Here is a 227,459-nt window from a genome sequence, read left to right as displayed (position 1 = left end):
GGCCCCCTCGAGCACCACCTCGGGCTCGAGTCCCGCTGCGGCGAAGGCGGCGTCGGTCGCGCTGCGGAGGTCGTAGCTCGAGCTGAACACGATCTGGGGCAGCCGGGCCACCTCCCGCAGCCGGATGCTCGCCCCTCGGGTCACCGCCGGCGCGGCCGCCGACGAGATCACCACGAGCTCCTCCTCGAGCAGCGGCGTCACCCGGAAGCGCTCGGCCGATCCCGCGTCGGAGGTGGTGATGAGCGCGAGGTCGAGCTCACCGCTCTCGAGCTCGTCGAGCAGCCGGCGGGAGCCGTGCTCCGAGAGGTGCAGCTCGATGGCCGGATGCTCGGCATGGAAAGCGCTCAGCACCTCGGCCACGAGACTGATGCACAGCGTCGGCGTGGCGCCGAGCCGCACGCGACCGCGTTCGAGCCCGGCGAGCTCGGCGAGCTCGCGCCGCACCGACTCCGCGTCGGCGAGCATGCGCCGGGCGAGCGGCAGCAGCGACTCCCCCGCGGTGGTGAGCGTGCTGCCCCCGCGGGCGCGGTGGAACAGCTCCGCGCCCAGATCCTGCTCGAGCGATGCGATCTGCCGGCTGAGCGAGGGCTGGGCCAGGTGCAGCTGTTCGGCGGCCTGGGTGAAGTGGCCGAGGCGGGCGACCTCCACGAAACTGCGGAGCTGCTCGAGGTTCATCTTCATAGCCTATGCGCATCGCGCTGAGCAGATATATGCATTGGAGTAATCTCACGGCGAGGCATAGCGTCGAAGCATGACTTCCTCCGAACGACAGATCTCCACCACTGTGCTCGTGATCGGCACCGGCGGATCGGGCCTGCGCGCAGCCATCGAGCTCGCCGAGGCCGGGGTCGACGTGCTGGCCCTCGGCAAGCGCGCCAAGAGCGATGCGCACACCTCGCTCGCCGCCGGCGGCATCAACGCCGCCCTCTCCACGATGGACCCCGACGACAGCTGGCAGCAGCACGCCGCAGACACCCTCAAAGAGAGCTACCTGCTCGCCAACCCGCACACCGTCCAGATCGTGACCGAGGGCGCCGCCCGCGGCATCCAGGATCTCGAGCGCTACGGCATGCCGTTCGCCCGCGAGGAGGACGGCCGCATCTCGCAGCGCTTCTTCGGCGCCCACACCTACCGCCGCACCGCCTTCGCGGGCGACTACACGGGGCTCGAGATCCAGCGCACCCTGGTCAACCGCGCCGCCCAGCTCGAGATCCCGATCCTCGACACGGTCTACGTCACGCGCATCCTCGTGAACGACGACGGCGCGGTCTTCGGCGCCTACGGCTTCGACCTCGAAGACGGCACGCGCTACCTCATCCACGCCGACGCCGTCATCCTCGCCGCCGGCGGCCACAACCGCATCTGGCGCCGCACCTCCTCGCGACGCGACGAGAACACGGGCGACTCGTTCCGCCTGGCCGTCGAGGCCGGTGGGCGGCTCCGCGACCCCGAGCTCGTGCAGTTCCACCCCTCCGGCATCATCGAGCCCGAGAACGCCGCCGGCACCCTCATCTCCGAGGCGGCGCGCGGCGAGGGCGGCATCCTGCGCAACGGCCTCGGCGAGCGCTTCATGGAGCGCTACGACCCCGAGCGCATGGAGCTGTCGACCCGCGACCGGGTGGCCCTCGCGGCCTACACCGAGATCAAAGAGGGGCGCGGCACACCGAACGGCGGTGTCTGGCTCGACGTCTCGCACCTGCCGCGCGAGACGATCATGACCCGCCTGCCGCGGGTCTACCAGACGATGCTCGAGCTGCAGATGCTCGACATCACGAAGGAGCCGATCGAGATCGCGCCCACCGCGCACTACTCCATGGGCGGCGTGTGGGTGCGGCCGGAGGACCACGGCACCGACGTGCCGGGCCTCTACGCGATCGGCGAGGCCTCGTCGGGCCTGCACGGCGCGAACCGGCTGGGCGGCAACTCGCTCATCGAACTGCTCGTCTTCGGGCGGATCGTGGGGCAGGCGGCGGCCTCGTACTCGGCCTCCCTTCCGGCGCAGAAGCGCTCCGCCGCGGCGGTCGGAGTGGCGCGCGACGAGATCGCGGCGCTGCTGGCGGCCGACGGCGACGAGAACGTGCGGGCGCTGCAGCGCGCCATCCGCAACACCATGACGGAGCATGCCGGCGTGGTGCGCTCGGAGGAGGGACTCCTGGCCGGGCTCGCCGAGCTCGACGCCATCGAGGCACGGATCGCCGACATCGGCGTGCACCCCGACATCGCCGGCTACCAGGATCTGGCGCACGCCTTCGATCTCAAGTCGGCTGCCCTCGCAGCCCGCGCCACCCTCGAGGCCGCGATCGAGCGGCGCGAGTCCCGGGGCTGTCACAACCGCAGCGACTACCCCGAGCTCGACGAGTCGCTGCAGGTCAACCTCGTCTGGAGCCCCTCCGGCGGCATCACGCGCGAGAGCATCCCCGCGATCCCCGACGACATCGCGGCCCTCATGCGCGACGTCGCCACGGTCGGCAAACTCCTCGAGTAGCCCGACGGGGTTCCCCGTGCCCGGGCGCTCGAGCGCTCGGGCACGGCCCTAGAGTCGGAGGTGGCGCCGAGCGAGGCGCCTCTGCCAACGACTTCGGGGAGTTGTTCCGTGCGATCACGCCTTCTGACCATGCCGGCCGCCATCGCGCTCGCGGGGCTGCTGCTCGGTGCTTCCGCCGCCGCCTCCGGGGCGGCCGCGACCGAGCTGCCCGCACCGGCCGGTTCCGCCGATCCGGGCGCCGCCCCCGCAGATCCGGGCACCGCCCCCGCTGTCCTGTCGCCTCAACTCGAGGTGCTCGCCGCCACCGCCTCTGCACCCTCCTCGCCCGAGACCGCCGCAGCCCTCGCGGTGGCCGCAGAGGGCGCCGGCAGCCTGCAGGTCGACGAGGCCGAGCGTGTGAGCGTCACCGCCACCTTCGCCGCCGCTCCGGATGCCGCGCAGCTCGCCGCCTTGGCCGGGCTCGGCGAGGTCGCCGCGGTCTCACCGGTGCTGCCCCGGGTGACCGTCTGGATCACGCCCGCCGACCTCGCCGCGCTCGCGGCGGTGCCCGGCGTCACATCGATCGCCACGGACCTCGCCCCCTCCGTGGGGGCGAGCGGCGCCGTTCTCGCCACGGCGCAGGCCGGATCCCCGTCATCCGGAGCATCAGCCGCCGCCGCGCCCGACGCCTCGTGCCGCAGCATCCCGGTCGACGTCGACCCGGTGCTGCATTCCGACGAGGCGCGCGCCCGTTTCGGTGTCGACGGCACCGGCGTCACCGTCGGTGTCATCTCGGACTCCTTCGACACCTCCGCGAAGCCGGTGACCACCGCGGCGCAGGACGTCGCGCTCGGCGTGCTCCCCGGACCTGGCAACCCCTGCGGGTTCACCGAGCCGGTCGTGGTGCTGAACGACGCCGCGGGCGGCACCGACGAGGGCCGCGCCATGGCCCAGCTCCTGCACGGCGTCGCACCCGGTGCGCGCATCCTCTTCTCCACGGCGGAGCCCAGCGTGAGCGGTTTCGCCGCGAGCATCGTGCAGCTCACGGATGCCGGTGCCGACGTGATCGTCGACGACGTGAACTACACCACCGTCGAGCCGATGTACCAGTCGGGTGAGCTCGGCCTCGCCATCGACTACGCCACCGAGCACGGCGTGCTCTACATCTCGGCCGCCGACAACTACAACGAGTACGGCTGGGTGGGCAACCCCTCGGCCGGGCACGCCATCGGCGGCTGGGCGGCCGACGCCTTCGTGCCGATGGCCTGCCCCGAGGCCGTCGTCGTCGCCGCGGCACCCGTGGCCGTCGACTGCCACAACTTCGGCAGCGCCGCAGAGCCCGACGCCACGAACGGCATCCTCGCCGAGAACAACGGCCGGGGGGAGTTCTCGATGGTGCTCAACTGGGCCGAGCCCGTGAACGGCGTGACCGCACGCATCCGGCCGGGCCTCGTCACGGCCGCCGGAGCCTTCGAGGTGCTCGGCCAGCAGCCCGACAGCACCATCCCGTCCGCCGCGTTCAGCGGCGCGCTCCCGGCTGCCGGCCTCTATGGCGTGGTCGTGGTGCGCGAGCTCACCGACCGCGCGGCCATCACCCCTGGCTTCAAGTTCGTGTTCACCGAAGACGAATCGGGCACCGTGCAGGGTCTCGAGCACTACATCTCGGGTGAGGGTGTGACGGTCGGGCCGAACATCTTCGGGCACACCGCCGACGAGAACGTGCTCTCGATCGGGGCGGCCGACTACCGCACCCCCACGATCGCTGAGGGATTCTCCTCGGTCGGCCCGGTGAAGCACCTGTTCGGCGCGGTGCAGACCGACGGCAGCCCGTCGCTCCCGCTCCCCGAGCCGGCGACGCGCGCGAAGCCCGACCTCACGTCGCTCGACGCGGCGCAGACGTCGTTCTTCGCCGCTCCCGCCGGGCCCGACGGCGCCTACCGCTTCTCCGGCACCTCGGCCGCGTCTCCGAACGCCGCGGGCGTGGCCGCCCTCGCGCTGCAGCACTCGCCGCAGTCGAGCGCCGACGAGGTGAAGGCCGCTCTGAAGGGCACCACCTCGGCCATGACGAACCCCTATCTCAACCTCACCGCTGCCGACGTGCACGGAACCGGCCTCCTCGACGCGCTCGCCGCACTCGAGGCGCTCCCGGCTGCACCCGTGCCCGCGCCCACCCCGGCGCCGGCCCCGGCTCCGGTGCCCGCCGCTCTCGCGGCCACGGGGGTCGAGACCGTCCAGGCCGTGCAGCTCGCCGTCACCGCGACCTCGGTCACGGCGCTGGGCTCGCTCGCGCTGCTCGCCGGCGTGCTGGGGCTGCGCCGTCACCGGCGGCGGGTCTCGTCGGGAATTTAGTTGTTCCTACAAGTGTTGTAACCGGCATGACGAACGCAGCCGACCTCCTCGCCCCCGCCACCACCATGGGGGCCGTCACGCTCCGCGTCGGCGACCTCGACCGCATGGTGGCCTACTACCGCGACGCCGTGGCGCTCGACGTGATCTCGCAGCAGGGCGGTCTCGCCGTGCTCGGCCGCGGCGGCGTGCCGTCGATGGTGCTGGAGCACGCCCCCGAGCTGAGGAATCCGGGGCCTCGCGAGGCGGGTCTGTTCCACACCGCCATCGTGTTCGAGACCGAGGAGGCCCTCGCAGCATCGGTGTACTCCGTGGCCCAGCGCTTCCCGAACTCCTTCACCGGCTCCTCCGACCACCTCGTCTCGAAGGCCTTCTACTTCACCGACCCCGAGGGCAACGGGGTCGAGCTCTACTGGGACCGCGACCGCAGCACCTGGAGCTGGACCCACGGGCAGCTCGAGATGTCGACCCTCTACCTCGACCCGAACGCCTTCCTCCAGGAGCACCTCACCGAGGCCGTGGTCGCCGACCCGCGGGTGGGCGGCGCGTCGATCGGGCACGTGCACCTCTCGGTCGGCGACGTGCCCGAGGCCCGCGACTTCTACGTCGACAAGCTCGGCTTCGAGGTCACGACCGCGTTCGGCCCGAGCGCGCTCTTCGTGAGCGCCGGCGGATACCACCACCACATGGCCATGAACGTCTGGAACTCCGCGGGCGCCGGCCGACGGCAGCCCACCCTCGGGCTCGGCCAGGTCGAGATCGTGCTCCCGGATGCCGAGTCGCTCGGCGCCACGCACGAGCGCCTACGGCATCACGGCCTGCAGACCCGCGACGACGGCCGCACGGTGACCGTGGCCGATCCGTGGGACAACACGATCCTGCTGCGGCCCGCCGCCGCCTGACGGCACGGCGCCCAGGATGACGTCACCCGCGCCGGCTGACCGGTCTCAGTCGGCGGACGAGACCAGGCAGAACGGATGCCCGGCCGGATCGAGGTACACCCGGAACGTCTCCTCGCCCTCTCCCGTGGCGGTCGCTCCGAGCGCGAGCAGCGCCGCCTCGCCGGTGTCGAGGTCGTCGACCCTGATGTCGAGGTGCAGCTGCTGCGGCACCCGCTGGCCCGGCCACTCGGGCGGCGTGTAGTCGGCGACCCGCTGGAAGGCGAGCACGGAATCTGCGCCAGGACGCCCGATCTCCACCCAGTCGATGCCGTCGCCGGCCTCGGCTGCGTCATCCTCGCCTCCGTCGCCGGGCCCCTCGTCGTCGGGCACGATTCGCATGCCGAGCACCTCGGCGTAGAACCCGGCCAGCGCGGCCGGGTCGGGGCAGTCCAGGACGACGACGTCGAGCGATCCGATCATGCGCACACCCTACGACGCTCCCTGCGCCCGTGCCACCACCTCGCGCGCCGCGACAGCACCCTCGGGCGTGAAGGTGTAGACGCGACGCCGGCGCAGTTGCGTGTCGGTGTGCTCCTCCCACTCCGAGGAGATCCACCCCTGTCGCTCGAGCCGCTCGAGGATGGGGTAGACGGTGCCGGAGGGCCGCCCCGACCGCTTCATGATCTCGAGCCCGAACACCGGTCCCGCGCTCTCGAGGAGGATCGACAGCACGTCGACGGTGGGTGCGGTCACCCGCTGCAGCGGTTCCATGCCCCCAATCTAGCCGCGAGAGCGCTCGGCGAGCTCCCGGTAGGTCGCCTCCGACACGGTGTCCGGGCCGCCGAGCACCACGACGCGCGAAGGCTTCAGCCGGTCGAGCTCGAGTGCGACGAGCGAGGGGACACCGTCCTTCTGCACGAGGAGCACCGGGGCGCCGTTGCGGATCGCAGCCGCCGACCCGGACAGCGCATCCGGGAACACCTGCCCCGAGGCCACGTACACCGTGCGGGTGTCGGGCGACCCGAAGTAGGTGGCGGTGATGCTCGCCGAGACGGCATAGCGATCGGCGCCCTCGATGCGGGTGGTCGGCGCCATCGAACGCAACTCGGCCTCCACGCTCTGCGCCACCGTGCTGGTGCCGCCGAGCACGACGATGGTCGCCGGATCGAGGCGATCGAGCTCGGACTTCACCTCGCCGGGGATCGCATCCTTCCTCACCAGCAGCACGGGCCCACCCTTCGCGCCGGCCGCCGCGGAGCCCGACAGCGCGTCGGGGAACACGCCTCCGGAGGCCACGTAGACCACAGGCCGCTTCGGGTCGAACGCGCCGGCCGAGATCGCCGCGGAGACCGCATAGCGATCGGCGCCACCGATGCGCGCGACCACCGGGGAATACGCGGCGAGCGCCGTCTGGACCACTGCGGAGACGGTGTCGGTGCCACCGGTCACCACGATCCGCTTCGGATCGAGGCGCTCGAGCTCGGCCGCCACGGCTCCCGGCACGGAGTCCTTGGTGACGAGCAGCACCGGCCCGCCGCCGTCTCCGGCAGCAGCCGAGGCCGACAGCGCATCGGGGAACACCGCCCCGGAGGCCACGTAAGCCACGTCGACCCCCGTGGGGAACTTCTGCGCCGACACCGCTGCGGAGACCGCGTACCGGTCGGCACCCCCGATGCGCTCGATCACCCCGTCGACCTGCAGTGTCACCGTGGCGCTCGCACCGAGGCACGGCGTGCCGGGCAGCAGTTTGAGGCAGTACGTGAACACGTCCACTCCGACGAACCCGGCATCGGGCTGATACGTGAACGATCCGCCCGCTCCGATGGGCGACAACGCGCCGTGCGCCGGCCCCGTCTGCACCACGGCGAGTGCCGACAGGTCGATCCCCAGGTCGTTCGCCAGCAGCCCCGCTCCGACCGCCGTGGAGAAGAACGTGTCGGCGCTGATCAGGTAGCTGTCGTCCGTGGCGATCGGCTCCGCGGCCTGGGCCGCGCTCGGCACGAGCACTGCTCCTGCCGTGAGGGCGATCGACCCAGCAGCAGCTACCGCACGAGCGAGACGGCCGGGTGGCAGACCATTCGATTTCCTTCGCATGATGCACTCCTTCGTGAATCGGTGATGATTGCTCATCTAATCATGCAGCATCGCCCCGCAGCCCGCCCGGTGCAGACTGGAGGGATGACGCCGCAGCAGGCCCTCGCCGAGATCGCGTTCCGCCTCGAGCGGGAGCTCGCCCCCTCGTTCAAGGTGAAGGCGTTCCGGCGTGCTGCCGGGGTGATCGATGGCCAGGGTGCCCACGAGCTGGAGGCGCGGATCGCCGATGGGCGACTGAAGCGCACGAAGGGCATCGGCGATTCCACCTACCTCGTCATCCGGCAGGCCGCCGACGGCGCGGTGCCCGACTACCTGCAGAAGATCCGCGACCGCGCCGAGCCCGGTTCAGGCCCGGGCGACGATCTGCACGGCCTCGCCGCCGCTCTCCGCGGTGACCTGCACACCCACACCGAGTGGTCCGACGGCACCACTCCGCTCAGCGTGATGCTCGAGGCCGCGCGTTCGCTCGGCCGCGACTACCTCGCCGTCACCGATCATTCACCGGACCTGAAGATCGCCAACGGCCTCACCGCCGAGCGCCTCGCCGAGCAGCTCGACGAGATCGACGCGCTGCGGCGCGGGCAGGCCGAGGAGCCGGGCGCTCCCCACCTGCTCGCCGGCATCGAGGTCGACATCCTCGAAGACGGCTCGCTCGATCAGGAGCCCGCCCTGCTCGACCGCCTCGACGTCGTGGTGGCGAGTGTGCACTCCAAGCTCCGCGCCGACCGAGCGACCATGACGAAGCGCATGCTCTCCGCCATCGAGAACCCGCGCACGAACATCCTGGGCCACTGCACCGGCCGCCTCGTGCAGGGCTCCCGCGGCACCCGCCCGCCCTCGGAGTTCGACGCCGAGGCGGTGTTCGCCGCCTGCGCGGAGCACGGCGTGGCGGTCGAGATCAACTCCCGCCCCGAGCGCCAGGATCCGCCCGACGACCTGCTCGCGCTGGCCCGCGACGCCGGCTGCCTCTTCTCGATCGACTCCGACGCGCACGCCCCCGGCCACCAGGGCTTCCTCCCGCTGGGCGCCGCCCGGGCCGAGGCCGCGGGCATCCCCGCCGAGCGCATCCTCACCACCTGGCCGCTCCCCCGCCTTCAGGAGTGGCTCTCCGACGTCTAACGACAGAAATGCGTGGGACCGACCCCGTATAGGCGGTCGCTCCCACGCATTTCGGTAGTTACACGGGTCGGCTACGCCTGACCGATGCCCACTTCCTCGGGGGCCACGTTCGCGCCGGGGGCCGAGGGCTCGAGAGCTGCGGCGACGCGCTGGGAGAGCGTGACGTCGACGGCGGCCCAGTAGGCGAGCACGCGCTCGCGGAGCTCCGGGATCGTGACCTTCGAGACGTGGCCCGCGATGTTCGCGACGAGCCGGGCTCGCGCCGCGTCGTCGAGCACCTCGCGCACGAGCGTGCCCGCCTGGCCGAAGTCGTCGTCCTCCGGGTGCAGGGTGGCGGCCGAGCGCACGAGGGCGCCGTCCGACTCCCAGCCCGAGTCGTTGCCGTGGGCAGCGGGCGAGGCCGCCGGTCCGCCGTAGGAGTTCGGTGCGTAGACCGGGCGCTGCGGGTCGGCGAAGCCGTGCCGCATGGCGCCGTCCTTCGAGTACGAGTGCACGGGCGAGTGCGGCGCGTTCACCGGCAGCTCGGCGTGGTTGGTGCCCACGCGGTAGCGGTGCGCATCCGCGTAGCTGAAGATGCGCGCGAGCAGCATCTTGTCGGGCGACGCGGCGATGCCGGGCACGAAGTTCGAGGGCGCGAAGGTGGCCTGCTCGATCTCGGCGAAGTAGTTCGCCGGGTTGCGGTTGAGCGTCATGGTGCCCACCTCGTGCAGCGGGTAGTCGCCGTGCGGCCAGACCTTCGTGAGGTCGAACGGGTTGAAGCGGTAGGTCGCCGCATCCGCGTAGGGCATGATCTGCACCGAGAGGGTCCACGACGGGAACTCCTCGCGGTCGATCGCCTCGGAGAGGTCGCGGATGTGGAAGTCGGCGTCCTCACCGGCGATCTGGTCGGCCGCGGCCTGCGAGAGGATCTCGATGCCCTGGTCGGTCTTGAAGTGGTACTTGACCCAGAAGCGCTCACCGGCGGCGTTGATCCACTGGTAGGTGTGCGAGCCGAAGCCGTCCATGTGGCGCCAGGATGCCGGGAGGCCGCGGTCGCCCATCAGCCACGTCACCTGGTGGGCCGACTCGGGCGAGAGGGTCCAGAAGTCCCACTGCATGTTGTGGTCGCGGAGGTGCGAGCCCGGCAGGCGCTTCTGCGAGCGGATGAAGTCGGGGAACTTGATGCCGTCGCGGATGAAGAACACCGGGGTGTTGTTGCCCACGAGGTCGTAGTTGCCCTCGTCGGTGTAGAACTTCAGCGCGAAGCCGCGCGGGTCGCGCCAGGTGTCGGGCGAGCCCTGCTCGCCGGCCACGGTGGAGAAGCGCGCGAGCATCTCGGTGGTGGCACCGGGCTGGAAGAGCGAGGCCCGGGTGTAGGCCGAGACGTCGCCGGTGGTCTCGAACACGCCGAACGCGCCGCCGCCCTTCGCGTGCACCACGCGCTCCGGCACCCGCTCGCGGTTGAACTGGGCGAGCTTCTCGACCAGGTAGTGGTCGTGCAGCACGACCGGGCCGTCGGCGCCGACGCTCTGCGAGTGGTCGTCGCTCGCGACGGGGGCACCCGAGTTGGTGGTGGTGACGGGCACGGTGCTGGCGGGCACAGGGGTGGTGGGGTCGGTCAAGACATCTCCGGTTTCGTATGTTCTGCAGGGAATCCTGCGGCGGACTGCGACTGGCACGCTGGGCACAGGCCCCAGAAGGTCACCTCGGCCGAGCTGACGGCGAAGCCCCCCGTCGACGACGGCGTGAGGCAGGGAGCCGCCCCGTGCACGCAGTCGACGTCCTCCACCGCCCCGCATCCGGTGCACACCACGTGGTGGTGGTTGTCGCCGATGCGGCGCTCGTAGAGGGCGGGGGAGCCGGCGGGCTCGATGCGGCGGAGGAGCCCCGCCGCGGTGAGCGCGTTCAGCACGACGTAGGTGGCCTGCAGCGAGAACCCCGGGAGCGCCGGCGCGACACGGCGATGCACCGTGTCGGCGTCGGAATGGGGCAGCCCTTCGAGGGCCTCGAGCACGGCCAGTCGCTGACCGGTCACCCGCAGACCCGCATCCCGGATGCGCGCCTCGAGTGATTCGGTCATACGACGACCGTAGCCGCTAATTATGAACAATTCATAAATAGAGCGCTTCCCGCGCGTGTCCACCCGGTCATCCGAGCCGCAGGACCTCCACCCCCGCCGCGTTGAGCGCCAGGAGCCCGAGGCGCTCGCGGAGCGACCGCCCCGCTCGGCCCGCCTCGGGGTCGACCGCCATCATGACCTGCCTGAAGATCTCGCCGGAGGCGAAGCCCACCACCCGCCCGGGCACCACCCGCGCACCGCGCCTGAGGAGCACGCCGATCACGATCGTGGTGTCGCCGATGGCCTCGGGCATCGACTGCAGCGTGCGCTCCAGTTCGACGAGGGCCGAGCGCTTGCGAGCTCGGTTCACCACGACCGCGATGTCGACGGCGCCGTCGGGTCGCGCCGCCCCGGTCTGTGCACCCACCGCGTGCACACCCTCCGGGGCGAGGGCGACGAGCGAGAGCAGCAGGTCGTCGGCGTTGCCCGCGAAGAGCACCACGAGCCGCTCCCGCCACCGCGAGTAGCGCGGATCCCGCACGGCTCGCCGCAGCAGCTTCCTCTGACGGGATGTCGGGATGGTCACGGTTCCTGTCCTCACGAACGGCCTGCACCCAGGGTATCCGTCGGGCTTGCACGGTGACGCCGACGCGGAAGAGCCGCCCGGCCCCTGAAGGACGGACGGCTCTTCCGTGGTGCGGGTCGGGCTAGCCGACGCCGCAGGTGGTGAGGTCCTCGACCGCCACCGTGAGCGAGGCCGGACCGCCGAGCAGCGTCACGCGCGTGGCGCCGAGCTCGAGGATCGCATCGAGGGTCTCCGCCGGCACGCAGTCACCACGGGTGGTGAACAGCGGGGCGTCGATCCGCGGACCGAACGCCGAACCGGTGAGGGCGTCGGCGAACTTCTGGCCGGTGGCCAGGAGCACGCGGTCGGCCGACTCGAAGAAGTGCGCGTTGATCGAACGCGACGCTTCGTAGCGGTCGACTCCGCCGAGGCGGACCGTGGTGGCGATCTTGCCGGCGTCGGACGCGATGCCGGGCGAGACCGATGCCGGTCCTCCCGCGATCACGATCTCCGAGACGTCGAGCTCCTCGAGCAGCAGGGTGGTGGCCTCGTCGAGCTGGCCCGCCGTGCCCTTCACCAGGATGACCGGGCCGGCGCCGTCGATGGCGGCTCCCGCCGACAGTGCGTCGGCGAAGGTGCTGCCGGTGGCGAGCACCGCCACGTCTGCTCCGTCGGGGAAGGTGCGCGCCGCGACGTTGCGCGAAGCCTCGTAGCGGTCGGCGCCACCGATGCGGCTGACCTTTCCGAGGGCTGCGAGCTCGATCACCACGCGGTTGCTCACCGAGCTGGTGCCACCGACGATCACGATGTTCGTCGGATCGAGCCGCTCGATCTCTGCTCGCACCGCGGCGGGCACCGTGGCAGCGGTGGTGAGCAGGATCGGCCCGTCGGCCAGCGCCGCGGCGGGAGCCGCGGAGAGGGCGTCGGGGAAGACCTGGCCGGAGCTGAGGTAGACCGTGTCGGCACCCTCGGGGAAGCCCTCCTTGGAGGTGTTCACCGCGACCTCGTAGCGGTCGGCTCCGCCGATGCGGTCGACCTCGATGCCGAGGTCGGTGACCTCGAACTCGACCCAGCCGAGCACCTCGCCGGTCTCGGTGAGCACGGCGATCTTGTGCTCACCCGCCGGCAGGTCGGCAGGCAGGGTCACCGTGACCGTGCCGTCGGCGGCCACGAGCTGCCAGCCGCCGAGCTGACGGGGCTCGGAGTACGCGACCACGGAGACCCACTGGTTGGCGTGCTCGACTCCCACGAACACCGAGAGCGTGGCGCCGGGCTTCGTGACGTCGACACCGATCGAGATGTCACCCTTCACGTCGTCCGGCAGCGACTCCTCCGGCACGGTCACCGGCGGGATCGTAGGCTCCTCGGGCACGGGGGGCAGACCGTTCAGCACCTGCACGGGCACGATCACGCTGGTGCCGCTGGGGGCGGCGGTCAGCACGATCTCGCTCGCGGCGAAGGCGTCGGCCGGCACGGTCAGCGACACCGAGGCGGCGCCGTTCGTGACGGTGATCGGCTCGAACGTCGCGGCCGATCCGGTCCAGGATGCGGTCAGCGTGGTGTTCTGCGGGCTTCCCTGCGAGGTCAGGTCGAGACCCGACACGTCGAAGGTCACCGTGGAACCGAGCTCCACCGGAGCGGCGGGCGTGTTCGTCACCGTCACGGCCTTGCGGTCGAACTCGGGCGTGAGGCCCGGGTTCGCCTCGAGGTACGAGATCCACGCGTCGCGGTCGACGAGACCCGAGTCGCGGGTGTCCGAGCCCTTGGCGAACTCACGGAAGTTGTCGCCTCCCTGCAGCAGGAAGTTGAACGAACCGATCCGGTACGACTGGTCGGCCACGATGGGCTCCCCGTCGATGAAGATCCCCGTGACGCGGTCACCGGCGATGCGCGATGCGTCGAAGGTGTACTGCACGTTGTCCGAGAGGCCGAGCTTCAGGAACGGGCGCGACGGCACGTTGCCCGCCGCATCCGTCTGCCACTGCTGCTCGAGCACCGTCTTGAACTGCGCGCCCGTGAGCGAGGTCGTCCACAGGTTGTTCACGAACGGCAGCACCGCGTTGGCCTCGGCGTAGGTGATGACACCGTCGGTGTTGGCCGGGTTGGTGGTGGTGTCGCCCTTGAACAGCAGCTCGGCACGGATGCCGCCCGGGTTCACGACGCCGATCTCGGCCCCGCCGCGCTCCTCGGAGCTCAGCGAGCTGACCAGGGAGTCGGCGATCAGGTTGCCGAGAGCCGACTCGCTCGCGCGGTCGTCCCGCGTTCCGCCCGTGTACGTCCCGTCGACGAACGAGCCGCCCGCGTAGGCGGTCGTGATGTCGGCGGTCACCGAGCCCTTGGGCTGGTTGCCGATCAGCGCTGCCGCCGCGATGGCCGCATCCGTGATCTGCTTGACCTCCGCCACGCGGGGGTACGTCGACACGAGCTCGGCCTCGGCGACCGTGGTGCGGGCGACGTTCTGAGCCGTGTAGCTCATCACCTCACCCGTGGCCGGGTCGGCCGAGAGCACGACGTTGCCGATGTTCTCGCCGTAGTTGCCGGTCTGGAGCACGGGGCGGGTCTTGCCCTCGACGCCGGGGACCGGGGCGTCCCACGAGTACTGCTTGTGGGTGTGGCCGGTGAAGATGGCCGCGACCTCGGGCGAGGTCTCGTTCACGATCTTCGCGAACGCACCGCCCTCGGCGAGCTCCGCCTCGAGGGTCGAGCCCTCGACGATGCCCGCGCCCGCGCCCTCGTGGTACGACGCGATGATGACATCGGCCTCACCGTTGGACTCGTCGCCGTCGGTCAGCTGAGCGGTGACGCGGTTGACCGCCTCGACCGGGTCGCCGAAGTCGAGGTCGGCGATGCCGCCGGGCGAGACGAGCGTCGGGGTCTCCTGCGTCACCGCACCGATCACGGCGACGGTGAGGTCGCCGACCTGCTGCAGCGAGTACTCGTCGAGCGCCGGGGTCGCGGTGCCCTTGAGGTACACGTTGGCACCCAGGTAGTCCCACTCGGCGTTCCGGGCGTCGTCCGCACCGATCACGCGATCGACGAGGTCGGCGTAGCCCTGGTCGAACTCGTGGTTGCCCACGGCGCTCGCGGTGAGGCCGAGTGCGTTCAGCACGTCGATCGTGGGCTGGTCCTGAGCCACGCTCGACGCGAACAGCGAGGCGCCGATGTTGTCGCCCACCGAGACGAACAGCGAGTTCTCCTCGCCGTGCGCCGCGCGGAGCTGCTCGATCGTGCCGGCGAACTCGACCGTGTTGCCATCGATCCGACCGTGGAAGTCGTTGATGTCGATCAGGTTGATGTCCTGCAGCTCGGGAGCCGCGACCGTCACCGGGATGCGCACCTCGGTGCCGCTCGGCTGAGCCGTGAGGATGACCGCACCGGCGCCGTAGGGCGCGTCGGCGGGAACCGTGAGCGAGACCGAGACGGCGCCGCCCGTGACCTCGAGCTCCTCGAACGTGGCCGCGGAACCCTCCCAGGTCGCGGTGATCGTGGTGTTCGCCGGGCTGCCGAGCGAGGTCAGGTCGAGACCCTCGACACGAGCCGAGAACACGTCGCCGAGCTCCAGGTCGGTGTTCACGAGATCGGTGACCTCGACCGCACCGCGACCGAAGTCAGGGGTCAGACCGGGGTTCGCCTCGAGGTACGCGATCCACGCGTCGCGGTCGACGAGACCGGAGTCGCGGGTGTCCGAGCCCTTGGCGAACTCACGGAAGTTGTCGCCTCCCTGCAGCAGGAAGTTGAACGAGCCGATCCGGTAGGAGGCGGCCGAATCGATCGGCGCGCCGTCGATCCAGATGCTCGTGACGCGGTCGCCCGCGGCGCGGTCGGCGTCGAACGTGTAGGTCACGTTGTCCGAGAGACCGAGCTTCAGGAACGGGCGCGACGGCACGTTGCCGGCCGCATCCGTCTGCCACTGCTGCTCGAGCACCGTCTTGAACTGCGCACCCGTGAGCGACGTGGTCCACAGGTTGTTCACGAACGGCAGCACCGCATTGGCCTCGGCGTAGGTGATGACACCGTCGGTGTTGGCCGGGTTGGTGCGGGTGTCGGCCGCGAAGAGCAGCTCCGCGCGGAGGCCACCGGGGTTGACGACGCCGATCTCGGCACCACCGCGCTCCGGGGAGCTGAGCGACGAGACGAGCGAGTCGGCCACGAGGTTGCCGAGGGCCGACTCCGCGGCGCGGTTGTCGCGCGTGCCGCCGGTGTACTTCCCGTCGACGTAGGAGCCGCCGCTGAACGCCGAGGTGATGTCGGCGGTCACCGAGCCCTTGGGCTGGTTGCCGATCTCGGCCGCGGAGGCGAGCGCCGCATCCGTGATCTGCTTCACCTCGGCGACGGCCGGGTAGGCCGCCACGAGGGTGGCGTCGGAGGCGGTGCTGCGGGCGACGTTCTTGGCCGTGTAGCTCTCGAGGTCACCGGTCTCGCCGTCGACCGTGAGCACGACCTGGCCCACGAACTCGCCGTAGTTGCCGGTCTGGAGCACCGGGCGCGTGGCGTCGGTGCCGGGGATCGGTGCATCCCACGCGTACTGCTTGTGGGTGTGGCCGGTGAAGATGGCCGAGACCTCGGGCGAGGTCTCGTTCACGATCTCGGCGAACTCGCCGCCGGCGGCGAGCTCCTCCTCGAGGGTCGAGCCCTCGACGACGCCGGCGCCCGCGCCCTCGTGGTACGACGCGATGATGACATCGGCCTCACCGTTGGACTCGTCACCGTCGGTCAGCTGAGCGGTCACGCGGTTCACGGCGTCGACGGGGTCGCCGAAGTCGAGGTCGGCGATTCCACCTGGCGAGACCAGTGTGGGCGTCTCCTCGGTGATCGCGCCGATCATGGCCACGCGGAGGCCGTCGACCTCCTGGATCGAGTACTCCTGCAGAGCGGGGGTCTGGGTGCCCTTGAGGTACACGTTCGCGCCCAGGTAGTCCCATTCGGCGTTGCGAGCGCCCTCGGCGCCGATCACGCGGTCGCGGAGGTCGGCGTAGCCCTGGTCGAACTCGTGGTTGCCCACGGCGCTCGCGGTGAGGCCGAGCGCGTTGAGCACATCGATGGTCGGCTGGTCCTGAGCCACGCTCGACGCGAAGAGCGAGGCGCCGATGTTGTCACCGACCGAGACGAAGAGCGAGTTCTCGTTCTCCGCCTTGAGCTGTTCGACCGTTCCGGCGAACTTCACCGTGTTGGCGTCGATGCGGCCGTGGAAGTCGTTGATGTCGATCAGGTTGATGTCGACGGGCTCGGCCGCGGCGGCGCCGAAGTCGTAGCCGACGATGACCGGATCGTGGTCGCTCGAGCGGTAGACGTCGGGCGAGTAGAAGTCGGTCAGGTTGTAGTTGAACCGGCTGTACTCCTTGGCGATCGACTCTCCCGAGTTGATGTTCCAGACGTCGGCACCGGTGATCTTGGCGTCGGCCGAGGCCGAGGCGTAGACGTGGTCGAGCGAACCGCTCTGGCCGCTGAAGGAGTAGGTGTAGCTGCCGGTCTTGGATCCCTGGTCGACGTAGCCGGCCTCCTGGATCGCGACCGACGGGTCCTCCTGCGTGTAGGAGTTGAAGTCTCCGATCAGGAAGACGTCGGTCGTGCCGAGCTCGGTCTGGAGCTCGGCCGCGAACTCGAGGAGCGCAGCGGCCTGGCGGGTGCGGTCGCCGTTGAAGGCGCCCTGGATGCCGTTGGCGTTGTCACCCGTGGCGGGCGGATCGCTGTCGCCCTTCGACTTGAGGTGGTTCACGATGGCGATGAAGGTCTCGTCGTCGCTGCCGCCGGCGGCCTTGAACTCCTGGGCGAGCGGCGCCCGGGCGTTGGAGAACGCGGTGTCGACGAGCACGTGCGAGGCGCCGACGGGCTCCACGGCGGCCTTCTTGTAGATGAAGGCGGTGCGGATGACGTCCTCGCTCGCGGGCAGGGACGCTGCGTCCGGAGAAGGCACGAAGGCCCACTCCTCGGCACCCTCGGCCGTGTTGAGCGCGCCCACGAGCGTGCCGAGGGCCGCGTCGCGGTCGTCGCCGAAGCGGGCCGAGTTCTCGATCTCCTCGAGTGCCACGACATCGGCGCCGAGGCCGGTGATGGCCGCGACGATCTTGGCCTGCTGGCGGGCGAGGTTCTCGGCGTTCGCCGCGCCGCGGGCGTCGCAGCCCCGGTTGACGGTGATCGGGTTGCCCGCGCGGTCGGTGTAGTAGGTGCAGCCGGTGAGCTGGTCACCCGTGGTGGTGAAGTAGTTGAGCACGTTGAAACTCGCGATGGCCACCTGGCCGCCCACGTCCTCCGGCTGCGGCTGGCGCACGTCGGTGAAGGTGGCGGGCAGCGTGCCCTCGGCGGTGAGCTGGGTGGTGGGCTGGAACTTCCAGGCGCTGTTGCGGTAGTCGAAGATCACGGGAGCCGTGAACGCCACCGAGGAGCCGACGGTGATCGCCGGGTTCTGGGTGAGGAACGGCAGCGCGATGCCCTTGTTGGCGTTGCTCAGGAAGTTGGTCGTGGCGCCGTCGTCGAGCGTCACGGCGCGGGCCGCGTTGTCGGCCACCGCTCTGTCGTACTCGGGGGTGCCGGGGCGCGCGATCTCGGTGGGCGTGATCAGCGGGGAGTCACCCGCGGCCAGTCCGATCTCGGCGTACTGGTTGGTGCTGTAGGTGTTGCTCACCGTGAAGCCGCCCTGGGGGGCGACGAGCATGCCCTCGAGCGACTCACGCTCGGCGGCATCGGCCGGCAGCCCGACCACGGCGGGGGTGGGGGCCTCGACGGTCGACGCGTCGAGCTTCTGCAGCCCGGCGGCGTTCGTGACCGTGATCTGGGTGAGGTCGAAGTACTCGCTCACCGCACCGGTCACCGAGACGTAGTCGCCGACCTGCACGGAGGCGGCCGTCGAAGGCGAGTAGACGAAGATGGCGTCGGAGGCCGTGTGGGTCGCGAGGTCGATCGCGCCGCCGGTGCCGGGTGCCTGGATGTAGTAGCCGTTGAAGCCGCCGGTGCCGTAGGCCGCGGTCACGACGCCGAGCGCCGAGACGGTCTGCCCGACGAGGGGGCTCGCGGGTCCGGATCCCTGGATCTCCGGGATCGCTGTGGTGGTGCCTGGCGCCGGGGTCTCGGTGGGCGTCGGGGTGGGCTCGGGGGTGTCCGTGGGGGTCGGCGTGGGCGTCGGCTCCGGCTCGGTCGTTCCGCCGGAGCTCTGCGGGGTGACCGTGTCGCTCGTCACGAAGTCGGCCGCGTTGTTGTCGCTGTCGGCGAAGCCCGTGCGGTTGAGGGAGTTCGGCACCCCGTTGGCGCCGACGGTCGCGACGACCGCTCCCTCGAAGGTGTTGGAGGTGCCGAACCCGATGAGGTCGACGACGCCCTCGGTGCCGGTTGCGACCGCGCCCACGGGCAGCGTCAGCGCCGTGGTGGTCGAGGCGAGGTAGAGCGTTCCGTTCGTTCCGGAGGGGTTGAGAGCGCCCCCGAGGTCGATGTCGGGCGTCGGCAGGGCCGCACCCACCTCGCCGTTGCCGTTGATCTGAGCCAGGAAGTAGCTGTCGGCAGCGATGCTGCCCGAGAGGGGTGCGACACCGTTCGCGGCCGCGGTTCCGCCGCTCGAGCGGTACTGCAGCGACCAGCCGTCGAGGGAGACGGCGCTGTCACCCGGGTTGTAGAGCTCGACGAACTTCTTGTTGAACGGGGCGTTCGCCGACCCGCCCTTGGAGTAGACCTCGTTGATCACGACACCGGTGCCGTCGACACTGGCGGACGCGGACGACACGACTCCGACCAGCGGGGTCGCGATGAGCGCCCCTCCCAGAATCGACGCGAGAGCCGCTTTCACGGTTCTCGTGGGGGATTTGAACATGACTCTCCTACAGCTGGCGGATCACACGGATCTGGTCATGCTAGGTGCCGGAGGTAACAGAAAAAAGAGTGAACATTTCGCGCAGGTAAACATCTTCTTTGTTGAAGAAATGTCACCCGCTCGGGGGGCGCGCACGCCGAAACCTCCCCGGTCGGATGACGGGGGAGGCTCCGAGCCGGGGAGGCGCTTCGGGCGCCGCTAGGGCGCCGTGATCGGCCCCACCGACGCCGTTGCGAACCGCAGCTCGGTCAGTCCGCCGGGCGCGACGAGCGGGATGAGTTCGAGCTCGAGTGCCGTCACCAGATACTGCGCACTCGACTGCGTGGCGGGATCGGCCGGGATGTACGGACCGTCCCCACCTGGCTGATCCGGCTGCGCGTTGACCTCGATGGAGGCGATGGTGTCGGGCAGGAAGCCCAGCAGCCCCGAGAGGGCCGTGACGATCGGCGCCGTCAACAGCGCCAGGTCCTCGCCGAGGGTCGTCACGAGCGAGATCACGTTGCCGTTCAGCAACGCGACGAGCGGACCCACCAGTTCCGTCACGAGCGGTTCGACGACCACGTCGACGATCTCGTCGAGGTCGATCCCCAGGAGGCTCAGGGCGAACTGCACGGCGGGCAGGATGGGCAGGATCGTCGTCTCGACGGTGAACACCACCGGCGGCGCACCCGGCTCGGGGGCCAGGAGGGCCCCCAGGGTGGACTGCAGGAAGATCGACACGTCCACGAGCGGCACGGCACCGGCGAGGAGCGTGACCGAGGTGTCGAGATCGACCGTCAGCTGCGCTTCGTAGAGCGCTTCCGTCAGGTCGGAGGTGATCCCGGTGGTGAAGTCGTCCAGCAGACCGCCGATGATCGCCACGAGTTCGTTCACCACCTCGTCGTTCAGCACGAGCTCGGTGTTCGGCGCGAGGCTGTTCAGCCCCGTTCCCGGCGTGCCGAGCAGGGCCGCCAGGTCGACGTCGATCGTCCCGCCCCCGAGGTCGATCGTCACGATGCCCTCCGCGTCGGTGAGCGGCGTGGCCAGGCGATCGGCGACGGCACCCTGGAGGTCGACGTCGAGGATGACATCCCCTTCCAGGTCCCCCACACCCAGGCCCGTCAGCAGGTTGCCCACGAGACCGTCGAGGACCTCGTCGGAGATCAGTCCGTCCGGTCCCGCCAGGTCGTCGACCGCCGTCTGGATGACAGGCACCGTCTCGTTCACCTCGGTGACCAGATCGTCGAGCAGGTCGCTCTCGGCCGAGAGGTCGAGGCTCGCGATGCCGTACTCGCGCACCGATCCCGTGACCGGCCCCACTCCCCACAGCTCGTTGGCGAGCACGGCGCACCAGTCGAGCTCGGACGACGCCGCGACAGCGCCCACCTCGAGCTCCACGTCGGCCACGCCGGCGACAGCCGGGATGAAGTTGCTGAGCGCGATGGTGGCGGGTTCCGGCAGCTCGTTGTCGGGGGTGGTGGGGGTGACCCCGACACCGCCCGAGTTCGTCACAAGGCCTGAGGCCCCGGCGCCCGTGCCGTAGCCGGACACCTGCGCGTACTGGTTGAGCGCACCGGCCGACCCGAGCGGCAGCCCCACGGTGAGCCCCGTCAGATCGAGCCCGACAAGGCCGCCGAGCAGATCGATGTCCAGCGGATTCGTGTAGGTGTCGGTCTCCGGCAGCGGTGGCTGCTGGATCGCGCTCGGCGGGTCGACGGTCAGAGCGCCGTCGGCGGCGCGGAACAGCTCCACGCCCTCCACCTCGGCCAGCGGGTCGAGGTCCTGCCCGAGCAGCGATCCCGAGAGGAAGCGGCCGAAGGCGGTGGAGGCGTAGCCGGTGTCGGTGCCGCAGTCGAAGGAGGAGGTGCCGACCGTGCCGTTCACCCACTCCTCGTCGGGCCAGGAGGCGGTGGTGGCCGCGATGGTCGAGGGCACGAGTGCCACCGTGAGCGCTGCCGTGGAGAGCAGTCCGATTGTCGTCGTGAGACGTCGCATCTCAGTTCACCTCGTCGTTCGTGAGTGAGCGGCGGCCACGCATCCGGGAGACCACGAGCGCGAGGCCGAGGAGGCCGGCCGTGAGTGCTCCGAAGGCGGCGAGGCCGGCGAGCTGGCCGTCGAGACCGGTGTTGGCCAGAGGCCCACCCGGCCCGCCGGGTCGGTCGGGGCGGATCGGGTTGATCGGGCGGTCGTCGATCGCCGTGGCGGTGAGGCCGAGGCCCATGTTCCCGGTCAGGCCCATCAGGGTCTCGTCGGCCATCGCCGCGGCGCTGTCCTCGACCGCGAGCGTCACGAGCAGGTGCTCGGGGCTGTCGGCGCGCAGGGGGCGCAGCTCGAAGGTGGGACTCGACGTCGTGTAGTCGTCGGCCGGCGTCGCCACGGTCACGCGGGCGAGTCCGTCGGCGCAGCTGGGTGAGGTGTCCACGTCGGTCCAAGGCACCGAGCAGCGGTCCACCGTCATCGTGATGCCGCGGGGATGTGCGGTCACCCCGCCGTCCTTGCGGAGCTCGAGGCTGAGCGTGGCGCTCGAGGCGTCCTCCAGCCGGGCTGTGACCTGCCAGTACGCGGGGTCGCCGGGGCTGATGTCGAGGAACTCCGCCGGGTAGGGGTCGGCCGAGAGCACGAGGTGCCCCGGCTGCCCGGTCTCCGGGACGTCTATGAAGGCCGCGCGGGCCGCATCGGCGAGGAGCAGCGATCCGGCCGCGAGAGCGGCGACGGAGAGCAGTCCGACCAATCCGGTGACGACCCGGGACGGACGCGCAGTCCGTGCTGGGTGGTGCATGTGATTCCCCTGTCAGTGACGTGGTGCAGCCCGGCCCTGTCGGGACGGCCACAGGGCCCACGCGGCGATGGCCGCGACGATCACCGCGATCGCCCCCATGGCGATCGGGTGCTTGAGCCAGATGATGACCGTTCCGACGCCCGGGAGGGAGGCGACGACGCGCCCCACCTCGTCCACGACGTAGGTGTCGCGGTCGGGGTAGGCGTTGTCGTCGCCCTTGAGCGTCAGTGCCCGGGACTCCGGTGAGCCCTCCACGTCGTCGATCTCGACGACGCGGTGGGTCACCGGGGTCCCGGTGTCCGGGCGGTGGACCGTGACGACGTCGCCGACCTGCAGCTCTGCAGCGGAGACGGACTGCACGATCGCACCGGTGCCGGTGGGCATCGTGGGCGACATCGATCCGGTGATGAAGACGGTCACCGAGAGCGAGAACAGCCACGACACCAGGAGCCAGAGCACCGCGAGCATGCCGATCGTTCCCACGATCGTCACGGCGATGTCACGCGCCGGGATGCGGCGCCGGGTGGATGCCGAGGGGGGCTCGGGAGCCGACGACTGGTCGTCGATCCCTGAACCGTCTGTCAGAACGGTGCTCATGACATCCCCCGCGGTCCTCTGGTGATCCGGTCAGGTGCTTCGAGCGGCGGTCAGTCGACCGACTCGCCGATGAACTGCCAGGCCGGCGCGGCCTCGAGGCCCATCAGCTCCTCGCCGTCGGCGTCGGCCGGCAGCGTCACCTCGAAGCAGTAGTACTGCGTGCTTCCGGCTGCGGCGGCCAGGTCCTGGGCGGCGCTGCCGCCCGTGGTCGTCAGCGGGCCGTCGGCGATGACCGTGGCGCCGAGTCCGAAGGCGTCGATGTCGCAGTCCTCCAGCACGTCGGTGGTCGTGGCCACCCGCACGGCGAGCGCGTCGAGGAGGGTCTGGGCGTCGGCATCCTGGGTGATGTCGGCGAGCACCGCCGGCTGCAGGGTGACGTCGCCGGCGATCGACGTGTCGGAGGTCTGCAGCGCGAACTGCGCGTAGACCGAGTCGCCGGGCGACAGGTCGAGAGCGTCGAGGCCGAAGACGATCTCGCCGCCGGGGTTCTCGTCCTCGTTGACGAAGTCGCCGTCGAACGGGGCCTCCGTGTTCTGCAGCACCTCGAACGTGCTCGTGCCGATGCCGGGGCCGCCGGCGCCGTCGCCGCCGAACACCCATTCCGTGTCGGTCCAGGCGGCGAGCGTCGCCGTCACACCGATCCCGAGAACGGCTCCGGCCGCCCCCAGTGCGAAGATCTTGCGTCGGCGCGAACCCTTCTCGCCGACCTTCATCGAGCCCTTTTCCGTCGAGCCGTGCAGTGCCATCTCGGTTCCCCATTCACTTGTGATCCCGGCCGCTCCATCGCGGTGCCGGCGATCCTGATCTCGGATCTGCAACGGACGCTACGGGCGGCGGAGCGGGCCACACCCCGGAGCCGGTGGTCGTTCGGCAGTTGGTCGGTGATGCTGCGTAGTGCCGGCCGCTTGCGCCCGGTAGCCGCCCCTCTTGCGCTCCCGCCTCCATCGGTAGTCCTCGGTAGGGCGATCTCGGCAATTGAGTAGTCGGATTGCACAGAACCCCCATTTCGGGCGCCCGTGCTCGGTAGTGTGGGTTCACCTCATCGGAGTCGATGCGTCCCTCGGTCGCGAAGGCGGCGATGGGGCCAACAGGAACATCGGGTGTCTGTCTCTGATCGTGGGGGTCAACTGTGGCAGGAACAACGCGTCGCTTCGGCGACGAGGGAAATCAGGGAATAGTCGGAGACGATCGCAACGTCGACGAGGTCGTGGAGCGCCTCGACGCGGGTGGCAGCGTCATCGTGGTCGGAGCTCTAGGATCGGGCAAGAGCCACTTCTCCAGGGCGATCGTCGCGGAGCTGAGGGCACGTGGGGGCGATCCGGTGCTCGTGCGCGCTGCGGCGCCGCTCACCGACACCGCGCTCGGCGCCCTGCACGCGAACGCCGATCCGCGGCTGCCCTCGCTCGAGCGCGACGCGGTGCCGGGCGATGAGCACTTCGTGCTCGTGGTCGACGACGCGCACGCGCTCGACGCGGAGTCGCTGCGGCTCATCGGCCGCGCCGTCTACACCGGCCGGGTGAGCGCCCTGCTCTCGGTGACCGCCGATCCGGCAGGCGCCTCCGATTGCGCCACGCCCGAGGCCATCACCGATCTGTGGCTCGAGGGCGGTGCGGCCAGGTACGACCTGCACCCGCTCGAACCCCGCGCCGCCGATCAGCTCATCACCACCTTCGTGGGAGACGACGTCTTCGACACGGCCACCCGAAGCACGCTCATCGTGAGGGCGGGCGGATCGCGCATGCTCTTGCGCGAGCTCGCCGTCGAGGCGGCCTCCCTGGTGGCTGCCGATCGCGATCCGCTCGACCCGGCCGTCGAGCTCGTGCCGGGCTCCCGGCTCTCGGACGCGTTCGCCTCGACGATCGCGGAGTACACCCCCGAGCTGTGCCTCGCGCTCGCCCTGATCGGGCGACTGCAGGGCATCGCTCTCGCGGATGCCGGGCGCAGCATCCGCCCCGAATGGATCGACACGCTCGTCGCACGCTCGGCTGTGCACGTCGACGACTCCCCCGGCAAGCGCCTGCATGCCAACCCGTTCCTCGCCGGCGAGGCCGAGCGGCGGCTCGAGCCGGGCCGGCTCGACGAGGCGCTCGACGCGATCGCCCGCCGCGCTCTCGCCTCACCGGGGCAGCCGGCCGGGGCTCCGGTCGCTCAGATCATCGCCGCCGCGTGGTACTCCTCGCGCGACACGGTGCCCGCGCCCGCCGAGGTCTCCGACGAGGTGCGCTGCCGCATCCTCTCCAGTGCCGCGCGCAGCGCGAACGCCCGGGGGCGCGCCGACCTCGCGCTGGCCTACGTGCGACTGGGCATGGAGACGGACGGATGCCCGGCGCTGCTGATCGAGGCATCCCGCGCCTACACGCGGCTGCATCGCTTGCCCGAGGCGTTCGCGGTGCTCACGAAGCACGCGGCCGACGAGATCGAGCCCGCGGTGCTGCGCCGGCTCGTGCGGTGGTGGGCGACACTCGTGACCTGGGAGCCCGGAGACCGCTCGTTCGAGGAGATCGAGGACTGGCTCTCTGCGGGAGCCGTCTCGGACCCCTCGGTCGACGCCGAGATCGCCCAGGGTCGCGCCGAGGCCGCCTGTCTCCAGATGGAGTGGGAGAGCGCGGTGGAGCACGCCGCCTCGGTGCTCGGGATCTCCCAGGCGAGCTCACTCACCCGCGTCCGCGCAGCGATCGTGACCGGAACGGCACTCGCCGAGTTGGGACGCTTCGAGGAGAGCGCGAAGGCCTTCGCGAAGGTCGAGTACGCCAACCGCGACGCCGTGACGGGACGCCCGCGCTCCACGATCGCCGAACTCGCCGCGGTCGCGTTCGAGACGATCGGCATGATGCTCGCCGGCAGCATCCGGCCGAGCCTGCTCGCACGGCTGCGGCGAGCAGCCCTCGCTGCCGCCCAGCGCGACGACCGCAGCGCGCTCACGCTGGCCACCATCGTGGCCGGCCAGCTCCACGGCCTGCTCGGGGCGGACATGAAGCGTGCCGAGCTCGAGCTCGCAGCGGCGCTGCGTCGCTTCGACCGGATCGAGTTCGCAGCATGGCGACCGATCGTGGCATCGTTCCGTGCCGTGGCGCTCGCCAAGCAGGGCCGCATCGAGGAGGCCTTGGATGTGTTCCACGGCTCGGAGGCCGCCGCCCTGACGGGCAAGCGCCTGTTCCGGTTCTCGCGTCAGGCGTGCGAGGCCGAGATCCTCGGCGCGGCGGGCGAGATCGAGGCGGCGAGAGCGGCAGCGGCCGCCGCGGTCGCCGAGCGCGGCGTCGACGGCGATCCCGGGCGGCCGTCGATGATCGACGAGGAGCGGATGGTGCGGCTCTCGGGAGCCGAGGGCATCGGCCACGGCGTCGCGGAATCGGGCGCCGACGCTCTGCCGACGTCGGCGACTCCGGCAGCATCCGCACCCGGCCCCGCTCCGGCACGGTGGGGTCTCGAAGGCGGCGCCGCGGCGGCCGCCGCGCGGCTTGCCGGGCTCGGCACCGCGCCGGCGTCACCCGTCTGGCCGCTCCCGGGCGGCCAGGAGCCCGTGGAGCTCACCGAGCGCGAGACCGAGGTGGCGCTGCTCGTGGCGAACCATCTGAGCAACAAGGAGATCGCCCAGCGCCTGTTCCTCTCGGTGCGCACGGTGGAATCGCACGTCTACACGGCGCGCGGCAAGCTCGGCGCCCGCACCCGCCGCGAGCTCGGGCGCATGGTGACCGCCTCCGAGGCCGCTCCGATGATGGCGGCCGCCGGCATGCGGCCGCAGGAGCGTGGTGCCGACCGGGACCGGTAGACTGGGCGGGTCCCCTCCGCCCGACTGCAGGAGCAATCACGTGCCGAAGATCGTCGTCGACGTCATGCCCAAAGCCGAACTCCTCGATCCGCAGGGCAAGGCCGTCGCCGGTGCGCTCGCGCGGCTCGGCAACACCGCCTTCAGCGACGTGCGCGTCGGCAAGCGCTTCGAGCTGACCGTCGAGGGCGCCGTCGACGCCGAGGTGCTCGCCTCGGTGCGCGCGATCGCCGACGACCTGCTCTCGAACGGTGTGATCGAAGACGTCGTCGACATCACGGTGCTCGATGAGTCGGGTGCGCACAGCGGCGCCGGCGCATCCGGGGCCCTCGCGTGAGCACGCGGGTAGGGGTCGTCACGTTCCCCGGTTCGCTCGACGACCGGGACGCCCAGCGCGCCGTGCGGTTCGCCGGGGGCGAGGCCGTCGCGCTCTGGCACGGCGATCACGACCTGCAGGGCGTCGACGCCGTGGTGCTGCCCGGCGGCTTCAGCTACGGCGACTACCTGCGCTGCGGCGCCATCGCCTCGCACTCGCCGATCATGCGCGAGGTCGTCGCGGCCGCCGAGCGCGGTGTGCCCGTGCTCGGCATCTGCAACGGCTTCCAGATGCTCACCGAGGCGCACCTGCTGCCCGGCGGACTGATCCGCAACGACCACGGCTCGTTCGTGTGCCGCGACCAGGTGCTGCGCGTGGAGAACACCTCGACGGCCTGGACCAACGGGTACACCGAGGGCCAGGAGATCACGATCCCGTTGAAGAACGGCGAGGGCGGCTACATCGCCTCGGCCGAGACCCTCGAGCGGCTCGAGGGCGAGGGTCTCGTGGCCTTCCGCTACGTGGGAGTCAACCCCAACGGCTCGCTCGACGACATCGCGGGCGTCACCAACGAGCGCGGCAACGTGGTGGGGCTCATGCCGCACCCGGAGCACGCCGTGGAGGCCGGCTTCGGCCCCGACACCGCCCTCGCCATGCGCTCGGGCGTCGACGGTCTCACGATGTTCGCGTCGGCGCTGCGCTCCCTGCTCGCGGCCTGAACCCGCGCCGTCCCTGCCCGCCGGGCGGATGGTCGGCGTAGGGTCGGCCGCATGAGGCCGATCGAGCTCCTGCGCACCGACATCACGACCGTCGAAGCGGATGCGGTGGTGAACGCCGCGAACAGCTCGCTGCTGGGCGGCGGTGGCGTCGATGGCGCGATCCACCGGCGCGGAGGCCCCGAGATCCTCGCCGCGTGCCGCGAGCTGCGTCGCACCGACTGGCCGGACGGACTCCCCGCGGGCGAGGCCGTCGCGACGACCGCGGGCCGCCTGCCGGCGCGCTGGGTCATCCACACCGTCGGGCCCGTCTTCAGCGAGCGGGAGGACCGATCCGCCGTGCTCGCGTCGTCCTACCGGCGCTCGCTCGAGGTGGCGGGCGCCCTCGGGGCTTCGTCGGTGGTGTTCCCCGCGATCAGCGCCGGCGTCTACGGCTGGCCCGCTGCGGGCGCCGCTCGGATCGCCGTGGACACGGTCGCCGCGAGCCCTTACGAGGGACGCGTGTCGTTCGCGCTCTTCAGCGACGAGATGCTCGACGAGTTCCGCGCGGCGCTCAGGGGAGCAGGTGACCGGACGCGCTGAAGAGGCGGTACCACTCGGGGCGGGTGAGGGGGAGCTCGGAGCCGGCCACGGCATCCGCGATGCGCTGCGGGGTCGTGCTGCCGACGACCACCTGGATGGCGGCCGGATGGCGGGTGATCCACGCCACGGCGATGGCGGTCGGGGTGACGCCGTAGGCGGCGGCCAAGGCGTCGAGTTCGTCGTTGAGCGCTCCGTAGTGCTCGCGGTCGCCGAGGAAGACCCGCCCGGTCGCGGCGCTCTGGAACGGCGACCAGGCCTGCAGGGTGATGTCGTGCAGTCGGCTGTAGTCGAGCAGGCCGTTGTCGCGGTCGACCGACTGAGACTCCTCGGACATGTTCGCGGCCACTCCGGCGGCGATCAGCGGGGCGTGGGCGATGCTCAGCTGAACCTGGTCGACCGCAAGCGGCTGGCGCACGGAGCGCTGCAGCAGCTCGATCTGGCCGGGCGTGTGGTTCGAGACGCCGAAGTGCCGCACCTTGCCCGCGGCCTGCAGTTCGTCGAAGGCCGAGGCGACCTCGTCCGGCTCCACGAGGGCGTCGGGGCGGTGCAGCAGCAGGAGGTCGAGGTGCTCGAGCCGGAGGGCTGCGAGCGACTCGTCGACGCTTCGCAGGATGTGCTCGGCCGAGAAGTCGAAGTAGCCGTCTCGGATGCCCACCTTCGACTGCACGAGCACGCGCTCCCGCTCGGCGGGGGCGAACGAGACGGCCTCGCCGAACCGGGACTCGCAGCCGTGGCGCTCGGACCCGTAGATGTCGGCGTGGTCGAAGACCGTGATGCCGGCGTCGAGCGCGGTGCGCACCAGTGTGCGGATCTCCTCGTTCGACAGCGCTTCGATGCGCATCAGCCCCAGGATGAGGGTGGAGGCGACGAGGTCGGTGCGGGGAAGCGGGGCGGTTCTCATCCCTCGATGTTGTCACGACGCGGCGGTGCCGGGTCGGCCTTGGCGGGATCCTGGGCGACGACCTTGAGGGCTGTGGTGTCGAGCGCGGCCGCTCCGCCGTAGCCGCTCTTCCGGCGATGCAGGTAGGTCACCGCCCAGAGCAGTATGCCGATGGCCAGCAGGATGCCCGCGATGAGGTACTGGTCGACGGGGCGACCGGAGGTCCACGGGAACACGAGGTAGAGGCATGCGATCGCGCCGATGATGGGAAGGGCCGTGGGGGTGCGGAAGTGCTTGTGCTCGACCGGCTTCCTGCGCAGGATCAGCACGCACACGTTGACGACCGCGAACACCGCGAGCAGCAGCAGTGACGTGGTGCCGCCGAGCAGCACGGCGATGGGGTTGGCGGGGTCGATCGAGACGTACGAGGTGAGCGCGAGGGCGATCACCGTGGTGAACAGGATCGCGGCCCACGGCGTGCGGCGCTTCGGCAGCACCCGTGACAGGAACGGCGGCAGCACGCCCTGCTTGCTCATGCCGTAGAGCAGGCGGCTCGCCATCATCATGTTGATGAGCGCCGAGTTGGCGACGGCGAACAGCGAGATGAAGGGGATGAGCGCCGAGATCGGGAAGTCGGGTGCCGCCGTCTGCACCACCGTGACGAGCGGGGTGTCGTTGCCGGCGAGCTCGCCCACCGGCACGATCGCCACCGCCACGATCGAGATCAGCACGTAGACGACGGCGGTGATGCCGAGGCCGGTGAGCATGGTCCGCGGGAAGATCTTCGAGGGGTTCTTCGTCTCCTCGGCCATGTTGACCGAGTCCTCGAACCCCACCATCGCGAAGAAGGCGAGAGACGTGGCCGTCGAGATGGCGAGGAAGACGTTCTTGTCGTCGGGGGTGTCGAAGGCGACCACCCGGGAGAAGTCGGCCTGCCCGCCGAAGATGGCGAAGAAGCTGATGAAGATCACGAGCAGGAGACCCGAGAGCTCCACGAGGGTGAGCACGACGTTGAGCCCCACGCTCTCGGCCACGCCGCGGAGATTCACGGCCGCGATCAGGATCATGAACGACAGCGCGATCAGGAGCGCGAGCCCCGGCCCCTCGCCGAGCCCGAAGCCGATCACGAAGTTGCTCGCGAAGGCACCGGCCGCGGCAGAGGCGGAGGTGATGCCCGACGACATGACCGTGAAGCAGATGAGGAAGGTCACGAAGTGGATGCCGAACGCCTTGTGCGCATAGAGCGCGGCACCGGCCGCCTGCGGGAACTTCGTGACGAGCTCGAGGTAGGAGCAGGCCGTGATGGTGGCCACCACGAAGGCCACGATGAAGGGGAGCCATGCGGCGCCACCCACCTCCGCCGCGACCTGGCCGGTGAGGGCGTAGATGCCGGTGCCGAGGATGTCGCCGATGATGAACAGCAGCAGCAGCTTGGGCCCCATCACCTTCTTGAGCTCGGGGGTCTCGGGGGTGCCTGTCGACTGCGCCGTCGTGGTCATGTGCCCAGCATGCTCCATGAATCGGCCGAGCGGTGGCCCGTTAACCTCGGAGGGGCATAATGTCGCCCATGGCGAAGAAGACCCGAACGGTCCTGAAAGAACTCACCAAGGCCCTCGAGAAGCATGTCGCAGTGCTCGAGGACCCGAAGTCGAACCGTGGCAAGCGCGATCGGGCGACCGCCCGCGTGCGCGCCGCCGTCATCCACTACGACTCGGTGCTGCACTCGCGCACGGGCGCGTCGAGCGCATTCGTGGAGCTGCCGGACCCCGGGCTCGACGCGTCGACCGTGGCGTCGCTGAAGGCCGAGAAGGAGGCGCTGGAGAAGAAGCGCGCCGACAAGAAGGCCTCCAAGTAACCCGATCCGCTACGAGGCCGGGTTCGTCACGTTGACGAGCCAGTGGATGCCGAAGCGGTCGCTCACCTGGCCGAAGAAGTCGCCCCAGGGAGCCTTCTCGAGCGGGAGCTCGATCGTGCCGCCCTCGGCGAGCTTGTCGAAGTAGCCGCGCAGCTCCGCCTCGCTCTCGCCGCTCAGGGAGACCGAGATGTTGTTGCCGGGGTCGTACTCCATGCCGGTCGGCACATCCGAGACCATGAGCACGAGACCGCCCTCGGTGGTGAGCTGGGAGTGCATGATCCACTCCTGCTCCCCCTCCTCGGTGGGCGTCTGGAACTCGGCGAAGGTGTTGCGGATGAGCTCGCCGCCGAAGACCGAGTGGTAGAACTCGCCTGCGGCCCGGGCCTCGCCACGGAAGTTGATGTACGGGTTCAGGGTGGTCATCGCGCTCTCCTCTGGTCGGTGTGGAGCACACGCTAGCAGAACATGTGAACGGTGTACACATACCCGTGTGTGGCTCAGCCCGAGCAGGCTCCGGATGCCACGGGCTCGCTCGAGGAGACGGCCTCGAGCACGGGGGCGGCTTCGTCGAGAGTCATCGCGTAGCCGGTCTCCGCATCGAGGGTGGAGCGGGCGAAGACGATGCCCACGACCTGCCCGCTCACGTCGAACAGGGGTCCACCGGAATTGCCCGGACGGATGTCGGAGCGGAGTGAGTAGATCTCGCGGGTCACCGGATCCGCCTCGTAGATGTCGCTGCCCACCGCGGTGAGCACCTCGCGCACGCGGGACGAGACCGTCTTGTAGGAGCCGTTCTCGGGGAAGCCGGCCACCACCGCGGAGTCTCCCGCGAGGAGCTCGGTGCCGAGCGGGAGGGGGGCGGCGTCGAGGCCGGGCACGGCGAGCACCGCGAGGTCGCGGTCGGGGTCGAACACCACGAGCTCGGCGTCGAGGAGGCGCCCGATGCCGCCGACCTGCACGAAGAGCTCGTCGGAGCCGGAGACGACGTGGGCGTTGGTGACGATGCGGTCGTCGGCCACGACCCAGCCGCTGCCCTCGGCGTCGCTGCCGCAGCGGGGGGCCGAGGAGAGCACCTTGACCACCGAGCCGGCCGCCGCGTTGACGGCGTCCGGGACATCGGGGTCTGGCGGTGGGGCGCCCTGGATGGTCTCGGAGTCGAAGGCGAAGACCTCGGGGAAGCCCGAGTCGTCGAGCGCCTCGCCGATGGTGCCGAGGGCCGTCTGGGAGGGCACGGGCGCGATCGCGTCGAGGGTGGCGACCACCTTCGAGCTCTGCACGAGCTGCGTGACGGGGAGGATGCCGGTGGACTGCAGGAGGCCGGCGAGGAGCCACACCACGACGCCCCAGGTGAGGAGGCCGAGCACGGCACCGCCGAGCGAGTCGATGCCGCGGCCGATCTTCACGACACCGATGACACCGCGGAGGAGTCGCGCCAGGAGGGTGAGGAGGCCGATCGCGATGGAGATGCTCAGGATGAGCACGAGGCCGGCCGCCACGGCGCGCTGCCAGGCCTCGGCCCAGCCGACGGTGGCGAGCCACTCGACGAGCGGAGGGGCGGCGAGGGTCGCGAGGAGGGCGCCCGCCACGATGCCCGCGAGCGAGGCCGCGGTCACGAGGGCGCCGCGGCGCCAGCCCGCCGCGACGGCGAGGAGGGCGATCACGAGCAGCACGATGTCGACGAAGAGTTCCATGTGCCGCTCATGCTAGGCGGCGGCGTCCGGGCCCACCTGAGAGGAGGCCCGGGCCGGCATCGACTTGACAGTAGCTGTGCCTATAGCCGGCCACTTGACACAAGATGTGCCAAGTCGGCGGCTTTGGGCGCAGGTACTGTCAAGTCGGGGGCGGGGGCGGGGACGGGGCGCGACCGCGGGCCCAGAGGAGGACGGGGATGAGGAGGAGGGCGAGCACGCCGCCGGCGAGCGAGAGCACCGAGTAGCTCGTGCCGGCCATCACCGCCGCCGACATGACCCCGGCGCCGGCGCCCGAGAGCGCGATGAGCACGTCGAGGGTGCCCTGCACGCGGGCGCGGTTGGCCGGCACCGTGTTGTCGACCACGAGGGCGGTCCCGGCGATGAGGCCGAAGTTCCAGCCGAGGCCGAGCAGAGCCAGGGCGACGATCAGCAGGAGGAGGTCGTCTCCCGGGGCGAGGGCCGCCGTGATGCCCGCGGCGAGGAGGGTGACCCCCGCCGCGATCGCCATGGGCGTGCGGCCGATGCGGTCGACGAGCGCACCGGTGACGAGGGAGGGGAGGTACATCGCACCGATGTGGACGCCGATCACGAGGCCCACGTCGCCGAGGTCGTGGTGATGGGCGCGCATGTGCACGGGGGTCATGGTCATGATGGCGACCATCGCGATCTGGGTGAGGACCATGACGGCGGCGCCCACGTAGGCACCCGTGCCCGGGCGGGGCGGGGGCGGAGGCGGGGCGCTCGCGCTGGGCGCTGACACCCGCCCGCGCGCAGGCGCGGCAGCAGGCGCAGAAACGGCGGCGGAGGCCGACGCCGCGTCGAGGCGGCGCGCCAGGAGGAGAGGATCGGGGCGGAGGAGCACAAGGAGCACCGCGCCGGCCGCGAGGTACGCCGCCGCCGCGAGCAGGAACGGGCCCGCGAGCGCCGGGATGCCGAGGCCGAGCGCGAGCTCGCCGAGCGGCTCCACGAGGTTGGGGCCGGCGACGGCTCCGACGGTGGTGGAGACCAGGGCGATACTCACCGCGGTGCCTCGGCGGGCCGGCGTGGCGAGATCCGTGCCCGCGTAGCGCGCCTGCAGGTTGGTGGCGGTGCCCGCGCCGTAGACGAACAGGCTCACGAACAGCAGCACCACGCCGCCTGTGACCGCGGCCACCACGATGCCGATCGCGCCGAGCCCGCCCGCCGCGAACCCGATGCCGAGGCCGAGGCGCCGGCCCGAGCGCTGCGTGATGCGGCCGATGACGTACGCCGTGAGCGCCGAGCCGAGCGTGAACAGCGCGGTCGAGACTCCGGCGAGGCTCTCGGAGCCGAGCATCTCCTGGGCCAGCAGGGCGCCGACGGTCACTCCCGCGGCCAGCCCCGCACCGCCGAGCACCTGGCTCAGCACCACCACCGCGAGGGTGCGCCGCTGCACGCGCGCCCGCTCGTCGCGCTGTTCGTGCAGGCTGCCTGTCATCCGACCATTCTGCCGGGTGGGCTCGCGGGCGACGGGCGTAGAGTAGCGCGCGTGAACCTCGACGAGATCCCCCTGACCACGATCGACGGCGCCCCCGCCACCCTGGCCGACTTCGCGCCGGTGAGGCTCATCGTGAACGTGGCGTCGCGCTGCGGGCTCGCTCCGCAGTACGAGACGCTCGAGGAGCTGCAGAAGCGCTACGGCGACCGCGGCTTCACGGTGCTCGGCTTCCCGAGCAACCAGTTCCTGCAGGAGCTCGGCGACACGGAGAAGATCAAGCAGTACTGCTCGATGACGTGGGGAATCACCTTCCCCATGTTCGAGAAGGTCAAGGTGAACGGCCGCGCGGCGCATCCGCTCTACAAGTCGCTCACCGAGACACCGGATGCCGAGGGCAAGGCCGGGCGGGTCACGTGGAACTTCGAGAAGTTCCTCGTGACGCCCTCCGGCGTGCAGCGGTTCCGCCCCTCCACGGTGCCGGACGACCCCGCGATCATCGCCGCGATCGAGGCAGCGCTCCCCGCCTGATCGGGAGACGATCGCGAGCGCTGTGGCAGATCGGTGCCAGAGCGCTGCCAGATCGTGCACCGCGGCATCCGTCGTTCGACACTCTGGCACCGCTCGCGCTCCGCGCCGACCGTAGCCTCGGGGCATGTCGACCGAAACCTCCGAACTCCCCGTCGTGCCCCACTGGATCGAGGGCGCCGAGTCGCCCTCGCACTCTGGCCGCACCGCCCCCGTCTTCGACCCCGCCCTCGGCGTGGAGACCAAGCGCGTGGCCCTCGCCGATCAGGCCGAGATCGCCGCGGCCATCGCGAGCGCGGCAGCGGCCTTCCCCGCCTGGCGCGACCTCTCGCTCACGAAGCGGCAGTCGATCGTGTTCAGATTCCGCGAGCTCCTGGATGCCCGCAAGGGCGAGCTCGCCGAGATCATCACGAGCGAGCACGGCAAGGAGCTCTCCGACGCGCTCGGTGAGATCAACCGCGGCCAGGAGGTCGTGGAGTTCGCGACCGGGCTCGCCCACCACCTCAAGGGCGAGTACTCCGAGCAGGTCTCGACCGGCATCGACGTCTACTCCACCAAGCAGCCCGTCGGAGTCGTCGGCATCATCAGTCCCTTCAACTTCCCGGCCATGGTGCCGATGTGGTTCTTCCCGATCGCCATCGCGGCCGGCAACACCGTGGTCGTGAAGCCGAGCGAGAAGGATCCCTCCGCCGCGCTCTGGCTCGCGAGGCTGTGGAAGGACGCCGGGCTCCCCGACGGAGTCTTCACCGTGCTGAACGGCGACAAGGAGGCCGTCGACGGCCTCCTCACGAGCCCCGACGTTGCGGCGATCTCGTTCGTGGGCTCGACTCCCATCGCACAGTACGTCTACGAGACCGGCACGAAGCACGGCAAGCGCGTGCAGGCGCTCGGCGGGGCGAAGAACCACATGCTCGTGCTCCCGGATGCCGACCTCGACCTCGTGGCCGACTCCGCCATCAACGCCGGATTCGGCTCGGCGGGCGAGCGCTGCATGGCCATCTCGGTGCTCGTGGCGGTGGAGCCCGTGGCCGACGAGCTCGTGGCGAAGATCTCGTCGCGCATGGCGGGTCTCCGGATCGGCGACGGCCGTCGCGGCTGCGACATGGGCCCCCTCGTGACCGAGGCGCACCGCGACAAGGTGGCCTCCTACGTCGACATCGCCCTCGAGGACGGCGCGACCGTGGTGGTCGACGGGCGCGGCATCGAGGTCGACGGCGACCCGAACGGCTTCTGGTTCGGGCCCACCCTCATCGACGACGTGCCCACGACCTCACGCGTCTACACCGAGGAGATCTTCGGACCGGTGCTCTCGATCGTGCGCGTGCAGTCCTATGAGGAGGGCGTGGCGCTCATCAACACCGGTGCGTTCGGCAACGGCACCGCGATCTTCACGAACGACGGCGGAGCGGCGCGCCGGTTCCAGAACGAGATCCAGGTGGGCATGATCGGCATCAACGTGCCGATCCCGGTTCCCGTGGCGACCTTCTCGTTCGGCGGCTGGAAGGCCTCCCTGTTCGGCGACACCAAGGCGCACGGTGCCGAGGGCGTGCGCTTCTACACGCAGCAGAAGGCCATCACGAGCCGCTGGCTCGACCCCTCCCACGGCGGCATCAACCTGGGCTTCCCGCAGAACTAGGGCGTCACGAGCTGGAGGGCCGACCAGAGCTCGGTGCGGGCCGCGAAGGTGTCGAGGTCGAGGCCCAGCAGGGTCTCGGCCGCGCGCACCCGGTTGCGCAGGGTGTGGCGGTGGGTGCCGAGCTCCCGCGCGGCCGGATCCCACGCGCCGTTGTGCTGCAGCCACACCCGCAGCGTCGTGAGCGCCGTGTCGCGCTCGGCCGGCGGCAGGTCGATCAGCGGCTGCAGCATCCGCTTCGCCACCCGGTCGCCGCCCGAGGCCACCAGCAGTCCGTGCATGCCCTGCTCGGCCAGCTGTTCGAAGAGCACCACGGCGCTCTCGCGCGTGACGGATCCGGCCGCATGACGGGCCTCGCCGAGGCCCCGCGTGAGCTCGTGCCAGGGCACGGGGCCCGAGACACCCGCCGCGAGCCCGTGCCGGGCGAGCAGGGCCTCCGAGGCCGCGAGGTCGTCGTGCGGCGTGACGATGAGGATCTCGTCGTCGCGCTCGGCGAAGAACAAGCGGCCGCTGTTCTCGTCGGCCTGCAGCTCGAGCTCGTCGAGGAGCGCCTGGCCGTGCACCTCGCCCACCACGATCGCGAGCCGCACGGGCTCGGGCGGCAGCGGCCCCCAGAGGCTCACGGCGGTGCGGTCGGCCACGTCGACGACCCCGGAGAGCACGAGCTCGAAGAGGCCGGTGCGGAGGCGGCGCCTGGCCGCGTCGAGGCCCCGACGCTGTTCGAGGGCGATGCTCGCAAGCCCGATCACGCTCGCCACGAGGTCGTTGCCGGCCGCGTCGAGGGGCTCCGAGGCGCCCACGGCGAGCACTCCCCGCAACTGACCGCGCTGGCCGAGCGTCTGCAGCGAGATGCCCCCGCCCGCCTCGATGATGCTGAGCCCGGCCCGCGAGCCCCGGCCGAGCGCCGAGGTCACCGCCTCCGCCACGACGCGCGTGAGCTCGGCGGGCACACCGCGGAGGCCGGGGACGCGCAGCACGGTGCCTGCCGAGTCGAACAGCGCCACCCAGCAGTCGAGCCGGCGCGAGAGCTCGAGCAGGATGGCGCCGAGGCCGTCGACGCGGAGCGCGGCCCTGGCGACGGCGCGCTGGGCGTCGAGCGACCACTCGAGCCGCTCGCGCTGCTCCTCGGCGATCGTGTCGGCGATCGAGCGGACGATGCCGATGAAGGGCGTCTGCTCGTCCATCACGAGCAGCGGGAGCCCGGTGGCGGCGCAGGCGTTCACGAGGGCGGGCGGCACGTGGTCGTGCACGACGCCGGTGGCGAAGCCGAGGGCGCGGATGCCGCGGGCCTTCAGGCGGTCGACGTAGGCGCGTTCCGGATCGCGGGCGCCGTCCGGGAGGGCGCGGTCGGCCCCCGGAGCCTGGGTGCTGGGGTGCCCGGCGCTGGAGTGCCCGGTGCCGTGGTGCCCGGTGGCGCTCTGCTCGACCGCGAACTGGGCGCCGTCGGTGAGCAGGAGCTGGCCCTCGTCGAGCCACGGCGTCGGATCGGCGAGGTCGGAGCTGTGCGCCCAGGTGATCGGCGCCTCGAGCCGCCCGTCGCCCTCGGCCCACGGACCGGGTGCCAGCTCGAGCCGGAACCGCGGATCCCGCAGCAGGCTCCGCACGCTCGGGGGCATGACCGCTCCTTCCGCGCCGCAGACACCGGATCTCAGCCTACCGAGGGCACGCACCGCCCGAGGGTTAGGGTGGGGCCAGGCCGGGACCCCGACGGCGACCTGGACGACACCAGGCCCTGACCTCGAAGGAGCGGAGGCGACATGAGCGACGAAGACGACGTGCGGCGGCTCGCGCTCGCTCTGCCCGCCACCGAGGAGCGCACGGCCTACGGCACCCCGGCGTTCTACGTGGGCCGCAGGATGTTCGCGCGCCTGCACGACCAGCCGGGCGTGCTCGTCTGCTGGCGGGCCGACCTCGGCGAGCGGGAGGCGCTGCTGCAGCGCGATCCGTCGGTCTTCTTCACCACCGCCCACTACGACGGGCACCCGAGCGTGCTCGTGCGCCTCGAGCGGATCGCGCCCGCCGAGCTCGCCGAGCTGCTGCAGGAGGCGTGGGAGGCCCGCGCCACGAAGCGCCTGCTCGAGGCGGCCGCGCGGGAGCGCTCCGACTCCCCCGACGCCGCCGGATGAGCGCGCCGCTTCCGTTCGACGCGATCGTCGCGCGCCTGCGGGCCGCGGGGTGCGTGTTCGCCGAGGAGGAGGCGCAGCTGCTCCTCGAGGCCGGAGCCGAGGAGAGCGCGGGCGGCGGGGCCGCGCTCGAGGAGCTCGTGCGACGGAGGGTGGGCGGCGAACCGCTCGAGCACCTGCTCGGCTGGGCGGAGTTCGACGGGCTCCGGATCGCGGTCGGCCCCGGGGTGTTCGTGCCGCGGCGCCGCACCGTCTTCCTGGTGGCCTCTGCCATGCCGTTCGTGCGGCCCGGCGCGGTGGTCGTCGACCTGTGCTGCGGAACGGGGGCCGTGGGGGCGGCGATCCTGGCCCGCTCCGATGCGCCCGTGGAGCTGTGGGCCTCCGACCTCGATCCGGCCGCGGTGGCGTGGGCTCGACAGAACCTCGGCGAGGGTCGCGTGCTCGAGGGCGATCTGTTCGGCCCGCTGCCGGCTCGACTGGCCGGACGCGTCGACGTGCTCGCGGTGAACGCACCGTACGTGCCCACCGACGCCATCCGCACCATGCCGCCCGAAGCACGGCTGCACGAGGCCGTCACAGCGCTCGACGGCGGCGGCGACGGGCTCGACCTGCACCGCCGCATCGCCCGGGAGGCACCGCAGTGGCTCGCTCCCGGCGCCCATCTCCTCATCGAGACGAGCCGCTCGCAGGCCCCGCAGACCGCGGGGCTGCTGGCCGATGCGGGTCTCACCACCCGCATCCGCCGCTCGGCCGCGTTCGACGCCACGGTGGTGGTGGCCGAGCGGCCGGCCACCGCTCGCCCTAGGCTCGGAGCATGACCGACCGCGCACTCGTCGGGCCGGTGCAGCCGCCCGAGCTGCATGTGATGAGCTTCAACATCCGCCGCCGCATGCCGAGCCTCGGCCCCGCGATCGGTCCTCGCAGCGCCGACCGCTGGGGTGTGCGGGCGCCGGCCCTCGCCACGATCCTCGCCACCGAGCGGCCGACGGTGCTCGGAGCCCAGGAGGTGCTGCCCGGTCAGGATCGTGCGCTCAGCGCCGCCCTCGGCCCCGACTACCTGCGCATCGGGCACGGTCGCGACGCCGACGGGCAGGGCGAGGGCTGTCCGCTCTACTACGACGGCACCCGGCTCGAGCTCCGCCGCTGGGCCCAGGAGGCGCTCTCCGACACCCCGGACCTTCCCTGCTCGAGGTCGTGGGGCAACCACACGCCGCGCATCCTCGTGCGCGCGGAGTTCGCCGACCGCGCCACGGGCATCCGCTTCGTCGTGATCAACACCCACTTCGACCACATCTCGCGTCGGTCACGGGTGCGTGCGGCCGAGGTCATCCGGGAGTCGGTGGCGGCGAGCGGGCTGCCCACGGTGGTCACGGGCGACTTCAACAGCGGCGAGGAGACCGCCCCGCTCACCGCGCTCTTCGCGAACGGCGTGCTGCGGGACGCCTGGCGCGCAGCCGGCAGGCGCCTCACGGCCGACTGGGGCACCTTTCCGAACTACCGCGAGCGCCGTCGCGGGCGCAAGCGCATCGACTGGATCGCCGTCTCGGCGGGGGTCGAGGTCGACCGCGCCGCCATCGGCACGCGCCGGCCCGGCGGCGTCTGGGCCTCGGACCACCTGCCCGTGCACGCCGTCGTGCAGCTGTCGGCGCCGGCATGACCGGCACGGAGACCCTCAGCGCCTGGCGCCGGATGGTCGGCCGGTTCCTCAGGCCTCCCCGTGGCCCCGCCGAATTCTCCGCCGACGCCCTCAGGGTGCTCGCCGGCATCGGGGTCGTCGTGGCGGCGGTCTTCTTCGGCCCCACGGATGCCGGCGTGCTGGCCTTCGTGCTGCCGGGGCTCCTCCTCCCCCGGTTGCTCGGGGTGCGAGCGGGGTTCGATCTCGTCTACAGCGCCGTGCTGCTCGTGGCCGGCTGGAGCAACGTGCTCGACCTCTACACGAGCGTGGCGTGGTGGGACGTCGTGGTGCACCTGACCTGCACGGCCGTGATCGCCGTGATGCTCTACCTGCTGCTCGCGGAGCTCGGCATCGTGCCGCACCCCGCCGAGGCCCGGTCCACAGGGGCACGATCGGCACCGGCCACGGCCGTCGTGCTCACGGCGGCGCTCGGCCTCGCGGTGAGCGCGCTCTGGGAGATGGTCGAGTGGTTCGGGCACGCGTTCATCAGCTCGGAGATCTTCGTGGAGTACGACGACACGATCGGCGACATGGCGATCGGCGGGCTCGGCGCGGTCATGGCCGGAGCCGTGCTCCAGCGGGTGCGACTGCTGCGGCGAGCCGAGGATGGCGGCGGATGACCCTTCGCGACCAGCGCAGCCACGGCAGCTCGCGCGGCCAGTGCACGAGCACGGTGCGGAAGCCGCGCCGGAAGCGGGTGGGCAGCGTTCCCGCCTCGGCGAAAGGCCTCGACGAGATCTGCACGGAGAGGCCCCGACCGTAGCGGATGCGCCCGCGCACGCCGAGGTGGAACGCCAGGTCGAGATCGTCGTGCAGCTCGGAATCCTTGCGGTGCACGGTGCCGGAGACCCGTTGCCACTCGCTCCGGCGCATCGCGAAGTTCGAGCCGAACAGCGGCACGTGCCCGAGCGCGGGGGCGAGGCTGAGGTGGTAGGCGCCGAGGTAGAGGGCAGCGCCCACCCTGCGGAGGGCCCGTGGCCCGCCCGAGAAGGAGGCGCCTCCCGTGACGGCCGCGAGGTCGGGCCGGTCCCGGAAGCGGTCGCCGATCCGCTCGATCCAGTCGTCGGCGGGGATGCTGTCGGCATCGAGCCGGGCGATGACCTCCCCCTCGGCCTGGTCGTAGCCGGTCGAGGCGGCGGCCGGGATGCCCGGTCGCTGCTCGCGCACCACGCGGGCCCCTCCGATGCGGGCGACGGCGTCCGAGGCGTCGGAGGAGACGTTGTCGACCACGACGATCTCACTCGGCGCGATCGTCTGGCGGCCGAGGGCGCTCAGACAGCGCTCGAGGTGGGCGGCGTCATCCTTCACCGGGATGACCACGGAGATGTGGGGACGGTCGGTCATGCCGACGACGTGCGCCCGGCGCACCCTAACTGTCGTAGGGCGCGCGTACGATCGCGATGAGCGCGGCGAGCCCCGTGATGACACCGCCCAGGGTGATCAGTCCCAGCAGCGCGTACAGCAGCTCAGCCATGTGCTCTCCTTGTCGTCGCCCTCAGGATACCAGTGGACATCCGTGCTGAATTCGATAGAGTGAAGTTCTATCCAAAGGACCCGGAGACACGATGGCGACCTTCCTGCTCTGCAGCACCCCGGTGCACGGCCATGTCGTGCCCGTGCTCACCATCGGGCGCTCGCTCGTCGAACGCGGCCACCGCGTGCTGCTGCACACGGGCAGCCGATTCGAGCAGGCTGCGGCCGACGCCGGGCTGGAGTTCCGGCCGCTGCGAGGCCGGGCCGACTTCGACGACCGGGATCCGGCCACCACGCTGCCCGACCGCGACCGTCATCGCGGACTCGCGCGGGCCCAGTACGACATCCAGACCCTCTTCGTGAAGACGATCCCGGCTCAGCACGCGAGCGTGCGCGAGCTGCTCGCCGAGGTGCGGCCGGATGCGGTGCTCACCGACTCCGCGTTCGCCGGCGTCACGCCGTGGCTCTTCGACGGGTCGCGCACCTCGCGGCCCCCCATCCTGGGCGTCGGCGTGACCCCGCTCACCCAGCTCGGCCGCGACGTCGCCCCCGGGGGCCTCGGGCTCGCCCCCTCGGCGACCCCGTTCGGGCGGGTGCGCAACCGGGTGCTCAACACGCTCGCGCGCTCGGTGCTCTTCCGCGACACCCAGAAGGTGGCGGAGCGGATGTTCGCCGAGATCGGCGCCGGGCCGATCGACCACTTCGCGATGGACGTCTCGCGGGCCTTCGACCGACTGCTCCAGCTCACCGTGCCCGGCTTCGAGTACCCGCGGAGCGACCTCTCGCCGAACGTGCGGTTCGTCGGCGCACTCCCCCCGGCCCCCGGCAGGGCGGGTGCGTTGCCCGACTGGTGGCACGACCTGTCATCACCCGGGCTCGCCGGGCGCCCGATCGTGCACGTCACGCAGGGCACCGTCGACAACCTCGACCTCGGCCGACTCATCCGCCCCGCCCTCGAGGGCCTCGCCGACGCGCCCGTCACGGTGGTCGTGACTCTCGGCGGCCGCCCACTCGACGAGCTGCTGCGGTTCGGGCCGCTGCCGGCCAACGCGCGGGTCGCCGAGTACCTGCCCTACGACCGGCTCCTCCCCGTGACCGACGTGGTCGTGACCAACGGCGGCTACGGTGGCGTGCAGCAGTCGCTCTCGGCCGGCGTCCCCCTCGTGGTGGCGGGCGACACCGAGGACAAGCCCGAGGTGGCCGCACGCGTGGGGTGGTCGGGCGCGGGCGTGGATCTCCGCACGGGATCGCCGACGCCCGAGCAGGTTCAGAGCGCGGTGATGCGGCTGCTGGCCCACGACTCCTACCGCCGGCGCGCGGAGGAGATCGCGACCGAGATGGCCCGCTACGACACCCTCGCCGCCATCGAGGAGCAGCTCCTCCGCGCGGTCGCCCGACAGGCGTCGGCCCGCTGATCGCGGGTGAAACCTCACCGCTCGGGCGCCCGTAGCCGTAGGGTGTGCGGCATGGCTGCGGAGTTGACGCTGGGCGCGGAAGAAGAGCTCCACCTGATCGATCTCGAGAGCGGGAAGCTCTCGGCGCGGGCGCCGCAGATCCTGTCGAGGCTGCCGGCCGGCAGCTACTCGGCCGAGATCCAGCGCACGACGGTCGAGACGAACACCGACGTGGTCGCGAGCCTCGACGGGCTGAGGCGGGAGCTGCTGCGACTGCGGAAGGGCGTGATCGACGCCGCGTCACCCGACGGCATCGGGATCGCGTGCGTCGGCACCGCCCCGCGCTCGGAGTTCGCCGACTTCGAGCTCACGAGCACCGGCCGCTACGGCCGCATGCAGGAGCAGTACCGGATGCTCGTCGACGAGCAGCTCATCTGCGGCACCCAGATCCACGTCGGCGTCTCGGATCGCGACCTCGCCGTCGACATCGCCCAGCGGGTCTCCCGCGACCTGCCCGTGCTGCTCGCCCTCTCAGCGAGCTCTCCCTACTGGAACGGTGCCGACACGGGATACTCCAGCATCCGTTCGATCATCTGGCAGCGCTGGCCGAGCGCCGGTTCCACGGGCCCGCTCTCGAGCGCGGCCGAGTACGACGAGCTGCTCGGCGACCTCATCGCCACGGGGGTCATCGCCGATTCGAAGATGGCGTACTTCGAGGTGCGCCCCTCGTCGCACGCCCCCACCCTCGAGCTCCGCGTGTGCGATGCCTGCCCCATCGTCGACGACGCCGTGCTCATCGCCGGACTGTTCCGGGCGAGCGTGCGTGCCGCCGAGCTCGACATCGAGGCGGGCCGGCCGCTCGCTCCCGTCGCCGAGCCCATCCACCGCGCCGCCATGTGGCAGGCCGCGCGGAGCGGGCTCACCGGCGACCTGCTCGACGACACCCGGCATCCGCGCCCCACGGCCGCCGCGCACGCGGTGCGCCATCTCATCCGGCGCCTGCGGCCCCAGCTCGAGGAGCTGGGCGACTACGACGAGGTGGTGGAGCTCGCCTCGACGCTCCTCGCGCGCGGCAACTCGTCCGATCGCCAGCGGGCCGCATTCGCCGAACGCGGCGAGCTCGCCGCGGTGGTGAAGCTCGTGGTGGAGGAGACCCAGGGCCCGGCGTCGGGAATCCCGCCCGCCGTGCCGGCCCTCCGCACCTACCCGAGCCGCGCAGGCGACGAGGCCGTGGGGCCGGGATCGCGCCCCCGGCCCGCCTACGAGGAGATCGTGGGCTACTTCGAGAGCCTCCCCGACGGGCTCGTGGCCGAGCGGCTGAGCGCCGCCGAGACCTGGATCGCCGGCCACGAGCTCACCTTCGCCGCCGACGACGGCCCGCGCCCCTTCGCCGTCGACCTCGTGCCCCGCGTGCTCAACAGCCACGAGTGGGCGGCCATCAGCGCGGGGGTGCTGCAGCGCGCCCGTGCGCTCGAGGCGTTCCTCGGCGACGTCTACGGCGAGCAGCGGATCCTGCGCGACGGGGTGATCCCGCGCCGCACCGTCGAGGGGGCGCCCGGCTGGCATGAGGGCGGGCGAGCGCTCCCGGCGGGGACTCTCCGCTCGGCCGTCATCGGCTTCGACCTCGTGCGCAACGAGTTCGGCGGCTGGCGGGTGCTCGAGGACAACCTGCGGAATCCCAGCGGCGCCGCGTACGCGATCGCCATCCGGTCGCTCATGGACGAGGTGGCGCCCGGCGTGCCGCGACCGGAGCGGATGCTCACACCAGGCGGCACCTTCGACCTCCTGCGCAGAGCGCTCTCGGCGGGCGGGTCGGCCGGGTCCGCTCCTGGCCCCGCAGCCCTGCTCTCCTCGGGCCCCGCGAGCGGCGCGTGGTTCGAGCACCGCGCGCTCGCGGCGGGAGCCGGGCTCCAGCTGCTCGCCCTCGACGACGTGGGGATCTCGGACGGGCGGGTGGTCGAGACCGCGACAGGCACACCCCTCGACGCGCTCTACCTGCGCCTCGACGACGAGCTCCCGGATGCCGTGGACTCGCGCGGCGCCCGGATCGGCGAGCAGATCATGCAGGTGGCCGCCGCCGGCCACGTGCGCCTCGCGAACGCGCCGGGCAACGGCGTGGCCGACGACAAGGCGATGTACTGCAACGTGCCCACCCTGATCGGCTACTACCTCGACGAGCGTCAGCTGCTCGAGCAGGTGCCCACCTATCGCACGAGCGACGAGGCGGAGCGGCGGGCCGTGCTCGAGCGGGTGGGCGAGCTCGTGACGAAGCCTGTCGACGGGCACGGCGGCGAGGGCGTGCTGATCGGCCCCGCGGCCGGCGCCGCCGTGGTGGCCGAGCGCCGGGCCGCCATCGCCGCCGACCCCGACGCCTGGGTGGCGCAGGAGGTCGTGCCGCTGTCGTCGCATCCGACGTTCTCGCGGGCCACCCCGTCCGAGGCCGGAGCCGGGATCGACGGGGCCCGCGGGGGCGTGCTCGAACCGCGGCACGTCGACCTGCGCGTGTTCGTCTACGCCTCCCCCGGGTCGCCCGACGGATTCGTGGTGGCCCCGCTCGCGCTCACCCGGGTGGCACCCGCCGGGAGCATGGTCGTCAACTCGTCGCGCGGCGGCGGGGCCAAGGACACCTGGATCGTGGCGCCGGAGGCCGACTCCGCGGCAGATCGCGATCCGGCCGAGGAGGTCTGAGATGTGCGGATTCGCCGGTGAGCTCCGGTTCGACGGGTCGAGCGCCGACCTCGGCGCCGTCGATCGCATGACCGCCTGTCAGCGCCATCGGGGGCCCGACGGCACGGGCCTGTGGTCGAACGGACCCGCCGCCCTCGGGCACCGTCGGCTCTCGATCATCGACCTGAGCGCCGCCGGCGCCCAGCCCATGGTCGACCCGGTGCTCGGCCTCACGATCGCCTTCAACGGCTGCATCTACAACCACCGGGAGCTCCGCGCCGAGCTCGAGGGCAAGGGGCACCGCTTCTTCTCGACCTCCGACACCGAGGTCATCGGCAAGGCGTATGCCGAGTGGGGCATGGACTGCGTGAGCCACCTGCTCGGCATGTTCGCATTCGCGATCGTCGAGCACGCCTCGGGCCGCGCGATGCTCGCCCGCGACCGCCTCGGCATCAAGCCGCTCTACCTCGTCGAGGGCGGCGGCCGCATCCGTTTCGCCTCCACCCTCCCCGCACTGCTGGAGGGTGGAGGCGTCGACACCTCGATCGACCGTGAGGCGCTGCAGCACTACCTGACCTTCCACTCCGTGGTGCCCGCACCCCTCACCATCCTCGCGGGGGTGCGCAAGCTGCCGCCCGCGACCGTGCGCCTGATCGAGCCCGACGGCTCCTCGACCGAGCACGTGTACTGGCGGGCCGACTTCGAGCGCGACCCCTCGCGGGCCGGGTGGAGCGACCGGGACTGGCAGGAGGCGGTGATCGCGAGCCTCCGCACCGCGGTCGAGCGCCGCATGGTCTCCGACGTGCCCGTGGGCGTGCTGCTCTCGGGCGGCATCGACTCCAGCCTCGTGGTGGCACTGCTGGCCGAGGCCGGGCAGAGCGGGTTGCAGACCTTCAGCATCGGCTTCGGCTCGGCCGGAGGTGAGTCGGGCGACGAGTTCGAATACTCGAGCCTCGTGGCCGAGCGCTTCGGCACCGACCACCACCGCATCCCGATCGACAGCTCGAGACTGCTGCCGGGCATCGACGCCACGGTCTCCGCGATGAGCGAGCCGATGGTCAGCCACGACTGCGTGGCCTTCCACCTGCTCTCGGAGGACGTCTCGAAGTCGGTCAAGGTGGTGCAGTCGGGCCAGGGCGCCGACGAGGTGCTCGGCGGCTACGACTGGTACCCGCCGCTCGCCGGGGTCGCTCGGGGCGACGCCGTCGAGGCGTACTCGCAGGTGTTCTTCGACCGGCGCTGGCCCGAGCTCACCCGGCTGCTGAACCCGGCCTGGCTCGAGGGAGCGCCGGTCGACGCTCCGACGGCCTTCATCCGCCGCCGGTTCGCCGAGCCCGGCGCGGAGACGGCCGTGGATGCCGCGCTCCGCAACGACACCACGGTCATGCTCGTCGACGATCCGGTGAAGCGCGTCGACAACATGACGATGGCGTGGGGGCTCGAGGCGCGGGTGCCCTTTCTCGACCACGAGTTCGTGGAGCTCGTGGCCGCGATCCCGCCCGAGCTGAAGCTCAGCGACGGCGGCAAGGGCGTGCTCAAGCGCGCGAGCCGCGGAATCGTGCCCGACGAGGTGATCGACCGCACGAAGGGCTACTTCCCGGTGCCCGCCATCCGCCAGCTCGAGGGGCCCTATCTCGAACGCGTGCGCGCCGCCCTCACCGATCCGGTCGCCCGCGAGCGCGCGCTCTTCGACGAGGCGACCGTCGAGACCCTCCTCGCCGATCCCAACACCACCCGCACGACCCTCGGCTCGAACGCCCTCTGGCAGCTCGCGCTGCTGGAGATGTGGCTGCAGGAGCACGGAGTCCGATGAGCCTCGCCGAGCAGCTCGTGGCCGCCTGGGGCAGCTGGGGGCCGTCGATGACCCCGGATGCCGACCGGGTGGCGTTCATCAGCGACCGCGGCGGCTCGCCCGAGGTCTGGGTGCAGGATGTGCCCGCGCCGGGCGCGACCGACCTGCCCGAGGCCAGGCGGGTGTCGTTCGGCGACGACCCGGTGATCGCGGTGAGCTGGTCGGCCGACAGCGCCTGGCTCGCCTGTGCCGTGGCGACCGACGGCGGCGTGCGCACCCAGGTCTGGGTCGTGCGGCCCGACGGCAGCGACGCCAAGCGCGTCTCGGGCCCACGCGAGCGGCACGCCGAGCTGGGGCCGTGGACGAGGAGCGGGCATCGCGTGGTCGTGACCGTTCCCGCGAGCGAGGCCGGCGAGCCCACGCGCGCGTACCTGGCCGACCCCGCATCCGGAGAGCTCGACCTGCTCGCCGTGGGCGACCTCATCCACGTGCTCGACCTCTCGGCCCACGAGCGCATGCTCGTGATGCGCGATGGCCCGCGCGGGCACGAGTTCTGCGTGGTCGTCGACAGGGAGAGCGACGACGACCACCCCGTGATGCCGCGCCCGGCCACCGGGGCCACCGAGGTGGCCTTCATCCGCCCCTCGCCCCCCGGCGAGTCGGCGCCTGGGATGGTCTACGCGGCCACCGAGGTGGGGCTGCCCAGGCATCAGCTGATCGCCTACCCCGTCGACCCCGCCGACTGGTCGCGGCCGCCCCGCGTGCTCGCCGAGCGGCCGGACGCCGAGCTCGAGGCCCTCGACGCCGACGACGAGGGCCGAATGCTGCTGCTCGTCTGGAACGTGGAGGGGCGCAGCGAGCTCGAGCTCTACGACACGGCGAGCGGGCGGTCCGAGCCCGTGCCCGGTCTCCCCGGTGCCGTGGCCACGAGCCCCGTGCTCAGCCGCGACGGCAGCAGCGTGCTGCTCGCGGTGGAGGGGCCGCAGCGGCCGCGCGAGCTCTGGCGGCTCGACACGGCGGGCTTCGCCTGGACCCGCGTGACGGCCGTGCCGGAGCTGCCCCCCGTGCGGCTCGTCGTGCCCACGCTCGAGCGCTACCGCTCCCGCGATGGCCTCGAGATCACCGGTTGGCTCTATCGAGTGCCCGAGAGCCCAGCCGTCTCCTCCGCCACCGGGCCGTGGCTGCTGCGCTCGCCCGAGCCCCCCGCCACGCCCGGAGCGGCGATGCTGCACCTGCACGGCGGTCCGGAGTCGCAGGAGCGGCCCACCTTCAGCCCGCAGCACCAGGCGCTCGTGGCCTCGGGGGTGGCCGTCTTCGCGCCCAACGTGCGGGGCTCCTCGGGCTTCGGCCGCGAGTTCGTGCACGCCGACGACGTGCACGGCCGGCAGGGTGCGTTCGACGACGTGACCGCTGCCGCCAGGCACCTCGTCGAGATCGGCGTCGCGGCACCCGACCGCATCGCCGTGACCGGCCGGTCGTATGGCGGGTACCTCACGCTCGCGGCCCTCGCCTTCACCCCCGGTGTCTTCGCGGCGGGGGTCGACATCTGCGGCATGTCGCATTTGCTGCACTTCTACGAGGAGACGGAGCCCTGGATCGCGGCGGCCGCGGTGACGAAGTACGGGCATCCGCATGACGACCGGGAGTTCCTCAGGTCGATCTCGCCGCTCGAGCAGGCCGAGCGCATCCGCGTGCCCCTGCTCGTCGTGCACGGCGAGCTCGACAGCAACGTGCCGATCGGCGAGGCGCACCGCATCGTGGCGGCGCTGCGGGAGTTGGATCGGCCCGTGGCGTACCTCGAGCTCGAGGGCGAGGGGCATGAGTACCGCCGCGCGTCGTCGCGGCTCGAGCTCATCCAGACGATGCGGGCGTTCCTCGCCGAGGCGCTCGGGGTGGGCGGGGCGCTCGGGGTGGGCGGGGCGCTCCGGTCGGGCTCCTAGCCCGCGGGAGCGTGCTGGAACGAGAGCGCGTAGATCGTAGGCGCACCGTCGAGCGCGAGCTCGGTCACGAGACCCTCGGTGGGCGTGGTCGCGTCGAAGGCGATCGTGCTGTTCCGGCAGACGACCGGATCCGACGCGGGCTGACCGTCGAGTGTCGACGTCTCGACCGTGATCGTGCCCTCGCCGCGGCAGGCGATCTGCACGAGGTAGGAGCCCGCCTCTGCGCTGTTGTCGGTGCTCCGGTGGTTCTTGGCCGTGTGCTCGCTCATCCAGCCCGAGAAGGCCGAGGCGAAGCCCTCGGAATCGCTGCTCGGCACCGCGGTCGGCGCCCACTCGCGGATCTCCTCGGCGGCGAAGGGAAGCAGCGCCTCGTCGGCCGCAGCAGCCGCTTCGGCCAGAGCGGTCGGATCGGGCGTCGGGGTGCTGGTGGCCGTCGGAGACGCGATCGGCGATGCGCCCGCCTGGGTGCCGGGCGCCTCGGCCTCGGCGGCGCATCCGCTCGCCGTGAGGAGCGCCGCCGCCACGGCGACCGTTCCTCCCGCCCTGGCTGCCCTGCTCATCGCACTGCGCTTCGGGATCATGCACAGGACGGTATCCACTGAAGGTCGATGCCTCCTCCGAGCGGTCAGGCGGTCGTGGTGGTAGCTTTCGCGAACCCGCGCGGCATCCGCAGCGCGAACAACGACGCGGCCGCCATGAGCACGAACGCCGAGCCGAACGCCGCCGGGAACCCGAACGCGTCGACCAGGAGCCCGGCGGCGAGCGGCCCCACGATGGCCCCGGCATCGGCCACCGCCTGGAACACGGCCACCGGCTGGCCCCCGCGCCCGCCCGCGGCGTCGCCCACCGAGGCCGCGGGAGCGGTGCCCATGAACGCCGCGGCCGCGCCGTAGACGGAGAGCAGCACGATCAGGAGCCAGAGCGAGTCGACGAACGGGATGGCGATCATGACCACGGCGCCCACCGCGAACGAGGCCACGATGGCCGGCCGCCGCCCCACGGTGTCGACGAACCTCCCCGCAGGCACGAGCGCGAGGGTCTGCACCACGGCGGCCACGGCGAACGCGATGCCCGTCCACGCGGGCTCGCCGCGGAGGCTCTCGACCACGAGCACGGGGATGAGCGCCGTGCGCACCCCCATCGCCGACCAGCCCTGCGCGAGGTTCGCGAGCAGCGCCGCCTGGTAGCGCCGGTCGCGCAGTACGTCGCGGAACGGACGGGCCGGCTCCGCGCTCTTCACCTCGCTGCGGTCGTGCCGGCGGAGGAGGGCGAGCCCCACGCCGCCCGCCACCACGAGCGTGCCGGCGTAGAAGAAGAACGGCGCGTGCAGCGAGATGCCCGAGAGGAGGCCGCCCACCGCGGGTCCCGCCATGCCGCCGATGAGGAAGCCGCCCTGGTAGAAGCCGACCGCCCGGCCGCGGATCGACGGATCGGAGGAGGCGAGCAGCAGCGTCATGGCGGCCACCGAGAACATCGCCGATCCGATGCCGCCCGCGCCGCGGAGGAGCAGCACCTGCAGATAGCTGTCGGCGAGGCCGACGAGCGCGCTCGAGAGCGCCACGATGCCGATCCCGATCGCGAGGATGACGCGTTCGCCCGCGAGGTCGACGAGCCGCCCCACGAAGGGGTTGGCCACGAGCCGCATGACGGCGAAGACCGAGACGACCGCTCCCACCTCGAGATAGCCCACGCCGAAGCTCCGCACGTAGACGGGCAGCACGGGGATGACGACGCCGAAGCCGAGCATCACGAAGAACGCCACCACGCCGAGCACCACGACGTCGCGCGGGAGGCCGGCTCCTCGACCCCAGACGAGCTGTCGGAGGGAGGTGCGGCGGGTCACCGGTCAAGCGTAGGCGACGCGGTGCGAGGAGATGTCGCGAGAGGGAAAGTGTGTGATGCGCGTGGCGAGCATCGGGGGTGCTCGGGGTATGCCACGCGCATCACACGAACGACATCGGATTCGATGTCGCGGACCTCACGGAGGGGTGTCTCCGTGGGACCGGTCCGGGTCGAGTGAGACATTACCCGCGCGGATGTCGTTCGTCGACGGGTCGGGATGGGGCCTGTGGATAACTTCTGCGCGCCGGACGCCACCTGGACCGGAATGCGAAACTCTACTGTCGACCAGGGATTCTTCGGCCTCGCGCGGAGTGTTGGAGGCCGATTTCGACCCCCCGGGCGGGGTTTTCCGGGGCTGGTCTTGATCAAGACCTGAGCAAATCCTTGGCTTGTCATCCACTAGCATCCGAGCATGTGCACTCGGATCTTCTGGAATCGTGGCGACGGCGCCAAAGCTGTGAGCAGATGCATGGACTGGGCGGTGAGCGACGAGCCCGAGCTGTGGTTCGTGCCGCGTGGGACAGCGCGCACCGGCGGGCCCGATCCGGAGGCACTGGACTGGACCTCGACCTACTCGAGCGTGGTCGTGAGCATGTGGGGCGTCGGCACGGTCGACGGGATGAACGAGAAGGGTTTCGCGGCGCACGCGCTCTACCTGAACCCCGAGGACGTGTCGTTCCCCGACGCCGACGGGCGGCCCGCCGTGGCGAACGCTCTCTGGGTGCAGTACCTGCTCGACAACTTCGCCACGGTGGCCGAGGCGGTGGCGCGGGTCGATGAGATCCGGATCACGTCGCCGCTGTTCCGCGGTCAGGAGCTCGGGATCCACATCGCCCTCGAAGACGCCGGCGGCGATTCCGCGGTGATCGAGCCGCTCGACGGGCGTCTGGTGGTGCACCACGGCCGGGAGTTCACGGTCATGGCCAACTCGCCCGCCCTCGACCTGCAGCTGCAGAACCTGAAGCGCTACCGCTCCTTCGGCGGCGAGCTGCCTCCGCCCGGCGACATCACCTCGAGCGACCGGTTCGTGCGCGCCTCCTACTTCCTGCATCACCTGCCCCAGCCCGACACCGCCGAGCAGGCCGTGGCGCGGGTGTTCCAGCTCATCTCGAACGTGTCGGTGCCCTTCGGCGCGCCTTACGACGACGGCGGGGTCTACCCCACCTGGTGGCACGCGGGCGCCGACCTCACGAATCGCTACTACTACTTCGGGGCCACGGAGAGCCCGAGCGTGTTCTGGATCGGGATGGACGCGCTCGCCGACGGCACGGAGGTGCTGCGGCTGGATCCGCGGGATCCGTCGCTCGTGGGGGAGTCGTCGGGGCGGATGGAGCGGGCGGCGCTGGCGTACTGAGGGCAGGGGCGCTCGCGGCGGTGCTCGGGACGGCGGTGCTCGGGGCCGTGCTCGGGGCGGCGCTCGGGCGGCCTGGGTGCGCGTTCGGGTGCCGCGCGTAGGCTCGGAGCATGAGCTACGTGCAACCCGGGGAGTTCGACCGCGACACCAACTACATCGAGGACCGCATCACCCGCGATGCCCGCGACGGCTGGCCCGTCGAGGCCGGCCGCTATCGGCTGGTCGCGGCACGCGCCTGCCCCTGGGCGAACCGCACGGTCATCGTGCGCCGGCTGCTCGGGCTCGAGGGCGCCATCTCGCTCGGGCTCCCCGGCCCCACGCACGACGAGCGCAGCTGGACCTTCGACCTCGACCCGGGCGGCGTCGATCCGGTGCTCGGCATCTCCCGCTTGCAGGAGGCGTACTTCGCGCGGTTCCGCGACTATCCGCGCGGCATCACGGTGCCCGCGGTCGTCGACGTGCCGACCGGCCGCGTGGTCACGAACGACTACCCGCAGATCACCCTCGACTTCTCCACCGAGTGGGGGGCCTTCCACCGCGCGGGCGCTCCCGACCTCTACCCGGATGCGCTCCGGGCCGAGATCGACGAGGTCAACGACGGCGTCTTCCGCGACGTGAACAACGGCGTCTACCGCGCCGGGTTCGCCGGATCGCAGGAGGCCTACGAGCGGGCCTACGAGCGGCTGTTCTCCCGGCTCGACTCCCTGTCGACCCGGCTCTCGTCGCAGCGCTATCTCGTGGGCGACACCATCACCGAGGCCGACGTGCGCCTGTTCACGACCCTCGCGCGCTTCGACGCCGTCTACCACGGGCACTTCAAGTGCAACCGCTCGAAGCTCAGCGAGATGCCGGTGCTGTGGGCCTACGCGCGCGATCTCTTCCAGACGCCTGGTTTCGGCGACACGATCGACTTCGGCCAGATCAAGGACCACTACTACAAGGTGCACCGCGACATCAATCCCACCGGGGTGGTGCCTCTGGGGCCCGATCCGCGGGGCTGGCTCACGCCGCACCACCGCGAGGAGCTCGGCGGCCGGCCCTTCGGCGACGGAACCCCGCCTCCGCCGCCGCCCGCGGACGAGCGCGTCCCACCGCTCGCGGCCGCCTGAGCGCGTCGCACGCTCGCCCCGCCGCGCGCCTGCCTCGCCGCGCGCCCGCCTCCCCGCGCGCCTGCCTCCTCCGACTTGACAGTAGTTGCGCCCAAAGTGGCCGACTTGACACAAGATGTGCCAAGTCGGCGCTTATTCGCGCAACGACTGTCAAGTCGGGGCGGCTAGGAAGCCAGGCGGGGGCGGCCGAGCGGCCGGGCGGGGACCGTAGGCTGAACGGATGAGCGAACTGCCCGCGAACCGCCCGTTGCGCCGACTCGGGTTCCTCACGATCGGGGTGTTCGACCCCGCCGATCCGGTCGCCGGCCACGAGGCCACGCTCGAGTCGATCGCCCTCGGCGAGCGCCTCGGCTTCGACAGCGCCTGGCTGCGATCGCGGCACCTGCAGCACGGCATCTCGTCGCCCGTCGCGGTGATGGCGGCGGCGTCGCAGCGCACGTCGCGTATCGAGCTCGGAACCGCGGTGGTGCCGATCGGCCTCGAGAACCCGTTCCGGCTCGCGGAGGACCTCGCCACCGTCGACCTCCTCTCGCACGGCCGCATCAACCCGGGCTTCTCGGCCGGCACGCCGATGAACCTCGATCTCTTCCGCGACGCCATCTACCCCGACACGCACGAGCAGGAGCAGTTCGGCTACGAGCGGCTCCTGCGCTTCCGCGCGTTCGTGCGCGGCGACGCGGTGCTGGAGGAGGCGCCGACCCGCGGCATCGAAGTGTTCGCGAACACGGTGCAGCCGCACTCGGAGGGGCTCTCCTCCCGCCTCTGGTACGGCGCCGGGAGTCTCGCATCGGCGCGTTGGGCGGGCGAGAACGGGTTCCACCTGCTCACCTCGAGCGTGGTGCAGGGCGAGCACGGCGACGACTTCGCCGAGAACCAGTGGCGACAGGTCGAGGAGTACCGCGCGGCGCATCCGCTCGGCGACCGCGCGCGGGTCTCTCAGGGGCTCGTCGTCATCCCGACCGATTCGGCGACCTCCGCGCAGAAGGAACGCTACGCCGCATACGCCGCCTCCCGGGCCGGCCGCGTGGGTGTGCCGCACGGGCCGAGGCGCATGCTGTTCGCCGCCGATCTCGTGGGGCCATCCGCCGACATAGCCGAGATGCTGCTGGCCGATCCGACGTTCCGGGCGGTAGAGGAGGTGGCGTTCGCGCTGCCGTTCTCGTTCGAGCCGGAGGATTACGTGCAGCTGCTGCACGACATCGCGGAGCGGCTGGCCCCGCTGCTCGGGTGGGTGCCGGGGCGCGGGTAGCAGCCGCGCGCGTGCGGCCTGCCCGCGCGTGGCCCGCCCGCGCGTGGCCCGCCCGCGTGGCTGGGCCGCGCATGCCCTGCCGCGGGTGGCCTGCCGCGCCGGCCATCGCCGGCCGCCACCTACCCCCCACCGGCTGTGCCGGGTAACGCCAACTGCGCGAAACCCGCGTTGTTGGAGCAGTTGGCGCTACTCCGTGAGAGAGGTCGAGCAGCTGGCGCTGCCCGTGGGCCGGCCGGCGGGCTACGAGAGGATGTCCTTCGTCGCGAAGCGGCCGTAGGCGAGCGCTCCGAAGACCGCGACGTAGGCCAGCTGCAGCACGGCGTTCGCGCCGAACGACGACCACTCGATCGGCTGCCGCAGCAGGTCGGCGAAGTCGAGCCAGTGGTAGGTGAACAGCCACGGATGCAGCCACTCGAGCTGCGAGAGCTGCCCCACCACCTGCGCCACGATCGACACCACGACCGTGGCAGCCATCGCGCCGACCGGCGCATCCGTGAGCGTCGAGATGAACAGGCCGATGGCGGCGAGCCCGAGGAGCCCGAGCGTGATGTAGAGCGCGATGAGCAGGGAGCGCAGCAGCGACTCGCCGACGCTCACGGTGTCGCCCGAGACGAGGGCGACGGGGCCCACCGGAAAGAGCGCCAGGCCGATCAGGATGCCGGCGACCGAGACGGTGAGGGTGGCCGCGAGACAGAACACCGCGGCGGCGGCGAACTTGACGACGAGCAGACGGATGCGCCCCACCGGCGACACGAGCAGGTAACGGAGGGTGCCGGTGCCGGCCTCCCCCGCGACGGAGTCGCCCGCCACGACTCCCACCGTGAGCGGCAGGAACAGGGGAATGGCGACGACGAGAGCGGTCACGCCCACGAAGAGGCCGTTCTGCGTGATGCGGTCGAGGAAGGCCGGTCCGCCGCCACCGCCCTGCCCGTCGTCGGTGAGGCGGATGGCGACGGCGATCAGCACGGGCACGGCGGCGAGCGCGAGGAGCATGGCCCACGTTCGGCGACGGCGGAAGAGCACCGAGAGCTCGGAGAGGAAGAAGCCCCAGCCGAGAGCCCGTCTGGGGCGCGCAGGAGCGATGGAGTCACTGGACAACGTCGAACCCCTCTCCGGTCAGCTCGACGAACAGGTCTTCGAGCGAGGCGCGCTCGACCGCGAAACCGCGCACGCGCACCCCGTCGGCCACGAGGGCCGCGACGACGGTCTCGGCCGGCACGGTCTCGGGGAGCTCCCCTTCGAGCGCAGTGCTCTCCGCCGCGTCGGCGGCGGGGTCGATGGCGGGGCCGATGGCGGAGTCGTTGGCCGGCCGGACTGCGGGGCGGTCTGCGGGGTGGCTTGCGGGATGGGACTCCCCGAGCGGTGCGGGGGGCACGCCGAGGCGGGAGAGCGTGGCCACCGCGGTCGGCGCATCCGGTGTCGCCACCGTCAGGCGGAGGTGGGTGCGGCCGGCTCCACGCAGGTCGTCGAGAGCGCCCTGCGCCACGAGGCGGCCCGCGCGCATCACTGCCACATGCGAGCACATCTGCTCGATCTCGGAGAGGAGGTGGCTCGAGACGAACACCGTGGTGCCCTCGGCGGCGAGCGAGCGGATGAGGGTGCGAACCTCGCGCGTGCCTTGCGGATCGAGGCCGTTCGTGGGCTCGTCGAGCACGATCAGTTCGCGCGGGGTGAGGAGTGCATTGGCGATGCCGAGGCGCTGCTTCATGCCGAGCGAGTACGCCCGCACCTTCTTGCCCGCTGCGGAGGACAGGCCGACGCGTTCGAGGGCACGCTCGACGCGGGCTTGCCGCGTGGAGGCCGACGCGAAGCCGTCGGCACTGTCGAGCCGGTGCAGGTTGGCGCGACCGGAGAGGAAGGGGTAGAAGCCCGGACCCTCGATCAACGCCCCCACCGCGGGGAGCACCCGGGCGAGGTTCGCCGGCATCTCACGCTCGAGCACGCGCACCTCGCCCGCCGATGCGGAGGCCAACCCGAGGAGCATGCGGATGGTGGTGGTCTTGCCCGACCCGTTCGGTCCGAGGAAGCCGAAGACCGACCCTCGCGGCACCGCGAGGTCGATGCCATCGACCACCGTCGAACGCCCGAAGCGCTTGGTCAGGTCCGTGGTGCGGATGGCGAACGCGGCGGAGTCGCTGGTCGGGGCGGGCTGCGCGGCGGCCGGATCGGCACCCCCGGCCGGATCGGTGCGGGCGGCCTGGGCGGCCGGATCGGTCACTCGGCCGCCGCGGCCTGCTGCAGCAGCTCTGCAGGGACAGCGCCGGCGAGCAGCCTGCCGTCGTCGGTGAGCAGCACGGAGACGAGAGCGGTCTGCAGCACGCTGCCGCCCTCGACGGGAGTGGCGAGCTGCGAGAACAGCGGGTTCGAGGTGATCTCGGTGAGGTCGCCACCGAGGCTCGTCTCCACGATCGAGCCCCATCCCTCGCCCGTGACGGTGGGTTCGCTGCCCTGGTGGCCCGCGGCATCGCTCGCGTCGGCACCCGGGCCGGCGCCACCGTCACCGTCACCGTCGAACCGGTCGGCCAGATCCTTCTCCGTCACCTCGGTTCCGGCAGGCGGAGCGAAGTCGAACAGGTCGGCCGAGGGCGTGTCGAGCGACAGCTCGGAGAACCCCACCTCGAAGGCCGCGGCAGCGGAGCCGCGCGCGAACACCTGCACCTCGAGGGGCATGCCCGTCTCGGCATCGACGGCGATCGTGACCGAGCCGACCAGCGTGTCGTCGGTTCGCGGAGTGAGCACGAGCGAGTATGCGTCGCGGCCCGCGACCGTCTGCTCCGAGCCGAGCGAGACATCCGTCGACGGGTCGACCGACTCCAGGAACCGCGAGGCCATCTCGTCGGGCGTGGGCACCGCGCCGTCCGTGCCGGGCGGGGAGTCACCCGGCGTCGCGCCGTCGCCGCGCGACGGGAGGGTCGCGTGCACGGCGGTCTGCTCATCCGAGTCGTAGAACCACAGGTCGTCGCCGTTCCGCACCGCGTCGCGCTCGGCCAGCGTGTCGAGCACCTGCACACGCAACCGCTCGGGCCCGTCGGCGTAGATGCGGGCGGTGTGGCTGCCCGTGGCCAGTTCGAGGGCGCTGGAGACGGCAGCGCCGGAGTCGTCTGACGACCCGGACCCACTCGACAGCGCGGAGACATCCGGCAGCCCCAGGTCGGAGCTCTGCTCGAGGGTTCCGGAGAACGCCTCGACCTCGGACGCGCCGACGAGCGCCAGCACCTCCTGCGGCGATCTCTCCGGCAGGTCGGCGGAGGCCGTGGCCGCAACCCCGCCCGTGACGGCGACGACGACGACCACTGCGGGCACGGCGACGGCGGGGATCCAACGATGCCAGGTGCGGTTCACGAGCAGCTTCTCTCAAGGGGGTGCGGGCACGGGGGATGCGGGCACGGGGGGGGGTGCGGGCACAGGGGGTGCGGGCGCCGGCCGGGTGGCCTGCGCGATTATGCGACGGTACGCCTGAAGTCCGTGAATAGGCTTCACGGATTATCCCCAGAGCCGCGCGTCGCATCCGTTCTCCACAGGTTCGGGACCCGGCCCGACCCCCGGTGTACGGCCGGTAGAATTGACCCGCATCCCTCCCCCGCTATTCAAGGAGCCCTGGCCGCGTGAGCATTGCCGATACCGTCGAGAACGCCATCGCGACCCCCGAGCGTGAGCAGCCCTACGAGGCGCTCGGCCTGAAGTCCGACGAGTACGCGAAGATCCGCGAGATCCTGGGCCGGCGCCCCACGAGCGGCGAACTGGCCATGTACTCGGTCATGTGGAGTGAGCACTGCTCCTACAAGTCGTCGAAGATCTACCTCCGTCAGTTCGGCGAGAAGGTCAGCCCGGCCATGAAGAAGAACCTCATGGTGGGCATGGGCGAGAACGCCGGTGTCGTCGACGTGGGCGAGGGCTGGGCGGTCACCTTCAAGGTCGAGAGCCACAACCACCCCTCCTACATCGAGCCCTTCCAGGGTGCGGCCACGGGCGTCGGCGGCATCGTGCGCGACATCATCTCGATGGGCGCACGCCCTGTGGCGGTCATGGACCAGCTGCGCTTCGGCGACATCGACGAGCCCGACACGGCGCGCGTGGTGCACGGCGTCACGAGCGGCATCTCGTTCTACGGCAACTGCCTTGGCCTGCCGAACATCGGCGGCGAGACCTACTTCGACAAGGTCTACCAGGGCAACCCGCTCGTCAATGCGCTCTCGGTCGGCGTGCTCCGCCACGAAGACCTGCACCTCGCCAACGCCCGTGGCGTCGGCAACAAGGTCGTGCTCTTCGGCGCCCGCACGGGCGGAGACGGCATCGGCGGCGCGTCGATCCTCGCCTCCGACACGTTCTCGGCCGGCGGCCCCACCAAGCGCCCCGCCGTGCAGGTGGGCGACCCGTTCGCCGAGAAGGTTCTCATCGAGTGCTGCCTCGAGCTGTTCAAGGGCGAGCTCGTCGAGGGCATCCAAGACCTCGGGGCCGCCGGCATCTCGTGCGCCACCTCGGAGCTCGCCTCGAACGGCGACGGCGGCATGTTCATCGAGCTCGAGAAGGTGCTGCTGCGAGACCCCACGCTCACGGCCGAGGAGATCCTCATGTCCGAGAGCCAGGAGCGCATGATGGCGGTCGTGAAGCCGGAGAAGCTCGAGGGCTTCCTCGCGGTCACGGCGAAGTGGGATGTCGAGACGAGCGTGCTCGGCGAGGTCACCGACACCGGCCGCCTGGTCATCAATTGGCACGGCGAAGAGATCGTCAACGTCGAGCCGCGCACCGTGGCCGTCGACGGCCCGGTCTACGAGCGCCCCGTCGCCTACCCCGCGTGGCTCGACGCCCTGCAGGCAGACTCCGCCTCCCGCCTTCCCCGCTCGACCTCGGGTGAAGACCTGCGGTCGGAGTTCCTGCAGCTGGTCTCCTCGCCGAACATGGCGTCGAAGGAGTGGATCACCAACCAGTACGACCGCTACGTGCTCGGCAACACGGCGCTCTCCTTCCCCGACGACGGCGGGATGATCCGGGTCGACGAGGAGTCGGGCCTCGGCTTCGCACTGGCCTCCGACGCCAACGGCCGCTACTGCCAGCTCGACCCCTACCGCGGGGCGCAGCTCGCTCTCGCGGAGGCGTTCCGCAATGTGGCCGTCACAGGCGCCACCCCGGTCGCCGTCTCGGACTGCCTCAATTTCGGCAGCCCCGAGAACCCCGAGGTCATGTGGCAGTTCTCGAAGGCGGTCGAGGGGCTCGCCGACGGATGCCTCGAGCTCGAGATCCCGGTCACCGGCGGCAACGTCTCGTTCTACAACCAGACCGGTTCGCAGCCCATCCACCCCACCCCGGTGGTGGCCGTGCTCGGTGTGATCGACGACGTCGCTCGCCGCGTTCCTTCGGGTTGGCAGGACGAGGGATCGAACCTCTACCTGCTCGGCACCACCCGCCCGGAGCTCGACGGCTCGGCCTGGGCCGGCGTCATCCACGACCACCTCGGCGGCCTGCCTCCTCAGGTGTCGCTGCCCGCCGAGGCGGCGCTCGCCGAGCTGCTGCGTGCCGGAGCCTTCGAGGGTCTCATCGACTCCGCGCACGACCTCAGCGACGGCGGGCTCGCCCAGACCCTCGCCGAGTCGGTGCTGCGGTTCGGCATCGGTGCCCGGGTGTGGCTCGACGAGATCATCGAGCGCGACGGCGTCTCGGCCTCCGACGCCCTCTTCAGCGAGTCGACCGCGCGAGTGCTGGTGTCGGTGCCGAGGGAAGACGACGTGAAGTTCAAGGGACTCTGCGCCGGTCGCTCGATCCCGGTGCTCCGCATCGGGGTCACGGATGCGGAGTCGGGCTCGCTCGAGGTGCAGGGCCTCTTCGAGGTGCCTCTCGCCGAGCTCTCGGGCGCACACACCGCCACGCTCCCGGGTCGCTTCGGGCCCGTCGTCGGGGGCTGACGGCGGGGCGGAGCCGCGGCGGCTGCTGCCATTGCTGGACGAGCCGCCGTGTGCGCCGGATAACGCCAAACCTGGCGCCATCCGGCTCTCAGTCGAGGGCGATGTGCGGCACGTTTGGCGTTGTCCGCGCGGTGACGGTTCGAAAGCGCACCTGTCGCGAGGTGCGGCTCTGTCAGCGACCGGATGCGAGCGAGGGGTGTGGTTTCGAACAGCTGGCGGCGACCAGGCGTGGAACGAGGGGCGTCAGAGGTCTTTGCCGTCGGCGATGCGTTCGTGGTGGTGGATGACCTCGGCCACGATGAAGTTCAAGAACTTCTCGGCGAACCCCGGGTCGAGGTGCGCCTCCTCCGCCAGCGAGCGCAGGCGCTTGATCTGCCGGGCCTCGCGCTCGAGGTCGGCGGGGGGCAGCCCGTGCTCGGCCTTCAGCCGGCCGACGCTCTGGGTGAACTTGAAGCGCTCCGCGAGCATGTGGATGAGCGCAGCGTCGATGTTGTCGATCGACTGTCGGATGCTCTCCAGGCGGGCGAGGACGGCCTCGTCGGTGGCTTCGGTCATAGCTAAACTCTAGCCAGCTTCGGCGCCCGCCGACTTCGTGGGACGCTGCGGGAGCCGCAGCCGGCCCTGGGCGAGCAGGATGCCGAGGAACACGAGGGCGGCACCGACCGGCGCGTTCCAGCTGAGGGTCTCCCCGAGCAGGATGATGCCGAGCGCCACCCCCACCACAGGGGTGAGGTAGGTGACCGTGGAGGTGGCGGTCGGTCCCCAGTCGTCCAGCACGTTCATGTACCAGTAATAGGCCACCCCGGTGCCCGCGATGCCGAGCACGAGCAGGCTGCCGACGACCTGAGGCTCGAGGCTGATCGGTCCCACGGCCACGAACGGCGTGAGCACGAGGAGGATGGCTGCTCCCATGCCCACCTGCAGGAACGCCGCCGTGAGTCCGGTCACCGGATGCCGGTTGGTGATGAACCGGCGGATGTAGCCGAAGGTGAACCCGTAGCAGAGGGCTGAGCCGAGGCAGGCTAGCTGGCCGGCGAGCTCGAGCAGCAGGTCGCCGTGGGCGGCACCCGAGGCACCTGCGGCGCCTTCGTCGCTGCCGAGTGCGGTGAGGAACGTCCACGGTCCGATGATGATGACCACGCCGATGATGCCGGCGACCACGCCCAGCACCCGGTCCCGGCCGAGGCGCTCGACCCGGAAGGCGAGCGTCACCATGAGCGCGGTCGTGATGGGGGTCACGGCGTTGTAGATGCTCGCGAGGCCCGAGGTGACGTACTGCTCGGCCCAGGCGAAGAGGAGGAACGGGATGGCGCATCCGAACGCTCCGATGACGATGAAGTGAAGGTAGACCGCGCGGCCCTTCGGCAGGCGGGTACGCGTGACGACGAGGAGGACGGCGAGGGTGAGGGCGCCGAGGACGAGCCTGGTCCAGGCCACCTGCCCGAACGAGACACCCTCGAGCGCCACCTTCATGAAGAGGAAGCTCGCTCCCCAGATGAGCCCCAGCGCCGAGAACTGGAGGGCGGTGGAGAAGCGGTTGCGGGGCACTCGCAGACCCTACCGCTTCGGCGACCGTGCGCGGTGCCGGCGGCGGCGAGGGCAGGAGGAATGGCAGTCGGCGGAGCGGAGAATGGCAGTCTTCGTGGCCGATGGGGCGGTGGTGCCGGCCCCGGCCGGGTGGCGGCGCTGGCCTTCGGTGGCGCTGGCCTTCGTGGCGCCGGCCTTCGGCGGCGCTGGCCTTCGGCGGGATGGCAGCGCGCGCATTCAGCCTGGCGGTGGGCCGGCGCCGGCTGGAGGGCCGGCGCCGGTTCGGCTACTCGACGACCGAGACCGTGACCTCGATGTTGCCGCGGGTGGCGTTGGAGTACGGGCAGATGGTGTGCGCCTTGTCGGCGACCTGCTTGGCCTCCTCGGGGCTCACGTTCGGCACGTAGACGTCGAGCTCGACCTCGAGTCCGAAGCCGCCCTCGCCGTTGCTCCCGATGCCGACGCTCGCCGAGACGGCGGCGTCGGTGGTGTCGAGCTTCAGCTCGCGCCCGGCGGCGTGCACCGCGCCGAGGAAGCAGGCCGAATAACCCGCTGCGAAGAGCTGCTCCGGGTTGGTCCCTTCGCCGGATCCGCCCATCTCCTTCGGGGGGCGGGTATCGAAGTCGAGACGGTCGTCTTCGCTCCGGACGTGACCGTCGCGGCCTCCACCGGAGGCATGGGCGATTGCAGTGTAGATGGCTTCCATGGTGCTAGTTCATCACTGATCGCGTCCGCGCACCATCTGTGCGGCCGACGTTCCGCAACCTGTCAGCAGGCGTTCAAGCCGTGCGCGAGTTCTGCACAGGCAGCCCGCCGCCCTGCTTCTCCACACGTTGCTCCAGGCCCGCCCGCACGGCCGGCCAGTCGTCGATGATGATCGAGAACACGGCGGAGTCCCTCCAGCTTCCGTCGGCGCGCGGCAGGTCGCGCCGACTGATGCCCTCGAAGGTCGCGCCGAGCCGGGCGATCGCCGCCCGGGAGCGTTCATTGCGCACGTCGGCCTGGATCTTGATGCGACCGAACCCGTGCTCGAACGCGAGAGTCAGAAGGAGGAGCTTTGCTTCAGGGTTCACCACCGTGCCCCAGACACCGGGGTCGTAGGCCGTCCAGCCGATGTGGGCGTATTCGAGGGCCGGATCGATGTCGCCGAGAGTCGTCGTGCCCACGAGCCGGCCGTCGTCCGGGCCACCGACGAGGCGGATGACGTAGGCGTTTCCGCCCTGCCACTGGTAGTAGGTCTCGGCCCAGGCGGCGAAGGCCTCAGGCGTGGGGCGGTAACCCTCAGGGCCGCCGCCGTAGCCGCTCGCGAAGACCTGGGGGTGGCCGATCGCGGCGTGCAGCTCGGGCAGGGCTTCACGCGTGAGGGGTTCGAGGCGAATGTAGCGGCCCTGGATCGGGGCGTGCTCAGGGAGCGTGGCGGCCATGCCCTCAGTCTGGCATCGCGGGCTGCGGTGTCCGTAGCATGGGCGGATGGCGAGGGACGATGAGGGTGCGGCGGAGTCCGGCGCGGATGCGCCCGGCGAGGGCCGGTCCAGCGCGGGCCAGTCAAGCGCAGGCCAGTCCAGCGCAGGCGGGCCCAGCGCAGGCGACCCCGGCGCAGGTCAGTCCAGCGCAGGCGAGCCCGGCGCAGGCGGGCCCAGCGCCGCCTCCGGAGCGAGCACGGATGCTGCAGCGACCGTCACGGCACACGCGGAGGGGCGCGGGCGGTTTTTCGAGGTTCCACGGCTGGCGGGGCGGATCGCGGTGCTCGAGCCGTTGCATCCGTCGCACGCCGAGGAGCTCGCCGAGGAGGTGGCTCCGATCCACGACGTCTGGTTCACGCGGCTGCCGTCTCCGGCGGGCATGGCGGCCGAGATCGACCGCAGACTCGAACGGCACGCCTCAGGACTCGTGGTGCCGTGGGCCATCCGCCGGGTGTCGGACGGGCGTGCCATCGGGATGACCACCTACCTCAACATCCGGCCCGAAGACCGACGCCTCGAGATCGGTTCCACGTGGATCGCCCCGAGCGCCCAGGGCACAGGCCTCAACAAGGAGATCAAGCTGCTTCAGCTCGAGCGCGCCTTCGACCAGCTCGACTGCATCGCCGTCGAGCTGCGCACGCACTGGCACAATCGGCGCTCCCGGGCGGCGATCGCCGCTCTCGGCGCGAAGCAGGACGGCATCCTCCGCCACCACGACCTCTGGCGCGACGGCACGGTGCGCGATGTCGTGGTCTTCTCCATCATCGCCCCCGAGTGGCCCACCGTGCGCCTCGGCCTGACCGAACACCTCAAGCATCTGCCCTGAGCGCTGCGCACCCGTCAGCGAGCGGCGCCGCTGCGGGCGGGGCTGTGCCACGATGGTGACATGGGCAGTGCCGCCATGTTCTTCCACTCCGCCACCGCGTTCCACGACCTCGTCACGAGGATCCCGGACGACCGGTGGGACTCGCCTGCGCTCGGCGACTGGACGGTGCGCTCGCTCGTCGGCCACACCACCCGGGCCATCCTGACGGTGGAGAGCTACCTCCTGCTCGACGACCCCGGCTTCCCGAGCGTGCCGAACGCGGAGAACTACTACGCCCGCGTCTACAGCGACCTCACCGACCCCGCCGCGGTCGCCGCACGCGGCGTCGAGGCGGGCATCTGGCTCGGCGACGACCCGGCCCGATCCATCGCCGACGCGATCACCCGGGCCACCGCACTCGTCGACACCGCGCCCGCGGAACGCATCGTCTCGATCGGCGGACTCGGCATCGAGCTCGGCGAATACCTCCGCACCCGGGTCTTCGAGCTCGTCGTGCACTCCCTCGACATCTCCCGCGCCACAGACCTCCCGCACGGCCAGTCCTCCGAGGCCATCGCTGCAACACTCACGCTCGCCTCCGGAGTCGCCGCCGCCCGCGGAGACGGCGACCTCCTCCTCCTCGCCCTCACGGGCCGCACGACCCTCCCCGCCGGCTACTCCCTGGTCTGAGCATCGCCCAAGCCCCCTCATCCGGGTGCGGACGGACGACGTCCCCCGCGGACTCTTCGTGCGCAGCGGGAACGACGGAGGAAGCAGCCGCGGAGCGGGAACGACGGAGGAATGCCTCGCGTTCCGGACGAGGCTCCGTCGTTACCGACGCCGCGGCTGCCGGCCCCTACGAGAGCAGGTCGTGGCGGGTGACGATGGCGTCGCGGGCGGGGCCCACTCCGATGGCCGAGATGCGGGAGTCGCTCATCTGCTCGAGGGCGAGCACATAGCGCTGGGCGGCCGCCGGCAGGTCGTCGAACTCGCGGACGCCCGTGATGTCTTCGCTCCAGCCCTCGAACTCCTCGTAGATCGGCTTCGCGTGGTGGAAGTCGGTCTGGGAGACGGGCACCTCGTCGACCCGCACGCCGTCGACCTCGTAGGCCACGCACACGGGGATGGTCTTGAGGCCGGTGAGCACGTCGAGCTTGGTGAGCACGAAGTCGGTGACACCGTTGATGCGCGCGGTGTAGCGGGCGATCGGCGCGTCATACCAGCCGGTGCGACGCGGGCGGCCGGTGGTGGTGCCGAACTCGAAGCCCTTCGAGCGCAGGAACTCGCCCGACTCGTCGAAGAGCTCGGTGGGGAACGGACCCGCCCCGACCCTCGTGGTGTAGGCCTTGACGACCGCGATGACCCGGTCGATCCGGTTGGGCGCGACGCCCGAACCCGTGGCCGCACCGCCGGACGTGGCGTTCGACGAGGTGACGAACGGGTAGGTGCCGTGGTCGACGTCGAGCATCGTGGCCTGGCCGCCCTCGAAGAGCACGGTCTTGCCCTCGCTCAGCGCCCGGTTGAGCACGAGCGAGGTGTCGGCCACCATGGGCCGCAGCCGCTCGCGGTAGGAGAGCAGGTCGTCGACCACCTCGTTCGCCTCGATCGAGCGGCGGTTGTAGACCTTCACGAGGATGTGGTTCTTGAGGTCGAGCGCGCCCTCGACCTTCTGGCGCAGGATGCCCTCGTCGAACAGATCCTGGATGCGGATGCCGACGCGGTTGATCTTGTCGGCGTAGGCCGGGCCGATGCCGCGGCCTGTGGTGCCGATCTGGCGCTTGCCGAGGAAGCGCTCCGTCACCTTGTCGAGCGTGCGGTGGTAGTGCGTGATGACGTGGGCGTTGGCCGAGACCAGCAGCTTCGACACGTCGACACCGCGGGAGCCGAGGGCCTCGAGCTCGTGGAAGAGCACCTCGACGTCGACCACCACTCCGTTGGAGATGACGGGAGTGACACCGGGGGTGAGGATGCCGGAGGGCAGCAGGTGCAGGGCGTACTTCTTGTCGCCCACCACCACGGTGTGACCGGCGTTGTTGCCGCCGTTGAACTTCACGACGTAGTCGACACGGCTGCCGAGGAGGTCGGTGGCCTTGCCCTTGCCTTCGTCGCCCCACTGGGCTCCGATCAGGACGATCGCTGGCATGTGGATTCCCTCCGGGTTCCTCTGTCAGTGCCCGACGGACGGTGCCGGATGACAGCTGATTCTATCGTGGGCGTCATCCGGGAGCTGTGCGGTCGACGGGGGTGGGGAATCCGGGAGCGGGGGCGGGTGTTGTGGAGGAGGTGCCCGAACTCCGCGTGACCCTCTACTCCTCGAGCTTCTGCGGCGCCTGCTCGAGCACCCGCGAGACCCTCGCACGGATAGCGCCGCTCCTCGGCGAGCGCGTGGCGTGGAACGAGATCAACGTCGCCGACGACCCCGCCGCGAGCGAGGCCGCGGGCATCACCGCGACCCCCACCGTGGTCATCACGGGCGCCGACGGCATCGAGCGGATGCGAGCCGCCGGCGTTCCCACCGCGGAGCACGTGCTCCGCGCCCTCGCCGCCGCACTCCCCTAGCCGGGGATCACTTCGACGAGCGCGCCGGACTCCATCGCCACCCACACCGCGCCCGAGGGCGCCACCGCGAGACCGTGCGGCTCGCTGTGGCCCGACGGCGCGAGGTCGACGAACGAGAACTCCCCCGTGAGCGTCACGTGGCCGAGCTGGTTCGATCCCCACAGGGTGAACCAGCAACCCGCACCAGCACCCGCACCCGCACCCGCACCCGCGCCGTGGTCGGCCACGATCGCGTGCGGCTTCGATCCCGGCTCGGGCAGCGCGAACTCGGTGATCCGCCCGGCCCGGTCGATCCGCCCCACGGCCCCCGCGAGGATCTCGCAGAACCACGCGGCCCCGTCGTCGGCCACCGTGATGCCCACCGGCCCCGCATCCGGCGTCGGCAGCTGATGCAGCACGGGCGCGGAGTCGCCGCCCCGCACGTACCCGACGACGCCCGCCCGGTTGGCCGTGAACCAGAGCGACTCCCCGGATGCCGCGATCATCGAGACGAGGCCGTCGTCGGTCCCCGCCGCGAACTCGGCGACGCCACCCAGGATGCCGATCCGACCGAGGGTGTCGTTGGCCATCCCGGTGAACCAGGCGCTGCCGTCATCGAGCGACACGACGCCGTAGGGCTCCGACCCCACCGAGGGCACCGCCACCGATCGCAGCTCACCCGCCGGCCCGAGCAGCACCAGCCGGTCGCCCGTCGTGTCGGTGACCCAGACGGAGTCCGACCCCGCAGCCGCCACCTGCGACGGCTGCGACCCCTCCCCGAGCGGGAACCGCGAGACCGTCGAGACCGTCGAGCCCCCCGCGACCCCACCCACCCGCAGCACGGCCGAGCCGTGCACGAGCGTCGCCCACACCGCCCCGTCCTCGGTCACAGCGACCCCGTAGGGCCCGCCGCCCGCAACCTCATGCACCACGAGAGAGCTCATGGAGGCCGAGCCTACGCCCCCGCGACCGACCACCCGCGAAGCGACGGTAGACTTGGCAACCCTGCCCTCTCCCCGACATGAGGAGTCCGCGTGATCCTGGTCCTGCTGCTGTTCGCAGGGCTCTCAGCGCTCACTCCGCTGCTCACCAGGGCCCTCGGCACGAAGGTCTTCTACCTCGTCGCGGTGCTCCCGGCCGCCGCCTTCGCCTACACCCTCAGTCAGACCAGCACGGTCCTCGCGGGCGAGCAGGCCACCCAGTCGGTGCCGTGGATCCCGCAGCTGGGCATCGCCTTCTCCTTCCGCGTCGACCTCCTCGCGTGGCTGCTCGCGCTCGTGGTGACGGGCGTCGGCGCGCTCGTGCTCGTCTACTGCGCCCGCTACTTCAGCGACAGCGAGCCTCAGCTCGGCCGCTTCGCCGCGCTGCTGCTCGCCTTCGCCGGCACGATGTACGGCCTCGTCACCGCCGACGACATCTACATCATGTTCATGTTCTGGGAGATCACGAGCGTGCTCTCCTACCTCCTCATCGGCCACTACACGGGCCGCAAGGAGAGCCGAGGAGCCGCCCTGCAGGCGCTCCTCGTGACCACCTTCGGCGGCCTCGCCATGCTCGTCGGCATCATCCTGCTCTCGACCGAGGCGGGCACGAGCTCGATCGAGGCGCTCGTGGCCGAGCCGCCCGCGGCGAGCGGCCTGGTCACCACCGCGATCATGCTCATCCTGGTCGGAGCGCTCTCGAAGTCGGCGCTCGTGCCCTTCCATTTCTGGCTGCCGGCCGCCATGGCCGCCCCCACCCCTGTCAGTGCCTACCTCCACGCCGCCGCGATGGTGAAGGCCGGCATCTACCTCGTGGCGCGCTTCTCCCCCGGCTTCGCCGACACCCCCGGCTGGGTGCCGGTGCTCGTGGCGTTCGGCGTCTGGACCATGCTCGTCGGCGCCTGGCGGTCGCTCCGGCAGTACGACCTCAAGCTCCTGCTCGCCTACGGCACGGTCAGCCAGCTCGGCTTCCTCACCGTGGTGGTGGGCTTCGGATCGCGCGACGCCGCCCTCGCCGGCGCCGCGCTGCTGCTCGCGCACGCCCTCTTCAAAGCCACCCTCTTCCTCGTGGTCGGCATCGTCGACCACGACGAGGGCACCCGCGACCTCCGCGAGATCTCCGGCCTCGGCCGCCGCCGGCCGGTGCTCGCCGCCGTGGCGCTCATCGCCGTGGCGAGCATGGCCGGCATCCCGCCGCTGCTCGGCTTCGTCTCGAAGGAGGCCGTGCTCTCCGCCTTCCTGCACGCGGGCGAGGCCGGCGACGCCTGGGGCTGGGTGGCCCTCGTGGGCGTGAGCCTCGGCTCGATCCTCACCGTCGCCTACAGCGCCCGCTTCTTCTGGGGCGCCTTCTTCACCAAGAAGGGCGAATCCGGGCGCACAGCAGCGGATGCCGCGGCCGCCCAGCGCGCGAAGAAGGCCGCGGATGCGGGCCACGAGCCGCACCCGCCCTCTCGCGGCATCCTGGTCGCCCCCGTCATCCTCACCCTCGCCACCATCGCGGGCGGATTCCTCGCCGCCCCGCTGAGCACGGCCCTCGAGGTGTATGCCGACAGCGTCAGTGCCAAGAGCCTCCGGGCCGGCGGCGTCACGCGCGACTTCGCGTTCGTCGGCGGGAGCGGCGACGAGGGCCACGGCACCTACCACCTGGCCCTCTGGCACGGCTTCGAGCCCGCGCTGGGCATCTCGGTGCTCATCATCGCCGCCGGGCTCGGCCTGTTCGCCGTGCGCAAGCCCTTCGCGAAGCTGCAGCGCAAGGTGCCGCCGCTGGTCGACGCCTCGCGCGGGTACCTGTCGATCATCCGCGGTGTCGACCAGGGCGCGGCCAAGGTCACTCTGTTCGCCCAGAAGGGCGGTCTGCCGCAGTACCTCGGCACGATCCTCGTGGTCTTCGTGCTCTGCCTCGGCCTCACCACCGCCTTCAACCGCACCTGGCCGAGCGAGATCGTGCTGTTCGACTACCCGGTGCAGATCTTCATCGCCGCCGCCATGGGCGTGGCCGCCGTGATGGCCGCGCGGGCCACCCACCGCCTCGCCGCCGTGCTGCTCGTGGGCGCCACGGGCTTCGGCATGGTGGCGCTCTTCGCCTTCCACGGCGCCCCGGACCTCGCACTCACGCAGGCGCTCGTCGAGACCGTCACGATCGTGGTCTTCGTGCTCGTGCTGCGGCGCCTTCCGGTGAAGATCGCGCAGCACAACAAGCCCATGCGGCGCGGACGGCGCGCCCTCATCGGAACGCTCGTGGGCGTCACGATGGGCATCGTGGGACTCGTGGCGCTCGGTGCCAGGCAGGTGGGCGACCTCTCGGAGGAGCTCGCACGCCTGAGCGTGGAGGAGGGCCACGGCCAGAACATCGTGAACGTGATGCTCGTCGACATCCGCGCCTGGGACACCATGAACGAGCTCTCGGTGCTCATCGTCGTGGCCACCGGTGTGGCGAGCCTCATCTTCATCACCGGCCGCAACTTCACCATCCCCCGCCTCCGCGAGTCGCGCGGCCGCCGGCAGGGCGTCAAGCGCGCGCAGCTGGTGGACGACCCGCACACCTCCGACGAGGTGCCCGACGACCGGCAGCACTCGTGGCTGCTCGGCGGCAAGACGCTCTCGCCGGCCAACCGCTCGCTGATCCTCGAGGTGCTCGTGCGCCTGGTCTTCCACCCCGCCATCGTGGTGTCGGTCTTCCTGCTCTTCGCCGGTCACAACGCGCCGGGCGGCGGATTTGCGGCGGGCCTCGTGGCGGGCCTCGCGCTCATCGCGCGCTACCTCGCGGGCGGCCGCTACGAGCTCGGCGAGACTCTGCCGATCGGTCCGGGCGTGCTGCTCGGCGCCGGCATGCTCCTGGCCACGGGCACGGCCGTGGGATCGCTCCTCCTCGGCGCCGAGGTGCTCACCTCGGCCTACTTCTCGACCGAGCTGCCCGTGCTCGGCTACGTCTCCTTCGGCACCTCGACGATCTTCGACGTGGGCGTCTACCTCGTCGTGATTGGGGTCGTGCTCGACATCCTGCGCGCCTTGGGCGGCGAGGTCGACCGCCAGCAGGCTGAAGACGACGTCGACGCGCGCCCCGACGACCACTCGGTCGTGGCCGACGAGGCCGACACCCGCGGTCGCGTGGCCGGCAGCGACACGAGCGGGCGCCAGCGAGCAGGGCAGCAGCCCGCCGCGGGCACCCGGGGAGGTGAGGCCCGATGAGCGCATCCCTCACCCTCGTGGTGCTGATGGCCGTGATGTACGGCACCGGCGTCTACGTGATGCTCGAGAAGAGCCTCACGCGCATCCTGATCGGCTTCCTGCTCGTCGGCAACGCCACCAACCTCCTCATCTTCATGATGTCGGGCCGCTCGGGCGCCGCCCCGATCATCGACGGCGGCACCACGGGTGCCGACATCGTCGACCCGCTGCCGCAGGTGCTCATGCTCACGGCGATCGTGATCAACTTCGGCATCACCGCGTTCATCCTCGCCCTCATCTACCGCTCCTGGTGGCTCTCGAACCTCGGCGACGAAGGCGACGACGTGCTCGCCGACGAGGAGCTCGACGAGGCCATCGAAGCGGATGCCGCGGAGCAGTTCCACGCCAACCTCGACGACGACGACGAGGCGGTGCGCCACGTGCTCGAGGAGGGCGGCGACGCCGACGAATCGGACGAGGACGCACCGCCCGCCGAAGAAGAGCCCAGCGAGAACGAAAGGGATGTGATGCGATGAACGCCCTCGTCCCGCTCCTCGTGATCATCCCCCTCGTGGGCGCCGCGATCACCCTCATCCTCGGCCGCTACCCGCGCCTGCAGATCGCCATCAGCGTCAGCGCGCTCACCGCCGTGACCGCGGCCGCCGCCGTGCTGCTCACCGCCGTCGACGAGACGAGCCGGCCGATCGTGGTGAAGGTCGGCGGCTGGGAGCCGCCGTTCGGAATCGTGCTCGTGGTCGACCGGCTGTCGGCCATCATGGTGGTCGTCTCGGCGCTCATGCTCCTCGGCGTGCTCATCTTCGCCGTGGGCCAGGGCCTCGCCGATCGCGACCGCGACACCCCCGTCTCGATCTTCCACCCCACCTATCTGATCCTGGCCGCAGGACTGTTCGGGGCGTTCATCGCAGGCGACCTCTTCAACATGTACGTGGGCTTCGAGATGCTGCTCGCGGCCAGCTACGTGCTGCTCACCCTCGGCGGAACGGGTTCGCGCATCCGGGCCGGCGTCACCTACGTGGTCGTGAGCCTCGTGTCGTCGCTGCTGTTCCTCGGCGCCATCGCGCTCATCTACGGAGCCACCGGCACGGTCACCATGGCGTTGCTGTCGGAGCGGATGCGCGACCTCCCGCTCGACATCCAGATGATCCTGTGCGCGGCCCTCCTCGTGGGATTCGCGGTGAAGGCCGCGGTGTTCCCGCTGTCGTTCTGGCTGCCGGACAGCTACCCCACGGCCCCTGCGCCCGTCACGGCGGTGTTCGCCGGACTGCTCACGAAGGTCGGCGTCTACGCCGTCATCCGCACCGACAAGCTGCTGTTCTTCGACGTGCCGCTCGCCGTGCCTCTGCTCATCGTGGGCGGGCTCACGATGGTGATCGGCATCCTCGGCGCCATCGCGCAGGCCGATGTGAAGCGACTGCTGTCGTTCACGCTCGTGAGCCACATCGGCTACATGATCTTCGGTGTGGCCATCGGCACCGAGCTCGCCACGGGAGCCACGATCTACTACATCGTGCACCACATCATGGTGCAGACCGCCCTCTTCCTCGTGGTCGGGCTGATCGAGCGGGTGGGTCACTCGACGTCGATCACGCGGCTCGGCGGGCTGCTCAAGAAGGCTCCCTTCGTGGCCATCCTGTTCTTCCTCGGCGCGCTCAACCTCGGCGGCATCCCGCCGTTCTCCGGGTTCCTCGGCAAGCTCGGGCTGTTCGAGGCGGGAGCCGCGAGCCCGAGCCCGCTCGTCTACGTCATGATCGGCGCCGGCACCGTCACGTCGCTCCTCACCCTCTACGCCCTCATGCGGGTGTGGAACATGGCGTTCTGGCGGCCCAAGGAGGACGTGGAGGGCTACGAGTCGCCCCTCATGGAGTCGCTGCAGGAGAGTCCCGAGCAGCAGAACGGCTCCGCCACCGGCGTCGCCACCGCGACCGGCACGACGCTCAGCACGTCGAAGCTCATGGTGGGGGCGACGACCGGACTCGTGACGCTGACGCTCTGCCTCACCGTGTTCGCCGGCCCACTCTTCGACCTCGCGCAGCGGGCTGCGGGCAATGTGGCGACACCGTCGAACTACGTCGACTCGGTCTTCCCGAAGGGAAGCTCAGACGGCACAGCCCCGAAGGGAAGCTCAGACGGCACAGCCCCGGAGGGAAGCTCAGACGGCACAGCCCCGGGGGGTGCCCCGTGAGCCCGCGCCGGCCCCGCGCGGTCCGGGCCCGCATCGCGAGCGGTCTCGTGCCGTTCCTCGGGCTCGTGCTGCTCTGGATGCTGCTCTGGGGCCAGTTCACCTGGCTCGCCCTCGTCACAGGGGTCGTGCTCGCCATGGTCGTGTCGTCGGTGTTCTACCTGCCGGCCGTGCGGTTGAGCGGCCGGTTCAACCCGTGGCGCGGGCTGATCTTCGTCGTGAAGCTGCTCGCCGACATCGTGGTGGCGTCGCTGCAGATCGCGTGGGTGGCCCTCAAGCCCCGCTACACGCCCTCGAACGCCATCATCGCCGTGCCGCTCCGCACACGATCCGACCTCGTCATGACCTTCACGGCCGAGGCCGTCGCCCTCGTACCCGGCTCGATCGTGCTCGACATCGACCGCGAGAACGCCACGCTCTACCTGCACTCGCTCAACGTCACCTCCGTCGACGAGCTGCCGGCCCTCCGCCGGGCGGTGCTCGCCACCGAGCGCCGCCTCATCCTGGCCGCCGGGTCGGTCGACGACCTCGCGCGCCTGAAGAAGTCGGAGGAGGCGATCGCTGCCGGCGCCGAACCCGAGGCGCCGCCGGAGAAGGACATCGACTATCGGGAGCAGACGGGAGGAGGAACCCCATGATCATCGTCATCGCCATCGCCGGGCTCCTCATGGCCGTCGGCGCCGTCGGGGCCATCTGGCGCATCATCAAGGGGCCGTCCGCGCTCGACCGGATCATCGCATCCGACGTGCTCGTGGCCACCGTGATGTGCGCGCTCGGTGCCGAGATGGCCGTCAACGGGCACACCGACACCCTGCCCGTGATGCTCGGGCTCGCCCTGTTCGGCATCGTGGGCTCGGTGAGCGTGGCCCGCTTCATCTCGTCGAGGGATGACACATGAACCTCGACCTGGGATTCGGCGCCGACGGCTTCGGCGTGCGCGACGTCATCACGGCCCTGCTCGTGCTGCTCTCAGCGCTCATGTGCTTCGCGGCGGGCATCGGCCTGCTGCGGTTCCCGGATGTGCTGTCGCGGCTGCACGCCGCCACCAAGCCGCAGATCCTCGGGCTCATCGCGATCGTGGCCGACGTGGCGGTGACCAATCCCTCCGTGGGCACGGTGACGCTCGCGGTGGCGATCGTGTTCTTCCAGGGGCTCACGGCGCCTGCCTCGGCGCACATGGCGGGGAGGGCGGCGTACCGCACGGGGCATTTCCTGAGCGACACGCTGCTCGTCGACGAGTTCGCGCGGGTCGAGAAGCCCGCCGACGGGCCCGACCTCGATACTCCGGGTGCGGCGGATGCGCCGGATGGGGCGGAAGCGGCGGAAGCGGCGGACTCCACCGCCGAGCTCGGCGACGACAGCGACTCACCCGCCGACGACCTCGAGAGACGGTGAGGTCGCGCATCCCCGTCCGTGCTCGGCACTGACAACGGATGCGTGCTGACGCCATACTGGTGACCACCGGAGGGCAGGGGGCGGCGTGGCAGGTGGGAGTGGGGCCGGTGCTGGTGCTGGTGCGGGTGCGGGTGCGGGTGCGGGTGCGCCGACCACGCGGCGACAGCTGATCCTCGCGGTTCCGGCGCTTCTGATCGGCATCCTCTCGGCGCTCGTGCTGTTCGCGCTCGACGAGCTCTCGGGGCTGCTCGAGCACGGCATCTGGTCGGCGCTCCCCGCGGCAGCGGGGCTCGATCCCTCGAGCGGGTGGTACATCTTCACCGTGCTGAGCCTCACGGGGCTCGCCGTCGGGCTCGTGGTGCGATACGTCCCCGGGCACGGCGGACAGGACTCCGCCACGAGCGACCTCATCTCTCCCCCGCAGCCGCTGCGGGCGCTGCCCTCGCTCGCCCTCGTGGCCGTGCTCGGTCTCGCGGGAGGCGTGAGCCTCGGACCCGAGAGCCCCATCATCGCCATCAACTCCGGGCTCTTCGTGGCCATCATGGCGCGGTTCCTGCCGAAGGTGCCGCCGCAGCTGACCGTCATGCTCGCGGCCGCCGGCACCGTGGGCGCGCTGTTCGGCACGCCCGTCGCGGCGGCGCTCATCCTCACCGGGGTCGTGGCCGCGCTCCCCTCCGGTGGTGAGCTGTGGGACAGGCTGTTCCTGCCGCTCGTGGCCGCCGGCGCGGGGTCGCTCACCATGACGCTGCTCGCGCATCCGACGTTCGAACTGGGGCTGCCCGTCTACGACACGGTGGCGCCGATCGACATCCTGAGTGCGGCGGGCATCGCGTCGGTGGCCGCGGTGGTCGGGATCGTGTGCATCCTGCTGTTCCGGGTGCTGCATCCGCTGTTCCACCGCATCGGGAATCCCGTGCTCTACATCACGCTCGGCGGAGTCGTGCTCGGCGCGCTCGGTGCCCTCGGTGGGCCGCTGACGCTCTTCAAGGGGCTCGATCAGATGGCGGAGCTGCTCGAGACGCGGTCGGCGTACGGCGTGGGGCAGGTGCTGGTCATCATCGCGATCAAGCTCGTGGCGCTCGCGGTGGCTTCGGCGGCGGGGTTCCGGGGCGGGCACATCTTCCCGGCGGTCTTCCTCGGAGTGGCGTTCGGCATCCTGGCCAATCTAGTGCTGCCCGGCGTGCCGCTCACGCTGTGCGTGGCCGCCGGGGTGCTCGGACTCGTGCTGGCGCTCAGCCGCGACGGGTGGATCGCGCTGTTCCTCGCCGTGATCGTGACCGGGAGCGTCGTCCTGCTCCCCCTCATGTGCCTCGCGGTCCTCCCGGCCTGGCTCCTCGTCTCGAAGGCGCCCCCCATGATCGTGGCGCCGCCGTCCCTGCCGGCCCCGACGGCCCCGACGACGCCCCCGCTGCCTGCGCCCCCTCCGGCCTCCGAGTCGGGTCCGAAACCGCACCCCTCGACCGCTCCGGCCCCCGAGTCAGGTTCGAAACCGCACCCCTCGACCCCTCCGGCCCCCTGAGCAGCTCGGAGCGCCGCACGTGTGCGCTTCTGAACCCGATCGCCTCCCCCGCCTCCGCTCGAGCCGCCCCCGCCCCCACTTGACACAAGATGTGCCAAGTCGGCGGTTATGAGCGCACCTACTGTCACGTGGATGGACCGTGGAGGGGAAAGACGCACGCCCACCTCACCCACTTGACACAAGATGTGCCAAGTCGCGCGTTTTGAGCGCATCTACTGTCAAGTGGATGCGAGGGGTGCGGAGTACGGGGCGGGCGTCAGCCGGCGGGACTCGGCACCAGCAGGCGGGACTCGGTACCAGCAGGCGGGCTCGGTGCCGGCGCCAGCGGGCGCGGGCCGGCGTCAGCGGGCGCGGGTCGGCGCCAGCGGGCGGTGCCGGCGTCAGCGGGCGCGAGACGGGGCGAAGGCGCGCCAGAGGATCTTGGCGTGGGCGGACTTCGCCCGGGCGACCCCCGCGTCGTCGCCTCGGAGTGCGCTGACCCACTCCGCGATGCGGCTGCCCGTGGCGCCGAGCACCATGGCGAGGTCGGTGACGCGCGGCGGCGGCACCTCCGCCTCGCGGGAGGGCATGCGGCCACGGCGCGCGAGGGTTCCGGCGAGATGATCGAACGTGAGCTCGGCGACACCGATGGCGTGGGCATTGATGATGGAGTGGGCTGCGCCCTCGATCTCCCACGTGCGCACCGCCGCCGCCTTCCGCGCCGCACGAGCGAGGCTCGAGTGGAAGCGCCGCGGCGACGTGCGGTCGTGCTCACCGCGGATGAGGAGCAGGCGGGCCTCGACGAGCCCGATCCGCTCGCTCAACCGGTAGCGCAGCATGTGCGGGAGCACCGTGAGGAAGTAGACGACCCCGCAGAGGATGTACGACGACAGTGCCGTGAGCATGAGGTGCAGGTTCTCGTGCACCGCCGACTGGGCGAAGCGGATGCCCTGCACGGCGACCGCACGCTCGGCCTCGTTGATGACGGGGCTGACGAGCACGCCGTGAGAGAACTCCGGATGCCGCACGAGCACCTCGGTGACGACCTGTGTGCCCATGGAGTGGCCGATCAGCACCGGGTTCTCGAGGCCGTAGTGCTCGAGCACGCGCTCGACCTGGTCGGCGAAGAAAGCCGCGGTGGGCTGCTCCTCGGGACGGCGGAGCCCTGCGAAACCGGGCAGGTCGAGAGCATAGACGTCGCCGTGCTGCGCCAACGTGGGCGCCAGGAACTCGAAGTACGTGGCCGCGACCCCCACCCCCGCGATGAGCACGAAGTCGTGCCCGCGGTGGGCGGCCTCCGCGCGCTCCCCCTCGCGCGTGACCACCTTCGTGACCCGTGTGGAGAGCGCGGTGCCGCCACGACCGGCATCGGTGCGCACGCGTTCGACGGTGAGCTCGATGGGCGGATCCTGGTCAGGCATCACCCCAGCATGCCAGGCCGGGTGCTCCTGGACGAGCGGCGGCGAGACGTGGTGGACGGGCGTAGCGTCGACGTCGGATGTGCAGGACTTGTCGGAGAGAGGGTGCGATGGCAGCGCGCGACGCCGGCTCGGAGAGCCCCACCGACGACGAGCGCTGGCTGGTGGTCGGCGGGCGGCGATGGCGGCGCACCGATCCCGCGTTGCCGGCCGACGTGGTGGAGCAGCTGAAGTCGCACCTCGGCCGCGGCCGCTCGGGCGTGGGGGCCGCGAAACGGCGCGACGAGCCGGATGCGGTCGCCGCCTCCCGCACGCGCGTCGGCCTCGCGAAGCACGGCCTCGGTGAACGCGGCCCCGCCTGGTGGGACGAGCCCGTCGCCGATCGGATCACCCGCGCCCGCGACGCGTTGGCGGCCCTCGCCGAGCTCGACGCGCATCCGGATGCCGAGGACGTCCGTCTCAACGGAGACGAGTCATCCGCCACCGGCTCCGTGCACACCCGAGCTGCGCGCACCGAAGTCGCCACCGCGGCGGCCGAGAGAGCGGAGCGCCGTGACCGGGACTGACAGCGGCGGCGAACAGGGCATGCAGCTCGAGACCGCCATCCTCGACCTGCTGGCGAAGCGGGCGCCGACCTCCACGATCTGTCCTTCCGACGCAGCGCGTGCCGTGGGAGGTGCCGACCCCGATGACTGGAGACCCCTGATGGAGCCCGCTCGTCAGGCGGCTCAGCGGCTGGTGGACCGCGGCGAGGTGGACATCACGCAGGGCGGCGAGCCGGTCGACCTCGCCGGCGCCCGCGGGCCCATCCGGATCCGCCGCCGACGCCCTGCAGATGACGACGCCGACACCGACAACGGCGCGACGGCGTAGCGTCGGAGGATGACCTGGAACGTGCGGCACCTCACGACGACGATCGACGCGGCATCCGAGGCGGTGGTGGCTGTCGCCGGCGATCCCGCTCAGCTGCCGCGGTGGGCGGCGGGGCTGAGCGCGGGCATCCGGCAGGAGGACGACGGGCGGTGGGTGACCGACTCCCCCATGGGCGAGGTCGAGGTGCGGTTCGTCGGGCCGCTCGGAGCCGGGGTGCTCGACCACGACGTCGTCTTGCCGAACGGATCCGTCACCCGCAACCCCGTTCGGGTGCTCCCGAACGACGAGGGCAGCGAGGTGGTCTTCACCCTCTTCCAGCGCACCGGCATGAGCGACGCCGACTTCGCCGCCGACGCCCGCCAGGTGCAGGAGGACCTCGACCGGCTCGCGTCCCTCTTCCGCGGCTGACCGCCGCCACCCCTCGCCGAGGCTGGGAGGAATCGACGGAGAACAGGCGGCCTGGTCGGAGACGACGGATCCCAGGCGCCGATCAGGGCGCGTGATCCGTCGTCTCCCAGAGGGCGCGGCTCGGGTCGTCGGTGGCTCAGCCCGCGAGGTGCAGCACGCCGTCGACGCGGCGCGGGATGCCCGTGTACGCGTCGCGGAGCTCCTCCGGCAGCGCCGCCTCCGGCGCGTTCTGCCACGCGATCGGCCGCAGGAACCGCCGCACCGCCGTGACGCCCACCGAGGTGTGCTGCGAGTTCGTCGAGGGCCACGGCCCGCCGTGCTGCTGCGCCCACGTGACGCGCACGCCCGTGGGGTAGCCGTTGAACACGACGCGTCCGGCGTTCGCCGAGAGGGTCGGCGTGAGGGAGGCGACCACGTCGGCCTCCGCGTCCTCCACGTGCAGCGTCGCCGTGAGCGACTGCGGGATGCGGCCGAACGCCTCACGCACCTCGTCGAGCGAGCTGTAGCGTGCCACCACGATGAGCGGACCGAAGCACTCCTCGGCGATCGACTCGTCGAGCGTCGAGGCCTGGGTCTCGAGCAGGGTCGGTGCCACGCTGAAGCCCTCGGGGGCGTCTGCCGGAGCATCCACTCCGCGCGCGATCTGCGACGCCCCGGCCGCGGTGAGGCGCCCCTCGATGTCGTCGAACGAACCGCGGATGCGCCCGTTCAGCAGCACCTGCGCGGGAGCGACCCTGGTGAGGTCGGCGAGGGCGTCGACGATCGCCTGCCCCGTGGCATCCGCCGGCACGAAGGCGATGCCGGGCTTCGTGCAGAGCTGGCCGGCCGATCCGGTGTAGGAGGTGAAGAGCCCCGAGGCGATCTCGTCGCCTCGGGCGGCCGCCGCCCCGGGCGACACCACGAGCGGGTTGATGCTCGAGAGCTCGCCGAAGAAGGGGATGGGGTCCGGCCGGGTGTCGATGGCCTTCTGCAGGGCCGAGGCCGCGCCGAGCGATCCGGTGAAGCCCGCCGCCTTGATGGCGGGGTGCTTGACGAGCTCGACGCCCGCCTCCTGGCCGTAGACGATGCCGAAGGTTCCTCGGGGAGCGCCCACGGCATCCGCGGCGCGCTGCAGCACCTCGTAGGAGAGCTTCGAGGTGAGCGGATGCGATCCGTGCGCCTTCACGACCACGGGCGAGCCGGCCGCGATGGCCGAGGCGACGTCGCCGCCGAGCACCGAGAAGGCGAACGGGAAGTTGCTCGAGCCGAACACGGCGACGGGGCCGATGGAGACGAGCATGCGGCGGACGTCGGGGCCGGGGCCGAGCGGGGTGTCCCCGGCGTGGTCGATGGCGGCCTCGACGAACGAGCCCTCGCGCACGGCCTCGGCGAACAGCGAGAACTGGAAGGCGCTGCGGCCGGACTCGCCGGTGAGGCGGGCGATGCCGAGGCCGGTCTCGGCGTCGGCGGTGGTGACGAGCTCGTCGCGCGACTCGAGCACGGCGGCGGCCATGGCGTCGAGGAGCTGCGCGCGGAACTCACGGCCGCGGCTCTGCAGCTCGTGCGCCGCGCCCTCGGCCCAGCGGGCGATCGTGTCGACGCCCTCGGGGGTCGTCGGCTTGAGGTCGGTGGCAGCGCTAACACCGGTGCGCGGATCTGTGGTGGTCAGCATGTCGTGTCCTTCGATGTGGGTGACTTGACACACGTTGTGCCAAGTGGGCGGTTATTCACGCATCTTGTGTCAAGTCGGCGGATAGGTGGAGGGGGTGGTGGGAGCGAGTGGTGGGAGGGGAGCCGGGGTGATCGTGGGGGCCGGTCGGGCGGTGGGCGTGGGCAGGTGGTCGGGCGGTGGGTGTGGGCAGGTGGTCGGGGCCGCTCCGTCTACGCGCTCTCGCGCGCCACCACGGAGAAGCCGAGGTCGATGGCCTGGGTGTCGGCCGAGCGGTGGGTCATGCGGGCGAGCAGCAGTTCGCCCGCCACGGTGCCGATCTGCCGGTTGGGCACGGCCACCGTGGTGAGGGTCGGCACGAGGTGGCGGCCGATCTCGAAGTCGCCGAAGCCCGTGATCGCGATGTCCTCGGGCACCCGGAGGCCCCGGCGCGCGCACTCCAGCAGGGCCCCCGCGGCGAAGACGTCGGAGGCGAACATGAGCACGTCGGTCTCCGGATGCGCACGGAGCGTCTCATCCAGCAGCCGCCGGCCGGTCTCGTAGTCGACCGTGGAGGTGCCGGAGTCGACGACCCGCACGGGTTCGCCGGGCAGCAGCGCCGCCACCGACTCCTCGAAGCTCGCCCGGCGGGCGGCGGCACGGAAGTCGCCGCGCTGCAGCGATCCCGCGAACGTGGGGTGGGAGTAGCCGCGCTCGACGGCGAACTCCACGACCGCGCGGATGGCCTCCCGGTTGGAGAAGCCCACCACGCTGTCGACGGGGTCGTCGCTGAGGTCCCAGGCCTCCACCACGGGAACCTTCGACTCGCGGAGCAGGTGGTCGGTGTTCGGCGAGTGGCTCGTACCGACGATGAAGATGCCGTCGGGGCGGCGGCCGAGGAAGGCCCGCACGAGCGCCTCCTCGTGGGCCGGCCGGTAGCCGGTCGAGCCGATGAAGAGCTGGTAGCCCTCGGTGGCGAGCACCTCCTCGAGCCCGTGCAGCGCATCGGCGAAGACCGAGGCCGAGATGGCGGGGATGATGGCTGCCACCGTCATGCTGCGGTTCGACGCGAGGTTCGACGCGGCGAGGTTGGGCACGTAGCCGGTCTCGGAGATGGAGGAGCGCACGCGTTCGAGGGTGAACTCGGAGACGAGTTCGGGGGTGCGGATGGAACGCGAGACGGTCTGCGGCGAGACCCCCGCGTGGCGCGCCACGTCTTCGAGCGTGACCGTGTTGGTCGAACGCCTCGACGGCGCCATCCGCGGCTGGATCACAGCAGGTTCCGGCTCGCCAGGTTCTTCATGAGCGAGCCGATTCCGAATACCCACGGCTCGCACCTCTCGCTCTGTTCGACCTGGTTCACCAGACTACCCAGTTCGGCCGACGAGATCCGCACGATGTCGCCGGTGTGATGGGTGAAGCCGCGGTCGGGCTCGTCACGGTCGACGATGGGGGCGAACATGGTGCCGAGCATGAGCAGGGCGCCGTCGGGGTACTGGTGGTGGGGGCCGACGAGCTGGGCCACGAGGTCGATCGGGTCGCGGCTGATCTGCGACATCTCGGAGCTGCCGTCGAGGTGGAAGCCGTCGGTGCCGTCGATCCGGAGCGTGACCGTCATGGCGCGGACGGTGTCGAGGGTGAAGGGGGTGTCACCGGGGGCCCCGGATGCCTCGGACTCCTCGTCGAAGAGACGGATGAACGGGCCGAGTGCGCAGGAGGCGTTGTTGTCCTTCGCCTTGGGCAGCAGGAGCGCCGAGCGCCCCTCCACGTCGCGGAGGTTCACGTCGTTGCCGAGGGTGGCGCCCACGATGCGGCCGGTCGAGCTCACGAGGAGGGCGACCTCGGGCTCGGGGTTGTTCCAGTGCGAGGTCGAGAGAACGCCGACCTGGGTGGCGGTGCCCATCGCCGAGAGGGTCGGGCCCTTCGTGAAGATCTCGGCGTCGGGACCGATGCCGACCTCGAGGTACTGGCTCCAGAGGCCCTCGCCCACGAGGTACTGCTTGAGGGCGATCGCGGCCTCGGATCCGGGCTTGACCTCGCGCAGGTCGGTGCCGATCTCGGCCAGGATGCTGTCGCGCATCTGCGCCGCCGCATCCGCGTCGCCCTTGACCCGCTCCTCGATGACACGCTCGATCATGGAGACCGCGAAGGTGACGCCGGCGGCCTTGAGGGTCTGCAGGTCGACGGGGGCGAGGAGCCACGGGCGGTCGGGGTCGCGGCCGGGCTCCGACGTGGCGGCGGCGGTGTTCGCGTAGAGCTCGTCGAAGCCACCGAGCCGGGCGGCTCCCACGGCGGCGGCGCGAGCAGCGGCGGCCGGGTGGGCCTCCTCGGCGAGGGCGCTCACGGTGGCGAAGGTCGCGCTGAGGTCGAAGACGCCGTCCTCGCGGATGAGGACGGGGCTCGGGCCCGCGACCGCCGGGTTCCAGACGCGCCCGACGAGGGTGCCGGCGTAGCCGTCGGCGGGGAGTGCGGCGGCGGCGTCGCCGGCCCAGGCGGTGGTGGTGGTCATGTGGGTCTCCTCGTCGATCGCGGGCCCCCACTTGACACAAGATGTGCCAAGTCGGCGGTTATTCGCGCAGGTTCTGTCAAGTCGGTGAAGTGGTGGTGGACGGAGGTGGGGCGGGGGTGGCCGGGGCGGGGGGTCAGCGGCGGTGGAGACCCGCGCAGCCAGTCAGCGGCGGTGGAGACCGCGCAGCCGGTCAGCGGCGGTGGAAGAGGCCCTGGCGCTTCTCGGCGAAGGCGGCTCGGCCCTCCGCGGCGTCCTCCGTGGCGAACGTGACCGTCTGGAGGTCGCGCTCGTAGGCGATCGCCGCATCCTGAGGCAGGTTGTAGGCCGCGCGGAGGTTGGCCTTCGCGGTCTCGGCCGCGATCGGCGGGCGGGAGGCGATCGTGCGGGCGAGCTCCTGCGCCCGGGCGACGAGCGATCCCGGCTCCACCAGCTCGGAGACGAGCCCCCACGCGAGCGCCCGGGAGGCGTCGATCGGGTCGCCCGTCATGAGCATCAGCGCCGCGTTGCTCGCTCCGATCGAGTGGCCGAGGAACGTGCTCATGCCTCCTCCGCCGATCCAGCCGAGCTTGATCTCGGGTGCCGCGAACGACGCCGTGGTCGACGCGAGGCGGATGTCGCAGGTCAGCGCCGTCTCGAGCCCACCGCCGAACGCGTAGCCGTTGACGGCCGCGATGACGGGCTTCCGCAGCAGCCGCAGGGCGTCGCAGTAGTCGCCGCGGTTCCGGAAGTCCCACGGCGTTGCATACGTGTCGAGCTGCCGGATGTCGGAGCCGGCGCAGAAGGCGCGCTCACCCGCACCGGTGAGCACGACCGCACGCACGGCATCCGACTCGTTCGCCCACTCGGAGGCCACCACGAGCGCATCCGACATCTCCTGCGTGACGGAGTTGAGCTTCTGCGGCCGGTTGAAGGTGATGGTGAGCACCTGCGCGTCGAGCTCGAGCAGGATCTCGTCGGTGCCGATGGAGGGAAGGCCGGTCGAGGGAAGGTCGGCGGAGGGAAGGCCGGCGGCTGCAGCGGATGCGGTGGTGGAGTCGGTCATGTCAGACCCTTTCGGTGACGGAGGAGTTCGAGACGTCGAACGCCTTCTGGAGGGCGGAGAGGCCGGACCCGATCGAGATCTCCTCCGCCAGCACGTCGCGGACGAGGGCGGAGGCGAGCGACTGGAACGGGATGTAACCCGAGTAGCGCGGCCGCACCCACGACTCGTCGATCGTGCGGAGCGTCGCCCGGTAGAAGTCGTGGCTCGCGGCGTTGACCTCGTCGTCCTCCCACGCCGCACGCGCCGAGGGCTGGCCGTCGTGCTGGGGGATGAAGCGGCGCTGCGCCTCGCCCGACATCAGCCAGTCGATGTGGTCGATGAGCGCGGGCGTCACCTCGGCGCGGGCGCTCACCGCGAGCCCGGTGCCGCCGATGGTGGAACCGCGACGGCCGCCCGGAGCACCCGTGGGCGCATCCGCGAACCGCACGGTGGGTGAGGAGTAGGTGACGTAGCCGTAGACGAGCGGGATGTAGGCGATGTCTCCGGATGCGCCGGAGCCGCCGGATGCACCGCCCGCCCCGGTGCCCGCCCCCGACAGCCGCTCGAGCAGCGCGATCGGGTTCTGCGCATCCGCCCCTTCGGGCGCCCTCGACGCGATCGAGCGCATGAGCTCGAGCACCTGCGCCCCGGTCTCGGCCGAGATCAGCCGCTCGCCCGGGTGCCGCCCTGGCTCCTCGCCGAGCGCCACGGCGATCGAGGCGAAGCTGAGGAAGGCGTGCGGCCCGGCGAGCGAGAGCGCCACGGGCGCGTCACCCGAGAGCGCGAGCGCCTCGACCTCCGACCACGTGGCGGGCACGTCGGCGGCGGGGAGCAGCGCCGTGCTGTGCACCGCGACCTGCGTGGCGGCGTCCAACGGCACCGCCCACTGGTAGCCGTCGGCCGAGTAGGAGTCGAACGACGGGCCGACGGATTCGCGCGACCAGCGTTCGATGCGCGCGGCGCCGACCACGGCATCCAGCGGCTGCAGCGAGTGCTTCTCGAGAGCCTCGCCGAGGTGCGGGTGGTCGAGCACGATGAGGTCGTAGTTCGCGGCGAGGTCGTCGATGGGGTGAGACTCGAAGTGCTCGAGGGAGTGGGCGCTCCAGGAGATGTCGAGGGATCCGGAGGCGGCCGAGCGCGCGGCCGCCTCGAGCGCATTGCGGCCGCGCGGGTGGTCCCAGGTGATGCCGCGGAAGCCGGTCACACCTGCTCCTCGATCACCGCAGGCTCCGCCGCCACGACCCCCGCCTCGACGAGCGCATCGGCGCGCGAGCCGAACCCGAGCTCCTCGAGGATCTCCCGCGTGTGCTCCCCGGTGAGCGGCGCCCCCCGGTCGATGCGCGCGGGGGTCTCCGACAGCTTGTACGGGAACCCGGGGGTCTTCACGAGCCCCTCGGTGGGGTGCTCGTACTCGATGAAGGTGCCGTTGTGCTTGATCTGCTCGTCGTCGACGAGCGCCTGGTAGTCGTACACGGGCCCAGCCCAGATGCCTGCCTCGGAGAACGCCGCCAGCCAGTGCGCCGACGACTCCGTGGCGAGCCGCGCGGCCGTGCGCGAGAAAATCTCGTCGCGGTGCTTCCAGCTGTCGGTCTCGGTGTCGAGGCCGTCGAAGTAGGGATCGCCGATGACCTCGCCGAGCGCGTGCAGCTCGGGCATGGCGAGCGCGATGTAGCCGTCGGTGGTGGAGAAGGTGCCGTAGGGCGCCCGGATGTAGACGTGCGCGTGCGGCTCTGCACCGCGCTTCTGGGGCACGCCGCCGACGGTGAACACCGAGAGCTCCTGCATCTGCAGCGTCGTGATGGCGTCGAGCATGTTGACCGAGACGAGCTGCCCCTGACCGGTGCGCTCGCGGTGGAACAGCGCGGCGAGCACGCCCTCGAACGCGGTCGAGGCGGTGACGGCATCGACCAGGTACTGCCCGGCGGGGGTGGGCGGATGCCCGTGGCTGCCGGCCGAGAGCATGGCGCCGCTCATCGCCTGCAGCAGCAGGTCCTGCCCGGGACGGTTGCGGTAGGGACCGTCCTCCCCGTAGCCGGAGATCGACACGTAGACGAGCGAGGGGTTGAGCGCGCGCAGCGTCTCGTAGTCGACGCCGAGACGGGCCGCGACTCCGGGGCGGTAGTTCTGCAGGAAGACGTCCGAGGTCTTGACGAGCTCGTAGAGGATCTCCTTGCCCTCGGCCGACTTGAGGTCGACGCCGATCGAGCGCTTGTTGCGGTTGAGCGAGAGGAACGAGACGTTGATCCGGTTGCCCGTGGCCCCGCCGGCGGCCGCGTGGCGCTGCCACTCGCCCGTGGTCGGCTCGACCTTGATGACGTCGGCGCCGAGGTCGCCGAGGCGCTGCGCAGCGAAGGGCCCTGCCATGGCGATCGAGCAGTCGAGCACGCGGATGCCGGAGAGCACCTCGGGAGCGTCGGTGGGGCTGGAATCACTCATGATGGGTCCTCGTCGGTCGGGTGCCGCATCCGTCGGTTACAGATGGCAGCGCTAACATTCTAGTGGAGATCGGGGTGAGGTTCGGTGGGGAGCTCGGCACGGTGGGCGGCCTACTCCGGCTGCGATCCGATGGCCCGGATGGCCTCGCGCACGGCGTCGGTCTCGGAGGCGCCCGTGAGCACGCGGATGCGCGTGCGGTACTCGCGGCTCTCGCCGTGCTCGAGGAAGGTCATCGAGCCGTCCTCGCGCGCCGCGCCATCGCCGCCCACATGGTGGGTGGAGGGCTCGAGGCCGATCGCGTACTGGCCGCTTCGGAGGTTCTGCCACTCGAAGAAGTGCGGCATGCCCGAGGCGGCCCAGCTCACCTCCACGCCGAGCGAGCCGTCGGCCGCGATGAGCGCCACCCGGTGGTCGCCGTCGGGGCCCGCCACGAGCTCGTGCTCGAACACCTGCTCCACGAAGCCCTTCTGCGGGGCCGGAAGCGTGCGGTACGAGACGCCCTGGTCGGCCGCCGAGTCGGAGGCCCACAGGTGCGAGGCCACGGGGGCCACGAACTCGGTGCCCTCGTCGACGAAGGGCCAGCCGAAGTTGATGTGATAGAGGAACATGTGCGGCGTGGGCTCGAAGCCGAGGTTGTCGACCACGTCGTGCAGGCGGATCTCGCGGCCGTCGAAGTCGAGCTCGATCGTGCGGGTGAGCCGCAGGTGCTCGCCGAACGACGTGGCCTGGATCACCTCGCCGACGACGCGCAGCACGGGTGAGCCCCCGTCGACCGACGGCACCTCGCGCGCCTCGAGCAGCCGGGCCGGGATCGCGGTCAACCGACCGTGCAGCCCGTGGTTGACGCTCTGCTTGGGCGGGTAGTTGTAGCGCGTCGCATCCACGTCGCCGCCGAAGAGCGTGTGGTCGAGACCGCCCGAGACGAGGAGGCCGTCGAGGGCGCGGAGCCAGGAGAGCCCGCCCTCGTCATTGTGCTCATGGAGGCCTGGGTGCCGGAAGCCGTTGCCCGAGCGCCAGCCGAGCGGCACGCCCTTGAACCGGGCCGAGCCGAGGTCGAAAGCCCGATCGACGAGCACTTCGAGCTCGAGGCCGGCCGCGGTGCGGAGGTCGATGGCGCGAACGCCCCGCTCCACCCCGTTGTCGAGCACCACCTGGCGGATGCCGGCGACGGCCGAGAGATCGCCCGTGCGCTCCGCGAGCTGCTCGTGCGTGAGGTCCTTGCCGAAGATGTTCACTTCATCACCCATCCGCCGTCGACGTTGATGGTCTGGCCCGTGACGAACGACGAGTCGGGCCCGACCAGGAAGGAGACCACGGCGGCCAGCTCGGCATCCGTGCCCCGGCGCTTGAGCGCCTGATGCTCGATCACGTGCGCCGAGTACTCGGCCGCGTCGCCCTGGATCTCCTCCGCCTTGGTGGGGAAGGCGCCCGGCGCCACCGCGTTCACTCGCACGCCGAACTCGCCGAGCTCGCGGGCGAGCGCCCGGGTGAGCGCCACGGCGGCGCCCTTCGTGGAGACGTAGCTGGCGAGGTTCGACCAGCCGCCGTTCCAGGTGATCGATCCGACGTTCACGATCGCCCCGGCCGTCTGACCGGCCCGGCCGCGCGCCACCATGCCCCGCGCCGCCACCTGCGCCGCGTAGAAGTAGCCGCGCTGGTTGACGGTGACCACGTCGTCGTACTCGGAGAGCGGGATCTCGAGGAAAGGGGTCGACGGGTAGATCGCAGCGTTGTTCACGAGCGCCTCGACCGGCCCGAAGTCGGCCTCGGTGGCGGTGATCGCCGACTCGATCGCCGCGGCGTCGCGGAGGTCGACCTCGAGCACCCGCACCGGCACCCCTTCGGCCTCCAGCTGGGCCGCCGTCTCGGCCAGGTCGACGCTCGCCCGGCCGAGCACGCCCACGGCGAAGCCGTCGGCCCCCAGCCTGAGTGCCGTCGCCCGGCCGAGCGCGCCGCCCGCGCCCGTGATGATCGCTACCTTCTCCTGCACGACTCTCCCTCTCGTTCCCGCTCTTTCGATACCGGCTAGATCGTGTACTTCTTGAGAATATCCGTCACGAACTGCTTGGCCCGGGGGATGTCCGACTCATCGAGGTGCTCGATGATCAGCGGCACGTTCGGGTTCTGCTCCGACAGCCGCTGCAGGTAGAGCTCGTAGTCGAGCGAGCCGAGGCCGGCGGCCGGCAGCTCGATCTCGCCCACGCCGCGGAAGGTGTGCGAGGCCAGCGCATCGTCGTCGCCGATGTCGGCGTGCTTCTCGCTCTTGTCGTCACCTGCGCGCTTGACGTCCTTCGCGTGGGCGATGCGCACGCGGTCGCCGAGGGTGTCGAAGACCTCGTTGAGCACGCCCGCCTGGTCGTCGATGTTCGAGGAGTCGAAGTAGTTCGTGGGGTCCATCAGCAGTTCGAGGCCGGGGGTGCGGATGTCGTTGAACACGCGCACGGTCTCACGGACCGACCCGATGACGTTGTTCACGTAGGTCTCGAGCAGGAACGTGGCCCCGTGGTCGTAGGCCTCCTGCGCGAGCTCGGCGAGCACGGTGCGCACCTGGTCGTAGGCGTCCTCCGAGCGGTTGTGCGGGTCGTGGTCCCACTCGCTCTCGGGGTTGAAGGTGCCCGACTCGGAGATGACGTACTTCGAGCCGAAGTTGCGGGCGTTGCGGATGATCTCCTTGAGGTACGCCACGTTCGCCGCGCGGTGCTCGGGGTCGGGGTGCACGATGTTCGTGTAGCCCGAGATGGCGGAGATCGGCAGGTCGTGGTCGCGGAAGGTGTCGGAGACGAGCTTGGCCTTCTCCTTGGTGATCTGGCCGGCGCTCAGGTCGAGGTCCTTGAAGTGCAGGTCGAGCTGCACCGTGTTGAAGCCCTGCGCGCGGATCTTCTCGGCGGTGGTCTTGAGGTCGTAGGGGTAGTAGGCGGTGAAGATGCCCAGCTGGATCATGGCGTCATTGCTCCTTGTTGTCCGGTGATGGTGGAGTGGTGAAAGAGGGGGTGGGTATTAAAGAGGTACGGGATCCGGGTCAGAGGGTGAACTCGTCGAGCCGCACCGGGCGCTTCTCGGCGATCGAGCGGTAGCCGGCCTCGATCAGAGCCATCGTCCTGACGTTGTCGGCGACCGAGAGCTGCGGGTCCGTTCCGGAGGAGACGGCGTGCTGCAGCTGCTCCATCACGCCGATGAAGGCGTGCGGGAACCAGTGCGTCTCCCAGGTCGGTGACACCCACTGCCCGTCGGTCGTGATGGTCGAGGCGTAGCGGATGGTCGACGGGTCGCCGGTGGGCCAGCCGATGGTGCCGTTGGCCACGCCCGCGGTGCCCTCCACGCGCCACTTGATGAAGAAGTCGTCGTCGTAGCCCTCCTCACGGGGGCCACCCCAGACATCCTCGACGCTCAGCGCCAGGAGGTCGCCGGGGAACCGGAGTGTGGAGACGACGATGCCGTCCTCGTGTTCGAACTCGGTGCGCGGGTCGCGGCGCACGACCGTGGAGATCTCGCTCGGGTCGCCGAAGAGGTAGCGCAGCGCGTCGAGATGGTGCACGCTCATGTTCGACAGGGTGAGGCGGTCGTAGCCCTCGAGGAAGCCCTGCCAGTGCGGCACCGCGTGCATGTCGATCTGGGCGAAGACGGGCTCGCCGAGCGCGCCCTCGTCGAGCAGCTGCTTGAGCGAGCGGATCGACTGGTCGTAGCGCATGTTCTGGTTGACCGAGAGCGGCTTGCCCGCCGCAGCCGCCTCGTCGCGGAGCGCGATGGCCTCGTCGAGGCTGAGCGCGAGCGGCTTCTGGGCCAGGATCGCCTTGATATGCGGCTGCTTGAGAGCCTCGCGGATGAGGGCGGGCTGCAGGTCCGGCGGGTACGCGATGTCGAGGATCTCGATCGACGGATCGGCGATGAGCTGTTCGGGGGTGTCGTGCACGGTCGCGATGCCGTAGCGATCGGCCACGGCCTGGGCGTTGGCCTTGGTGCGGGAGGCGATGGCGGCGACCGGGAACCCGCCGAGGCGGTAGGCCTCGAGGTGCTGGTCGGCCATGATGGCGCCGGCGCCGATGCAGCCGATGCGGTGCGCCCGGCTGCGGATCTCCACATCGGGTGTGAGGGTCATTGCGTCTCCTTATCGCGTCGTTGCGACGATTCGATCACACTAGCGAAGTGCGACTGATAGCGCTACTGGCAGCGCTGCCATGCACACGGTATCGTCGCCTGGAGCAGTTCGTCAACATCATGTTTCGAAGGAGAAGCACCATGCGATCACAGCACAGCAGACTCGGCCGGGGAGTTCTCGGCCTCATCGCCGCCGGCAGCCTCGTGGCGGGCCTCGCGGCCTGCAGCTCGGGGGGTTCCGGCACCGGCGGGTCAGCGGGCGAAGGCTCCGGCGACGCCGCCTCGGCCGTCGACTGCAACGTCGGCATCTCGATGCCCACGCGGTCGCTCGAGCGCTGGATCAACGACGGCGAGGGCCTGAAGAAGATCCTCGACGACGCCGGCTGCACCACCGACCTGCAGTACGCCGACAACAAGACCGACCAGCAGATCTCGCAGCTCCAGAACCAGATCGCGGGAGGCGCGAAGATCCTCGTCATCACCGCCATCGACGGCGACACCCTCGGCCCCGTGCTCGAGGAGGCCGAGAAGCAGGACGTGACGGTCATCGCCTACGACCGCCTCATCAACGGCAGCGACGCGATCGACTACCACACGGGCTTCGACAACGAGGCCGTCGGGGCGCTGCAGGCCGGTTACATCGTCGACCAGCTCGGCCTCGAGGACGGCGCGGGCCCGTTCCTGTTCGAGCCCTTCGCCGGCAGCCCCGACGACAACAACGCCCGCTACTTCTTCTCGGGCGCCTGGGACGTGCTGCTGCCCTACGTGGAGAACGGCCAGCTCGAGGTGCCCTCGGGCAAGGCGCCGGCCTCGAACGACGACTGGGCCTCGATCGGCATCCTCGGCTGGGGTTCGGACGACGCGCAGGCCGAGATGGAGAACCGCCTGTCGTCGTTCTACACCGGAGATGAGAAGGTGCAGGTCGTGCTCTCGCCCAACGACAGCCTCGCCCTCGGCATCGAGGCGGCACTGAAGGGCGCAGGCTACGCCGCCGGGCAGGACTGGCCGATCGTCACCGGCCAGGACGCCGACAAGGCGAACGTGCAGGCGATCCTGAAGGGTGAGCAGGCCATGACGGTCTGGAAGGACACCCGGGTGCTGCGCGAGCGCACGGCCGAGATGATCGCCTCGATCGTGGCCGGCGAGGAGCCCGAGACCACCACCGAGTTCGACAACGGAGCCACCACCGTGAAGTCGTACGAGCTCGACCCCGAGGTGGTCGTGAAGGACGACGTGCAGACCAAACTCGTCGACTCCGGCTTCGTCAAGGCCTCGGATGTCGGCCTCTGATGTGACCTGAGAACGGGACGATCACGATCGTCCGCAATTTTGGCAGCGCTACTGGTAGCGCTGCCATTTTTGCGCTACTGTGCCGAACACCCACTCGATTTCAAGGGAGAAATCATGCACAGAGCACAGCGCACATCCCGTTACGCGAAGGGCGCCGCGGTTCTCGCGGCCGCCTCCTCGCTCGCACTCCTCGCCGGCTGCACCAGCGCGCCGGCCGAAGGAGGAGGCACCGCCGACGCCGGAGGAGACGACGGCAAGTTCGTGATCGGCTTCGAGCAGCCCCTCGGCGGCCAGGCCTGGCGCGAGATGGGCCTGGCATCGCTGCAGGCCCTCGCCGCCTCACCCGAGTACGCCGACAAGGTCGAGCTCAAGATCGTCCGCACCAACGACAACGACGCCGCCCAGCAGAACGCGGCCATGCAGAACCTCATCGCCGACGGCGTCGACCTCATCCTCTTCGACCCCGCCTCCTCGAGCGGTGCGGATGCCGCCATCACGCAGGCCACGGCCCAGGGCATCCCGGTCATCGCCAACGGCGGCCCCTACGACAGCGACGACGTCTACGTGGTCTCGACCGACTGGGCGAACGCCGGCACCATCGGCGCCGACTGGCTGCTGGAGAACCTCGGCGACGACAAGAACATCGCCGTGCTCGAGGGCCTCGCGGGCGTGCCGCTGAACGAAGGCACCATGCCCGGCGTGATCGAGACGCTCGAGGGCGGCGGCGCCACCGTCGTGGCTCAGGACACCAACGGCTGGAACGAGGCCACCGCCCAGGAGGCGATGTCCAACATCCTGCGCTCGAACCCCGATGTCGGCGGCGTCTACTCCTTCCTCACCGGAGGCCAGGGCGTGCCCGAGGCGTTCAAGGCCGCCGGCCTCCCGTTCGTGCCCGTCGTCGGCGGCTCCGGCTACAACGGCGAGGCCTGCACGCTCGCCGAGTACGCCCCCGAAGGCCTCACCGGCAACATGGTCTTCGGCCAGCCCGCCATCTATGCGAAGGGCCTCGAGCAGGCCGTCGCGCTGCTCGAGGGCGAGGAGATCGAGAAGGAGCAGTACTTCCCGCCCCTCGAGATCACCGAGGAGAACGCCGCCGAGTACTGCATCGCCGACAAGCCGGCGAACTTCCAGCTCGGCTACGACTTCCCGGGGCTCGACCTGACCCTCGACCAGGTCATGGAGTTCTACTCGGGCTCCTAGGCCGAGGTTCTCTCCCTTCGCGGATGCCGCGGCGCGCGCCCAGCCGTCGCCGCGGCATCCGTGCCCCTTCTCGCCTTCCCTGAAACGGAGTCCTTCGTGACCGACCCCATCCGACCGGCCGAGCCCCTCCTGGTGGCCACCGACCTGGTGAAGAGCTACGGCCCCGTGAAGGCCGTGCAGGGTGTGACCTTCCACTGCAATCCCGGCGAGGTGCTCGCCCTCGTGGGTGAGAACGGCGCCGGCAAGAGCACGGTGGCCAAGATGCTCGCGGGTGCCGTGACGCCCACCTCGGGCAGCATCACCGTGGCCGGTGAGCCGCTCGCCTCCGGCAGCGTCAAGCAGTCCCGCCTCTCCGGCGTCCGCTGCGCGTTCCAGGAGCTCGCCCTCGTGCCCGACTGGACCGTGGCCGAGAACCTCTCGCTCCCCGACGGCGCGCCCCTCCGCGGCTTCTCGCAGAAGAAGTCGGTCGTGAAGGCGAAGGCCCTCCTGGAGTCGTTCCACCTCCCCCACATCGACCCGCGCGCCGCCGTGGGCACCCTCTCGCTCGCCGACCGGCAGCTGGTCGAGATCGTCCGCGCCCTCGCCGGCGCCCCCAAGCTGCTCATCCTCGACGAGGCGTCCTCGGCGCTCACCCCGCCGGGCGTCTCGTGGCTGTTCGCCCGTATCCGCGACCTCACCGCCGCCGGCGGAAGCGTGATCTACGTCTCGCACCGCCTCGGCGAGATCGCCGAGATCGCCGACCGCGGCACCGTGCTCCGCGACGGCCTCGTGGCCGGGGAGTTCGTGCGCGGCGGCTGGACCGACGACGAGCTCATCTCGATGATGGCCGGCCGCGAGGCCGAGCGCTTCTTCCCCTCCCCGCCCGCTCGCACCACGGATGCGGTGGCGCTGTCGGTCACGAACCTGCGTGCCGAGGGCCTGGCCGGCATCGACCTCACCCTCGGCGCGGGCGAGATCCTCGGCATCGGCGGACTGCAGGGCCACGGCCAGGCCGAGCTCCTGCGCGCCCTCTTCGGCGCAGCCCCCGCCGTGGCCGACTCGTGGACCGTCGGCAGCCGCCGGGTCTCCCGCACCAACCCGGTGCGCTCCGTGCGGAACGGCCTCGGCTACGTGCCCGAGGATCGGAAGACGGAGGGTCTCGCGCTCGAGATGAGCGTGGGCGAGAACCTCCTCGCACCCTGGTACCGTGCCTACCAGCTCGGCGGGCGGCCCCGGCTCTCGCGTGAGCGCGGCTGGATCGATGGCGTGCTCGGCGCCCTGTCGGTGCGCACCCGCGGGCCGAACGAGCTCGCCGGATCGCTGTCGGGCGGCAACCAGCAGAAGCTCGTCTTCGGGCGCTGGATGAACCGCTCGCGTTCGGTCATCCTGCTGCACGACCCCACCCGCGGCATCGACGTGCGCGCCAAGCAGGAGCTCTACGGCGCGATCGTCGACCTCGCGAAGCAGGGCGTCGGCATCCTCTGGTTCTCGACCGAGGTCGAAGAGCTCGTGCACGTGTGCCACCGCGTGGTGGTGCTCTACCAGGGCCAGGTCGCCGACGAGCTGATCGACCACCGGCTCACCGCCGACAACATCGTGGGCGCCGCCGTCGGCGCCACCGGCAGCATGGCGGCGCAGAACGCGTCGCCCGGCAGCGCCTCGGTGCAGAACGCGTCGCCCGGCAGCACCTCGGCCCAGAACGCCTCGGTGCAGAAAGCCTCCCTCAAGACCGAAAGGGCCGCCGGATGAGCGCCATCACCCCCACGTCCACCTCGACGGGCCTGCCCGCGCGGGTCTGGAACGGCACCGGTGTGGTGCGGCTCCGGCGCGAGGGCGCGATCGCCCCCATCGGAGCGTTCGTGGTGTTCTTCGTCGTCTACGTCATCATCAACCCCGAGCTGCTCACCCGGTTCCAGCTGCAGACCGCAGCCAACCTCGTGGTGCCGCTCGCGCTCGTGGCCCTCGGCCAGCTCATCATCGTGCTGGTCGGCGGGATCGACATCTCCATCGGCGCCATCATGAGCCTCTGCAACGTGGTGTTCGCCGTACAGCTGGAGACCATGCCGGTGCCCGTCGCCGTGCTGCTCGCCATCGGCACGGGCCTCGCCTGCGGCCTCTTCAACGGCTTCCTCGTGGCCTACGGCGGGCTGCCGGCCATCGCCGTCACCCTCGCGAGCGCCTTCATCTTCGGATCTCTCGCCCGCGAGGTGCTCGACCGGCCGGGCGGCGGCATCACGACCGAGATCTACCTCGCCACGAGCGGCGAGCTGCTGCCCTTCGTGCCGGTGTCGCTCGTCTGGCTCGCCGTCGTGGCGGTGCTCTTGTGGCTGCTCCTCCAGCGCACCGCGCTCGGCCGGCACATCTACGGCGTCGGCTCCAACATGGAGAGCGTGCGCGCCGCCGGGCTCAACGCGCGCCTGACGAAGCTGCTCGCCTTCGGCCTCGCCGGAGTCATCACGTCGCTCGGCGCGATGATGCTGGCCGCCTCCACGGTGACCGGCGACCCTCGATCCGGTGACCCGTACCTGCTCTCGTCCATCGCCGCGGTCGCCCTCGCCGGCGCCGCGTTCACGGGAGGGCGGGGCAGCATCATCGGCACCATCCTCGCCGCCTGCACGCTCGGCCTGATCGGCAACCTGCTGTTCTTCGCCGGCGTGAACTCCTACTGGCAGTACGTCATCTCAGCGCTCATCATCGTCGCCGTCGTCGGCATCCCCGTCGTCTGGCGCAAGGCCGCGTTCTTCGCGAAGGGGGCACGCTCGTGACCACACCCACCCCGTCCACCACCGCCGGAGCGGGGACGGCGGGCACTCCCGTCGCCACGGGTCCGCTCGGCGCCGCCCCCGGTCTCGCCGACGGCGGTCCCGGCCTCCCCGACGGCTCGGCACCCTCGCCCCGCGGCTCGCACGCGTCGTTCCTGTCACGGGTGCCGCGGAGCGTCTGGCCGCTCCTGGCGTTCCTCGTGCTCTTCGCGATCGGCGGCCTGATCCGGCCCAATCTCATCACGATCGACTCCCTCATCGGCACGGCGACCTTCGCGATCATCCTCTCCATCGCCTCGTTCGGGCAGACGATCGCCGTCATCCAGGCCGGCATCGACCTCTCGGTGCCGAACACGATCGGCTTCTCGGCGCTCGCGTTCCTCACGCTCGTGGGGCCCCTCGGTCCGGTCGGCGCCTTCGTGGCCGCCCTCGCCGCCGGTGCCCTGATCGGCTTCTTCAACGGAGCCGTGATCGCCAAGCTCGGGCTCACGCCCATCGTCACCACGATCGCCATGAACGGCTTGCTGTTCGGCGTCATCCTGCTGGCGTTCAACTTCTCCGAGCTCACCGTGACGCCCGACTTCGTGATCGCCATCACCTCGGCCAAGATCTCGGTCCTCGGCATCTCGATGCCCGCCGTGCTGCCGCTCGGGCTCGCGCTCATGGTGGTGCTGCAGCTCGTGCTGTCGTTCACCGGCTGGGGCCGCTCGCTGTTCGTGGTGGGCTCGGCGGCCGAGACCGCGCGGCTCGCGGGCCTGCCGGTCGACCGCATCCGCATCACCGGCTACATGCTGAGCGGAGTGCTCGCGGCCTTCGCAGGAATCGTGATCGTGGGCTACTACCAGCAGGCCTCGGCCACCATGGGCGCGAGCTACCTGCTCGCCTCGGTGGCGGCCGTGGTGGTGGGTGGCGCCTCGATCTTCGGTGGTCGCGGCTCGGTCGTGGGCACCGTCGGCGGTGCGCTCGTGCTCGGGCAGGTGTCGACGCTCGTGACGGTGCTGAACCTCGGCGCCAACATCCAGCAGCTCATCTACGGCGCGATCATCCTGCTCGTGATCTCGCTCTACGGGCGGCGCCGGGCGGGGTAGCTCCCGCAGGTCGTTGCGGCGGCCTGAGCGGTGGACCGCGCGGTGGCGAACGACGGAGCCCCGGCGCGTGGTGGCGCTGAGGCTCCGTCGTTCGCCACCGCGGCCCGATTTCTCCGTCGTCTCACCGGGGCCGCCGCCGTTGTTCGACCGGGGGCCGCCGCCGTCGTCGGACGGGGCCGTCAGCCGGCGTAGGGCAGCACCGGCTGGCCCTGCACCCCGACCTCGGCGCGGAAGACGGAGCCCGCCTGGGGCTCCGCGCCCTCCGGCAGGTTCTCGCGCGAGGTCGTGATGAAGAGGGTGCGGAGGTCGGCACCGCCGAACGTGCACGAGGTGACGTTCGAGACCGGGAGCTCGACCACCTCGCCCCGCCGTCCCGTGGCGTCGTAGTGGTGCACCGCCGATCCGCCGTAGAGGGCCACCCAGATGCCGTCCTCCGAGTCGACCCAGAGGCCGTCGGGAGCGCCGTCCTCCTCGGGGATCGTGACGAAGGGGCGGCGGTTCACGGGCCTCGCGTCGGTCTGCGGGTCCGCCACGTCGAAGACGTCGATCCGGCCCGTCTGCGTGTCGGCGTAGTACATCCGCTCGCCGTCGGCGGTGAAGCCCAGGCCGTTCGAGATCGTGACGCCGTCGAAGAGCGGATGCGCACGGCGGGCCGGGTCCAGACGCATCACGGCGGCGGCGCCCACCTCCTGGTCGTAGGCCATCGAGCCGCAGATGAGGCTGCCGTCGGGGGCGCAACCGCCCTCGTTGAGGCGCACGCCGTCGGGGGTGAGCGTCTCGGAGGTCCACTCCTTCTCGCCCGCCGCCGTCCAGAGCGTGATCTCGCGCTCGGTGGCCACGAGCCAGCCCCCCGCCTGACGGGGGCGCACCATGGCCGCGATCGGGGAGCCTGTGGGGGTGCGGGTCGCGCGGCCGTCGTCGTCGAGATCGACGAGGTCGCCGGTGAACATGTCGACCACGCGGAGGCCTCCCCAGCTCGGATGCCAGACGGCACCCTCTCCGTGGAAGGTGACGGGGTCGGTGAACTGGTCGGCCTTCATGGTCCCATCCTGGTGCACGCTCTTCGCGGCCGCTTCAGGCTGGCTTCAGCGGTGGTTTCGCAGTATGGGGGTGTTCGTCACTCCACGTCCCTTCATTCAAGGAGCAGTCATGCGCAAGAAGACCATCGTCATCGCCGGAGCCGCCGCGGCCGTCCTCGTCGTCGGACTCGGCGGCACCGGCATCGCCTACGCCGTCACCGACGGGTTCGAGCAGTCGGATGCGCTGACCGGGTCGGCCCTCGACCGCGCGAGCTCGGCCGCACTCGACGAGATCGGCGGCGGCAAGGTCACGAGCGCCGAGCGCGACGACTCGTTCTACGAGCTCGACCTCGTGGGGAGCGACGGGGTCGGGTACGACGTCGTGCTGGATGAGGGGTTCGGCGTGGTGTCGGTGGAGCGGGACGGGGCCGAGGACGCCGAGCGCGAGTCGGGTGCGTCGGACCGCGGGTCGGACGACTCGGGCACGGGCTCGGATGACTCGTCCACCGGCACCGGCACGGGCGACGCGCGGGACAGCGACGACCTCGCGGGCGAGGAGCTGCAGAAGGCCTCGGATGCAGCGATCGCCGCCGCGGGCGGAGGAACCGTCACGGATGCCGAGCGGAGCGACGACGCCGACCACGCCTTCGAGGTCGAGGTGCGCCTGGCCGACGGCACCGAGGTCGACGTCGAGCTCGACTCCTCCTACACAGTCACCCGCACCGACCGCTGATTCCACCGGCTTCCCCGGCGGGCGTCACGACGTTCCTGCCGGGCTAGCCTGAAGGCACATCCCGGCAGGAAGGAGACATCGTGCGCGTCCTCGTGGTCGACGACGAGATCAACCTCCTGAACGCCGTCGAGACCGGTCTCGAAGCCGAGGGCTTCGCGGTCGACACGGCCACGAACGGCACCGACGGCCTGTGGCTGGCGCAGGAGAACGATTACGCGGTCATCGTGCTCGACATCATGCTGCCGGGCATGAGCGGCTTCCGGATCTGCGAGGAGCTCCGGCGCTCGGGCAACCTCACGCCCGTCATCATGCTCACCGCGAAAGACGGCGACCTCGACCAGGTCGAGGCGCTCGACACGGGTGCCGATGACTACCTCACCAAGCCGTTCTCGTTCCAGGTGCTGCTCGCCCGGCTGCGCGCCCTCATCCGGCGCGGTGGTGCCGAGCGGCCGCCCCTGCTCACGGTGGGCGACCTCGAGCTCGACCCGGCGGCCCGCCGTGTGCGTCGCGCCGGGCAGCCCATCGAGCTCACCACGCGGGAGTTCAGCGTGCTCGAGTTCCTGGTCTCGCGTGCCGGGCAGGTGGTGTCGAAGCGGGATGTGCTCGGAGGGGTGTGGGACTTCGATTTCGAGGGCGACCCGAACATCGTCGAGGTCTACATCCGGCACCTCCGCAACAAGGTCGACCGTCCGTTCGCGCGCGCCTCGATCGAGACCGTCCGCGGGGCCGGCTACCGGGTGGTGGCCGATGGGTGACGCCGGCCGGGTGGTGCCGTCGCGTGCAGACGCAGCACCACCGTCACCCCCACCGGCAGCACGCCGCCGGGGGCCGCGTTCGCTGCGGGCGCGCATCACGCTCCTCGCCACCGTCGTGGTGGCGCTGGCGGTCGGGCTCGGCGGAGTGGGCTTCGCGTCCGTGCTGTCGAGCACGCTGGCCGACAGCGCCGCGAGTGCTGCTGAGGCCGAGCTCACCCGCTTCGAGGAGGTGCTCGACCGGGCGGGCCCAGGCGGCCTGTCCGATCTAGACGGCTACGCGCAGGTCGTGCGCGACGGCCGGGTGGTCGGTGCCACCGAGGATGTCGAGGGCGCCCTGCCCCTCGCCGAGTCGGAGTTCGACGGCTCCCGCACGGTCGGCGTGCGCGAGGGCGACGACTCCTCCGACGACGACATCGGCGACCGCGTGGTGGTCGTCTCCACCGAGGTCGACGACGGTCTGCTCGTCGCGGGGGTCGATGCCGATGGCCGGTTCGAGGCGGTCGGCACCACCGTCGTGCTGCTCCTCGTGGCGGTGCCGCTGATCGTCGCGCTCGTGGCCATCACGTGCTGGATCGTCGTGGGGCGGGCGCTCCGGCCGGTCGAGCGCATCCGTCGCGAGACCGAGCAGGTCTCGGGCGACGACCTCGCGCGACGCGTCGCCGAGCCCGGCACGCACGACGAGATCGGCCGCCTCGCCACCACCATGAACAGCATGCTCGACCGGCTCGAGCAGTCCCAGCTGCGGCAGCGCCGCTTCGTGGCCGACGCCTCGCACGAGCTGCGGTCGCCCCTGAGCTCGCTGCGGCAGAACGCAGAAGTGGCCCGCGACTACCCGGGCTGTGTCGACCCCGCTCGCTTCGCCACCGCGGTGGCCGACGACTCCGAGCGGATGGCCGAGCTCGTCGACGCCCTGCTCGTGCTCTCGAAAGCCGACGAGCGCAGCCTCCGGCTGAAGCTCCGGCCCGTCGACCTCGACGACCTCGCCCTCGCCGAGGCGGCGCGCCTGCGTGAGTTCCGCCCTCCCTCCGCCGGCGCGGCCTCCGCCGAGCCCGTCGCGCTCACCGTCGACGCCTCCGGCATCGCGGCCGCACGTGTGCGCGGAGACGACCGGATGCTCGCCCGCGTGCTCCGCAACCTCGGAGACAACGCCGCCCGTCACGCGCACAGCCGCGTCACGATCTCGACAGCGGTCGTCGCCGGCCGCTCCACGGTGACCGTCGACGACGACGGATCCGGCATCCCCGAGACCGAGCGCGATCGTGTCTTCGAGCGGTTCGTGCGGCTCGACGAGGCGCGCTCCCGCGACCGGGGCGGGTCGGGCCTCGGACTCGCGATCGTGCGCGAGCTCGTCGCGGCGCACGGCGGCACGATCACCGTCGGAACCTCACCCCGGGGCGGCGCCCGCTTCGTCGTCAGCCTTCCCGCTGAGAATTGATCCGCCGGGCGATCCGCGCGAGACGATCCGCGCGAGGCGAAACAACTTGCACACTGCTGTGCAAGTTAGTACGATCGGCACGTGCCTGAGACGCTGACCCCACCCCGCGCGCCGCGCAAGGACGCCCTCGAGAACCGCGAGGCCATCGTCGCCGCCGCCGCGACCGTGTTCCGCCGCGAGCCCGAGGCGTCGCTCGACGCGGTGGCGGCTGAGGCCGGGCTCTCCCGCCGCTCCATCTACGGTCACTTCGCCTCCCGCGACGAACTCCTGGCCGAGCTCCTCACCCGCGGCGGCTCGCGCATCTCGACGGTCCTCGCCGGCGTGCACCACGACGACCCGCGCATCCACCTCGCCCTCGTCGGCGCGGCGCTCTGGGCTGAGGTGCAGCAGGTGCGCGTGCTCGCTCAGCTGGCCGTGCACGGCCCGCTCGAGCGCACGGTCGCCGAGGCGCTCGAGCCCGTGCGCGCCTCCGTGCGCGATGCGGTCACGCGCGGCGTGGCGGCGGGCTGGTTCCGCGACGACGTCGCCCCCGAGACCCTCGCGCGCCTCATCGAGGAGGCCGCGATCGCGGTGCTCGACGAGGCCGTGCGCGCCGACCTCACCGAGCCCGAGGGCGCCCGCCTCGTCATGACGATCGGCCTCTCGGTGGCCGGCCTCTCCTGGCAGTCCGCCGCAGCGGTAGCCGACGCCCTCCCCGGCCCCACCACCACCGCCACCGATGCCCTCCCCGGCGCCACCGCCACCGCGAGCACCGCCCTCCCCGGCCCCACCACCGCCCTTTCCACCCCAACCCACCCCCGCGCCAAGTGAGTCGCGTCACAGTGCCGTCACAAGCACCGAGATCGCCCGAATTCCGACCACCTGCCGCGACTCAGTCGCCCGCAGCAGCACCCGCAACATCAACAGCACGAGGAGATCGTCCATGAGGATCGAGGCCGTCGGCATCAGCAAGGGCGCGAACGGGATCCCGCTGCCCGAGACATCCGTGCTCTTCGAGACCGGGAGCGTCACCGTCGTCGAGGCCGAGACGGGTGACCAGCCGACCGTCGCGGCCCTCATCCTGAGCGGCCGCATGGTGCCCGACAGCGGCACGGTCACGCTCGACGGGCGTGACGACTCCGCCGCCCTCCGCGAGCGGATCGCGCTCGTCGACGCGCCTGAGGTGAGCGAGCCGGCGGCCGATCTCCCGCTCACCACGGTCGTGCGCGAGGAGCTCCTCTACGCCGGCCGCTCGACCTCCCGGGCCACCGTGGCCGCGTCCATCGCGGAGGCCGGCGGATCCGACTTCGCCACCACCCGCATCGCCGATGTCCCCGCCGCGGTGCGCGTGCGCATCCTCGCCGAGCTCGCGTCGTTCCGCCCGGGAGTGCAGGGCCTCGTCATCACGAGCCCCGACCGCCACGGCGGTGACCCGCGCGACTGGCTCGCCGTCGCCCGCGACCTCGCCGCCCGCGACTTCGCGGTCGCGATCGTCTGCGGCGCCCCCTCCACCGAACTCGTGCGCCCTCTCCTCGAGACCCCCTCCACCTCCCCATCCGCCACCGCCTCCACGCCCGCCCACGCCGCGACCGTCGCCGCCCCCACCGCGGCCACCACTCCCGTCGGCGCGCACGCACCCGCCGCCCACGCGGCGACCCCCACCACCCCCGCGACCCCCACCACGCCCGAAGCGGAGCCCCGCCCGTGAAGATCCTCACCCTCGTCCGCACCGAGCTCAAGCGCCTCACCGCCACGAGCATGGCCCGGCTCGCCCTCGTGGCGCTCATGCTCGTCCCGGTGCTCTACGCGGGTCTCTACCTCTGGGGCAACAACGACCCCTACGGCAACCTCAAGGACATCCCCGTCGCCCTCGTCGTCGAAGACACCGGCAGCACCCTCGACGGCACACCCGTGAACTACGGCGATGACGTGCGCGACGAGCTCCTGAGGGACAACTCCGTCGGCTGGCAGGTCACCTCCGCCGAGAAGGCCGCCACCGGCGTGCGCGACGGCGAGTTCGACTTCATCCTCACCCTCGGCCCCGACTTCTCGAACGCCCTCACCTCTGCGAGCGGCAACACACCAGAGAAGGCCGTGGTGGAGCTCACCACGAACGACACCAACAGCTTCCTCGCCACCACCATCGCCGGCCAGGTCGCCGAGAAGGTGCGCGCGAGCATCACCGAACGCGTCGGCAAGGAGGCCGCCCTCACCCTGCTCGACGGCTTCGCCACCGTGCGCTCGAGCCTCACCGAGGCCGTCGACGGCGCCGGCCGACTCGCCGACGGCGCCTCGACCGCGACCGGTGGCTCGCTCCAGCTCGCCGAGGGCAGCGGATCGGCCAACATCGGCGCACTCCAGCTCAACGACGGCCTGCAGCAGCTGGCCGCGGGGTCGGCGGCGCTGCCCGCGCAGTCCGCCGCCCTCAACGACGGCGCCCAGCAGCTGAACTCGGGGCTGCAGCAGCTCCAGGCCGGCTCCGCCGACCTCCCCGCCCAGACGGCCGCCCTCAACGACGGCGCGCAGCAGGTCGCCGCGGGCAACGAGCAGCTCGCGACCACAGGCAGCCAGGTCGCGACGGCCGTGCAGGATGCCGCGAACCAGGTGCCCGCCGCCCGCGCCGACATCGTCGCCCTGCTCGACGCCTCCCCCCTCACCCCCGAGCAGAAGGCCGCCATCCTCGCCGACCTCGATCAGGTCGGCACCGCCATCACCGACGGCAACCAGCAGGTGCAGGCGGCGAACGGCCAGATCCAGGAGCTGGCCGCCGGCAGCCGAGCGGTCGCGAACGGCACGCAGGAGCTCGCCGACGCCGCCCCCACCCTTGCCGGCGGCATCGCGACGGCCGCGAGCGGAGCCGGCCAGCTGGCATCCGCAACGCAGCAGCTCGCCGACGCCGCCCCCACGCTCGCGAACGGCATCGCGACCGCGGCGAGCGGATCGGCCCAGCTCTCCGGCGGCATCACCCAGCTCGCCGAGGGCTCCCTCACCCTCACCGACGGCGTCGGAGAGCTCGCCACGGGCGCCGGCACCCTCCGAGACGGCCTCTCCGACGGCCTCGGCGACGTGCCCGACCAGACGGCCGACCAGCGCGAGGCCGCCGCCTCGACCATCTCCGATCCGGTCGCCCTCGACACCAGCGCCGTCACCAAAGCGAGCACCTACGGTGCGGGCATGGCGCCGTTCTTCATCAGCCTCGCGGCGTGGATCGGCATCTACGCGCTGTTCCTCATCGTCAAGCCGCTGTCGCGTCGCGCGGTCACGGCGCTGAAGAAGCCGCTCACGGTCACCACGGCGGGCTGGGCGACGCCCGCCGCGCTCGGCGCCATCCAGATGGTGGTGGTGTTCGGCATCATCACCCTCGCTCTCGGCTACCAGGTGGAGCACGGCTGGGGGATGCTCGGCTTCATGGTGCTGACGTCGGCGACGTTCGCGACCATCATCCTGGCGCTCAACATCCTGCTCGGAAGCGTCGGTCAGTTCCTGGGACTCGTGCTCATGGTGCTGCAGCTCGTCACGGCGGGCGGAACGTTCCCGTGGCAGACACTGCCAGGGCCGCTGCAGGTGCTGCACCAGATCCTGCCGATGAGCCACGCGGTCGACGGCATCCGCCAGCTCATGTACGGCGGCAACCTGCAGCTCGCCGGAGCCGACGCCGGCATCCTCGTCTTCTGGCTGCTCGGCGCCCTCGCGGTCTCGTACCTCGGCGCGCGCCGCCTCACCCGGCACCGCACCCTGCGCGACCTCCGACCCTCCCTCATCGGCTGACGGCGGCACTGCGCGTTCAGAACAACAAACGTCGTGGCATCCGACCTCATATACGGCTCGGATGCCACGACGTTTGTCGTTTCGAACGGGAACGGCCCCGCGGGGCGTCAGTTCACGGTCACCGTGTGCTTGTCCCAGCCGGAGGCGCCGTCGGGCACCACGGGAGCGCGCTTCTCGGTCTGGGTGGCGCCGGAGCGGTCGGTGGCGCGCACCGTGAGGGTGTGCTCGCCGGGGGTGGCCTGCCAGGCGAGGGTCCACTGCACCCAGGTGTCGACGCCGGCCGTCTCGGCGAGCTCGGCGGCCTGCCAGGCGCCGTCGTCGACCCGCACCTCCACCTTCTCGATGCCCGTGTGCTGCGCCCACGCCACTCCCGCCACCGCGACCGTGCCGGCGGGCATCGAGCGGCCCATCGCCGGAACGTCGATGCGCGACTGCGTCTTGATGGGGCCGAGCTCCGACCAGCCGCGCGGGGTCCAGTAGCCCTCCGCCTCGTCGAAGCGCGTCACGCGCAGTTCGACCACCCACTTCGTGGCCGACACGTAGCCGTAGAGGCCGGCCACCACCATCCGCACCGGGAAGCCGTGCTCGACCGGGAGCGGCTCGCCGTTCATGCCCACGGCGAGGAGGGCCACGCGACCGTCGTCCTGCAGCGCTTCGAGCGGGGTGCCGGCCGTGAACCCGTCGGAACTCACCGAGAGCACCATGTCGGCCTCGGGCAGGGGCTTCGCTCGGGCCAGCAGCTCCCGGATCGGGTAGCCGAGCCACAGCGCGTTCCCGATGAGGTCGCCGCCCACCTCGTTGGAGACGCAGGCGAGGGTGACGAGGTGCTCCTCGAGCGGGAGAGCGAGCAGCTCGTCGAAGCCGATCTCGACCTCCTGCTCCACGAGGCCCGTGACCCGCAGTCGCCATGCGGCCGAGTCGAGCTGCGGAACCTGCAGGGCGGTGTCGATGCGGTAGAAGCCGTCGTTGCCCGTGATGTAGGGGGTGAGGCCATCGAGCCCGAGCTCGGCACCGGCCGGTGCGGCGGCCGCGGGTGCGGCGGCCGCGGGCAGGCGGACGGCTTCGCGCACGGCGCTCACGGCGTTGGCGGTCGCGTTCATCGACCGCGCGATCAGCCCGCCGAAGACGGCGGCGGCGCCCGCGATGCCCGCGGCCCCGAGGAACCGCCGCCGATCGAGCGCCCCCTGCGGTGTGGTCGCGGCGGGCAGGTCGTCACCGACGCCACCGCTCGAGCGCGGTCCCGCAGCGGACGCCGCATCCGTCTCCCACGCGCGCAACCGCGTCACGAGCAGGTGCAGCACGAGCACGCCGACCACCATGCCCACGACGGTCGGGAGCGCCCACAGCCCGCTCGCACCGGCGCGGGTGGTGACCGCGAGGATGGCGACCGCCGACACCACGACGAGCAGCACGGCGCCGAAGGGCCGTCGCCACCGCTCGAGCAGGCCGGCGGCGACGGCGAGCGCGAGCACCAGCACTCCGAGCAGCACCAGCAACGCGATCTTGTCGGCGGTGCCGAACAGGCTGATCACGAGGTCTTTGACGCCGGGCGGCGCGAGGTCGATCACGAGCGACCCCACCGCGAAGAGCGGGCTCGCCTCCGCTCCCACGAACACCGCCACGATCTCGGCGGCACCCAGCACGGAAGCCGCCGCGACGACCCCCGCCACCGCCGCCCACAGCCTCGCGCGCCCGGCACTCATGCGCTCATCCTACGAACCGCGCCTGGGCGCCCGCCTCGCCCGCGAACGCACCTGCGCGGGCCGCGCTTCCCGCGTTCCGCCGCGCCCGCCGATGCACCTGCGTCAGCCGCGCGTCCCGCCTTCGTAGCCGCCCTCCACCCGGGCCGGGATGCGCTGCGCACCCGAACGCCGGAGTCGCACATCCGCCCTCCGAGGGCGTGGGCTGCAGCTGCGTCCCGACGGTGCCGACGGCCCGCTCTCAGCGGCGCCGAGCCCGCGTCCGGCGCACGAGCGCCGCGATCCCGCGCCATCCCACGAGGAAGACGCCGAGCACGACCGCCGTGACGATGACGAAGCTCAGCTGCACACCCTGTCCGCTCGCGAGACGCAGGAGCATGCCACCCACCACGGCGGCGGCCCACACGACCACGCCGGTCGGAACCACCCGGATCGGGCGCCGCCAGGCACGCGCGATCAGCCACCCGAGCGCCGCTCCGGCGAGGAACGGCCAGGCGGTCGTGAGGAATCCGAGGAACGCCCCGCCCTCGTCGTGACTCCTTCGCCCGATGCCCACGAACACGAGCACCAGCGCGAGGTCGACCACCGCCGCGAGCGCGACCGAGCGGCCGCCCCCGGATCCGGCCTCGGGCCCAGAAACGGGCACGGGCACAGGCACAGAAACAGGCACAGGATCCTTCGACGTCACCGGCCCGAGTCTACGCACGCCCACTCGCGATCCCCCGGACTTCGCCACCCCTCCCGGCACCCGAGGCGCAGACGGGCGCGATCGCGCGCAGGGGTGGCGGAGTCCGCGGCGCACGGACGAGGATGGACGCGTGACCCACACCGACATCACCGTGCTGAACTACACCGTCAACGCCGACGTCTACGCCCGCTACGGCGCCGACTTCGACACGGAGGCCGTCAACGACGAGATCCTCCGCATCCTCAACGCCGAAGCACCCGCCGGCGTCACGATCGAGCGCAACGGCCGCGTCATCGCCGAGGACTCCGCCATCGCCGCCGCCCGAAGCACCGACTGGGCCGCACTCCTGAAGCGCATCGACCTCGACACGATCCTCGCCGAGCACGGCAAGTAGCCTCCGCAGCGCACCCGGAGCGCGAGACCAGCGCTGCCCCGGGTGGGGAGGTGCTGGTGGTCGAGCTCGACTGTGTACCTCGGCCACATCCTGCGTGAAGCAACACTCGCTTGCCCCGCCGCCCCCGCGCCACGAGGCTGAGGGCATGCCCACACGCGACCGCCTCCTCGCCGTGCTCGTCGCCGTGCTGTGGGGTGTCAACTTCGTCGCGATCCACTTCTCGCTCGAGCACTACCCGCCGTTCTTCCTCGTGGGTCTCCGCTTCCTGGTGCTCGCCATCCCCACGGTGCTGTTCGTGAAGTGGCCCGGCGTGAAAGTGCGCTGGCTGCTCGGCTACGGGCTCGGCTTCGGCATCCTGCAGTTCGCGTTCCTCTACGCGGGCATGGCGGCGGGCATGCCGCCCGGGCTCGCGTCGCTCGTGCTGCAGGCGTCGGCGCCGTTCACGGTGGTGCTCGCCGCCGTGTGGCTCCGTGAGAGGCTCACGCTCGTGCAGGGCATCGGCATCCTCGTCGCGGTCGCCGGCCTCGGCATCATCGCGGCCGACCGCGCGCAGGTCTCGGCGCTCCTGCCCGTCATCCTCACCCTGTGCGGCGCCCTCGGCTGGGCGTTCGGCAACATCTGCAGCCGGCAGGCGCAGCCCACGAGCCCGCTGGGCCTCACCCTGTGGATGTCGGTCGTGCCGCCCATCCCCCTCATCGCCCTGTCGCTCGTGATCGAGGGGCCGGACGCCGTCTGGACCTCCCTCGCCACCACCTTCACCCCCGAGGCCCTCCCTGCACTCCTCGGCCTCGTCTACACCGTCGTGATGGGCACGATCGTCGGATCGGGCATCTGGGTGACCCTCATGAAGCGCAACCCCTCGAGCAAGGTCGCGCCCTTCTCGATGCTCGTCCCCGTGGCGGGCTTCACGAGCGCCTGGCTGCTGCTCGGCGAGATCCCCGGCCCGGCCGACCTCCTCGGCGGCGCGGTCGTCGTGGCAGGAGTCCTCCTCGCCACCCTCACCTGGCGCCCCCGCGGGCGCGCGAGCAACCCTCCGCCCTTGCCCTCGTCGCTACCCGCGGCATCGTCGACTTGACAGAAGATGCGCCCAAATCGCGCGACTTGGCACATCTTGTGTCAAGTCGGGCGAGGCGGAACACGTGAGGGGCTAGGGGCGGGCCGCCTTCGGGCCGAACGGCACGTGCTGGAGGATCCAGGCGTGCATGGCCACCGCGGCAGCCGCCGAGGCGTTGATGGAGCGGGTCGAGCCGAACTGGGAGATCTCGACCACCGCATCCGCCACCGCCAGCGCCTCGGGCGAGAGGCCGGGGCCCTCCTGCCCGAAGAGCAGCACGCAGCGCACCGGCAACGCGAAGGTCTCGATGAGCACGCTGCCCGGCACGTTGTCGATCGCGATGATCGGCAGCCCCGCACCGCGGGCGAAGGCCGCGAACGACGCGACATCCGGATGATTCGACACGTGCTGGTAGCGGTCGGTCACCATCGCGCCGCGCTTGTTCCAGCGGCGGCGACCGATGATGTGCACGGTGTCGGCGGCGAACGCGTTCGCACTCCGCACGATCGATCCGATGTTCATGTCGTGCTGCCAGTTCTCGATGGCCACGTGGAACGGATGCCGGTGCTCGTCGAGATCCGCCACGATCGCCTCCATGCTCCAGTAGCGGTACCGGTCGATCACGTTGCGCGTGTCACCGGCGGCGAGCAGCTCGGGGTCGTAGTGCGGATCGTCGGGGAGCTCGCCCACCCAGGGCCCCACACCGCCCGCGCTCAGCTCGACGCTCGGGCTCGGGTTCGGGTTCGGGTTCGGGTTCGGGTTCGACCCCGCATCGGTCGTGTCGCGCCCAGGATCCGTCTCACTCACCCGCCCAGGCTACCGGCGAGCGCCCCCGCGCCAGCCCGCCCCGGTCCGCCGGACCGCCACCGCCCTCACAACCACCGATTCCGCTTGAACACCGTGTAGAGCACCACCGCCATCACGACCATCGCCACGAGCGCCGCCGGGTAGCCGAACACCCAGTGCAGCTCCGGCATGTACTCGAAGTTCATGCCGTAGATCGTGCCGATGAGGCTCGGGGCGAAGAGGATCGCGGCCCAGGCCGAGATCTTCTTGACCTCCTCGCCCTGCTTGAGGCTCGTCTCCGAGAGCTCCCGGGTGTCGTCGGCGAGCTTGAGGCTGGCCTCCGAGATGCGCCGCATCTCGTCGTTCTGCTGCTGAGTGGCGAGTGTGGAGTGCACGGTGAGGGCGTTCTGCAGGGTCGCGCGGAACGCATCCGCCCGCCCCACGATCTGCAGCACGTGGTCGAGCACGTCGCGGAGGCCGCGCTGGATCTCGAGGTCGACGCCGTACTTCTCCGATCCGCGGAGCAGCGCCTCGAGCATGGCCGAGAGCGGATGCACGGCCCGCTGGAACTCCATCACCTCGCCGAGGAGGTCGTAGATGCGCTTGGAGACGTCGGGGTCGCCGCCGAAGAGCTGCTTCTCGATCTCGTCGATGTCGTTCTCGAGGCCCGCCACCACGGGCCCGTACTCGTCGACGACCTGGTCGACGATCGCGTAGAGCACCGCCTCGGGGCCGAGGCAGAGCAGCCCGGGGTTCTGCTCGAGGCGGCGGCGCACGGCGGCGAGGTCCGGCGACTCGGCGTGGCGGATGGTGACGACGAAGCCCGGGCCGATGAACACGTGCACCTCGCCGAACTCGACCCGTTCGTCGGCGTCGAGGTAGCGGGCGGGCCGCAGCACCACGAAGAGCGTCTCGCCGTAGCGCTCGAGCTTGGCGCGCTGGTGGCCCGTGAGGGCGTCCTCGACGGCGAGGTGATGCAGGCCGAACTCGCTCTCCACCGAGCGGATCTCGCCGGCGTCCGGCCGGTAGAGACCGATCCACGCCATCCCGCCCGTCTCGGCCGCGATCTCGTAGGTCTCGTCGAGGTTGGCGGGTTCGTGGGCGCGCACGCCGCCGACGTAGACGGCGTTGTCGATCAGGGTCATGGCTCGAGCGTACGGCGGGTCGGTGAACGGATGCTTCAGGCGCCCGTGACGGTCAGCACGATGAGCACGACGTTGAGCGCCACGATCAGCGCCACCACCACCCACGCGAGGATGCGCACGGGCAGCCGGTCGACGAACTCCCCCATCACGGCGCGGCTGCCGGTGAGCCGGATGAGCGGGATCAGCGCGAACGGGATGCCGATGCTGAGGAACACCTGGCTGAGCACGAGCGCCCAGGTGGGGTCGATCCCGCCGGCGAGCACGGCGAGCGCAGGCACCAGCGTGACCGCACGGCGGGCGAGGATCGGGACCCGCACGGTGAGCAGCCCCTTCATGATGACCGATCCGGCGTAGGCGCCCACGGAGGTCGAGGCGAGTCCCGAGGCGAGCAGTCCGATGGCGAAGATCGTGGCGATGCCGGGGCCGAGGGCCGCGCGGATGGCGTCGTAGGCGCCGGGGATCGTGTCGGTGCCGGCGACTCCTCGGAGGCTCGCGGCGGCCAGCAGCAGCATGGAGATGTTGACGACGCCGGCGATGAGCAGCGCGATCAGCACGTCGGTGCGGGTGACGCGCAGCAGCATCCGGAGCCGGCCCGCTCCCCCTTCCCCGTCTCCCACCTCCCACGAGTGGGGAGACGTGGGAGCGGGCGCGGCGGGAGCGGTCTCCCCCGCCGGGCGCGTGAAGTCGGTGCGCTCGGCGAAGGCGGCGTAGTCGGTGTGGTGACGGTCGCGGGCGAGGGCGGAGTGCAGGTAGATCGCGTGCGGCATGACGGTGGCGCCGAGCATGCTCGCGGCGAGCAGCACGGTGGCCGTGCCGTCGAAGCGCGGCACGAGCCCGTCGGCGGCGGCGCCCCAGTCGACGTCGGAGACGAACAGCCCCGCCAGGAACCCGATCGCTATCACCGCGAGGAACCCCACGATCACGAACTCGAACGTGCGCTGCCGCCGATGCGACTGCACGAGCAGCAGGCCCATCGACACCACGCCCACGATCACCCCTCCCACCACGAGCGGCAGCCCGAACAGCAGGTTGAGCGCGAGCGCACCGCCGATGACCTCGGCGATGTCGGTGGCGGCCGCCACGGCCTCGGCCTGCAGCCAGTAGGCGCGTCTCGTCCACGGCCGGGTGCGGGCGCCCACGTGCTCCGGCAGTGTGCGGCCCGTGACGATGCCGAGCTTCGCCGACTGGTACTGGATGAGCATGGCCATGCCGTTCGCCAGCACGAGCACCCACACGAGCAGGTAGCCGTAGGAGGCGCCCGAGGTGAGGTTGGCGGCCACGTTGCCGGGGTCGACGTAGGCGATGGAGGCCACGAACGCGGGGCCGAGCAGGGCGAGCGGATGCCACCACCGGGGTCTGACCGCCGGCCCGGGCAACGTCGTCGTCACGCTTTTAGGCACGCCTAATAGGTAGCACAGCGCGGGGCATCCGCCTAGGGGATGCGCAGAACCGTACGCTGGGGCCATGACCACCGAGACCCTGCTCACCCCGGAGGGCCTCGAGTTCGTGACCGAGTACCACCTCGCCACGCTCTCGACCCTCACCCCGAGCGGAGCCCCGCACGTCGTGCCCGTGGGCTTCACGTTCGACGCCGAGGGCGACGAGGGTCGCGGGGTCGTGCGCATCATCACGAACGGCCCGAGCCAGAAGGTGCTCAACGTGCGCCGCGACGGCCGCGCCGCGGTGTCGCAGGTGGAGGGAGCGCGCTGGCTCACGCTCAGCGGGACCGCCCGCATCCTCGACGACCCGGCCTCGGTGCAGGAGGGCGTCGATCGCTACGCCGCGCGCTACCGCCAGCCGCGCGAGAACCCGCAGCGCGTCGTCATCCTGCTCGCCGACCTGACCGCGATGGGTTCGGCCGCCTTCCTCACTCGCGCGCGCTGAGAGAGCACGCGACTCACGGCAGGATCGAGTCGACGTACCCGCCGTCGACCCGCAGCGCCCCGCCCGTGGTGGCCGAGGCCAGCGGTGAGGCGAGGTAGGCCACCATGTTCGCGATCTCCTCCGGCTCGATCAGTCGCTGCAGCAGCGACTGCGGGCGGTGAAGTCGCATGAACTCCCGCTGCGCCTCGTCCCACGGCAGATCGCGCGAGACGAGCTCGTAGACGAAGTCCTCCACGCCCCCGGTGTGCGTCGGGCCCGCGATCACCGAGTTGACGGTCACCCCGGTGCCCGCCGCAGCCTTCGCGAACCCGCGGGACGCCGCCAGCAGGGCGGTCTTCGACACCCCGTAGTGGATCATCTCCGCGGGGATCACCACGGCCGAATCGCTCGCGATGTCGATCACCCTCCCCCACCCCTGGTCGATCATGCCGGGCAGATAGCTCCGGATGAGCCGCACGGCGGTGAGCACGTTGGTGTCGAAGTAGCGTCGCCACTCGTCGTCGGCGATGGCGAGCGGTTCGGCCGAGCCGAAGATGCCGAGGTTGTTCACGAGCACGTCGACGGCGGGGAGATCGCCGAGGAGTCTCGCCACACCCTCGTCGGTCGTGACATCGGCGTCGATCCCGCGGATGCCGGCTTCCGGATGCTCCTCGCGGAGCCGCCCCACGGCATCCGCGACCCGGTCGGCCGAGCGGCCGTTGACCACCACCTCCGCGCCCGCGTCGGCCAGACCGCACGCGATGGCGAAGCCGATGCCCGAGGTGGATCCGGTGACGAGGGCGGTCCTGCCGCTGAGGTCGATGCGCATGCCCTCATCCTCCTCCACCTCGCCCGTTCGGGCTCGCCCGGTGAACGAGCCCACCCCGCTGGCCCTGGGGCGTGACGGCCTGCTCGAGCAGGCTGCGCACGCGGTGCGGCATCGCCTCCACGAGCGAGAGCGCCGTGCTCGTGCGCTGCACGCCATCGACCCGCAGCATGCGCGTGGTGAGGCGGTGCAGGTGGGCCGGATCGCGGGCCACGACCTTCGCGAGCAGGTCGGCGTCACCCGTGGTGGCGTGCATCTCCACGATCTCGGGGATGCCGGCAAGCCCCGCCGTGGCCTGCTCCGTGGCGTCCTGACTGATCGCGATCCAGACGAAGGCGACGAGCGGATACCCGAGCGCCGCCGGGTCGACGCGCTTCGAGAACGAGCCGAGAGCGCCACCCGCGGTCATCCGCTTGAGCCGGGCGTGCACGGTGTTGCGGGCCACGCCGAGGCCCGAGGCGAGGGCGAGCACCGTGGCGTCGGGGTCGTCGTCGAGGGCGAGCAGGATGCGGGCGTCGAGGTCGTCGAGGCTGATCATGTCGGTCATTCTGTCAGTTCCAGCGCCTGTCATGAGCATTCTGCGCAGCAGACATCCCATCGATTGCATTCGTGCACAACTGCTCCGCACACTGTGATCATGACCGCCACCTCGCCCTCCGTGCTGCCGCCCGCTCGAGGAGTCGTGCGGGCCGTGCCGCCGTACGTGGCGGGGCGGCGGGCCTCGACGGCCGCCACCGCAGCACTCGCCTCGAACGAGAGCCACTACCCGCCGCTGCCCTCGGTGCTCGAGGAGGTGGCCCGTGCGGCGGCCGAGCTCCACCGCTACCCCGACAACGGCGCGCTCGAGTTGCGGGAGCACCTCGCCGCCGCCCTCGGCGTCTCGACCGGCCAGGTCGTGGTGGGAGCAGGAAGCACGGGCGTGCTGCAGCAGACCATCACGGCGCACTGCGACGCGGGCGACGAGGTGGTGTTCGCCTGGCGCTCGTTCGAGCTCTATCCGCTGCTCGTGCAGCTGGCCGGGGCCGTTCCCGTTCCCGTGCCGCTGGATCCGCTCGACCGCCACGACCTCACAGCCATGGCCGCCGCCGTGACCGAGCGCACGCGCGTCGTGCTCGTCTGCAACCCCAACAACCCCACGGGCACGGCCCTCTCGTGCGCCGAGCTCGAATCGTTCCTCGCCGCGGTGCCGCCGCACGTGCTCGTGGTGCTCGACGAGGCCTACCTCGAGTACTCCTCAGCCGGGCCGACAGAGGCGATCGAGCTGCTTCACCGGCACCCGAACGTCTGCATCGTGCGCACCTTCTCGAAGGCCCACGGTCTCGCCGGGCTGCGAGTGGGCTACGCGGTGGCGGCCGAGCCGGTGGCGGATGCGCTCCGGCGGGCGGGCATGCCGTTCACGGTGAGCGCGCTCGCCCAGCGGGCCGCGATCGCCTCCCTCGCCGCCGGCGACGAGCTGCGGGAGCGCGTGGCGCTCGTCCGCTCCGAGCGGGCGCGCCTGCTCACCGCCCTCCGCGAGCTCGGCTTCGCCGCCCCGGACAGCGAGACCAACTTCGTCTGGCTGCGGCTGGGCGACGCCGACCGTGAGCGCGCGCTCGAACTCCTCGCGGCCGATGACATCCTCGCCCGCGGCTTCGCGGGAGACGGCCTCCGCATCACCCTCGCCGACCCCGCCACCAACGACCGCGTGCTCGCCTCCCTCACGCGCTTCGCCTCCGAGCCCGCGCCGGCGGGTGCACGGTGAGCAGCACCACCCGCACGACCAGCGGCATCGTCCGCGATCCGCTCGCCCACTCGCCCGTCGAAGACGTGCTCGGCGTGCTCACCGGAACCTTCGTGTCGTCGCTCGGGCTCTTCCTGCTGAAGTCGACGGGCGCCGTGACCGGGGGCACCGCGGGCCTCTCGCTGCTGCTGAGCTACGTCGTGCCGATCCCGTTCGGGGTGCTCTTCCTCGTGGTGAACCTGCCGTTCTTCGGGCTCGCCGTGTGGAAGAAGGGCTGGACCTTCACCCTCCGCACCGCCCTCAGCGTCTCCCTCGTCTCGGGCTTCTCGCTGCTCGTGCCGGTCGCCGTCGACCTCGACCGCATCGACCCCGTCTTCGCGGTGATCGCCGGCAACCTGCTCGCGGGGGTCGCGCTGCTCATCCTCTTCCGGCACCGCTCGAGCCTCGGTGGGGTGAACATCCTCGCGCTCATCCTGCAGGAGCGCCTCGGCTGGCGGGCCGGCTACGTGCAGATGGCGATCGACGTCACGATCGTGGCGTGCGCGTTCGCTGTCGCCCCCGTGCCCACCGTGCTGCTCTCGGCGGCCGGAGCGGTGCTGCTGAACCTCGTGCTCGCCCTCAACCACCGCCCGGGCCGCTACCACGGCGTCTGACGGCCGTCTCCGGTGGAGAACGCCAAACGTGCTGGCATCCGAGCCGTATATCGACCCGGATGCCGGCAGGTTTGCCGTTATGAACGCGAACCCGACTCCACGAGGGCTTCCGCCGGGCGTGAGTCCCCTGACGGGTGGGTCTCGACGCCGGAGCTCCGCTCGAACCCGGGGCCGGCCCAGTTCCACCGCCCCAGCAGCGTCATGAGCGCCGGCAGCAGCAGCCCCCGCACGATCGTGACGTCGAGCAGGATCGCGATCGCCATGCCGATCCCGACCTCCTTCATGCCCACGAGACTGCTCGCCGAGAACCCCAGGAACACGACCCCGATGGCCACCGCCGCCGTGGTCACCACGGGCCCGGTCGCCGTGATGCCGCGGAGCACGGCCCGGTCGTTCGCCACCCGCGGGTCGATCGTGCGGTCGCGCGCCCGCCACTCCTCCGCGATGCGCGCGAGCAGGAACACCTCGTAGTCCATCGACAACCCGAACGCGAGCAGCGCGATCATGAGCGGCGTCGTCACGTCCAGCGCCCCCCACGGCGCGAAACCGAGGAGCCCGGCACCCCAGCCCCACTGGAACACCGCCACGAGCGCCCCCACCGTGGCCGCCACCGTGAGCGCGTTGAGCACCACGGCCTTCAGCGGGATGACGACGGATCGGGTGAGCGCGAACAGCAGCCCGAAGGTCGCCACGAGCACCACACCGAGCGCGAGCGGCAGCCGCTCGAGCAGGTGCTCCTGGGTGTCGACGACCTCGGCGGCGGGCCCCCCGACCTGCACCTCGAGGTCGGCGTAGGCGGGTGAGGCGGCAAGCGAGCGGATGTCGCGCACGAGCTGCTGCGCCTCGGCTCCGGTGGTGTCGCCGGGGGCTGCGAACTCGGCCACCGTCACGTCCTGGGGCAGGTCGAGCACCTGGTCGGCGTCGATCACGAGCTCGTGCGCGGCGATCTCGTCGAGGAGGCCGACGACCCGCGGATCGGTCACGGAAGCGCTGATGAGCACGCTCGCCGCGGTCTCGCTGAGGTCGGCGAAGCCTGCGTCGACGAACTCGCTCGTGCGGCGCTCCTCGGCCTCGACGGGCAGCGCCCGGATGTCGGAGCTCCCGACGGTGAGCGTGGCGAGCGGCGCCACGAGCAGCAGGAGCACCGCACCGGCCCCCACCGCGACCGCCACGGGACGCCGCTGCGCGAGCATCGCCAGCCGCCCGAGGGCCCCGACCCGCACCGCGGAGCCGGCCGATCCGGACCGAACCGCGCCCGCACCCGCGGAACCCGGCACCGCCGCATCCGCCGGGATCGACCGCAGCGGCCACCGCCGCCGCCCCGGCGCCGGCACGTGCCGCGAGAACGCCGCGAGCAGCGCGGGCACGAGCGTGAGCCCCGCCAGCGTGGCGAGCAGCACCGAGGCCGCCCCGCCCACGGCCATGCCCGAGAGCAGCGGGTCGCCGAGCAGCATGAGCCCCACGAGCGCGATGAACACGGCGAGGCCGGAGACGAGCACCGCGCGCCCGGACGACGCGACCGTCGCCCCCACCCAGTCGGCGAGGGCGGCCTCCGGATTCCGGTGCCGCTCCTCGCGGAACCGCGCGATCACCAGCAGGCTGTAGTCGACAGCGAGGCCGAGGCTCAGGATGGTCACGATGTTGACCGCGAACTCGTTGACCGGCATCAGCAGGATGAGTCCGGAGAGCGCGAGCAGCGCGACCGCGATCACGGCGAGCGCCGCGACCACCGGGAACGCGGCCACCCGCACGCCGCCGAGCACCACCACGAGCAGCACGAAGAGCACGACGATCGCGATGCCTTCGCCGATCGCGGCGTCGGTGACGGCGCGATCCACGAACGCCTGCTCTGCGAGGAACTTGCCACCCACGAGCACATCGGCGGGCTCGATCGTGCGGAGCAGCTCCGAGACCTCGGTCGCCGCCGCGAGCGTCGAGGCCTCGTCGAGCGACTGCTCGAGCTCGACGGTCACGAGCGAGCTCCGGCCGTCGTCGCCCACGATGCCGCCCGAGGTGTAAGCGTCCTTGACCTCGACGACACCGGGAACCTCGCGGAGCTGCTGCATCACGGCCCCCGCGTTCGCGATGAGCTCGGGCGAGTAGAAGTCGGCGCCGGTGAGCACCGCCGTGACGATCTCGCCCTCGGGGTCGAGGGCGTCGAGCCGCTCGTCGGCGAGCATCGACTCACTCCCGGTGGGCGAGTCCTGCACGGGGCTGGTGTGATCGAAGACCCCGCCCCCCAGCACGAGGCCGGCGAGGATGAGCGCTCCCCACGCGGCGAGCACGATCACGCGGCGGCGAGCCACCCAGCGTCCGAGGGATTCGAGCATGAGCGGTGGTCCTTCCGTGACCGAGCGGGGGGATTGAAAGAGGAAGGGGTGATCCCCCGGGGGCCGGCGTGCGGCCCGCCCCCGGGGGATCGGTGGGATCAGAGCGGCGTCAACCGCAGCTCTTCGCGGCCCAGGTCACCTCCGCCGCGCCCGTGCGCCCGTCGGCCGTGGCCGTGACGGTCGCCGTGCCGGCGGGGATGCTCTTCAGCCGCGTGGTGAAGGTGTGGAACAGGGCTGCACCCGGCTTCACGGCCTTCTGCGTCTTCTCGCCGTAGCTCGTCGAGATGGTGAGGTCGACGGGGACGGTGTCGCCGTTGGTGGCCCGAACCGCCACCAGCGCCTTGCCGGCCACGCAGCGCACCTCGGCGGTCGCGGTCACCGCGAGCGCCGCATCCAGCTCCTTGATGCGGATGTCGCGATACGAGACCGCCTCACCCGCCCCGTGGTTCTGGATGCCCACGAAGCCCTGCGAGATGTCGCGGGCCGGATCGGTGCTCGTGAACTCGTTCACGACCGTGCCGTTCAGCACGACCTTGATCGTCTGCCCCTGCACCACGATCTCATACGAGTTCCAGGCGCCCACGGGCTTCAGCGAAGCGGCCACCGCCTCGGGGTTCGCACCCTGGAAGGTGTAGATCGATCCCGTGGTGCGATCCGGCGCATCCGTGGCGTCGATCTGGATCTCGTAGCCCTGGTTGACGGCCACGAACGGGTCGTTCCCCGGGTCGGGGAAGCCCACGAAGACGCCGCCGTTGTGGTCGGCCACGAGCTTCCAGTCGAGCTTGAGGCTGTAGGCCTCGAACTCGGCCGCCGTGTACCAGAGGAGGCCCAGGCCACCAGAACCGCGCAGGCTGCAGTCATCGGTGATGCGGCCGAACGAGCCGGGGCCCGAGAGCCGCCACTTGTCGAAGCTCGCCAGCGTGCCGTCGAAGAGGCCCGTGTAGCCCTCCTCCACCTCGCCAGGGGCGCAGATGTCGGTGCTCGCACCCACCGAGAGGGCGTCGAGGTTCACGTTGCCGGAGTCGCCCGCATCCTGCCGGATCGAGATCCGGTTGGTGCCGGCCGCGAGGTCGAGGTTCCTGGTCGCCGTGGTCCACGTCTTCCAGTTGCCGGTCTTCGTGAGCGACCACGGGGCCACCTCCACGTCGTTGACGTAGACCGAGACCGTCTTGGTGCCGTCGAACGGGTTGGGGCCGTTGGCGTAGCGGAGGTTCACCGGGTAGGAGCCTGCTTCGGCGACATTCGTGGTGAAGGTCACCGCCGCGCCGGTGCTCTGCATGCCCGCCGCGAAGCCGGTGCCGGAGTAGCCGTTGTGCTCGGTGTCGGGCTTGGTGCCGCCCGTGAGCGACGCAGCCTCGGCCTCGTACCAGCCGCGATCGGCCGGGGCCACGTAGCCGGGGACCGAGTTGGCGGTGTACCAGGCCTCGGTGTTCCACAGCTCGGCTCCGGATTCGGAGGCGAACGGCCGCGGCGAGCGCAGGTGCACGACGTGGCCGGGCTTGATGCCGGGGAGGGTGATCGAGACCGTCTTGCGGTCCTCCGACACCGTCGCATCCGTCACCACGAGGATCTCCTCGTCGACCTTGGGCCCGCCGTAGCTCGGCGTGGCCACGTAGCGCCACTGCTCGGCGCGGTAGGCCGAGGCGATGTCGGCCACGGTCTCCTCCGAGATGGGCTGGGTGTAGGTGATGTCGAACCCGGTCTCGGTGATCTTCACGGTGTTCATGTCGAACGTGTTGGCACCCGTCGGGGTGAGCTTCTGCAGCCCGAACTTGAGCTTGTTCGTCTCGCCCCAGTTGCCGCCCTCGCCGATGCCGCCCACGTAGAAGGCGCCGTCAGGGCCCTCGATGATGCGGTTGACGCCGGCTTCGAGACCGGCGGAGTGGCGGAAGATGGCGCCCTGGTACTCACCGGCGACCTCCTCGAGGGCCACGCGCTGGATGCCGCCGTAGGTCACGTCACCGATCAGCATCTGGCCGGCGAAGGGACCGTCGTCGAGGATGAGCGGTGCGCTCGGGGAGTTGCCGATCTCGTTCTGGGGGATCCAGACCGCGGGCGGCGAGACGGGGTTCGCGTCGAAGGGGCCTGCCGGAGTCGTGAAGTGGTTGAAGAACTTGCCCTCCTCCACGTGCACGAGCTTCGAGGCCGGCAGCCAGCCGCCCTGGTTGTCGGTGGCGAAGAGCTCGCCCTCGGCGCTCAGCGCGACGCCGTTCGGCGTGCGCAGACCGCCCGCGATGTAGCTGACCTCACCCGTGGTGCGGCTGATGCTGATGGCCGTGCCGCGGTTCTGGGCGGGCTGCGGGGTGGTGGTCGCTCCGCCGTTGTCGATGGCGACCGAGAGGTTCACATAGAAGTTCTCGTCGTCGTGCTCGAGGCCGAAGGCGAACTCGTGGAAGTTGCCGCCGTCGGGCCACTCCGCGACCTTCGAGTGCAGGTCGAAGAAGCCGTCGCCGTCGGGGTCGGTGAGCTTCGTGAGCTGGTGCCGCTCGGAGACGAAGATCTCGTCGCCGATGACCGCGACGCCCATGGGGTTCAGGAGGTCGGTGGCGATCTTCGTGGGGACGACCTGGGCGGCGCTCGTCGCGCCGGTCGCGCCGGCGACGAGGTAGACCTCGCCGGGCTGGGCATCCGGAACCCAGCCGGCCGAGCTGACCGATCCCGAGGTGATGAGCACGAGCTCGTCGTCGTCGGTGAAGTCGAGGCCCGTGACCTTGGGCTCGAAGCCCGCGGGGCGGAGGTCGGTGAGCGTGTAGTCGGGGTTGACCGAGTCGAGCCGCAGGCCGTCGCCGGCGGTGTCGGCCGCGCCCTCGCAGTACTTGGTGCCGGGGGCCGTGACGCGCACGACGTTCGCGTCGGTGCTGAGCACCGCCGTGGGCACGATCTCGAAGGTCGTGGCGCCGGGCTTCTTCCACTCGAGCTTGAGCTCCTGGCCGTAGCCGCCCTCGAAGTAGTCCAGGCGCAGGGCGTGCGTGCCCGCGGTGAGCGTGACCGCGCCCTCTTTGGAGGTGTTGCCGTGCAGGCCGCCGTGGTCGACCACGAGCGCGTCGTCGATCGAGAGCTTGGAGCCGTCGTCGCTCGTGAGGCGGAAGGTGTGGGCGCCGGCCGTGGCCACTGTGAGGTTGGCCGTGACCTCGGCGAGGAAGTCGTCGCTCAGGCCGAAGTCGGCCTCGCTGACCCAGTTGATCGTGGGCATGAGCTTGTCGACGTTGGGGGTGCTGCCCGACTTGATGGTGCAGAAGTCGGCGAGGCCCGGGGGCATCTGGAACGCGCGGAGTGTCACTCCGGGCTCCTGCTCCGGGATCGCGGCGAGCGCGGCGGGCGCGAAGCCGGTCACGGCCAGCAGGCCTGCGAGGGTTCCGGCGATGATCGCGGCGGATCCGGTTCGTGATCTGAGCCGAGTACTCGGCGGTCTGACAGGTGTGGGCACCATTGCTCCTTTGCGTGAGACGTCACAGACCGAGCAGAGGCAACCACGCATCCGTCCGGCGCCTGAAGTGTACGCAGCTTTTGCGCGCCGGGTCTACAACTTTAAATTGTCCCTCGACAAATGTCCTCCGGAACACGTAGAGTCGCCCCGACCGACGGCGGTTGTGCCGGCGGGCTGATCTTCCGCTGAGCGGACCGACCCTGGAGTATCACCGTGAACAGACGTGCCATCGGATACCGCGTGAGCATCGCGGCCGCAGGAGCCCTGACGCTCTCCGTCATCGGATCGAGCGGACTCGCCGCCGCCCTCGACGACCCCTACGGCGACAGCGACGTCGCCGTGTCGGTCGAGATCCCGGAGCTCGAGGGGCCCGGCGTGCTCGCCATGACCGTGGCCGGCTCCTCCGCCGCCCTCACCGAGTCGGGCTCGACCGCCACCTCGCGCCAATTCACCGGCACTCTGCCGACCGTCACCGTGACAGACACCCGCGACCCCGCCGACATCCCCGAGGGCGCGTTCTGGTACGTGCTCGGCTCGATCACCGACTTCACCGGTGACGCCGGGCAGCCCGACATCGTCTCGGCCGAGAGCTTCGGCTGGGCCCCCGCACTCGTGGCGGGCGACCCCGGCAGCGTCTCGGCGGGTGACGAGGTCGACCCGGGCGAGGGTTTCGTCGACTCCGAGATCCTCTCGGTGGCCTACGACTCGGCCGAGATCGCACCCGAGGGCAGCTGGTCGGCGAACGCCGGGCTCGAGCTGCTCACCGGAGCCACCGTCGCGCCCGGCCAGTACTCGGCCACGCTCACGCTGTCCCTGTTCGAGTAGCCGGCACGTGAGAGCGAAGGCTCTGACCGCGGCCGCCGCTCTCGCGGCCGCGGCGCTGATGGCGGTGGCGGGGCCGGCGGTGGCTGCCTCTGCCGCGCCGACACCGTCACCCGACGACGTGACCTGGTCGGTGGCGCCCGCCACCGCCGACGGCCCCGACGGCCGCTCCTGGGTGGAGCAGGAGCTCGCTCCGGGCGCGACCTTCACGGAGCACCTGGCGCTGCGCAACCTCGGTGCCACCGAGACCACGTTCGCCCTCGATGCCGCCGACGGCTACTTCACCGAGACCGGTCGCTTCAACATGCTGCAGGCCGGTCAGACCTCCGTGGCCGCCGGCACCTGGATCACGGTCGAGGAGTCGGTGACCGTGGCGCCCGGCGCGACAGCGGTCGTGCCCTTCACGGTCACGGTGCCCGAGAACGCGACCCCCGGCGATCACGCCGCGGGCATCGCCGCCTCGGTCTCGAGCACGGGCACCACGAGCGACGGCGCGCAGATCGGGGTGAACAGCCGGGTCGGCTTCCGCGTGATGACGCAGGTCACGGGCGCACTCGCCCCCGCCCTCGAGGTCACGGATGCGACGGTCGGTTACGCACCTTCGTGGAACCTCTTCACCCCCGGATCGCTCGCGGTCGGCTACACGGCCGAGAACACCGGCAACACGCAGCTCGCGTTCGGGGAGCGCGTCGACGGCGCGGTGACCGACCGTGGCGATCTGTTCCCCGGCGAGTCCCGATCCGTCATCGTCGCCCCCACCTCGGCCTGGCCGATCGGCCTGATCACGGTCGACGTGGTGGTGGAGTCGTCGGTGCCGAGCGACCCCGGGCTCGCGGTGGCGCCGGTGACGCAGACGGTCACGGTCTGGGCGGTGCCGTGGCTGCACCTGGCGGTGCTCGCCGGGATCGCGCTCGTGATCGTGCTGCTCGTGATCGGCAGGCGGCGCCGCAAGGCCGCGGTGGAGCGGCTCATCGCCGAGGCCCGCGCCGAGGGCCGCCGCGAGTCGGCGGTCGCCCGATGAGCGCGACGCTGCGGGCTCGGTGGAGCGCCTCGGCACGAGCCATCGCACTGACGGGTGCCTTGCTGGGGGCTGCTGCAGTCGGGACGATCACGCTCGGCACCGTCACAGCCGGGCCTGCCCTCGCCCTGACGCGGGTGGGCACCGTCGCACCTGATCCCGGGCCCGCGCCGGGGATCGTGGTGGGGGTCGAGATCACCCCGCGGCCCACCGTCCCGCCCACTCCCGATCCGTCTCCCCCCCCGGGCCCGGGCCCGGCTCCGACGTCCGGGCCCGGGCCGGGCCCCGACGGCGACCTCGCCGACACGGGTGTGGATCTCGCTCCCGGGCTCGTCCTCGCCCTCGCGCTCGGCGCATCCGGCATGGTGGTCGCTGCGGCCTCGATGTCGCGTGCAGGGTCGCGCGCCACGGCGGACCGCGGCTCGCGCTGAGCCGCCGAGGGTCGTCGACGCCGGCCGCGCGGACCGGCGGCCGGCGAGAGACGGCGAGACGCCGTGGCGGAGTGGCGGCTCAGCTGCCGGAGAGGTCGGCCGCGACGCCCAGCACGAGTGCCACGGCGACGACCACGAGGAGCGCGGCCACCACGATCCGCGCGGCGATCGGCCGGCCCGCCCGCGCGTGCGACGGCACGCGCACCACGAGGGCGGCGACACCCGCGAGCAGCAGCAGCACCGCGACGGCGGCGAGCACGATCGTGACGCCGGCGCCGATCTCGGGGGTGTGCAGGTAGCCGAGCACGAGGGCGCCGAGGTAGACGATGGCGGCGGTCACGACGCCCGCGAGCACGCGCGTGCCGATGTCGCGCCAGAACTTCTCCTCGCTCATCCACTCGGCCGGCCAGCGCCAGGGGGAGGAGGGCTTCACATCGCTGTCGTCGGACACCCCTGCACCTTAGCCGCCGCGCGCTTTGGCCGCCTAGGGTGGGAGCATCATGTCGATGACACACGGCCAGGACACCGCGGCGGAGAACTACCTCAAGACGATCTACGCCCACACCGAGTGGCAGCCCGCCCCCATCACGCCATCGGTGCTGGCTGCGCGGCTCGGGGTGGCGCCCTCGTCGGTGACCGAGATGGTGAAGAAGCTCGCGGCGGCAGGGCTCATCACGCACGTGCCCTACGGCCCGCTCACCCTCACCCCGGTGGGGCGGATGCGCGCGAGCGGCGTGGTGCGCCGGCACCGGCTGATCGAGACCTGGCTCGTGCGCGAGATGGGCTACGCCTGGCACGAGGTGCACGATGAGGCCGAGGTGCTCGAGCACGCGCTCAGCGACCGTCTGCTCGACGCCATCGACGAGCGGCTCGGGCGGCCGGCGCAGGATCCGCACGGCGACCCCATCCCCACCGCCGACGGGCACGTGCCCTCGTTCGACGCCGTGCTGCTGGCCGAGGCCTCGATCGGGCACGAGGGCCGGGTGCTGCGGATCAACGACCGCGACCCGTCGCTGCTGCAGTCGCTCGCCGAGCAGGGCGTCGGGCCCGGCACCGCCGTGCGCGTCGTGACCTTCGCCGAGGCGGGCTACCCCGATCCGGCGGTCACGGAGCCCGACGGAGCTCCCCTCGTGGAGCCCGTCGTGCTCATGCTCACGGAGGTCGCGGGTGCGGCCCCGGTGGAGGTGCACGCCCCCGATGCCCTCTGGCTCTCCGCCTGACCCCGCCGCCTCCCCGCCTCACTGACTTGACACAAGATGTGCCAAGTCGGCGGTTTTAGGCGCGATTTGTGTCAAGTCGGCGGCGTGGTGGGAACTCAGGCGAGGCGGGCTGGGGGCGCGGGCTCGGATCGTGAGCGGGAGCGGGCTCAGGGCGCGAGGGCGCGGAGGTCCGCGAGGGCCGCGACGAGGGCAGCGGATGCCGCGCTCAGGTCGGCCGCGGTCGTGTCGGCGGTGAAGGTGAAGCGCACGGCCGTCTGGGCCACCTCCGGCGCGAGGCCGAGGGCGAGAAGCACGGGCGAGGGGTCGTCGCTGCCGGCGGCGCAGGCCGATCCGCTCGACACGATCACCCCGCGCTCCTCGAGCTGCAGCAGGATGCTCTCGCCGCTCGTCCCCGGGAAGCAGAACGACGCGACCGACGGCAGCCGCACATCCACCGCGCGTGCACCGGCCCCCGCGCTGGCACCACGTGCGCCGGCAGCACCTGCACCGGCACCACCTGCACCACCGGCACCGGCACCACCGGCGCCGCCAGCACCGGCACCACCGGCCGCCGTGATCGACGGTCCCGTCAGCACAGCGCCTGGCACCCGGTGCAGCACCTCGCGGATGAACCCGTCGCGCAGGGCGCTCGTGCGCGCCGCGCGCGCCGCCGCCTGCTCGGGGCGGCCGAGCAGGCGCACCGCCGCCGCGAGTCCCACCGCGAACGCCACGTTCTCGGTGCCGGAGCGCACTCCCCGCTCCTGACCGCCGCCGTGCACGAGCGGCTCGATCCGTCGTCGCACGGCGAGCGCGCCGATGCCCTTGGGGGCGCCGAGCTTGTGGCCCGAGATGCTGAGGGCGTCCACGCCGAGCACACCCAGCCGGGTGTCGAGCCAGCCGGCCGACTGCACGGCATCCGTGTGGAAAGGCACCCCGTGGGCGGCGGCGCGGGCCGCGAGCTCCGCCATCGGCTGGATGCTGCCCACCTCGTTGTTCGCGTGCATCACGGTGGCGAGCGCGGTGTCGGGGCGGAGGGCCGCCGCGAACTCGTCCGGGTCGACGAGCCCCTCGCCATCGACTCCCACCACCGTCACCTCGAAGCCGTGCACCCGCTCGAGGAACGCGACCGACTCCACCACCGCCGGATGCTCGATCGCGCTCCGCACGAGGTGCCGTCCCCGCTGCCCGCTGCGCCCGGCATCAGGGGCGATCGCGGCGAGCGCGAGCCCCTTCACCGCGAGGTTGTCGGCCTCGGTGCCGCCCGAGGTGAAGACGACCTCGCCCGGCCGGCAGCCCAGCCACTCCGCCACCGTGCGCCGGGCCTCGGCGAGCGCGCGGGCGGCCGAGGCGCCGAGGCCGTGCGTGCTCGAGGGGTTGCCGAACTCGCCCGTGAGGTGCGGCCACATCGCCTCGAGCACCTCGCGGCGCACGGGCGAGGTGGCGGCGGCGTCGAGGTGGATCACGAGCGGATGCCGGCCGGCGGGTCGACGAACGTGACGTCGAGGCCCAGATCGAGTGAGCGCACGCTGTGGGTGAGGGCGCCCACCGAGATGAGGTCGACGCCCGTCGCCGCGATCCCGGCCACCGTCTCGAGGTTCACGCCACCGCTGGCCTCCACGAGGGCCCGACCGCCCACGACCTCGACCCCCGTGCGCAGGTCGGCGAGCGAGAAGTTGTCGAGCATGATCGTGTCGACGCCCGCCGCGAGCACGGGCTCGATCTGGTCGAGGCGGTCGACCTCCACCTCGAGGTGCGTCGTGTGCGAGAGGCGTTCGCGCACCGAGCGCAGGGCCGCCGTGACGTCGCCGCCGTGCCTGGCGGCGAGCACGGCGAGGTGGTTGTCCTTCGCGAGCACCGCATCCGAGAGCGAGAAGCGGTGGTTGTGCCCGCCGCCCGCCCGCACGGCCGCCCGCTCGAGTGCACGCAGGCCCGGCGTGGTCTTGCGGGTGTCGACGATGCGCGCGCGGGTGCCGGCCACCGCCTCGACGTAGCGGGCGGTGAGGGTGGCGACCCCGCTCATCCGCTGCGCGAGGTTGAGGCCCACGCGCTCGGCGCGCAGCACTCCCCTGGCGGGGCCCTGCACGGTGGCGAGCACGGCGCCGGCCTCGAACGGCGTGCCATCGGGCACGAGCACCTCGGTGCGGATGCGCGGGTCGACGAGCCGCATCGCCGCCGCGAACACGGCCCCACCGCTGAAGACGCCGGGCTCGCGGGCGTCGAGGGCGGCGTGCACCACGGCGTCGTCGGGGATGAGGAGCTCGGAGGTGATGTCGCCCCACGGCGCGTCCTCGGCGAGCGCGCGCCCGACGACCTCCTCGATGATCTGTTCGGTCAGCATCAGACGAGCACCTTCTCTGCGGGGGTGGTGGAACGGGCGGCGATGCCCGAGGCGTGGCGGCGACCGGAGGTGGGGCCGGCATCGGCGCGGAAGTGGGCGCCCACCGATTCCCGACGCGCGAGCGCCGCGGCCACGGTCGCTCGTGCGAGCAGCAGCAGATTCGCGGTCTCGAGCTCGTGCACGGATGCGGCGGGCAGGTCGGCGATCCCGGATGCGCCACGCGCGTCGATGGACATGTCCCACTCCGCGAGCGCGGCGGCCGCGCTCTGCAGACCCTCCGCATCGCGCAGCACACCGACGTGGCGCCACATCAGCGCCTGGATCTCTTCGCGTTGCGGCCTCCGACGCGGCGACAGGGACGGCGACGCCGCACGATCTACCGCCGCCCGATCGACCGACACCGGCACCGGCACCGACGCGCCGGGACCGACATCCGACGCCACCACCCGCGCCAGAGCGCGGGCCGCGCGGTGCCCGAAGACGAGGCCCTCGAGCAGCGAGTTCGACGCCAGCCGGTTCGCCCCGTGCACCCCCGTGCGCGCGACCTCGCCCACGGCCCAGAGGCCCGCGAGGCTCGTGCGCCCGTCGAGGTCGGTGACCACGCCGCCCATCCCGTAGTGCGCCGCCGGAGCCACGGGCACCGGCTCACGCGCCCAGTCGAACCCGGCGGCGCGGCACGCGGCCGAGATGGTCGGGAAGCGCCGCTCGAGCTCCTCGGATCCGAGGCCGCGGGCGTCGAGCACCACGGGGGCGCCTGTGCGCTCCATCTCGAGCGCGATCGCCCGGGCCACCACATCCCGCGGCGCGAGCTCGGCGAGCGGATGCGCCGCCGGCATGAAGCGCTCCCCAGCCGCATTCCGCAGCACGGCCCCATCGCCCCGCACCGCCTCCGACACGAGGAAGCACCCCGGCACGGCGAGCGCCGTCGGGTGGAACTGCACGAACTCCAGATCGGCCACCGCGGCCCCGGCCCGCAGCGCCGCCGCTATGCCGTCGCCCGTCGCCACCGCGGGATTCGTGGTGAACGGGTACAGCTGCCCCGCGCCCCCGCTCGCGAGCACCACCTCGTCGGCCTCGAGCACCTCGCGCCGCCCCTCCCGCAGCACCACCGCCCCTCCCACGCGAGGTCCCGCCCCGACCTCCCCCGAGTCGCGCCGACGTGCACTCCCGTCACCCGTCTCCGCCGCTGTGCCGACACTTCGCCACGACTCACCGCCGGATGCGGCGGGCTCGGGGGCGGGGACGAGCAGGAGGTCGGCGAGGAAGGCGTGCTCGAGCACCCGGATGCCCGCGGCACGGGTGGCGCGCACGAGGGCGTTCTGCACGCTCAGGCCGGTCGCGTCGCCGCCGGCGTGCACGATGCGGTGGAACGAGTGCGCCCCCTCCCTGCCCGCGTCGAGCCCCGCCAGGTCACCCGCAGCCACCCCGTCGCCCGGCACCTCGTCACGCCCGCCGTCCACGCGATCGAACTCCACGCCCCATGCCAGGAGATCGCGGAGGCGCTCCGGTCCCTCCTCGCACAGCACGCGCACGGCCGCCGGATCGCACAGCCCCGCACCTGCCACGAGCGTGTCGGCGATGTGCGACTCCACGCTGTCGCCCGGCAGCACCGCGCTCGCGATGCCGCCTTGCGCGTGGCGGGTGCACCCGTCGTCGATGCTCCCCTTCGTCACGATGGTGATCGAGGCATCCGGCCGCAGCCGCTGCAGCGTCAACGCCGTCGTCAACCCGGCGATCCCACTGCCGACGATGACGACGCCGAGCGCGCACCCGGCATCCCGCGGCGCAGGGCCGCCCGTGACCGCATTCCCGCGCCCACCCGCACCCACCCCGGCCGCCGCGCTCCCGCTCATGGCCGGGCCGAGAGCATCCGCTCGAGCGCCACGCGCGCCGGAGCCGCCACCGCCTCGTCGACCACGATGCGGTTCTGCACCACGGAGGGTCCGCCGTCGACCCCCACGAGCGACTCGAGCACCCACGCGAGGTAGCCCGGGTGGATGCGGTACATCGTGGAGCACGGGCAGATCACGTCGTCGAGGCAGAAGATGGTGTGCTGCGGGTACTCGTTGGCGAGGCGCTGCACGAGGTTGATCTCGGTGCCGATCGCGAACGTCGAGCCCGCGGGCGCCGCCGCGATGGCCTTGACGATGAAGTCGGTCGAGCCCGCCGCATCCGCGGCGTCGACCACGGGCATGGGGCACTCGGGGTGCACGATCACCTGCACGCCGGGGTGCGAGGCCCGCGCCTTCTCGATCTGCGCCACCGTGAACCGCTTGTGCACCGAGCAGAACCCGTGCCACAGGATGACCTGCGCGTCGAGCAGCGACTCCTCCGAGTTGCCGCCGAGCGCCTTGCGCGGGTTCCACATCGGCATCCGCTCGAGCGGCACCCCCATGGCCTTCGCGGTGTTGCGCCCGAGGTGCTGGTCGGGGAAGAACAGCACCCGCTGCCCCCGCTCGAACGCCCACTCGAGCACCGTCGCCGCGTTCGACGACGTGCAGACGATCCCGCCGTTCTGCCCGCAGAAGCCCTTGAGCGCCGCCGACGAGTTCATGTAGGTGACGGGGATGACCGGCACGCGACCGGATGCGTCGGGCTCGGTCCCGTAGATCGCCGAGAGCTCGGCCCAGGCCTCCTCCACCGAATCGATGTCCGCCATGTCGGCCATCGAGCATCCGGCCGCGAGGTTCGGCAGGATGACCGCCTGCTGCGGCCGCGCGAGGATGTCGGCCGTCTCGGCCATGAAGTGCACCCCGCAGAACACGATCGCCTCGGCCTCGGGCACCGTGAGTGCTGCGTTGGCGAGCTGGAACGAGTCGCCCACGAAGTCGGCGTACTGCACCACCTCGTCGCGCTGATAGAAGTGCCCGAGCACCACCACACGGTCGCCGAGGGTGGCCTTTGCGGCACGGATGCGCGCATCGAGCTCGGCCTTCGACGCCGTCTTGTACTCCTCAGGGAGCTCGCCCTGCCGCGGAGCGTCGGCGGGGATGGGGTCGGCCATCGAGGCGCCAGGACCGTAAGAGGGCGGCTTCAGGTCGAACTGCCAGGGGCCCTCGGCGAGCTCGGGGGTGCAGGTCGAGCCCGTGGCGCCGGGCGCCCCGGCGGTGATGAGCTGGATCTCGCTGTCGACGGAGAGTGCTGTCGGGGTCATGCTGTCGGCTTCCTCGAGGGGCTGGCGGGTTCGGCTGGATCGGTGCGCCCGAGCGGCCCACGATCCACCGGCTCGGCGGAGTTGTTGTAGCGGTAGAGCTTGGGCGGGCGGTAGCTCGTGCCGGTGACGCGCTTGCCGGTGGGCACGATGGCGTTCGTCGACTCGATCTGGCGGCGGAAGTTGGCCGGGTCGAGCGTGCGCCCCAGCACCGATTCGTGCACCTCGCGCAACTCGGCGAGCGTGAAGGTGTCGCCGAGGAAGGCGTGCGCGATGCGGCTGTACTCCACCTTGTTGCGGAGCCGCCAGAGCGCGTACTCGATGATGACGTCGTGGTCGAACGCGAGGTCGGGCAGGTCGTCGACCGAGAACCAGCGCACGTTCTCCGTGCTCGTGTTGCGGTCGGAGTGCACGACCTCGTCGGAGTTCACGAGCGCCCAGTAGACCACCGACACCACGCGGTCGTTCGCGCCGTCCGGCGAGCGGTCGAGGGTGCCGAAGGCGTAGAGCTGCTCGAGGTAGTTGGGGGCGAGGGCGGTGGTGGCGCCGAGGGTGCGCGCCGCCGCGGCCTCGAGATCCTCGTCGATGCCGAGGGGGCCTCCCGGCAGCGCCCACTGGCCCTCGTAGGGCGGGCGGATGCGACGCACGAGGGGCAGCCACAGAGCGGGAAGCGGCGCGCCCGATTCCGGATCGGCTCCGGCGCTCGTGGGCCGCAGAGCGAAGATCACCGTCGACACGGCCAGTGTGATCTGCATGGAAACCCCCTAAAGGTGAAACCGACTATAACCCTTAGAGTCTCGAAGACACAAACCGGCTCGCCCTTGTTCGATCTGAGTATTCTTCGCTTAATCGACCAGGAGTTGATAGATTCTCGCGGAACACGATCACCCACCCTTCGAAAGGACAGACCCATGACCACCTCCCCCACCCTCACGACACCCGCCCCCGGCGTCGACTACCCCGGCAAGACCCTGGGCGTGATCGGCCTCGTCGCCTCGATCCTCTTCATGTTCGTCGGCCTCGTCATCAGCCTCGTGGCGCTCAACCAGTCCAAGAAGGCCGGCTACCGCAACACGCCCGCGAAGATCGGTGTCATCGTCGGGATCGTCCTGACAGTGCTCTGGGTGCTCGTCTACGTGGGCACGGCGGTGGTGGCGATCAGCTACAGCTGACCCTCCCGGCTCTCGTCGCGGCCGCGCCTGTACGCTGGACGCAGCAGGGGAAGGAGCTCGACATGACCCGCCGCGACGAGATCGAATGCTGGCTGACCGACATGGACGGCGTGCTCGTGCACGAGAACCATCCCATCGAGGGCGCCGCCGAACTGCTGCAGCAGTGGCGCGACGAGGGCAAGCCCTACCTGGTGCTCACGAACAACTCGATCTTCACGCCGCGCGACCTCAGCGCGCGCCTCCGCGCAAGCGGCCTCGAGGTGCCCGAGGAGTTCATCTGGACCAGTGCGCTCGCCACTGCCGCGTTCCTCAAAGATCAGATGCCCGGCGGCAGCGCCTTCGTGATCGGTGAGGCCGGCATCACGACGGCGCTCCACGAGGCCGGCTTCATCATGACCGAGACGGCCCCTGACTACGTGGTCATCGGCGAGACCCGCAACTACTCCTTCGAGGCCATCACGAAGGCCGTGCGGCTCATCGGCGCGGGCTCCCGCTTCATCGTCACGAATCCGGATGCCACGGGGCCGAGCGCCGAGGGTCCACTCCCGGCCACGGGCGCCATCGCCGCCATGATCACGAAGGCCACGGGCAAGGAGCCCTACGTGGTCGGCAAGCCGAACCCCATGATGTTCCGCTCGGCCATGAACCGGATCGGCGCCCACTCCGAGAACACGGGCATGATCGGAGACCGGATGGACACGGATGTCGTGGCGGGCATCGAGGCGGGTCTCCACACGATCCTCGTGATGACGGGGATCAGCGACGAGGCCGAGATCGCGAAGTACCCGTTCCGCCCCGACGAGATCATCGACTCGGTCGCCGACCTCCTCTCGTCGGCCCCGATCGAGTCCGAGCTGTAGCCATCCCCGGCTCGCGCTAGCCGGCCCCGATATTCGCCAGCACGGTCTCCACGACGGGCAGCAGCGCGGCATCCGGAGCCACCACGCGCACCCACGCGCCGTCGATGAGCACCACGAGCTCCGTGATGCCCGGCGTCTCGGTGGCGGCCAGATAGGCCTCGCCGGGGTAGTCGGGGGCCGGTTCGTAGACCTGCTCCGCGACATCCGCCCAGCCCTCGAAGTACCCGGCACCGCCGGGGAGCACCGCCACCGAAGCGGTGACGTCGGTGCCGCCGGTGGGCGGATCGGGAGACCAGCTGCAGTAGTACGAGTTCACCTGCGCGCGACTGCCGAAGCGGGAGCTCGCGTACTCGCCCTCGTCGCTTTTGAACGGGCGCACCCCCTCGACGCCGAGGGCGACCGCGAGCGTGGCCGGGTCGATGAGGGTGTCGCAGCTCGTGGCCCCGGCGAGGGCACCCTCGGCCGGCTGCCACAGCGGACCGGGTTCACCGAACCCCGCGACGGCGTCGCGCACGGTGATGAACTGCTCGCGCACGGCGTCGCGATCCAGCTGCGGACCGACGGCGCTGAGCGCCACGGCGTAGCCCCCGACGAGGGCGATGTACCCGCAGCGCGTGGGCTGGAGGCCCGATTCCGCACAGGCCGAGTAGACATCGGGCCCGATCGACGGCTCCGGCGTGGCGATGTAGACGCCCTCGCGCTGTGCCTCCTGCTCGAAGCCCTCTGCGGTGATTCCGGGCAGGATCTGCAGCGTGGCCTGGGCGGCGGCGACCGCGTCGCCCGACTGCTCCGAGTCGGCCCACGCGCACTCGAGCATGCCGACGCGGAGGTCGGTGTAGAACACCGGACTGGCTGACTGCCGCACGGGCTGCACCGGCAGCGCGGCTCCGGCGAGGGCCTCGGCGGTCTCCTGCGGCAGCAGCTCGTCGCACGAGGCCGGCACCCGCGACACGGGAGCGTCGGGCACGGCCGGCTCGGTCGCCGAAGGCGAGGGCGAGGGCGTGGCCACGGGCTCCGAAGCGTCCGGTGAAGCGGATGCGCTGGGCGACGCCGCCACCGCTCCACCCCCGAACAGCGCCCCTCCCGACAGCGCCACGAACGCGACCCCGGCCACCACGAGCCCCACGACCACGATCCCCACCACGACGACAACGACCCGCCGCCGCCCCCGCGCCCTCGTACCGTCTCCCGAATTCTCCGTCATCCCGCACTCCCCCGATCACGCACCAGCTTCACCGATGCCGCCGTGCTGAACCCTACCCCCACAGGCAGAACCGACGGATCACCGCCCCCACACCCCGCCGACATCCGTAGTCTCCCGCCACCCCCCGAAATCTCCGTCGACCCGCCCCCGAAGAACCGCGGGTGGTGCGGGTCGGGTATTCCGGTCGAGGCGCTGGCTCGGGTCTGGCGGGCGTCCGCGAAGCGGATGCGGGATCGCGCCTCGACCGGAATGCCCGACCCGCACCACCCGCACCCCGAGCAACCGGAACCGAACCCGAACCCGAACCCGAACCCGCAGCTCACAGCAGCGCAGCGAACCCCTGCACAGAATCGACCCCGTACTGCACAGCCCCCACCGGAACCGACCCCGTCACAGCCCGAACAGCCGCGACCTCTGCCGGCGAGAAGGCCCCGCAGAGCTCCACGGTCTGCACCCCGGACGCCACGAGCGACGCCGCCACGTCGACGGCCGCCGCGGCATCCGGGACCACGACGAACCGCGACGTCAGCCCGTCGAACTCCACGACGGCCCGCTCACCGTCGGCCGCTTCGCGCCCGTTGCCGAGTGCGATGAAGGCCCAGTCGACGATGGCCATCAGGCGATGCGCACGAGCTTCTTGTTGACGAACTCCTCCATGGCGGGCCGGCCCATCTCGCGGCCGGTGCCGGAGCGCTTCACGCCGCCGAAGGGCAGCTCCGCGGCATCGCCCAGCACGAGGTTGATCCACACCATCCCTGCGTCGATCGCATCCGCGACCCGCAGGGCCTGCTCCTGGTCGGTCGTGTAGACGTAGGAGCCGAGCCCGAACGGGGTGTCGTTGGCGAGCTTCACGGCCTCCTCCTCGGAGGAGACGCGGTAGAGCGCGGCGACGGGGCCGAAGAACTCCTCGTGGTACGCGTCCATGGCGGGCGTGACATCCGTGAGCACGGTGGCCCCGAAGAAGTTGCCCGAGCGCGAGCCCTGCGCGAGCACGGTCGCACCCTGCTCCACGGCGCGGTCGACCTGCTCGCCGAGCCGCGAGGCGGCGGCCTCGGACGAGAGCGGTCCGAGCACGGTGCCCTCGGCCATGGGGTCGGCGGGCTCGGCCGCCGTGAACGCCGCGGTGAAGGCCTCGGCGAACTCGTCGAACAGCCCGTCGATCACGATGAAGCGCTTGGCCGCGTTGCACGACTGGCCGTTGTTGTCGAGGCGGGCGTTGACCGCGTCCTGGGCGGCTGCGGCCACGTCGTCGCTCGAGAGCAGGATGAACGGGTCGGATCCGCCGAGCTCGAGCACGACCTTCTTGAGGTGCTTGCCCGCGAGCTCGGCGACGGCGGCGCCGGCCCGCTCGGAGCCGGTGACCGAGACGCCCTGCACGCGCGGGTCGGCGATGATGTCGGCCGACTGCTCGTTGGTGGCGTAGACGTTGACGTAGACGCCGGCGGGAGCGCCGACCGAGGCGGCGGCCTCGGCGAAGATGGCCTCGATGGCGGCCGACGACTCGGGGCACTGCGGGGCGTGCTTCAGGATGATGGTGTTGCCCACCACGATGTTGGGGCCGGCGAACCGCGCCACCTGGTAGTAGGGGAAGTTCCACGGCATGATGCCGAGCAGCACGCCGATGGAGGCCCGGCGGATGAACGCCGATCCGGTGCCGTCGGAGAGCTCGATCGGCTCGTCGGCGAGGAAGGCCTCGCCGTTGGTCGCGTAGTACTCGTAGATGGCCACGGCGAAGTCGACCTCGCCCTGCGCCTGGTCGAGCGGCTTGCCCATCTCGCGCACGATGATCTCGGCGAGCTCGTCGCGCTTCGCGGCGTGCAGCTCGGCGACCTTGGCGATGAGGGCGGTGCGGGCGGCGACGCCGGCCTTGCGCGACCAGGTCTCGTGCGCCTCGTGCGCGGCGGTGATGGCCTCCTGCACCCCCTCGTCGGAGAGGGTCGGGTACTCGCGGACAGTCTCGCCCGTGGCGGGATTGACGACGGCGTACTGGCTCATGCTGCATCTCCTTCGGTGGTGGCGGTGGCGGTCGTGGCGGTCTGGTTCACGCCTGCCTCTTCCAGGATCTCATCTGCGAGCCTCCAGCCCACCCTGATGGCCCCGTCGACGTGCTGGTAGCCCTCGGCGGCGAGGTCGCTCGTGCCGAAGCGCACAGGGCCGACCGGCTCGAGCTGCAGGGCTCCGTAGCGGGTGAGCCCGCCGAGGTCGAAGCTCGCGGCGTAGGCGCCCTGGGTCCACTCCTCGGCGGCCCAGTCGCTCTCGTAGTACACCGAAGGGTTCAGCGCCTCCGGCCCGTAGTACGCGGCGAGCGACTCCAAGATGCGCGCCTTGCGCTCGTCGGCCGTCAGCCGGAACAGCGCATCCGCCTTCTCGTCGGAGACGAAGCCGACGAGCGTGCCGCGGGTCTCACCGTGGTTGGAGTTGTCATAGGCCTCGTGCACGATCTGGTAGGGGCTGAAGGCCGTGCCGGAGAGGCCGGCGGCGCGCCAGAACGGGGTCTCGTAGGTGGCGTGCACCTTGATCACGAGGCCGAGCGACTGGTGCTGCGCCATCTGCTGCCGGAGCCGCGGGAGAGCCGGCACGTAGTCGATGCGGTTGTAGAGGTTGGGCGGCACGGCCACGACCGCGTGCCGCGCCGAGACCGAGACGTCGCCGGCGACGGCCGTGACGCCGTCAGCACCCCAGGCCAGCGAGGTGACGGGGTGGCTCAGGATGACGTCGTCGCCGAGGCCCTCGGCGAGGCGCAGCGGCACCTGCTGCAGCCCGCCCACGACGCGCTTGTCGAGGATGAAGTCGGCGTCGACGAGGTGGCTGAAGCTGCCGGCGCTCGCGGCCATGAGCAGCGCCTGGAGCAGGGAGAAGGAGTGGGCGGGCTTCGTGATCATGGCGTCGGCGATGAACAGCGCGATGTTGTCGACGGCCTCGGTGTCGTCGCTCTGCTGCTCGAGCCAGGCTCGGAACGACACGTGGTCGAACTCCGTGGCACGCGGATGCTCCCAGGGAGCTGCGGGATCGGTCTGCTCGACGAGCTCGTCGAGCACGGCGATGAGCCGCTCGATCTCGGCCTCGGTCTCGGGCGAGGCGGGGAAGATGTCACCCGTGAAGCGCTTGGCCTCGCCGTCGGTGCCGATGTAGACGCTCTCGCCCTCGCGGAAGCGCGAGTAGGTCTCGAGCCCGAGCTCGTCGAGGGTCTGGATGAGCGCGGTCTGGTCGGGCGAGACCCACTGTCCGCCGATCTCGAACAGCTGGCCCTCGATGTGGTCGGTCCAGAGGCGGCCGCCGATGCGGTCGCGGGCCTCGAGCACGACGACCGAACGGCCGGCGGCCTTCAGGCGGGTGGCGGCGGTGAGGCCGGCGGCCCCGGCTCCGATGACGACGACGTCTCTTTCGATGTGGTTCACTGCGGCTCTTTTCGTGGCAAAACGACCCATCTGACGATGGATACGGTTCCATAGTGCCACGAACACTGCTGATTTCGATAGACAAGTTGAGCATCCGGGCGGATGCTCAGTCGGCGCCGAGCAGAGGGGCTCCACAGAGAAACCCGTGCCCGCACCGCGTTCATCGAGGCCGCGCGCGCCCTGCCCGCGCCCACACCGGCGCCCTCCCCCGCGCCCACCTCCGCGGCCGCGCCGGCCGGGGAGCTCGCGGCCACCGGCGCGACGCCCGCCGCTGCTCCGTGGGCCCTCGTGCTGCTCGCCCTCGGCGCCCTGGCAACGGCTGCGGCGGCGGCCGGCGCGCTCGACGAGCGCTCCGACGCACCTGGTGCGAGATCCGGGGCGCCCGGATGCGCGTGATCGCGCGGATCGCAGCACCCGCGTGCTCGGCGCGCCTGCGAAATGCGCAAGCACGAAACACGGCGGCGACGGGATTCGAGGCACCTCGTCCGCTGCGGGCGCAGGCGGTGCCGCAGGATGGTCGACGTGAACACACCGAGAACGTCGAGGGCCGCCGGCTACCTCATGCTGCTGCCGGCCGTGGCGGTGATCGCGCTGCTCGTGATCGTGCCGATGGTCGTGATCGCGCGCGACAGCTTCGCCGTGAGCGACCCGCTCGGCGGCAACCTCGGCGGCTTCACCCTCGACAACTACGCGAAGCTCCTCGACCCCGTCTACGCCAAGACCCTCGGCTACAGCCTCGGCATGGCCGCCCTCAACGCCGTGGTCTGCACCGTGGTGGGCTACATCGTGGCCCACTACATCGCCACCCGGCCGGCGAAGACGCAGCCGGTGCTCCTCGTGCTCGTGATCATCCCGTTCCTCACCGACTTCCTCGTGCGCACCTTCGCCTGGATCACGCTCCTCGGCTCCGGCGGCCCGTTCATCTCGCTGCTGCGCCTCGTGGGCGTCGACGCCCCGTCGCTCGTGCCGTCGCAGCTCGCGGTCACGCTCTCGCTCCTCTACGCCTTCCTGCCCGTGGCCGTCTTCCCCATCTACGCCTCGATGCGCTCGATCGATCCCTCGCTCAAGGAGGCCGCGGCCGACCTCGGCGCCGGCTGGTGGCAGACCCACGCGCGCATCTTCGTGCCGCTCTCTGCCTCGGGCCTCGCCTCGTCGGTCATGCTCACCTTCGTGCCCACGCTCGGCGTGTTCGTCATCCCGGTGCTGCTCGGCGGCGGCAAGGATCCGCTCGTCGGCAACCTGATCGTCACGCTCTTCACCGAGTTCCGCAACGAGCCGCTCGGAGCCGCGCTCTCGATGGTCGTGCTCGTGCTCATGCTGCTCTCGGTGGCGGCGGCCGGCCTCATCCTGAGAGCCCGCTCGAACAGGAAGGCCGGTGCCGTCTGATGGAACGCCTCAACTCCTGGATCGCCCGCCTCGTCTTCGTCTTCCTCTACCTGCCGATCGCAGCCCTCATCGTCTACTCCTTCAACAGCTCCGAGGTGAGCTACCGCTTCGACGGCTTCACCTTCCGCTGGTACGCGGAGCTGTTCCGCGACCAGATGCTGCTCGAGTCGCTCCGCACGAGCGCTCTCGTCGGGGTGATCGCCGCGGTGCTGGCCACCGTGATCGGCTTCCTCAGCGCCTTCGCCCTCGTGCGGTTCCGGGTGAAGGGGCGGGCGTTCTTCGTGGGCGCCATCCTGATCCCGCTGATCGTGCCCGAGATCGTGCTGGGCGTGTCGCTGCTCACCGTCTTCTCGAGCGCCGGGCTCCCCACGGGGATCGTGACGCTCGTGCTCGGTCACGTGGTGATCACGCTGCCGCTGGCCACGCTCGTGCTGATGGGGGCGATGTCCTCGCTCGACCCGAGCCTCTCCGAGGCCGCCACCGACCTCGGCGCCTCGCCGTGGGTGACCTTCCGGCGCGTGCTGTTCCCGCTGCTGCGCCCGAGCATCCTCGCCGCCTTCCTCCTGAGCTTCACGACCTCGTTCTCCAACATCGTCATCTCCACCTTCACCGCAGGCGTCGGCACCACCACGCTGCCGCTCCGGATCTACTCCACGCTGCGCACCGGGCTCACCCCCGAGCTCAACGCGCTCGGCACCCTGCTCGTGGTCGCCACCCTCGGCGTCATCCTGCTGGTCGGAGTCGCCCAGATGCGGCGCATCCTCGCCGGCCCCCGTCCGTAACATCCCCACACCCCGCTCCACCCGACCCGCACCCTCCTCCCGAACGAAAGAGTCCTCATGAACAAGAAGTTCCTGGCCTTCGGAGCCGTCGCGCTCGCCTCGGCCACCGTGCTCTCCGCCTGCTCCGCCGGCGGCGACGCCTCCTCCACGGGGGGCGCCGGAAGCGGCAGCCTCAGCATCTACGCCTGGGCCGGCGAGATCCCCGACTCGGTGATCGAGGGCTTCGAGGCCGAGACCGGCATCGACGTGACGGTCGACACCTTCGACAGCAACGAGACGATGATCTCCAAGCTCGCCGCCGGCAACTCGGGCTACGACGTGGTCGAGCCCAGCCAGTACGCCGTGCAGCTCATGGTGGAGCGCGATCTGATCGCCGAGATCGACAAGTCGAAGCTCGAGGGCTTCGACAACCTCGCCGAGAAGTTCGTCGACCCGTCGTTCGACCCGGGCAACACCCACAGCATCCCGTGGGCCTGGGGCACCACCGGCATCCTCTACAACGAGGCCTGCACGGGCGCCGAGGTCACGGGCTGGAGCGACATGTGGAACCCGGACTACGCGGGCAAGGTCTACATGCTCGACAACATGCTCTCGGCCTACATCGCCGGCCTCCAGGTGAACGGCCTCAGCGCCACCAGCACCGACGAGGCCGAGATCGCCACGGCGACCGACTCCCTGCTCGAGCAGAAGCCCCTGCTCGGCGGCTACAACAGCACCAACTACGCCGACCTCGTGGGCACGGGCGACGCCTGCATCGCGGAGGCCTACTCGGGCACCACGTCGGCGAAGGCCGTCGAGGCCAACCCCGACGTGCACTACATCATCCCCGAGGAGGGCGGCACGCTCTGGACCGACAGCTTCTCGATCGTCGAGGGCACGGCCAACGAGGATGCGGCGTACCAGTGGCTGAACTACACCCTCCGCCCCGAGGTGGCCGCGCTCGTGACCGACGACGCCTCGCTCGCCTCCACGAACGCCGCAGCCCTCGAGCTCGTCGCCGACCAGTCGCAGGTGGAGAACCCCGCCATCTACGCCCCGGCCGACTCCCTCACGAACTCGGAGTTCATCGTCGATCCGGGAGACGCCCTGGCGTACTTCCAGGACGGCTGGACCCGCGTGCGCGCCTCCTAGCGGGCCGACGACGAGCAGTCAGACACGAACTCCCCTACCTCTGGAACGAGAACCATGAACGAGACCACCGAACCGCCGGCCGTGAAGCTCACCGGGCTCACGAAGTCGTTCGGCGCCAACCGGGTCGTCCAGCCCCTGGACCTCGAGATCCGCCAGGGCGAGTTCTTCAGCATCCTGGGCCCCTCAGGCTGCGGCAAGACCACGCTGATGCGCATGATCACCGGCTTCGAGACGCCGACCGGCGGTTCGGTGGAGCTCGACGGCAAGAACGTCGACGCCGTCTCCACCAAGTCGCGCGACCTCAACATGCTGTTCCAGAGCTATGCCCTCTTCCCGCATCTCTCGGTCTACGAGAACGTGGCGTTCGAGCTGCGGGTGCGCCGCACCGCCAAGCGCGAGATCGACACCCGGGTGCGGGAGGCCCTCGAGCTCGTGCGGCTCGGCGCCTTCGCCGAGCGCAAGCCCGCCGAGCTCTCGGGCGGCCAGCGCCAGCGCGTGGCGCTCGCCCGCGCCGTGGTGGGCCGCCCCGCCGTGGTGCTGCTCGACGAGCCGCTCGGCGCGCTCGACCAGAAGCTCCGCAAGGAGATGCAGTTCGAGCTCAAGCGCATGCAGCGCGAGGTGGGCATCACCTTCATCTACGTGACCCACGACCAGGAGGAGGCGCTCACCATGAGCGACCGGATCGCCGTGATGAGCGAGGGGCGCGTGCTGCAGGTGGCGAGCCCCACCGAGATCTACGACGAGCCCGCCTCGCGGTTCGTGGCGACCTTCATCGGCAGCTGCAACATCCTCGACGGGGTCGTGGATGCGCAGGGCACGGGCGTCGTGGTGCCGGGCGTCGGCGCGGTGCCGGCTCTCGTGCCGGCCGGTGCAGTGCCCGGCAGCGGGGTGGCCTTGGCCATCCGGCCCGAGCGAATGAGCATGCGCGCCGTGGGAGCCTCCGCGACCGTCGACGGCGTGCGGGCCACGCTCGTCGAGCGCGCCTTCCTCGGCGACGAGTGGACCTTCCATGTGCGGCTCGAGACCGGAGCCGTGATGACCGTGAGCGTGCCGAGCGGCGAGACCGCCGCCGAGCTCGGCAGCATCGCCGACGGCGCCGCCGTGGTGCTCTCCTGGAGCGCCGCCGCCGCCCGCGTGCTGCCCGCCGAGGCATCCGCCACCGCACCCGCATCCGCACCCGCCACCTCCGCTCTGAAGGGAGCCGCCGCGTGAACCCCTCCCTCCTGGCCGCCGTGGCGCAGCTCGCGCCCACCGTCGACGGCGCCCGCAACCGCGAGCAGATCGCCGCCCTCACCGCCGACGCCGCCCGCTCGGGCGCGCGACTCGTGGTGTTCCCGGAGGAGTCGATGCTCCTCGCCGGCGAGGTCGAGGGCCGTCTCGGCGAGGTCGTCGACGCCGAGTGGCCGCTCTTCCTGGCGCAGCTCTCGCTGCTGGCCGTGGAGCACGAGCTCTGGATCATCGCCGGCGGTTACGAGCCCTCCGGCTCCGACCGCCCGTACAACACGCTCGTGGTGGTGAACTCGCGCGGCGAGGTCGTCGAGTCGTACCGCAAGCTGCACCTCTACGACGCCTTCGCCTACCGCGAGTCCGACTACGTCACGGGAGGCACCGAGCTGCCCCCGGTGGTGCTCATCGAGGGCGTGGCCGTGGGACTCGTCAACTGCTACGACATCCGCTTCCCCGAGCTCAGCCGCGACCTCGTGGCGCGCGGCGCCGACGTGCTGTCGGTGTCGGCCGCGTGGGTGGCCGGCGCGCGCAAGGAGGCCCACTGGGAGACCCTGGTGAAGGCCCGCGCCATCGAGAACACCTGCTGGGTTCTCGCGTCGTCGTCGACCTCGCCCGAGTGCATCGGCAACAGCCTCGTGATCGATCCGCTCGGCGTCGAGCGCGCCGGGCTCGGACCCGTCGCCTCGGGTGTCGCGCTCGTCGAGATCTCGCTCGACCGCACAGCGGAGGTGCGTGAGACCCTGCCCGCCCTCGCCAACCGCCGGCTCACCACCTCCGTGGCCGTCAGCACGCCCACCGCGGCCGTGCCCGCCCTCTAGCCCCCACTCATCCGCAGCACCAGGAGCAGCTCCATGCCCTTCACCACCGGCCCCGCGCCCGCGCCCCTCGACCCCTCCCTCGCCGAGAAGCTCGGCCGCGTCTCGTTCCCCACCCTCGGCCACTACCTCGAGGAGGGTTTCGCCGACTTCGGCATCCGCCGGCTCGTGGGCACCACCCGCGTGGTGGGCCGCGCCATCACCGTGCGCATCACGGGCCAGGACTCGACCGTGCTGCACCACGCGGCCGGCCACTGCGCGCCCGGCGACGTGTTCGTGATCGACACGGGAGGGGACACCCGGCACGCCCCCGTGGGCGAGGTGCTCGCGGCGACCCTGTCGTTCCGGGGTGCGGCGGGCGTGATCGTCGACGGGGTGGTGACCGATCTCGACGAGGTCGAGCACTTCGGCCTCCCCGTCTACGCGCGCGGCTCGAGCGTGCTCACCACCAAGCTGCTGTCGCTGGATGCCGGGGGCGTCAACGTGCCCGTGAGCTGCGGCGGGGTCGCCGTGAACCCGGGCGACGTCGTGCTGGCCGATCGCAACGGCGTGTTCTTCGCGCCGGTCTCCGTGGTGCAGGGCATCATCGACACCGCGCTCGCCGACGACGCCGAGGAGCCCGAGCTCGTGGAGGAACTGCGCCGCGGCGCGCGGCTCGGCGATCTCACCGGTGCGAGCGCGGCCGTGGCCGGGTTCGGCGGTGCCGCATGCTGATCAAAGCCGCCGTCAACGGAGGCCGGGGGCGCGACGAGCACCCCGCCATCCCTTTCACCGATGCCGAGATCGCAGCCGCGGCCGTGGCCGCGGTGGAGGCGGGCGCCACCGTGGTGCACGCCCACGTGCGCACGGCCGACGGCGGCCAGAGCATCGCGCCCGAGGCCGTGGCCGCCATGGTGCGCGCGGTCAAGGCGGCCGATCCGTCGATCGTGGTGGGCACCACCACCGGCCTCTGGACCTGCTCAGGCCACGAGGAGCGGATGGCGCACCTCGCGGCCTGGCCGGCTGACGCGCTTCCCGACTTCGCGTCGGTCGCCTTCTCCGAGGAGGGGGCCGCCGAGGCCGCCTCGCTCGTGGTGGCCAGGGGCATGGTGCTCGAGAGCGCCGTCTGGCACCTGCGTGAGGTGCCGGCCCTGCTGGCCTCCCCCACCCTGCACCAGAACGTGCGCATCCTGATCGAGCCCGAGGACGAGTCGGCCGAGGAGGCCGTGGCGCACTGCCGCACGATCGCCGCGGCCCTCCGCGAAGCGGGCGTCACGGCCCCGCTGCTCTATCACGGCTACGACCAGACGGCCTGGCCGGTGGTGCGCGCCGCGATCGCCGACGGCGCCGAGGTGCGCGTGGGCTTCGAGGACATGCTCGCGCTCGACGACGGATCCGTGGCCCCGGACAACGGGGCGATGGTGCGGCTCGCCCGCGAGCTCGGGGCGTAGCCCGGTTCACGGCTGCATGCGCGGATCCTCCGTGGGGTCGAAGTACATCGCGGGGCAGCCGTCGTCGACGGCCTCCGGCCTGAGCTCGAAGTGCCAGGGCTCGTTGTCGTAGATGCGGCAGAGGCCGTAGGCGGCGCCGTGCTCGTCGAGCCAGGCGGCGGCGTCGTAGCCGCCGATGTCGACGGCTTCGCCCGAGACGTGTGCCGAGGTCTCGGCCGTGGCCACCCAGCGGGCCGCCTCCTCGGCCGAGCCGTAGAGCTCCACCGCCTCGGCGAGCAGGTGCTCCTGGTACTCCGGGGTCCGCCAGCCGCTCGTGACCTGGAACGCGATGCCCGCGCCCGCGGAGTCGTCCGCCGCCCGGCGCAGCGCCGTGAGCAGGCCGCCGTCGAGGCGGGTGACCGCGGGCACGTCGTCGTGGAGGGTGATGCCGTCCGGCAGCTCGCCGTAGCCCTCGAGCGCGGGATCGCCGCCCGCAGCCGGCGCCGACTGCAGAGGCATCCCGGCGAACGACGTGGCCACCGAGGTGAAGCCCACGACGGCGAGCGCCGCCGCAGCCACGACGGCAGCGGCGACAACGAGCACCCCACGGAGCCGGACGGGAGCAGGGACAGGGGCTGGGACGGGGGCGGGGGCGGAGCGGAGCGGTTCTCGGTTCATGCCTCCACCCCACGCGACCGGGCGTTGCGGGAGCGTTCGCGCTTTCCGATACGCCCGCGATAGGCGCCGGCTCGTAGCATCGGAGCATGCGAGTGCTGATCCTGGAGGACGAGCTGTTCCTGGCCGAGGCCGTGCGCGACGGGCTCCGGCTCGAGGCGATCGCCGCCGACATCGCGGGCGACGGCGACACGGCGCTCGAGCTGCTCGCACACACCGCCTACGACGTCGCGGTGCTCGATCGCGACGTGCCGGGGGCCTCGGGAGACGAGGTCGCGGCCCGCATCGTCGCCTCGGGGAGCGGCCTGCCGATCCTCATGCTCACCGCCGCCGACCGGCTCGACGACAAGGCGTCGGGCTTCGAGGCCGGTGCCGACGACTACCTCACGAAGCCGTTCGAGCTGCGCGAGCTCGTGCTGAGGCTGCGTGCGCTCGACCGGCGCCGGGAGCGCGGCCGCAGCCGCCCACCGGTGCGCGAGCTCGCGGGGCTCCGTGTGGACCCGTTCCGCCGCGAGGTGTACCGCGACGGCCGCTACGTGGCGCTCACGCGCAAGCAGTTCGCGGTGCTCGAGGTGCTCGTGGAGGCCGAGGGTGGGGTGATCAGCGCCGAGGAGCTGCTCGAGCGCGCCTGGGACGAGAACGCGGATCCGTTCACCAACGCCGTGCGCATCACCGTGTCGGCCCTGCGCAAACGGCTGGGCGAGCCGTGGCTGATCGCGACGGTGGCCGGGGTGGGCTACCGGATCGACGCGGGCCCGGCGGCCCTCGATGGCTAGGTCGCGCGGGCTGAGCGCCCGGTGGCAGCTCACCCTGAGCTATGCCGGTTTCCTGCTCGCGGCCGGGGTGCTGCTGCTCGGCGCCGTGTGGCTGTTCCTGCTGCGCTACGTGCCCGACGGCCCCATCACGACGTTCGGTCCCTTCGTGCCCAACCGCAGCGACCTCCTCAGAGCCTTCGCACCCGCGGCCCTGGTGGTGCTCGTCGCGCTGCTGGCGCTCGGGCTCCTCGGCGGGTGGCTCCTCGCCGGTCGCATGCTCGCCCCGCTCGCACGAGCTGCGCACCCCCCTCGCCATCACGCAGACCCTGCTGGAGGTCGCGCGCGCCGATCCCGGCCGCGAGCCGGACGAGCTGCTCGACCGGCTTCAGGTGGTCAACGCGCGGGCCATCGACCTCACCGAGGCGCTGCTCGCGCTCAGTCGCGCCGATCAGCGCGCGTTCACCCGGGAGGCCGTCGACCTGTCGCTCATCGCGGAGGAGGCCGCCGAGACCCTGCATCCGGTCGCCGCGGTGCAGTCGGTGGCGGTGTCGGTGCGGGGGGACGCGGCCGTGGCTCTCGGCTCGCCCACGCTGCTGCAGCAGCTCGCGACCAATCTCGTGCAGAACGCCGTGCTGCACAACTCCGGGCCAGGCGGCTGGGTGCGCGTGGTCACCAGCGCGACGCCCGGCAGCGCCGGCCTGCCCGGCGCCGCCGTGCTGTCGGTGGAGAACACGGGCGAGGAGCTCGCGCCCTCGCTGATCGCCACGCTCACCGAGCCGTTCCAGCGCGGCACCGCGCGCATCCGTTCGCCCCACGGCGCGGGGGTGGGCCTCGGTCTCGCGCTCGTGCAGCGCATCGCCGACGCGCACGGCGGCACGCTCGAGCTCGCGGCGCGGGAGGGCGGCGGCCTCCGCGCCACCGTCACCCTCCCGGTCGCGACTGCTGCGGAGCGGTGAGCTCCGCCATCTCCGACTCGGTGAGCGGCACCCAGGGCGAGCCGTCGGTGTCGGCCGAGGAGGCCGCGGGGCTGTCGCCCTGCGTCCACCACTTGGCCTCGTACGGCGTGCCCTCGAAGAGCACGCGGTCGCCCTTCTCGTAGATGGCGGCGCCCGTCCAGGTCGGGAACGTGCCCTCGGGGAGCGACGGCAGCGCGAACGGCTTCTCCCCCGGGAGCACGGGGCCCACGAGCGTCCACGGCGTCTCGAAGTCGTTGAGCACCGGGTCGTCGGGGGTGTCGCCGCGGGTCCACCACTTGGCCGCGTAGACGTTGCCGTGCAGCACCACCTTGGCACCCGCGAGGTACGAGGTCGACTCGGACCAGATCGGGTACGGGCTCGTGGCGGGGTCGTCCACGACGGGCGTCGTGGGCTCGGGGGTGGTGACCGTGTCGGCCGCCGCATCCGGGCTGCCGCCGAAGCCCTGTGCGAGCACCCCGGCGAAGCTCGCGTCGCCCTGATCGACACCGCTGCACGCGTTCGACACCACACGCGTGTCCACGTAGTTCGGGCCGCACGTCGCGTCGCGGTTGAGCGACCACATCGACAGCCGGCCGAGCTGCTTGTCCTGGGCGAAGGTGCTGAGGGTCTGCGCATCGGCGAGCGAGAACACCTCGGCGGGCACGTCGTTCTGGCCGATCATGGGGGTCGCCCCGATCTTCGACCACAGCGTCGCATCCGTCAGCTCGATGCCCGCCGCGGAGTAGAGGGCGCCGAGCTGGCGGTGCAGCCCGTTGAGGGAGTCGATCGAGCTGCGGCCGAGAGAGGCTCCGTCGAGGTCCACGCCGTAGTCCATCGTCATGGCGTTCACGCCCGCGAGGTCCACCCCCGCGTCGAGCATCTGCGCCACCGCATCGGTGCCGTCCTCGAGCAGGCCGCTCGGGCCGATCGGGAGGGTCAGCCACACGGCGAGGTCATGGCCGGCCGCGCGCCGCTCGGTCTGCAGGGCGGCCACCGCCTCGGCGCGCCGCTGGCCGGCGGCGGCGTCGGTGAGGTTGCCGCCCTCGATGTCGAGGTCGATCGTCGAGAGGTCGTAGCGGTCGACGACGGCCTCGTAGGCGTCCTTCAGCGCCTCGGGATCCGTGCACGCCGTGGCGAGTTCGGAGTTGTTCGCCCCGCCGAACGACACCATGACGTCTCCGCCCTGCTGGCGAAGGCGCGCGATCCGGCGATCGAGGTCGAGCGACTGCGCGGCTCCGTCGAGGGAGTAGGCCGTGCCCCAGCTGGGCGTGCACGAACCGCTCGCCGGATCCGCGGCGGCCCCGGTGGGAGCGTCGGCGCTGCTCGATCCGTCCTGCTCGCCCGGGCTCCCGCTCAGGGGGCCGGATGCCGCCACGACGAACGACAGCACGACGTCGCGCTGCGCATCCGTCGGCGGCGTCTCGAACGGGAACGACGGTGTGACGGTCGCATCGACGTAGGAGGCGAACCACGGCGCGAGGCCGTCGGCCCGGGCCTGATCGACCACGAAGACGCGGAAACCGAACAGTCCCGCGGCGACCACGCCGAGCACCACGACGACTCCGAGGGCCACGCGCAGCGGCGAGAGCCGCTTGCCCGCGTGCGGACCGGCCGGCACCGGGGCGGGGGACGAGGACGGGTTCAGGGTGCTCATGCTGCTCGCCGTCCGTTCGAGGCCGTCTCCCGCGACGGTGCGCGCCGGGTGGCGGGGCGGCCACCGCGTGAGCGCCGGGCGCTCCGACGGTGCAGCTCCTCACCGGCGGCGGCGTGCCCGTTGTAGAGCGCCTCCTGCCAGTCGAAGTCGTCGACGGCGGTTCCGGCACCGGTGGCCGCGACCCGCTCGTCGGCACGCTCGGCCGGGGTGCGGCGGTCGACCCACATCCAGTCGGTGAGGCCGAGCCAGGTGTCGGCGAGCGACGCGCGGATGCCGATGTTGCCGACGATCGCCCACATCGCCGTGATCGCGTTGAAGCCCGCGAAGGCCGCGTTGCCCCAGTTCTGGTCGACGACGTTCCGCCACACCGTGAGCACGGAGAAGGCGACGATGCCGAAGGGCGCCACCACGTAGAGCAGCTGCGCTGCGGTGCGGTCGCGCACCTTGGGGGTGCGGGCGAACGGGATCTTCTTGCCCGTGAGCGACTGCTCGATCGACTTGAGCACGCCCGCGAGGTTGACGGGGAGCAGGATGAGGTTGAAGCCGTAGATGCGCAGGATGTCGAGCCCCTTGTAGCCGCAGGCCCGCAGGTCGCTCGCCTGGGCGAGGAAGTACGGCAGCGCCGCCACGAGCACGAGCGGGCTGAGGAGCTTGCTGTCGTAGGGGTAGGCCAGCAGGAACACGAGTCCGAAGCTCGCCCACGCGATCGAGGCCATGTAGTTGATGCGCAGCATCGCCTCGGTGAGCCGCACGGGCCGCCCGGCGCGCTTGCGGGCACGCATCTGCGTGAAGAGCTTCGGCAGGATGAGCAGGCCGCCGTTCGCCCAGCGTCGCCGCTGCACGATGAGTGAGCCGAAGTCAGGCGGCGTGGCGCTGTAGCTCAGCCGCTCGGGGTAGTTCACGAGGGTCCAGCCGTGCTGGCCGAGGTCGACGCTCGACTCGGTGTCCTCGATCACCGTGCGGTCCTGCACGTAGCGCCGGATCTCGAATCCGCCCACCGTCTCGATCTCGAGGATGTCGTCGAGCGCCTCCATGCGGATGACGGCGTTCGCCCCCACCCAGAAGGTCGCGTCGTACTCGCTGAGCCCCTGGTGCAGGATGTGCTGGATGTCGGTGGTCGCGCCCGCGAGCCGCTCGATGCGGGTCGGCGAACCGCGGAACGACGAGTACGGCGTCTGCGTGACGGCCACGCGCGCGTTGTCGGGCTGCTCGAGGAAGTGCACGAGCCGCAGGCAGTAGTCGCGCAGGAGGAGCGAGTCGGCGTCGAGCGTGAGCAGGTACTCGGCGTTCGGCACCACGAGGTCGGTGCGCTGCGTGCCCGAGACCGGGCGGAGGATGACGCCCGCGGGCGTGTGCTCCTCGCGGTAGCGGCCGCCCATCAGGCCGATGTAGGAGTTGAGGTTCATGGCCTTGTTGGCCTCGTGCGAGAGCGAGGCGTACTGCTTGCGCTCGAAGGTCGCCGTGTCGGCCGTGAAGATCCAGACGAGGCGGCGGTGCAGTTCGAGCATGCGCTCCGCCGCGATCACGGAACGGGAATCGGGCTCGGCGCCGTCCAGAGCCGCGTCGAGCGCGGCGGCGGTGAGCGCGAGGTCGTCGGCGAGACCGCCGAGCACCTGCTCGATGAAGAACGTGTCGACGTGGTCCTCGTGGTCCTCCGCCTCGGCCATGCCGCGCAGCCAGCCCACCGCGTGCCGGTACTCGCGAGCGAGTCGTTGCACCGCATCCGCGCTCGGGACGCCGCTCGCCAGCAGCTCGTGCTCGAAGCTCAGCAGCGCATCCGAGAACCGCGCGGCCGGCACGCTGAGCGCCTCGGCGATGCCCGGGGCGATGGCGCGGGTGGCCTCGAGTCGGGCGGCGGTCGCCGGGTCCTTCGGCTGAGGCGGGTCGTCGAGCAGCAGCACCACCCGGAGGGCGGGGTACTCCTGCAGCGCGGCCGACCACAGGGTCTTCCGCACCACCGCGGGCTCCTCGGCGTAGGAGGGCACGAGCACGGTCATGCCGCCGTGCGCGTGGTCGCCGAAGTGGCGGTCGAGCTCGGCGCGGGGCACCCGCACGTGGTCGCGGAAGCGGCGGAGCGCTCCCTGGCGCGCCACGAGGTACATCAGCGCCGAGAAGGTGAGGAAGGTCACCACGACGAGGTACGAGATGGCCTCGAGGGAGAGCCGGAAGTTGTCGGTCCCGTATTCCAGGAACTGGCGGAGGATCGTGGTGACGAGGTAGACCAGCCAGGCGCTGATGGTCACGACGATCGCGATGCGGCCCCAGAGGATCTTCGCGTCGGAGGGGCGGGTGTGCACGGTGGGCAGGGGTGTTCGATTGCGTTCGGATCCCCACTGGCGCGGGCGCGCGCTCGGGGCGTGGGTCGACTTCGACATGGTTCCTCGGGTTCTGAGCACGCCGAAGGGCCCCCTGTCGAACCGTGGGTGCGGTTCGGGATCGGTCGCGGGTGCGGCCGGATGGGGGCGGTTCGGATGGTGCGGGTCGGGTCATCGAGCCCGTACGGGGTGGGTGGGGTCGCACGGGCTCGACGTCCTGCACGGTAGCAACCGCACCCGGGAACACGGCTGGAGATGGGCTTTCCTGCGCCAATCTTGAGCAAACCCTTGCAGGCCGGGATCCCCCCTCAGGCCAGACGTAAGCCGAGGCCTCGCTCGAGGGCGGAACGCGGAACGGCCCCCACCTGGTGGCGGGGGCCGTTCGGAATCGAGCTGGAAATGCGCGACTTAGTGGCGCACCTTCTTCATCGAACCCGATGAGATCTGCACGGTCATATCGACTCCTTCCGACGTTGAGCCACCATCACACACCCGATCGTCCAGGATGTCAACATGGCCTCGAGCGAGAGCACGCGGTAGCCCTCGGCCTCGAGTCGGCCTGCGCTTGCTGCTCGCGTGCCTCGCGCTCGCCTGTGTCCGGGTCGCGCTCAGCGGGCGTCCGCGCCGTCCTGAGCATGGTGGGCGGCACGTCCCTCGGCCACGAACGCGAGTCTGCGCAGGGTCTCGATGTTGCGGATGTGCAGGGGCAGATCGAGCACCGGCTCGGGGATCAGGGAACCCGGCCCCTTGACGGCCTCTTCGAGGATGCGCACGAGGCAACCCTCGCCCGACGGCTTCGCCTCCACCGTGACCCTGGCCTCGCCGATGGGCCAGCCGGCGGGCTGGATCACCATCCGCCGGGGCGGATCCCACTCGAGCACGGTCGTCTCGTCGTCGATGAGCATCGGCCAGACACCGAAGGAGTGGTGCAGCTTGCTGCCCTCGCGCGGCCACTCCTCGTCGACATCGCGCATGCGGGAGGCGCCGACCACCCAGACGGGGAAGAGCCACCCGTCGGCGAGCACCTCGAAGAGCTGCTCGGGGGTGCAGGCCATGCGGCGGACGTTCTGGGACATGAGGCTCCGATCAGGGCTCGGGGAAAGGGGATCAGGGTGTGAGCGAGGGCGGCTCGAGGCCGAACTCGTTCGCGAGGGCGCGGCGGGCGGCGTACCAGCCGGCGAGTCCGTGCACACCCGGCCCCGGCGGGGTGGCCGACGAGCACAGGTAGACCCCGCGGGCGGGTGTGGTCCAGGGGTTGAGCGAGAGCGTCGGCCGGCGGGCGAGCTGCAGGAGGCTCGCCGTGCCGGAGGCGATGTCGCCGCCGACGTAGTTGGGGTTGTGGTTCTCCATGTCGGCCGCCGTGCGGCTGCTCGAGGCGAGGACGAGGTCGCGGAATCCCGGCGCGAACCGCTCGAGCTGCCGCGTGATGGCCTCGGTCTGATCGAGGGTGGAGTCGTGGGGCACGTGCGTGTAGGCCCAGAGCACGTGTCGACCCTCCGGTGCGCGTCCCGGATCGAACGGGGTCGGCTGCGCGACGAGCACGTACGGGTCGGCGGAGTGCCGGCCCGCCGCCACGTCGGCCTCGGCCGCCGCGATGGCGGCGCGGGTGCCGCCCACGTGCAGGGTCCCGGCGCGGGCGAGCTCCGGGTTCGTCCAGGGCACCGGCCCGCTCAGCGCGAAGTCGACCTTCGCCACGGCGTTGCCGTAGCGGTAGCGGCGGAGCGCCGCGAGGTAGCGAGCGGGCAGCCGGTCGCCGGCCAGCTCGATGAGCGCCTTGGGGCTCACGTCGAGCAGTGTGGCCTTCGCCGGAGGGAGGTCGGCGAGTCGCCGCACCGGCGCATCCGTCACGATCTCGCCGCCGTGGGCGCGCAGGTCGTCGGCGAGCGCGTCGACGATGGCCTGACTGCCTCCGATCGGGATCGGCCAGCCGCGGCCGTGCGCGTAGGCGCCGAGCGAGAGCGCGGCTCCGGCCGTGGAGGGGCTCGGCATGGGGCGGATGGAGTGCGCCGCCACGCCGGTGAGCATGGCGGGGGCCGTCTGCTCCCGGAAGCGCGCGTTCCAGAGCGGCGAGCCCTGCTCGAGGCTCCGCAGCCCGAAGCGGGCGGTCGTGAGCGGATGCGCCGGGATGCGCAGGAGCGACGACCCGGCGAACTGCGCCACCTGGTCGGCGTGCTCGGCGAGCGGCCGCATGAGGCGGTTCCAGGCGGGACCGTCCGGGCCGAGCCCGGCCGCGGTGCGCTCGAGGTCGCGATAGGCGATGCCTGCACGGCCGCCGTCGAGCGGATGCGCGTAGGAGATCTCAGGCACCACCAGGTCGATGCGGCGATCGAGACCGAACCGGCGGAAGAAGCCGGAGGCGAGGGCCATCGGATGCACCGCCGAGCAGACGTCGTGGTGGAAGCCGGGAAGCGTGAGCTCGGCGGTGCGCGCCCCTCCGCCGATCGTCGTCTCGCGCTCGAAGACGCGCACGGCGAGGCCGGCGCGCGCCATCGTCACCGCGGCGGCGAGCCCGTTGGGGCCTGCGCCGACGACGTGCACGTCTGCTCGCTCCACGGTCAGCCCATCCGCTTGCGCACGGCGAGGGTCGCAGCCCCGGCCGCCACCGTGGCGGCGGCACCTCCCAGGGCGAGTGCGAACTTACGGTTGAGCACGTACCAGACCGCGATCGACGAGCTCTTGGACTGGTCGCTGAAGATGCCGCGCGCACCCTGGTCGCCCGGAACGGGCTCGTAGAGGTTGGTGGGCAGCATCGGCTCGTCCTTGTCGGGGGCCTGCTGCCCGTCGTAGCCCGTGCGGGCGAGGTACCAGTCGAGGAAACCCGCCACGAAGCGGTTGCCGAGCACGGTCTGCGCGGTGGGGAAGCCCACCCAGGTGCGGCGGCGGGGGTGCTCGGCGACGTGCGCGACCACGCGGGCGGCCACCTCGGGCTCGAAGATCGTCGACATCGGGCGGGGGTGGTCCGGCAGCGCCGACTTCACCCAGTTGAACTGCACCGTGTTCATGGCGGGCATGTCGACGGTCGAGATGCGCACGGGGCTCTTGGCGTGGATCAGCTCGGTGGTCACCGACTCGGTGAAGCCCTGCACGGCGTGCTTCGACCCGCAGTAGGCGGCCTGCAGCGGGATGCCGCGGTGCGCGAGGGCCGACCCGATCTGGATGACGTGGCCGCGGCCGCGCGGCACCATGCGGCTGAGGGCGGCCCGGGTGCCGTTGACGAAGCCGAAGTAGTCGACCATCGTGGCGCGCTCGAAGTCGGCCGGGTCGGTGTCGAGGAACTCCGCGAACGAACCGGCCATCGCGTCGTTGACCCACAGGTCGATGGGCCCGAGCTCGGTCTCGATGCGCGTGGCCGCGTGCTCCACGGCCTCGCGGTCGGCCACGTCGACCGAGATCGCGAGGCCGCGCTGCCGGTAGGCCTCCACCTCGCCCACAGCGCCGTCGAGTCCGTCCTCGCCGCGCGCGAGCACGGCCACGTCCCAGCCCCGCCCGGCGAGCGCGCGCACGATCGCTCGGCCGAGCCCCGCCGTCCCTCCGGTGACCACCGCTACGCCTCGGCTCATGCCGCACTCCTCTTCTCACGCGCCGGATCCGGTCGGTCCCGACGCCCTCGCCACCGTACGCCGCCGCCCTCCCGCCCGCGCCCCCCTTGGCAAGCCGGGCCCGTCGTGGTGACTGGCACAATGGGGGCATGGCTGCAGACGACCTCGATCGTCGCCTCGTCGAGCTGCTCGGTGAGGACGGCCGGCGCGCCTACACCGACATCGCCGCCGTGGTGGGGGTCTCAGAGGCCACCGTGCGGGCGCGCATCCAGAGGCTCACCGTCAACGGCACGCTCCGGATCGTGGCGCTCTGCAACCCGCTCACGCTCGGCCACCAGTCGGTGCGGCTGCTGCTGACCGTGCGGGGGCTCAGCCCGCGGAACGTTGCGAAGTCGCTCACGTCGATCCCGATGATCGGGCACGTGGCGCTCACCGCCGGCGCCCACGACATCTACCTCGAGGCGACGCCGCGCGATCTGGGGCAGCTCGCCGACCTGCTCGACGACATCCGGCGCACCCCCGGCGTCGTCACGATCGACCAGTTCGTGCTCACGCGGCTCTACAAGGACTACTCGTGGAACGGGCTGCGAGATCAGTCGGGGCAGCGCGCGATGGGAGGGTCGGGGTCTGGTTCGATCGAGTAGACGGAGATCTGAGCGGCTCAGGGGCGGGTGATGCCGGCCGAGGGGTGCGGGCGGGTGGGGCGCCCGGTGGGCTCGCGGAAGCCCGACCACACGTACTCGTCCTTGATGATCTCGAGCACGGTCGCCGTCTCGAGCGCGTCGATGCCCGTGATCGAGCGCACGCGGTCGCCGAGGAACGCGGTGAGCTCGTCGGGGCCGTCGCAGCGCACGTCGACGGTGAGGTCGAACGAGCCGATGCACGCCCCCACGTACTGCACCTCGGGCATGGCGGCGAGCGCCCGCGCGACCGACTCCACGGTGGCCCCGCGCACGCGGATGGAGAGGTGCACGCCGGTGTAGCCGAGCTTGGGCGTGTTCGGCATGCCGACCACCTGCACCACGCCGAGGGCGAGCAAGCGGTTGTAGCGCTGGCGCACGCTGCCCTCGGAGAGCCCCACGTAACGGGCGATCTGGCCGAAGGAGCGCCGGCCGTCGATGCGCAGCTGATCGATGATCTTGCGATCGATCACGTCGACGGCCTCGAGCTCCACTCCCCTATTAGAGCACGCGGCCCTCAGAGCACCCGGGCCGCGGGGCAGGCGGCGGGCGTGACGGAACGGGTGCGGGTGGCGGCGCGCGTGGGGGTGACAGTGGATGCGCGCGGGATGGAGGCACGCGGGGCGCGGGGTGCGTCGGCGCGGGTGGGCACGCGGCCGTAGCCGTCGCGGGCCATCTGCACGATGGTCGCGACCACGGCCGCGACGGCGAGAAAGGCGAGGATCACGAGTGCGGTTGTCATGGCAGTAACGCTACGCATCCATGCGAACTGCCACGAGTGGCAGGAGTGCCGCACTTCGCACATTTCCTGCCATGACCGATTCAGTGACCCCCGCAAGGGGGGCATCTTGCTCCGAATCCGGCGAGTATCGCCCCTCGATCCCCGGCGTTCCCGAGAAAGCGTCGGCTAGTATCGACCGGCGTAGCGGCCCCCGACCCTCACCCACTCACCCCCGTGACGCCTCAGACGCCAGAAGGACACGACTTGAACGACACCGAGCGACGCCCACGACCGCGCCCGTCCGGCCCCATCCGGCACGGTCGGCAGCACACGTCGTCGCCGGTCGCCGCCGTGGTGAAGTGGCTCGCCGTCGCAGCGGCGGTGGCGCTCGTGAGCGTGGGCGCGGTCACGGCCTACGCGGTCACGAGTGTGGCGCAGCAGTTCAGCGCGAATGCCGTCGACATCTCCAACGGCGAAGATGCGCCCGCCCCGCCGCCCCTGCTCGGGGCCTTCGAGGGCGGCTTCAACATGCTCATCATCGGCACCGACAACGACCCCAACCAGGGTGAGGACTTCGGCGAGCGCGATGCGACCCTCAACGACGTCAACATCCTCCTGCACGTCTCGGCCGACCACTCCAACGCCGTGGTCGTGAGCTTCCCGCGCGACCTCGTGATGGCGCACCCCGAGTGCACCGACCCCGCGACGGGCGAGGTCTTCGACGCCATGAGCGCCCAGCCCCTCAACGACGCGTTCGCCCGTGGCGGGCTCGCGTGCGTGGCCACGACCATCACCGACCTCACGGGCGTGCCCATCCAGTACGCCGCGGCGACCTCGTTCAACGGCGTCATCGAGATGACCAACGCCGTGGGCGGCGTGCCCGTCTGCCTCGTCGAGCCCATCGTCGACACGGATTCGGGCCTCGACCTGCCCGCGGGCACCTCGACCATCGAGGGCCAGATGGCCCTGTCGTTCCTGCGCAACCGCCACGGCGTCGGCGACGGAAGCGACCTCGCGCGCATCGCCTCGCAGCAGCAGTACCTCGCGTCGCTCATCCGCACCATGAAGAGCTCGAACACGCTCACGGATGTCACGAAGCTGTACGGCCTCGCCCAGGCCGCGTCGCAGAACATCCTGCCCTCGCAGTCGCTCGCGAGCGTCGACGCCATGGTGTCGCTCGCCCTCACGCTGAAGGACATCGACCTCTCGAAGATCGTGTTCGCGCAGTACCCGGTCGGCTCCTCCTCCGACTACCCGGGCAAGGTCGTGCCGCTGCAGTCGACGGCCGACGAGCTCTTCGCCAAGGTCCTGAACGACGAGCCCTTCACCCTCGGCGCCGACTCCACCGGCACGGGGTCGACCATCGTGGAGGATCCGGCGAACCCCACCGCGGAGGCGCCCGTCGAGGAGGCCCCTGTCGAGGAGGCCCCGGTCGAGCCCGCCGATCCCGGCGCCGAGGCTCCCGTCGACCCCGAGGCTCCCGTCGACCCGTCGACCGAGGTTCCGACCACCGAGGTGCCTACGGCGCCCGAGGTCATCGAGGGCGTCAAGGGCCAGACCGCCGACCAGCAGACCTGCGCCAATCCCTTCTCGGGCTGACGCAGCTCGCGCTGCCTCGCTCACGGCCGCTCCTGAGACCCTGGTCTCACGGGCGGCCGTCGTGCGTGCGCCGCCGTCGTCCCCGGGTACCACGGGCACGCCGCAGAGATCAGCCGCCGGTCCGATCCCCCCGACGGATGCGTTCCGTAGCGTCGAAGCATGACGAACCAGACCATCACCCCCGACGCCACCACCACCCCCGCCGACACCGTTGACACCCTCGCGACCCCTGTCGACACCGCAGACACCGACGCGGATGCCCCCACCGCAGACTCCGCAGACGCGGCCGCCCCGTTCGTTGCCACGGCGGCCCAGCCGACCCTGCCGCTCGGCGACAAGGCGGCCTTCGTAACGGCCTCGGCCCCGGCCCCCTCGTACTCGACGCCGGCCGCGGCTCCTACTCCGGCTTACGCCCCCACCCCGGCGTACGCCTCCACCCCGGCGTACGCCTCCACCCCGACCCCGGTCGGCGGCTACTCCTCCGCGCCTGCCGCGTCGAGCGGTGGCGTCGTAGCAGGTGGACCCGGTGCCGGCGCGGGCGCGGGGACGAGCGCCACGCTCCCGCAGTATTACCCGGAGGCACCGCGCACGAACACCCTCGGCATCGTCACCCTCGTGCTCGGCATCCTGGGCTTCGGCCTCGTGCCGGTCATCACGGGCCACATCGCCCTCGGCCAGATCAGGAAGAACCGCGAGGACGGCTACGGCATCACCCTCGCGGGCCTCATCCTCGGCTACGTCACCCTGGCCGGCTGGATCCTGGTGGCCGCGTTCTGGATCGCAGCCGCAGGCATCGCCCTCTTCGGCGCCTTCGCGGCCTCCGCCGCGTGACCCCACCGGCGCCAGCCGGGGCCACCACCCGACCCCCCGGCCGACAGTCCGCGCCCTGACGGTGGTGTCTGCGGGCAGGCAGCGCCGGAGTCCGGCGGGCGAGCAGCTGAGGTGTGTCGGGGTCAGGCGCTGCGGACAGGAGGCGGGGTCAGACTCCCCCGACGCCCCCGCCGCCGCCGCCGCCGCCCGACGAACCGCCTCCGCCCGAGAAACCGCTCGAGCTCGAGGAGGAGGTGCCCGAGAAGGCCGACACCGTGCTCGAGCTCAGGGCGCTGATGCTCGAGGCGAAGAGGTAGCTGTTGAAGCCCGTGCTGCCGCCGTACCAGTCGGGCTCGGTGCCGAGGTTCTCGTAGTAGGTGCCGAGCACCTTCGCCCACTCCGTCTCGAGCCCCAGCAGCACCGCGTAGGGCAGGAGTTTCTCGTAGAGCCTCACCACCTGCCCCCGGTCCGGAGCGTCGATGCCGGTGCGCAGGGCGCCCTCGGGGCTCTGCAGCACCCGGAAGCGCTCCTCCTCCGCCCACTCGATGTACATCTTGATGCCCTCGACGTAGTCGCGGAGCTCTGCACCCTTCGCCGTGAGCGGCGAGCGGAACGCGGTCGCGAGCACGACCACGATCACCGCGATCGCCACCACCATGGCGACGACGGGCAGCGGCCCGCCGAGGGCCGCCTCCAGTGACATCGCTCCGGTGATGAAGCTCACGATCGCCAGCACGAAGGCGGCGATCAGCAGCAGCGACCCGCGCCAGGCCGTCCCGGACCGGAAGTACCCCTCGCTCAGCACACGCTTGCGGGTGGACGCCCGGAGCGCCTGGATCTGCTTGGCGAGCTCCGTATCCTTCGCCTTGAGTTCCCGCCACGCTCCGGATGCGAGCTCCGGGCCGAACAGGCCGCGGGCGAGCTCGAGCTCGGCCGCGTTCAGCCCCTCCGCTGTCAGGAGTCGCAGCCAGTAGACGGCCTTGGAGCCCGGAGCACTCTCGGCGCCCGGAGCCAGCGCGTCGTCCTGTTCCAGGATCTGGATGTTCCGCCGCACCGCGAAGTCGACGAACGACGCGGCAGCCGCCCGCGTGGGGCGCTTCATGACCGCCGACGCCAGCATCAAGTCGACACCCGGCGGTGTGGTGAACTCGGGCACGACGACCGGTCGGCCCCTCGCATCCCGCAGCACCGTGACCCGGTAGACGATCGAGAGCGCCGCCACGAGCAGCGCGAGCAGCGTCGCGATCAGCTGCACCCAGCTCGACGCCGCCGAGAGGTAGGCCGTGTCGCGCAGGGTGAAGGTGTGCGGCTGGAAAGCGATGCCGATCGTGACGTTCTCGCCCGGCCCCAGGTCTTCGTTTCGGGTGGTGAAGACGGCGGTCTCCGTCGGATCCGTCGGCTCACCGCCGCTCGTCGTGTCGGGCTCCGCGTCGTCGCTCGTGCCCACCCCGGCCCGCAGGATCTCGCACGTCTCGGTCGAACCCTCCGGGCCCACGAAGCAGCCCGTCTCGCCCGTGAGCGCCGAGACCAGCTCGGGTGCGACGATCGTGGTGGTGGTGTGCACCGCGATCGGCTGTGCCGAGATCGTGCCGTTCGTGTCTCGATAGAACTCGTCGTCGTCGGTGTCGGCGAAGTAGCCCGTGACATCCCGCTGGGTGTACGTGAGCACGTAGCTCTGCTCGCCGTGCACGTAGTCGGCGGCGGCGATCGTGACGATGAGGTTCTCGTCGTCCGTCTCCGTCTCGAACGGGCGCGGCGCGCCGTTCTCGTCGGTGACGCTCACGAGCTCCAAGTCGGTCGGGTGCCCCTGGTAGCGCAGCGGCAGGGCTCGCCGGATGCCCTTGTTCTGATCGATCTCGGGGAACACCGCCACGTACTCCTCGACCGTGGTGAGCGTGGAGTGCCCCTCCTCGTCGATGCCGAGCTCGTAGCGCCCGTCGAACGAGGCGAACGTGAAGTCGTCGACATCGGCCCGGGCGGCCGGCGTGCCGCCGAGCAGCACGAGGGCCAGCAGCGCCACCACGAACGCGGCGACGAGCGCGCAGGCGGATGCGGCACCGGATCGGCCGGATCGGGCGGGGCGGGCGGGGACGAGTGCGTTCGGCATGGTCGTTTCACTCTAGCGCGGGCGTCTGACATCGCTGAGGATCGCTCACGCGGGTGGCGCGACCAGGGATGCCCCGAGCGGTTCCCCCGAGGCGCGGCTGAAGAAGCAGTAGTAGGAGCGGTCGCCCGCGGTCCACTCCGCCTCGGTCACCGGGTAGGCGGCCTGCCACTGCACGTCCGGGAGCGCTTCTGCAGCCGCGTAGTCGAGCACGGCCGGCGCGGTGCAGAGCAGGTTGAGCCGGCCTGTGAGCTCCGCCTCGCCCGGGAACAGCGCCGTGGCCGAGGCCGGATCGGCGGGGTCGGTGAACAGGCCACGGGTCACGAGCTGGGCGGTGTGCTCGCCCGCGCAGTCGACCACCGTGAACTGCTCGCTCCAGGGCGAGGTGAAGCCGGAGATGCACTCCCCGCCGGCCAAGGCGTCCCAGTCCTGCACACCGGGAGCTGCGGGCCCGGTCGGGAGGGCAGCGGCGGCGGGGTCGGGGGACGGCGTGGGCGCAGGGGTGGGCGAGGGAGTGGGCGCAGGGGTGGCGGTCGCGGAGCTCGGCGCGCCGACGCCGGCCGGGCCGGGGTCCGACCCGCGCGCATCCGCAGCGCCGCCGACGGCGGTCCCCACGAAGAAGAGCACCACGGCGAGGCCCACCGCGAGCAGCGCGCCGCCCACGAGCACGACCCGCAGGAACACGGCGTCCCGTGCCCTGTCCCGCCCGCCGGCGGGTGCGGCGGCGGGTGCCCCGGCTTCACCTGGAACGGGCTCGCCACCGCTCGTGCCGGTCATGCCTACTCCAGCCCCAGGTCTGCCAGCCCGATCGCGTAGTGGTAGGGGTAGCCGGCCTCCTCGATGCGCTCCCCGGCGCCCGTGGCACGGTCGACGACCACGGCGACCCCCGCGATGATCGCCCCGGCCTTCTCGAGCGCAGCGATGGCGGCGAGCGGTGAACCGCCCGTGGTGGAGGTGTCCTCGAGCACGATCACGCGCTTGCCGGCCACGTCGGGGCCCTCGACCTGGCGGCCACGACCGTGGTCCTTCGGCTCCTTGCGCACCACGAAGGCGTCGTAGGAGAGCCCGCGCGCGGCGCCCTGGTGCAGCACGGCGGAGGCGATCGGGTCGGCGCCCATGGTGAGCCCGCCGACCGCGTCGACGTCCCGGATGCCCTCGATGAGGTCGAGCATGACCTGCCCGATCAGCGGGGCCACGCGGTGGTCGAGCGAGACCTTCCGCAGGTCGACGTAGTAGCTCGCCTTCTTGCCGCTCGTGAGCGTGAAGTCGCCGTGGAACACGGCATCCGTCTTGATGTACTCGATGAGTTGGCTGCGCGCGTCGGTCACGGACCCAGTTTAGCCGGGGCCCCCGGCGCCACTTCGGCGGCGGATTCGCAGGCTCGCGCCACGCCCGTCGAATAGTGTTCGGGCCATGACGAGGGTACGGGGGACGAGAAGAGCACGGATGCGCCTGGCCGTGCTCGCAGCCGGAGCCGCAGCACTCCTGCTGGCCGGCTGCGCAGGCCAGGGCGCCGGAGCCCCGAGCGCTGCGGGAAGCGGCGACAGCGGTGGAGCCGGAATCGACATCGCACCGATCTCGACCTTCCAGCCGGACGACCCCCTGCTCACCGGCGCCCCCACGGGCGAGGCCTCGAACGCGCTCGGCCTCGTGGGCGAGTGGCAGCTGGCCGACGCCGAAGGCGACGCAGCGGGAACGTTCGTCTGGACCTCCGCCGACATGCACGGCCAGAGCATCACCGTGTTCCGCGACTGCGGCGTGCTCCAGGCGTCGTGGGCCGGCTCGGACGACCTCCTCGTCACGGGGTCGATCGGCGGGTCTCAGGACTGCTTCTCGCAGCCCGACGGGTCGTTCCGCGCGCCCGACGTGCCGTGGCTCACCGAGGCTCGCGGGTTCCGGGTCGTCGGCGACGGCTGGGAGCTGCTCGACAGCACCGGCGCACCCGTCGCCCGGCTCGACCCCGCCGACGGCGCTCCGCCGGCGGAGATCCTGCAGCAGGTCGGAGGCGGAGCACCCGTCGCGGGCGACGAGGCCAGGGCCGCGCTCGCACGCCGGGCCCCGCTGGCGGAGGGCCTGACGGCCGCCTCGCTCGACGAACTCGTGGGCACCTGGTCGCCGGTGGGTCTCGCCCCGAGCGGCCTCCCGGACGTTCCGCCGACGACGATCGACGAGACCCCGCCGATGGTCGAGGACCTGCCGGAGGGCTCGCCCCTGAGGTCGGCGATCACCTTCCGCGACGACGGCAGCTACACGGTCGACGACTGCCGCCACCAGCCCCTCGACGACGGGACGATGCCCGAAGGCGATGGTCTCGCCTTCGCGGGCGACGGCAGCGACTTCCTCGCGCCCGGCTACGCCATCAACCTCCTGCTCTGCTGGCCCAGCTGGCCGCTCACCGAGATCCGCACCCGCACCATCGCCCTCGACAACGGCTACCTGCGTCTCTTCGATGTGTCGGGTGACGAGCTAGGACGCCTCGAACGGGTGGGCTAGGCGCCCGTTCAGCCGCCGGTGAGGCCCAGGAAGTCGCGCAGGGAGCGGGGCGGGTGGCCCGTGAGGTGCTCGACGTCGGCGGTGATGCGCGAGAGCTCGCCCGCGGCGATGGCCGTGTAGGTGCTCACCCAGGCATCGAGCTGCCACGGCGGGGCGTCGTAGCCGGCGCGGGAGGCGTAGGCCTCCGCCAGCGTCTCGTCGAGGTAGGTGACAGGGGCTTCACCCTGGCCCGCGCGCTTCCGCGCCTCCGTCACGATCGCCGCGACCTCGTCGAGGCCGAGCGCCTCGGGGCCCGTCAGCTCGTAGGTGGCGTCCGCGTGCGCATCCGCCGACCTCATCCTGTCGAGCAGCACGCGCACCGCGCTCTCGGCCACGTCGTCGCGCGTGACGGAGGCCACTCGGCCCGTTCCCGCCGGTCCGCGGATGACGCCGTCGGAGCCCGCGAGCATCGGCAGGAAGTCGGTGTAGAGGTTGTCGCGCAGAAAGGTGTGGCCGAGGCCCGCCTCACGGATGAGGTTCTCGGTGACGACGTGGTCGCGCGCGAGCGTGAACGTCGCATCCGGGGCCGCCCCGAAGAACGAGGTGTAGACGACGTGCTCGACTCCCGCGGCTCGGGCCGCGTCAATGAAGGAACGGTGCTCGGCGAGCCGATCGGCGTTCTCCGCCGCCGAGACCATGAAGACGATGCGGGTGCCGGCGAGAGCGCGCTCGAGGGCGGCACCGTCGGAGTATTCTGCGACGGCGACCTCGGCACCCGCGATCTCGGGCGCTCGCGCCGGGTCGCGCACGAGGAGTCGCTGGGGCACGCCCGCATCCTGCAGCAGCCGGGCGACGCGGCCGCCGAGACCGCCGGTGGAACCGGTGACGACGATGGGAGACGTGGCCGGGATGCCGGCGGGCGGGATGCTCATTCCCCCATCATGCTCTCTCGCCGGGGGTCGGGGCGGCGGGCGTCGAGGAGCGACTGCAGCTCCTCCTCCGCGGCGTCCAGCCGCCAGCGCGCTCCCGGGCGGCGCCACCACGGGGCCGCCTCGAGCTCGGTGCGGGCCTCGCGCAGGCGCACCTCGGCGGCGATCACCAGGGCGTCGTGCTCGCGGGCCGCGCGCTCCTCGGCGGTGGGCTCGTAGAGCGCCTCGCCCCTGTCCTCGGCGGCGATCGAGATCCAGGATGCCGCCACCAGGGTCACGACGCTCGTCAACCGGAACCAGAGCAGCAGGGCGATGAAGACCACGAAGGTCGACAGCAGCGGATTACGGGTGGCGCCGCCGAGCAGCTGCGAGCCGAGCACCTGGAGCACGAGGAGGGCTGCGCCGCCGAGGCCGGCGCCGAGGGCCATGCGCGTGAGGGTGAGGCGCGCCCCCGCCACGAAACGGAACAGCACCATGAGGGCGGCGGTGTCGATGGCGTAGACGAGCGCGAGGCCCGCCACCCGCACGAAGGTCGTCGACCAGTCGCGGAACTCGTCGGGGAAGAGGGAGAGGATCCAGTCGAGCGCGGCCGTGCTCGCCACGCTCAGCACGGCGGCCGCGAACAGCGTGAGGCCGAGGGCGAGGGAGACGAGCAGGTCGCGGGCCTTCAGGAGCAGGTAGGCGCGGCGATCGCGGGGCATGCCGAAGATGGCGCGCACGGCGATGCGGGAGTAGGTGATCCAGCCGATGGCGGTCCAGACGAGCACGGCGATCGCGGCCACGCCCGTGATGGTGAGCACGGAGGCGCTCGAGCGGGCGATCTGCCGGAGGTCGGCCTCGCGGATGATCTTGTCGTCACCGATCAGGCCCGGCACGTAGGTGTTGATGAGGGCGATCAGGGCGTCGAGGGTCTCCGGGGAGCCGATCAGCCAGATCCCGGCGACCGCGAAGACGATGTAGACGGCCGCGAAGACCGCGAACAGCGCCTGATAGCTCATGCCGGCCGAGAGCAGGAAGCCGTTGGCCGAGAGGAAGCGGCGCCAGACCCGGGCGGGGAAGAGGGCGAGCGTCTTGTTCGTGACGTCGGTGACCCGCGCGATCGGCTGCTCGAGCAGCTCGAAGCGCTCCCCCAAGCGCTGTTCGAGGCGGGTGCGAAGGGTGCCGTCGGGGGCGGGCGAGCCGTCGGGGGCGGCGTCAGCGCCCCCGGTGGCGTCGGCCGTCGCACCTTCTTCGACGGCTCGGCGCAGCTCCTCGTCGTCCGCACGCCCCATGCCACCAGCGTAGTCAGGCGGACAACGCCACCCCTCGCGGACACCGGGCCGCCAGGGCTCTCGGTGGGCCGGAGCCTTGGCGATGTCCGCCGTGTCTGCCGCGGCCGGTAGCGTGGAGGCATGCGTGTTGCCACCTGGAATGTGAACTCCATCCGCGCCCGAGTCGGCCGCGTCGTCGACTGGCTGGTGCGGTCGGACATCGACGTGCTCGGCATGCAGGAGATCAAGTGCAAGGAGTCGCAGTTCCCCTTCGAGGCCTTCCACGAGGCCGGCTACGAGGTGGTGCTGCACGGGCTGAACCAGTGGAACGGGGTCGCGTTCGCGAGCCGGCTCCCGATGCACGACGTGTCGAACACCTTCTCGGGCATGCCCGGCTTCGGCAAGGCGCAGGACGACGGCTCCCTCCCGCTCGAGGCGCGCGCCCTCGGCGTCACCGTCGACGACGTGCGCCTGTGGAGCCTCTACGTGCCGAACGGCCGCGACCTCGACAACCCGCACTACCTCTACAAGCTCGCCTGGCTGAAGGAGCTCGCGGCCGAGACGCGCACCTGGCTCGCCGCGCATCCGTCGCAGCCGCTCGCGCTGATGGGCGACTGGAACATCGCCCCCTTCGACACGGATGTCTGGGACCGCTCGGTCTTCGAGGGCTCGACCCACGTCTCCGAGCCCGAGCGGGCCGCCTTCCGTGCCTTCGAGGAGCTGGGGCTCGCGGATGTCGTGCGCCCCCTCGTGCCCACCGGCTACACCTACTGGGACTACAAGCAGCTCCGCTTCCCGCGGAACGAGGGAATGCGCATCGACTTCATCATGGGCTCGCCCGCTTTCCAGGAGCTCGTCACGGCCGCCCGCATCGACCGCGACGAGCGGAAGGGCGACGCCCCCTCCGACCACGTACCCGTCGTCGTCGACCTCGACCTCTCGACGGAGGAGGACGACGACGACCGCCCGATGATCTTCGGCTGAGCCGCTCGTCGGCTGAGCACGGCCCCTGCGCTACGGCGCGAGGTACCCGCGCAACGACTCGTACACGGCGGCCGACACCGTCGCCTCCCCGCCGAGCACGACGATCCGCGTCGGCTTGAGCCGGCTGAGCTGAGTCTGCACCGCCGGCGGGATGCGATCGGCGGCCACCAGCAGCACGGGGGCCTTTGCGCGGATGGCTGCGGCCGATCCGGACAGCGCGTCGGGGAAGACCTGACCCGATGCCACGAACACCGTGCCTCCGGCGACGGGGAACGACGCTCCGGCCACCGCCGCCGACTGCTCGTAGCGGTCGGCACCGGCCAGTCGAGTGGCCGGCATGGAGGGCGGGATCTGCTTCAGCACGGCTTCGGACACCGTCGAGGTTCCTCCGAGGACCACGACCGACTTCGGCTTCAGCCTCGCCAGCTCGGCGGAGACGGCACCGGGGATGGTGTCCCGCGTGACGAGCAGCACCGGCCCCTTGGCGAGCCCGGCGGCGGCGGAGCCCGAGAGCGCGTCGGGGAAGACAGCACCTGATGCGATGTACGCCACCTGGGCCCCCTTGGTGAACACGGTCCCTGAGACCCTGGCCGACACCTCGTACCGATCGGCGCCGTCGATCCGCGTCACGCGGGAGGGGTCGGCACCGACGAAGGACTCGAGCGCCTTCTGCACGGCGGGGGCCACCGTGGCGGTGCCGCCCAGCAGCACGATCCTGGCCGGATCGAGACGATCCAGTTCGGCCGCGACCAGCGGCGGGATGGCGTCCTTCCGCGTGAGGAGCACGGGCCCTCGGTCGGCCCCGGCCGCGGCCGATCCGGAGAGGGCATCGGCGAACACCGCGCCGGAGGCCACGTAGGCCACGGGGACCCCGGGCGCGAATCGTCCGGCGGAGACCGTTGCCGAGACCTCGTAGCGGTCGGCACCCCCGACCCGTTCGATCGCGGATCCGCCGACGGGACCTCCGTCGGCGGCGATCCCGCGGAGGTACACGAGCGTCCGGCCGAGCGGATCGGCAGGCGTGATGCGCGGAGCGAGGCTCGTGAACCCGACGAACCGGCCGTCAGCCGACATGCTGGGCCCTCCGGAGAAGTCGCTCCCCACGACGGGAGTGGTGCCGGCCTCGACGCTCACAACGGAGTTCACGCCGCGCACGAGGTCGCGCACGAACACCTGGCTCACGCCGTTCGGATTCGCGACGTCGGAGAGGTCGGTCGCCACGGAGGCGAAGACGATCCGTCGCGCGTCTGCCGAGAGCTTCGGCGAACTGCTGTTGCTGTTGGCGGGGCCCGTCCCGGCGAACGTCATGCTCACCACGCGGCTCGCGCGTCCCTTCTCCGGCTCGCGCACGAAGATCTGCGCGGTCGTCGTGGTCGTCCCCGCGGGACCGACAGCGATGTTCGTGGCCTTCGAGGCGAAGGCGACCGTGCGGCCGTCGGCCGAGAGGGAGGGATCCACCGAGTCGCGGTCGCCTGCGATCCCGGCCCCCGCGGCCGCACTCACCAAGGTCGTGGTCCCCGTCCGACGGTCTCTCGTGAAGACCTGGGTCACGCCGGCGGCTGGTGTGTCGGTGGTGAGATTCTGTGCCGCCGACGCGAAGGCCACGACGGAGCCGTCGTAGGAGCTCGCAGGGGTGGTGGCATCGACATCGGCCGCAGCAGAAGCAGGCGAGACCGAGGGGTCCTGCACACTCACCAGTTCGATGGCGGGGGTTCCTGCCGCTGAGATGTCTGCCCGGTACACCTGGTTTCCCGAGACCGCCGAGGGCACGAGATCGGAGGCCGCGGACTGGAACGCCACGGATCGACCGTCACCTGCCATGCTCGGCAGCAACGACAGCGCGTCCCCTCCCGCAGTCCTGGTGGTGTTCACGGTCACGAGGCGAGCGACCCCGCCGGGCGCCAGGTCGCGCACGAAGACCTGCAGGATGCTAGAAGAATGCGCGGGGTCGAGGTTCGTGGCATTGGAGACGAAGGCGACGAACCGGCCATCGGCTGAGATCGAGGGCTGCGTCGCCGCGCCGGTGGCCACCGAGCCGTCCCGCCCGGCACTCACGAGCACGATGGCACCCGTGCTCATGTCCTTGCGGAAGACCTGAGCGGTCCCTCCCGGCGCACCCGCGAACGCCGATTCCGACGTGAACGCCACGTAGCGCCCATCAGCCGACACCGCGGCCCCGTTGGCGGCGCCCGCCCCCGGGATCCCCGCTGCATCCGAGCTCACGATCGCCGTCACACCGACTCCCGGCACCGCGGCCGACGCGCTCCCGGCCCCGAGCAGCGCCCCGGCCAGCATGGCCACGACGGCTGCGGAAGCCCCCAGAACCGTCCTCCGGTTCGCCCGCGACCGCAGTGCGGCCCTGTCCTGGATCGTCATGTCATCTGCCTCTCGGATAACCAGTGATGAGAATGTCTCAGTGAATACTGAACGTGAGATTAAGTCAAGGCCCACCGCGTCGTCGGAGCCCGAAGGATGCGTGTATAGATGAACCATGTCGACCTCGAGCACCGGCGCCGCCGCCAACCTCACGCCGGGTGATCCGCCTCCCGCGGGCAAGGTCCAGGGCCGCCTCGCGCACTGGCTCACCGACGGCGCCGAGCAGGCAGGCAAGCATCCGGGGCCGGGAGCCACGAAGCCCGAGAAGACCCACTCCTGGTGGCGGGTCATGTGCCTCACGGGCGTCGACTACTTCTCGACCCTCGGGTACCAGCCCGCCATCGCGGCCCTCGCCGCGGGCCTCCTGAGCCCGATCGCCACGATCGTGCTCGTGCTCGTGACCCTCTGCGGCGCCCTCCCGGTCTACCGCCGCGTGGCCCGCGAGAGCCACCGCGGCGAGGGCTCGATCGCCATGCTCGAGAAGCTGCTGCCCTGGTGGGGCGGCAAGCTCGTGGTGCTCGTGCTGCTGGGCTTCGCGGCCACCGACTTCATGATCACCATCACTCTGAGCGCGGCGGATGCGAGTGCGCACGCCATCGAGAACCCGTTCGCACCGCAGTGGTTCGAGGGCCAGCAGGTGCCGATCACGCTCATCCTCATCGTGGGCCTCGCCGTCGTGTTCCTCCGCGGCTTCAAAGAGGCGATCAACGTGGCGGTCGTGGTGGTCGCGGTCTTCCTCGTGCTCAACGCGGTCGTGGTCGCCGTGGCCATCGGCCACGTCTTCGAGAACACGCACGTGATCGACGACTGGTGGGGCGCGCTCACGACGCAGCACGGCAATCCGCTCGTCATGGTCGGCATCGCACTCATCGCCTTCCCCAAGCTCGCGCTCGGCCTCTCGGGCTTCGAGACCGGCGTGGCCGTGATGCCGCAGATCAAAGGGGCTCCCGGCGACACGCCGGCCAACCCGGTCGCACGCATCCGGGGCGCCAAGCGACTGCTGACCACGGCGGCCGTGATCATGTCGACCTTCCTCATCACCTCGAGCCTCACCACCACGCTGCTCATCCCGCAGGAGGCGTTCGAGGCGGGCGGCCCCGCGAACGGCCGCGCGCTCGCCTACCTCGCCCACGAGTACCTCGGCGAGGGCTTCGGCACGGTCTACGACATCTCGACCATCGCCATCCTCTGGTTCGCCGGCGCGAGCGCCCTCGCCGGCCTCCTCAACCTCGTGCCGCGCTACCTCCCGCGCTACGGCATGGCACCGCACTGGGCCGGGCTCGTGCGACCGCTCGTGATCGTGTTCCTCGTGATCGCCATCATCATCACGCTCGTCTTCGACGCGAACGTCGACGCGCAGGCCGGCGCCTACGCCACGGGCGTGCTCGTGCTCATCACCTCCGCCTCCGTGGCGGTCACCCTCTCGGCGCGGCGCAAGAAGCAGCGGGCGGCCACGATCGGCTTCACGATCGTCACCGTGGTGTTCCTCTACACGACCGTCGCGAACATCATCGAGCGGCCGGACGGTGTGCGGATCGCGGCTCTGTTCATCATCGGCATCATCGCCGTCTCGATCATCTCGCGCGTGCAGCGCTCCTTCCAGCTGCGGGCGACCTCGATCACCCTCGATGCGGCGGCCCTCGACTGGGTGCTCACCGACGCCGACGAGTACGACACGATCCGCATCATCGCGCACGAGCCGGATGCCACGGACTCGCCCGACGAGTACCGCCAGAAGATCAAGGAGGAGCGGCGCGACAGCGGCATCCCGCAGCGCTCCCCCGTCATCTTCCTCGAGGTGCACCTGGCCGACTCGTCGAACTTCGAGGAGGACCTGCTCGTCACGGGCGAGGCGATCGACGGCTTCCGCGTGCTCAAGGTCTCGAGTGCGAACGTGCCGAACACCATCGCCACAGTGCTGCTGGAGATCCGCGACCTCACGGGCGTGGTTCCGGATGTCTACTTCGAGTGGACAGAGGGCAGCCCCATCTCGAACATGTTCCGCTACCTCATCACGGGCGCGGGCGAGGTGGCCCCCGTCACGCGCGAGGTGCTGCGCCGTGCCGAGCGCGACCGGAGGCACCGCCCCGAGGTGCACGTCAGCTGAGTGGTGGGAATTCCCGGGCGATCGTGGTGTTGTTGGATGCATGTCCACGAAGACTCTGACCATCGAGAACCACGACGACACCGTCGCTGACGGCATCGTCCTGATCGACTTCTGGGCCGACTGGTGCGGCCCCTGCAAGCAGTTCGCCCCCGTGTTCGAGAAGGCCTCCGACGAGCACGGCGACATCGTGTTCGCGAAGGTCGACACCGAAGACCAGCGCCAGCTCGCCGCCTCCTACGGCATCACGTCGATCCCCACGCTCGTCGGCTACCGCGACGGCATCCCGATCTTCTCCCAGCCGGGTGCACTGCCCGGCCAGGTGCTCGAAGACGTGATCAAGCAGGTGCGCTCGCTCGACATGGAGACCGTGAAGAAGGAGTACGCCGAGGCGGTGGCCGCTCAGCAGCAGCAGGCCACCACCCCGTCGCCGGACGCGGTCTAGCCGATCGGATCAGGCCGCGGCCGCGTCCTCGTCGAGCTTCGCCAGCTCAGCGGCGAACTCGTCGAGGAACGCGGTGAGCTGGGTCACGATCTCCGCGTCGTCGTTCGGGTGCGTCTCGGCGAAGCGCACGAGCGAGTGAGGGATGGAGAGCGTGCGCTGCTCGAGGACGTTGGCGCCGGCGATGCCGAACGCCTTGCGCGTCTCGTCCTGGGCCCAGATGCCGCCGTACTGGCCGAACGCGGTGCCGATCACAGCGACGGGCTTGGCCACGATGGCCGCTTCGCCGAAGGGGCGCGACGACCAGTCGATCGCGTTCTTGAGGTTGGCAGGAACGGTGCCGTTGTGCTCCGGCGTGACCACGAGCAGAGCATCCGCTGCACCGAGCGCTTCGCGGAACTCCACCACGGAGGCCGGCAGCCGGCCCTCCACGTCGAGGTCCTCGTTGTAGAGCGGGAGCGCTCCGTGGCCCTCGTAGAGCGAGAGCGTCAAGCCCTCCGGCGCGTGGGCGAGGGCGGTCTCGGCGAGCTGGCGGTTGATCGAGGCGGCACGAAGGCTGCCCACGAGCACGAGCACGTTCTTGTCGGTCATCGTTCTCCAAGGGATCGGGCCGATCCGAGGATCGGCGAGATGGTCACCACAGAATAACCGGACTGCGGTCCGCTTATTCCCACCGTGCTACATTTCACGCATGACCTGGGTGGGCGCGTCGTCGGAACCGCTCCTCCCCGCCGTGGGTCCCCCGCCCACCGAGCGATCGGATGCCGCCCGCAACCGCGCCCGCGTGCTCGAGGTCGCCCGTGGCCTCGTGGCCGCCGAGGGCGTGGCGGGCATCACGATGGATCGCGTGGCCACCGAGAGCGGGGTCGGCAAGGGCACGGTCTTCCGCCGCTTCGGCTCGCGAGCCGGCCTCCTGCGGGCGCTTCTCGACGACACGGAGCGCGAGTTCCAGGGCCGCTTCCTCTCCGGTCCCCCTCCGCTCGGGCCGGGCGCGCCGCCGCTCGAGCGGCTCGTGGCCTTCGGCCGCGAGCGCATCGCCGTGCTCTCCACCCAGAGCGAGCTCCTGCGCGCCTCGGCGGTCCCGGACGAGAACCACTACGCCGTGCCTGCCCGCCGCGTGGCCGCCCTGCACGTGGCGACGCTGCTCCGCCAGGCCGAGGTGCCCGGCGACGTGCCGGTGCTCGCGTTCGAGCTGCTCGCCGTGCTCGAGGCGATCCTCACGGCCCCTCCGGGCGCGAGACCCCCGATCGACCGGCTCGCCGACGGCTGGGAGCAGCTCGTGCGCTCGCTAGACCGACCCGTCTGAGCGGGCAGGCCCACCCGACGTATCCGGCGCATCCGGTGCACTCGCCGCATCTGGCGTACCCGGAGCATCCGGCTCATCCGGTGCACCCGCCCTCGCCTCGTGGTGCGACCGCCGAACCGCCCCGGGAACCACGACCCAGAGCACCACGATCACCACGAGCAGCGCCGCCCCCGCCACGATCCCGCCCGCGCGCCCCAGCACGAAGTCGAAGATCAGCATCGCGGTGCCGGCGAGGGTGAGCGCGACCCCGATCATGGTGAGCCTCAGGATGCGGTCGGTCACGAGCACTACGCGCTCCTTGGCCTGCTGCCGGAAGAGGGTGCGGTGCAGGCTCACCGGCGCGAGGCCGAACACCGTGGTGAGGATCGACGCCACCACGAGGCACAGGTACACGGTGCGCTGGTAGTCGTCGAGATCCTCGAACCGCGACTGGAAGGCCGCGGCCAGCAGGAAGCCCGTGAGGATCTGGGTTCCGGTCTGGATGACGCGCAGCTCCTGCAGCATCTCGTTCCAGTTGCGGTCGAGCCGCTCGTTGCGGGTCTCGTCGCGACCGTCACCTGGAGCGACGTCGGCATCGTGCGGAAGCCTGGACTGATTCATGTTCCATGGGTACCACGAAGGGCCGGGGAAGAGGATCCCCGGCCCGTCAGGTGAGCGAGGTCAGGCGCGCGAGCGGCGGCCGGAGCGCCAGATCAGCGCGCCCGCTCCGAGCAGCAGCGCGCCGAGCACTCCTGCGAGGGCCGGGGCCGCGGCTGCGGCGTCGACGCCCGTGCTGGCCAGCGATCCGCCCGGCGCACCCGGCACCGCGGCCGAGGTGACCGTGAGCTCTGCCGAGGCGGTGCTGCCGGTTGTGGCGCCGCGCAGCTCGATCCGGTGCGTGCCGACCGGGGTGCCGGCCGGGATCGTGACGGTCATGCGCACGGTGCCGTTGATGGCCGTCTTCGTGCCGAGCCGCTGCGGCGTGCTGTGCAGCACCGCCGACACCTCCTCGGTGGCGCCGAACCCGGTGCCGGTGATCGAGACGCTGCCGCCCGCGACCACGGACGAGGCCGAGAGGGTCACGGCCGCCGCGCCCGGGGAGGGTGCCGGCGACGCGGTCGGGGTCGGGGTCGGAGTCGGCTCAGGCGACGCCGTCGGAGTCGCGGTGGGGGTCGCGGTCGGCTCAGGCGTCGGCGTGGCGGTGGGGGTCGGCGTGGGGGTCGGCGTAGGCGTCGGCTCTACGGCCTCTCGGCCGAGCGAGAAGCGGTCGAGTTCCACGGGCGGCAGGTCCGGCGTCCGCACGTCGTAGATGTAGCTGATGACCTCGTTCGATCCCGTGTCGAGCAGGGTGAACACGGCGTGGTCGTTGCTCTGCACGAACGGCGTCTTCACGCCCTCTGCGTTCACCGGCGCGGCCCCCGTGGGCATGATCGGCTCGAGCCCGCCGGGGTTCCCCTGCGCGAGGTAGTTCGAGGCGTCCCACGGCAGGGGCGGCACCCCGCGCGAGTTGCCGCTGAGCTCGTGGAACACCCGGTAGGTGTTGCCCGTGTTCGAGGTCTCGAGGTAGTTGACGCCGTTCTCCGACTGGAAGCGGTTCCAGATGTGGTTGTGCGCCTGCTGCACGAGGTCGACACCGGCCTCCTCGAGCATCGGCCCGAGGTCGTTCAGCAGGTGGTTCTCCGCGGCGGGGTAGTCGTAGCGGATGCCGGCGAGCGATCCGTCGGCGTTCGTCTCCTCGGTGCGCACCGGGTCGGTGAAGTGCGGCATCACGTTGCCGCCCATCGTCTGCGCGCCCTCGTGCATCATCACCACGCGGAACCGCGCATCCTGGAACTCGTCGCTCGCGAGCTCGCCCTCGAGCCACTCGAGCTGGGCGCTGCCGTCGTCGATGGGCTCGAAGATGAACTCGCCGTGACCCTGCGAGAGCGGCGTGCCGAGCACGGCGGGCGTCTCCTGGTAGCGCGAGATGCCGGTGCGCGCCGCGGGGTCGGCCTGGGCGGTCTCGCCGCGCCAGATGCGGGTGGAGTAGAGCGAGATGAGGCGCACGTCGCCGACGGTCACGGCGTAGTAGCGCTCACCGCCGGAGGCCGACTCGGGGAGCGTGAACATCTCCTCGTAGGTGGTGGAGCTGAACGAGTTGTCCTCGATCCAGGCCGCCTTCACCGCGGGGTCGCCCGAGGGGTTGACCGTGGCGGCCACCTTCTCGTATTCGGCCTCGGCCACCGCGGTGGGCACGGGTGCGTTGAACGAGCCCGAGATGCTCGTGGCTCCGGCGACGCGGCCCTGCACCTCGTGGTTGCCGATCGCCGGGTAGATCGGGGCATTCTGCAGGATCTCGGCACCGCGGTAGGCCTCGCCGTGTGTGGAGGCCCGCGAGGCGTTGCCCTGCAGCACCGGGAAGAAGGCGCCGCCGCGGGAGTCGTCGAACCACTCCGAGGCCCGGTCGGGCTGGTTCACGAGGTCGCCGGCGAGGAACACGGCGTCGATGTCGCCGAACGTCTCCGAAGCCATCTCGAGGTTCGCGGCGGTGTTGCTCATGGCCTGGTGGTCGCTCGTGATGAGGATCCGCTGGTCGTCGCCGGCCTTCGGCGCGGGTGAGAGCGAGAAGGTCCCGGATGCGGCGAGCTCCGTCGCATCCGTGCCGGGTGCTCCGTCGAACGAGACCACGCGGTAGGGGACCCGCTCGCCGTGGGTGAGGCCCGAGACGACGGCCTCGTGCCGCCACACCTCGCGCTCGGCCACGCCGGCGGCCGGCTTCTCGTCGGCGGGGATGTTCGACGCCGTGTCCTCCACGAGGCGCGAGAACCGCTCGCTGCCCGCCTCGAACACCGCGATGCCGGCGAGCTCGCCCGCGGCGGCCTCGTCGAGTTGCTCCTCGGCCAGCGCTCCCACGGTCTCGCCCACGAGCACGACGCTCGAGGCGCCGGCGAACTCGGTGGCCCACACCACGTTCACGCTCGACTCACCGGGGGCCTGGAGGAACGGGTCGCTCAGCAGCTCGAGTGTGCCGATCGGGTCGGTGCTGGCGGCGGAGGGGGAGCCACCGGTCTCGTCGCCCGCGGCGAGCGCCTGGGTGGGGTCGACGAGCGCGGCGGTGACCAGCAGGGCGCCCGCGGTGAGGGTGGAGGCGACCGCGGCGGTTCTGCGGCGGGAGGAATCGGTGCGTCGTGGCATCGCTGACTTTCGTGTCGGACGGCGTGGTGAGCGCGACTGCGCCCATCCACCCTCGCCGCCCGCCGTGGGCGACACGCAGAGGGAGAGTGGCCTGCCGGTGAAGTCCGGATGAAGCCCGGCTCAGTCGCGCGCGACGGGCAGCAGCTCCACCTCGGTGAGCACTCCGTCGTCGGCGACCGCGGTCATGAGCGTGCAGACCGGCTGCCGGCGGCGATCCGTCGGCGACCCGGGGTTGAGCAGCCGCAGCCCCGCCGGCGACGTCGTGTCCCACGGGATGTGACTGTGCCCGAACACGAGCACGTCGGCGCCGCCGCCGCTTCCACTGCCACTTCCGCTTCCACTGCGAGGGAACGCGGCGTCCATCCGCGTCTCGCGGCCGGCGGCCGACCCCGTCTCGTGCACCGTCGCGATCCGCACGCCCTCGAGCTCGACCCGCGCCACCTCGGGCAGGCGGGCCCTCAGCTCGGCACCGTCGTTGTTGCCGTGCACACCGACGAGCCGGGCGGCGCGGTCCTCGAGCAGGTCGAGGGTGCCGACATCGACCCAGTCGCCGGCGTGCAGCACGACGTCGGCGCGGTCCACCTGCCGCCACACCGCATCCGGCAGCCGGCGGGCGCGCTTGGGCACGTGCGTGTCGGCGAGCAGCAGCAGTCGGGTGGGCATGCCCACCATCGTGGCACGGGGTCGCTCGGCCTAGGCTCGGTGGCGACGGATGCGAGAGTCGCGACGGATACGAGAGTCGCGACGGATGCCAGGTGGCGACGGACGCGGGATCCACGACGGATGCGAAGGGAGAGCGGATGGCGGAGGAGCCGACCACGGCCCAGTTGCGCGATGCCGCCCAGTCGCTCGAGCGCATCGCCCAGGAGCTCTACGCCGTGCGGCCCGCCGAGTTCGTGGCCGAACGGAAGCGGCACGCCACGACGGCCTCCGACGAGGGCGACCGCGAGCTCGCCGCCCGGGTGCGCAAGCTCGCGAAGCCCTCCGTGGCGGCCTGGGCCGTCGACCAGCTCGTGCGGCACCGCTCCGACGAGCTCGACGATCTGCTCGCCCTCGGCGCGCGCCTGCGCGACTCCTCCTCGCTCGACCGCGAGGCCGTGCGCGACCTCGGCAAGGAACGGCAGCGGATGCTCGCGGCGCTCGCCCGCTCGGCGCGCGACCTCGGCGAGGAGCTCGGCACCCCCGTCTCGGAGTCGGCCGCCCTCGAGGTGCAGGCCACCCTGCAGGCCGCGCTCACCGATCCGGGGGCCGAGGCGGCGCTCTGCACCGGACTCCTCGTGCGCACACTCGCGACGGCGGGCTTCGACCCCGTCGACCTCGCCGGTGCGCTGCCGGCCGGTCTCGAGGCGGCGGCCCCTGCCGCGGCGGTGCCCGGCTCCGGCTCTCGTTCCGGCCCCGGTTCCGGCTCTCGTTCCGGCCCCGGTTCCGGCTCTCGTTCCGGCTCCGGCTCCGGCCCCGGCTCCGGCTCCGGCGAGCCCGCCACCGACGATGCACGCCGATCCGCCCCGCCCGTCATGGAGACCGTCACCCCCTCCCGCGCCACCCTGCGCGCCGAGAAGCGTGCCGCGGCGAAGCGCGAGGCCGAGGAGGCCAGGCAGGATACGGAGGACGCGGCGGCCGAGCTCGCGGGCCTCGAGCTGCGCATCCAGGAGATCCGCGACCGACGCGACCGGCTGTCGTTCGAGCAGCGCGAGCTCCGCGCACGCATCGAGCAGCTGCAGGAGGAGCTCGACGAGGCCGCCGGCGAGGCCGCAGCCCTGCGCAAGCAGCGCCCCGCCGCCCAGCGCACCGCCGACGCCGCGGCCCGCGCCGCCACCCGCGCCGCCCAGGCCCTGCAGCGCCTCAGCTGAACGCACGGCCAGAACGGGAACGAGGCCACGCACGAGCGGTCGGGCACTCCTCTGCTGGCCCCTGGGGGAGACGACGGAGATCAGGGTGCTCGGTGGGAATCGACGGACGCACCGCTCAGTCTGGCGCTGAACTCCGTCGTCTCCAGCGCCCTACGCCAGCAGCGCCGCGACGAGCACGAGCACCGGAACCGACCCGATCGTCGTCACGAGCACGGTGTCGCGCGCCAGGATGACGCCGCGCTGGTAGCGCGCCGCGAAGTTGTAGATGTTCTGCGCCGTCGGGAGCGCGGCGAGCGCCACGACCCCGAACAGCTCCACACCCGAGAGCCCGAACACGAAGCGCCCGAACAGGAACGCGACGACCGGCATCACCACGAGCTTGATGGCGGAGGAGACGATGATCTCGGTGCGCCCCTGCCCCGGCTGCAGCGGCTTCTGCCCCACGAGCGACATGCCGAACGCGAGCAGCACGAGCGGGATCGCGGCCCCGCCGATGAGCTCGAGAGGCGCGAGCACGGGCTCCGGCGGCAGGTACTCGAACAGGGCGCAGACGAGGCCGGCGAGCGAGGCGATGATCATCGGGTTGCGGAGCGGCTGGGTGAGGATGGAGCGGGCCGAGGCGGATCCGCGGGTGGCGATGTCGAGCACCGTGAGGGTGATCGGCGCGAGCACGATGAGCTGCAGGAGGAGCACGGGCGCGACGAGGCCGGGGTTGCCGAGCACGTAGGTCGCCACGGGAAGACCGATGTTGTTGGCGTTCACGTAGGCGGAGGCCGCCGTGCCCACGGTGGTCTCGGCGACGGGCCGGCGGAACCACAGTCGCGACGCCAGCAGGTAGAGGCCCGCGCTGATGACCACCGAGATGAGCGTCACGAGGATGGGCCCCGAGAAGATCGCGGCGGGGTGCGAGCGCGCGAGCACGGTGAACAGAAGCGCGGGGGTCGCCACGAAGAAGGCGACGCGGTTGAGCACGAGGCGCGCATCCGGTGGCAGGATGCCGATCCGCTGCACGACGTAGCCCACCAGGATGACGAAGCCGATGATGGCGAAGCCGGTCAGCACTCCGAGCACGCTCACCTCGTCAGCGCCTCATTCATCGCGCGCTCCAGGAACGGGCCCAGGGTGAACGCGAAGGTGCGCGTGAGGTGGTCGATGTCGCGGTAGACGTTGGCGCCGCCCACGACGGCCTGGCACTCCTCGGCCGTGCAATAGGTGTCGCTGAAGTCGAGCAGCGTGATGTCCCGGCCCTCGGTCGCGGCACCCTCGGCGGCCATCGCGATGGGGTCGAACTCGGCGAGGCCCTCGTCGCGCGGCATGGTGCACGCCGAGGCGTCCTCGGTGCGCAGGCACTTGTTGGGGTCGTCCTCCCACGCGGGGTTGTCCACGAGAGTCACGATCGGGGTGCCCGCCTCGAACACCGGCGTCCAGGCCTCGGCATAGCCGATCGCGGCCATCCGCTCGTCCTCGTCGGTGCCAGGCACGTTGCGGTCGGTCAGCGCGGCGGTGAAGACGGCGTCGAAGGGCTCGTGCGCCTCGAGCTGGGCGGTGAGGTCGCTGCGCCAGTCGTCGCACGAGATCGCGAAGGCGTCTCGGCCCGCGAGCGGCGCCGTCGACCACGGGCAGCCGCCCTTGAGGTAGGTCGTGAGGTGCCAGCCGTTGCGCTCGGCCATCTCCACGAAGGGATCCATGAGCGCGTAGGCATGGCTGTCGCCGACGAGGGCGACCTGGGGGGCATCCGGATCGTCGCTGCCGAACGTGCAGTCGCGCACGCTCGCGTCGTTGAGGGTGCTGAGGCACTCGGGGTGCAGCGGCCGGTCGGCATTGCCGAAACCGGGGCTCGGAATGATCTCGTCCGCGAGCTCCGGGTTCTCGCAGAGCGGCACGATCGGCTCGAGGCCGTCGGTGGGGCCGCTCGCGGCGCCGAAGCACTCCGGGGGGTTCTCCAGGGTCTGGGCGAGCTGGGTGGCCTCGGCGTCGTACTTCGGCTGCTGCACGGCCCAGGCGCCGCCCACGAAGAGGCTCGACACGGCCATGGCGGCGACCACGCCGATGAGGGTCGCGCGGGGCTTCCTGGTGGTGAAGAACCGCCACTGCCGGGTCGGATCCTCGATGAAGCGCTTGGTCAGCCACGCGATGACGAAGCAGAAGGCGAACAGCGCGAGCCGGTGCGCGGTGGTGAGACCCCACCCCGGGATGTAGGGGGCGATCACGATCAGCGGCCAATGCCACAGGTAGAGGGAATAGGAGATGTCGCCGATGAAGCTCACCGGGCGGATGCTCAGCACGCGACCCGCATCCCACGGCTTCGCGCGGTGGTGGCTCACGATCACCGCGGCGGTGGCGAGCACCGGGATCGCGGCCATGTAGCCCGGGAACGGCGTGGACTTGTCGAAGAGGTAGCCGCAGGCGAGGATCACCACGACGCCGCCGTAGCCGAGCACGTTCGACAGCCACGCCCTCGTGGGGCGGAGCCGCGGCAGCAGGGCGAGTGCGCCGCCGACGGCGAACTCCCACACCCGTGTGTAGGTCACGAAGTAGGCGGCGGCCGGATCGGTGGCGGTCACGAACACGGAGAGGGCGAAGCTCGCGAGGCCCACGACGGCGAGCACGCCGATGAGGCCCACCCACGTGCGCTTCTTCATGACCTTCACGGCGAAGACCGAGGCGCCGAGCAGCAGCACGGGCCAGAAGAGGTAGAACTGCTCCTCGAGCGAGAGCGACCAGTAGTGCTGCACGAGGCTCGCCTCGTTGGCCGCGGCGAGGTAGTCCACAGAGTTGGCCGCGAGGATCCAGTTCTCCACATAAAAGGTCGAGGCGAGGATCTCGCGCACGTTCTCGGTCAGACTCGACAGCGGCATCACGAACAGGGTCGCGAGGCTCGCGAAGACGAGCACGGTGATCGCGGCGGGAAGGAGGCGACGGGCGCGCTTGGCGTAGAAGCTCGGCAGCGCGATGCGATCGGTGCGCTCGAGCTGGCGCGCGAGCTGCTGGGTGATGAGGAAGCCCGAGATCACGAAGAAGACGTCCACGCCGATGTAGCCGCCGCTCAGGCGACCGGGCCAGAAGTGGTAGACCACCACGAGGAGCACGGCGATGGCGCGGAGGCCCTGGATGTGCGGAAGGAAGTGGTCGGGCTTGCCCGCGAGGCCTGAGGCGGCGGTCGGGGCATCGGGCGTGCCCGTCTTCGTTCTCATCGCGTCCATGCTACCCGGGGCGCACTCGCGAGCCTGAGAGGCGGCGTCCGGCGATTATCCGCGCTGTTCCGGGGGTTTCACGCAAAGAAATGGAGGCCAGGTCAAAGAAGAGCGGATGCGTTGCGCCTAGGCTCGAGGAGACGATCGATCGGAGGTTCCACCATGTCCACACGCCCCGAGCGCACCGCTCTGCCCATCATCGGAGAACCCGAGGTCGTCGAAGACGCCGCCTGGCTGGAGCTCAAGTCCGCGGTCGGCTCCCTCCAGGTGCTTCAGGTGAAAGACGGGTCGGTGCCCGACCCCGTCGACCATCCGCTCGCCCGCACGCTCGTGCAGCGCATCCGCTCGTCGGTTGCGGCGCTGGCTCCCCGCTTCCCGCACGATGCCGACTACCTCGAGGCGCTCGACGGCGACTTCGCGGCCTGGGCCGACGGGGGCTTCGGCATCCCCGACTTCGTGGCCGCGCTCGAGGCCTTCGCACCGGCGGCCGACCGGGTCGACGGCGTGCAGCACCTCGTGGTGTTCCCCATGTACACGCAGAACGGCAGCACCGACCGGCACGTCGAGGCGGTGCTGTTCGAGGTGGTCTGGCCGTCGTTCGTGGCAGAGCTCGAGGCCGGCGACTACTCGAACGCGCTGTTCCTGCCCATCCGGTTCCTCGACTTCACGGCCGGCTACGACACCAACTCGGCCGTGCTCTTCCCCGAGTCGGTGGCCACCTCGCGGGTCATCCCGTTCACCTGGGGCGGCATCTTCGCCGACCGGGAGGCGGCCAGGTTCCGCCGGGTGGTGCGGCACGCGGCCGAGGTGACGCGGCTCGAGCTGCCGGCCGACGCCCAGGAGCTGCTCGCCGACCAGGAGCTCGCCGAGCGCACGTTCGTGATGTGGGATCTCATCCACGACCGCACGCACATGCGCGGCGACCTGCCGTTCGATCCGTTCATGATCAAGCAGCGCATGCCGTTCTTCCTCTACTCGCTCGAGGAGCTGCGCTGCGACCTCACGGCGTTCCGCGAGGCCGTGAAGGTCGAGCGCGCCGAGACCGCGAAGGGCGACGAGGGCTCGCCGGAGCTGCGTAAGCACGCGGCGCTCGTGCAGTACGCGGTGCTGTTCGACCGCATCTTCCGCTTCGCCATCACGGGCTCGCGCGTGCGCAACTACGACGGCCTCGGCGGCCAGCTGCTCTTCGCCTGGCTGCACCAGCGCGGCGTGCTGCACTGGACCGACACGCGACTCACGATCGACTGGCCCGAGGTCGCCCCCGCTGTCACGGCGCTCGGCGACGCGATCGACGAGCTCTACTGGCGCTCGATCGACCGCCCCAAGATCGCGCACTGGCTCGCGGCCTACGAGCTCATCACCACCACCGTCACACCGCATCCGGCATCGGTCTGGGCGCAGGGCAGGGAAGCGCTCCCGCTCGACGGGCCGCCGCGGGGTCTCACCGACGCCGTGCTCGACGACGAGTTCCCCCTCTCGATGTTCTACGAGGCCCTCGAGAAGAAGATGCGTGACGTCATCGACTCGACCGCGGGGATCACGGGCGCCGATGACTGAGGATCGGGTCGTCTCCGAGCCCGCCGCCGGCTCGGGTGGCAGCGTGCGGGGCCGAGTGGTCGTGGTGGCCGGTGCGACGAGCGAGTCGGGCGTCGCCACGTGCGCCGCGCTCGTCGCCGCCGGGGCCGTCGTGCTGGCGGTGGGCTCGTCCGACGAGCGGCTCGCCGCCCTCGCCGAGCGCGTGCCCGGCATCTCGACCGCCGTGTGCGACCTCGCCGATCCGGAGGCCGTCACCGCCCTGGCGCGCGCGACGGGTGCGGTCGACGGGCTCGTCCACCTCGTGGGCGGCTGGGTCGGCGGCACGGGCATCACTGGGCAGACCGATGAGGGCTGGACGGCCGTGGAGCGCTCGTTCCGCACGCTCCGCAACACCGTGCGCGCCTTCTATCCGGCGCTCGCGGACTCGGCGTCCGGCCGAGTGGTGTTCGTCTCGTCGGTCTCCGTCGACGCGCCCACGGCATCCGGAGCCGACTACACGGCGGCCAAGGCCGCCTCCGAGTCGTGGATGCGCTCCCTCGCCGACGCCTTCACCACCGACCAGGCCGGCGCCGCCGATGGAGCCGACCGTGCCGGCGAACGCGAACGCGAACGCGAACGCGACCCCGAACGCCCCGGCCTGCGGGCGGCCGCGGTGGTTTTCGCGGTCAAGGCCCTCGTCGACGAGCGGATGCGCGCGGCGAACCCGGAGCGCCGCTTCCCTGGCTTCACCGACGTCGCCACCCTGGCCGACGCGGTCGTCGCCCTCTGGGACTCCCCGGCCGCCGGCCTCAACGGCACCCGCCGCACGCTCGCCTGAGCCCGCTCATCCGCGCGACGGATGGCGGGGGTGGAGAACGTCGCTAGCGTGGAGGGATGACCTCCGCCACCACCGATGACTGGGTGAGACCGCGCCCCGGTGCTGCCGGCTACCGCCGGGACGCCATCGTCGCGGGCGTGCTCGCGGTGGCCGCGTGGCTCAGCTGGTTCCTCTACGTCGGCGCCATCCCGCAGTCGCACGCACCCTGGTGGGGCGCGGCCATCTGGGCGGTGGTGATCGCCGGCTCGCTCGCGTTCCGGCGTCGCTTCCCCGTGCTCGTCGCCCTCGTCGTGACCGCCACGTTCGTGATCGGCCAGAACCTCGCCGTCTGGGAGCAGCTGTTCGCCAACATCTGCCTTTTCATCGCCTTCTACTCGGTGGGCGCGTGGAGCGCCAACCGCCTGCTCGCTCGAGTGGTGCGCATCCTCATCGCCATCGGCATGGTGCTCTGGCTGGTCGGCCTCGTCGTGATGCAGGTGAGCAACCCCGAGGCCATCCCGGGCTCGGATCGGGAGGGCTGGTTGTCGCAGTACATCGCGGTGGCCGCCATCCAGCTCGTCACGAACCTGCTCTATTTCGGGGCGGCCTACGTGTTCGGCAATGCCTCCTTCGCCTCGGCCCGACAGCGCGACGCGCTCGAGCAGCGCACGCGGGAGCTCGAGCGGGAGCGGGAGGTGAGCAGCCGCCAGGCCGTCGAGCTCGAACGGGTGCGCATCGCGCGGGAGCTCCACGACGTGGTGGCACACCACGTCTCGGTCATGGGGCTGCAGGCCGGGGCCGCTCGCCGGGTGCTCGCCAAGAGCGACGCCGACCCCAGGGCGATCGAGTCGCTCACCGTCATCGAGACGAACGCGCGCGAGGCCGTCGACGAGCTGCACCGGATGCTCGGAGCGCTCCGCCAGTCCGGAGACCCGGAAGCGAGCCGCTCGGCCTCCACCCGCGGCATCGCCCAGCTCGACGAGCTCGTGGAAGAGGTGCGGGCTGCGGGACTCCCCGTCACGTTCTCCACGGTCGGCGAGGTGGTGCCGGTTCCGCCCGTGATCGGTCTCAGCGTGTACCGGATCGCGCAGGAGTCGCTCACGAATGTGCGCAAGCACGGTGGCAGCCGGGCCGAGGCCGACGTGCGGCTGCGCTACCTCGACGACAGGATCGAGATCGACGTGAGCGACACGGGCGCAGGAGCCGGATCGGGATCCGGCTCGGGCCTCGGTCAGATCGGCATGCGCGAGCGCGTCGTGGCCGTCGGCGGCACCATCGACATCGGTCCGAAGCCCCGCGGAGGCTACCGCGTGCGCGCCACCCTGCCCCTCACCCCGAAGCGCGCCGCCGGCACGCCCACCGCCTCGGTCGCATCCGGCACGCCCACCGCCCCGGTCGCATCCGGTGCACCCACACCGACCGACTCCACCGAGGGGGCCCACCGATGACCGACGAGACGCCGGGGCGCATCCGGGTCGTGCTGGCCGACGATCAGGATCTCGTGCGCGTCGGGCTCCGCATCATCCTCGAGTCGGAAGACGGCATCGACGTCGTGGGCGAGGCCCGCACGGGGCGCGAAGCCGTCGAGCTCGTGGGAGCGCTGCAGCCCGACGTCGTGTGCATGGACGTGCAGATGCCCGACCTCGACGGCCTCGCCGCCACCCGCGAGCTGATCGCGGCCGGCACCCGCGCCGGCATCCTCATCCTCACGACCTTCAACCGCGACGACTACCTCTTCGAAGCCCTCGAGGCCGGCGCGAGCGGCTTCGTGCTGAAGAACTCGTCGCCGGAGGACCTCGTGGCCGCGGTGCAGGTGATCGCGCGGGGCGATGCGCTGCTGTCCCCGGATGTCACCCGTCGCGTGATCGAGAGCTTCACGTCTCGTCCGCCGGCCCAGTTCACCGAGGCGACGCCGGCGGCCACGGCTTCCGGGGCGGCCACGGCTGCGGCTCCCCCTGCGGCGGCGGCGCTCGCCGACCTCACCGAGCGGGAGCGCGAGGTGCTCGAACTGCTCGCCGCCGGGCGCTCCAACAGCGAGATCGCGGGCGAGCTCTACCTGGGCGAGGCGACGGTCAAGACGCACGTCTCCAAGATCCTGCAGAAGCTCGGCCTCCGCGATCGCATCCAGGCGGTCGTCTTCGCCTACGAGAACGGCATCGCCGTGCCCGGCCGCAGCTGACCGCCGGAGCCGCTACTTCTTCTTGACGCCCGAGACCGCGTCGGCCGAGTGGTCCTTCACATCCGACTTCGCCTTCTTGTCGGCGCGCTTCTCCTTGAGAGAGCGGGCCGCGGGCTTCGCAACTGCCTTGCGTGCGGATTTCTCAGCCATGGTTCTTCCTCCATCGCAAGCCACGATGGCTCGGTATCCGAAGGGTATGCCCTGCGCCCTCGCTCCACGACCACCTGGGCACATTGTCAGCGAGCGCACCCGCCCCACGCTCCACCGCACGGCGGAGCCTCCCCCTCCTCGCGGCTGATGCCCTCCTCTCGCGCCCGCCCTAGCGTGAAGGCATCGCAACGAAAGGTCGACCATGCTCGAAATAGACGACATCTCCCGCAGCTTCGGCTCGCGCCGGGTGCTCGACGGGGTGAGCTTCACCGTCGGCGCCGGCCGCATGACGGGTTTCGTCGGCGGCAACGGTGCCGGAAAGACCACGACGATGCGCATCATCCTCGGCGTGCTCTCGAGCGATTCCGGCACCGTCACCCTCGACGGCACGCGCCTCACCCCCGCCGACCGCGCCCTCTTCGGCTACATGCCGGAGGAGCGCGGCCTCTACCCCAAGATGAAGATCGCCGAGCAGATCGTCTACCTCGGCCGCCTGCACGGCATGACGCCGCAGGCCGCGAAACGCAGCACCGACGACCTGCTCGAGCGCCTCGGTCTCGGCGAGCGCGCCAACGAGACCGTCGAGAGTCTCTCGCTCGGCAATCAGCAGCGCGCCCAGATCGCCGCCGCGCTCGTGCACGATCCCGAAGTGCTCGTGCTCGACGAGCCCTTCTCGGGCCTCGACCCGATGGCGGTCGAGACCGTGCAGGCCGTGCTCACCGAGCACGCCGCCGGGGGCGCCCCCGTGCTGTTCTCCTCGCATCAGCTCGACATCGTCGAGCGCCTCTGCGACGACCTGGTCGTGATCGCCGGCGGCACCATCCGCGCCTCCGGCTCCCGGGAGAGCCTCCGGGCCGAGCACTCCGAGCCCCGCTACGAGATCGAGCTCGCGAGCGACGCCGGCTGGGTGCGTGAGCTCTCGGGCGTGCGGGTCGTCGAGCTCGACGGCAACTACGCCCAGTTCGAGGTCGACCGCGGTGACGAGGGCCTCGCCGCGGCGCAGGCCGTGCTCAGCCGCGCTCTCGCGGCCGGCCCCGTGGCCCGCTTCACCCCCCTCCATCCCACCCTCGCCCAGATCTTCAAGGAGGTCGTGAAATGAGCGCCACCACCCCGCCCCGCCTCGGTCGACCGGCCCGCCCGCCCCGCCCCGCCCTGCCGGGCCTGGTGAAGGGCACCTGGCTCGTCGCCGAGCGCGAGCTCGCGATGCGGCTCCGCAGCAAGTCGTTCCTCATCTCGACCGCCATCCTGCTGCTCGCGATCCTCGCCTCGATCATCGTCGGCGGCATCCTCAGCTCCACCAGCTCGGCCCCGAAGGTCGCCGCGGTGGCCGGCACGGCATCGGTCGTCGACGGCGTGCAGGGTCTCGAGGTCACCGAGGCGGCCTCCACCGACGAGGCGGAGGCGCTCGTGCGAGACGGCACCGTCGACGCCGCGGTGCTCCCCGCCGAGACCGAGCTGGGCTACGAGCTCGTCGCCCTCGACGAGGCCCCCGGCACCATCGTCTCGCTGCTCAGCGTGGCCCCGCCGGTGCAGCTGCTCGAGCCGGGCGACAGCGACGACGGCTTCCTCAGCTACATCATCGGCATCGCCTTCGGCGTCGTGTTCTTCATGTCGGCCGTGACCTTCGGCTCCACCATCGCGCAGAGCGTCGTGGAGGAGAAGCAGACCCGGGTGGTCGAGATCCTCCTCTCCACCATCTCGGCGCGCGAGCTCATGGCGGGCAAGGTGGTGGGCAACAGCATCCTGGCCTTCGGGCAGATCGCCCTGATCGCGGCGATGAGCGTGCTGGGCCTCTCGATCACCGGCCAGTCGGCGCTGCTCGGCCTCCTGGGTCCGGCCATCGCCTGGTTCATCGTGTTCTTCGTCTTCGGCTTCGTGCTCATCGCCGCGCTCTACGCGGCCACCGCGGCCCTCGTCTCGCGGCAGGAGGAGGTGGCCTCGGTCACCTCGCCCGTCACGACGCTCGTGATGATCCCGTACTTCCTCGTGATCTTCTTCAACTCCAACGAGACGATCATGGCGATCATGTCGTACGTGCCGTTCTCGGCGCCCATCGGCATGCCGCTCCGGCTCTTCCTCGGCGACGCCGCCTGGTGGGAGCCGCTGGTCTCCCTCGCGGTTCTCGTGGCCACGACCCTCCTGATCATCGGCATCGGATCGCGCATCTACTCCAACTCCCTGCTGCGCACGGGCGCCAGGGTCAAGCTGCGCGACGCCCTGAAGGGCTGAGGTCGCCGAGAGGCTGAGAGACTGGAGGGGTGACCACGACACCCCTTCACGACCCCACCTCCCGCGGCTTCGCCTCGGACAACTACGCCGGCGTGCACCCCGAGGTGCTCGAGGCCCTCGCCCGGGCCAACGGCGGCCACCAGATCGCCTACGGCGAGGACGTCTACACGGCGCGCCTGCAGGAGGTGCTGCGCGACCACTTCGGCGCGCAGGCCGAGGCGTTCCCGGTGTTCAACGGCACGGGAGCGAACGTGGTGGGCCTGCAGTCGATGCTGCCGCGCTGGGGTGCCGTCGTCTGTGCGAGCACCGCTCACATCCACACCGATGAGAACGCGGCGCCCGAGCGGGTGGCCGGCCTCAAGCTCCTCACCGTGCCCACGCCCGACGGCAAGCTCACGCCCGACCTCATCGACGTGGAGGCGTGGGGCTGGGGCGACGAGCACCGCGCCCAGCCGCTCGCCGTCTCGATCACCCAGACCACCGAGCTCGGCACCGCCTACTCGGTCGACGAGATCACAGCCATCGCGGAGCACGCGCACTCGCTCGGCATGAAGCTCCACCTCGACGGATCGCGCATCTCCAACGCCGCCGCCTCGCTCGGCGCACCCCTCCGGGCCTTCACCACGGATGCCGGGGTCGACGTGGTCTCGCTCGGCGGCACCAAGAACGGTCTGCTCTACGGCGAGGCCGTGGTGGTGCTGAACCCCGAGACCGTCGCCGGCATCCCGTTCCTGCGCAAGCTCGACATGCAGCTGGCCTCGAAGATGCGGTTCGTCTCGGCGCAGCTGATCGCGCTCTACGAGGGCGACCTGTGGCTGGAATCCGCGTCGCACGCGAACGCGATGGCGGCCCGGCTGCGGAGCGCGGTCGAGGGGCTGCCGGGGGTCACGCTCACGCAGGCGACCCAGTCGAACGCGGTCTTCGCGATCGTCCCCGCCGGAGTCGCCGACCGGCTCCGCGAGTCGTTCCGGTTCTACGACTGGAACCCCGCCACCGGCGAGGTGCGCTGGATGTGCGCCTTCGACACCACCCCCGACGACATCGACGCCTTCGCGGCGGCCCTCCGCCGCGAGCTCGAGGCCGTCGCTCCCGCGTAACTACGGGAATCTGCAGGACCGACGCCGTATAGGGGGTCGGTCCTCCGCAGATCTGCAGTTACACGTCACCTGGCGTGCACCCGGGCGGCTCGGAGTTACCGCTGAGGGTGAAGTCCTCGCAGGTGAGGAACCTCGAGTGGTTCGCGCCGAGCAGGAACGACGCCACGGCGATGAAGCCCACCGCGCCGAGCACGACGAGCCGCTCCCGCCGCCCACACGCCGATGAGCAGCACTCTCCCGTGATGCGGTGCCGGACGGCGGCCGGATGCCTGTCTGCCGACTGCGCATCGGCCGGTTCCTGCAGGGGCTCGGTGTCGGACACGAGAGAATCGAAGCATGAGCGACCACGATGAGACCGCAGCCCACGCGGACCACGCCGACGGGGGCCATGCCCACCACGGCTACATCTCCAACAAGGATGCCTATCTCAAGCGGCTCAAGCGCATCGAGGGTCAGGCGCGGGGGTTGCAGAACATGGTCGACGAGGAGAAGTACTGCATCGACATCCTCACCCAGATCTCAGCGGTCACGAGCGCGCTGGAGTCGGTCGCGCTCGGCCTCCTCGAGGAGCACCTCGCGCACTGCGTGGTGGAGGCCGTTGCCGAGGGCGGCGACGTCGCCGACGCGAAGCTCAAGGAGGCCTCTGCCGCCATCGCCCGGCTCGTGCGCTCCTGAGCGGGAGCCCCCTTTCAGCGCCGCTTCAGTTCTGCCCCAGTAGGTTGGGTGCCATGAGCCTGGCCCATGCCGACCCATCCGTTCTCCTCCTCAGCACAGCTCCCGACTCCCCCGGTGGGGAGGGCGGCGGGAGCGGATCCGGCGACTCGAGCCTCGGCGCCGTCGGCGACTGGGTCGTCGGACTCATGGAGACCCTCGGTGCTCCCGGTGCCGGCATCGCGGTGGCGGTCGAGAACCTCTTCCCTCCCATCCCGAGCGAGGTCATCCTGCCGCTCGCGGGCTTCGCGGCCAGCCGCGGCGACCTGAACCTCGTGGCGGCGATCGTCTTCACCACACTCGGCTCCCTCGTCGGAGCCCTCGCGCTCTACGGCATCGGCGCATGGCTCGGCATCGACCGCATCAAGCGGATCGCGAAGAAGCTCCCCCTCGTCGATGTGTCCGACGTCGACAAGACCGAGGAGTGGTTCAGGAAGCACGGTTCGAAGGCGGTGTTCTTCGGCCGCATGCTGCCGATCTTCCGCAGCCTGATCTCGATCCCGGCGGGCATCGAACGGATGCCGGTGTGGAAGTTCGCGCTGCTCACCACGGCCGGCAGCCTGATCTGGAACACCCTCTTCATCCTCGCGGGCTTCTGGCTCGGTGAGCAGTGGCACATCGTCGAGCAGTACGCCGACATCCTGAAGTACGTCGTGATCGCGGCCGTGGTGGCAGCGGTCGGCTGGTTCGTGATCAGCCGGGTGCGCAAGCACCGCTCGGGCCAGACGGACGGTATCGTCTGATCGACGACGATCGGGGGGATGCATGACGAGCGGTCACGCGGGCATCCCCGGTCGTGAACGGATCCTGGGCCTCGACCTGGCGCGGTTCGTGGCGATCGCCGGGATGATGGCCACGCACACCTGGCTGTGGGCCGATTCGGTCGCGGGGGTGCACGTCGCGTCGTCGGAGCAGTTCCAGGGGCGGGCGTCGGCCCTGTTCGCGGTGCTCGCGGGGGTGGGTGCGGTGCTCGCCACGCGTGCCCCGATCCGCGAGCGGCGTCCCGGTGCCGCACGCCTGATGCTCGTGGGCCGCGGTGTCGCGCTCGTGGCGATCGGGCTCACGCTCACACTGCTCGACATCCCGATCTTCGTCATCCTCGCCTATTACGGCGTGCTGTTCTGGTTCCTCGCGCTCGCGGTGACGTGGCCCCGCTGGGTGCTCGTGTCCGTCGGCGCCGTGGTGGCCGTGGCGGCTCCGGTGGCCGTCTACCTCCTCGGCGAGGCGTTCCAGCTCACCGAGCGCGAGGCCTCGAACCCCAACTGGCTCTCGCTCGCCGATCCGCTCCTGGTGCTCAGGGGGCTGCTGGTCACGGGCACGTATCCGGTGCTGATCTGGATCGCGTACGGGCTCGTCGGCATGGCCATCGGCCGCACCCTGCTCGCGGCACGTGGTTCCACCGCATCCGCCGCCTCGACCGGCGGGGCCACCGCTCTGCGTGTGGTCGCGGCGAAGCTCGCGGCGGTGGGTGCTGTGGTCTGGCTGGGCGGGATCGCCCTCGCCGCGCTCGCACACGGGCCGCTGGGCGCCGTGCGCGGGCTCGCCACCGAGCTCGGCGTCTCGGAGAAGGAGGCGCTCGGCCTCCTCACCGATCCGGGCGCGGGCCGGCCCGTGCTCGGATCGCCCTGGATGCTCGCGGCCTCCGCCGCCCACACCGGAACGACTTTCGATCTCATCCTCACCATCGGATCCTCCACCACCGTCATCGGCCTCCTCGTGCTCCTCGGCACGGTGCTCGGCCCACTTGCGCGGCGCATCCTCTCGCCCGTGCTCGGCGCGGGGGCCGCCCCCCTCACCGTCTACTCGGCGCACGTGCTGCTCGTCGGCACGGTCACGCTCGTGATGCTCGGCAAGCCCTACGGTGAGCTCACCTGGCAGGAGTACGTGGTGCTCGACACCCCCTGGTTCCTCTCGAGCTGGGGCTTCTGGCTCGCGAACATCCTGATGGCGCTGCTGATCGGTTCGTTCCTGACCTTCCTCGGCCGGCGCGGGCCGCTCGAGACCCTCGTCACGTGGGCTGGCCGCCTCGCCGCCCGACTCGCGCACCGGCCTGCACGAGCGGATGCGCGGGGCTCGGCCGCGCTCTCGGAATAAACGATCCCCCTCTGCGTTGGATGAATCCGGACCGCGGTCCGATTTCCACTCTGCCCGACGGCGTGCAGGACATCACCCGTCTTCTGGAGGCCATCATGAGCATCGTCGACATCCCGTCCCGCACCGCCGAGACCAGCACCCCCATCCACTCCACCCTCGCCGAGCGCTGGAGCCCGCGCTCCTTCGAGGCCGCCGAGACCCTCGATGAGCAGCGCCTCACGGCGGCGCTCGAGGCGGCACGGTGGGCACCGTCGGCGAACAACTCGCAGCCGGCCCGCTTCATCGTGGCGCGCCGCGGCACGCCGGAGTTCACGACCGTGGTGGAGAACCTGATGAGCTTCAACCAGGCGTGGGCGGATCGCGCCGGTGCGCTCGTGGTGGCGGTCGCCGAGACCGTGGGCGACCACGGCGCGCCCCGTCGCTGGGCCGAGTACGACCTCGGACAGGCGATGGCCTACTTCACCGTCCAGGCCCACCACGACGGCCTGCACGTGCATCAGATGGGCGGCATCGACCCCGCCGGCCTGGCCTCGGCCTTCGGCCTCCCCGCCCACCTGGTCCCCGTCACGGTGGCGGCGGTCGGCACCCTCGCCTCCCCGGACGCCCTCCCCGACGACACCCTCCGCGCCCGCGAGTCCGCACCCCGCACCCGTCTCCCCCTCGACACCCTGCTCCTCCCCACCCCCTGACCTCGCCTGAGACCCTTCGTGGGCGGGGCACTATCCGCATGCAGTCAGATCGAGTACGGCGGGCGTGAGCGTGTTCTCCCCACCGAGGAGAAACGTCTCCCGGACGCCGGTCGCGAGTCGTTCGAGCACCTCGGGAGGCATGCACTCCCGGCGCGAGAGATAAAGAGGCGCGTTCAACCGGCCGGCGATCGCACCACCGCTGAGGGCATCAGCGAAGGTCGTGCCGCTGGCGATGAAGGCCTGGTTGGATGATGGGAAGGCCTCTCTGTTGAGAGCTAGCGACACCGCGTACCGATCGGGCCCGTCGAATCGCACCACCTTCGCGAATTCGGCGATCTGGGCCTCGATACCCGTGCTCACCGAGGCGGGCCCGCCGGCGATCTTGATCGTGGCGCCGGCCGTCGCGAACCTCCAGACGAGTGTCATCTCGGCCTGGGAGAGCTTTGCCGAGCTCCCTTTCACCAGGAGGACCCCGGTCTTGGCTCCGGCCGCGGCCGGAGTACTCGAGAGGGCGTCGGGAAACGTGCTGCCGTTCGCGATGTAGAGAGCCGCGGGATCGGTCGGCGCGTCCACGCCGGTGAGCAGAGCTCGCGAGACCTCATAGCGGTCCGCGCCCTCGATCCGATCGATGAAGGTCGATGACGGCAGCTCCCGGCGGATGACGGCGACCACCTCGTCGGAGATCGATGCGCGGCCACCCACGATCACGACCCTCTTGGGATCGGCGCGGATGAGCTCGCGGAGAACGCTGTCGCTCAGACTCGATTTCGTCGACAACAGCACAGGGGCTCGCAGTCTGCTCGCCATCGGCCCCACGCTCAGCGCATCGGCGAACTTCTCACCGCTCGCCAGGAAGACGGTGTCGGCGTTCGGATCGTCGAACCGCCTGGCGACGTTCGCGGAGACCTCGTAGCGGTCGGCACCTCCGACTCGGGAGGTCTGGACCGCTGCGAGCGTGTCGAAGCGGATCACCTTCCCGCGCTTCCTATCGGCCATCCACAGCACTCTCGACTCGCTGAACGCGAGTGCTGACACCTGCGCTGAGGGCGGAAGAGAGTAAGTCAGTCGCGAGCCCGGACTCGTACCGTAGAGCGTCGTCGTCGACCCACTCACCGCCCAGGTTCGATCCCCGATCCTCGCGAAACCCCGGAGGTCTTCACCCCCGGCGTCGAAATGGGTGAACGTCGGGTAATCAAAGCGCACCACCCCTGTCGTCGTCTGCACCGTTCCGTGAGCACGACCACCCTCCATCGATTCGAGGTCGATCTTCCGAATGTCCTTGATGTCCCATCTGCTCGGCACGGCGCCCGCCCGATCGATCATCCACACCGCCCCGGCTCCCTCGTCGACCACCCACACCTGCTCCCCAAGGCCGTCGAGCTCCCCCAGCTGCACGGCGCCCGGGATCACCCACTCCTCGACGGCGCCGGTGGATTCCGAGAGGCGGCCGAGCTTCCCCGTGCCGGAGGCCGTGAAGTACGCCTGTCCGCCGGCATCCCAGACGTGAGCAGGCAACGAGTTCGCCGTGGGCAACGGGTACTCACGCACGACACCCGCGGCGCTGATGTGAGCGATCATGTTGGAGGCGATCACCGCCGCCCACACACCGCCCTCGTCGTCGACCGCCACGCTCGACGGCGCACCGGAGAGCGCGTAGGTGGCGATCACCGCTCCTGTGCGGTCGAGTCTCTCCACGGAGCGGTCACCGAAGACAGACACCCAGACCGTGCCGTCCCGCGTCGCGACGATGTCGCTCGGAAGCCCGTTCGGGTTGCCCAGATCGACCTCCGTGAGCCACCGCCCAGGGTCGGTCGGCGCCTCCTCCCGAGTCGATTCGGAGGCACTCGACGGGACGGCGACGCCCGCAGCGGCCACGATGCCGAGGATGCCTATCAGCACGCGCGTAGTCAGCGTTCGGCGCGCCCGGGTTTCCGTCCCCACGTCAGCCGCAGGTGGTGAACTCGAGCACGGCGTTCGTGAGTGTCCGTTCACCGCCGAGAAGCGTCACGTGGTCGACCTCAGACGCGGTCAGAAGGTCGAGCACTCGTTCCGGCACGCAGTTCGGCTTGGTCAGGTAGACGGGATAGTCCTCAGAGCCGGCCACTGCCCCTCCTGCGAGCGCGTCGGGGAAGCTCGTCCCGCTCGCGAAATAGGCGCGGTTGGCCCGGGGGAAGGCGTCTTCGTTGATCGCTTGCGATACTTCGTAGCGGTCGGCGCCGCCGAATCGCTTGACCGGCCCGAGCGACGCCAGCTGCGCTTCGATGCCGGCACTGACGGATGCCGCCCCACCGGCGATCTTGACTGTTGCACCGGCGGCTGCATACTCCTCGATGACCGCTAGGTCGTCGCCTGAGAGAGCGGCTGCGCCGCCGCTGACCAGCAGGATGCCCGCGTCGAAATGTGCCGCTGCGGGGGTGGCCGAGAGAGCGTCGGCAGAACTCTTGCCGCTGGCCACATAGAGCGTCTTGCCCGGTGCGGGAGCGAGGTCACTCGCGAGCAGCGCGCGCGACACGGCATAGCGGTCACTGCCGCCTATACGCTCCACCTTCGCGCGCGTCTCGCGCCGGATCGCCCCCAGTACCGCGTCGGAGACGGATGCCGGGCCGCCGACGACCACGACCCTCGTGGGGTCGAGCCGCGTGAGCTCCCGGCGAGTGACGTCAGGCAACGTCCCCTGCGCGGTGAGGAGGATCGGTGCATTCTGATGCGCGGCGAGGGGGCCGGCGCTCAGTGCGTCGGCGAAGGAGCTGCCGCTCGCCACGAAGACCGTCTGGCCCCCGTACCGGTCTCCCCGACGCGACATGTTGACGGCCATCTCGAAACGATCAACGCCACCCACTCGATCGGCACCGGGTACGACGCGCATGTCGAGCCGGATCACCCGACCGGTCCGCGCCGCGACGCTCCAGACGTACCGGTTCTCCGTGAGCGCGACTCCTGTCAACCCGCTGTCGGCCGTGGCCACGGTGAAATCGACAGGAGCACTGCCTGGTCCGTCCACGCCGATCGTATTGGTGCCGCGATCGACGTACCACAGCCGTTCGCTCTGCAGGGCGAATCCGCTGAGGTCCATGCGGCTCTCGGCGCGGGGGTAGTACTTCATGCTCTTGCCTGCACCTTCGCTGACGAAGGTGAACGCCTCGTCTTTCTCCGTCAGCACCCCCGTGACCACTCCGGCCGTCGAGGACTGCAGTTCGACGCCAGTGGGCGAGGTCAGGAAAGTCGTGTACTCCACGCGGGATCCGTCGCGGCCGAGGATGAATGTCCTATGGGCCTGCTCGTCGGTCACCCAGACCTGGTCGTCCAGGCCGTCGATGGCCCAGGGCTTCACGGCACCGGCGATCGCGAACTCCTCGATCGCCCCCGTCGACTCCGTGAGGCGCCCCAGCTTCTGGGTTGCCGCGGCGGTGTAGTACACCTCGTCGCCGCCATCGAAGATGCGTGCGGGGAACGACCCGGGGGTCGGGAGGTCGTACTCCTTCACCACCCCCGCCGCCGACACATGGGCAATCCTGTTGAAAAGGGATTCGGTGGCCCAGACTCCTCCCTCGTTGTCGCTGGCGAGACTCATGGGGGTTCCGGAGAGGCCCACCGTGGCGAGGATCGCGCCGTCGCGCGACATCCGCTGCACCGTGCGGTCGACGTACACCGACACCCACACCGAGCCGTCGGCCCCGGCCGCGATGTCGTTGGGCGCACCGTTCGGGTTGGAGAGCGGGAACTCGACCAGGCGGGCTCCCGGGTCGCGCGGCGGGGCCGGCGGGTCGGCCGGAGCAGCTCCCGCCGAGACGCCAGCGAGCCCGGAGCCGAGCACGACAGCCGTCAGCAGCACTCCGAGCGCGCCAGACACGCGGCGACCTGCGCGGCGGGTGGGGCGGGCGCTGGCGCGAGCGCTGGGGCGGGCGGGATCGGCGGGGTTCGGCATCGGACATCCTTTCGCCGCTCTCACGTGCGAGCGCAGCCCTTCCAGGATGAGCGCGAAAAGGAGCCGGGAGCCCTGAGTAGTTCCTACTCCGTCGCCTCCGGCCCTTCCCCTCGGCATCCACGTCGACGCGCACCGTGCGGACCACGTGTTCCGCAGAGCAGGTCACCGTCAGCGGCACTCGATGAGATCTTCGACGTTCCCGCTCAACGTCTTCACCCCGCCCACGAGCGTCACCTCTTCGATACCAAGGGATCCGAACAGCTCGTGGGAGCCGCTGGGAAGACAGTCGGCGCGCGACAGATACACCGGGCCACCGATGCGTTCGGCAAGTGGAGCGCTCGCCAGAGCATCGGCGAAGGCGGTGCCGCTCGCGATCAGGGCAGCTCTTGCCCGCGGGAACGCGTCACGGATGACGGCTTCGGACACTTCGTACCGGTCGGCGCCACCGAGCCTGAGGACGGGGGCGATCTCCTTCAGTTGCGCCTCTACAGTGAAACTCATCGATGCCGGCCCACCGATGACCTTGATGGTCCCTCCGGTCGCGTACTTCGTGATGACCGCTCGCTCCGCCGGGCCAAGCGCGCTATCCGACGCCCCGTTGACGAGGAGGACGACCGACGACGAGGCCGTCGCGGCGGGCGCAGCGGAGAGGGCATCGGGGAACTTCCGGCCGTCGGCGATGTACAGCACGCCCGAGGCAGGAGGTGCGTACACGCTGTCGAGAAGATTCCGGGAGACCTCGTAACGGTCCGCTCCGCCGATCCTCGAGATCTGCGCGCCTGGAGCGAACGAGGCGATCTTCTCGAGTGCGCCAGCCGACACGGACTCTGCACCCCCGACGATCACGACGTAACTCGGCGTGAGCTCGGTCAGACTCCCCTGCGTCGCCAGCGGAACGTCGTCCTTCTTCGTCAAGAGCAGCGGGATCCCCATCCGCCCTGCCAGGGCGCCCACGGTCAGAGCGTCTGCGAACTTCTGCCCGCTCGCCACGAAGACCGTCTCCGCAGAACCCCACCTCGTCGCGATGGCTGCCGCCACCTCGTAGCGGTCGGCCCCACCTATCCTCGACACCGCAGCGACGGTGAACGAATCGATCCGTTCGATACGACCCTTCTCGCGCGCGACCCAGACATACCGATCCCCCGTCGCGACGATCTCCTGCGGGACCCCGACACCGGATGGAGAGCTGATCTGGGAACTCTCGATGCCTCTCGCCCCCACCCCTGTCTGACCGAACCACCAGTCCCTTCCATTGACCGACGTGACGCCGTTGAGACCCAACGGACCGATCCAGCCCGGTTGCTGCGTCCATTTCCCGTTCTTGACAAGAAAAGCGTCGATCCGGAAGTAGTGCACGAAGACGACCCGTGTCTGGCCTGCCTCCGCCTCTGACAGTTCGAAGTCGCGCACACCTTGGCCCGGTTTCACATCGCGTTTCACGCCATCGAGGCCGAAGATGACGAAGAACTCGGACTCGCGGTCGTACACCCAGACTTCGTCTCCGATCCCATCGATGTCCCAGATGCCCTCGGCGCTCTCATAGACGAACTCGTCGATGACCCCGGTCGCCTTGGTCAGCCGGCCCAACTTTCCGGAGGCGCTCTCCGTGAAGAAGACATAGTCGCCTGAGTCGTAGACCTCGGCGGGCAAGGAGTTCGCCGTTGGGATGACCTGCTCCGACACCACGCCTTCCGCGGAGACGTGCCCGATCGTGTTCGCGGCGAACTCCGCCACCCAGACTCCTCCCGCGTGATCGCTCGTCATGTGCGACGGGCCGCCCGTCAGCTGGACCGTCGCGATCACCGACCCGTCGCGCGCAAGGTGGTGCACCTGCTTGTCTGCGAAGACCCCCACCCAGACCGTTCCGTCGGCACCCGCGGCGAGCGCGACGGGGAGTCCGTCCGGGTTCGGGAGCGGGAACGACGCCACTGCCCCGGGAGGCGGCATCGAGCTGACTTCCTCCGGCGCCGCGGAGGCGCTCCAACCGGGAGCGAACGCGGGGACGAGCGCCACGGTGAGGGCCATGACCGCGAGCCGGAGCACGCTGAGCGTACGACTGCGTCGCTCTGATCGAGGGGAATCGACACGGTGAACGGATGACATGCGGGACCTCGCAGAGTACGAGTACGGGACCGATCTGATGCGATCGGTCCCCATCTTGTCCCCCATGTGACCGCGCCCTCACTGAGCAGTTCCTACTCAGAGCGAGCGCCATCGCCCGCCCGGGCCGAGCCGCCGCTCGGCCCGCCGACAGCATCGGCCCCTAGTCCGCCGCCACCGTGAGCGCGTCGCCGCCACGAGCCACATCGACCCGCACCGTGTCGCCGTCGCGCACGTCGCCGGCCAGCAGCGCCATCGCGAGCCGGTCGTCGATCTGCTTCTGCATGAGCCGTCGCAGCGGCCGGGCCCCGTAGATGGGGTCGTAGCCGCGCTCGGCGAGCCAGGTGCGCGCATCCGGAGTCACCGCGAGCGAGAGCCGCCGTGAGGCGAGACGGTGCGACAGCCGGTCGACGTAGAGCGAGACGATCTGCGCCAGGTCCTCTTCGGTCAGCGCCTGGAACACCACGATGTCGTCGAGCCGGTTCACGAACTCGGGCTTGAAGGCCTGTCGCACCGCCGCCTGCACGAGCGTCTCCCGATCGGCCGGGGTCAGGGAAGGGTCGACCAGGAACTGCGACCCCAGGTTCGACGTCAGGATCAGCAGCGTGTTGCGGAAGTCGACCGTGCGCCCCTGGCCGTCGGTGAGCCGTCCGTCGTCGAGCACCTGCAGCAGTACGTCGAACACCTCGGGGTGCGCCTTCTCGACCTCGTCGAGCAGCACGACCGAGTAGGGCCGCCGCCGCACGGCCTCGGTGAGCTGCCCCCCCGACTCGTAGCCGACGTATCCGGGAGGGGCACCGAGCAGCCGCGCCACGGAGTGCTTCTCGCCGTACTCGGACATGTCGATGCGGATGAGCGCCTTCTCGTCGTCGAAGAGGAACTCGGCGAGCGCCTTGGCCAGCTCGGTCTTGCCCACACCCGTGGGCCCCAGGAAGAGGAACGAACCGGTGGGGCGACCCTCTTCCGAGATGCCCGCGCGGGAGCGGCGCACCGCATCCGACACCGCCTGCACGGCCGCCTTCTGGCCGATCAGCCGGCGCCCGAGCTCGCCCTCGAGGTGCAGGAGCTTCTCTGTCTCGCCCTGAGTGAGACGATCCACGGGGATGCCGGTCCAGGCCGCGATCACGGCCGCGATGTCATCCGAGCCCACCTGGTCGTTGACCATGCGCTCGACGCCCTCGGCCGCCACCTCGGCCGCCTCGGCCTCGGCGAGCGAGCGCTCGAGCAGCGGGATCTCGCCGTAGAGCAGGCGCGACGCCTTCTCCAGCTGGCCCTCGCGCTGGGCGCGCTCGGCGCGCATGCGCGCATTGTCGAGCTTCTCCTTGAGCTCGCCCACCCGGTTGAGGGCGGCGCGCTCGCGGTCCCACCGCTCCTGCAGCTCGGCGAGCGTCGCCTGGCGAGACGCCAGCGTCTCGCGGAGGGCGGCGAGCCGCTCCTTCGACGCGTCGTCCTTCTCCTTCTTCAGCGCGAGCTCCTCGAGCTTCAGCCGGTCGACCCCGCGGCGCAGCTCGTCGATCTCGACGGGCGCCGAGTCGATCTCCATGCGCAGGCGCGACGCCGCCTCGTCGATCAGGTCGATCGCCTTGTCAGGCAGCTGCCGACCCGGGATGTAGCGGTTCGACAGGGATGCTGCAGCGACGAGCGCCGAGTCGGCGATCGAGACCTTGTGGTGCGCCTCGTAGCGCTCCTTGAGGCCGCGGAGGATGGCGATCGTGTCCTCCACCGACGGTTCGCCCACGAACACCTGCTGGAATCGGCGCTCCATGGCCGCATCCTTCTCGATGAACTCGCGGTACTCGTCGAGCGTGGTCGCGCCGATGAGCCGGAGCTCTCCGCGCGCGAGCATGGGCTTCAGCATGTTCGAGGCCGCGACCGATCCCTCGCCGCCGCCCGCGCCCATGAGGGTGTGCAGCTCGTCGATGAACGTGATGATCTGGCCGTCGGCGTCGTTGATCTCCTTGAGCACGGCCTTCAGGCGCTCCTCGAACTCGCCGCGGTACTTCGCTCCCGCCACGAGGGCGGCCAGGTCGAGCGAGACGAGCTGCTTGCCCTTCAGCGAGTCGGCCACGTCTCCTGCCACGATGCGCTGGGCCAGGCCCTCCACCACAGCGGTCTTGCCCACGCCCGGCTCGCCGATGAGCACGGGGTTGTTCTTGGTGCGGCGGGTCAGCACCTGGCTGATCCGGCGGATCTCGGCGTCACGGCCGATGACCGGGTCGAGCTTGCCGCTCGCCGCGATCTCCGTCAGGTTGACGCCGTACTGCTCGAGGGCGCTCTTCGCCTCGTCGCCGCTCGGGGTTCCCTGGTTGGTCGCCATTCTCTGTGTGTTCCTCTTCCTGGTCTCGCCGGATGCCGCTCGGAGAGAGCGGATCTCAAAGTTGAGTTGATCTGACTCAAGTTTAGCAGAGCGGCGAACGTGCCACCAGTGTTGGGCGGGCGTTAAGACTCGGGTGGTACCTCTGGAAGCGTGGCACCGTTCCCTCCCCGCATCCGCCTGCTCGTCGGCATCGCGGGCGCGATCGCCATCACTCTCGGCTCCTACGGGGTCGGCTGGATCGCCCCGCTCTCCGTGCTGCATGACATCGCCGCGCTGGCGGCCCTCCGCGGGGCGCGCAGCACCGTGATCGCGAGCGGCGTGCTCGTGGCGGGCGGCGCCGTGCTGCTGCTCGCCGCGTGGCTGTCGCTCGGCTTCGAGCTGATGCGGCGCGGCCGCCGCGTCGGCACCGACAGTCTCCGCAGCAGCAGCCCGGCAGAGAGCACCGGCACCGCCCCGGTCGTCGTCTCCGCCGCCGCCTGGACCCTCCCCCTGCTCTTCTCCCTCCCCCTCTTCAGCCGCGACATGTTCGCCTACCTCGCCCAGGGCCGCCTCGTCGCCGCGGGCCTCAACCCCTACGAGAACGGCGTCTCGAGCATCCCGGGCTGGTTCGGCATCGGGGTCGATCCGCTGTGGGCCGACACGCCAACACCCTACGGCCCGGTCTTCGTCTGGCTCGAGCGGATCGTGGCCGTCACCACCGGTGGCCTGCCGAGCGAGGTCGGGGTCTTCGCCTTCCGGCTCATCGCGGTGGCGGGGCTCGCGCTCCTGGCCTACTTCGCGTGGCGGATCGCGAACCGCCGAGGGCGCGACGCGGCGGTCGTGCTGTGGCTGGTCACCGCGAGCCCGCTCGTGCTGATGAACTTCGTGGTGGCGGGTCACAACGACTCCCTCATGCTCGGCCTCATCGCGGGTGGCGTCTTCTACGCGCTCGACCGCCGGCCGGTGCTCGGCGCCGTGCTCGTCGCCCTCGCCATCGGTGTGAAGCCGATCGCCGTGATCGCGCTGCCGATCGTCGGCATCATCTGGGCGATGGATGCGACGCGGGCAGCCCGCGCGACGCGCGCGTCCGGCTCCGGCACCGGCACCAGCACCAGCACCGGCACGGCTCGCATCGGCTCCACCCGCCCCACCCTGCCCGCATGGGGCCCGCTCCTCGGCCGCTGGGCCGCCGTCGCCGGCATCGCGCTCGGCGGCATCGCGGTGCTCGGCTTCGCCCTGGGAGTCGGTGTGGGCTGGATCGCCGCGCTCTCGACCCCCGCCACCATCTCGTCCTGGTACGCGCCCGCGAACATCCTCGGCGTCACCCTCGGCGGTTTCGCCAACGCCGTGGGCGTCGACGGCGAGATCGTGCAGACGGTCGTGAAGATCGCGCTCCTCGCGGCCGGATGCGCCGTGGCCGCCGCCGCGCTGATCGCTCGTCGCGGGATCGACCCGCTCTGGCTCCTGTTCATCTGCTTCGCCGCGATCACCCTCGCCTCACCCGTCATCCACCCGTGGTACGCGCTGTGGCTGCTCGCGTTCCTCGCGCTCGCGGGTCTCGACGGCATCCGCCGCATCCGTCTCGCCGTCTACAGCACGGCGTTCTTCATGCTCATCGGTCTCGCCGAGCCGCTCGACCTCGTGCAGCGCATGGACGGCGGGCGACTCATCCCGAGCGCCGTCATCGCGACCTCGCTCGTGGGCGTCGCGGGCGTGCTCCTCCTGGCCGAGGCGTTCTACGCCCGAAGCCGATCCGGGAGAGCCCTCGTGCTGTCACGGGCAGCACGATCCGCTCGGTCGGCATCCGCCCAGGCGTCACCGGCCGCGGGGTTCAGCGCTTCGTCGACACCATGAGCGTGAACTTGGCGTTGCGGTCGACCTGACGGGTCGGCCCGATCGCCCGCTGCAGTGCGGCGCGGTAAGCGAGGTGGGAGTTGAACACGGTCCACAGCTCGCCCCCGGGCACGAGCACCCGGCCGGCCGCCTCGAAGAGCTTGAGGGCGATGCCGGCGTGCACCGTCGACCCCACGTGGAACGGCGGATTGAGGAGCACGGCATCGGCGCTCGCGTCGCCGAACGTGCTCAGAGCGTCGTCGCGCACGACCTCCACGGGGCCACCCGGGCGCGCAGCTCCGGCCCCGAAACCGGAGACACCGGATGCGCCGAGCCCGTTGGCCTCCATGGTCGCGACGGCCGAGGCCACCGCCGACGCGGACTGGTCGGAGGCCAGCACTCGAAGCGCGGGTCGCCGCAGGGCCATCGAGGCTGCGAGCACGCCCGTGCCGCAGCCGAGGTCGACCACGGTGCCCGCCCGAGGCGCCACGGCGTCGAGGTGGTCGAGCAGCAGACGGGTGCCGATGTCGATCCGGGTGCCCGCGAAGGCGCCGCCGACGGCCGCCACCCAGAGCCCGGCGTCGTCGTGCCGCTCGCGTCGCACGGCGGCCGGTGCCACATCGTCGCGTCGTCCCGTGGCCACGAGCACGCGCGACTTCTGGCGGGCGAGCGAGGCCGTGACCGAGGTGAACGAGGCCTCGAGCACCTCGTTCATGGCCGTCGTCATGTGCTTGACCCGCCCCCCGGCGTAGACCACGACCTCGGGATGCGCGTGCGCGGCCACCGCACGCGCGATGTCGTCGAGCTCGGCGAGGCTCCGCGGCAGCTGGAGCAGCACCACGGTGGCGCCCTCGAGCAGCTCCCGCCCGAGCGGGAGGCTTCGGTAGCGACCGCTGAGGTCGACGCCGGCGGCTCGGCGCGCGTTGGCGGCGAGCGCGAGCTCTCCGGCGAGCGGATCCTGGTGCACCCGGATCCCGTGCAGGTCGAGCACGGCCGCGGCGCCCAGGGTGAGGGCGCCGTAGTGGTCGCCGATCACGACGACCCGGCCGGGCTCGTCGGCCGTGGCCTCGAGGTCGTCGGCCGCGCTGTCGAGGATCAGCCGGTCGCTCGCATCCGAGGCGAACAGGTTGTCGGCTTCGACATCGGGATACCGGCGCAGGGCCTCGAAGGAGAAGTCGGTCACACCTCAACCGTACGCGCTGCCACCGCGGGTCAGAGCAGGGGGGCGGGAAGCCTCGGGCGAAGAGCACGGGACGCGCTCAGGGACACGATCATCCCGATCAGGACGGTCGCGACCGAGGTCGCCGTGACGGCGCCGATCACGATGGGCTCGATGCGGTCGCCCGTCCATAGGACGACCACCGTGAAGATCGAGAGCAGAAAGGCCAGGACCCCGGCGACGAGCGCGATGAGGCCTCCGAGAACGGCGGTGCCTCCGAGGGTCCACCAGGAGAGGTCCGCGGGCCTGGCCACGCGGCAGCCGCGGAGCACCGCGTAGCCGCCGCCCCACGCGGCCACGGCCGCGAGGGGCATCGCGGCGACCACGGCGACCAGGCCGAGCAGGGAGTAGAGCTCGGGCCCGATGAAGAACCAGCCCACCACCGCCCAGGCGGAGGAGAGCAGTGCGCCCTGCGCGGCGCCGGCGAGCAGGGCGGCCCGGGCGTCGCTCACCGGGCGGTCGTAGGGAAAGCGAGCAATACTCATCCACACACTTTCGCGTGAGAACGAGCGCCCGTCAACGTCAGCGGTCGGTGAGCGGCTTCCAGATGACGAGCTCGGTGCGGCGCTGGGTGCGGGTGCCGTGTTTGAGCGAGATGACCTCGCCCTCCACGCCCGCGGCGAAGACGCGCCGGCCCGGGCGGTTGAGCAGCTCGTCGGCGAGTGCGCCTTCGAGTTCGCGCACGCGGGCCGAGAGGGAGGCCACCTCGTTCTCCAGCTGGAGGATGCGCGCGATGCCCTCGAGGGAGACCCCCTCGGAGGACAGTCGCGCGACCTCCCGCAGCTGCACGACGTCGCGCATCGAGTAGCGGCGCGACTTGCCGGCCGTGCGGGTGGGCCGCACGAGGCCGAGCTTGTCGTACTGCCGGAGGGTCTGCGGGTGCATCCCCGCCAGCTCCGCCGCCACCGCGATGGCGAACAGCGGAGAGTTCTCGTCGACCTCGTTCACGATCATCCTCCGCTCTCTGACTTGACAGTAGTGGCGTCTCCCACCCCCGACGTGGCGTGCTAGTCGCGCGCCTTGGCGAGCAGCTCGGTGCGCGGGTTCTCGGCCGGCTCCACGGCGTGGAACGCCTCGAGCGCCTCGCGCTGCGCCGCCGACAGGTGGGCGGGAACCGCCACCTGCACCACGGCGAGCAGATCGCCCTTGCCCTTGGCCGTCTCGACCCCGCGGCCTTTGACCCGCAGCACGCGCCCCGACGGGGTGCCCGGTGCGACCTTGAGCTTCACGGGACTGCCGCCGAGCGTCGGCACCTCGATGGTGGCACCGAGGGTGGCCTCCACGAAGGTCACCGGCACGTTCACGCGGAGGTTCAACCCGTCGCGCTCGAACACCGGATGCTTCCGCACCGACACCGTGAGCACGATGTCGCCCGGCTCACCGCCGTCGGGCGAGGGCTCGCCCTTGCCGCGCAGCTTGATCTTCTGCTGGTCGGCCACGCCCGCCGGGATCTTCACCGTGATCGGCTTGCCATCCGCCGTCTGCAGCTTGATGGTGTCGCCCTTGACCGCGGTGATGAAGTCGATGGTCGTGCGAGCCGTGACATCCCGCCCCGGGGTCGGTCCGTACGCGCCGAAGCCCGCACGCCCGCCACGGGCACCGCCGAACATGCCGCCGAGGATGTCGTCGAAGCCGCCGGGCGCCTGCTGGTAGCTGTAGCCCTGCGAGCGGCCGCCTCCGCCTCCGCCTCCGCCGAACATGCCGCCGAAGACGTCCTCGAAGCCGCCGGACTGGCCTCCCCCACCCGCCGTGAAGCGGGCACCGGAGCCCATCGCGCGGATCTGGTCGTACTCCTTGCGCTGCTCGGCGTCGGAGAGCACCGAGTAGGCCTCGCTGATCTCCTTGAACTTCGCCTCCGCCTTGGCATCACCCTGATTGGAATCGGGGTGGTACTGCCGGGCGAGCTTGCGGTACGCCTTCTTCAGCTCGGCGTCCGAGATGTCTTTCGACACCCCGAGAACCTTGTAGAAGTCCTTGTCGAACCAGTCCTGGCTAGCCATTGGGCACCGCCACCACGACCTTCGCGGCGCGCAGCAGCGACGAGCCGAGGTAGTACCCCGACTCCACCACATCGGCGATCACGGGCGCGGTGACGTCGTCGGAAGGCTGCTGGAAGATCGCCTCGTGGATCTGAGGGTCGAACTCCTCGCCGGGCGCCGCGAAGGGCTTGAGCCCCACGCGCTCGACACCGGAACGCAGCTTCGCGGCGATGGCCGTGAACGGGCCGCCCTCCTCGAGGTCGCCGTGCTTGGCCGCCCGGTCGAGGTCGTCGAGCACCGGGAGCAGCACCTTCACGACCTCGCCCACGGCACGCTCCTTGTCGACCTCGCGGTTCGCCTCGGTGCGCTTGCGGTAGTTGGCGTACTCGGCCGTGACCCGCTGCAGGTCGGCCAGCCGCTCGGCGGCCAGTTCGTCGGCCGAGCTCTGTCCCGAGAGGAACGAGAGGTCGGCGTCGGTCAGCGAGGTCTCCACGTCTGGTCCTTCAGCCTCGATGAACCCCGAATCGGGCGTCTCTTCTGAAGAGGCGCCCGATTCGTCATCAGGCTGACGACCGGTGTCCTTGTCGTCAGTCATGGGTTACTTGTCCTTCGGCTCGTCGTCGTCTTCCACGACCTCGGCGTCGACCACGTCGTCCTCGTCCTTCGACGACGACTCGGTGGGCTCACCCTCGCCCGCGGGGGCGGAGGCGTCGGCCTGGGCGGAGGAGTAGATGGCCTGGCCGAGCTTCTGCTGGCTCTCGTTGAGCTTGTCGAACGCGGTCTTCACGGCCACGTCGTCCTCGCCCGCGAGAGCGGTCTTGAGGGCGTCGACGTCGGCCTGGACCTCGGTCTTGACATCCTCGGGCAGCTTGTCGGCGTTGTCCTTGATGAGCTTGTCGGTCGAGTACGCGAGCGTCTCGGCCTGGTTGCGCACCTCGGCGGCCTCGCGGCGCGCCTTGTCCTCGGCGGCGTGCTCCTCGGCCTCGCGCACCATGCGGTCGATGTCCTCCTTGGCCAGCGACGAGCCGCCGGTGATGGTCATCGACTGCTCCTTGCCGGTGCCCTTGTCCTTGGCGGACACGTGCACGATGCCGTTGGCGTCGATGTCGAAGGTGACCTCGACCTGCGGGATGCCTCGCGGCGCCGGGGCGATGCCGGTGAGCTCGAAGGTTCCGAGGTTCTTGTTGTCGCGGGTGAACTCGCGCTCGCCCTGGAAGACCTGGATGGCGACCGACGGCTGGTTGTCGTCGGCGGTCGTGAAGGTCTCGCTCCGCTTGGTGGGGATGGCCGTGTTGCGCTCGATCAGCTTGGTCATGATCCCGCCCTTGGTCTCGATGCCGAGGGAGAGGGGGGTGACGTCGATGAGCAGCACGTCCTTGCGCTCACCGCGCAGCACACCGGCCTGCAGGGCGGCGCCCACGGCGACGACCTCGTCCGGGTTCACGCCCTTGTTGGGCTCCTTGCCGCCGGTGAGCTTCTTGACGAGCTCGACGACAGCGGGCATGCGGGTCGATCCACCCACGAGCACCACATGAGCGATGTCGTCGACCTTCACGCCGGCCTCGGCGATCACGTCTTTGAAGGGCTTCTCGGTGCGGGCGAGCAGGTCACTCGTGAGCTCCTCGAACTTGGCGCGCGAGAGGGTCACGTCGAGGTTGGCGGGGCCGTTCTCGGTGAGCGAGAGGTAGGGCAGCGTGATGCTGGCCGACATGCCGGAGGAGAGCTCCTTCTTGGCCTGCTCCGCCGCCTCCTTGAGGCGCTGCTTGGCGATCTTGTCGTTGGAGACGTCGACACCCGTGGTGTCCTTGAACTGCTTGATCAGGTAGTCCACGATCCGCTGGTCCCAGTCGTCGCCGCCGAGGCGGTTGTCGCCCGAGGTGGAGCGCACCTGGATGGTGGAGAAGTCGTCGTCCTTGCCCACTTCGAGCAGCGACACGTCGAATGTTCCGCCACCGAGGTCGAAGACGAGGATGAGCTCGTCCTCCTTGCCCTTGTCGAGGCCGTAGGCGAGAGCCGCCGCGGTGGGCTCGTTGATGATGCGGAGCACGTTCAGTCCCGCGATCTCACCGGCCTCCTTGGTGGCCTGGCGCTCGGAGTCGTTGAAGTAGGCGGGGACCGTGATGACGGCATCCGTCACCGTGTCGCCGAGGTACGACTCCGCGTCGCGCTTGAGCTTGGCGAGGATGCGGGCCGAGATCTCCTGCGGCGTGTACTTCTTGTCGTCGACGCCGGCCTTCCAGTCGGTGCCCACGTGGCGCTTCACGCTCGAGATGGTGCGGTCGACGTTGGTGACGGCCTGGCGCTTGGCGGTCTCGCCGACGAGCACCTCGCCGTCCTTGGTGAATGCGACCACCGACGGGGTGGTGCGGAAGCCCTCCGCGTTCGCGATGACGGTGGGTTCTCCACCCTCGAGCACGGCCACCACCGAGTTGGTGGTTCCGAGGTCGATGCCTACTGCACGAGCCATAGTGGCTGTCTCCTTCTGTTGCGTTGCCTGAGCCTGTTGAAGCCTGAGTCTGTGTAAAGTCCGTCCAAGACCTGAGCCTTGTGACCTCAAGTTTTCCACGACTGCGGTTCGGCGTCAAGTTCTCACAGCAAAACTTGAGTCTCGGAGACTCAAGTTAGCTCAAGCGGCGGGTCCGGCGATCAGCGTCACGGCGGCGGATGCGGCCGCTCCCGCGGCCGTCGTCCATTCCAGCGTCACCGTCTCGCCGGGCTCCCGCGTTCCCAGGTTCGCGGTGAGCTCGGTGGCGCTCGAGACCGGCACACCGTCGACGGCCGTGATGACGTCTCCGGCGGCGAGGCCGGCCGCCTCTGCCGGGGTGCCTTCGTAGACTCCGGCCACGACGGCACCGGCTGCTCCACTGCTCGCGCCGATCCCGACCCCGAGGAACCCCGGGTAGCCGATCTCGATGAACTCGGTGTCGGCACCCGCGCCGATCTGCGCCACGATGTCGAGCGCGTCCTCGATCGGGATGGCGAAGCCCGTGATGTCGGCGGTGCCGGACGACGCGGCCGTGTCGATGCCCACGACCTCGCCGGCCGTGTTCACCAAGGGGCCGCCCGAGTCGCCCGAGACGATGTCGGCGTCGACCTGGATGAGACCGGTGAGGCTCTCGCCCGGGGCGCCGGTCTCGCTCTGTGTGGTGATGGACTGCTCGAGCGCGGTCACGGTGCCGGTGGCGGCCACGAGGTCGCCCGTGCCCTCGGCGTTGCCGACCGCGGTGACGGTGTCGCCCACGCCCACGCCCGCTGTGCCGTCGTCGTCCCCGGTCGCGAGCGCGGCCGTCTCGAGCCCGCTCGCGCCGTCGAGCTGCAGCACGGCTATGTCGTGCGTGGCGTCGGTGCCCACCACGGTGGCGCTGTAGACGGCGCCGGTGAGCTCATCCGTCACCTCGATGCCCGTCGAGCCCTCGATCACGTGGTTGTTGGTGAGGATGAGGCCGTCGCTCGTGAGCACGATCCCGCTGCCCGCCGACTGCGCGCCCTCGTAGGCGAGATCGGAGACGATGGTCACGACCCCGGTGGTCTGCTCGGCGCTCGCGGCCACGGCGTCGATCGTGGCGGTTCCGGATGCCGTGGACCCCTGCGCGTGCGGATCGTACGAGTGGTAGGCGTATGGATCCAGCGGCACCTGCGAGTGCGGGCGGAGGGACACGGCGCCAGAGGCGGAGGCAGCAGCGGGGGAGGCAGCAGGCGCGGAGGAGGAGGCGGTCGCCTCCGACTGCCCCACGGCGTAGGCGGCGGCTCCCACGACGAGCGCGCTCGCGACGGTGAAGGCGGACAGGCACGCGACGACGCCGGTGCGGCGGCGGAAGGTCTTCGAGGTCATGAGCCCATCCCACCCGCCTCGTCCGTGCGCACGCTTCGACCGGACTATGGACTCCCTAGGACCCCGATTGTTCACCGCCCGGCATTACTGTGACTCCATGACCGACGGCACGCCCACCCCCTCCACCTCCGCCCCCGCCGGCGCCGCGGAGGGCCCGGCCCCCAAGCGGAGTCACGTGCTGGCCTGGGGGCTGTGGGACTGGGGGTCGGCCTCCTTCAACGCCGTCATCACCACGTTCGTCTTCACGGTCTATCTCACGAGCGACGCGTTCGGCGGCGAGACCGCGGTGTCGGCCCAGCTCGGAATCGCCATGACCATCGCGGGCGTGCTCGTGGCCCTGCTCGCCCCCGTCACGGGCCAGCGCTCCGACCGGCGCGGCCGGCGCAAGCTCTGGCTCGGCGTCAACACCTACATCGTCGTGCTGCTCTCGGCGCTGATGTTCTTCGTGGCGCCGGACCCCTCCTACCTCTGGCTCGGCCTCCTGCTGCTCGCCGTCGGCACCGTGTTCTTCGAGTTCGCCGGCGTCAACTACAACGCCATGATCCGCCAGGTGTCGACCCGCGCGACCATCGGCAAGGTCTCGGGCTTCGGCTGGGGCATGGGCTACGTCGGCGGCATCGTGCTGCTGCTGTTCGTCTACTTCGGGTTCATCGAGCCGATCGGCGGCAGCGCCCTGTTCGGCGTGCCCGACACCGACGGCTATCCGATCCGCGTCACCGTGCTCGTCTCCGCCATCTGGTTCGGGCTGTTCGCATTGCCCGTGCTGCTCTCCGTGCCCGAGTACAGCTCGCCGAAGGCCGTGGGCACGCTCGAGAACCCGGCGCCGGCCGCCGGGCGGGTGAGCTTCGCCGAGTCGTACCGCATCCTGTTCCGCGACATCCGCACGCTCTACCGCGAGAGCCGCCAGACCGTCTACTTCCTGCTCGCGAGCGCCGTCTTCCGCGACGGCCTCACGGGCGTGTTCACCTTCGGCGGGGTCCTCGCGGCCGGATCGTTCGGCTTCTCCTCGGGCGAGGTCATCATCTTCGCCATCGCCGCCAATATCGTGGCGGGGGCCTCGACCATCGTGGTGGGCCTTCTCGACGACCGGTTCGGCGCCAAGCCCGTGATCGTCACGGCCCTCGTGGGGCTCGTCATCTGCGGATCGGCCGTGTTCTTCCTGCACGACGGCGGGCAGACCGTCTTCTGGATCTTCGGCCTCGCGCTCTGTGCGTTCGTCGGCCCCGCGCAGTCGGCGAGCCGCTCGTTCCTCGCCCGGCGCATCCCCGAGGGGCGCGACGGCGAGATCTTCGGCCTCTACGCCACCACCGGCAAGGCGGCCACGTTCCTCTCGCCCGCCATGTTCACGATCTTCATCGGCATCGGCGCCGCGATCGCCGGCCCCGGGGTGAACGTGCAGTACTGGGGCATCCTCGGCATCGTGCTCGTGCTGCTCGTGGGGCTGCTGCTGCTCATCCCGGTGCGCTCGAAGGTGGATGCGGGTCGCTGACGACCGAGGAGCGCCACCGCCGACCACACGGGTCGAGCGGCGGCGCTCCCTTCAGCCGGTCGTCAGGCGGCCCTGCGGTGCCTGGTGACGAGGGCCACCACCCCGCCGGCGATCGCCAGCACGATCAACGCGCCGCCGAGCCCGACCCAGACGAGGGCTCCGGAGTCGCCGCTCTCGGCGATGGTTCCGGATGCGTCGGGCGAGGCCGTGGCGGTCTCATCCGGCTCCGCAGACGCGGGCGGCGTGGGTGCCGACGTGGGATCCTCGCCGGCGCCAGGCGTGGCCGTGGGCGTCGGCTCAGCCACGGGCCCCGCGTAGGTGAACCCGTACTCCCCCGACACCGGATGCCCGTCGGAGGAGACGGTCTGCCACAGCACCGTGTACTCGCCCTGGGCCGTCGGCGCCACCGACACCGTGAGGGTGCTGTCGACGATCGAGACCGGATCGGTCACGATGTTCGCCCCCGCCGCATCCCGCACCTCGATGGCGATCGCCGAGGCGAAGTCGGTCAGTGGCGGCTCGTTGAACCCGAGCACCACCTGCGTGAGCGGCTCGGTGACGGTCGTGTCGGCGGCGGGGGCCGTCGACACGAGGTAGTCGTGGGCCGAGGCGCTGCCCGCTCCGACGACTCCCCCGAGGAGCAAGCCTGCGACCACGACCGTCGCGGCGGTCACGCCGGCCAGTGCTCGTCGCAGCGCGGTCATGCGTTCACCTCCGTGCGCGACTGCTCGTCGGCGGGACGGCGCAGCAGCGCGACGACCGCCACCACGAGCGCGATCGCACCGAGTCCGAACCCGCCGATCCCGAGCCCGAGCGAGAGGGGGTCCGGCCCCTCGGAGGCGGCGGCCGCCGTCGCCGTGACGTCGCCCCCGCCGCCAGCCGTGTCGGCCGCCGCGTCAGCGCCTCCGCCGTGCGCGCCGTGTCCGGCTGCCTCATCCGCACTCCGATCGATCACGAGCACGGGCGCCGGGTGCTCCGGCTCCTCACCCGACTCGAGCGGGGCATCCGCCCAGTCGACCACCGAGCCATCGGTGTAGCCCTGGTGCGCCGGCAGCACCACGTCGTCGGTGTCGGGCACGGGCCCGACCGAGATCGGGAACTCCTGGAACTGCCCGTCCACGATCCCCACCCCGTCGTCGGCGGTCCACACCACCGAGAGCGGTGCTGTGGTGAGCGTCGCGTCGCCGACCGTGATGGGCTCGGGCAGGGGCCCCTCGATCACCTCGGCGCTCCAGCCGGGCACGGGCTGGTAGCTCACGCTCGTGAAGGGGGTGTCGGTGGGCAGGTCGACCTCGATGCGGTTCGTGCTCGCGGTCTCCGATTCGTTGGGCACCTTGAAGGTGAGGGTGGCGTAGCCGCCGGCCACGGCGGTCGCCGGGTCGACATGCACGTGCGCGCTCGCGGCGAGGGGCGCCGCCAGCACGACGGCGGCGGTGAGAAGAGCGGATGCGGCGCCGACGGTTCCGAGGCGCGCGCGGGATTGCTTGGTCATGATGGGTCCTTCGAGATCTGGTCACCGCACGACGGTCGCCGTGCGGGAATCGAGCGGGAGCGCGCGGCGCACCCCTCGAGGACCAGGGCGGAGGATCCGGCCGGTCAGGCGGGGTGGGCGAGAAGCGCGCGCGGTGAGCGCGGCGGGCCGCGGTGGCGAAGGCTCCCCGCCACCACCAGCAGGTCTCGGAGGAGGTCCGGGGCCTCGGCCACCATGGGCCGCACGTGTCCGGCCGGGCGGGCGGGGCTCTGCGCGAGCCCGGCGATGCGAGCGCGACCGATCACGGCGGCGAAGGCGCGAGCGAGGGCGCGGCCAGGACGGAGGAGGCCGATGCCGGGCGTGCCCGGCGTCGTGCGGCCGAGCTCGCGCAACCGCGCGATCGTCTGCTCGCCGCGGCGCAGGGCGACGATCGTGACGATGGCGGCCACGGCGTGTGAGGCCCACATCACGAACGCCGGATGCCCGTGGCCGGCCGCACCCGACGCATCCGCCACCGACGCGCCCAGCTGAGCGGCGAGGGCGCCGTAGCCGTCGAGGCCTGCATGCCCCGCGTGAGCCGCGTGGAGGCCGCCGGGTGCCGATGCCGACGCGGCCGCTCCCCCGCCCACCTCGAACAGCAGGTGGAAGACGAACTGGCTGCTCAGGATCGACACCGCGAGAGTGAGCATCCGGAGCCGTCGACCCGCGAGCGCGACGCAGACGAGCACCGCGAAGGCGGCGGCGAGGGCGAAGCCCGGCGCTCCCGGCGCACCTCCCCCGGCGACGACGTGGGAGAAGGCCGCAGCGAAGACGGCGACGGTCGCGGCGACGAGTCCGCGGGCGACCCGCGTGATCCTGTCGCTCATTCGCCCTGCCATCCGTCGTTCCCCGAACCCAGTCTATCCGCGGGAATCCGGGGAAGATCGCCGGGAAGAATCTCTTGAAATCGAAGGAGTAAGGCTGACAAGATGTTAGATGAACTAGGTACTAGTGGGTCGAGACGTCCCTTGTCAACCCCCCGAACCCCCATTAGGGGGGACGTCGGTTGCGAGGCTAACCTGCCGATACGACCTGATGGTCGAACGGTTTCACACCAGTGCAGCATTCGATGCAGATACGGAGATGACATGTCACGCACAGCAGTCACGACAGCCCCTGAGATCGACGACGCCGAGCCCCAGGCGCGTCTGACCGACATCCGCGGCGCCTCCGAGGACCCGGTGAAGGACTACCTCCGCCAGATCGGCCGCACCCCCCTGCTCACCGCCGAAGACGAGGTCGACCTCGGCCGGCGCATCGAGGTGGGCGTGCTCGCCGACGAGAAGCTGTCGGAGACCCCCCTCATGGATGCCACGCTCAAGCGCGAGCTGCAGTGGCTCGCCCGCGATGGACAGGCTGCCAAGCGCCAGCTCATCCAGGCCAACCTCCGTCTCGTCGTCTCCATCGCCAAGCGCTACCTCGAGCGCGGGCTGCCCTTCCTCGACCTGATCCAGGAGGGCAACATCGGCCTCGTGCGTGCGGTCGAGAAGTTCGACTACCAGGCCGGCTTCAAGTTCTCCACCTACGGCTCGTGGTGGATCAAGCAGTCGATCAACCGCGCCCTCGCCGACAGCGGGCGCATCATCCGCATCCCCGTGCACACGTCGGAGAAGATCTCGGCGATCACGCGCATGCAGCGCCGGCTCATGATCGAGCTCGGCCGCGAGGCCACGATCGACGAGGTGGCCTCCGCCGTCGACCTGCCGCCGCAGAAGGTGCAGGAGCTCATCCGCCACGGTCGCGACACGGTGTCGATCCACACGCCCGTCGGAGACGACGACGCCGAGCTCGGCGACCTGATCGAGGACACCACGCAGGCCCAGCCCTTCGATGCCGCTGCGGCGTCGCTGCAGCACCATGACCTGTCGGTGGCGCTCGCCACCCTGCCTCCGCGCGAGGCGCGCGTCGTGTGCATGCGGTTCGGCCTCGATGGTGAAGACCCCATGTCGTTCGACCAGATCGGCGACGTGCTCGGGGTCTCGCGTGAGCGGGCCCGACAGATCCAGCGTCGTGCGCTCGGCATGCTCCGCGACGAGTCGCTGCACGACTACCTGATCGCGTAGTCGCACGAGTATTAAGAGGAGTCGCCCTTCGGGGTGGCTCCTCTTTTTCGTGCCCGCTTCATGCCGATGGTGGCCCACCTCCAGTGCGTCAGGCGAGTGGGTTCTCACTACTGAGCAAACTACTGAGGGACTACTGAAGCTCCGCGGAACGTGGAGGCGCGGGCCTTGACGCGACAGGTGTCGAGGAGTGGTGTGGACGTAACTATCCGAAGAAGGAGGTGACGCCCCGTGGACGCAATGACGAACGACGACCAGATCGAACCCGCTCGCACGCGCTCGGGCCGTTTCCTGCGCATCGGCCTGGGAGCCGTCGGCGTCGCCGCCGGGCTCCTGGTGGCGGGCGCCGTCTTCGGTGGTTCGCCGGCCTCTGCCGCCGAGGGCGATCCGCTGCTCGGCGGCGTGCTCGAGGGCGTCGGGTCGACGGTGTCGTCGGTGGATCCCGCGCTCGGGTCGGTCACGGACGTCGTCGACCGGGTCGTGTCGGGCGTCACGGAGAACGTCGTGACGCCGGTCGTCGAGCCCGTCGTCGAAGCGCTCCCTGAGCCGGTCGAGGCTCCCGTGGCCGAGGTCGTGGAGGTCGTCCCCGAGGTCACCCAGGCCGTCTCCGACGTGGTGGATTCTGCGCCCGTCGAGTCGGTGGTGACGCCGGTCGCCGAGGCCGTCGACGGAGTCGTCGCGGCCCTGCCGGTCGTTCCCGAAGTCGTCGGGTCGGCGCCGGTCGGCACCGTCACCGCACCGGTCGCCGGCACCGTGGACGGCGCCCTCGAGGGTGTCTCCGGAGCTGTTCTCCCGGCGGTCGACGGGGTCGTCGCCCCGGTCGTGGATGCTCCCGCCGACGGCGGCCAGATCCCCGGATTCCCGAGCATCCCGGTCGTTCCCGGAGACCCCGGCACCCCCGGCACCGATGGCTCCGGCCTCGGCATCGACGCCGATCTCCCCGGTTTCTCCGCCCTTCCTACGGGCCTCGCCGGCGGCTCGGTCGTCGCGTCTCCGGCGATCAGCGGATCGGCCCTGGCCGCGTCCCTCGCGCTTTTCTCCACCTCCGCGCCGGCCCCCGCCGGCACGTCCATCGATGCTCCCACGGCAGCGCCAGCTGCGACTGCACCGGGTGCCTCCGGAACACCTTCGGCCCCCGGTGGCGGCAGTTCCCCGTTCTCACCGGGCGGGCTCGGCGGCGACGTCGCGCCTCTGCCGTCGTCGTCCTCGGGAGCCGGCAGCGCCGGTGCGGCGGGCGCGGGCACCCCCGTGGGCGCCGAGTTCTCCGCTGCGGGCCTCGGGCCCGCGGTGAGCGTCATCCTCTCCGGTATCGCGGCCGACGACGACCTCCCGTCGTCGCCGGTGCACGACACCGACACCTCTCCTGACTGAGTAGGTTCCGACCCTGCCCCGACCGCCCTCCGGTCGTGGTGGCAGGGAGACGGACCCTCGCGCCCCCGCGATCTCCGCGGGCCTTCGGCGCACACCTACTCACCAGTTTGGAGAACATCCTCATGAACAAGTACGTCTCGAGAGGGCTGCTCACAGTCCTCATCACCGGTGGCCTCTGCGCCGTCGGGGCGGGAGTCGCGAACGCAGCCGGCACGGACGGCTCCGACGGCGCGGCCTCCGGAAACCAGGCCCTGATCCAGATCGACCTCCCGATCGACATCGGCGGCAACGGCATCTCCGTCATCGGAGACAGCACCTCCGACGGCAGCTCGGTCGCACCCGTTGCACCTGCCCCCGAGCCGGCCGCCCCCGTGGTGGAGGCGCCGGTCGAGGAGGCGCCCGCACCGGAGCCTGCCCCGGCTGAGCCCGTGTACGAGCCCGGTCCGGTCATCGTGCCCAACCCGTCGGCCCCGGCCCCGGAGCCGGCACCGGCAGAGCCCGAGGCACCGGCTCCGACCACCGACGGCAGCGACTCGCTGCTCGGTGGCAACCAGGGCGTGGTCGATGTCGACATCCCGATCACGATCGGCGGCAACGGCATCAGCGTGATCGGCGACTCCGAGTCCACCGGATCCGACAACACCGCAGGCACCGGAACGGGCACCGGCAGCACCGGCGGCTCGACCACCGGTGAGGACAGCGTCGCCGGGGGCAACCAGCTCCCCATCGACATCGACGCCCCCATCACGATCGGCGGCAACGGTGTCTCGGTGATCGGCGACTCGAGCTCGTCCGGTTCGGAGAACGGCACCACGACCGGATCGGGTGCTCCCGCCACCGGCAGCACGTCCGGTGAGGACGGCGTCGCCGGGGGCAACCAGCTCCCGATCGACGTGAGTGCCCCGGTCACGATCGGCGGCAACGCCATCAGCGTGATCGGCGACTCCGAGTCCGACGGCTCCGACATCACCACCGACGCCGGCACCCCCGGCACCGGCACCGCGGGCACCGGATCCACGGGTGGCACCACCACCGGCGAGGACGGCGTCGCGGGCGGCAACCAGGTCAACCCCGTCGTCACCCTCCCGGTCACCATCGGCGGCAACGGCATCTCCGTCATCGGAGACTCCAGCACCGACGGATCCGACATCACCACCGACGCCGGCAACGGCGGCGGCACCGGCACCGGTGACGGCGCCACCACCGACGGCAGCGACAGCGTCGCCGGCGGCAACCAGGTCACCCCGATCATCACCCTCCCGGTGATCATCGGCGGCAACGGCGTCTCCGGCATCGGAGACTCCAGCACCGACGGATCCGACATCACCACCGACGCCGGCAACGGCACCGGCACCGGTGACGGCGCCACCACCGACGGCAGCGACAGCGTCGCCGGCGGCAACCAGGTCACCCCGATCATCACCCTCCCGGTGATCATCGGCGGCAACGGCGTCTCCGGCATCGGCGACTCCGAGACCGGCGGATCGACCATCGTCACCGCCCCCGGTGGCACCGGCGGCGACCCGACCACCGACGGCGAAGGGAGCATCGGGGGCGGGAACCAGATCATCCCCGTCGTCGACCTCCCCGTTATCGTGGGCGGCAACGGCGTCTGCGTGATCGGTGACTGCACCACCACCGACAGCACCATCGACCCGACCGACCCGGTGGACCCGACGGACCCGACCGACCCGACCGACCCGGTCGACCCGACGGACCCGACGGACCCCACGGACCCGACGGACCCCACGGACCCGACCGATCCGGTCGACCCCACGGACCCGACCGACCCCACGGACCCGACGACTCCGACCAACCCGGTCGACCCGACGGACCCGACGGTTCCCTCGACCCCCGTCACCCCGGTGACCCCGGTTGACACCACCCCCGGCACCAGCACCCCCTCCGGCGGCAGCACCACCCCCGTCGCCGGCGGAAGCACCGGATCCGACAGCGGAACCCTCGCCCTCACGGGAGGCAACCCCCTCCCCCTGATCGGCGGACTCCTCCTGCTCATCCTCGCCGGGATCAGCACCCTCCTCCTCGCTCGACGTCAGGCCACCGGCATCCGCTGACCGACACCGAGCAGGAACTTGAGAAGGACTGCGGGGCGCACCCACCTGGTGCGCCCCGCATCACCCTGCCCTCTCGCCCCACCGCCGCCCCGGGGAGCAATCCGGCCGGGACGACGGCGAACTGTCCCTTGATCGCGCGCACCATCCGTCGTTCCCGCCGAGATGGCCGAAACTCCGTCGTCAGCGCGAAGCGGCAGTCGGCACCGGCACAGGCACCGGCGGAGGCACCGGCACCGGCACGAGCTCCGCCACGAGCGCGTGCCCCCGCGCCGAGAAGTGCACCCCATCGGCATCCACGTCGGCACGCAGCAGCGAGCGAGCCCCCGGATCCCGCAGCACCGCGTCGGCATCGAGCACCCCGTCCACCCCGGGAGGCACGAGCGAGAGCCACTCGTTCCAGGCCAGCCGCGTCTGCTCCTCGGCCCCGGTGAGACCTCGCGGCGGCTCGGTCAGCGCGAAGACGGCAGCATCCGGCCACCGCGCCACGACCCCCGCCACGACCTCCGACCAGTCCCGCTCGATCTCGGCGAGTGGATGCCCCCTGGCGATGTCGTTCGACGCGGTCCAGATGGTCACGATGTCGGGCGAGACGTCGGAGAACGCCTCCCACTTCGCCGCCGACGGCGCGAACGCGGAGGCCTCCGCCCCCGGTGCCGCGAGCGACACCGCCACTCCCCCGTGCGACAGCGCCCACTGCTGCGGCCACGCGGTCGACTCGCCGCGCGTGGGGAACGCCTCCGTCGCGAACGACCCCGGCGCGTTGAGCGAATGGCCGACGCTCACGAGCACAGGCGGCGGATCGGCGTCGGATCCCCCGAACCCGTACTCGATCCACACATCGAAGTAGCTGAGGTACTGCGGGGCCCCGCGCACGCCCGGCCCTCCGGCGAGCGCCGCCGCCCCCTCCCCCACATCGGTCCACGACAACCCCTGCGAGGTGGCGAGCCGTGCCCCGGCCGGGGCGGTGAAGCCGATCGCCAGCAGTGAGTCCACCGAAGCATCCAGGGCCATGCGCGACGGCTCGATCCATTCGCTCACGAACCCGCCGCGCGCGAGGTTCACCGTTCCGACGATCCCCACCGGGGTCCCCTCGAAGGCACCCGTCTGGCCGGTCGCGGTGCTCGGATCGAGCGCGTGCGCCCCCACGTGCATCCCGGTCAGCGTCACAGGCGAGTCGTACTCCCGCTCGTCGTCGAACGACCAGTTGCGCACGTGCACCCGGAACGCCTGCGCCGGCACGCTCAACGAGAACGGCAGCCGCATCGAGGCGTCCAGCGGCGCATCCGGGCTCGGCACCGCGCTGTCGATCGTGTGCCCGAAGCTGTAGATCCCGGTGCTCCCGGTCGCCCAGGCCTCACGGGTGAGGGCGTTCCCGTCACCGGATGCGCCGGAGTCGGCGACGACACCGGCCCGGCCGAGCGGCGCACCGCTCCCCGCCGAGAGCGCCCACACCGACACCCCCGCCGCCGCGAGCGCGACCACGGCGCACGCCGCCGCGGCGGCGACCAGAACGCGGGGTCGCTTCATCCCCCGATTCTAGGCAGCCGCACTCTCGCGACGATCGTCGCACGAACCGTTCGCCGGCTCCATGATCGGCGCCGCGAGCATCCGGAGCAGCGCGCCAGCACTACCCCAGCGACCACGTCCAGATCAGCAGCATCGTCACGCCGAACCCGGCCACGAAGTTCAGCCACAGGAACCGCTTCCACCCCGCGTTCGCCCGCTCGGCATCCTCGTCGCGCACCGACACGTACGGCAGGATGCTCACGGCGTACGGCAGGGCCAGCACCGCCGCGAGAGACCCAGGCCACGGAGCGAACAGCAGCAGCACGCCCGCCAGGAGGTACGCCACGAGCGCGAACCGCACGGTCGCGCGCCCCCCGATGACGGTCGCGATCGACCCGATCCCGCCTTCGCGGTCGGCCACGATGTCCTGCACCGCTCCGAACGCGTGGCTCGCGATCCCCCAGAGGAAGAAGGCCCCGAGCACCGCCCAGAGTCCCGGCGTGAAGACGGCCCCCGCGAGCACGAGTCCGTAGACGGCGGGGCTCACGAAGTGCGTGCTCGAGGTGAGCGAGTCGACGAAGGGGCGCTCCTTGAAGCGCAGCCCCGGCGCGCTGTAGGCGATGACCGCGAACACCGAGACGGCGAGCACGAGCCACGACAGCGGCGATCCGACCGCCACCAGGAACACGAGGAACGGCACGTTCGTGATCACGACCGCCCACAGCGTGATGCGGTGGAACGAGCGGTCGAGCACGGCGCCCTCGACCCCGCCCTTGCGCGGGTTGCGGAGGTCGGACTCGTAGTCGAAGACGTCGTTGATGCCGTACATCGCGAGGTTGTAGGGCACGAGGAAGTAGAGGGTGCCGAGCACGAACACGAGGTCGACCTCGCGCGTGGTCATGAGATAGCCCGCCGCGAACGGGAACGCCGTGTTCACCCACGAGAGCGGACGCGACGACAGCAGCAGCGTGCGGATCACCGGCCCGACTCCTTCGGCGAACCTGCCGACGCAGGGGACGCAGGCGACGCCGACCCGGCCCCGTCCCGCCCCCCGAGCAGCACCCAGAGCGAGGGCAGCAGCAGCACCGCCGCGATCGCGTACGCGAAGTCCTCGAGCGGCGCGATCCCCACGAACGCCCCCGAGATGAGCGACGGCTCGTACCCCACGAGCCCCACCCCGATCATGACGTTGTCGAACACCGCGGTCATCACGAGCAGCACCGCCATCGTGACCCCCACGGCCGCGAGCAGGCGTCGACGAGCGGATGCGTCGCCCGCCCTCACGACGAGGCTCACGACCGCCGCCACCACGACCACGACCACCACGGCGAGGAACACCGCGTTCAGCCCCCAGTAGCTCACACCGCCTCCCGCCGTGCGATGAGGAGCGACGCCCCGCGGAACACGTTCATGGTGAGGTAGCACAGCAGGGTCAGGAAGAGGATCTCCTCCACCGGCAGCTCCGGCGCGACCTGCAGCCCGGTCATGAACGACGTCTCGCCCCTGAAGAAGATCCCGAGCCCGATGCCGAACAGGTCCCAGACCAGGAAGAACAGCACCCCTACGGCGAGCACGATCGCGGCCCGCACCGGCCGGTGCCAGAAGAAGAGCCCGAACCTGCGGTCGAGCACCACCATGCCCGTGATCGAGATCGCGAGGGCCACCAGGTAGAGGATGCCCATGCGATCAGCCGCCGGCCGGCGCGAGGGGCTCCGGCAGCGCGGTGGTGCTCGTATCGCCGCGCAGGCGCTTGATCACGAGCTCTGCGCTGATGAGGCACATCGGCAGGCCGATGCCCGGCGTGGTGGAGCCGCCGGCGTAGTAGAGGCCGTCGACCTTCGTGCTGCGGTTGCGCGAGCGGAACATCGCGCTCTGCCGCAGGGTGTGCGCGGGCCCGAGGGCCGTGCCCTCCCACGAATTGAGGTCGGCCACGAAGTCGGCGGGCCCCACGGTGCGCCGCACCACCACGCGCGAGGCGAGATCCGCGATGCCGGCCCACGAGGCGATCTGCTCGATCACGGTGTCGGCGAGCTCCTCGAGGCGCGCGTCTCCCCCGCCGTCGAATCCGCCGGCGCCGATCGAGGGGTCGGCGGGCAGCGGCACGAGCACGAAGAGGTTCTCGTGGCCCTCCGGCGCGACGTCGTGGTCGGTCGCGCTCGGCTTGCAGACGTAGAGCGACGCGGGTGCAGGCACCGAGGTGCCCCGAGTGGCCGCAGGGCCCGATCCGCGCCCGAAGATCTTCTCGAAGTTCTCCCGCCAGTCCTTGGTGAAGAAGAGCGTGTGGTGCTCGAGCTCGGGCAGGTCGCCTTCGACGCCGAGCATGATGAGCAGGGCGCTCGGGCCCGGGGTGCGCTTCGCCCAGTAGCTCTCGGGGTAGGTCTGCAGTTCGGGCAGGAGCATGGTCGTCTCGGTGTGCCAGAGGTCGGCGGTCGACACCACGACGGAGCCGTCGACGGAGTGCGCCCGCCCGTCGCCGTCGGTGTAGTGCACGCCACCGGCGCGCGGCTTCTGGCCCGCGGGGATCTCGGCGACCGGCTCGGGCTCGGTGGCGGTCGACATCTCGCCCGCGAGCACCCGAGCGAGCTCGTCGCGGTCGATCACGTTGGTGTCGAACTCCGTGGTCTCGTAGTCGTAGACGTCGACCGGTGCGGGGACCATCACCGAGGCGCCCTCCACCGCAGTGACGATGCGCGTGACGGTGGCGCCCGTGATGATCTCGACGCCTTCGGCGCGCGCGATCCGCTCGATGGCCGCGATCACCGAGGCGAAGCCGCCGCGGGGGTAGAGCACGCCCTCGGTGAGGTCGAGGTGGCTCATGAGGTGATACATGCTCGGAGCGGAATACGGTGAGGTGCCGAGGAAGACGGCGGGGTAGCCGAGCACCTGGACGAGCCGCGGATCGCGGACCGTACGCCCCGCGAAGCGTGCGAGCGGTTCGGTGAGGAGACGGGCGAGCCGCGGCAGCCGCTTGAGCACGGGGCCGGTGGCGAGAGGGGTGATCTTCTCGAACGTGGAGTACAGGAAGTACTCCTTGGCGAGCTCGTAGGTTTCGGCGGCCGAGTCGAGGTAGCCCGCCATGCGCACTCCCGACCCTGGCTCGATCGACTCGAAGAGGTCGAGGTTGTCGTCGCGGTTCGAGGCGAGGTCGATGGGCGCGAACTCGCCCTCGGAGTACACGCGGTAGCCGGGGTCGAGCTTCACGAGGTCGAGCTCCTCGGCGGCACTCGTGCCGAAGAGCTTGAAGAAGTGGTCGAACACCTCGGGCATGAGATACCAGGAGGGGCCCGTGTCGAAGCGGAAGCCGTCCTTCTCCCAGGTGCCCGCGCGACCGCCGACCGCCTCGTTCTTCTCCAGGAGCGTCACCGTGTGGCCCTCGCGCGCCAGCAGCGCGGCGGTCGCGAGCCCGCTGATGCCGCCACCGATCACGACCGCCCTGCCCGGGGCTCCGTGTTCGCCTCCGAGCTCGGCTCCGGCGAGGTCGTCGTGGTCGTTCGTGTGCTCTGCGGTCACTCGGTCGTGTCTCCTTCATGCGCATCCGGTCGCCGCCGGGGGAGCCGGCCGAGGGCCGCCCCTGCAGCTATTCTCGCCTTGACGGGGTTCGGAACCCGGATGCGGGTCTCGGCGAGTACGGCGGCGGGCGTGGCGCGCAGCCGGTCGGTCAGCTCCTCGAACAGTCCCTGCGCGAGCGCGACGGCACGGCGGCTCGAGGGCGGGAGGCCCGGCAGGCACGTGCGCGCGATGCGGAGGTCCTCGTCGATGTCGGCCACGATCCTGGCCTTCTCGGCCTCGGTGAAGGTGTTCACGTCGATGCCGGGGAAGTAGCTCCGGCCGAGCGTGCCGAAGTCGGCCGCGAGATCGCGGAGGAAGTTGATCTTCTGGAAGGCCGCACCGAGGTGCCGCGCGCCGTCGACGAGGGCGGCGCGCTGAGCCGTGCTCCGCTTGCGGGCTGCGGGATCGGCCAGGAACGCCTGCAGGCACATCAGCCCCACCACCTCGGCCGATCCGTAGACGTAGTCGTCGAACGACTCCTGCGTGTGCGTGGTGGCCGAGAGGTCGGCGCGCATCGAGCGGAAGAACGGCTCGACGAGGTCGGTGCCGATCCCCACTCGGCGGGCCGTGAGGCAGAAGGCGTGCACCACGAGGTTGGTGCTGTAGCCGCAGTCGAGCGCGGCCGCCGTCTCCTGCTCCAGAGCGTCGAGGCAGGCGGCGATCCGCTCGGGCTCGAGGTCGGCCGAGGCGGCGACCCCGTCGACGACCTCGTCGGCCAGGCGCACGAGGCCGTAGATGTTCTCCACGTCCTGGCGCACGGGGTGGGCGAGCAGCCGGGAGGCGAGCCCGAACGAGGTCGAGTAGCGGCGGATGACGATCGAGGAGGTCTCCATGGCCACCCGGTCGTAGAGCGACGGATCACCGGTGAAGCGGCGCGCTGCGCTCATCGCACCCGGCCCAGCACCGCGGCCACGATGGGGCGGAACTCCTCACGCACGGTCCCGGGCAGGTCGTCTCCCACGAGTGCCTCCCAGGCGCGGTTGGCGAAGTCGCGGGCGAGGGCCTCGGCGAAGCGGCGCGAGCCGATCTCCTCGAGCACGGTGCGGATGCGGTCGCCCTCCTCCGCGGTGAGGTCGGGGCGGCCGAAGAGGTCGGAGACCTCGGCCCACTGCGGATGCCCCACGGCGTGGGCGAGCAGCACGGTGCGCTTGCCCTCGCGCAAGTCGCCGAGGGTCGTCTTGCCCGTGGCACCCTCGTCGCCGAACACCCCGAGGAGGTCGTCGACGATCTGGTAGGCGATGCCGATGTCGCGGCCGAACGTCGACAGCGCGGCGATGGCCTCGGGCGACCCGCCCGCCAGCACGGCCCCGGCGGCGAGCGGACCCTCGAACGAGTAGCCGGCGGTCTTCAGCGCCTCCATCTCGATGATCTCGTCGACGGTCGGCGGCTCGGCCCGGATGGAGAAGTCGACGTCGTAGAGCTCGCCCGCGGCGGAGACGAACATCGCCTCGTCGAGGATGTCGTGCAGGCGCGTGCGGAGGAGGCCGTCGACCCCCGACCTGTCGATCAGGCGGTAGGAGTTGAACAGCGCGAGGTCGCCCGCGATGATCGCGACCGACATGCCACGGTGCTCGGCGGTGGGCAGCGGGATCCCGGCGGTCGTGGCGATGTCGCGGTAGCTGCCGGAGACGTTGGGCCCGCCGCGCCGCACGAAGTCACGGTCGATCACGTCGTCGTGCACGATGAGCGCGGTGTGCAGGAGCTCGAAGGCGGCGCCCACGTGGGCCGCGGCGTCGAGGTCGGTTCCGCCGAGGGACTCGTAGGCGGCCATGACCATGCGCGGCCGGAAGCGCTTGCCTCCCGAGGCGTTGCGCTCGAGGGTCTGCCAGAGGGCGGCGTAGGGGGCGCCCAGGGCTTTCGCACGGTAGTGGGAATCGCTGAAGAATGCCGCCAGAACCCGCTCGACGTGCTGTTGTCGGCGGTCCGACACCGCGACCAGATCGTGCGTGTCCACCTTCCCCAGGTTACATGGTTGCCAAGTAATAAAGGACAATAGTGAAATGAGTGCCGTGATCGAACAGGTGATCCTCCTCTCCGACGACGGAGCTCCCATCGGCACGGCCGACAAGGTCTCGGTGCACACCGACGACACCCCCCTGCACCTCGCCTTCTCCTGCCACGTCTTCGACGACGAGGGGCGGATCCTGGTCACGCGGCGAGCGCTGTCCAAGCTCACCTGGCCGGGGGTCTGGACGAACTCGTTCTGCGGGCATCCCGCACCGGGTGAGGATCCGCGCGAGGCCGTGCTGCGCCGGGCGCGCACCGAGCTCGGTCTCGAGATCGCGGAGCTCGAGCTCACCCTCCCCGACTTCCGCTACCTCGCCATCGACGCCTCGGGCATCGTGGAGAACGAGATCTGCCCCGTCTACATCGCCCGAGCCGCCGGGCCCATCGAGGCGAACCCGTCCGAGGTGGCCGAGTGGCGCTGGGCCGACGCGGCCGAGCTGCAGCACTCCGTCGCGCTCACGCCCTGGGCCTTCAGCCCGTGGCTCGCACTGCAGCTCCCCCAGCTCACCCTCTGACCTGCTGGCCTGCTGACCCGTTGGCCTGCTGACCGGCTGACCCTCTTGGCCCCACGATGGGCGCTGCCGGGCGGGCGGTCGGCTCTGCCATGCTGAGGGCATGGACGCCCACGACATCCGCAACTCCTACCTCGCCTTCCTCGAGAAGAACGGGCACACCGTCATCGACCGCGCCCCCCTCGTGCCCCGCGGCGACACCAGCACGCTCTTCAACGGCAGCGGGATGCAGTCCCTGCTCCCCTACCTGCTCGGCGCCGAGCATCCGGCCGGGCAGCGCCTGACCGACAGCCAGCCCTGCGTGCGCGCCCAGGACATCGACGACGTGGGCGACAACCGCCACACCACCTTCTTCGAGATGCTCGGCAACTGGTCGCTCGGCGACTACTTCAAGGAGGAGCAGATCCGCCAGTTCTTCACCTTCCTGGTGGACATCGTGGGCCTGGATCCCGAGCACATCTACGTGACCTGTTTCATCGGCGACCCGGCCAACGGCATCCCGCGCGACGACGAGGCCGCCGGCATCTGGGCGACCGTCTTCGGCGAGCGCGGCGTCTCGAACGGCATCGCCGAGATCGGCTCGCAGGAGGACGGGGATCGGCGCGGCGTGCTCCCCGGCGAGCGCGTCTTCTTCTACGACGGCGGCGAGAACTGGTGGTCGCGCGGCGGATCGCTCGAGGCGACGCCCATCGGCGACCCGTGCGGTCCCGACAGCGAGGTGTTCTACGACTTCGGGGCGGCGCACCAGGATCCCGCCTACGGCAAGGCGCACCCGGCGAGCGACGGCGGCCAGTTCATGGAGATCGGCAACCAGGTCTTCATGCAGTACCGGCGCCTGCCCGACGGGAGCTTCGAGGAGCTCGCCAAGCGGAACGTCGACTTCGGCGGCGGGCTCGAGCGCATCGCGGCTGCCTCGATCGGCTCCGACGACGTCTTCCGCATCTCGCTGCTCTGGCCCATCATCGCCAAGCTCGAGGAGCTCACGGGCCGCTCCTACGACGACGAGACCGCCTCGATGCGGATCATCGCCGACCACCTGCGCGGCGCCACCTTTCTCGCGGTCGACGGCGTGCGGCCCTCCAACAAGGAGCAGGGCTACGTGATGCGCCGGCTGCTGCGCAGGGCCATCCGCCTCGCCCTCTCGCTCGGGCTCACCGAGAACTTCTTCTCCGAGATCGTGCCCGTGATCGCCGACCTCTACGCGGCCGACTACCCCGAGGTGGCGGCGTCGCGTGACGAGGTCGTGGCGGTGCTGGTGAAGGAGGAGAACTCGTTCCGGCGCACGCTCGAGGGAGGTCTCGTGGCCCTCGCCGAGTACCAGGGCGGCACGCTCACGGGCACGGATGTGTTCCGGCTCTCGGACACCCACGGGTTCCCGAAGGAGCTCTCGGTGGAGGAGGCCAGGCGCCTGGGCATCGAGGTCGCCGCCGACTGGGAGGCCGCCTTCGCCGAGGCGCTCGAGGAGCAGCGCGCCCGTTCCCGTGGGGCGACGCGGCTCGGTGCCGCGGGCCTCCCCCACGCCTGAGGTCTGCCGAGCCGTCACCTTTCACGCCAAATCCTGCTGAGAGGGGTGGAAAGTGACGGCTCGGCAGAGGTGAGGTCTGCCGCTAGCCGCCGAGGCTGCCGTCGTCGGTGGCCGAGACGTCGGTGCGGTGGAAGTTGAGGTGCGAGCGCGAGGCCGTCGGCCCCCGCTGACCCTGGTAGCGCGAGAGGTACTCGCTCGAGCCGTACGGCCTCTCGGTGGGGCTCGAGAGCTGGAAGAAGCAGAGCTGGCCGATCTTCATGCCCGGCCAGAGCTTGATCGGCAGCGTCGCGACGTTCGAGAGCTCGAGCGTCACGTGGCCCGAGAAGCCGGGGTCGATGAAGCCGGCGGTCGAGTGGGTGAGGAGCCCCAGCCGGCCGAGCGAGCTCTTGCCCTCGAGCCGGGCGGCGATGTCGTCGGGCAGCCCCACGCGCTCGTAGGTGGCGCCGAGCACGAACTCACCGGGGTGCAGGATGAAGGGCTCGTCGGGCTTCGCCTCGATCAGCCGGGTCAGCTCGGGCTGATCCTCGGCGGGATCGATGAAGGGGTACTTGTGGTTGTCGAACAGCCGGAAGTAGCGGTCGAGCCGCACGTCGACCGACGAGGGCTGCACCATCGCCTCCTCGAACGGCTCGAGGCTGACGCGGTTCTCACGGATCTGGGTGCGGATGTCGCGGTCGGAGAGGAGCACGCAGTCAGTGTAGCGGCGCGTCCACGCGCTATGATGGCTCTCGTCCGCGCTCAGGCCGGGCGTCGCGGATGTAGTTCAATGGTAGAACTTCAGCTTCCCAAGCTGATAGCGCGGGTTCGATTCCCGTCATCCGCTCCACGAGACCACTCTGCGCCAGCGATCCGTTCGCCATCCGCCCGCCGCAGGGAGCAGGATGTGTTCATGACTCCTCAGAAGAAGCGCTCCGTCGCCCGCACGCTCGGCCGGGTGGGCCTCGGGCTCGCCCTCGTGTTCGCGGGGGTCAGCCATCTCACGTTCGCGCGTGACGACTTCAAGGCACAGGTGCCCGGCTTCGCGAAGGAGCTGGCCCCCCAGGGCGAGGACCAGGTCGTGCTCGCGTCGGGCGTCGCCGAGATCGCGCTCGGCCTCTCCTTCCTCGTGCTGCCGAAGCAGAAGGAGGCCGTGGGGAACGTCGCGGCCGTGTTCTTCAGCGCCATCTTCCCCGGCAACGTCTCCCAGTGGGTGAACCGTCGGAGCGCGTTCGGGCTCGACACCGACGGCAAGCGGTTCGCGCGGCTGTTCTTCCAGCCTGGGCTCGTTGCCCTGGCCCTCTGGTCGACCCGCACACCGCGATGACCCACCGCGTCATCCTCGACGTCGACACCGGGGTCGACGATGCGATGGCGATCCTCATGGCGGTCGCGCATCCCGAGATCGAGGTGCTCGGCATCACATGCGTCGAGGGGAATACATCCGTCGACAACGTCGTGTCGAACACCCTGGCAGTGCTCGACACCGCTGGCGCCCCCGACATCCCGGTGGCAGCTGGGGCGAGGAGGCCGCTGATCGAGCCGTCGCGGCCGTCGCACGTGCATGGCTCGGACGGCATGGGCGATCTCGGCCTCCCTCGCTCCGCCAGGATCGCCGACTCCCGGCACGCGGTCGACCTCCTGCACGACCTGCTGACTCAGAGCGAAGTCCCCGTGACGATCATCGCCCTCGCTCCGCAGACGAACCTGGCGCTGCTGCTCCGACAGCACCCCGAGGTCGCCGGCCGCCTCGAGCGGATCCTCTTCATGGGCGGCTCCGCCTCAGGCGGCAACGCCACGGCCGTCGCCGAGTTCAACGTCTGGCACGACCCCGAGGCCGCCGCGATCGC

Annotated in this window: 202 protein-coding genes and 1 tRNA gene (2 of these 203 running past the window's edge); 98 read left to right on the top strand and 105 right to left on the bottom strand. The window is 71.2% G+C overall.

The window, feature by feature from the left end; all coding sequences use genetic code 11:
- On the bottom strand, positions 1 to 675 hold the 5' portion of the coding sequence (locus tag N1028_RS05720) for a LysR family transcriptional regulator (RefSeq protein ID WP_375163435.1). 258 nt of this gene lie to the left of the window's left edge; 675 of the gene's 933 nt are visible here — the first part of the coding sequence; it begins with the start codon at positions 673 to 675; its stop codon lies beyond the left edge, outside the window.
- 76 nt (positions 676 to 751) lie between these two features.
- On the opposite strand from N1028_RS05720, the gene N1028_RS05715 reads away from it, so the two are divergent.
- From N1028_RS05715 to N1028_RS05705, 3 genes are all read left to right on the top strand, one after another.
- Positions 752 to 2,485 carry an L-aspartate oxidase gene (locus tag N1028_RS05715; RefSeq protein ID WP_259525860.1) on the top strand — a complete coding sequence of 578 codons (1,734 nt, stop codon included), beginning with the start codon at positions 752 to 754 and terminating at the stop codon, positions 2,483 to 2,485.
- A gap of 108 nt (positions 2,486 to 2,593) precedes the next feature.
- Complete coding sequence (locus tag N1028_RS05710; RefSeq protein WP_259525859.1) at positions 2,594 to 4,813, top strand: S8 family serine peptidase; 2,220 nt, start codon at positions 2,594 to 2,596, stop codon at positions 4,811 to 4,813.
- A 26-nt stretch (positions 4,814 to 4,839) separates the two neighbouring features.
- On the top strand, positions 4,840 to 5,712 hold the full coding sequence (locus N1028_RS05705; RefSeq protein WP_259525858.1) for a VOC family protein: 873 nt from the start codon (positions 4,840 to 4,842) through the stop codon (positions 5,710 to 5,712).
- A 45-nt stretch (positions 5,713 to 5,757) separates the two neighbouring features.
- Here the strand turns inward: N1028_RS05705 and N1028_RS05700 are convergent, their stop codons facing one another.
- The 3 genes from N1028_RS05700 to N1028_RS05690 are packed head-to-tail and all read right to left on the bottom strand — an operon-like array spanning position 5,758 to position 7,785.
- Positions 5,758 to 6,171: a VOC family protein gene (locus N1028_RS05700; protein WP_259525857.1), complete on the bottom strand. Its 414-nt coding sequence runs from the start codon at positions 6,169 to 6,171 to the stop codon at positions 5,758 to 5,760.
- A gap of 9 nt (positions 6,172 to 6,180) precedes the next feature.
- Positions 6,181 to 6,462 (bottom strand): PadR family transcriptional regulator, encoded by a 282-nt coding sequence (locus tag N1028_RS05695; protein ID WP_259525856.1) that lies wholly within the window; start codon positions 6,460 to 6,462, stop codon positions 6,181 to 6,183.
- Between the two features lie 9 nt (positions 6,463 to 6,471).
- Positions 6,472 to 7,785, bottom strand: coding sequence for a cell wall-binding repeat-containing protein (locus N1028_RS05690; RefSeq protein WP_259525855.1), 1,314 nt, complete (start codon positions 7,783 to 7,785; stop codon positions 6,472 to 6,474).
- Between the two features lie 84 nt (positions 7,786 to 7,869).
- Between N1028_RS05690 and N1028_RS05685 the strand changes: the two genes are divergently transcribed.
- On the top strand, positions 7,870 to 8,904 hold the full coding sequence (locus N1028_RS05685; protein ID WP_259525854.1) for a PHP domain-containing protein: 1,035 nt from the start codon (positions 7,870 to 7,872) through the stop codon (positions 8,902 to 8,904).
- A gap of 71 nt (positions 8,905 to 8,975) precedes the next feature.
- Here N1028_RS05685 and N1028_RS05680 read toward each other — a convergent pair whose 3' ends face one another.
- The 8 genes from N1028_RS05680 to N1028_RS05645 form a co-directional block, all read right to left on the bottom strand.
- Positions 8,976 to 10,505, bottom strand: a complete 1,530-nt coding sequence (locus tag N1028_RS05680) for a catalase (RefSeq protein WP_310795577.1) — start codon at positions 10,503 to 10,505, stop codon at positions 8,976 to 8,978.
- Positions 10,502 to 10,963: a Fur family transcriptional regulator gene (locus N1028_RS05675; RefSeq protein WP_259525853.1), complete on the bottom strand. Its 462-nt coding sequence runs from the start codon at positions 10,961 to 10,963 to the stop codon at positions 10,502 to 10,504. Before N1028_RS05675 ends, N1028_RS05680 begins: the two co-directional genes overlap by 4 nt.
- A 67-nt stretch (positions 10,964 to 11,030) precedes the next feature.
- On the bottom strand, positions 11,031 to 11,528 hold the full coding sequence (locus N1028_RS05670) for a hypothetical protein (RefSeq protein ID WP_259525852.1): 498 nt from the start codon (positions 11,526 to 11,528) through the stop codon (positions 11,031 to 11,033).
- A 121-nt stretch (positions 11,529 to 11,649) separates the two neighbouring features.
- Positions 11,650 to 19,305 (bottom strand): ExeM/NucH family extracellular endonuclease, encoded by a 7,656-nt coding sequence (locus N1028_RS19825; protein WP_259525851.1) that lies wholly within the window; start codon positions 19,303 to 19,305, stop codon positions 11,650 to 11,652.
- Positions 19,306 to 19,503: 198 nt separating this feature from the next.
- Positions 19,504 to 21,279 carry a choice-of-anchor G family protein gene (locus N1028_RS05660; protein WP_259525850.1) on the bottom strand — a complete coding sequence of 592 codons (1,776 nt, stop codon included), beginning with the start codon at positions 21,277 to 21,279 and terminating at the stop codon, positions 19,504 to 19,506.
- Between the two features lies 1 nt (position 21,280).
- Positions 21,281 to 22,063: a hypothetical protein gene (locus N1028_RS05655; RefSeq protein ID WP_259525849.1), complete on the bottom strand. Its 783-nt coding sequence runs from the start codon at positions 22,061 to 22,063 to the stop codon at positions 21,281 to 21,283.
- 12 nt (positions 22,064 to 22,075) lie between these two features.
- On the bottom strand, positions 22,076 to 22,660 hold the full coding sequence (locus N1028_RS05650; protein ID WP_259525848.1) for a signal peptidase I: 585 nt from the start codon (positions 22,658 to 22,660) through the stop codon (positions 22,076 to 22,078).
- Positions 22,661 to 22,710: 50 nt separating this feature from the next.
- Positions 22,711 to 23,406, bottom strand: coding sequence for a SipW-dependent-type signal peptide-containing protein (locus N1028_RS05645; RefSeq protein WP_259525847.1), 696 nt, complete (start codon positions 23,404 to 23,406; stop codon positions 22,711 to 22,713).
- A gap of 383 nt (positions 23,407 to 23,789) precedes the next feature.
- Between N1028_RS05645 and N1028_RS05640 the strand changes: the two genes are divergently transcribed.
- From N1028_RS05640 to N1028_RS05625, 4 genes are read left to right on the top strand one after another with little or no spacing between them, the layout of a single operon-like run.
- Entirely contained in the window at positions 23,790 to 26,429 is a 2,640-nt protein-coding gene (locus N1028_RS05640; RefSeq protein WP_259525846.1) for a helix-turn-helix transcriptional regulator, read from the top strand.
- A gap of 40 nt (positions 26,430 to 26,469) precedes the next feature.
- Entirely contained in the window at positions 26,470 to 26,763 is a 294-nt protein-coding gene (gene purS, locus N1028_RS05635; RefSeq protein ID WP_259525845.1) for a phosphoribosylformylglycinamidine synthase subunit PurS, read from the top strand.
- Positions 26,760 to 27,461, top strand: a complete 702-nt coding sequence (gene purQ / locus N1028_RS05630; RefSeq protein ID WP_259525844.1) for a phosphoribosylformylglycinamidine synthase subunit PurQ — start codon at positions 26,760 to 26,762, stop codon at positions 27,459 to 27,461. Before purS ends, purQ begins: the two co-directional genes overlap by 4 nt.
- Positions 27,462 to 27,512: 51 nt before the next feature.
- Entirely contained in the window at positions 27,513 to 28,040 is a 528-nt protein-coding gene (locus tag N1028_RS05625) for an O-acetyl-ADP-ribose deacetylase (protein ID WP_259525843.1), read from the top strand.
- On the opposite strand, the gene N1028_RS05620 is transcribed toward N1028_RS05625, so the two are convergent.
- Together N1028_RS05620 and N1028_RS05615 are read right to left on the bottom strand one after the other, a co-directional pair.
- On the bottom strand, positions 28,012 to 28,941 hold the full coding sequence (locus N1028_RS05620) for an aldo/keto reductase (protein ID WP_259525842.1): 930 nt from the start codon (positions 28,939 to 28,941) through the stop codon (positions 28,012 to 28,014). The genes N1028_RS05625 and N1028_RS05620 overlap by 29 nt on opposite strands.
- Complete coding sequence (locus N1028_RS05615; RefSeq protein ID WP_259525841.1) at positions 28,938 to 30,419, bottom strand: APC family permease; 1,482 nt, start codon at positions 30,417 to 30,419, stop codon at positions 28,938 to 28,940. Before N1028_RS05615 ends, N1028_RS05620 begins: the two co-directional genes overlap by 4 nt.
- Positions 30,420 to 30,487: 68 nt before the next feature.
- Between N1028_RS05615 and N1028_RS05610 the strand changes: the two genes are divergently transcribed.
- The gene (locus N1028_RS05610; RefSeq protein ID WP_259525840.1) at positions 30,488 to 30,775 is read left to right on the top strand and encodes a hypothetical protein; all 288 of its coding nucleotides are present in this window, start codon (positions 30,488 to 30,490) and stop codon (positions 30,773 to 30,775) included.
- Between the two features lie 9 nt (positions 30,776 to 30,784).
- Here the strand turns inward: N1028_RS05610 and N1028_RS05605 are convergent, their stop codons facing one another.
- The 3 genes from N1028_RS05605 to N1028_RS05595 all read right to left on the bottom strand — a co-directional run bounded on the left by N1028_RS05605 (position 30,785) and on the right by N1028_RS05595 (position 33,922).
- Positions 30,785 to 31,198 (bottom strand): VOC family protein, encoded by a 414-nt coding sequence (locus tag N1028_RS05605; protein WP_259525839.1) that lies wholly within the window; start codon positions 31,196 to 31,198, stop codon positions 30,785 to 30,787.
- Positions 31,199 to 31,272: 74 nt separating this feature from the next.
- Complete coding sequence (locus N1028_RS05600; RefSeq protein WP_259525838.1) at positions 31,273 to 32,466, bottom strand: MarP family serine protease; 1,194 nt, start codon at positions 32,464 to 32,466, stop codon at positions 31,273 to 31,275.
- A gap of 139 nt (positions 32,467 to 32,605) precedes the next feature.
- The gene (locus N1028_RS05595) at positions 32,606 to 33,922 is read right to left on the bottom strand and encodes an MFS transporter (RefSeq protein ID WP_259525837.1); all 1,317 of its coding nucleotides are present in this window, start codon (positions 33,920 to 33,922) and stop codon (positions 32,606 to 32,608) included.
- A gap of 51 nt (positions 33,923 to 33,973) precedes the next feature.
- On the opposite strand from N1028_RS05595, the gene N1028_RS05590 reads away from it, so the two are divergent.
- Positions 33,974 to 34,450 carry a glutathione peroxidase gene (locus N1028_RS05590; protein WP_259525836.1) on the top strand — a complete coding sequence of 159 codons (477 nt, stop codon included), beginning with the start codon at positions 33,974 to 33,976 and terminating at the stop codon, positions 34,448 to 34,450.
- Between the two features lie 124 nt (positions 34,451 to 34,574).
- On the top strand, positions 34,575 to 36,083 hold the full coding sequence (locus tag N1028_RS05585) for a CoA-acylating methylmalonate-semialdehyde dehydrogenase (RefSeq protein WP_259525835.1): 1,509 nt from the start codon (positions 34,575 to 34,577) through the stop codon (positions 36,081 to 36,083).
- Here N1028_RS05585 and N1028_RS05580 read toward each other — a convergent pair.
- Positions 36,080 to 37,696, bottom strand: a complete 1,617-nt coding sequence (locus tag N1028_RS05580; protein ID WP_259525834.1) for a PucR family transcriptional regulator — start codon at positions 37,694 to 37,696, stop codon at positions 36,080 to 36,082. The two genes, N1028_RS05585 and N1028_RS05580, sit on opposite strands and share 4 nt — an antisense overlap.
- 141 nt (positions 37,697 to 37,837) lie before the next feature.
- On the opposite strand from N1028_RS05580, the gene N1028_RS05575 reads away from it, so the two are divergent.
- From N1028_RS05575 to N1028_RS05560, 4 genes are read left to right on the top strand one after another with little or no spacing between them, the layout of a single operon-like run.
- Positions 37,838 to 38,206, top strand: coding sequence for an MmcQ/YjbR family DNA-binding protein (locus N1028_RS05575; RefSeq protein ID WP_259525833.1), 369 nt, complete (start codon positions 37,838 to 37,840; stop codon positions 38,204 to 38,206).
- Positions 38,203 to 39,021, top strand: coding sequence for a putative protein N(5)-glutamine methyltransferase (locus tag N1028_RS05570; protein WP_259525832.1), 819 nt, complete (start codon positions 38,203 to 38,205; stop codon positions 39,019 to 39,021). Before N1028_RS05575 ends, N1028_RS05570 begins: the two co-directional genes overlap by 4 nt.
- Complete coding sequence (locus N1028_RS05565; RefSeq protein WP_259525831.1) at positions 39,018 to 39,860, top strand: endonuclease/exonuclease/phosphatase family protein; 843 nt, start codon at positions 39,018 to 39,020, stop codon at positions 39,858 to 39,860. Before N1028_RS05570 ends, N1028_RS05565 begins: the two co-directional genes overlap by 4 nt.
- A complete protein-coding gene (locus N1028_RS05560) occupies positions 39,857 to 40,498 on the top strand; it encodes a DUF2238 domain-containing protein (protein WP_259525830.1) in 642 nt (213 codons plus the stop codon). Before N1028_RS05565 ends, N1028_RS05560 begins: the two co-directional genes overlap by 4 nt.
- Here N1028_RS05560 and N1028_RS05555 read toward each other — a convergent pair.
- Entirely contained in the window at positions 40,434 to 41,222 is a 789-nt protein-coding gene (locus tag N1028_RS05555) for a glycosyltransferase family 2 protein (protein ID WP_259525829.1), read from the bottom strand. The genes N1028_RS05560 and N1028_RS05555 overlap by 65 nt on opposite strands.
- Positions 41,223 to 41,443: 221 nt before the next feature.
- Here N1028_RS05555 and N1028_RS05550 point away from each other — a divergent pair, with 221 nt between their 5' ends.
- Genes N1028_RS05550 through N1028_RS05535 form a run of 4 tightly spaced genes read left to right on the top strand, consistent with a single transcriptional unit; the run spans position 41,444 to position 49,144 of the window.
- Positions 41,444 to 42,766 carry a glycosyltransferase gene (locus N1028_RS05550; RefSeq protein WP_259525828.1) on the top strand — a complete coding sequence of 441 codons (1,323 nt, stop codon included), beginning with the start codon at positions 41,444 to 41,446 and terminating at the stop codon, positions 42,764 to 42,766.
- A 51-nt stretch (positions 42,767 to 42,817) separates the two neighbouring features.
- Positions 42,818 to 45,433, top strand: a complete 2,616-nt coding sequence (locus tag N1028_RS05545) for a carboxylate--amine ligase/circularly permuted type 2 ATP-grasp protein (RefSeq protein ID WP_259525827.1) — start codon at positions 42,818 to 42,820, stop codon at positions 45,431 to 45,433.
- A 1-nt stretch (position 45,434) separates the two neighbouring features.
- Positions 45,435 to 47,225, top strand: coding sequence for an N-acetylglutaminylglutamine amidotransferase (locus tag N1028_RS05540; RefSeq protein WP_259525826.1), 1,791 nt, complete (start codon positions 45,435 to 45,437; stop codon positions 47,223 to 47,225).
- Entirely contained in the window at positions 47,222 to 49,144 is a 1,923-nt protein-coding gene (locus N1028_RS05535) for a S9 family peptidase (protein WP_259525825.1), read from the top strand. The genes N1028_RS05540 and N1028_RS05535 overlap by 4 nt, the downstream gene beginning before the upstream one ends.
- Here the strand turns inward: N1028_RS05535 and N1028_RS05530 are convergent.
- Together N1028_RS05530 and N1028_RS05525 are read right to left on the bottom strand one after the other, a co-directional pair.
- A complete protein-coding gene (locus N1028_RS05530) occupies positions 49,141 to 49,725 on the bottom strand; it encodes a hypothetical protein (RefSeq protein ID WP_259525824.1) in 585 nt (194 codons plus the stop codon). The genes N1028_RS05535 and N1028_RS05530 overlap by 4 nt on opposite strands.
- 44 nt (positions 49,726 to 49,769) lie before the next feature.
- The gene (locus N1028_RS05525) at positions 49,770 to 50,987 is read right to left on the bottom strand and encodes an MFS transporter (RefSeq protein ID WP_259525823.1); all 1,218 of its coding nucleotides are present in this window, start codon (positions 50,985 to 50,987) and stop codon (positions 49,770 to 49,772) included.
- Positions 50,988 to 51,398: 411 nt separating this feature from the next.
- Here N1028_RS05525 and N1028_RS05520 point away from each other — a divergent pair, with 411 nt between their 5' ends.
- From N1028_RS05520 to N1028_RS05510, 3 genes are all read left to right on the top strand, one after another.
- Positions 51,399 to 52,340, top strand: coding sequence for a linear amide C-N hydrolase (locus N1028_RS05520; protein WP_310795576.1), 942 nt, complete (start codon positions 51,399 to 51,401; stop codon positions 52,338 to 52,340).
- 110 nt (positions 52,341 to 52,450) lie between these two features.
- Complete coding sequence (locus N1028_RS05515) at positions 52,451 to 53,449, top strand: glutathione S-transferase family protein (protein ID WP_259525822.1); 999 nt, start codon at positions 52,451 to 52,453, stop codon at positions 53,447 to 53,449.
- A 220-nt stretch (positions 53,450 to 53,669) separates the two neighbouring features.
- On the top strand, positions 53,670 to 54,698 hold the full coding sequence (locus N1028_RS05510; protein ID WP_375163472.1) for an LLM class flavin-dependent oxidoreductase: 1,029 nt from the start codon (positions 53,670 to 53,672) through the stop codon (positions 54,696 to 54,698).
- 240 nt (positions 54,699 to 54,938) lie between these two features.
- Here N1028_RS05510 and N1028_RS05505 read toward each other — a convergent pair whose 3' ends face one another.
- Genes N1028_RS05505 through N1028_RS05495 form a run of 3 tightly spaced genes read right to left on the bottom strand, consistent with a single transcriptional unit; the run spans position 54,939 to position 58,040 of the window.
- The gene (locus N1028_RS05505; RefSeq protein ID WP_259525908.1) at positions 54,939 to 55,781 is read right to left on the bottom strand and encodes an ABC transporter permease; all 843 of its coding nucleotides are present in this window, start codon (positions 55,779 to 55,781) and stop codon (positions 54,939 to 54,941) included.
- Between the two features lie 4 nt (positions 55,782 to 55,785).
- The gene (locus N1028_RS05500; RefSeq protein ID WP_375163444.1) at positions 55,786 to 56,916 is read right to left on the bottom strand and encodes an ABC transporter ATP-binding protein; all 1,131 of its coding nucleotides are present in this window, start codon (positions 56,914 to 56,916) and stop codon (positions 55,786 to 55,788) included.
- Positions 56,913 to 58,040: a LolA family protein gene (locus tag N1028_RS05495; RefSeq protein WP_259525821.1), complete on the bottom strand. Its 1,128-nt coding sequence runs from the start codon at positions 58,038 to 58,040 to the stop codon at positions 56,913 to 56,915. Before N1028_RS05495 ends, N1028_RS05500 begins: the two co-directional genes overlap by 4 nt.
- Positions 58,041 to 58,303: 263 nt before the next feature.
- On the opposite strand from N1028_RS05495, the gene purL reads away from it, so the two are divergent.
- Complete coding sequence (gene purL, locus N1028_RS05490) at positions 58,304 to 60,598, top strand: phosphoribosylformylglycinamidine synthase subunit PurL (RefSeq protein ID WP_259525820.1); 2,295 nt, start codon at positions 58,304 to 58,306, stop codon at positions 60,596 to 60,598.
- 243 nt (positions 60,599 to 60,841) lie between these two features.
- Here the strand turns inward: purL and N1028_RS05485 are convergent, their stop codons facing one another.
- The 4 genes from N1028_RS05485 to N1028_RS05470 all read right to left on the bottom strand — a co-directional run bounded on the left by N1028_RS05485 (position 60,842) and on the right by N1028_RS05470 (position 63,549).
- Positions 60,842 to 61,153: a chorismate mutase gene (locus N1028_RS05485; protein WP_259525819.1), complete on the bottom strand. Its 312-nt coding sequence runs from the start codon at positions 61,151 to 61,153 to the stop codon at positions 60,842 to 60,844.
- Between the two features lie 9 nt (positions 61,154 to 61,162).
- Complete coding sequence (locus N1028_RS05480) at positions 61,163 to 62,146, bottom strand: DMT family transporter (RefSeq protein ID WP_259525818.1); 984 nt, start codon at positions 62,144 to 62,146, stop codon at positions 61,163 to 61,165.
- Positions 62,147 to 62,411: 265 nt separating this feature from the next.
- Positions 62,412 to 62,831, bottom strand: coding sequence for an organic hydroperoxide resistance protein (locus N1028_RS05475; protein ID WP_259525817.1), 420 nt, complete (start codon positions 62,829 to 62,831; stop codon positions 62,412 to 62,414).
- A gap of 73 nt (positions 62,832 to 62,904) precedes the next feature.
- On the bottom strand, positions 62,905 to 63,549 hold the full coding sequence (locus tag N1028_RS05470) for a GNAT family N-acetyltransferase (protein WP_259525816.1): 645 nt from the start codon (positions 63,547 to 63,549) through the stop codon (positions 62,905 to 62,907).
- 46 nt (positions 63,550 to 63,595) lie between these two features.
- On the opposite strand from N1028_RS05470, the gene N1028_RS05465 reads away from it, so the two are divergent.
- Entirely contained in the window at positions 63,596 to 64,414 is an 819-nt protein-coding gene (locus tag N1028_RS05465) for a GNAT family N-acetyltransferase (protein ID WP_310795575.1), read from the top strand.
- A 60-nt stretch (positions 64,415 to 64,474) separates the two neighbouring features.
- Positions 64,475 to 65,083 carry a maleylpyruvate isomerase N-terminal domain-containing protein gene (locus N1028_RS05460; protein ID WP_259525815.1) on the top strand — a complete coding sequence of 203 codons (609 nt, stop codon included), beginning with the start codon at positions 64,475 to 64,477 and terminating at the stop codon, positions 65,081 to 65,083.
- A 166-nt stretch (positions 65,084 to 65,249) separates the two neighbouring features.
- Here N1028_RS05460 and N1028_RS05455 read toward each other — a convergent pair whose 3' ends face one another.
- Positions 65,250 to 66,536: an adenylosuccinate synthase gene (locus tag N1028_RS05455; protein WP_259525814.1), complete on the bottom strand. Its 1,287-nt coding sequence runs from the start codon at positions 66,534 to 66,536 to the stop codon at positions 65,250 to 65,252.
- 140 nt (positions 66,537 to 66,676) lie between these two features.
- Here N1028_RS05455 and N1028_RS05450 point away from each other — a divergent pair, with 140 nt between their 5' ends.
- The gene (locus tag N1028_RS05450) at positions 66,677 to 66,952 is read left to right on the top strand and encodes a glutaredoxin family protein (RefSeq protein ID WP_259525813.1); all 276 of its coding nucleotides are present in this window, start codon (positions 66,677 to 66,679) and stop codon (positions 66,950 to 66,952) included.
- On the opposite strand, the gene N1028_RS05445 is transcribed toward N1028_RS05450, so the two are convergent.
- The gene (locus N1028_RS05445) at positions 66,949 to 67,875 is read right to left on the bottom strand and encodes a Vgb family protein (RefSeq protein WP_259525812.1); all 927 of its coding nucleotides are present in this window, start codon (positions 67,873 to 67,875) and stop codon (positions 66,949 to 66,951) included. The two genes, N1028_RS05450 and N1028_RS05445, sit on opposite strands and share 4 nt — an antisense overlap.
- Before the next feature lie 90 nt (positions 67,876 to 67,965).
- On the opposite strand from N1028_RS05445, the gene N1028_RS05440 reads away from it, so the two are divergent.
- The 7 genes from N1028_RS05440 to N1028_RS05410 all read left to right on the top strand — a co-directional run bounded on the left by N1028_RS05440 (position 67,966) and on the right by N1028_RS05410 (position 76,193).
- A complete protein-coding gene (locus tag N1028_RS05440; protein WP_259525811.1) occupies positions 67,966 to 71,100 on the top strand; it encodes a Na+/H+ antiporter subunit A in 3,135 nt (1,044 codons plus the stop codon).
- Positions 71,097 to 71,615, top strand: a complete 519-nt coding sequence (locus N1028_RS05435) for a sodium:proton antiporter (protein WP_259525810.1) — start codon at positions 71,097 to 71,099, stop codon at positions 71,613 to 71,615. Before N1028_RS05440 ends, N1028_RS05435 begins: the two co-directional genes overlap by 4 nt.
- Positions 71,612 to 73,282 (top strand): Na+/H+ antiporter subunit D, encoded by a 1,671-nt coding sequence (locus N1028_RS05430; protein ID WP_259525809.1) that lies wholly within the window; start codon positions 71,612 to 71,614, stop codon positions 73,280 to 73,282. Before N1028_RS05435 ends, N1028_RS05430 begins: the two co-directional genes overlap by 4 nt.
- Entirely contained in the window at positions 73,279 to 73,917 is a 639-nt protein-coding gene (locus tag N1028_RS05425; protein ID WP_259525808.1) for a Na+/H+ antiporter subunit E, read from the top strand. Before N1028_RS05430 ends, N1028_RS05425 begins: the two co-directional genes overlap by 4 nt.
- On the top strand, positions 73,914 to 74,177 hold the full coding sequence (locus tag N1028_RS05420; RefSeq protein WP_259525807.1) for an MrpF/PhaF family protein: 264 nt from the start codon (positions 73,914 to 73,916) through the stop codon (positions 74,175 to 74,177). The genes N1028_RS05425 and N1028_RS05420 overlap by 4 nt, the downstream gene beginning before the upstream one ends.
- Positions 74,174 to 74,674, top strand: coding sequence for a monovalent cation/H(+) antiporter subunit G (mnhG, locus tag N1028_RS05415; RefSeq protein WP_259525805.1), 501 nt, complete (start codon positions 74,174 to 74,176; stop codon positions 74,672 to 74,674). The genes N1028_RS05420 and mnhG overlap by 4 nt, the downstream gene beginning before the upstream one ends.
- Before the next feature lie 85 nt (positions 74,675 to 74,759).
- Positions 74,760 to 76,193: an ion channel protein gene (locus N1028_RS05410; RefSeq protein WP_259525804.1), complete on the top strand. Its 1,434-nt coding sequence runs from the start codon at positions 74,760 to 74,762 to the stop codon at positions 76,191 to 76,193.
- A 380-nt stretch (positions 76,194 to 76,573) separates the two neighbouring features.
- Here N1028_RS05410 and N1028_RS05405 read toward each other — a convergent pair whose 3' ends face one another.
- Positions 76,574 to 77,593: an alpha/beta fold hydrolase gene (locus N1028_RS05405; protein ID WP_259525803.1), complete on the bottom strand. Its 1,020-nt coding sequence runs from the start codon at positions 77,591 to 77,593 to the stop codon at positions 76,574 to 76,576.
- Between the two features lie 107 nt (positions 77,594 to 77,700).
- On the opposite strand from N1028_RS05405, the gene N1028_RS05400 reads away from it, so the two are divergent.
- From N1028_RS05400 to N1028_RS05390, 3 genes are read left to right on the top strand one after another with little or no spacing between them, the layout of a single operon-like run.
- Positions 77,701 to 78,156 carry a biopolymer transporter Tol gene (locus tag N1028_RS05400; protein WP_375163445.1) on the top strand — a complete coding sequence of 152 codons (456 nt, stop codon included), beginning with the start codon at positions 77,701 to 77,703 and terminating at the stop codon, positions 78,154 to 78,156.
- Complete coding sequence (locus N1028_RS05395) at positions 78,143 to 78,463, top strand: DUF3253 domain-containing protein (protein WP_310795574.1); 321 nt, start codon at positions 78,143 to 78,145, stop codon at positions 78,461 to 78,463. Before N1028_RS05400 ends, N1028_RS05395 begins: the two co-directional genes overlap by 14 nt.
- A 9-nt stretch (positions 78,464 to 78,472) precedes the next feature.
- A complete protein-coding gene (locus N1028_RS05390) occupies positions 78,473 to 78,871 on the top strand; it encodes an SRPBCC family protein (protein ID WP_259525801.1) in 399 nt (132 codons plus the stop codon).
- Positions 78,872 to 79,007: 136 nt separating this feature from the next.
- Here N1028_RS05390 and N1028_RS05385 read toward each other — a convergent pair whose 3' ends face one another.
- From N1028_RS05385 to N1028_RS05340, 10 genes are all read right to left on the bottom strand, one after another.
- Positions 79,008 to 80,522: an aldehyde dehydrogenase (NADP(+)) gene (locus N1028_RS05385; RefSeq protein ID WP_259525800.1), complete on the bottom strand. Its 1,515-nt coding sequence runs from the start codon at positions 80,520 to 80,522 to the stop codon at positions 79,008 to 79,010.
- Between the two features lie 209 nt (positions 80,523 to 80,731).
- Positions 80,732 to 81,757, bottom strand: coding sequence for a LacI family DNA-binding transcriptional regulator (locus N1028_RS05380; protein ID WP_259525798.1), 1,026 nt, complete (start codon positions 81,755 to 81,757; stop codon positions 80,732 to 80,734).
- Between the two features lie 11 nt (positions 81,758 to 81,768).
- Complete coding sequence (locus N1028_RS05375; protein ID WP_259525797.1) at positions 81,769 to 83,007, bottom strand: fumarylacetoacetate hydrolase family protein; 1,239 nt, start codon at positions 83,005 to 83,007, stop codon at positions 81,769 to 81,771.
- Between the two features lie 190 nt (positions 83,008 to 83,197).
- Positions 83,198 to 84,049: an enoyl-CoA hydratase/isomerase family protein gene (locus N1028_RS05370; protein WP_259525796.1), complete on the bottom strand. Its 852-nt coding sequence runs from the start codon at positions 84,047 to 84,049 to the stop codon at positions 83,198 to 83,200.
- A gap of 1 nt (position 84,050) precedes the next feature.
- Positions 84,051 to 85,232, bottom strand: coding sequence for an extracellular solute-binding protein (locus N1028_RS05365; RefSeq protein WP_259525795.1), 1,182 nt, complete (start codon positions 85,230 to 85,232; stop codon positions 84,051 to 84,053).
- Positions 85,229 to 86,464 carry a CaiB/BaiF CoA transferase family protein gene (locus N1028_RS05360; protein WP_259525794.1) on the bottom strand — a complete coding sequence of 412 codons (1,236 nt, stop codon included), beginning with the start codon at positions 86,462 to 86,464 and terminating at the stop codon, positions 85,229 to 85,231. Before N1028_RS05360 ends, N1028_RS05365 begins: the two co-directional genes overlap by 4 nt.
- 110 nt (positions 86,465 to 86,574) lie before the next feature.
- Entirely contained in the window at positions 86,575 to 87,711 is a 1,137-nt protein-coding gene (locus N1028_RS05355; RefSeq protein WP_259525793.1) for an aldose 1-epimerase family protein, read from the bottom strand.
- Positions 87,696 to 88,454 carry an SDR family NAD(P)-dependent oxidoreductase gene (locus N1028_RS05350; RefSeq protein ID WP_259525792.1) on the bottom strand — a complete coding sequence of 253 codons (759 nt, stop codon included), beginning with the start codon at positions 88,452 to 88,454 and terminating at the stop codon, positions 87,696 to 87,698. Before N1028_RS05350 ends, N1028_RS05355 begins: the two co-directional genes overlap by 16 nt.
- A 35-nt stretch (positions 88,455 to 88,489) precedes the next feature.
- Complete coding sequence (locus N1028_RS05345; protein ID WP_259525791.1) at positions 88,490 to 89,404, bottom strand: sugar phosphate isomerase/epimerase family protein; 915 nt, start codon at positions 89,402 to 89,404, stop codon at positions 88,490 to 88,492.
- Between the two features lie 79 nt (positions 89,405 to 89,483).
- Complete coding sequence (locus N1028_RS05340) at positions 89,484 to 90,560, bottom strand: Gfo/Idh/MocA family protein (protein WP_259525790.1); 1,077 nt, start codon at positions 90,558 to 90,560, stop codon at positions 89,484 to 89,486.
- Between the two features lie 140 nt (positions 90,561 to 90,700).
- On the opposite strand from N1028_RS05340, the gene N1028_RS05335 reads away from it, so the two are divergent.
- The 5 genes from N1028_RS05335 to N1028_RS05315 all read left to right on the top strand — a co-directional run bounded on the left by N1028_RS05335 (position 90,701) and on the right by N1028_RS05315 (position 96,878).
- Entirely contained in the window at positions 90,701 to 91,849 is a 1,149-nt protein-coding gene (locus tag N1028_RS05335) for a substrate-binding domain-containing protein (RefSeq protein ID WP_259525789.1), read from the top strand.
- 114 nt (positions 91,850 to 91,963) lie between these two features.
- The gene (locus N1028_RS05330) at positions 91,964 to 93,049 is read left to right on the top strand and encodes a substrate-binding domain-containing protein (RefSeq protein ID WP_259525788.1); all 1,086 of its coding nucleotides are present in this window, start codon (positions 91,964 to 91,966) and stop codon (positions 93,047 to 93,049) included.
- Between the two features lie 96 nt (positions 93,050 to 93,145).
- A complete protein-coding gene (locus N1028_RS05325; RefSeq protein WP_259525787.1) occupies positions 93,146 to 94,777 on the top strand; it encodes a sugar ABC transporter ATP-binding protein in 1,632 nt (543 codons plus the stop codon).
- Complete coding sequence (locus N1028_RS05320) at positions 94,774 to 95,793, top strand: ABC transporter permease (protein WP_259525786.1); 1,020 nt, start codon at positions 94,774 to 94,776, stop codon at positions 95,791 to 95,793. Before N1028_RS05325 ends, N1028_RS05320 begins: the two co-directional genes overlap by 4 nt.
- Positions 95,790 to 96,878 (top strand): ABC transporter permease, encoded by a 1,089-nt coding sequence (locus N1028_RS05315; protein WP_259525785.1) that lies wholly within the window; start codon positions 95,790 to 95,792, stop codon positions 96,876 to 96,878. The genes N1028_RS05320 and N1028_RS05315 overlap by 4 nt, the downstream gene beginning before the upstream one ends.
- Before the next feature lie 179 nt (positions 96,879 to 97,057).
- Here N1028_RS05315 and N1028_RS05310 read toward each other — a convergent pair whose 3' ends face one another.
- Entirely contained in the window at positions 97,058 to 97,918 is an 861-nt protein-coding gene (locus N1028_RS05310; RefSeq protein ID WP_259525784.1) for an SMP-30/gluconolactonase/LRE family protein, read from the bottom strand.
- A 109-nt stretch (positions 97,919 to 98,027) separates the two neighbouring features.
- Here N1028_RS05310 and N1028_RS05305 point away from each other — a divergent pair, with 109 nt between their 5' ends.
- From N1028_RS05305 to N1028_RS05280, 6 genes are all read left to right on the top strand, one after another.
- On the top strand, positions 98,028 to 98,630 hold the full coding sequence (locus N1028_RS05305) for a PepSY domain-containing protein (RefSeq protein ID WP_259525783.1): 603 nt from the start codon (positions 98,028 to 98,030) through the stop codon (positions 98,628 to 98,630).
- An 80-nt stretch (positions 98,631 to 98,710) separates the two neighbouring features.
- Positions 98,711 to 99,385, top strand: a complete 675-nt coding sequence (locus N1028_RS05300) for a response regulator transcription factor (protein WP_259525782.1) — start codon at positions 98,711 to 98,713, stop codon at positions 99,383 to 99,385.
- Entirely contained in the window at positions 99,378 to 100,820 is a 1,443-nt protein-coding gene (locus N1028_RS05295; protein ID WP_259525781.1) for a sensor histidine kinase, read from the top strand. The genes N1028_RS05300 and N1028_RS05295 overlap by 8 nt, the downstream gene beginning before the upstream one ends.
- 81 nt (positions 100,821 to 100,901) lie before the next feature.
- On the top strand, positions 100,902 to 101,630 hold the full coding sequence (locus tag N1028_RS05290) for a TetR/AcrR family transcriptional regulator (protein WP_259525780.1): 729 nt from the start codon (positions 100,902 to 100,904) through the stop codon (positions 101,628 to 101,630).
- A gap of 112 nt (positions 101,631 to 101,742) precedes the next feature.
- Positions 101,743 to 102,507 (top strand): hypothetical protein, encoded by a 765-nt coding sequence (locus N1028_RS05285; protein ID WP_259525779.1) that lies wholly within the window; start codon positions 101,743 to 101,745, stop codon positions 102,505 to 102,507.
- Entirely contained in the window at positions 102,504 to 104,567 is a 2,064-nt protein-coding gene (locus tag N1028_RS05280; RefSeq protein WP_259525778.1) for a YhgE/Pip family protein, read from the top strand. The genes N1028_RS05285 and N1028_RS05280 overlap by 4 nt, the downstream gene beginning before the upstream one ends.
- A 107-nt stretch (positions 104,568 to 104,674) precedes the next feature.
- On the opposite strand, the gene N1028_RS05275 is transcribed toward N1028_RS05280, so the two are convergent.
- Both N1028_RS05275 and N1028_RS05270 read right to left on the bottom strand, forming a co-directional pair.
- Positions 104,675 to 106,270, bottom strand: a complete 1,596-nt coding sequence (locus N1028_RS05275) for a molybdopterin-dependent oxidoreductase (RefSeq protein WP_259525777.1) — start codon at positions 106,268 to 106,270, stop codon at positions 104,675 to 104,677.
- Between the two features lie 238 nt (positions 106,271 to 106,508).
- A complete protein-coding gene (locus N1028_RS05270) occupies positions 106,509 to 106,913 on the bottom strand; it encodes a DUF3054 domain-containing protein (protein WP_259525776.1) in 405 nt (134 codons plus the stop codon).
- 172 nt (positions 106,914 to 107,085) lie between these two features.
- Between N1028_RS05270 and N1028_RS05265 the strand changes: the two genes are divergently transcribed.
- A complete protein-coding gene (locus N1028_RS05265) occupies positions 107,086 to 107,349 on the top strand; it encodes a hypothetical protein (RefSeq protein ID WP_259525775.1) in 264 nt (87 codons plus the stop codon).
- A gap of 145 nt (positions 107,350 to 107,494) precedes the next feature.
- Positions 107,495 to 108,424: an EamA family transporter gene (locus N1028_RS05260; protein WP_259525774.1), complete on the top strand. Its 930-nt coding sequence runs from the start codon at positions 107,495 to 107,497 to the stop codon at positions 108,422 to 108,424.
- Between the two features lie 72 nt (positions 108,425 to 108,496).
- Here the strand turns inward: N1028_RS05260 and N1028_RS05255 are convergent, their stop codons facing one another.
- The 3 genes from N1028_RS05255 to N1028_RS05245 form a co-directional block, all read right to left on the bottom strand.
- A complete protein-coding gene (locus tag N1028_RS05255) occupies positions 108,497 to 109,120 on the bottom strand; it encodes a TrmH family RNA methyltransferase (protein ID WP_259525902.1) in 624 nt (207 codons plus the stop codon).
- A 155-nt stretch (positions 109,121 to 109,275) separates the two neighbouring features.
- A complete protein-coding gene (locus N1028_RS05250) occupies positions 109,276 to 110,334 on the bottom strand; it encodes a magnesium and cobalt transport protein CorA (protein WP_259525773.1) in 1,059 nt (352 codons plus the stop codon).
- A 35-nt stretch (positions 110,335 to 110,369) separates the two neighbouring features.
- On the bottom strand, positions 110,370 to 111,722 hold the full coding sequence (locus N1028_RS05245; protein ID WP_259525772.1) for an Nramp family divalent metal transporter: 1,353 nt from the start codon (positions 111,720 to 111,722) through the stop codon (positions 110,370 to 110,372).
- 76 nt (positions 111,723 to 111,798) lie between these two features.
- Between N1028_RS05245 and N1028_RS05240 the strand changes: the two genes are divergently transcribed.
- Entirely contained in the window at positions 111,799 to 112,218 is a 420-nt protein-coding gene (locus N1028_RS05240; protein ID WP_259525771.1) for a PPOX class F420-dependent oxidoreductase, read from the top strand.
- Between the two features lie 13 nt (positions 112,219 to 112,231).
- Here N1028_RS05240 and N1028_RS05235 read toward each other — a convergent pair whose 3' ends face one another.
- Positions 112,232 to 113,026, bottom strand: coding sequence for an SDR family NAD(P)-dependent oxidoreductase (locus N1028_RS05235; RefSeq protein WP_259525770.1), 795 nt, complete (start codon positions 113,024 to 113,026; stop codon positions 112,232 to 112,234).
- A 4-nt stretch (positions 113,027 to 113,030) separates the two neighbouring features.
- Positions 113,031 to 113,561 carry an Lrp/AsnC family transcriptional regulator gene (locus N1028_RS05230; protein WP_375163446.1) on the bottom strand — a complete coding sequence of 177 codons (531 nt, stop codon included), beginning with the start codon at positions 113,559 to 113,561 and terminating at the stop codon, positions 113,031 to 113,033.
- A 99-nt stretch (positions 113,562 to 113,660) separates the two neighbouring features.
- Here N1028_RS05230 and hisC point away from each other — a divergent pair, with 99 nt between their 5' ends.
- Positions 113,661 to 114,764 carry a histidinol-phosphate transaminase gene (gene hisC, locus N1028_RS05225; RefSeq protein ID WP_259525768.1) on the top strand — a complete coding sequence of 368 codons (1,104 nt, stop codon included), beginning with the start codon at positions 113,661 to 113,663 and terminating at the stop codon, positions 114,762 to 114,764.
- Entirely contained in the window at positions 114,761 to 115,396 is a 636-nt protein-coding gene (locus N1028_RS05220; RefSeq protein WP_259525767.1) for a YitT family protein, read from the top strand. Before hisC ends, N1028_RS05220 begins: the two co-directional genes overlap by 4 nt.
- A gap of 77 nt (positions 115,397 to 115,473) precedes the next feature.
- Here N1028_RS05220 and N1028_RS05215 read toward each other — a convergent pair whose 3' ends face one another.
- On the bottom strand, positions 115,474 to 117,726 hold the full coding sequence (locus N1028_RS05215; RefSeq protein ID WP_259525766.1) for an MMPL family transporter: 2,253 nt from the start codon (positions 117,724 to 117,726) through the stop codon (positions 115,474 to 115,476).
- Between the two features lie 109 nt (positions 117,727 to 117,835).
- A complete protein-coding gene (locus N1028_RS05210; protein WP_259525765.1) occupies positions 117,836 to 121,060 on the bottom strand; it encodes a 3-keto-alpha-glucoside-1,2-lyase-like domain-containing protein in 3,225 nt (1,074 codons plus the stop codon).
- 306 nt (positions 121,061 to 121,366) lie between these two features.
- Between N1028_RS05210 and N1028_RS05205 the strand changes: the two genes are divergently transcribed.
- Genes N1028_RS05205 through N1028_RS05195 form a run of 3 tightly spaced genes read left to right on the top strand, consistent with a single transcriptional unit; the run spans position 121,367 to position 123,424 of the window.
- The gene (locus tag N1028_RS05205) at positions 121,367 to 121,978 is read left to right on the top strand and encodes a hypothetical protein (RefSeq protein WP_259525764.1); all 612 of its coding nucleotides are present in this window, start codon (positions 121,367 to 121,369) and stop codon (positions 121,976 to 121,978) included.
- A gap of 7 nt (positions 121,979 to 121,985) precedes the next feature.
- Positions 121,986 to 122,996 (top strand): DUF916 domain-containing protein, encoded by a 1,011-nt coding sequence (locus N1028_RS05200; protein WP_259525763.1) that lies wholly within the window; start codon positions 121,986 to 121,988, stop codon positions 122,994 to 122,996.
- Positions 122,993 to 123,424 carry a hypothetical protein gene (locus tag N1028_RS05195; protein WP_259525762.1) on the top strand — a complete coding sequence of 144 codons (432 nt, stop codon included), beginning with the start codon at positions 122,993 to 122,995 and terminating at the stop codon, positions 123,422 to 123,424. The genes N1028_RS05200 and N1028_RS05195 overlap by 4 nt, the downstream gene beginning before the upstream one ends.
- Before the next feature lie 79 nt (positions 123,425 to 123,503).
- Here the strand turns inward: N1028_RS05195 and N1028_RS05190 are convergent, their stop codons facing one another.
- Positions 123,504 to 123,875: a hypothetical protein gene (locus N1028_RS05190; RefSeq protein ID WP_259525761.1), complete on the bottom strand. Its 372-nt coding sequence runs from the start codon at positions 123,873 to 123,875 to the stop codon at positions 123,504 to 123,506.
- Between the two features lie 49 nt (positions 123,876 to 123,924).
- On the opposite strand from N1028_RS05190, the gene N1028_RS05185 reads away from it, so the two are divergent.
- On the top strand, positions 123,925 to 124,644 hold the full coding sequence (locus tag N1028_RS05185; protein WP_259525760.1) for a metal-dependent transcriptional regulator: 720 nt from the start codon (positions 123,925 to 123,927) through the stop codon (positions 124,642 to 124,644).
- A gap of 146 nt (positions 124,645 to 124,790) precedes the next feature.
- Here the strand turns inward: N1028_RS05185 and N1028_RS05180 are convergent, their stop codons facing one another.
- Genes N1028_RS05180 through N1028_RS05160 form a run of 5 tightly spaced genes read right to left on the bottom strand, consistent with a single transcriptional unit; the run spans position 124,791 to position 130,867 of the window.
- Complete coding sequence (locus tag N1028_RS05180; protein ID WP_259525759.1) at positions 124,791 to 126,086, bottom strand: cysteine desulfurase family protein; 1,296 nt, start codon at positions 126,084 to 126,086, stop codon at positions 124,791 to 124,793.
- Positions 126,083 to 126,961: a carboxylating nicotinate-nucleotide diphosphorylase gene (gene nadC, locus N1028_RS05175; protein WP_259525758.1), complete on the bottom strand. Its 879-nt coding sequence runs from the start codon at positions 126,959 to 126,961 to the stop codon at positions 126,083 to 126,085. The genes N1028_RS05180 and nadC overlap by 4 nt, the downstream gene beginning before the upstream one ends.
- Positions 126,961 to 128,814: an L-aspartate oxidase gene (gene nadB / locus N1028_RS05170; RefSeq protein ID WP_259525756.1), complete on the bottom strand. Its 1,854-nt coding sequence runs from the start codon at positions 128,812 to 128,814 to the stop codon at positions 126,961 to 126,963. Before nadB ends, nadC begins: the two co-directional genes overlap by 1 nt.
- A complete protein-coding gene (nadA, locus tag N1028_RS05165; protein WP_259525755.1) occupies positions 128,811 to 130,115 on the bottom strand; it encodes a quinolinate synthase NadA in 1,305 nt (434 codons plus the stop codon). Before nadA ends, nadB begins: the two co-directional genes overlap by 4 nt.
- A complete protein-coding gene (locus N1028_RS05160; protein ID WP_259525754.1) occupies positions 130,112 to 130,867 on the bottom strand; it encodes an NUDIX hydrolase in 756 nt (251 codons plus the stop codon). Before N1028_RS05160 ends, nadA begins: the two co-directional genes overlap by 4 nt.
- 156 nt (positions 130,868 to 131,023) lie before the next feature.
- Between N1028_RS05160 and N1028_RS05155 the strand changes: the two genes are divergently transcribed.
- Together N1028_RS05155 and N1028_RS05150 are read left to right on the top strand one after the other, a co-directional pair.
- Entirely contained in the window at positions 131,024 to 131,284 is a 261-nt protein-coding gene (locus N1028_RS05155) for a hypothetical protein (RefSeq protein ID WP_259525753.1), read from the top strand.
- A gap of 62 nt (positions 131,285 to 131,346) precedes the next feature.
- Positions 131,347 to 132,144 (top strand): HAD-IIA family hydrolase, encoded by a 798-nt coding sequence (locus tag N1028_RS05150; RefSeq protein ID WP_259525752.1) that lies wholly within the window; start codon positions 131,347 to 131,349, stop codon positions 132,142 to 132,144.
- A 16-nt stretch (positions 132,145 to 132,160) separates the two neighbouring features.
- On the opposite strand, the gene N1028_RS05145 is transcribed toward N1028_RS05150, so the two are convergent.
- From N1028_RS05145 to N1028_RS05130, 4 genes are all read right to left on the bottom strand, one after another.
- Positions 132,161 to 133,348, bottom strand: a complete 1,188-nt coding sequence (locus tag N1028_RS05145; RefSeq protein ID WP_259525751.1) for a hypothetical protein — start codon at positions 133,346 to 133,348, stop codon at positions 132,161 to 132,163.
- Between the two features lie 319 nt (positions 133,349 to 133,667).
- A complete protein-coding gene (locus N1028_RS05140; protein ID WP_259525750.1) occupies positions 133,668 to 133,964 on the bottom strand; it encodes a DUF6506 family protein in 297 nt (98 codons plus the stop codon).
- Complete coding sequence (locus N1028_RS05135; RefSeq protein ID WP_259525749.1) at positions 133,964 to 135,343, bottom strand: aldehyde dehydrogenase family protein; 1,380 nt, start codon at positions 135,341 to 135,343, stop codon at positions 133,964 to 133,966. Before N1028_RS05135 ends, N1028_RS05140 begins: the two co-directional genes overlap by 1 nt.
- Positions 135,340 to 136,746 (bottom strand): flavin monoamine oxidase family protein, encoded by a 1,407-nt coding sequence (locus N1028_RS05130; protein ID WP_259525748.1) that lies wholly within the window; start codon positions 136,744 to 136,746, stop codon positions 135,340 to 135,342. Before N1028_RS05130 ends, N1028_RS05135 begins: the two co-directional genes overlap by 4 nt.
- Positions 136,747 to 136,848: 102 nt before the next feature.
- Here N1028_RS05130 and N1028_RS05125 point away from each other — a divergent pair, with 102 nt between their 5' ends.
- The 8 genes from N1028_RS05125 to N1028_RS05090 all read left to right on the top strand — a co-directional run bounded on the left by N1028_RS05125 (position 136,849) and on the right by N1028_RS05090 (position 143,517).
- Positions 136,849 to 137,142 (top strand): hypothetical protein, encoded by a 294-nt coding sequence (locus N1028_RS05125; RefSeq protein ID WP_259525747.1) that lies wholly within the window; start codon positions 136,849 to 136,851, stop codon positions 137,140 to 137,142.
- A 117-nt stretch (positions 137,143 to 137,259) separates the two neighbouring features.
- Positions 137,260 to 138,132 (top strand): ABC transporter permease, encoded by an 873-nt coding sequence (locus N1028_RS05120; protein ID WP_375163462.1) that lies wholly within the window; start codon positions 137,260 to 137,262, stop codon positions 138,130 to 138,132.
- Complete coding sequence (locus tag N1028_RS05115) at positions 138,132 to 138,914, top strand: ABC transporter permease (RefSeq protein ID WP_259525745.1); 783 nt, start codon at positions 138,132 to 138,134, stop codon at positions 138,912 to 138,914. The genes N1028_RS05120 and N1028_RS05115 overlap by 1 nt, the downstream gene beginning before the upstream one ends.
- Positions 138,915 to 138,971: 57 nt before the next feature.
- Positions 138,972 to 140,045, top strand: coding sequence for an ABC transporter substrate-binding protein (locus tag N1028_RS05110; protein WP_259525744.1), 1,074 nt, complete (start codon positions 138,972 to 138,974; stop codon positions 140,043 to 140,045).
- A gap of 54 nt (positions 140,046 to 140,099) precedes the next feature.
- Complete coding sequence (locus N1028_RS05105) at positions 140,100 to 141,257, top strand: ABC transporter ATP-binding protein (protein WP_259525743.1); 1,158 nt, start codon at positions 140,100 to 140,102, stop codon at positions 141,255 to 141,257.
- The gene (locus N1028_RS05100) at positions 141,254 to 142,090 is read left to right on the top strand and encodes a carbon-nitrogen hydrolase family protein (RefSeq protein ID WP_259525741.1); all 837 of its coding nucleotides are present in this window, start codon (positions 141,254 to 141,256) and stop codon (positions 142,088 to 142,090) included. Before N1028_RS05105 ends, N1028_RS05100 begins: the two co-directional genes overlap by 4 nt.
- Before the next feature lie 33 nt (positions 142,091 to 142,123).
- Positions 142,124 to 142,801, top strand: coding sequence for an RraA family protein (locus N1028_RS05095; protein ID WP_259525740.1), 678 nt, complete (start codon positions 142,124 to 142,126; stop codon positions 142,799 to 142,801).
- Complete coding sequence (locus N1028_RS05090) at positions 142,795 to 143,517, top strand: 3-keto-5-aminohexanoate cleavage protein (protein ID WP_259525739.1); 723 nt, start codon at positions 142,795 to 142,797, stop codon at positions 143,515 to 143,517. Before N1028_RS05095 ends, N1028_RS05090 begins: the two co-directional genes overlap by 7 nt.
- A gap of 6 nt (positions 143,518 to 143,523) precedes the next feature.
- Here the strand turns inward: N1028_RS05090 and N1028_RS05085 are convergent, their stop codons facing one another.
- Positions 143,524 to 144,174 carry a M15 family metallopeptidase gene (locus N1028_RS05085; RefSeq protein WP_259525738.1) on the bottom strand — a complete coding sequence of 217 codons (651 nt, stop codon included), beginning with the start codon at positions 144,172 to 144,174 and terminating at the stop codon, positions 143,524 to 143,526.
- A gap of 86 nt (positions 144,175 to 144,260) precedes the next feature.
- On the opposite strand from N1028_RS05085, the gene N1028_RS05080 reads away from it, so the two are divergent.
- Together N1028_RS05080 and N1028_RS19775 are read left to right on the top strand one after the other, a co-directional pair.
- Entirely contained in the window at positions 144,261 to 144,947 is a 687-nt protein-coding gene (locus N1028_RS05080; RefSeq protein ID WP_259525737.1) for a response regulator transcription factor, read from the top strand.
- Positions 144,948 to 144,988: 41 nt separating this feature from the next.
- On the top strand, positions 144,989 to 145,882 hold the full coding sequence (locus N1028_RS19775; RefSeq protein WP_375163461.1) for a sensor histidine kinase: 894 nt from the start codon (positions 144,989 to 144,991) through the stop codon (positions 145,880 to 145,882).
- Here the strand turns inward: N1028_RS19775 and N1028_RS05070 are convergent.
- The 5 genes from N1028_RS05070 to N1028_RS05050 all read right to left on the bottom strand — a co-directional run bounded on the left by N1028_RS05070 (position 145,848) and on the right by N1028_RS05050 (position 153,411).
- Positions 145,848 to 147,536: a chitinase gene (locus N1028_RS05070; RefSeq protein WP_259525736.1), complete on the bottom strand. Its 1,689-nt coding sequence runs from the start codon at positions 147,534 to 147,536 to the stop codon at positions 145,848 to 145,850. The two genes, N1028_RS19775 and N1028_RS05070, sit on opposite strands and share 35 nt — an antisense overlap.
- Positions 147,533 to 149,911 (bottom strand): glycosyltransferase family 2 protein, encoded by a 2,379-nt coding sequence (locus N1028_RS05065; RefSeq protein ID WP_259525735.1) that lies wholly within the window; start codon positions 149,909 to 149,911, stop codon positions 147,533 to 147,535. Before N1028_RS05065 ends, N1028_RS05070 begins: the two co-directional genes overlap by 4 nt.
- Positions 149,912 to 150,459: 548 nt before the next feature.
- Positions 150,460 to 150,927: an SRPBCC family protein gene (locus N1028_RS05060; protein ID WP_259525734.1), complete on the bottom strand. Its 468-nt coding sequence runs from the start codon at positions 150,925 to 150,927 to the stop codon at positions 150,460 to 150,462.
- Positions 150,928 to 150,958: 31 nt separating this feature from the next.
- Positions 150,959 to 152,404: a phytoene desaturase family protein gene (locus N1028_RS05055; protein ID WP_259525733.1), complete on the bottom strand. Its 1,446-nt coding sequence runs from the start codon at positions 152,402 to 152,404 to the stop codon at positions 150,959 to 150,961.
- Between the two features lie 2 nt (positions 152,405 to 152,406).
- Entirely contained in the window at positions 152,407 to 153,411 is a 1,005-nt protein-coding gene (locus N1028_RS05050) for an SDR family oxidoreductase (RefSeq protein ID WP_259525732.1), read from the bottom strand.
- A gap of 128 nt (positions 153,412 to 153,539) precedes the next feature.
- On the opposite strand from N1028_RS05050, the gene N1028_RS05045 reads away from it, so the two are divergent.
- Positions 153,540 to 154,034, top strand: a complete 495-nt coding sequence (locus N1028_RS05045; protein ID WP_259525731.1) for an Lrp/AsnC family transcriptional regulator — start codon at positions 153,540 to 153,542, stop codon at positions 154,032 to 154,034.
- 17 nt (positions 154,035 to 154,051) lie between these two features.
- On the opposite strand, the gene N1028_RS05040 is transcribed toward N1028_RS05045, so the two are convergent.
- Both N1028_RS05040 and N1028_RS05035 read right to left on the bottom strand, forming a co-directional pair.
- A complete protein-coding gene (locus tag N1028_RS05040) occupies positions 154,052 to 154,564 on the bottom strand; it encodes an Lrp/AsnC family transcriptional regulator (RefSeq protein WP_259525730.1) in 513 nt (170 codons plus the stop codon).
- A 23-nt stretch (positions 154,565 to 154,587) separates the two neighbouring features.
- A complete protein-coding gene (locus N1028_RS05035; RefSeq protein ID WP_259525729.1) occupies positions 154,588 to 154,812 on the bottom strand; it encodes a hypothetical protein in 225 nt (74 codons plus the stop codon).
- A gap of 243 nt (positions 154,813 to 155,055) precedes the next feature.
- On the opposite strand from N1028_RS05035, the gene N1028_RS05030 reads away from it, so the two are divergent.
- Both N1028_RS05030 and N1028_RS05025 read left to right on the top strand, forming a co-directional pair.
- A complete protein-coding gene (locus N1028_RS05030) occupies positions 155,056 to 156,390 on the top strand; it encodes an LCP family protein (protein WP_259525728.1) in 1,335 nt (444 codons plus the stop codon).
- Between the two features lie 159 nt (positions 156,391 to 156,549).
- Positions 156,550 to 157,221 carry a DUF4190 domain-containing protein gene (locus N1028_RS05025; protein WP_259525727.1) on the top strand — a complete coding sequence of 224 codons (672 nt, stop codon included), beginning with the start codon at positions 156,550 to 156,552 and terminating at the stop codon, positions 157,219 to 157,221.
- 148 nt (positions 157,222 to 157,369) lie between these two features.
- On the opposite strand, the gene N1028_RS05020 is transcribed toward N1028_RS05025, so the two are convergent.
- The 3 genes from N1028_RS05020 to pyrE are packed head-to-tail and all read right to left on the bottom strand — an operon-like array spanning position 157,370 to position 160,632.
- Positions 157,370 to 159,307: a DUF2207 family protein gene (locus N1028_RS05020; RefSeq protein ID WP_259525726.1), complete on the bottom strand. Its 1,938-nt coding sequence runs from the start codon at positions 159,305 to 159,307 to the stop codon at positions 157,370 to 157,372.
- A gap of 45 nt (positions 159,308 to 159,352) precedes the next feature.
- Positions 159,353 to 160,081, bottom strand: a complete 729-nt coding sequence (locus N1028_RS05015) for a hypothetical protein (RefSeq protein ID WP_259525725.1) — start codon at positions 160,079 to 160,081, stop codon at positions 159,353 to 159,355.
- A 2-nt stretch (positions 160,082 to 160,083) separates the two neighbouring features.
- Entirely contained in the window at positions 160,084 to 160,632 is a 549-nt protein-coding gene (gene pyrE, locus N1028_RS05010) for an orotate phosphoribosyltransferase (RefSeq protein ID WP_259525724.1), read from the bottom strand.
- Positions 160,633 to 160,750: 118 nt separating this feature from the next.
- Between pyrE and N1028_RS05005 the strand changes: the two genes are divergently transcribed.
- Positions 160,751 to 161,797 (top strand): hypothetical protein, encoded by a 1,047-nt coding sequence (locus N1028_RS05005; RefSeq protein ID WP_259525723.1) that lies wholly within the window; start codon positions 160,751 to 160,753, stop codon positions 161,795 to 161,797.
- Positions 161,798 to 161,805: 8 nt separating this feature from the next.
- On the opposite strand, the gene N1028_RS05000 is transcribed toward N1028_RS05005, so the two are convergent.
- Positions 161,806 to 162,708, bottom strand: a complete 903-nt coding sequence (locus tag N1028_RS05000) for an SDR family oxidoreductase (protein WP_259525722.1) — start codon at positions 162,706 to 162,708, stop codon at positions 161,806 to 161,808.
- The gene (locus N1028_RS04995; protein WP_259525721.1) at positions 162,705 to 163,976 is read right to left on the bottom strand and encodes a YihY/virulence factor BrkB family protein; all 1,272 of its coding nucleotides are present in this window, start codon (positions 163,974 to 163,976) and stop codon (positions 162,705 to 162,707) included. The genes N1028_RS05000 and N1028_RS04995 overlap by 4 nt, the downstream gene beginning before the upstream one ends.
- 120 nt (positions 163,977 to 164,096) lie before the next feature.
- Here N1028_RS04995 and N1028_RS04990 point away from each other — a divergent pair, with 120 nt between their 5' ends.
- Positions 164,097 to 164,939, top strand: coding sequence for an exodeoxyribonuclease III (locus N1028_RS04990; RefSeq protein ID WP_259525720.1), 843 nt, complete (start codon positions 164,097 to 164,099; stop codon positions 164,937 to 164,939).
- Positions 164,940 to 164,969: 30 nt separating this feature from the next.
- On the opposite strand, the gene N1028_RS04985 is transcribed toward N1028_RS04990, so the two are convergent.
- Positions 164,970 to 167,315 carry a cell wall-binding repeat-containing protein gene (locus N1028_RS04985; RefSeq protein WP_259525719.1) on the bottom strand — a complete coding sequence of 782 codons (2,346 nt, stop codon included), beginning with the start codon at positions 167,313 to 167,315 and terminating at the stop codon, positions 164,970 to 164,972.
- A gap of 115 nt (positions 167,316 to 167,430) precedes the next feature.
- On the opposite strand from N1028_RS04985, the gene N1028_RS04980 reads away from it, so the two are divergent.
- Together N1028_RS04980 and trxA are read left to right on the top strand one after the other, a co-directional pair.
- A complete protein-coding gene (locus N1028_RS04980) occupies positions 167,431 to 169,422 on the top strand; it encodes an APC family permease (protein WP_375163460.1) in 1,992 nt (663 codons plus the stop codon).
- 40 nt (positions 169,423 to 169,462) lie between these two features.
- Complete coding sequence (gene trxA / locus N1028_RS04975) at positions 169,463 to 169,864, top strand: thioredoxin (protein ID WP_259525718.1); 402 nt, start codon at positions 169,463 to 169,465, stop codon at positions 169,862 to 169,864.
- 9 nt (positions 169,865 to 169,873) lie between these two features.
- Here trxA and N1028_RS04970 read toward each other — a convergent pair whose 3' ends face one another.
- On the bottom strand, positions 169,874 to 170,452 hold the full coding sequence (locus N1028_RS04970) for an NAD(P)H-dependent oxidoreductase (RefSeq protein ID WP_259525716.1): 579 nt from the start codon (positions 170,450 to 170,452) through the stop codon (positions 169,874 to 169,876).
- A 100-nt stretch (positions 170,453 to 170,552) separates the two neighbouring features.
- Between N1028_RS04970 and N1028_RS04965 the strand changes: the two genes are divergently transcribed.
- Positions 170,553 to 171,167, top strand: a complete 615-nt coding sequence (locus N1028_RS04965; RefSeq protein ID WP_259525715.1) for a TetR/AcrR family transcriptional regulator — start codon at positions 170,553 to 170,555, stop codon at positions 171,165 to 171,167.
- Here the strand turns inward: N1028_RS04965 and N1028_RS04960 are convergent.
- From N1028_RS04960 to N1028_RS04950, 3 genes are all read right to left on the bottom strand, one after another.
- Entirely contained in the window at positions 171,150 to 171,767 is a 618-nt protein-coding gene (locus tag N1028_RS04960; protein WP_259525714.1) for a DUF6328 family protein, read from the bottom strand. The two genes, N1028_RS04965 and N1028_RS04960, sit on opposite strands and share 18 nt — an antisense overlap.
- A gap of 60 nt (positions 171,768 to 171,827) precedes the next feature.
- Positions 171,828 to 174,320, bottom strand: coding sequence for a metallophosphoesterase family protein (locus N1028_RS04955; protein ID WP_259525713.1), 2,493 nt, complete (start codon positions 174,318 to 174,320; stop codon positions 171,828 to 171,830).
- A 120-nt stretch (positions 174,321 to 174,440) separates the two neighbouring features.
- Complete coding sequence (locus tag N1028_RS04950) at positions 174,441 to 174,983, bottom strand: metallophosphoesterase family protein (protein WP_259525712.1); 543 nt, start codon at positions 174,981 to 174,983, stop codon at positions 174,441 to 174,443.
- Positions 174,984 to 175,075: 92 nt separating this feature from the next.
- Here N1028_RS04950 and N1028_RS04945 point away from each other — a divergent pair, with 92 nt between their 5' ends.
- On the top strand, positions 175,076 to 176,170 hold the full coding sequence (locus N1028_RS04945; RefSeq protein WP_259525711.1) for a hypothetical protein: 1,095 nt from the start codon (positions 175,076 to 175,078) through the stop codon (positions 176,168 to 176,170).
- A 150-nt stretch (positions 176,171 to 176,320) separates the two neighbouring features.
- Here the strand turns inward: N1028_RS04945 and N1028_RS04940 are convergent, their stop codons facing one another.
- Together N1028_RS04940 and N1028_RS04935 are read right to left on the bottom strand one after the other, a co-directional pair.
- Entirely contained in the window at positions 176,321 to 177,241 is a 921-nt protein-coding gene (locus tag N1028_RS04940; protein ID WP_259525900.1) for an AEC family transporter, read from the bottom strand.
- A 2-nt stretch (positions 177,242 to 177,243) separates the two neighbouring features.
- Positions 177,244 to 179,364, bottom strand: coding sequence for an acyltransferase family protein (locus tag N1028_RS04935; protein ID WP_259525710.1), 2,121 nt, complete (start codon positions 179,362 to 179,364; stop codon positions 177,244 to 177,246).
- Between the two features lie 162 nt (positions 179,365 to 179,526).
- Between N1028_RS04935 and N1028_RS04930 the strand changes: the two genes are divergently transcribed.
- From N1028_RS04930 to N1028_RS04915, 4 genes are read left to right on the top strand one after another with little or no spacing between them, the layout of a single operon-like run.
- Positions 179,527 to 180,921, top strand: a complete 1,395-nt coding sequence (locus N1028_RS04930) for a DUF6421 family protein (protein WP_259525709.1) — start codon at positions 179,527 to 179,529, stop codon at positions 180,919 to 180,921.
- On the top strand, positions 180,914 to 181,717 hold the full coding sequence (locus N1028_RS04925; protein ID WP_259525708.1) for an SDR family NAD(P)-dependent oxidoreductase: 804 nt from the start codon (positions 180,914 to 180,916) through the stop codon (positions 181,715 to 181,717). Before N1028_RS04930 ends, N1028_RS04925 begins: the two co-directional genes overlap by 8 nt.
- 56 nt (positions 181,718 to 181,773) lie before the next feature.
- Positions 181,774 to 183,144 carry a sensor histidine kinase gene (locus N1028_RS04920; protein WP_259525707.1) on the top strand — a complete coding sequence of 457 codons (1,371 nt, stop codon included), beginning with the start codon at positions 181,774 to 181,776 and terminating at the stop codon, positions 183,142 to 183,144.
- Entirely contained in the window at positions 183,141 to 183,875 is a 735-nt protein-coding gene (locus tag N1028_RS04915; RefSeq protein ID WP_259525706.1) for a response regulator, read from the top strand. Before N1028_RS04920 ends, N1028_RS04915 begins: the two co-directional genes overlap by 4 nt.
- A 12-nt stretch (positions 183,876 to 183,887) precedes the next feature.
- Here N1028_RS04915 and N1028_RS04910 read toward each other — a convergent pair whose 3' ends face one another.
- The gene (locus N1028_RS04910; protein WP_259525705.1) at positions 183,888 to 184,025 is read right to left on the bottom strand and encodes a hypothetical protein; all 138 of its coding nucleotides are present in this window, start codon (positions 184,023 to 184,025) and stop codon (positions 183,888 to 183,890) included.
- A gap of 202 nt (positions 184,026 to 184,227) precedes the next feature.
- Between N1028_RS04910 and N1028_RS04905 the strand changes: the two genes are divergently transcribed.
- Genes N1028_RS04905 through N1028_RS04895 form a run of 3 tightly spaced genes read left to right on the top strand, consistent with a single transcriptional unit; the run spans position 184,228 to position 187,351 of the window.
- Positions 184,228 to 185,124, top strand: a complete 897-nt coding sequence (locus N1028_RS04905) for an ABC transporter ATP-binding protein (protein WP_259525704.1) — start codon at positions 184,228 to 184,230, stop codon at positions 185,122 to 185,124.
- The gene (locus N1028_RS04900; RefSeq protein WP_259525700.1) at positions 185,121 to 186,254 is read left to right on the top strand and encodes an ABC transporter permease; all 1,134 of its coding nucleotides are present in this window, start codon (positions 185,121 to 185,123) and stop codon (positions 186,252 to 186,254) included. Before N1028_RS04905 ends, N1028_RS04900 begins: the two co-directional genes overlap by 4 nt.
- Positions 186,255 to 186,283: 29 nt before the next feature.
- Positions 186,284 to 187,351 (top strand): threonine aldolase family protein, encoded by a 1,068-nt coding sequence (locus N1028_RS04895; RefSeq protein ID WP_259525699.1) that lies wholly within the window; start codon positions 186,284 to 186,286, stop codon positions 187,349 to 187,351.
- A 58-nt stretch (positions 187,352 to 187,409) separates the two neighbouring features.
- Here the strand turns inward: N1028_RS04895 and N1028_RS04890 are convergent, their stop codons facing one another.
- Entirely contained in the window at positions 187,410 to 187,673 is a 264-nt protein-coding gene (locus N1028_RS04890) for a hypothetical protein (protein ID WP_259525698.1), read from the bottom strand.
- Positions 187,674 to 187,687: 14 nt separating this feature from the next.
- Here N1028_RS04890 and N1028_RS04885 point away from each other — a divergent pair, with 14 nt between their 5' ends.
- The 4 genes from N1028_RS04885 (at position 187,688) to N1028_RS04870 (ending at position 190,845) form a co-directional block, all read left to right on the top strand.
- Positions 187,688 to 188,026, top strand: a complete 339-nt coding sequence (locus N1028_RS04885; protein ID WP_259525697.1) for a metal-sensitive transcriptional regulator — start codon at positions 187,688 to 187,690, stop codon at positions 188,024 to 188,026.
- A 185-nt stretch (positions 188,027 to 188,211) separates the two neighbouring features.
- On the top strand, positions 188,212 to 188,805 hold the full coding sequence (locus N1028_RS04880) for a DedA family protein (RefSeq protein WP_259525899.1): 594 nt from the start codon (positions 188,212 to 188,214) through the stop codon (positions 188,803 to 188,805).
- Positions 188,806 to 188,827: 22 nt separating this feature from the next.
- Complete coding sequence (locus N1028_RS04875) at positions 188,828 to 190,156, top strand: heparan-alpha-glucosaminide N-acetyltransferase domain-containing protein (protein WP_259525696.1); 1,329 nt, start codon at positions 188,828 to 188,830, stop codon at positions 190,154 to 190,156.
- A 95-nt stretch (positions 190,157 to 190,251) separates the two neighbouring features.
- A complete protein-coding gene (locus N1028_RS04870) occupies positions 190,252 to 190,845 on the top strand; it encodes a nitroreductase family protein (RefSeq protein WP_259525695.1) in 594 nt (197 codons plus the stop codon).
- 30 nt (positions 190,846 to 190,875) lie between these two features.
- Here N1028_RS04870 and N1028_RS04865 read toward each other — a convergent pair whose 3' ends face one another.
- From N1028_RS04865 to N1028_RS04850, 4 genes are all read right to left on the bottom strand, one after another.
- On the bottom strand, positions 190,876 to 192,744 hold the full coding sequence (locus N1028_RS04865; RefSeq protein WP_259525694.1) for a cell wall-binding repeat-containing protein: 1,869 nt from the start codon (positions 192,742 to 192,744) through the stop codon (positions 190,876 to 190,878).
- Positions 192,745 to 192,787: 43 nt separating this feature from the next.
- Positions 192,788 to 194,770 (bottom strand): cell wall-binding repeat-containing protein, encoded by a 1,983-nt coding sequence (locus tag N1028_RS04860; protein ID WP_259525693.1) that lies wholly within the window; start codon positions 194,768 to 194,770, stop codon positions 192,788 to 192,790.
- Positions 194,771 to 194,938: 168 nt separating this feature from the next.
- Positions 194,939 to 196,795 (bottom strand): cell wall-binding repeat-containing protein, encoded by a 1,857-nt coding sequence (locus N1028_RS04855; RefSeq protein ID WP_259525692.1) that lies wholly within the window; start codon positions 196,793 to 196,795, stop codon positions 194,939 to 194,941.
- 238 nt (positions 196,796 to 197,033) lie between these two features.
- Positions 197,034 to 199,187, bottom strand: coding sequence for an ATP-dependent Clp protease ATP-binding subunit (locus tag N1028_RS04850; protein WP_259525691.1), 2,154 nt, complete (start codon positions 199,185 to 199,187; stop codon positions 197,034 to 197,036).
- Between the two features lie 150 nt (positions 199,188 to 199,337).
- On the opposite strand from N1028_RS04850, the gene mptB reads away from it, so the two are divergent.
- On the top strand, positions 199,338 to 201,020 hold the full coding sequence (mptB, locus tag N1028_RS04845; protein ID WP_259525690.1) for a polyprenol phosphomannose-dependent alpha 1,6 mannosyltransferase MptB: 1,683 nt from the start codon (positions 199,338 to 199,340) through the stop codon (positions 201,018 to 201,020).
- On the opposite strand, the gene N1028_RS04840 is transcribed toward mptB, so the two are convergent.
- The 7 genes from N1028_RS04840 to N1028_RS04810 form a co-directional block, all read right to left on the bottom strand.
- A complete protein-coding gene (locus N1028_RS04840; protein WP_259525689.1) occupies positions 200,998 to 202,182 on the bottom strand; it encodes a class I SAM-dependent methyltransferase in 1,185 nt (394 codons plus the stop codon). The two genes, mptB and N1028_RS04840, sit on opposite strands and share 23 nt — an antisense overlap.
- A gap of 29 nt (positions 202,183 to 202,211) precedes the next feature.
- Positions 202,212 to 202,703 carry a hypothetical protein gene (locus N1028_RS04835; RefSeq protein ID WP_259525688.1) on the bottom strand — a complete coding sequence of 164 codons (492 nt, stop codon included), beginning with the start codon at positions 202,701 to 202,703 and terminating at the stop codon, positions 202,212 to 202,214.
- Between the two features lie 37 nt (positions 202,704 to 202,740).
- Positions 202,741 to 203,172 (bottom strand): heat shock protein transcriptional repressor HspR, encoded by a 432-nt coding sequence (locus N1028_RS04830; protein ID WP_259525687.1) that lies wholly within the window; start codon positions 203,170 to 203,172, stop codon positions 202,741 to 202,743.
- 53 nt (positions 203,173 to 203,225) lie between these two features.
- Complete coding sequence (locus N1028_RS04825; protein WP_259525686.1) at positions 203,226 to 204,218, bottom strand: DnaJ C-terminal domain-containing protein; 993 nt, start codon at positions 204,216 to 204,218, stop codon at positions 203,226 to 203,228.
- Positions 204,211 to 204,792 (bottom strand): nucleotide exchange factor GrpE, encoded by a 582-nt coding sequence (locus N1028_RS04820; RefSeq protein ID WP_259525685.1) that lies wholly within the window; start codon positions 204,790 to 204,792, stop codon positions 204,211 to 204,213. Before N1028_RS04820 ends, N1028_RS04825 begins: the two co-directional genes overlap by 8 nt.
- A gap of 3 nt (positions 204,793 to 204,795) precedes the next feature.
- Complete coding sequence (gene dnaK / locus N1028_RS04815) at positions 204,796 to 206,664, bottom strand: molecular chaperone DnaK (RefSeq protein WP_259525684.1); 1,869 nt, start codon at positions 206,662 to 206,664, stop codon at positions 204,796 to 204,798.
- Positions 206,665 to 206,823: 159 nt separating this feature from the next.
- Entirely contained in the window at positions 206,824 to 208,029 is a 1,206-nt protein-coding gene (locus N1028_RS04810; protein WP_259525683.1) for a S1C family serine protease, read from the bottom strand.
- Between the two features lie 97 nt (positions 208,030 to 208,126).
- Here N1028_RS04810 and N1028_RS04805 point away from each other — a divergent pair, with 97 nt between their 5' ends.
- Positions 208,127 to 209,518, top strand: coding sequence for an MFS transporter (locus N1028_RS04805; protein ID WP_259525682.1), 1,392 nt, complete (start codon positions 208,127 to 208,129; stop codon positions 209,516 to 209,518).
- A 62-nt stretch (positions 209,519 to 209,580) separates the two neighbouring features.
- On the opposite strand, the gene N1028_RS04800 is transcribed toward N1028_RS04805, so the two are convergent.
- From N1028_RS04800 to N1028_RS04790, 3 genes are all read right to left on the bottom strand, one after another.
- Complete coding sequence (locus N1028_RS04800; protein ID WP_259525681.1) at positions 209,581 to 210,222, bottom strand: copper resistance CopC family protein; 642 nt, start codon at positions 210,220 to 210,222, stop codon at positions 209,581 to 209,583.
- Positions 210,219 to 211,010: a YcnI family copper-binding membrane protein gene (locus tag N1028_RS04795; RefSeq protein WP_259525680.1), complete on the bottom strand. Its 792-nt coding sequence runs from the start codon at positions 211,008 to 211,010 to the stop codon at positions 210,219 to 210,221. Before N1028_RS04795 ends, N1028_RS04800 begins: the two co-directional genes overlap by 4 nt.
- A 104-nt stretch (positions 211,011 to 211,114) precedes the next feature.
- Positions 211,115 to 211,855, bottom strand: coding sequence for a hypothetical protein (locus N1028_RS04790; RefSeq protein WP_259525679.1), 741 nt, complete (start codon positions 211,853 to 211,855; stop codon positions 211,115 to 211,117).
- A gap of 261 nt (positions 211,856 to 212,116) precedes the next feature.
- On the opposite strand from N1028_RS04790, the gene N1028_RS04785 reads away from it, so the two are divergent.
- From N1028_RS04785 to N1028_RS04775, 3 genes are all read left to right on the top strand, one after another.
- Positions 212,117 to 213,091, top strand: a complete 975-nt coding sequence (locus N1028_RS04785) for a sigma-70 family RNA polymerase sigma factor (RefSeq protein ID WP_259525678.1) — start codon at positions 212,117 to 212,119, stop codon at positions 213,089 to 213,091.
- A gap of 228 nt (positions 213,092 to 213,319) precedes the next feature.
- On the top strand, positions 213,320 to 214,459 hold the full coding sequence (locus tag N1028_RS04780; protein ID WP_259525676.1) for a hypothetical protein: 1,140 nt from the start codon (positions 213,320 to 213,322) through the stop codon (positions 214,457 to 214,459).
- A gap of 122 nt (positions 214,460 to 214,581) precedes the next feature.
- Entirely contained in the window at positions 214,582 to 216,534 is a 1,953-nt protein-coding gene (locus N1028_RS04775; protein ID WP_259525675.1) for a chaplin family protein, read from the top strand.
- 180 nt (positions 216,535 to 216,714) lie between these two features.
- On the opposite strand, the gene N1028_RS04770 is transcribed toward N1028_RS04775, so the two are convergent.
- The 7 genes from N1028_RS04770 to N1028_RS04740 all read right to left on the bottom strand — a co-directional run bounded on the left by N1028_RS04770 (position 216,715) and on the right by N1028_RS04740 (position 223,543).
- Complete coding sequence (locus N1028_RS04770) at positions 216,715 to 218,061, bottom strand: SGNH/GDSL hydrolase family protein (protein WP_259525674.1); 1,347 nt, start codon at positions 218,059 to 218,061, stop codon at positions 216,715 to 216,717.
- 100 nt (positions 218,062 to 218,161) lie between these two features.
- Positions 218,162 to 219,019, bottom strand: coding sequence for a prenyltransferase (locus N1028_RS04765; RefSeq protein ID WP_259525673.1), 858 nt, complete (start codon positions 219,017 to 219,019; stop codon positions 218,162 to 218,164).
- Positions 219,016 to 219,402, bottom strand: a complete 387-nt coding sequence (locus tag N1028_RS04760; protein ID WP_259525672.1) for a lycopene cyclase domain-containing protein — start codon at positions 219,400 to 219,402, stop codon at positions 219,016 to 219,018. The genes N1028_RS04765 and N1028_RS04760 overlap by 4 nt, the downstream gene beginning before the upstream one ends.
- Positions 219,399 to 219,722, bottom strand: coding sequence for a lycopene cyclase domain-containing protein (locus tag N1028_RS04755; protein WP_259525671.1), 324 nt, complete (start codon positions 219,720 to 219,722; stop codon positions 219,399 to 219,401). The genes N1028_RS04760 and N1028_RS04755 overlap by 4 nt, the downstream gene beginning before the upstream one ends.
- Positions 219,723 to 219,726: 4 nt before the next feature.
- The gene (gene crtI / locus N1028_RS04750; RefSeq protein WP_259525898.1) at positions 219,727 to 221,466 is read right to left on the bottom strand and encodes a phytoene desaturase family protein; all 1,740 of its coding nucleotides are present in this window, start codon (positions 221,464 to 221,466) and stop codon (positions 219,727 to 219,729) included.
- Between the two features lie 80 nt (positions 221,467 to 221,546).
- Positions 221,547 to 222,476 carry a phytoene/squalene synthase family protein gene (locus N1028_RS04745; protein ID WP_259525670.1) on the bottom strand — a complete coding sequence of 310 codons (930 nt, stop codon included), beginning with the start codon at positions 222,474 to 222,476 and terminating at the stop codon, positions 221,547 to 221,549.
- Positions 222,473 to 223,543: a polyprenyl synthetase family protein gene (locus N1028_RS04740; RefSeq protein ID WP_259525669.1), complete on the bottom strand. Its 1,071-nt coding sequence runs from the start codon at positions 223,541 to 223,543 to the stop codon at positions 222,473 to 222,475. Before N1028_RS04740 ends, N1028_RS04745 begins: the two co-directional genes overlap by 4 nt.
- A gap of 46 nt (positions 223,544 to 223,589) precedes the next feature.
- Between N1028_RS04740 and idi the strand changes: the two genes are divergently transcribed.
- A complete protein-coding gene (gene idi / locus N1028_RS04735) occupies positions 223,590 to 224,111 on the top strand; it encodes an isopentenyl-diphosphate Delta-isomerase (protein WP_259525668.1) in 522 nt (173 codons plus the stop codon).
- 100 nt (positions 224,112 to 224,211) lie between these two features.
- Positions 224,212 to 225,633, top strand: coding sequence for an alanine--tRNA ligase-related protein (locus tag N1028_RS04730; RefSeq protein WP_259525667.1), 1,422 nt, complete (start codon positions 224,212 to 224,214; stop codon positions 225,631 to 225,633).
- An 82-nt stretch (positions 225,634 to 225,715) separates the two neighbouring features.
- On the opposite strand, the gene dcd is transcribed toward N1028_RS04730, so the two are convergent.
- Positions 225,716 to 226,321 (bottom strand): dCTP deaminase, encoded by a 606-nt coding sequence (dcd, locus tag N1028_RS04725; RefSeq protein WP_259525666.1) that lies wholly within the window; start codon positions 226,319 to 226,321, stop codon positions 225,716 to 225,718.
- 64 nt (positions 226,322 to 226,385) lie between these two features.
- Here dcd and N1028_RS04720 point away from each other — a divergent pair.
- The 3 genes from N1028_RS04720 to N1028_RS04710 form a co-directional block, all read left to right on the top strand.
- Positions 226,386 to 226,459: transfer RNA gene (locus N1028_RS04720), tRNA-Gly, on the top strand.
- A gap of 63 nt (positions 226,460 to 226,522) precedes the next feature.
- A complete protein-coding gene (locus tag N1028_RS04715) occupies positions 226,523 to 226,936 on the top strand; it encodes a DoxX family protein (RefSeq protein WP_259525665.1) in 414 nt (137 codons plus the stop codon).
- On the top strand, positions 226,933 to 227,459 hold the 5' portion of the coding sequence (locus tag N1028_RS04710) for a nucleoside hydrolase (protein WP_259525664.1). Its footprint extends 436 nt past the window's final position; the window shows 527 of its 963 coding nt (coding positions 1-527); its start codon is at positions 226,933 to 226,935; its stop codon lies beyond the right edge, outside the window. The genes N1028_RS04715 and N1028_RS04710 overlap by 4 nt, the downstream gene beginning before the upstream one ends.

Source organism: Herbiconiux oxytropis (assembly GCF_024979315.1).
GTDB classification, from domain to species: Bacteria; Actinomycetota; Actinomycetes; order Actinomycetales; family Microbacteriaceae; genus Herbiconiux; species Herbiconiux oxytropis.
This window is presented reverse-complemented; position numbering and strand designations above follow the sequence as displayed.

What these genes read in the sequence shown, in the direction of transcription:
- N1028_RS05715 (WP_259525860.1), top strand. Translation starts at nt 752, where the DNA reads ATGACTTCCTCCGAACGACAGATCTCCACCACTGTGCTCGTGATCGGC.
- N1028_RS05705 (WP_259525858.1), top strand. Translation starts at nt 4,840, where the DNA reads ATGACGAACGCAGCCGACCTCCTCGCCCCCGCCACCACCATGGGGGCC.
- N1028_RS05700 (WP_259525857.1), bottom strand. Translation starts at nt 6,171, where the DNA reads ATGATCGGATCGCTCGACGTCGTCGTCCTGGACTGCCCCGACCCGGCC.
- N1028_RS05695 (WP_259525856.1), bottom strand. Translation starts at nt 6,462, where the DNA reads ATGGAACCGCTGCAGCGGGTGACCGCACCCACCGTCGACGTGCTGTCG.
- N1028_RS05690 (WP_259525855.1), bottom strand. Translation starts at nt 7,785, where the DNA reads ATGCGAAGGAAATCGAATGGTCTGCCACCCGGCCGTCTCGCTCGTGCG.
- N1028_RS05685 (WP_259525854.1), top strand. Translation starts at nt 7,870, where the DNA reads ATGACGCCGCAGCAGGCCCTCGCCGAGATCGCGTTCCGCCTCGAGCGG.
- N1028_RS05675 (WP_259525853.1), bottom strand. Translation starts at nt 10,963, where the DNA reads ATGACCGAATCACTCGAGGCGCGCATCCGGGATGCGGGTCTGCGGGTG.
- N1028_RS19825 (WP_259525851.1), bottom strand. Translation starts at nt 19,305, where the DNA reads ATGTTCAAATCCCCCACGAGAACCGTGAAAGCGGCTCTCGCGTCGATT.
- N1028_RS05660 (WP_259525850.1), bottom strand. Translation starts at nt 21,279, where the DNA reads ATGCGACGTCTCACGACGACAATCGGACTGCTCTCCACGGCAGCGCTC.
- N1028_RS05655 (WP_259525849.1), bottom strand. Translation starts at nt 22,063, where the DNA reads ATGCACCACCCAGCACGGACTGCGCGTCCGTCCCGGGTCGTCACCGGA.
- N1028_RS05650 (WP_259525848.1), bottom strand. Translation starts at nt 22,660, where the DNA reads ATGAGCACCGTTCTGACAGACGGTTCAGGGATCGACGACCAGTCGTCG.
- N1028_RS05645 (WP_259525847.1), bottom strand. Translation starts at nt 23,406, where the DNA reads ATGGCACTGCACGGCTCGACGGAAAAGGGCTCGATGAAGGTCGGCGAG.
- N1028_RS05625 (WP_259525843.1), top strand. Translation starts at nt 27,513, where the DNA reads ATGAGGCCGATCGAGCTCCTGCGCACCGACATCACGACCGTCGAAGCG.
- N1028_RS05620 (WP_259525842.1), bottom strand. Translation starts at nt 28,941, where the DNA reads ATGAGAACCGCCCCGCTTCCCCGCACCGACCTCGTCGCCTCCACCCTC.
- N1028_RS05615 (WP_259525841.1), bottom strand. Translation starts at nt 30,419, where the DNA reads ATGACCACGACGGCGCAGTCGACAGGCACCCCCGAGACCCCCGAGCTC.
- N1028_RS05610 (WP_259525840.1), top strand. Translation starts at nt 30,488, where the DNA reads ATGGCGAAGAAGACCCGAACGGTCCTGAAAGAACTCACCAAGGCCCTC.
- N1028_RS05605 (WP_259525839.1), bottom strand. Translation starts at nt 31,198, where the DNA reads ATGACCACCCTGAACCCGTACATCAACTTCCGTGGCGAGGCCCGGGCC.
- N1028_RS05600 (WP_259525838.1), bottom strand. Translation starts at nt 32,466, where the DNA reads ATGGAACTCTTCGTCGACATCGTGCTGCTCGTGATCGCCCTCCTCGCC.
- N1028_RS05595 (WP_259525837.1), bottom strand. Translation starts at nt 33,922, where the DNA reads ATGACAGGCAGCCTGCACGAACAGCGCGACGAGCGGGCGCGCGTGCAG.
- N1028_RS05585 (WP_259525835.1), top strand. Translation starts at nt 34,575, where the DNA reads ATGTCGACCGAAACCTCCGAACTCCCCGTCGTGCCCCACTGGATCGAG.
- N1028_RS05580 (WP_259525834.1), bottom strand. Translation starts at nt 37,696, where the DNA reads ATGCCCCCGAGCGTGCGGAGCCTGCTGCGGGATCCGCGGTTCCGGCTC.
- N1028_RS05575 (WP_259525833.1), top strand. Translation starts at nt 37,838, where the DNA reads ATGAGCGACGAAGACGACGTGCGGCGGCTCGCGCTCGCTCTGCCCGCC.
- N1028_RS05570 (WP_259525832.1), top strand. Translation starts at nt 38,203, where the DNA reads ATGAGCGCGCCGCTTCCGTTCGACGCGATCGTCGCGCGCCTGCGGGCC.
- N1028_RS05565 (WP_259525831.1), top strand. Translation starts at nt 39,018, where the DNA reads ATGACCGACCGCGCACTCGTCGGGCCGGTGCAGCCGCCCGAGCTGCAT.
- N1028_RS05560 (WP_259525830.1), top strand. Translation starts at nt 39,857, where the DNA reads ATGACCGGCACGGAGACCCTCAGCGCCTGGCGCCGGATGGTCGGCCGG.
- N1028_RS05555 (WP_259525829.1), bottom strand. Translation starts at nt 41,222, where the DNA reads ATGACCGACCGTCCCCACATCTCCGTGGTCATCCCGGTGAAGGATGAC.
- N1028_RS05550 (WP_259525828.1), top strand. Translation starts at nt 41,444, where the DNA reads ATGGCGACCTTCCTGCTCTGCAGCACCCCGGTGCACGGCCATGTCGTG.
- N1028_RS05545 (WP_259525827.1), top strand. Translation starts at nt 42,818, where the DNA reads ATGGCTGCGGAGTTGACGCTGGGCGCGGAAGAAGAGCTCCACCTGATC.
- N1028_RS05540 (WP_259525826.1), top strand. Translation starts at nt 45,435, where the DNA reads ATGTGCGGATTCGCCGGTGAGCTCCGGTTCGACGGGTCGAGCGCCGAC.
- N1028_RS05535 (WP_259525825.1), top strand. Translation starts at nt 47,222, where the DNA reads ATGAGCCTCGCCGAGCAGCTCGTGGCCGCCTGGGGCAGCTGGGGGCCG.
- N1028_RS05530 (WP_259525824.1), bottom strand. Translation starts at nt 49,725, where the DNA reads ATGATCCCGAAGCGCAGTGCGATGAGCAGGGCAGCCAGGGCGGGAGGA.
- N1028_RS05520 (WP_310795576.1), top strand. Translation starts at nt 51,399, where the DNA reads ATGTGCACTCGGATCTTCTGGAATCGTGGCGACGGCGCCAAAGCTGTG.
- N1028_RS05515 (WP_259525822.1), top strand. Translation starts at nt 52,451, where the DNA reads ATGAGCTACGTGCAACCCGGGGAGTTCGACCGCGACACCAACTACATC.
- N1028_RS05510 (WP_375163472.1), top strand. Translation starts at nt 53,670, where the DNA reads ATGAGCGAACTGCCCGCGAACCGCCCGTTGCGCCGACTCGGGTTCCTC.
- N1028_RS05485 (WP_259525819.1), bottom strand. Translation starts at nt 61,153, where the DNA reads ATGACCGAAGCCACCGACGAGGCCGTCCTCGCCCGCCTGGAGAGCATC.
- N1028_RS05475 (WP_259525817.1), bottom strand. Translation starts at nt 62,831, where the DNA reads ATGGAAGCCATCTACACTGCAATCGCCCATGCCTCCGGTGGAGGCCGC.
- N1028_RS05470 (WP_259525816.1), bottom strand. Translation starts at nt 63,549, where the DNA reads ATGGCCGCCACGCTCCCTGAGCACGCCCCGATCCAGGGCCGCTACATT.
- N1028_RS05465 (WP_310795575.1), top strand. Translation starts at nt 63,596, where the DNA reads ATGGCGAGGGACGATGAGGGTGCGGCGGAGTCCGGCGCGGATGCGCCC.
- N1028_RS05460 (WP_259525815.1), top strand. Translation starts at nt 64,475, where the DNA reads ATGGGCAGTGCCGCCATGTTCTTCCACTCCGCCACCGCGTTCCACGAC.
- N1028_RS05455 (WP_259525814.1), bottom strand. Translation starts at nt 66,536, where the DNA reads ATGCCAGCGATCGTCCTGATCGGAGCCCAGTGGGGCGACGAAGGCAAG.
- N1028_RS05445 (WP_259525812.1), bottom strand. Translation starts at nt 67,875, where the DNA reads ATGAGCTCTCTCGTGGTGCATGAGGTTGCGGGCGGCGGGCCCTACGGG.
- N1028_RS05435 (WP_259525810.1), top strand. Translation starts at nt 71,097, where the DNA reads ATGAGCGCATCCCTCACCCTCGTGGTGCTGATGGCCGTGATGTACGGC.
- N1028_RS05430 (WP_259525809.1), top strand. Translation starts at nt 71,612, where the DNA reads ATGAACGCCCTCGTCCCGCTCCTCGTGATCATCCCCCTCGTGGGCGCC.
- N1028_RS05420 (WP_259525807.1), top strand. Translation starts at nt 73,914, where the DNA reads ATGATCATCGTCATCGCCATCGCCGGGCTCCTCATGGCCGTCGGCGCC.
- mnhG (WP_259525805.1), top strand. Translation starts at nt 74,174, where the DNA reads ATGAACCTCGACCTGGGATTCGGCGCCGACGGCTTCGGCGTGCGCGAC.
- N1028_RS05405 (WP_259525803.1), bottom strand. Translation starts at nt 77,593, where the DNA reads ATGCCTGACCAGGATCCGCCCATCGAGCTCACCGTCGAACGCGTGCGC.
- N1028_RS05400 (WP_375163445.1), top strand. Translation starts at nt 77,701, where the DNA reads ATGGCAGCGCGCGACGCCGGCTCGGAGAGCCCCACCGACGACGAGCGC.
- N1028_RS05390 (WP_259525801.1), top strand. Translation starts at nt 78,473, where the DNA reads ATGACCTGGAACGTGCGGCACCTCACGACGACGATCGACGCGGCATCC.
- N1028_RS05385 (WP_259525800.1), bottom strand. Translation starts at nt 80,522, where the DNA reads ATGCTGACCACCACAGATCCGCGCACCGGTGTTAGCGCTGCCACCGAC.
- N1028_RS05380 (WP_259525798.1), bottom strand. Translation starts at nt 81,757, where the DNA reads ATGGCGCCGTCGAGGCGTTCGACCAACACGGTCACGCTCGAAGACGTG.
- N1028_RS05375 (WP_259525797.1), bottom strand. Translation starts at nt 83,007, where the DNA reads ATGACCACCACCACCGCCTGGGCCGGCGACGCCGCCGCCGCACTCCCC.
- N1028_RS05370 (WP_259525796.1), bottom strand. Translation starts at nt 84,049, where the DNA reads ATGACCGACTCCACCACCGCATCCGCTGCAGCCGCCGGCCTTCCCTCC.
- N1028_RS05360 (WP_259525794.1), bottom strand. Translation starts at nt 86,464, where the DNA reads ATGAGTGATTCCAGCCCCACCGACGCTCCCGAGGTGCTCTCCGGCATC.
- N1028_RS05355 (WP_259525793.1), bottom strand. Translation starts at nt 87,711, where the DNA reads ATGGGTGATGAAGTGAACATCTTCGGCAAGGACCTCACGCACGAGCAG.
- N1028_RS05345 (WP_259525791.1), bottom strand. Translation starts at nt 89,404, where the DNA reads ATGATCCAGCTGGGCATCTTCACCGCCTACTACCCCTACGACCTCAAG.
- N1028_RS05340 (WP_259525790.1), bottom strand. Translation starts at nt 90,560, where the DNA reads ATGACCCTCACACCCGATGTGGAGATCCGCAGCCGGGCGCACCGCATC.
- N1028_RS05335 (WP_259525789.1), top strand. Translation starts at nt 90,701, where the DNA reads ATGCGATCACAGCACAGCAGACTCGGCCGGGGAGTTCTCGGCCTCATC.
- N1028_RS05330 (WP_259525788.1), top strand. Translation starts at nt 91,964, where the DNA reads ATGCACAGAGCACAGCGCACATCCCGTTACGCGAAGGGCGCCGCGGTT.
- N1028_RS05320 (WP_259525786.1), top strand. Translation starts at nt 94,774, where the DNA reads ATGAGCGCCATCACCCCCACGTCCACCTCGACGGGCCTGCCCGCGCGG.
- N1028_RS05310 (WP_259525784.1), bottom strand. Translation starts at nt 97,918, where the DNA reads ATGAAGGCCGACCAGTTCACCGACCCCGTCACCTTCCACGGAGAGGGT.
- N1028_RS05305 (WP_259525783.1), top strand. Translation starts at nt 98,028, where the DNA reads ATGCGCAAGAAGACCATCGTCATCGCCGGAGCCGCCGCGGCCGTCCTC.
- N1028_RS05295 (WP_259525781.1), top strand. Translation starts at nt 99,378, where the DNA reads ATGGGTGACGCCGGCCGGGTGGTGCCGTCGCGTGCAGACGCAGCACCA.
- N1028_RS05285 (WP_259525779.1), top strand. Translation starts at nt 101,743, where the DNA reads ATGAGGATCGAGGCCGTCGGCATCAGCAAGGGCGCGAACGGGATCCCG.
- N1028_RS05275 (WP_259525777.1), bottom strand. Translation starts at nt 106,270, where the DNA reads ATGAGTGCCGGGCGCGCGAGGCTGTGGGCGGCGGTGGCGGGGGTCGTC.
- N1028_RS05260 (WP_259525774.1), top strand. Translation starts at nt 107,495, where the DNA reads ATGCCCACACGCGACCGCCTCCTCGCCGTGCTCGTCGCCGTGCTGTGG.
- N1028_RS05250 (WP_259525773.1), bottom strand. Translation starts at nt 110,334, where the DNA reads ATGACCCTGATCGACAACGCCGTCTACGTCGGCGGCGTGCGCGCCCAC.
- N1028_RS05240 (WP_259525771.1), top strand. Translation starts at nt 111,799, where the DNA reads ATGACCACCGAGACCCTGCTCACCCCGGAGGGCCTCGAGTTCGTGACC.
- N1028_RS05235 (WP_259525770.1), bottom strand. Translation starts at nt 113,026, where the DNA reads ATGCGCATCGACCTCAGCGGCAGGACCGCCCTCGTCACCGGATCCACC.
- N1028_RS05230 (WP_375163446.1), bottom strand. Translation starts at nt 113,561, where the DNA reads ATGATCAGCCTCGACGACCTCGACGCCCGCATCCTGCTCGCCCTCGAC.
- hisC (WP_259525768.1), top strand. Translation starts at nt 113,661, where the DNA reads ATGACCGCCACCTCGCCCTCCGTGCTGCCGCCCGCTCGAGGAGTCGTG.
- N1028_RS05215 (WP_259525766.1), bottom strand. Translation starts at nt 117,726, where the DNA reads ATGCTCGAATCCCTCGGACGCTGGGTGGCTCGCCGCCGCGTGATCGTG.
- N1028_RS05195 (WP_259525762.1), top strand. Translation starts at nt 122,993, where the DNA reads ATGAGCGCGACGCTGCGGGCTCGGTGGAGCGCCTCGGCACGAGCCATC.
- N1028_RS05185 (WP_259525760.1), top strand. Translation starts at nt 123,925, where the DNA reads ATGTCGATGACACACGGCCAGGACACCGCGGCGGAGAACTACCTCAAG.
- nadC (WP_259525758.1), bottom strand. Translation starts at nt 126,961, where the DNA reads ATGCTGACCGAACAGATCATCGAGGAGGTCGTCGGGCGCGCGCTCGCC.
- nadB (WP_259525756.1), bottom strand. Translation starts at nt 128,814, where the DNA reads ATGAGCGGGAGCGCGGCGGCCGGGGTGGGTGCGGGTGGGCGCGGGAAT.
- nadA (WP_259525755.1), bottom strand. Translation starts at nt 130,115, where the DNA reads ATGACCCCGACAGCACTCTCCGTCGACAGCGAGATCCAGCTCATCACC.
- N1028_RS05160 (WP_259525754.1), bottom strand. Translation starts at nt 130,867, where the DNA reads ATGCAGATCACACTGGCCGTGTCGACGGTGATCTTCGCTCTGCGGCCC.
- N1028_RS05155 (WP_259525753.1), top strand. Translation starts at nt 131,024, where the DNA reads ATGACCACCTCCCCCACCCTCACGACACCCGCCCCCGGCGTCGACTAC.
- N1028_RS05150 (WP_259525752.1), top strand. Translation starts at nt 131,347, where the DNA reads ATGACCCGCCGCGACGAGATCGAATGCTGGCTGACCGACATGGACGGC.
- N1028_RS05145 (WP_259525751.1), bottom strand. Translation starts at nt 133,348, where the DNA reads ATGACGGAGAATTCGGGAGACGGTACGAGGGCGCGGGGGCGGCGGCGG.
- N1028_RS05140 (WP_259525750.1), bottom strand. Translation starts at nt 133,964, where the DNA reads ATGGCCATCGTCGACTGGGCCTTCATCGCACTCGGCAACGGGCGCGAA.
- N1028_RS05135 (WP_259525749.1), bottom strand. Translation starts at nt 135,343, where the DNA reads ATGAGCCAGTACGCCGTCGTCAATCCCGCCACGGGCGAGACTGTCCGC.
- N1028_RS05125 (WP_259525747.1), top strand. Translation starts at nt 136,849, where the DNA reads ATGCTCAGTCGGCGCCGAGCAGAGGGGCTCCACAGAGAAACCCGTGCC.
- N1028_RS05120 (WP_375163462.1), top strand. Translation starts at nt 137,260, where the DNA reads ATGGTCGACGTGAACACACCGAGAACGTCGAGGGCCGCCGGCTACCTC.
- N1028_RS05115 (WP_259525745.1), top strand. Translation starts at nt 138,132, where the DNA reads ATGGAACGCCTCAACTCCTGGATCGCCCGCCTCGTCTTCGTCTTCCTC.
- N1028_RS05110 (WP_259525744.1), top strand. Translation starts at nt 138,972, where the DNA reads ATGAACAAGAAGTTCCTGGCCTTCGGAGCCGTCGCGCTCGCCTCGGCC.
- N1028_RS05105 (WP_259525743.1), top strand. Translation starts at nt 140,100, where the DNA reads ATGAACGAGACCACCGAACCGCCGGCCGTGAAGCTCACCGGGCTCACG.
- N1028_RS05095 (WP_259525740.1), top strand. Translation starts at nt 142,124, where the DNA reads ATGCCCTTCACCACCGGCCCCGCGCCCGCGCCCCTCGACCCCTCCCTC.
- N1028_RS05090 (WP_259525739.1), top strand. Translation starts at nt 142,795, where the DNA reads ATGCTGATCAAAGCCGCCGTCAACGGAGGCCGGGGGCGCGACGAGCAC.
- N1028_RS05085 (WP_259525738.1), bottom strand. Translation starts at nt 144,174, where the DNA reads ATGAACCGAGAACCGCTCCGCTCCGCCCCCGCCCCCGTCCCAGCCCCT.
- N1028_RS05080 (WP_259525737.1), top strand. Translation starts at nt 144,261, where the DNA reads ATGCGAGTGCTGATCCTGGAGGACGAGCTGTTCCTGGCCGAGGCCGTG.
- N1028_RS19775 (WP_375163461.1), top strand. Translation starts at nt 144,989, where the DNA reads ATGCCGGTTTCCTGCTCGCGGCCGGGGTGCTGCTGCTCGGCGCCGTGT.
- N1028_RS05070 (WP_259525736.1), bottom strand. Translation starts at nt 147,536, where the DNA reads ATGAGCACCCTGAACCCGTCCTCGTCCCCCGCCCCGGTGCCGGCCGGT.
- N1028_RS05065 (WP_259525735.1), bottom strand. Translation starts at nt 149,911, where the DNA reads ATGTCGAAGTCGACCCACGCCCCGAGCGCGCGCCCGCGCCAGTGGGGA.
- N1028_RS05060 (WP_259525734.1), bottom strand. Translation starts at nt 150,927, where the DNA reads ATGTCCCAGAACGTCCGCCGCATGGCCTGCACCCCCGAGCAGCTCTTC.
- N1028_RS05050 (WP_259525732.1), bottom strand. Translation starts at nt 153,411, where the DNA reads ATGAGCCGAGGCGTAGCGGTGGTCACCGGAGGGACGGCGGGGCTCGGC.
- N1028_RS05045 (WP_259525731.1), top strand. Translation starts at nt 153,540, where the DNA reads ATGGCTGCAGACGACCTCGATCGTCGCCTCGTCGAGCTGCTCGGTGAG.
- N1028_RS05035 (WP_259525729.1), bottom strand. Translation starts at nt 154,812, where the DNA reads ATGACAACCGCACTCGTGATCCTCGCCTTTCTCGCCGTCGCGGCCGTG.
- N1028_RS05025 (WP_259525727.1), top strand. Translation starts at nt 156,550, where the DNA reads ATGACGAACCAGACCATCACCCCCGACGCCACCACCACCCCCGCCGAC.
- N1028_RS05020 (WP_259525726.1), bottom strand. Translation starts at nt 159,307, where the DNA reads ATGCCGAACGCACTCGTCCCCGCCCGCCCCGCCCGATCCGGCCGATCC.
- N1028_RS05015 (WP_259525725.1), bottom strand. Translation starts at nt 160,081, where the DNA reads ATGACCGGCACGAGCGGTGGCGAGCCCGTTCCAGGTGAAGCCGGGGCA.
- N1028_RS05005 (WP_259525723.1), top strand. Translation starts at nt 160,751, where the DNA reads ATGCGCCTGGCCGTGCTCGCAGCCGGAGCCGCAGCACTCCTGCTGGCC.
- N1028_RS05000 (WP_259525722.1), bottom strand. Translation starts at nt 162,708, where the DNA reads ATGAGCATCCCGCCCGCCGGCATCCCGGCCACGTCTCCCATCGTCGTC.
- N1028_RS04995 (WP_259525721.1), bottom strand. Translation starts at nt 163,976, where the DNA reads ATGGGGCGTGCGGACGACGAGGAGCTGCGCCGAGCCGTCGAAGAAGGT.
- N1028_RS04990 (WP_259525720.1), top strand. Translation starts at nt 164,097, where the DNA reads ATGCGTGTTGCCACCTGGAATGTGAACTCCATCCGCGCCCGAGTCGGC.
- N1028_RS04985 (WP_259525719.1), bottom strand. Translation starts at nt 167,315, where the DNA reads ATGACGATCCAGGACAGGGCCGCACTGCGGTCGCGGGCGAACCGGAGG.
- N1028_RS04980 (WP_375163460.1), top strand. Translation starts at nt 167,431, where the DNA reads ATGTCGACCTCGAGCACCGGCGCCGCCGCCAACCTCACGCCGGGTGAT.
- trxA (WP_259525718.1), top strand. Translation starts at nt 169,463, where the DNA reads ATGTCCACGAAGACTCTGACCATCGAGAACCACGACGACACCGTCGCT.
- N1028_RS04970 (WP_259525716.1), bottom strand. Translation starts at nt 170,452, where the DNA reads ATGACCGACAAGAACGTGCTCGTGCTCGTGGGCAGCCTTCGTGCCGCC.
- N1028_RS04965 (WP_259525715.1), top strand. Translation starts at nt 170,553, where the DNA reads ATGACCTGGGTGGGCGCGTCGTCGGAACCGCTCCTCCCCGCCGTGGGT.
- N1028_RS04960 (WP_259525714.1), bottom strand. Translation starts at nt 171,767, where the DNA reads ATGAATCAGTCCAGGCTTCCGCACGATGCCGACGTCGCTCCAGGTGAC.
- N1028_RS04955 (WP_259525713.1), bottom strand. Translation starts at nt 174,320, where the DNA reads ATGCCACGACGCACCGATTCCTCCCGCCGCAGAACCGCCGCGGTCGCC.
- N1028_RS04950 (WP_259525712.1), bottom strand. Translation starts at nt 174,983, where the DNA reads ATGCCCACCCGACTGCTGCTGCTCGCCGACACGCACGTGCCCAAGCGC.
- N1028_RS04935 (WP_259525710.1), bottom strand. Translation starts at nt 179,364, where the DNA reads ATGAGAACGAAGACGGGCACGCCCGATGCCCCGACCGCCGCCTCAGGC.
- N1028_RS04930 (WP_259525709.1), top strand. Translation starts at nt 179,527, where the DNA reads ATGTCCACACGCCCCGAGCGCACCGCTCTGCCCATCATCGGAGAACCC.
- N1028_RS04925 (WP_259525708.1), top strand. Translation starts at nt 180,914, where the DNA reads ATGACTGAGGATCGGGTCGTCTCCGAGCCCGCCGCCGGCTCGGGTGGC.
- N1028_RS04920 (WP_259525707.1), top strand. Translation starts at nt 181,774, where the DNA reads ATGACCTCCGCCACCACCGATGACTGGGTGAGACCGCGCCCCGGTGCT.
- N1028_RS04915 (WP_259525706.1), top strand. Translation starts at nt 183,141, where the DNA reads ATGACCGACGAGACGCCGGGGCGCATCCGGGTCGTGCTGGCCGACGAT.
- N1028_RS04910 (WP_259525705.1), bottom strand. Translation starts at nt 184,025, where the DNA reads ATGGCTGAGAAATCCGCACGCAAGGCAGTTGCGAAGCCCGCGGCCCGC.
- N1028_RS04905 (WP_259525704.1), top strand. Translation starts at nt 184,228, where the DNA reads ATGCTCGAAATAGACGACATCTCCCGCAGCTTCGGCTCGCGCCGGGTG.
- N1028_RS04900 (WP_259525700.1), top strand. Translation starts at nt 185,121, where the DNA reads ATGAGCGCCACCACCCCGCCCCGCCTCGGTCGACCGGCCCGCCCGCCC.
- N1028_RS04885 (WP_259525697.1), top strand. Translation starts at nt 187,688, where the DNA reads ATGAGCGACCACGATGAGACCGCAGCCCACGCGGACCACGCCGACGGG.
- N1028_RS04880 (WP_259525899.1), top strand. Translation starts at nt 188,212, where the DNA reads ATGGAGACCCTCGGTGCTCCCGGTGCCGGCATCGCGGTGGCGGTCGAG.
- N1028_RS04875 (WP_259525696.1), top strand. Translation starts at nt 188,828, where the DNA reads ATGACGAGCGGTCACGCGGGCATCCCCGGTCGTGAACGGATCCTGGGC.
- N1028_RS04870 (WP_259525695.1), top strand. Translation starts at nt 190,252, where the DNA reads ATGAGCATCGTCGACATCCCGTCCCGCACCGCCGAGACCAGCACCCCC.
- N1028_RS04860 (WP_259525693.1), bottom strand. Translation starts at nt 194,770, where the DNA reads ATGCCGAACCCCGCCGATCCCGCCCGCCCCAGCGCTCGCGCCAGCGCC.
- N1028_RS04855 (WP_259525692.1), bottom strand. Translation starts at nt 196,795, where the DNA reads ATGGCCCTCACCGTGGCGCTCGTCCCCGCGTTCGCTCCCGGTTGGAGC.
- N1028_RS04850 (WP_259525691.1), bottom strand. Translation starts at nt 199,187, where the DNA reads ATGGCGACCAACCAGGGAACCCCGAGCGGCGACGAGGCGAAGAGCGCC.
- N1028_RS04835 (WP_259525688.1), bottom strand. Translation starts at nt 202,703, where the DNA reads ATGAGTATTGCTCGCTTTCCCTACGACCGCCCGGTGAGCGACGCCCGG.
- N1028_RS04830 (WP_259525687.1), bottom strand. Translation starts at nt 203,172, where the DNA reads ATGATCGTGAACGAGGTCGACGAGAACTCTCCGCTGTTCGCCATCGCG.
- N1028_RS04825 (WP_259525686.1), bottom strand. Translation starts at nt 204,218, where the DNA reads ATGGCTAGCCAGGACTGGTTCGACAAGGACTTCTACAAGGTTCTCGGG.
- N1028_RS04820 (WP_259525685.1), bottom strand. Translation starts at nt 204,792, where the DNA reads ATGACTGACGACAAGGACACCGGTCGTCAGCCTGATGACGAATCGGGC.
- dnaK (WP_259525684.1), bottom strand. Translation starts at nt 206,664, where the DNA reads ATGGCTCGTGCAGTAGGCATCGACCTCGGAACCACCAACTCGGTGGTG.
- N1028_RS04810 (WP_259525683.1), bottom strand. Translation starts at nt 208,029, where the DNA reads ATGACCTCGAAGACCTTCCGCCGCCGCACCGGCGTCGTCGCGTGCCTG.
- N1028_RS04805 (WP_259525682.1), top strand. Translation starts at nt 208,127, where the DNA reads ATGACCGACGGCACGCCCACCCCCTCCACCTCCGCCCCCGCCGGCGCC.
- N1028_RS04800 (WP_259525681.1), bottom strand. Translation starts at nt 210,222, where the DNA reads ATGACCGCGCTGCGACGAGCACTGGCCGGCGTGACCGCCGCGACGGTC.
- N1028_RS04795 (WP_259525680.1), bottom strand. Translation starts at nt 211,010, where the DNA reads ATGACCAAGCAATCCCGCGCGCGCCTCGGAACCGTCGGCGCCGCATCC.
- N1028_RS04790 (WP_259525679.1), bottom strand. Translation starts at nt 211,855, where the DNA reads ATGAGCGACAGGATCACGCGGGTCGCCCGCGGACTCGTCGCCGCGACC.
- N1028_RS04785 (WP_259525678.1), top strand. Translation starts at nt 212,117, where the DNA reads ATGTCACGCACAGCAGTCACGACAGCCCCTGAGATCGACGACGCCGAG.
- N1028_RS04775 (WP_259525675.1), top strand. Translation starts at nt 214,582, where the DNA reads ATGAACAAGTACGTCTCGAGAGGGCTGCTCACAGTCCTCATCACCGGT.
- N1028_RS04770 (WP_259525674.1), bottom strand. Translation starts at nt 218,061, where the DNA reads ATGAAGCGACCCCGCGTTCTGGTCGCCGCCGCGGCGGCGTGCGCCGTG.
- N1028_RS04755 (WP_259525671.1), bottom strand. Translation starts at nt 219,722, where the DNA reads ATGGGCATCCTCTACCTGGTGGCCCTCGCGATCTCGATCACGGGCATG.
- N1028_RS04745 (WP_259525670.1), bottom strand. Translation starts at nt 222,476, where the DNA reads ATGAGCGCAGCGCGCCGCTTCACCGGTGATCCGTCGCTCTACGACCGG.
- idi (WP_259525668.1), top strand. Translation starts at nt 223,590, where the DNA reads ATGAGTGCCGTGATCGAACAGGTGATCCTCCTCTCCGACGACGGAGCT.
- N1028_RS04730 (WP_259525667.1), top strand. Translation starts at nt 224,212, where the DNA reads ATGGACGCCCACGACATCCGCAACTCCTACCTCGCCTTCCTCGAGAAG.
- N1028_RS04715 (WP_259525665.1), top strand. Translation starts at nt 226,523, where the DNA reads ATGACTCCTCAGAAGAAGCGCTCCGTCGCCCGCACGCTCGGCCGGGTG.